Below are 230,038 nucleotides of genomic sequence, written 5' to 3'. Positions count from 1 at the left end.
TGTTCAAGTCGATCCAGTTCGCGCGCCTCGGTGTGGGAAAACGCAGGCGCGCCGAAGAGATCCTGGACAACTGGCTGTCCGGCCGCGCCGACGAGGCGGTGCGCATGGCCACGCAGCGCAAGTCGGTGCTGGCGCGCATCCTGCAGGCGGTGTTCTCCGGCGTGCAGGCCAAGCCGAACGACACCACCTATGCCGAGGAACTGGGGCGCCAGACCGCCATCATCGAACTGGCGCAGATGACCGACCGCCTGCGCACGCTGGACATGGTGGTGCAGGCGGCGCCGATGCTGGGGCTGCTGGGCACCGTGATCGGCATGATCGACGCCTTCTCGGCGCTGGCGGCTTCGGAGGGAGCGGTCGACCCGACCACGCTGGCCGGCGGCATCTGGACCGCACTGACCACCACGGCGCTGGGGCTGGCCATCGCGCTAGTTACTTTCTTCATCGCCAACTGGTTCGAATCCCGCATCGACCGGGAACGCAACCTGATCGAGACGGTGATCTCGGCGGCGATCCACGGGCGGCTGGACCCGTCAGCCACCGCCAAGCTGCGCTGACCGGGGCGGGGTCGTGGCCGCCTCGAAGCTTCAGTTGCCCGAGCGCAAGCGCACCTATCGCTTCGCGCTGACGCCTCTCGCCGATGCGATGTTTCAGTTGCTGATCTTCTTCATGCTGTCCTCCAGCCTGACACCCTATTCCATGCTGACCCTGCAAACCGCGCCCGAGATGCCGGATGAGGCCGCCGCCGCCATTTCCGCCCCGGGGCCGGGCCCGGGGGCGCCGGCGCCGTCCGGCGCGCTCGAGATCTGGCGCGTGGACCGCGACGTGATCATCGCCAACGGCCAGAGGCTGACCTTCGACCAGCTCGACCCGCTGGCCGAGGCGTTGGGCACCACGGGCCGGCCGGCGCAGGTCGTGCTGATCGTCCTTCCCGGAGCGCGGGTTCAGGATGTGTCGACCGTTCTGGCGCGGCTGCAACGCGCCGACGTGATGTCGTTGCAGGTCTCGCGGGGAGAGGGCTGATGGCCGTCCGTCGCCTGCTGCCGCCGCGCGTCGCCAAGGTGCAGCCCGACGTTTCGCTGGCCATCGTCAACATTGTCCTTCTGTTGATCTTCTTCTTTCTCGCCAGCGGTTCGCTGACCTCGGCGCCGACCAACACGGTCGAGGTATCGGAAACCTTCGACCTGCCGATCGAGCAGTTGCCGCAACCGATCCTGATCGTCGAGGACGAAACCGCACTGTCGCTGAACGGTGATCCCGTCACGATCGGAGAAGTTCCGGGAAGGCTCGGGGCGGGCAGCGTGCTGCATGTCCTGATCGCCCGCGACGCGCCCGCGCACCGTCTGCTGGCCCTGCTGGACGATCCCGCGCTGGACCCGTTCGAGATCCGCCTTGTCACCATCCACCGGCGGAGCGCGCCATGAGCTTCCTGCCCTATGGCGAAAGCGGCCCGCTCAGCTGGAGCATCGCCACCGGGGTGTCGGTCTTGCTGCACGTGGTGGCGGCGGCGGGAATCGTGACGGCGATGCAGGGCTTCATAGCAGCGATCGAGACGCCCGAGACGCGCCCCGATTTCGTGATTTCGCTGGTGCCGCTGGATGCCGACACGCTGATCGAGCTAATTGACGGGGTCGACGCCCCGGTCGAATCCGAAGGCACGCCCGTGCCCGATGTGCCCGAGCCCGTCGAGCCGGAACCTGTGGAACAGGAGGCGGTGGAACCCGATCCGGTCGAGCCCGAGACTCCCGAAACCGCCGAGGCCGAGCCGATCGCACCAGAGACGTCCGAGGAATCCGCCGAACCGGTCATCCCCGAAGACATGGTCGCAGTCGAGGGCGAGCCGCTACCACCAGAGACCGCAGACCCCGACCAGCCCGACGCGCCAGAGGCCGCCGAGGCGATCGCGGCCGACCTGCAAACGTCAGAGGCCGTCGCCCCCGACACACCCGAGGCACCCCCCGCCGAACCGCTGACCCCGGACACCGCCGAGGCGGCGACCGTCGCGCCCCCCGATGCCGCCGGAGCGATCGCTGCCGAACCGGTGGCGCCTGCCGTCGCCCCCGAAGCCGGTCCGATCCTCGAGCCGATCGACACCGGGCCGCTGCTTGCCGATGATGCCGGGTCGGGGCTGGCTGCGCCGATTCCGGGCGACACCCCGCTGCCCGGCGCCATCGACCCTGTCGCGCCGCGCGATGGCGCCACCGTCGCGGCGACCGCCGTGCCCGTCGAGCCCTCGACGCCCGAGATCGCCGCGCTGCCCGGCACGGCGACCTCTGCAACGCCGGAACCCGATCAACTGGCGTTGCTGGCACCGGAACCCACACCTGCCGCTCCGACCGCGCCATCCCCGGCGACCGAGGCCGCCCCCTCCGCCCCACAGACCGAGACCACGCCCGTTGCCCCGGAAACGCAGGCGGTCGAAGGGCGCGAGGTCGCGCCGCTGCCACAGCTGGGTCCGCGCGACCTCGCCCTGGCCGACCTGATCACCCGCATCCGCGACGCGGACTCCACCGCGCCGCCCTGCCTGCTGACCTTGCCCCGCCGCAATGGCGAGGACGGGATCGGGCTGGCGATGATCGCGTCAGAGGATGCGGCCATGGCCAATTTCGCCGATACCGTGCTGACCCAGGCGGATGAAGCGATCATCCAGACCCGCACCCTGATCGATCCCCGCCAATGCGCCGCGCTGGACTACATGCGGTTGAACCAGGACTATCCCGCCAGTCGGCTGGGCATCAGGCTGGAGAGCGACGAGGTCCTGTCGGGCCGGGCGCTGGCAGGCGTGTTGCGCGGCATCGCAGCGCCGCATTTCATGTTGCTGCTGATCGACAACAACGGCGTAGTGCAGGATCTGACCCGCTTTGCATCGGTTTCGGACGAGTTCGCGCGGTTCGAAGTGCCTATGACCCGGATGGGCTCGCTGCGCGACACCGCTCAACTGGTCTTGGCCGTGGCCTCGACGCAATCGCTGGACCCGCTGCGCGAGCGGATGGGCCGCCTGTCGCAGGATGTCTTTGCGGGCTTGCCCGGCGCGCTGGCCGATGGCGCCGCGCTGGGCATGGTCAGCTTTCGGATGCGTTGATCACAGGTCGCTGCCCGCCGGGGCGTTGGGCGAGAGCAGCAAGAAGGACAGCGCTGCGCTGGCGCCCACGGTCGACCCGCTGCGCGAGGCGATATCTTCGAGCACGTTCGGCAGCAGCGACGCAGCATCCGCCCCGTTTCGCGCCAGCACGGTTTGCGGCAGGGGCGAGTCCGCCTCGACCGTCAGCACCAGGTACGGAACCGGGCTGTCGTCCGGCGCGACGGGACTGAAGGGGAGGTTGCGGCGGTCTCCGACCGGCTGCGATAGCCGGTCGGTCAGGTTGGCGATCCTGCCATTGTGGTCGATCAGGATGGCCCAGACGGCCTGGGTTCGCGGCACGCCCAACTGGGCGGATACCCGTTCGCGGCTGGCGACCCTGTCAGCTTCGAGATACACGGACAGCCCCTCGCGGCCCCGGCCCTGGATCGCCCGGACGAAATCCAGCACGGCGCATTGCGCCGGCGTGATCGCGCGCCGCAACACCTCAGGGCGCGCGCCGAACCGTTCCTCATAGCCGGCGCCCAGGCCCGCGAAATCCGCGCCGTTGGCGGAATACCCCTCGAGCACGCCGACATTCGGCCCGGCGGCCACGCGGGTGACATAGGTGCAGGGGCCGGTCTCGAACGAGGCGAGGAACCCCTCGCGCGTGTCGGTCAGCGGCGCGGGGATACCTGCCACCGGCTGCGATGCGGCAGGTGCCGGGCCGGGCCCCTGCATCGTCCAGGCGTAATAGCCCGCCCCCGCCATCAGCAGCACGAACAGCGCGACCAGTGCGCGCAGCAGCCCGCCGCCAGAACCTGCCTTGTCCTCGACCTCGACCACGGTCGGGCCGGACTGCGTGCCAGTTGCGGTGCCGCGCGACACCTGGCCCGGCAGTTGCAGCCCCTGCACGGTCTGCGTGACGCTTGCGCCGGTCTGTGTGACACCACCCAGCGATGCGGTGCCGGTCTGGCCGCGATCCAGCGGCGACAGCGCCGGGGCAGGCGGCACCCAGCCGCCCAGGTAGTGTTCGGGGATCTCCTCGGGGTGATCCACCAACCGCCGCACCATGTCCATGTTGCGCGGCCGGTCGGCCGGGTCGGGTTCCAGCATCCAGGACAGCAGGGGACGCAGTTCCGGGTCCAGCGCCGACAGGTCGGGTATGGCGCGGCGCCTGTCCACCGCCTCGGCGATGGAGCTACCCATGTCGAGCGGCTTGCCCAGCGCGGCGGCGCAGATCAACAGCGCGAGGCCGTAGATATCCGTCGCAGGACCGATTGTTCCACCGAAATGGCCTAGCTGTTCGGGCGCGACATATTTCAGCTTGCCGGCAAAGCGGCCATGCATCGTGCCTTCTTCCATCACGGTGGACTTGGCGATGCCGAAATCGATGATCCGCGCCTCCGAGACGATCCCGCGCGGCAGCATGATGTTGTCGGGCGACAGATCGCGGTGAAAGACCTGCTGGCCATGCGCCTTGGCAAGGCCCCCGGCGATGCGCCGGATCAGCGTCTTGACCTCTTCGACCGACAGCGGCCCGGTCTGCGCCACGTGATCCTTCAGCGGCACGCCGGCAATGAACTCCATCACCAGGAAGAAGCGGTTCAGGTCGCGGTCATGGACGTAGTTATAATAGCGGACGATGGTCTCGTCGGCGAGATGCGACAGAGTGATCGCCTCGCGCTTGAACAGGACGGCGGCCTCGCTGTCGGCTGATTTCTCCTGCAGGATCGCCTTGATGGCGACGGGCGGGCCACCATGGATGTTGATACCGCGATAGACCTCGCCCATCCCGCCCGAGTTCAGCTCCTCGGTGATCTCGTAATTGTTGTTGATCAGCGTGCCGGCCGGCAGCTTGCCCAGCACGGGGGCGCGCGGCGGTTCCGGCATGGATGGCTCCGGGGGCGCCGTCGTGGCTTGCGGCGGCAGGGTGACGTCGGGATCGGGCGGCGGGACGCCAAGTGCGGTGCGGTCGTCATCCGCCGAGTCGCCGGGCGGCATCGGCACGAAGGTCGTGCGGTCGTCGTCGTCGCCGGGCGCTGCCGCGCCGGGCTGCGTCACGAACAGCGTGCGGTCGTCGTCATCTCCGTCTGGCCTGTCATTCCGGCCGGTCATGCCTTTTCATCCTCTGCCGGTCCGTCGGCCACGCCGTCGTCACCTGCGCCATCCGTCCCGGCAGGATCGGCCTGGGCAGACTCGACTGTCATGTCGGGCAAGGTGGCCTCGATGGTCAGGGTATCCTCCGGGGGAAAATCCTCGTCCTCGGGCGGGGGAGGTGGGGTCATCCGGACCACGACCACCGTCACGTTGTCCCTGGCCCCGCGGCGCAGGGTCTCGTCGATCATCGCGTGGCAGGCCGCGCGGGGCGCCAGGGAGCCGACGAATTCGGCGATCTCGTGATCCTCCAGGTGCTCGGTCAGCCCATCCGAGCACAGGACAAAGCGGTCGTCCAGTTCCAGCGTGCCCGTGACCGTGTCGCAATGCGGATGCGGAGAGACCCCTATGGCGCGCGTGATGACGTTCCGGCGCGGCCAGTTGCGGGCCTCTTGCTCGGTGATGGTGCCGGCATCCAGAAGGGCGCGCAGTTCCGTGTGGTCGCGCGTGACCTGCCGCAGGCGACCGTCGCGCAGCAGGTAGATGCGGCTGTCGCCCGACCACAGGCAGGCATATTCGTCGCCATGGATCAGCAGGGCCACCAGCGTCGCCCCGATCGTGCCGCGGCCCAGCGTGGCGGCATGGTCCAGGATCAGTTGGTTGGCGCGCGCGAGTCGGTGGTGAAACCGCGCCAGCTGGTCGTCGGGCGAGCCCGACATGCCGATGGAATGCAGTTCCTCGACGATGGTCTGGCTGGCGAAATCGCCCGCCGCATGGCCGCCCATGCCATCCGCCACCGCCCAGAGCCCCCAGTCCGGGCGCGACAGGAAACTGTCCTCGTTGATCTCGCGGCGGCAGCCGACATCGGTCGCCTGACCGGTCTCGAAGGTGAAACAGTCATTCAGCTGCATCTCGTCCTCCCTCGGCCCGCGCCGTTCCGCCCAGCAGCCAGCCCAGCGCCTGCGCCCCGGGCAACCCGTCGCAGCCCAGCCAGACCGGCAGGCGTCCGGAATCGCCGGGCGACCACCAGTAGGACCGCCCCAGTGCCGCGCGTGCCGGATCGGCCCGCCCGGCCGAGCGCAGCAGCGCCGCAAGGTCGCCCTCGGGGTGATGCGCCCAGAGGACGGCACCCTCGGCCCGCATCGCGTCGGTTTCCTCGGGCAGGTCTGCCTTGAACCCGGCCAGCAGGCCCGCCGCACCGGACCCATCCGCCGGGTGCGCCCCCGCCAGGTGCGCCTCGAACGCCTCCCACGGGGACTGGTCCGTGTCTTGCATCGGCAGCGGCAGGGCCACGCCCTCGGCCAGCATCAGCAGCGGATAGCGCCGCCCCACCCGGTCGCGCGACGGGCGCAGCACGCCGGCCAACCCCCGCCCCGTCACCTTGTGCCCGATCCAGAAGCGCAACCCCTGCGCCCCGTCCCAGAATGCGGGCCAATCGTGGCCCATCGTCTCGCGCAGGTCGGCAAGCGAGCGATCCAGCCAGAGCGAAAGCACCGACACCGTCCTGTCCGTCAGTCCCGCCTGCACGAAATCGCCGAAGGCCGGGTGCTTGCCCATGAGTCCGATGGATGCCGGCATCCGGGCTCACTCCAGCGAGTCCGGGCAGTTGAACTCCCGCAACTCGGTCATCAGGAAGGGGATGGTCGGGCTGTCGAATTCGAACCGGTAGGTGATCGACGCGCCCTGCACCGATTTCGTCACGTCCAGCACGTTCTTGCCGCGTGGCCGCCCGTCCTGGAGGAAGGTCACGATGTCCCAGCGCCCGCGCGAGAATTCCATCCGTGGCGGCGCTTCGAGGAAATTGCTTGTGGTCAGTTCGATCGCCACGCCCGAGGTGCCGCCGGGCCAGGTGAACTTGGCCGGTGTGCTGTTGGGCTGGGTGATGATGCGCTCTCCGTGAATGACGAGGGTGGCGAGGTTGACCGAAGGCGACGAGGACAGGTGCTGGATCGACATCTGCACCTTTGGCTCGGCCGAGCCGCTGGCAAAGAAGGCCTGCTGGATGCGCTGCGCACGGTCGAACTGGCGCAGCGTGCTGCGGTTGATGCGCGGGCCCAGCGGGCTGGCCGGGTCTGGCGCAAGCCCGTCTGCAGTGCGCAGCACATGCGGTTGCAGGTTCTCGGAGTAATACTGATCCATCAGCCCACCGGGGGCAAAGAACTGGCCGAAGATCGACGGCGACAAGTGCGTGTTGGACTGGCTGAAGGGAAAGAAGGGCTTGATGTTGTCGCGGCAGAACAGCGTCACCGTCTCGACCAGTTTCTGGTTCAGCTCGACCATGGTGGCGTCGTTGGCAGCGGCGCGGAATTCACCCTCGACCGCGTTCAGCATCTGCGCCAGCGGCCCCGGCCGGCTGCCGTTGTTTCGCGTCAGCGCGGCCAGCGCCTGGTTCAGGATCGTGTCGTCCGCAGGCGTCGAGGCAAAGGAAGATGTCACGCGGTTCTCGCGGATCGAATCCAGCGCGGCGATGATCTGGTCGACTGGACGCTGGCCGATCTCGCCCTGCAATTGCAGGTGCCACAACGCGAAATCGCCGGTGATGAGCTCGGCCCGGCGGCGGTCGACATCCTCGCGCAGCGCGCCCGCGGCACCGGCGCGGGCCTCGTTCTTGCCGCCCGTGCTGTTGGCGACGAAATCCAGTGCGACGCGCTGGAACACGCCCGACCGCGCATAAAGCCGCTGAAAGGCTGCGTCGCCAAGGTTGCCTGAAAGGCTGCCGGCACCCTGCCCTGCCGCCATCAGCCGCGCCGCATCTTCGGGCGTCATGGCGGCAAGCTGATCGTAGAGACGGGTCATGCGGGTTTCGCTGTCGACCGCCTCGACCAGCTTGAGCAGGGGCGAGTTGAAATCGGCCGAGGCAAAGCCCAGAACGTCAAAGGCGGGTGCATCCGCCGACATCCGCGCCATGTCCAGACGCGCGAACATCGCGTCCCACTCGGTCTTGAATTGCAAGCGGTAGCGCCGGAAAAGCGCGTTTTCGAGATCGGCCAACTGCTGCTCATAGCTGGCCTGTTCGGCGACCTCGCCCAGCACCCATTGATCGTCCTGGAGCCGCTCTCGCGCGGCGGCCATCTCGTTCACGAAATAGCCCCAGTATCCGAGATAGGTGAACAGCGCCGGCACCTCGAGCGTGCCAAGGTCGCTGCCGTCGTTGGTGCGGAACACCGCGCGCACCTGCCCGCCGACGCGCTCAACCACGTTGAAGGATTCGATGCCGGACGTCGCCACCCCCGACTGGAGCGCGGCCCAGGCCTGTTCCTCGAGAGACAGGTCGGCGATGGCCTGCCGTGCGCGGCGCACGACCTGTTCCTCGGGGATCACGGTCAGGCGGCGTTCGCCGTCCATCTCGAGCATGGCGGCCACGTGCCGTTTCAGCGCCTCGCGGTCCTCGAACCGGCCCGAGCCGCCCAGCTGGTCGCGCCAGACAGAGTCGAAATAGGCGGCGATTTCCTCGTCGCCGCGCCCCGCCGGCCCCTGCCCGCCCAGCAGCAGGTAGACCTTGAGCGCCTGGTAGGCGCTGGCCACGTTGTCATCGGCGATCAGCTGCGGGATGTCCTGCTGCAGGAGCAACATCATCCTCGGCCGCAGCAGGCGCTCCAGCGCGTCGGAATAGGCGGCCTCGGCGGCGGCAGCGACCTCGGCATGACGCGACAGGCCAAAGCTTTCCCACACGGTGCGCGGCTGCGGGTTGTCGCGCCCGCCGGGAATGCCGCGCAGCGCGGCGAGGTGATCCAGGACCGGGGTCGGATCGGGATCGGTGATGAGCGATTCCGACAGCACGTTGCGCGCGCCGTCGAGATAGACCGCCGCATGGGCTTCGGCCGCGCGGACAAGGTTCGCGTTTTGCCAGAAGCTGTAGCCGAAGGCGCCCATCGCGCCCGCCGTCGTCACCCCGATCACGGTCAGCGCCAGCGTGCGCAGGATGGTCATGCGCCGTACCGCGCCGCGGTCGTAATTGACCCAGTCGCGCTCGGCGAAGATCACCTTTTGCAGCAGGTCGCGCAGGAAGAAACTCTTGCCCTTGCCGGACATGAAATCCGGCTGGAAGCCCGGCGCTCCGCCCGTGTCTCGGGCCATCGCGCCCAGCACCTGGTCGATCGGATTGCCCTCTTGGGTTCCGGACGTGAAGTAGAAGCCGCGCAGGATCGCGTTCGTCTTGTAGCGCGTGGGTTCGAACACGCGCCGCAGGAAATCCGACACCCCGTCGCGCAGCATCGCCATCTGTCCCGGCAGGCCGAAGATCGCGATGCGGCTGATCGCGTCGGGTTCCTCGGACAGCCGGTCGATCACCTCGTCGGACAGGCGGCTGAGAAGCGTGTCGAATTCCGCCTGCACCTTGTCGTGGGTCTGTTCCTTGCGGTCGCGGGTCTGAAAGGTGACACCCCAGACGCCGTTGCGGCGGGTCTGGTTGAAGCTGGCGAAATACTCGCGGAAGCCCGAGATCAGGTCGGCCTTGGTGAACAGGACATAGACCGGGAAATCGATGCGCAGCGTCTCGTGGATCTCGGCCAGGCGGGCTCGGACCGTCTCGGCATGGGCGGCCAGCGTCTCGGGCGTGCCGCTCATCATGTCCTCGACCGAAAAGGCGAGGATCACGCCGTTGATTGGCTGGTCGGGACGACCCTTTTTCAGCAGGTCGAGAAAGGCGGTCCAGCTTGCCTTGTCCGCCTCGGCGTCGCTGTCCTGCGTGACATAGCGTCCGGCGGTGTCGATCAGCACCGCATCCTCGGCGAACCACCAGTCGACATTGCGCGTGCCGCCAAAGCCGTTTCCGTGGTCGGGCAGTTGCTCCTGCCCCGGAAACTCGACCCCGGAGAACCGCAGCGCCGTGGTCTTGCCCGCGCCGGGCGGGCCGATGATGACATACCACGGCAGGTCATAGAGATAGGTCTTGCCGCCCGATTTCTTCAACTTGGCCAGTGCCTGTTCAAAGCGTTCGGCCAGAACGACGCCATCGCCCGTGCGTTTCGGCATCAGGCTGTCTTCGAGATCGGCGGCCGCGCGGCGCCGCGCCCGCCAGCGCAGGCCGTAATACAGCACCAGAAGCGTCAGCAGCACGGCGATGGTGATGACCCGCGTCCAGAAGCCGATCAGCCAGGACATGCCCGTCATCTCGAAGCCGAACCAGATCGCGGCGACCAGGCCGATCACTGTGAGGACCAGGAAGATTCGCCTCACCCAGAGGTTCCGGAACGCCCTGCGGATCGCGCCCATCGGAAGGTCCACGAGGATCGAGCGCATCCTATTCCTCCCGCTGGATCATGACTTCGACGCGGCGGTTCTGCGCCTTGTCGGCCGGCGAGGTTTCCGGCGTGACCACCGGCTCGGAGAAACCCTTGCCCTCGACCGACAGGCGGCTGGCATCAGTGATCATGCCGCCCAGCAGGTCCGACACGGTCTTGGCCCGGCCCTCGGACAGCTGTTCATTCGACCGGAATGGACCCGAGCGGCAACAGCCGTCGCCGTCGGAATGACCCACAACCCGCACCGGTCCCTGTTCCGCATCCACGGCGGCGGCGATTTCCTGCAACAGCGGCGTCGCATCCTCGCGCAGTTCGGCCCGGCCGCTGGCAAAGCGGAATGCCTCGCTGACGCGGATCGCGATCCATTCCTTGCGCACGTCGAGGGCCAGAGACCCCTCGCCGATCGGCGCCTCGAGCGCGGCGCGCAGCCGGTCGATCTGCGTCGTCTTGGGCTCGACACTGCGCAGGACGGGCGCGGCCGGTTCCATCGCCAGCGGCGGCAGACCCGAATGCATCAGCGCGATGCGCTGGGTCGACTCGCTGCTTTGCGAGGACAGAAGGGTGGACAGCGTGGCAAAAAGCGCCACCGCCATCGCCGCGCCGATCGCCCCCACGGCCCAGACCGGCGGCCCGCCACGGCGGCGCTTGCCGCGAAAGATCACCGGCGTCCAGTGCACCGAGATATCATCATCCGGGCGACCCACCACGCGGCGCAGCGTCTCGTAGATCGCGGTGCGGATGCGCGCCAGCTGGATCGAGCCGTCATGCATCGCGCGATACTGCCCCTCGAAGCCAAGGCTCAGACAGGTCAGCATCAGTTCCAGAAGGTGGAATTTCTGCCCCGGCGCCTTCATCGCGGCATCCATCCGCTGGAAGAAGCCGACGCCCGCGTTCCGGTCGTTGAAGAAGCGCGCGCCCATCGAGTATTCCAGCCACATGCCGCGATCCACGCCGGGCAGGTTCTGCACGATGTCGTCGGCCGTGGCAGCCAGCGCGTATTTCGCGTCGATCACGTCCGGCTGCGGCACCCCGGCCTCGAGCGCATTACGCTCGAACAGGTCCAGTTCGCGGGCGACGTGGTTCAGCAGCGGCGCGCTCTGCATTTCGACCAGGCCGGTGCGCAACCGGCCGAGCAGGATCATCAGGTTGGCGGCGGACGCGACCAGCGGGTTAGACGAGCCGCCCTGTCCCAAGCCCGTGGCGCGCAGCGCGTCGGCCAGCGGGATCTTGCGGTGTGCCGCGCGGGGCGCCTGCGCCTGGTCGGGGCGCGGGATCTCGGGGAACATCTCGGGGCCGCGATGGCCGGTTTCGGGGCGGTAGGCATTGGCGCGATAGTCGGTGCGCGGCGGCGGCGTCGGCTGGGGATAGGCGGGCGGCTGTGGTGCCGGACTGTAGCCGGATGGTGGCGGCGGCGCAGGTTGCTGCGTCGGGCGGGGCGGTTGCGGCTGGGTGGGCATCTTGCCGCCCAGCCAGGTATCCTCGTCAGGGGGTGTACCCCAAGGGTCCGCCTGGTGCGGCGGGCGTTGCAGCGGCGGTTGTTGGCCCACCGGGGGCGCGCGATGCTGCGGCGGTGGCGGCGGCGCGCCCGATTGCGCGACGCGCGGCGGATAGGGGGCGGCCGGCGGTGGCGCAGGCTGTCTTGACGGAGGCGGAGGCGGTGCGGCCTGACGGGGCGGTTGAGGCAGGGCCTGGCCGAAGACCGTCTTTTCGTTGTCGCCGCCCTGCGCGGGCTTGCCCTGACCGGCACCGGGCTTTGGCGGCTGCGGTGGCAGCGCCTGACCGAAGACTGTCTTGTCGTCGTCGTCGGACATCATCCCGTCTCCGGTATCGCCCACAATTCGAGCTTCAGGTCAGGCCAGTTGCCTGCGAAATGCATACCCACCGCCGGCGCGGTCGAGAATTCGCGCCAGAGCTCGGTGGACTTGTCGAGAAGGAAATAGACGTTGGACGAGATCACCCGGATCTGCCGCGGTGGGTTGGGCAGGTGGACCAGCGGCACGCCCGGCAGGTTCGCCTGGATGATCTGGCGCATCCGCGTGCTGGGGCCGACCTTGCACAATTGCGGGAACTGGCTTTGCACCTGGGTCAGCGGCAGGCCCGAACTGACCTCGACCACGAAGCTGGCGCTGGCAAACAGGCTGCGGTCATTGACCAGCGCGACATAGCTGTTGGCCTTCTTTTCCTCCAGCGGCAGGCGCACGGCGCGGCCGACCTCGATCGCCAGAAGCGACTGGATGTCTAGCACCAGGTTGACGAAGGTCCCCTTGGGGTCGTCATGCCGGTAGCCGCCGTAATCCTTGGCCTGCCGGTCGCCCTGGTCGAAGGTTGTGAGCTCACCAGCCAGGCCGATGAGTTTCTCGTACAGCCGTTCGGGATGCACCGCGCCCTGCCGCGCAAGGTGGCGCAGCACCGGCAATTCGCGATTCAAGACCATCAGCATCAGGTAGTCGGTCGCCTGCATCCCGCCGCCGGAACTGGGGTCGGAGGCGTAGCGCGCAAGCGCCTTCAGCTTGACCTCCATCCAGCCGATGATGCGGGTCAGGTAGCCCTGGTAGGCCGGATGCACGCCCAGGACCAGACCTGTGGGCGGCACGGTCTCGTTCAGGGTCACGACGCCATCACGCATGTCGGCGATCGCCCCGAGGTAGATGTTCTGGTAGCCAGGCTTGGCATCGTGGCGCAGCGACAGTTCCAGCCGGGGGGTCGCGATCTCGATCCGCTGCTCGTTCTGCGCCTCGCTGGCATTGTCGCGCACCGTCTCCATCCCCAGCAGGTAGCGGGTCGCCGCGTCGGCGCCCGGCGCGGCCACGTCCTGCTGGTTGATGGTGATATCGGGCAGGGTCAGCCAGATCCCAAGCCCCGCTGCGGTATCCTCGGGCACCGGCACCGGGGTGGGCAGGGGCGTGGCGTTGGGCGCGTCGAAAGGCATCCCGTCGGGCATGATTCCCGTGACAGAGCGCAACCCGATGCGGCCCTGCTGGGCAAGGTCGCGGTCGAAGGCCAGGTTCGACACACCCCACGGATAAGGCGAAATCTGCGCCGTGCGCATGCGCAGCAGCTGCTCGTGATAGCGGTCCGCCTGTTGCAGGTGGTGCGGTTGCAGGAACAGGCCTTCTTTCCAGGCAACCTTGCTATACCAAGACATTCGCCCTCAACCGCCCTTCAGAAAAGAATTCACGCAAAGCGAGGCGCAAACGCGCCCTTCTGGCTTCATTCTTGCGGGCAGGCCGGTGCGCGGTCAAGCGTCACCGGCCCGAAAGGCAGGACTGCCTCAGAATTGCAGCCGGACCTGGGCCGTCAGACCCCAGCTGTCCAGGCGATCGCTGAACCGGCTGTCGACACGGCCGGTGATATCCAGCTGACGCGCCGGCAAGGCCGACCCGTCATCGAGGATGCGGGTGTAGTTCACGCCAAGGCTGACCTCTCCGAACGTGTCGAGCGTGCTGTTGGTCGAGGTCAGCTTGCGCGTGCCCTGCGTGTAGGTCGACTTGATCTCGTCGGTGAAGTCCTTGTAGACGGTCGCCACGCCGAAATAGTTGAGCGCCGCCGTGCCGCTGGGCAGCACCTGCTGCTTGCCCAGAAGGAGCGAGCCGAAGGCGATCTTCTGGGTTATGTCCTCGATCTTGAGCGTGCCGCCGTTCTGGAAGCCGATCGGATCCACCTTCAGCCGGCTGAAGGAGAAACCGCCCTGCGGCACCATGTAGATACCGGCGGCCTCGCTCAGGACATACTGGTAGCCCAGCGTGCCGCTGACCGTGTGGCCGGTGCTCTTGTATTTCTGCTTGAGCAGGCCCAGCGGCGCCGCGGCACCGCGGGCAGTGTTCTCGACGTCGTAGGTCGTGCTCTCGAAGCGATACTGAAGGTCGCCGAACCAGCCGTCGCGCGCTGCGGTCAGGTAGACACCGCCATAGGCCTGCTCGAACTCGGTATCCGTGACCGAGGTGACGGTGTCGTAGTCCATCGTGTTGGTCGCGATGTCATAGCGAAACACCGGCTGCGAGGTCTTGCCGTTGTTGAAGCCCGCCATCGCACCGATGGTGATGTCGTAACCGTTGTAATAGCCATCGAAGCAGGACCGGTCGATGCCCATCTGGAAGCCGGCGTAATCCGCGTCCAGCTCTGTCCGGTAGGTGTCGCCCAGGCTGTTCGTCGTCGACCCCTTGAGTTCCGCCGCGCCGCCCGTTGCCCTTGCCCAGGTGCCGGTCGAGCAGGGATCGTCCTCGGTATTGGCCAGCGGCGTGACAAAGGCCGAGGACGGTCGGTTGACCACCGTGCCGATCAACGACTGGGTCAGGACCACGCCACTGGTCAGCGCGCCGATGGCGGGGTTCTCGAATTTCTTCAGGACATAGGCGTTCGGATCCTTGACCAGCGCGGTCAGCAGCGTCGACGAGGTCGAGAACGAGCTGTTCACGTCGTTGAAGGTCAGGGCCACATCGCTGGTCGCGTCGCCGAAAGTCAGGACGGTGATATCCGCCGCAGTCGGGTTCGTGGACGGAGCGGCCACGACGTTCAGCGTGGCCGTCCCGCTGGCGAATGCACCCACGTTGATCAGGTCCGTCGCGCCGGTGGTCTGGTTCAGGTCGATGGTGATCGACCCGTTCGTGGTCGAGTTCCCGGCGACGTTCAGGATGCCGGTCGGGCTGCCATCGCCCATGTCAAGCGACACGGGGCTGGTCAGGTTGCCCGCGACGCTCGTCGTGCCGGCCAGGATATCGATCGCCGTGGTCGAGGTCAGGTTGCCGCCCAGCGTCGACCCGGCAAAGGACGCGGTCCCCGAGTTGCTGACATTGCCGGTCACTGTCGTTCCCGACAGGGCCAGCAGGCCAGTGTTCGAGATCAGGCCGTTCACCGTCGCCCCGGTGAGGCTTGCCGTTCCGGCATTCGTCAGGTTGCCGTTCACCGTGGCCCCGGATCCCAGCGTCGCCGTGCCGTTGTTGTCGATCGCTCCGGATGTGCCGGTCTGGTCCAGCGTCGTGCCGAAGTCGAGCGCGATGGCGCCCGTGGTGCCGGCATTGGACAACGCCCCGCCGTTGATCGTCACACTGCCGATGATGACGCCTGTCGGCGTGACCGAAGCACTGCCCAAGGACTGAACCAGCGTGCCCGTCATCATTCCAGAGTTGACCAGCGTGCCCGCGTTGGTCACGTTGCTGGCGGTCGCGCCCGTGGCATTCCGGAACTCTCCCGAGATGCCGACATCGACGGTGTCGACGGTGCCCAGGTTCGTCAGCAGGCCACCGTTGACCAGTGACGCGCCGGTGATCGATGCGCCAGCCAGGACGATGCTAGAGCCCGCGCTTTGCGACAAGGCCGCGACGACGCCCGCGTTGTTCATTGTCCCGCCGGCATTCGTGACCAGGCCCGCCGCGCCGAAGTTGGAAAACAGCGTGCCGGTCGCAAGGTCGACCGACGACAGCGTGCCGAAGTTGGACAGGGTGCCGCCGTCGATGACGGTTGCATTGGTGATCGATCCGCCGACGTTGACCTTCGTGGTTCCAGCCAGTTGCGTCAGCGAGTCGATGATACCGGAATTCGTGACCGCGCCACCGTCATTGGTCACGGCGTCGGCAGCGCCCCCTGCCTCGTTGAGCAGGATCGTTCCCGAGGCAAGGTCAACGTCCGTCACGGTGCCGAAGTTGCGCAGGGTGCCGCTGTCGATCGTGGCGGTCGCGCCATTGATCGTGCCGGTGTTCAGAGTAAACGCCAGGGCAGACCCGGACTGGCTGAGCGTGGCGATGGTGCCGGCGTTGGTCACAAGACCCGCGTTCTGGACCTGACCGGCATTCGCCAGCGCCTGGTTAGTGAATTGGGCGCCCGCCGCGACATCGACCGAAGCGACCTGGCCCGCATTGATCAGCGCGCCGCCGTTCACGTCCGACGCGCCGGTGATCTGACCGGCCGCAAGAACGGTTGTCTGCCCTGCTGCCTGAGTCAGAGAGGCGATCGTGCCCTCGACACTGACCAGTCCGCTGTTCGATACGGCACCCGCGCTGGCGGCCGCATCCCCGCCGAGGCGCTGGTTGAAGCGCGCCCCTGAAGCCACGGACACCGCCCCGACGGCGCCGAAGTTGGTGAGCAGGCCGCCGTCGATGGCAGAGGTGCCGGTAATCTGGCCGCCGTCCTCGACTTCGGTCATTGCCGTCGCGCCGCTTTGCGACAGCGAGTCCATCGCGCCCGAATTCCGCACAGTACCGGAGTTGGTCACGTCGCCCGCGGTGTTCCGGTTGAACAGGACGGCACCAGATGCGACAGCCACGTCGGCGACCGTCCCGCGGTTCAGCATGGTTCCGGCATTGACCGTGCTGGACCCGGTCACCTCGCCGTTCGTGCGGATCACGGTCAGACCGGCGTCCTGGGTCAGCGAGGCAAGCGTGCCTGCCGCCGAGACGGTGCCGGAATTGGTCACGTTGCCGGCGCTGGCAAGCGCGTCGGCGCCGAGATTCTGCGAGAACGACGCCCCGGCCGCAACGGAAACGTCGCCCACCGATCCAAAGTTCGTCAGCGTCCCGCCATTGATCGTCGATGCGCCGGTGATCTGCCCGGCATCGCCGACAGACGTGGTCGCCGTGGCGCCGTTCTGGATCAGCGACGCGATGGCGCCGGAATTCGTGACCGTGCCCTGGTTGGTCACGTCGCCGGCCACATTCCGGTTGTCAAAAGTGCCCAAGGGCTGCACGTCCACCCCGGCCACCGTGCCGAGGTTGCGCAGCGATCCGTTGTTGACCGTGCTGGAACCGGTGATCTCGCCCGTCGGGCCAACGATCGTCGTGTCGCCATTCACGATCACCGATGCCATCGTTCCGGCATTGAGAACCGATCCGCTGGTCGTGACGGCGCCGGCAGTTCCATTGTTGGTCATGGAGGCGCCAGCATTGACCGTCACATCGCCGATGGTTCCGTTCTGGATCAGAGTCGCGCCTGTCAGGACGCCTGTCCCACCCGTATACGTGTTGACCGCCGTCGTCCTCACCGTGCCGGTCTGCACCAGCACATTCAGAGTGGTGCCGCCATCTTGCATTACGCCGTTCATCGTCAGCGTGCCGGCGGTCGTCCCGACCCTCAGGGTATTGAACCCGGCCCCGCTGATCGTCGCGTTCGAGATGTTGTCGGTGGCAGAGGTCAGGAAGACGTCCGCGCCCAGGACAAGAGCCACGGTATTGGAAAAGAACGGCTGAGTGGTCTGGACGTTGACGTTCACCGGGTTGAACAGGGTAAGCTGCCCGTTCACGATCCGATAGTCGCCGTTCACGTCGAGCGTTCCGACATCGAAGGATCCGCCGCCAAGGTCGATGTTGCCGGAACCGCCATTGCTCACCAGATCGACCGTCGAAAGGCTAGAGTCGGGCACGACCGCCGGGTTCCAGTTGCCCGCGACGTTCCAGTCGCCACCGCCCACAACGTTCCAGTCCTGCGCCTGGGCCATCCCCGTCACGCCGACCAGCGCGGTCGTTCCCAGCATCGCGGCCACAGTTGCGAGGGACAGGGCCTTGGTAATTCCAGCAGACATAACTCACCCTCCGATAAATTGGTTCAGTCTTCGCCGTATGACCCTAGGTCAAGCAAGTTGAATCCGCGGGATTGCCTCTGCCGTCTACGTTTTGTTGCATTTTCGCTGTATTTGAACCGATCCGGGCGTCTCAGTCGGACCGGACGATGGGGCTGCCGGTCGTCATCTGGCCGCCGTGAGAGGTCAGGTCGGTTACCCGCATCACCGGCAGCCCCATGATGCGCACGATCAGCGAGCCCTTCACCATCGGGTCGGGACAGGGCACGCCGGTGCAGATCGTCTGCCCGGTCACCACCGCCACCGGACGGCCCGTCACCCGAACGATGGCCTGGCCGGGATTGGTGACCGGTCCACCCAGATGCGGCACACCGTTGGGCATGACGATCGGGCAGACATGCAGGTCACCCAGAAGGCAAACGGGCATGGCCGGCATGATCCTGTCCTTTCAACTTGATTGCATGGCAGGGCGTCACGTCTCGCCCTCCACCGTCAGTCCCAGGTCCGCGCGGCGCAACGTGCCCTCGCGGATCGCGTAACGGCGCAGGCGGGCGGGGTCGTCGGGGTCCTCGGCCCAGACCTGTTCGATCCCACGCAGGATGAAGGATGCCTGGTCCGGCTCCATCGCGGGCAGGTAGGTGTTGAAGACCGAAGGGCGATAATACTTGAAATACAATTCGTTGCCGTCCTCGTCGACGACCTTGAGAGATCGCTTGAGCGTCGTCTTGACCTTGCGCGCCTCGGCCCCGGCCAGCACGAAGACGCCCCAGTCGTTGCCGTAGCCCTCGGCCATGAACCAGTCATAGACGTCGTCGCGGGCGTCCAGCGTCAGCGGCACCAGCCAGGGTGCCACCTCGGCCAGGTCGTCAAAGGCCTCGCCGTCGAACAGGCACAGCGCATGGTCGGTCATCGTCTCGATGACAAAGCGGGTCGCCGGCGAGCGCGAGGCATCGACCAGCAGGTAGGGGCTGAAACCCTTGTCGGCACAGGTTCGGCGCAACTCCGCCGCAAGGGCCGCGGGCGCGCTGTCCGCCGGGGCAGAGGGAAAGACCCTGACCTCGTCCAATCCTCAGCCCCCCAACGTGGCCTTGCATTCCTGCGCAAAGGCCTGTTCCGCCTTAAGCACCTCGGCCGTCGCCGGCGCCCCCGGATTGAAATCGACCGACGGGCACAGGACCTTCAGCTGGAACGCCTTGATGGTAATGCCGCTCTGGTCGATCTCAATCGACCCGCCCGGCGCTGCGATGGTGAATTTCTGCGTCGCGATCAGCGTGTGCTTGGGCGTCTGGTTCAGGATGGATTCGCCCACCGTGGTGGTCAGTTTCTGGCCGACCGTCACTTCCTTTTCCATGCCGACGAATTCCATCAGCGCGCCGCCCACGGTCAGCACCTTGGTCACACCGACCATCTCGGACGACGCGACGCCCGTGGTGTCGGAGCGAAAGTTCGACACGACCGTGTTCATCACGCCGGGCTGGTCGAACAGGTCGTCGCCGCTGTCACCCAGTTCCGACCCCGCACCGCGCATCGCGTGGTTGGCATCCTTACCCGCCTCGTCGGCACCATGCAGCCCGCCGCGCCCCTTGCCGCCCTTGGACGACAGAAAGCCCAGGGCCGCCTTGCCCACGGTGCCCGCGAACTTGCCCAGGTCGGAACCGCCGCCACCGCCCTTTGAACCGCCCTTGTTCAGCAGCGACTTGGTCTTGGACGACAGGCCCGAGAGGCCCGAGAACATCGAGCTGGCGCCCTGCCCCGTGCCGCCCACCGTGATGTTGACCGATCCGCCGACCTCGGTCTTGTGGTTCTTGCCCACCTCGACCAGCTTGTTCACGCCCACCGACTGCACATCATGGCGCTTGATCCGCTCGACCTGGTCGTTCAGCACCAGCGTAGAAAGGTCCTGTTGCGCCTTGATAGCGATGTGTTCCTTGCCCGGCTCGTCCTCGAACACCAGCTCGTTGAAGCCGGAACCCTGATGCGAGTCGGTGCGGAAGACCGATTTCGTCTTGTTGGCGGGCAGCGGATAGGCGGGCGTGTTCTTGCCGTTGTAGACGCAGCCCGTCACCAGCGGCTTGTCCGGGTCGCCCTCGAGGAACTCGACCACGACCTCCATCCCGATGCGGGGGATGACCATGCCGCCCCAGCCCTTGGACGCCCAGCTTTGCGACACGCGGCAGCGCATCGAATGGGCAGCGTTCAGATCCCAGTGAAAGCGCACCAGGATGCGGCCGAACTCGTCGCAGTCGATCTCGCCCTCGCCCACGACCATGGCGGTCTGCGGCCCCTGCACCACCGGTTGCGGGGTCTTGCATACCGGCGCCAGCGGCGCCTTGGCCGGTTGCAGCATGTAGCTGCCGCGATAGGCATAGCCATCGGACGCCGCGCCGCCCGAGCCATAGCTGTCCGAGACATAGGAATGCGACGCAGCCAGTGCCACGTAGGTCTCCTGCAAGACCGAGGCCAGGTGCTCGCCGCCCAACCCGATCCGCATCCCCGATTTCAGCGAGACGACATCGCCCAGCGCGCGCACCGCCTTGTCCCGCGTGCGTTCCTGCCGGACGCGCAGCGTGGCGACCCGCGACCGGCCATCGCCGGCCTCGAGGTAGTCGCCCGGATAGTCGAAGGATTCGATATCGGCCATCTCGTGCGGGGCGGGATCGGAATGGTCGACCTCCATCGCGGCGGTCGGCGTCTTGAAGTTGTAGTCGGTCAGCCGGACGGCCCCCGTGGTGATGTTGCGCTCGGGCAGGAATTCCCAGAAGTGCTCCTCATCGGCCTGGTGGTGACCCTCGACGCCCAGGTAGGGTCGCTTGCCGCCGGGGATCTCTGGGTGCTCCTCGGGGTCGTCGAGCAAAAGCATCGTGTGATTGCCTTGCTCGTGGCGGAAGGCATAGGTGATGCCGAAACGCTCCATCAGCCGGCAGGCAAAGTTCAGGTCGCTTTCGCGATACTGCACCGTGTATTCCAGCGTCGGATAGCTTTTCGTCAGCTTGTTCGACAGGTGCGGCTGACCCAGCGCCGCATAGGGTTGCAGCAGCTCCTGCAGGATCTCGTCCACCGACATCTCGTGAAAGATGCGTTGGTTGCGCTTGCGGCCCGCCAGCCAGAACCAGGGCCGCAGCTCCAGGTCATAGCGGTGTCCGTTCTCGTATGGACCGGCCCAGACGACCCGCGTCACGATCCCGTCGAACCAGACGGAATTGCCCTTGCGGTCGAGCAGCTCGACCTGCGCATGGGTGCCGAGGATGTCGTCGAGTTTCAGGTCCGGGTCTGTCGACAGCGCCTCGACCCTGTATTCGAACAGGTCGTTGAGATGGTCGGAGCCGTTGAAGCGCAGAAGAACCAGGACATCAGTGCCAAGGGACGAATGGAAACGGCCCATGCGGCCGTCCTGCTTGAATGAGGCGGGCATCGCGAACTCCGTCATCGAAATCCGCTCCATGTTAACAGGCATCCGCCGTTTTTCAATTCTCATGCACGCGCAGGGTCAGGCATTCCAGACCCTAGCATGCCCGGTCAAGGCGCAGGGCGCAGCGCCTCCAGCCCCTGCATGACGCCCGACATGGAAACCGAGAACACCAGCGGCTCGGCCAGCGGACCGGGGCGGTAGCCCGCCAGCACCTGCGCCTCGCCGTCGGCGAAGGCCTGAAGCCGCTCTTCGGGCAGCACGCGCAAGGCTTCGCAGAAGCGCGGGGTGCAGGTCTGCCAGATCAGCGGAAAGACCGCGTCCTCGTCCTCGGCGCGCAACTCGATCCCCGAGGCCAGGTAGACGCCCAGCGGCACCCGCATGGCCAGGAACCGCTCGGATCCATCGGCATTCCAGAAGGCAAGAACCTGCGCGACGAATGCGCCGTCGGCGTCGCGCGTCAAGGTCTGTTCCAGCACGCAGGCGGTGCGGTTCACGCCCAGAGCCTCGCAGGACACGGTCCAGTTGCCGAAGGTCTGGCCGCTATCGACGCCCTGCGCCTGCACGGCCACGGGCGACAGCAACAGGCACAGCGCGGCGGCGAAACGGATCATGGCGAAACTCCCTGGACAATGCGGCCATGCAAGACCGCGCCGGGGGGCTTGTCAACAGCGCCATCAGGCCGTCCGCGCGCGCAGGAACAGATACAACGGCAGGCCGCAGCTGACCCCGATGCAGAAGGTGGCCGGGATGCCCAGCAGGCCCAGCCAGTTCTTCCGCGGGATCGATTCCGACAGGATCCAGACGGTCAGTGCGATGGCGGCGATCGTCAGGTCCCAGGTGAGGCCCGTGGTGCTGTCGTTGACATACCAGGCGTCGATCAGGGCAGAGAGGCCGCCGGGATTTTCGGCCATGTAGGAGACGAACCAATACATCGGGTGCACCGCACCCCAGGCCGCCAGCGCCAGCCAGACCCAGCGCATCACAGCCGCACCCCCAACCCGAAGGAGCCGCGCTGAACCGTGACAGAGGTCGAGGTGCTGACCCCGTCGCTGCCAACGCCGACCGTGGTCGTCGCGGTCGGGCGGATCGGTTCGCCATCGGCGCCGCAAGCGGCCAGCGCCATCAGGGACAGGATCAATGCAGCTCTCATAGCGCCTCCTTCCAGCGCGCGATCTGTTCGCGCACCCGGTCCGGCGCGGTGCCGCCATAGCTGCGGCGCGACGCGACCGAGTTGTGCACGCCCAGCACATCATAGACCGACGCCGTGATATTGCCATGCACCGCCTGCATCTCGTCCAGCGTCAGGTCAGGCAGGTCGCGCCCGGTCTTCTCGGCCAGCGCCACCAGCGCGCCCGTGACGTGATGCGCCTCGCGGAAGGGCAGGCCGGTCTCGCGCACCAGCCAGTCGGCGAGGTCCGTCGCGGTGGAAAAGCCAGCGGACGCGGCCTTTTCCAGGTTGGCGACATTGGCGGTCATGTCGCGCACCATCCCCTCCATCGCGGCCAGCGCCAGAAGCCAGTTGTCGGCGGCGTCAAAGACCTGTTCCTTGTCTTCCTGCATGTCCTTGGAATAGGCCAGCGGCAGACCCTTCATCACCATCATCAACGCGACATTGGCGCCAAAGATGCGCCCGATCTTGGCGCGGATCAGTTCTGCGGCATCCGGGTTCTTCTTCTGCGGCATGATGCTGGAGCCGGTGCTGAACCGGTCCGACAGCGTGACGAACCGGAACTGGGCCGACGACCAGATCACCAGTTCCTCGGCAAAGCGGCTGAGGTGCATGGCGCTGATGCTGGCGACCGACAGGAACTCCAGCGCGAAATCCCGCGCCGACACGGCATCGAGGCTGTTGGCCATCGGCGCGTCAAAGCCCAGCGCCTGCGCCGTCATGTGCCGGTCGATGGGAAAGCCGGTGCCCGCCAGCGCCGCCGCACCGAGGGGCGACTCGTTCATCCGCTTGCGCGCATCCCGCACCCGGCTCAGGTCGCGCCCGAACATCTCGACATAGGCCATCATGTGATGGCCCCAGGTCACAGGTTGCGCCGTCTGCAAATGGGTGAAGCCCGGCATCACCCACTCGGCCCCGGCCTCGGCCTGCGCCAGCAGCGCATGGATCAGGCGGGTCAGGCTGCCCTCGGCCTCGTCGATCTGGTCGCGCACCCACAGGCGGAAATCGGTGGCCACCTGGTCGTTGCGCGAGCGCCCGGTATGCAGCCGTCCGGCCGGTTCGCCGATCACCGCCTTCAGCCGCGCCTCCACGTTCATGTGGATGTCTTCCAGCGCGGTGGAAAATTCGAACGATCCGCCCTCGATCTCTGACAACACCGTGAGCAATCCTTCCCGGATCGCCTCGGCATCGCTATCACTGATGATACCCGTAGCCGCAAGCATCGCGGCATGGGCCCTTGACCCGGCGATATCCTGCGCCGCCAGCCGCTTGTCGAACCCGATCGAGGCGTTGATCGCCTCCATGATCGCGTCCGGTTGATCGGCAAAGCGGCCGCCCCACATCTGGTTCGAGGTCTTGGACATGGACTTTCCTTCGGAGGGCTTATGAGACAACTTGGCTTGGCGCTGATCTATACCGCCGCGATGGCGCTTGCAAATCCGGCCGTGGCCGATGTCGACGCGGCCAAGGCCGCGCTGGACGGCGACATGCGCAAGCTGGTCTTCCACGCCGAACCGAAACCCGCCGGCACCGCCGATTTCATGACCTTCGACGAACAGCCGCTGAACCTGTCGGACTGGCAGGGCAAGTGGGTGCTGGTGAACTTCTGGGCCACCTGGTGCGCGCCTTGCCGCAAGGAAATGCCGATGCTGGCCGAGTTGCAGACCGAACTCGGCGGCGATGCCTTCGAGGTCGTGACCATCGCGACATCACGCAACCCGCCACCCGCAATGGCCGCCTTCTTCGAGGAAATCGGCGTCACCAACCTGCCGTTGCACCGCGATCCGGGGTCCAAGCTGGCCCGCGAGATGGCTGTGCTGGGCTTGCCGGTGACGGTGATCCTGAACCCAGAGGGGCAGGAGGTCGGCCGCCTGACAGGCGATGCGGATTGGGCCTCGGACAGTGCCAAGGCGGCACTACGGGCGCTGATCGGACCGGGAAGCTGAAAGAAATAGGGGCAGCCCTTTGCAGGCCGCCCCGACGTGACTCAATCGCTGGTAAAAATCCTTTAGGCGGTGCGCAGGTGGTGCCGCGACGGGCGCGGAACAGGCGTGTCGCTTTCGACCTGCGGCGGCATGACCTCGGGCACGGCGTGCACCGGCGCGATGCAGGGCACCTCGCTCGCATTGCCTTCACCAATCGCCAACCCGATCAGATCGGCGGTCAGAGAGACCGGAACGGCCAGGATCAGGGCCAGGATCGCCGTGCGCATGCATTCCTCCGTCCTGCGGGTTCTGTTCCCGCAGTGCCAGATTGGGGCGGAATTGCGGCAGCGCGCAACGCAAACGTCCCATTTCCATGTGACTGGACACGGCCGCTGGATCAATCCGCGATCCTGTCAGCGCGTCGTTCCCGATCCGCGAACAATCAGCGGCGGTCCTGCCACCGTCGCGCCCCCGAATCACGTGACGCCACGGCGCTTTTGACAGGCGCGCGCCACAAGGCATGATGGCACCAGGAGGAGTCATGCCGCTGCAAATCCTGATCACTCTGGTGGTCGCGGGCATCGCCGGAATCGCTGCATTGACCTGGGCACTGGGCATGGCAACCCCGCGCCGCTTTGTCAGCGATTCCGAGGCGATCGCCGCCTTCGCCCGCGAATTCCCCGAAACCCCCGTCCGCGCCGTCACCCGCTGCCGCGACGGGCAGGCCGCGCTGTTGCGCACCGACTCCGGGGTCGCACTGGTCTGGCCGATGGGTGCCGACAGCACCGCGCGCCTGCTCTCTCGCATCCGCGTCGATCGCACCCGCCACGGCCTGACCCTGCACCTCCCCGACTACACCGCGCCCCGCGTCTCGCTGCGTCTTCCGAAAGACGAGGCCGACCGCTGGCAAACCCTGCTGAGGCAAGCGACATGACCGACCAATTGACCTACCCGGACGTGGTGCAACTCGCCGTGCCCCTGTTCATCGCGGCGATCCTGGTCGAGCTGACCTGGATCGTGATCCGCAGGCGCGGCGGCCGGTACGAGACCCGCGACGCGCTGACCTCGCTGATCCTGGGTGCTGGCAACGTGGCCGAGGGGATCCTGCTGGGCTTCGTCGCCTGGGGGTTCTTCATGCTGCTGTGGGACCTGACTCCGCTCGACCTCGGGGCAGGCTGGTGGGTCGTTGCGCTGTGCTTTGTCCTCGATGACCTGCGTTATTACTGGGTGCACCGCTTTGGCCACCGCGTGCGCTGGGTCTGGGCCAGCCACGTGAACCACCATTCCAGCCAGCACTACAACCTGACCACCGCGCTGCGGCAGACCTGGACGGGCACCTTCACCTTCATGATGATCGTCCGCGCGCCCCTGATCCTGCTCGGGTTCCACCCGGCCATGGTGCTGTTCTGCGGCGGGCTGAACCTGATCTACCAGTTCTGGATCCACACCGAGGCGATCGGACGGATGCCGCGCTGGGTCGAGGCGGTGATGAACACACCCAGCCATCACCGCGTCCATCACGGCCGCAACCCGCGTTACCTGGATGCGAACTATGCCGGTGTCTTCATAATCTGGGACAAGCTGTTCGGCACCTTCGTCCCCGAGCAGGATGAGGAAAAGGTCGATTACGGCCTGGTCCACAACCTCGGCACGTTCAACCCGATCCGCGTCGCCTTCCACGAATGGGTCGGCATCTGGCGAGACGTCACGCAACCGGGCATCACGTGGCGCGACCGTCTGATGTATTGCGTCGCACCCCCGGGCTGGAGCCATGACGGCTCGCGCGACACGTCCCAGACGATCAAGGCGAAACACCTCACCCGCCACCCCGAGGATGCGGGCAAGCCGGGTTTCTCCTGAGACCCGGCCCGTTCTTCATCTTGCCGGAAAAACTCCGGGGGAGTCCCGAAGGGACGGGGGCAGCGCCCCCATCCGCCCTCACCGCTTACCGTAATAGAATCCCACCACGTGCTCGGCCTCGGCAAAGAACAGCCAGCGCGCCACGATCACGCCGGCCACATGGCTCAGCACCGCCAATCCCGCCCATGCGTGCCCAAAGGGCAACGCCAGCAGCACGACGGGCAGCACGACCATCAGCCCCATCGCGATAACCCGCAGTTTCTGCGCATGTTTTCGACCCACCACGTGCACCATCTCGCGCATCAGGTAATTCGTTCCGGTATGCGGCGGCTCAAAGGCGCGGACCGTCCCGATCCCGCCCAGTCCGGTCGCACTGGCCATGTCGCTGCCGCTGCGCGCAAGGCGTTCGTCGCCGTCCCGCCACGACCACAGCTGCACAGCGCCCGTGATGGCCAGCAGCACCATCGCCACGCTCACCCGTCCCGACAGCAGCGCACCGCCCGCCAGCGACAGCGTCAGGAACAACAGCGGCGTCGACCAGTGGTGCCAGCGCGGCACTGTGCGCAGCTGGGCGTAGATCATCGACGTTGTGAACACAGTGGCCAGGCACAGCGCGGCCCCCAGCCAGCCCAGCAGGGACAGGCTGAAACCGAACAGCACCACAAGCGCCGCGTGCAGAACCATGACGCTCAGCGCGGCCAGCGCGGTCCAGGCCTCGCGGCTCAGCCAACTTGTCCGCCATTGCGAGAAGGCGCGGATCGCCCGTTCGGGACGACCGAGGTGAAAGGTCGACAGCATAAGCCCGCCCCCCGCCAGGGCAAAGCCGATGGCGAAGAAAACCGCGCCCACCCAGCCTGTCGGCGGTGTCGGGTCGATGCCCAGCCAGAACAGCAGGCCAAGGCCAAGGCCCGACAGGGTGGTAAATGCGATGATGGACGGCGCGGGATGCATGCGTCTTCCCTAGAAGGCGGCGGGCGGAAACCCCGCCCTGCGGTTCGTTTCGGCGGCGGTCACGGGCGGTCTCCGCCCGGCAGGGCGCCCAGCGCGCGGTCGAGCCAGCCGAGAAACCCCTTCGGTTCCTCGGCCACCGGGGCCAGGAAAGGCGCCAGCACGTCGACCTGCCCCTCCCACCCGTCCTTGGGGCGGGGCGGAAGATACTTGTTCACGGGCTTGGTGCCCTGTTCCGGCATCAGGTCGAACCCGCCACGCTCGACCACCAGCCGGCTGACATCGCTGTCCGGGTCGCCCAGGTCGCCGAAATGCCGCGCCCCGGCGGGGCAGGTGCGCACGCAGGCGGGCAGGCGGTCTTCCTCAGGCAGGTTGTCGTTGTAGATCCGGTCTACGCAGAGCGTGCATTTCTTCATCACGCCCTCGGCCGCATCCAGTTCCCGCGCACCATAGGGGCAAGCCCAGGCACACAATCCGCAGCCGATGCAGGCGCTTTCGTTGACCAGCACGATTCCGTCCTCGGCGCGCTTGTAGCTGGCGCCGGTCGGGCAGACGGTGACGCAGGGCGCGTCCTCGCAATGCAGACAGGATTTCGGGAAATGGAACAACTGCGCCGGACCGGTTTCCGGCTGCACTTCGTAAGAGTGCACGCGGTTCAGGAAGGTGCCTGTCGGATCGGCGCCATACGGGTCCTGGTCCGACAGCGGCGCTCCGTAATTCTCGGTGTTCCAGCCCTTGCAGGACACCACGCAGGCATGACAGCCCACGCAGGTGTCGAGGTCGATCACCAGCCCCAGCTTGCGTTCGGTCGAGGCCGGAAGGCTGGTCATGCCAGCGCGCCTTTCGCATGGCCCCAGAGATGCGTCAGCGACTTCTCGGCCTCCGGGTCCCAGGTCAGCACGAACCACAGGAAGGACAGCACCACCGCCAGGAAAAATCCGGCGATGCCCAGAAGGGTGATCTTCATCAGTCGGGTCATGTCTTTGAACTCCATCGCAGGTCTTTCGGCCCCTGACCAACCGGGGACCGGATCGCGTCAAAGGCCGGTTGGCTCTCAGTGGGCGCATCGGTCTTTTCCAGCCGGACGCGCAGGTCGAACCACGCCGCCTGCCCCGTGACGGGGTCGGAATTCGACCAGCGAAGCCCATCGCCCTTGGGCGGCAGCAATTCGTGGATGACGTGGTTCAGCAGGAAACCCTGCGTCGCCTCTGGCGCGCCCTTGTCCAGCGCCCACGCGCCCTTGCGCTTGCCGATGGCGTTCCACGTCCAGACCGTGTCCTCGTTCAGCGCGGCCATATGCGCGGCCGGCACCGTGATCGACCCGTGCGGAGAGGTCACGCGCACCCAGTCACCGTCCTTCAGCCCTAGCCGGTCCCACCATTTCGTCGGCATATACAGCGGGTTCTTCCCGTGGATCTGGCGCAGCCAGGCGTTCTGCGTGCCCCAGCTGTGATACATCGCCATCGGGCGCTGTGTCAGCGCATGGACCGGGAAGCCCTCCGATCCCTCGTCCGACAGCGGCGCATACCAGAGCGGTAGCGGGTCGAGCTGCTGGCGGATGCGCTCACGCAGGTGCTCGGGAGGCTGGAGGTCGCCCTTGCCCTCGGCCGCCAGCTGGAACCGGCGCAGGGGCTCGACATACAGCTGGAACAGGTAGGGAGAGGGCTTGTCCAGCAGGCCCATCGTCACCGCCCAGTCCTGATACGCCTTGTTCCACGGCTTGAAGAAGCGCGCCTCGTCCGGGACATGGGCGGCGAAGAAGCCGCCATTGGCGATATAGCGATCCAGCTGCGCCGGGTTCGGCGCGCCGCGCCCATGCTCGTCGCCATTGCCGCGCCAGCCCGACAGCGGGCCGACGCCCGGCTTGCGCTCGTGCCGGACCATGTAATCGGCGTAATCGGCGTATTTCGGGGCACCATCCTCGTCCACCATCCCCGGCAGGCCCAGCCGCGCGCCAAGGTCAAGCAGCACCGACTGGAACCCGCGCACGTCGCGGTCCGGTTCCACCACCGGCCAGCGGATCGCGTCGGCCATCGCGTCGGGCTCGCAGATCGGGCGGTCGAGCAGGCTGATGCAGTCGTGTCGTTCCAGGTAGGTCGTATCGGGCAGGACCAGGTCGGCATAGGCCACCATCTCGGAGGAATAGGCGTCGGAATAGATGATCCGGGGGATGACGTAATCGCCCCTTTCGTCGGTGTCGGTGAGCATCTTCATCACCGAGGCCGTGTTCATCGACGAGTTCCAGGCCATGTTCGCCATATAAAGGAACAGCGTGTCGATCCTGTAGGGATCGCCCGCATGGGCGTTCGAGATGACCATGTGCATCAGCCCGTGCGCCGACAGCGGGTTCTCCCACGTAAAGGCCTTGTCGATGCGGATCGGCTTGCCGTTGTCCAGCGCCAGGTTCTCCGGCCCCAGCGGATAGCCCAGGTGCGGGCCGTCCAGCGGCTGCCCCGGCGTGGCGGTGAAATGCGGGCGGGGATGCGCTTCGGCCGGTTTGGGATAGGGCGGCTTGAAGCGGAAGCTGCCGGGGCTTTCCACCGCGCCCAGCAGGATTTGCAGCATGTGCAGCGCGCGGGCGGTCTGAAAGCCGTTGGAATGGGCCGAGATCCCGCGCATGGCGTGAAAGGCCACGGGGCGGCCCACCATCGTCTCATGCCGCTCGCTCCGGAAATCGGTCCAGGGCTGGGCGATCTCGATGGCCTCGTCGAAGGCCACGCGCGCAATCTCGGCGGCCAGCGTGCGGATGCGAGCGGCAGGCAGGCCGGTGCGATCGGCCACCGTTTCGGGCGCGTACTCGTCGGACAGGTAACGCGCGGCCATGTGGTGCATGACGCTGCGATGCGTGACGCCCGCGCGGCGCAGGTGGCCGGTCAGGTCCGGATAGATGCCCGGCGCATCAAACGCTGCCAGCTTGCCCGTGTGGCGGTCGATCACGAGCGGCTTGCCGTCCGCGTCGCGCAGGAACAACCCGTGTTCGTCCGACGCCGGGTCGCCATTGACCAGCACCGGCGCGTTCGTCCAGCGCGACAGGTAATCGAGGTCGATCTTCCCGGCCTTCATCAGGCAATGCACGATGGACAGGATGAGCAGGCCGTCGGTTCCGGGCGTGATCCCGACCCAGTCGTCGGCGACGGCGTTGTAACCCGACCGCACCGGGTTCACCCCGATCACCTTTGCGCCGCGCGCCTTCAGCTTGCCGATGCCGATCTTGATCGGGTTGCTGTCGTGGTCCTCGGCCACGCCGAACAGGATGAACAGTTTCGCGCGGTCCCAGTCCGCCGTCCCGAACTCCCAGAAGGCGCCACCCATCGTGTAGATGCCAGCCGTCGCCATGTTGACCGAACAGAACCCGCCATGCGCGGCGAAATTGGGCGTGCCAAAGGCCTGCGCCCACCAGCCGGTGAAGCTTTGCGACTGGTCGCGCCCGGTGAAGAAGGCGAGCTTCTCCGGCGCCGTTTCGCGCAGCGGTTTGAGCCAGGACACGGCAATGTCCAGCGCCTCGTCCCACTCTATTTCGCGGAATTCGCCAGACCCGCGCGGCCCGACCCGCAAGAGCGGCTTGCGCAGGCGCGACGGCGCGTTGTGCTGCATGATCCCCGCGGACCCCTTGGCACAGAGAACGCCCTTGTTGATCGGATGGTCGCGGTTGCCCTCGATATAGGCGACCTTGCCGCCCTTCATGTGCACGTTGATCCCGCAGCGGCAGGCGCACATGTAGCACGTGGTCTTCCGCACCTCGTCCGAGACGGGTGGCGACAGGTCAATCTGCGGCTGGGCCATGCACCCTCCCCGTTGCGCGCGGCGCTGTTGATTTCATTCGTAACGCCGTTTCACCCGGGCGCAACCCTGTGGCGGTTGATCTTGGCGCCTCGCGCTCGCATCCTGCCACCTCGGCAGGAGGCATGGCATGACAGCATTGGAACGGGCGTTCGAGACGGCACGGAAACGGTGCGCGCGCGTCGTGTTTCCCGAGATGGACGACCCCCGTATCGCGCAGGCCTGCGCCCGACTGCGGGCCAAGGGGCTGGCAGATCCGCTGCCGCTCTCCGATCAGACCGAGGCCCAGGTGCAGGCGCTGGTCGCGGCGCGCGGCATAAAGCCCGCGCTGGCCCGTCGGATGCTGGACAAGCCGCTGATCCGCGCCGCTGCGATGGTCGCCGCCGGAGAGGCCGAGGCGATGGTCGCGGGCGTCACCCACCCCACCCGCAGGGTGATCGAGGCGGCGGGCCTGGCCATCGGGCTTGCACCCAGCGTGACGCTGCCCTCGTCCTTCTTCCTGATGGTTTTCCCGGACGGGCGGGAACTGATCTTTGCCGATTGCGCCGTGGTCGTGGACCCGGATGCCGAAGCTCTGGCGGCCATCGCGCGCGCCTCGGCCGCCTCGGCGCGGGCCTTGCTGGGCGAAGCGCGGGTGGCGTTGCTGTCCTTCTCGACCGGCGACAGCGGCGCGGGCGACAGCGTCAATCGGGTGCGCGCGGCGGCTCAGGCCACCGGGTTCACCGGCCCCGTGCAGGGCGACGCCGCCCTGAACCCGGCCATCGCGGCGCGCAAGGGACTGGGGTGGGGCGACGCTAACACCCTGGTCTTCCCCTCGCTCGACGCGGGCAACATCGCCTACAAGCTGGCGCAGGAACTGGCCGGTGCGCAGGCCATCGGCCCGGTTCTGCAAGGTTTCGCGAAACCCGTGTGCGACCTCAGCCGCGGCGCGACGGTCGAGGATATCGTCGCCGCCACCGTTTTGAGCATTGCGATGAGCCGGACGGACCAAGCCACTTGAAAAGGGACCTGCAACTTCCTTTCCAAGGAGTTTGGCCACTCAGACCGCCTGCGGCACCATGTCGGCCGGATCGATCCCGGCGACGACATTGGGCTTCTTCATCGCGTCGCGGCGGAAGGGCTCGCCCAACTCCTGGTTGATCAGCGCCTCGATCAGGGTCGTCTTGCCATGCTTCATCTGGTCCTCGACGGCCTTGGCCAGCGCGTCGCGTAGTTCGTCCATCGTGCGGGCAACGACGCCTTGCAAGCCGCAAGCCCGCGCGATGCCGGCATAGGACACCTGCTCGTCCAGTTCGGTGCCGACGAAATTGTCGTCATACCAAAGGGTCGAGTTCCGCTTTTCCGCGCCCCACTGGTAGTTGCGGAAGACGATCTGCGTCACCGGCGGCCACTCCTTGCGCCCGATGGCGGTCAGTTCCGTGACCGCGATGCCAAAGGCGCCGTCGCCCGCAAAGCCCACAACCGGCACGTCCGGGCAGCCGATCTTGGCGCCTATGATCGCCGGCAGGCCATAGCCGCAGGGGCCGAAAAGGCCCGGCGCCAGGTATTTCCGACCCGCCTCGAAACTGGGATAGGCGTTGCCGATGGCGCAATTGTTGCCGATGTCGGACGAGATGATCGCATCCTTCGGAAGGGCCGACTGGATCGCGCGCCAGGCCATGCGCGGGCTCATCCAGTCGGGCTTGTCCGCGCGGGCGCGCTCGTTCCAGCTGGTGCCCGGATCGTCATCCTCGTGATCCATGCTGGACAGTTGCTGCGCCCAGCGAGATTTCGTCTCGGCGATCTTCGCCTTGCGCGCGGCGCGGCCCTCGTCGCCCGCCGTGCCCGACAACTGGCCAAGGATGCCATGCGCCACCTTGGCCGCGTCGCCCACAATGCCGACGCTGACCTTCTTGGTCAGGCCGATCCGGTCGGGGTTGATATCCACCTGAATGATCTTCGCACCCTTGGGCCAGTAGTCGATACCATAGCCCGGCAGGGTCGAGAACGGGTTGAGCCGCGTGCCAAGGCACAGCACCACGTCCGCATCCCGGATCAGCTCCATCGCCGCCTTGCTGCCGTTATAGCCCAGCGGCCCCGCGAACAGCGGGTGCGAGCCGGGGAAGGCGTCGTTGTGCTGGTAGCCCACGCAGACTGGCGCATCCAGCCGCTCGGCCAGCGCCATGCTGGCCGCAATGCCTCCCTGCGACAGCACCACACCCGCGCCGTTCAGGATGACGGGGTTCTTCGCGGACGACAGCAGCTTCGCCGCCTCGGCGACCGAATTCTCGCCGCCCGAGGGACGTTCAAAGACGATGGGTTCGGGGATCTCGATGTCGATCACCTGGGTCCAGTAATCGCGCGGCATGTTGATCTGTGCCGGCGCGCTGGCCTGCCAGGCCTTGGAGATCACCCGCGTCAGCACCTCGGCCACGCGCGAGGGGTCGCGCACCTCTTCCTGGTAGGCGACCATGTCCTCGAACAGCTTCATCTGTTCGACCTCCTGGAAACCGCCCTGCCCGATGGTCTTGTTCGCCGCCTGCGGCGTGACCAGGAGAAGGGGCGTGTGGTTCCAGTAGGCGGTTTTCACCGCCGTGACGAAATTGGTGATGCCCGGGCCATTCTGCGCGATCATCATGCTCATCTTGCCCGATGCGCGCGTATAGCCATCGGCCATCATCCCGCCTGATCCCTCGTGCGCGCAGTCCCAGAACATGATGCCCGCCTTGGGGAAAAGGTCGGAAATCGGCATGAAGGCCGAGCCGATGATGCCGAAGGCATGCTCGATCCCGTGGCGCTGCAATACTTTGACGAAGGCCTCTTCGGTGGTCATCTTCATGGGCGGAATCCTCTTGCGCGCAGGCGGGGGCCTGCCGGTTCGCAGATGATCCTAGAAGGCCGCGCCGGGTGCGGATAGGGCCAGTGCGGACCCCCGGTTAAGGCCAGATCCGGCAGATGTGACCGCACGTCTCTGGCGCCGCCTCGCGGAACGCGGCATCTTGCGGCAGTCCACGACAACAGGAGCGCCCCATGGCGACAGTCCGATTCGCCCGCGCCGCATGGTCGCTTGTACTTTGCGCGGCGCTGACAGCGGCGAGCGCGCAGGCACAGATGATGACGGGCCACGGGCACGGCATGATGCACGGGCCGGGCGGCATGGGCCATGACGAGGCCGCCATGCCCGGCCTGCGCGGGCTGGACGCGACGCCACAGGAAAGCGCCGAGATGGCGGTGATGTTCCGTCATTTCGACCTGATCGACCGCAGCGTGGAAACCCTGCCCGACGGCATCCGCACCGTGACCAACGCCCGCGATCCCGAGGTGATGGCGGCGCTGGTTGGCCATGTCACCGGCATGATCGCCCGCGTCGAGGAAGGGCGCGATCCGCAGGTCTTCATCCAGTCGCCGACGCTGGACATCTTCTTTGCCCGCGGGGATCGGATCGAGACGCAGATCGACATCTCCGACGCGGGGATCGTCGTCACCCAGACCTCGGACGACCCCGAGTTGGTCGAGGCGCTGCATGTCCACGCCGCCGAAGTGACCGCCATGGCCGAGCGCGGCATGCAGGCCGTGCACGAGATGATGATGAAGCGGGCGGGGAACTGATCAGCCCCGCTTGCGCGCGACCGCCTCTTGCAGCAGGCCCGCGACCTCGGCCCCCCAGGCATCCCAGTTGAGCCGCGTCTCGTATTTCTCGCGGGTCGAGCGGCAGAGCGCGGCGTAGCTGTCAGGTGCCGCGCGATAGCGCTGGATCACTGCGGCGAAATCCTGTGCCTTGGCGTCGGCGGGCAAGAGGTGCCCGTTCACCCCGTCCAGCACCGGCACGCCGCCGACCTTCAGGCAAAGCGAGGGCAGGCCATGCGCCGAAGCCTCGCAAAAGGCGAAGCCATAGGATTCATACGACGGCTGCACCAGGAAATGCGCGCAGCCGAACGTCTTGTTGAACGTCGCCAGCTCGGCGGGCACCGCCTTGTCCAGCTGCGGATGCACGGTCACGTAGGCGTCGCGGTGAAACTCGGGCGGAGTGCAGCCGATCACCGTCAGCCGGGCATCGACGCCCTGCGTTCGCAGCGCCTGCATCGTGGCAAAGGCAAGCGGCCCACCCTTGGCCCACCAGTCGCGCCCGACCAGCAACAGCCGCAGCGGGCCGTCCGGTTCGATGCTGCGCGGGGGCGCGGACGGCACCCGGTCGAGGTTCGCGCCCCAGGGTACGCGCAGCGCCGTTTCAGGCGAAAGGCCATAGCGCGCCTCGGCCCGCATACGCTGCCAATGCGACGGCCACAGGATCAGGTCCGCCCGTCGCAGCGCCTGCCGCTCGCAGCGTTCTACCCACGCGTCCAGCGGCCGGGTCAGGCGAAACCCCTTGCCATGCACCCGTCCCAGTTCAGAGGCCTGGAACACCGTCTGCGTCGTGTCCGAGGTGAAGGCGGTGACCATCCCCTCTGGCGCATCCAGCTTGTGCAACGACCACAGGGAATAGGCACAGAACAGCACGTCATAGCCACCACGAGCCAGTTCGGCCTGCAACCCGTGTGTGATGATCGGCGCCAAGGCCAGGTGCGCCCGCCAGCGCAGGCGCAGGTTGACGGCGTCGGGCATCGCCTCGATCAGGCGCCGTATCGGCTGGGCCGCGTACCAGGTGTTGGGCAGGATCGTGACCTTGCCCGCATGACGGCACAGCGCGTCGTGGATGCGCGCATTTCCGCCGGAATACAGGTTCCGGTCGAGCGGTGAATGATCGCAGAGATAGGCGATCTTCAGTATCATCCGTGTCGTTCCTGTCTGCCTCTCGCGGCGGGTTGCCACCGCATTGCGGCCACAGTTTGACCGCAGCGCGAGGGCGCCACGCTTTCCCTTCATGGCCGCAAAGCCGCCGCGACATTGCCGCAGCGCGATGGTAAACCGCAACTGACAGGAGCCGCGAGGGCCAATGCCCAACCCGATCGCCTTTCTCGCGCTGGCCATCTTTCCGGTGGTCGTGGCCGCCCTTTACGGGCGGCTGACACCAGCGCGCGCGCTGATCTGGTCGTTGCTGCTGGGCTACCTGTTCCTGCCGGAACCGCCCGCGGTCTTTGACCTGCCGCTGATGCCGCCGTTGAACAAGCACAACATCCCCGCGCTGGCTGCCCTGGCGATAGCGCTCTGGCGCTATGGCTACGATGGGCCGATCCTGCCCGACAGCCTGATAGGCAAGGCGCTGGTCCTGACCTTCGTCCTGTCCCCGATCCTGACCGTCATGACCAACGAGGAGGCGGTGTTCTTCGGCCAGATCGGCCTGCCGGGGCTGGGGGTGAAGGATGCGTTGGCGCTGATGGTGCAGCAGTTCCTGCTGATCGTTCCCTTCCTTCTGGCGCGGCAGTTCCTGGCCAGTGCCGACGCGCAGCGCGAGATGCTGCGCGCGCTGATGATCGGCGGCTTGGTATACTCTGTCCTGATGCTGATCGAGGTCCGCCTATCGCCGCAGTTGAACAACTGGATCTACGGGTATTTCCAGCACTATTTCGCCCAATCGATCCGGTTTGGCGGCTATCGCCCGGTGGTCTTCCTGTATCACGGGCTGTGGGTTGCGTTCTTCTGCATGACGGCGGTGGTCGCCACCCTCGCGCTCTGGCGGCAGGCCGAGGCGGGAAACCGGTTCCGCTATCTCGCCGGGGCGGCCTACCTGCTGATGGTGCTGTTCCTGGCGAAATCGCTCGGCGCGATGATCTTTGCCGCACTGCTCGTGCCGGTGGTGGTGCTTCTGGGCAGGCGCATGCAGATCCGCGTGGCGCTGCTGATCGGACTGCTGGCCATCGGCTATCCCGTGCTCAAAGGTGCCGACCTGGTGCCGCAGGATCGGCTGCTGGCGGCTGCGGCCAGCATCGACCCCGAACGCGCCTATTCGCTGCAATTCCGGTTTGACAACGAGAACACGCTGTTGGAACGCGCCTATGAAAAGCCGGTCTTCGGCTGGGGAAGCTGGGGTCGGAACCACATCCTTGACCCGTTTTCGGGCCGCATCCTGACGGTGACGGACGGGCGCTGGATCATCGTGATCGGGGTCTATGGCTGGATCGGCTTCCTTGCGGAATTCGGGCTGCTGGTGCTTCCCATCCTGCTGCTCTGGCGCGAATCCGCGCTAGCACGGGCCGGGACGGTATCGCCGTGGATCGCACCGCTGTCACTGATCCTGGCGGTCAACGTCTTCGACATGCTGCCCAACGCCACGCTGACGCCGCTGACCTGGCTGATCGCGGGGGCGCTGACCGGTTATGCCGAGCAGTTGCGGCGCGAACGGCTGAACCTGCGCCGCGCCGACGCAACGTTGAAATGGAAACCGATCCTGTGAGGCGGCGTGTCCTGGCGATCGCCGAGGCAGCGAACCCCGACTGGGTCAGCGTGCCGCTGGTGGGCTGGTCGCTGGCGCAGGCGCTGCGCGAGGTGTCGGATGTGCATCTGGTCACGCAGGTCCGCAACCGCGATCCCATCCTCCGCGCCGGACTGGTCGAGGGGCGCGACTTCACCGCCATCGACTCCGAGGCTCTGGCCCGCCCGATGTGGAAACTGGCCGAGGCCCTGCGCATGGGCGAAGGCAAAGGCTGGACCATGGTGCAGGCGATCAACGCCCTGTCCTATCCCTGGTTCGAACGGCTGGTCTGGCGGCGTTTCGGCGACGCGATACGAGGCGGGGAATACGACATCGTTCACCGCATCACGCCGCTCTCGCCCACAATTGCTTCGCCGCTGGCCGCACGTTGCGCCAAGGCGGGGGTGCCGTTTGTCCTTGGTCCGCTCAATGGCGGCGTGCCTTGGCCACCGGGTTTCGAGGCAGAGATGCTGGCCGAACGCGAATGGCTGAGCCGCCTGCGGTCTGCCTACAGGCTGCTGCCCGGGCGGGACGCGACGTTGCGCGACGCGGCGGCGATCCTCGTGGGGTCGCGCCACACGGAATCCGAGATCCCGGCGCGGTATCGGGGCAAGACGGTCTACCTGCCCGAGAACGGCATCGACCCGGCGCGGTTCAACCGGGTTGCCGCGCCCTCGGGCATGTTGCGGGCCGGTTTCGTGGGTCGGATGGTGCCCTACAAGGGGCCGGATATGCTTTTGCAGGCCGCCGCCCCGCTGATCCGCGAGGGGGGCCTGCATCTCGATCTGATCGGTGACGGGCCGATGCTGCCCTGGCTCAAGACGCAGGCGCAGACACTGGAGATCAGGCAGGGCGTCACCTTTCACGGCTGGCAGGAACATGGCGCGGTGCAGGACATTCTCTGCCGCTGTCACCTGCTGGCCTTTCCGTCGATCCGCGAATTCGGCGGCGGCGTCGTGCTCGAGGCGATGGCGCTGGGCGTCGTGCCGCTGGTGGTCGACTATGCCGGGCCGGGTGAACTGGTGACGCAAGGGACGGGCCTGAAGGTTCCCTGCGGCAACCGTCAGCAGATCGTCGAGGCTTTCGGGCAAAGGCTGCGCGCACTGGCCGACGATCCCTCGGCCCTGCCCGCGTTGGCGCGGGCCGCGCGGCAGAGGGTGCAGGACCACTTCCTGTGGTCGCGCAAGGCGGGCCAGGTGGCGCGTGTCCATGACTGGGTGCGGTCGGGCGGCGACGGTCCCGCGCCTACGGTCTTCTGACTGCGCAGGCACGCTTTTCCCCGCCCGGTTCCTGCCCTACAAGCCGCGCAACACCCCGGCCAAGGAACCCACCCCATGTTCATCGTTTCTCTTATCGCCAAGCCCGGAACGCTGGATCCCGCGCTGGTGGAGTCCTTGCGCAACGCGATGGGTGGCGGTGAGGCGACATGGCTCTCTCCGGATGAAGCGGCAGAGTTTCCCGTGGCCAGCCAGCCGACGAATTTCGACACGGTGCGCGCCGAGATCGGCGGCTTGGCCGACCTGAACCTGCTTCCCGCCGCGGGCCGCCGCAAGCGGATGCTGCTGGCCGACATGGACAGCACGATGATCCGGCAGGAATGCATCGACGAACTGGCCGACGAGGCCGGGGTCGGCGCGCGGGTCAAGGACATCACCGCCCGCGCGATGAACGGAGAGCTGGATTTCGAGGGCGCGTTGACCGAGCGCGTCGCGCTGCTGCGCGGCCTGCCCGCCGGGGTCATCGACCGCGTTGTCGAGACACGCATCACCCTGATGCCCGGCGGCCCCGAGCTGATCGCCACGATGAAGGCGGCGGGTGGCTATACCGCGCTGGTGTCGGGCGGGTTCACCGCCTTCACCACGCGGGTCGCGGCGATGCTGGGGTTCCACGAAAACCGCGCCAACACGCTGCACATAGCGGATGGCGCACTGACCGGCACCGTGGCACAACCGATCCTCGGGCGCGAGGCCAAGGTGCAGGCGCTGGAGGAAATCACCGCCCGGCTGGGCATCACAGAGGCCGATGTGATCGCGGTGGGCGACGGGGCGAACGATCTAGGCATGTTGAACCGGGCCGGCATGGGTGTGGCGCTGCACGCCAAGCCGTCGGTGCAGGCGCAATGCGACCTGCGGGTGAACCACGGCGACCTCAGCGCGCTGCTGTATCTGCAAGGCTATCCGCGCGCCGAATTCCACCCGGCCTAGGCCGGTCAGACCCCGCCTCCGTCCGCCAGGCCAGACACAGGCCGGATGTCGCCGACCACGATGCCGCGACGGTTGGTCTCGGGCGGGTTGAGAAAGGCTTGCACCTCGGGGTTCGCCGGGTCCAGAACGCCGAGCCGCACGAGGATCGCAGAGATCGCGCATTCGGAGGCCCGCGTCGCCCCGTCCGCGATCTTGAGCGCGATGCCCATGCCGCGCCGGGGCAGGATCGCCACGAAGTAGCCCTCGGCCCCGGTCTTGAGCGCCACGGGTTCCGACGCCGCGCGCATCAGCCGGGTGCAGGCGCGCCCCTCGCCCGCCACCATCTCGGGATGCAGCATCATCGCCTCGACCAGCCGCGCCGCCGCCTGCGAGGCCGTATCGCTGCGCGTGTTCGCACCCGCAAACCACGCCATCGCCCGCGCCATGCCCTGCATCGTGGCGGCAAAGTTCGGCGCCGAGCAGCCGTCGATACCGAAGCCGGGACTGGTCTCTCCGGTCGTCATCTCGAAAGCCTCCAGCGCGGCGCGCTGCACGGGGTGGTCGGGCTCGATGTATTCCGGCCCGGCGCCCAGGTGCCGCGCCAGCGTCAGGAACCCGGCATGCTTGCCGGAACAGTTGTTGTGCAGTTGGCAGGGCGCCTCGTTCGCGCGGATCATCGCGTCGCGCAGGTCATCGTCGCGCGAAACCTGCGGACCGCAGCGCAGCGCATCCTCGCCCATGCCGATCTCGGCCAGCCAGTCGGCCACCGCCTCGACATGAATCGTCGCGCCCTGGTGCGAGGCGCAGGCCAGCGCCAGCCGTCGCCTGTCCAGCCCGACCGCGTCCGCCGCGCCGGAGGTCAGCAGCGGCAGCGCCTGGATCATCTTGGACGAGCTGCGTGGCAAGACGACCGCGGCCGGGTCGCCCCAGGCCTGCACGATTTGTCCAGTACCATCGCAGATCACCGCATGACCGGAATGAACGCTTTCGGCGAAGGGTCCGCGCCAGACCTCGACAAGCGTATCAGGCGATCCCATCACGACACCTCATCTCTGAGCAACTTTCTGCCAACGGGGCTTTCACGCCGCGTTTCTTTCAGGCTATTCTCGCGCCGTCGAGAGAAAAGCGCGCGGTGGCGCTCCTGCGGCGGCGAGCAGCCGGAAAAGACAGGCCTGCCGCCATGTTGAGGCACGGACAGCTGGAGGCTGGAACATGAAATCAGGGCTTGGTCGGGTGGTCGGCGCGTGCGCCTTCGTCCTGTCGCTGGGCGCGGCAACGATCGCGCAGGCGCAACAGGAAAGCACCAATCGCGTCGATGCGATGACCGACTGGTCGGTATTCGAGGGTGACAATCCCCGCGAATGCTGGGCCGTCACCACCTACAAGGAGAGCGTCAACACCAAGGATGGCCGCGTCGTCGCCGTGACGCGGGGCGAGATCCTGCTGATGGTGTTCTTCCGACCCGGGGCCGGCGTCTCGGGCCAGATCGCCTTTACCGGCGGCTATCCTTTCGCCAACGGTTCGACTGTCAATGTCGAGGTCGATGGCACGCAGTTCGAGCTCTATACCGAGGGCGAGTGGGCCTGGCCCGCGACTCCGCAGGACGACGCCAAGATGATCACCTCGATGAAGCGTGGCGCCAATGCAGTCCTGACTGCGGTTTCGGCCCGCGGGACAACAACGAAGGATACCTTCTCGTTGCTCGGGTTTACCGCCGCCTACGAAGAAGCGGAGAGTCGCTGCGCCAGCTGAACAACCGGCGCAGGGCACGGTCGGGCGTCTAGGCCAGCTTTTACGGGTGTTCCGAAACCTGCACTAAACCGCAGCACGACCGATGTGTCACAAGCGTGAACAACCCCAGGTTGTTCGCTGTGCACGACTGACCGGATTTGCGACAAAATTAACCCCAATTTTAGAAAACTGTTGGATTCACAAACCGTTAATTGACTTTAACGATGCGTTAAATATACCCCTGAACCGTGACGCAGCCGTTCTCGCATCATGCTGTCGGGGTGTATCGACTTGTTTGACACAGCTTTTCTGGATTCATCTTCGCTGCCGGGCGTCGCCAAGCGACTGAGAGCCCGCACCGACAGAGGCACTCTGGTTTTCTCCATTTTCAAACGCAGCTTCGATCTGATCGTGGCTGCGTTGCTTCTGCCGGTCATTGGACTGGTCGCATTGCTGCTTCTGATCCTGAACCCGCTCTACAATCCGGGAACCCTGTTCTACGTGCAGAAACGGATGGGCCGCAGCTGCAATCCGTTCCCGGCGATCAAGTTCCGCAGCATGCGGGAAATCGACACGATCCAGCGAAATGCAAATGACTCGCTCGAGAGAGATCGCATCACGCCGCTTGGCGGTTTCATGCGCAAGACCCGGATCGACGAGTTACCGCAGGTCCTGAACGTTCTGAAGGGCGACATGAGCCTGATCGGACCGCGACCCGACTATTATGACCACGCCATCCACTTCCTGTCGGAAATCCCAGGCTATCGCGAGCGTCATGTCGTGCGCCCCGGCATCAGCGGGCTGGCGCAGACAGAGGTCGGCTATGCTGTTGGTGTCGAGGCGACCCGTCGCAAGGTTGCCGCCGACCTGTATTACATCAGCCATTCGAGCGTCCAGTTGGAACTGTGGATCGCTTGGAGAACGCTGAGTGTCGTGGTGCGTGGCGCCGGAGCCTGACAGCCCGACCTGCCAGCCCTCACCCCGACCTGACACAAGGAAAAGGCAGCCGATCCGGCTGCCTTTTCCTTGTGCTCACATATGCTTTATCGCCGCCAGCGGCGCGATCACAGGGCGCTTTCTAGGTTCCGGGTCAGGACCGGGAACAGTTGTTGCAGCGACCGGCCCCACTTGGTGATCGGCTGTTCCTCGATGAAGACCACGTCGTTCGGACGCATCTGCATACGCGTCGCGATCACGATGTTCGCCGCGTTGCTGGCGTCCAGGTGATAGGCCGTCACCGCGCCCATGTGATCCGGGTCGGCGCTGCCGCGCAGCACGTAGATCTGCGACGGGTCGCCGGTGACGGTCTTGAAACCGCCATTCTCATACAGGACATCCGCCAGCGTGGCCTGCCGGTCGAAGGGCAGGGCAAAGCGCGACTGATTGGCCACTTCGCCGCTGAGATAGACATAGTCGCGTTCCACCGCATCCAGGTCCTGTCGGCTGCGGAACAGGCTGCGCCGTTCGTCCAGCGCGGCGCGGCGCATGGAAATCTCGGTGTTCAGCGTGTTCAGCGCCGAACTGCGCGCCGAATTCCGCAGCGAGATCACGTCGATCCGGCTGCGATAGAACTCCAGCGCGCGGTCCAGGTCGTAGGTGGTATCCACGTAAACCGCGTCGCCATTCAGCAGCGTCTTGTTCTGAAGATCCTGGCGCGAGAGATACATCTCGACCGGGATCTGGTACAGCGTCCCGTCCCGGTAGATCCGGATCGTCGCGAATTCCTGATCGCGGGCGTCGATCCCGCCCGCAGCGACGATCACATCCGACAGCGTGAGCCGGTTCAGCGTCAGCGGAACCAGCGCCGACCGCTCGACCGCCCCGCCGACCGCGACCTTCTGCGAGTTGAACTCGGCTACTTCGAGGCTGAAGGAGGGGTCAATCTGGCTTTGCACCAGGACCTGGAACAGCTTGTCCTCGGCCTCGGGGATCGTCAGTCCGGCGATGTCGACCGTGCCGACCTCGGGGATGGCAATCGCGCCGTCGTCGCGCACCGTGTAGCCCTGACGCTGGCTTTGCGCGTTGATCAGGCCCGACAGCTGTTCGATCGTCGTGGCAGAGCCGCGCGTCGCCAACAGCACCACGTCGCCCACCCCGATCCGGTAGGGGCCGGGGTCGATGTCGGGCAGGGGCCGGAACTCGATCTCGCCGGGTGTCTCATTGGGCAGGAAGGGTTCCGCCGGCAGGCCGCCATAGGCCCCGGTCGAACCGCCGCCCGCCGCGGCATAAAACACCTCGGGCAGGCTGCGCGGCGCATAGGCCGACGCGTTGGCCGCCGCGACGGTTTCCGGGGTAAGGGCGACCACGCGGACCGGCGTGACGGAATCGCGCGTCGTGACCTCGGGGCTGAAATAGGTCACGCCGCATCCCGCCGTGGTCAGCATGAGCGAGACCGAAACTGCCTTGAAGGCGAGTTTCGAGAACTGCAACGGCCCCCGTGCCGCGGAGATAGAAAAGGTCTTCTTCATCGTGCCCCCACAAGTCCGAAAGTCGACAAACCCCACCGCAAGGCGGACGCAGTCCACGCGTTGCGTGCTTGATACCCCGGTCAAGGTCGCTTTTGAATAGAGAGGCTGCAATCGCAGCACTCCCGCCCCTTTTCAGCCCGACTCGTGCCCAAACGGCAACATTTCACTGTCAGCTTTGCACAAAGCGCACACCCGAAGTCGACACGTGCGCCGCAGTCAGACGCCCGGTGGCGTAGGCCCCCGTATCGACGGCGATCCGGCCGGCCTGCGCCATCGGCTCGTCCACGATTGTGTGGCCGTGCACGACCCACATTCCATCCTTGCGCGGCTTGCGCGCGAATTCCGGGTGCCCCCACAGCAGGACACGTTCGGGTTGCAGGTCGATCGGCAGGTCGGGGTCGGCACCCGCATGGGTGACCACCACGTTGCCCGACTGCCAGTGCAAAGGCAGGTCGCGCAGCCAGTCGATCATCGGCTGTCCCATTTCCTCGACCAGCTTGTCGCGCAGGGCCGTCGGGCTTTCGCCGGGTGGCACCGTCAGGTTGAAGCTGTAGAAGGTCTGCAAGCCGCCGTAACGCAGCCACCGTTCCGCGTGGCTGTCAGGATCGTCGATGAAATTCAGGCACATCCGTTCATGGTTGCCCATCAGGCAGAGGAACAACTCCGGGTAAAGCTCTGTCAGGTGCTTGAGCCAGGTCAGGACGTGGGCCGAATGCTCGCCTCGGTCGATGTAGTCGCCGACACAGATCACAGGATCGATATCTTCGGTCTGTTCGATCTTCTTCAGCAAAGAGTCGAGCGCGTGAAACTGGCCGTGGATATCGCCCACGGCATAGAAGGCACGATCAGGCGCAAGCGGGGCGTCGAACGCCTGCTGTGCGCTTTTCGTCGAAACCGACGACATGACCTTGCTGAACCAGCTCATCGCGTCCTGCCCTGTTTTCGTCTATCTATGCATTCGCCGCCGCCATGCAAAGCCCGCCGGGCCGAAGATGCCGTGACCCGCCTTTACAAGGTCTTTGGTTTCTCCGCCGAATCCCTTATATGCCAGTCTTCTTTCGCTGGAGCGCGCGCCATGACGATCACGCAGGACGTGGTAACCATTCCCCGCAAGCAGCCCGAGGGCGGCAAGGTGAACCTGATCGGGCTCACCCGCGATGGCATGCGCGACGCGCTGGCAGCAGCCGGGACGCCGGACAAGCAACTGAAGATGCGCGTCAACCAGATCTGGCAGTGGCTGTATCACTGGGGCGTGCGCGACTTTGACCGGATGACCAACCTGGCAAAGGACTATCGCGCCCTGCTGGCCGACAAGTTCGAGATCGCCCTGCCCGAGATCGTCTCGAAGCAGGTCAGCGCAGACGGCACGCGGAAATACCTGGTGCGGATCGCCGGCGGACACGAGGTCGAAACCGTCTACATCCCCGAAGAGGATCGCGGCACGCTGTGCATTTCCAGCCAGGTCGGCTGTACGCTGACCTGCTCCTTCTGCCACACCGGCACGCAGAAACTGGTGCGCAACCTGACCGCCGGCGAGATCGTCGGGCAGATCATGCTGGCCCGCGACGACCTGGACGAGTGGCCCCGGCCCGGTGTCGGCACCGGAGAGGACGGGCCGCGCCTGCTGTCCAATATCGTGCTTATGGGCATGGGTGAGCCGCTGTACAATTTCGAGAACGTCCGCGACGCGATGAAGATTGCGATGGATGGCGAGGGGATCGCCCTGTCGCGCCGCCGCATCACGCTGTCCACCTCCGGTGTCGTGCCGGAAATCGCCCGCACCGCCGAGGAAATCGGCTGTCTGCTGGCGGTGTCCTTTCACGCCACCACTGACGAGGTCCGCGACAGGCTGGTGCCGATCAACAAGCGCTGGAACATCGAGACGCTGCTGACCGCCCTTCGCGAGTATCCGCGCCTGTCGAACTCGGAACGGATCACGTTTGAATACGTGATGCTGAAGGGCGTGAACGACAGCGACGCCGACGCGCGGCGGCTGGTCAAGCTGATCGCCGGCATCCCGGCCAAGATCAACCTGATCCCGTTCAACGAATGGCCCGGCGCCCCGTATGAGCGGTCGGACTGGGAACGTATCGAGAAATTCGCCGACATAATCTACAAGGCCGGCTATGCCAGCCCGATCCGCACGCCGCGCGGCGAGGACATCATGGCGGCCTGCGGCCAGCTGAAATCGGCCACCGAACGCGCAAGGAAGTCCCGGCGCGAGATCGAGGCCGACGCGGGTCTCTGAAACGACCCTGCGGAAGGCGCATTGCAACGATGCCACCACCCTTGACCTTCCAGTGACTGGAGGGACTATGTGTATGTCCGAGACTGATCCGGGCAACGCAGGGAGGCCGTCATGGCCGATAACGCGATTCGATTCGAGGTAACGGGGCTGAACTGTGGCGGCTGCGCCGGACGCGCCGAACGCGCGCTTCAGGCAGCCGAAGGCGTGCAGTCGGCCACCGTCAACTTTGCCACCAGGACCGCGCAGGTCGAGGGCGGCACGCCCGACAGTCTGCGCGCCGCACTCAAGGACGCGGGCTATCCAGCAGCAGAGGGGCGCGTGTCGCTGTCCATCGGCGGGATGACCTGCGCCTCTTGCGCGGGGCGGGTCGAACGGGCGCTGACCTCGGTTCCCGGCGTCCTGACTGCCCATGTGAACCTTGCGACGGAACGGGGCGAGGTCACGTTGCTGCGCGGATCGGCCACGCCGCAGGCGCTGGCGCAAGTGGTGCGCGGCATCGGCTATGACGCACAGCCGGTTTCCGACGACAGCGCCGAGGCCGAGGCGCGCAAGAGCGCCGAAACCGAAAAGCTGCGGCGCGACCTGATCCTGGCCGCCGCGCTGACCCTGCCGGTCTTCGTGCTGGAAATGGGCGGCCACCTGGTGCCGGCCTTTCACCACTGGGTTGCGATGACCATCGGGCAGGGCACCTCGTGGCTGTTGCAATTCGTGCTGGTGACGGCGGTCCTCGCGATCCCGGGGCGGCGCTTTTTCCGCATCGGCCTGCCGCTTCTGGCCAAGGGCGCGCCTGACATGAATTCGCTCGTAGCGCTGGGAACTCTGGCCGCCTGGGCCTATTCCGCCGTGGCGCTGTTCGCGCCCGCGCTGCTGCCCGACGGCGCGACGGCGGTCTATTTCGAATCCGCCGCCGTGATCGTGACGCTGATCCTGCTGGGCCGCTTCCTCGAGGCGCGGGCCAAGTCGCGCACCGGCGCGGCGATCCGGCGTCTGGCCGGGCTGCGCCCCGCCACCGCCCGCGTGGAACGCGACGGCGTGGTGACCGAGGCCGCGATCGATACCGTGCAGGTCGGCGAGGTCCTGCACCTGCGCCCCGGCGAACGGATTCCGGTGGATGGCATGGTGCTCGAGGGGCGCTCCTATGTCGACGAATCCATGCTGACAGGCGAACCGATCCCGGTGGACAAGGCGCAGGGCGCGGTTCTGGTCGGCGGATCGGTCAATGGACAGGGCGCGATGCGGTTCCGCGCGACCGCCGTGGGCGCAGACACGATGCTGGCCCGGATCATCGAGATGGTGGAACAGGCGCAGGGCGCCAAGCTGCCGATCCAGTCGCTGGTCGACCGGGTGGTGCGCTGGTTCGTGCCCGCCGTGATCGGCGCCGCGGCACTGACCATCGCCGCATGGCTGCTGTTCGGCCCTGGCCTGTCCTTTGCGCTGGTCGCAGGGGTATCTGTCCTTATCATCGCCTGCCCCTGCGCCATGGGCCTTGCCACGCCGACCTCGATCATGGTCGGCACCGGCCGCGCCGCCGAGATGGGCGTGCTGTTCCGCAAGGGCGACGCGCTGCAACGGCTGGAGGGCGTGCGCGTCGTGGCCTTCGACAAGACCGGCACCCTGACCGAGGGTCGCCCCGAACTGGTGGCGCAATTCCCCGCCGCGGGCTTTGACGCGACCGAGGTGCTGCGCCTGGCCGCCAGCGCCGAGTCGGGCTCGGAACACCCGATCGCCCGCGCGCTGGAACGCGCCGCCGAGAGCGTGACCCGACCCGACGCGGTCGAGGCGGTGCCCGGCAAGGGACTGCGCGCCACGGTCGAGGGGCGCACACTGCTGATCGGCAGCGCCCGCCTGCTGGAGGAAGAGGGCATCGCAACCGACCAACTGCGCGGCGCGCTGGACGGCATCGCCACGCGCGGGCAGACAGCGGTGGTCGTCGCCGTCGATGGCAAACTGGCCGGCGCGCTTGCCGTGGCCGACACGCTGCGTCCCGGCGCCGCAGGTCTGGTCAAGGGGCTGAAGGCGCGCGGACTGACTGTGGCGATGATCACCGGTGACACGCAGGCGACGGCCCAGGCCATCGCCGCCGAGCTTGGCATCTCGGAGGTAATCGCCGGTGTCCTTCCGGGCGGCAAGCTCGACACGGTGCGCGACCTGCGCGACCGGTTCGGCGCGGTGGCCTTTGTCGGTGACGGCATCAACGACGCGCCCGCACTGGCCGAGGCCGAGGTCGGCATCGCCGTGGGCAGCGGCACCGATGTCGCCATCGAAAGCGCCGACGTGGTCCTGGCCTCGGGCCGGATCGAGGCGGTGGCGGACGCGCTGACCGTCAGCCACGCCACGATGCGCAACATCCGGCAGAACCTGTTCTGGGCGTTTGCCTACAACACCGCCCTGATCCCGGTGGCGGCGGGCGTGCTTTACCCGGTGGCGGGCGTTCTGCTGTCACCGATGCTGGCCGCAGGTGCCATGGCACTGTCGTCGGTCTTTGTCCTGTCGAACGCGCTGCGGCTGCGGCGGATCGGGCAGACGCAGGCCCCCGGGCCACAACCGCAGGATGCCAGGCTGAAGGAGGCACAGGCATGAACATCGGAGACGTGGCGGAACGAGCGGATCTTCCGGCAAAGACGATCCGATACTACGAGGATATCGGGCTGGTCACGCCTGCACGCGACCCCAATGGCTATCGCAACTTCACCGAGACCGACCTGCACCGCCTGACCTTCGTCGCGCGGGCACGCACGCTTGGCTTTACCATCGAGGATTGCCGCACGCTGCTGGCGCTGTATGACGATGTCGGGCGTGCCAGCGCGGACGTAAAGCGGGTGGCGCAGGACCACCTGGATCGGATCGAGGAAAAGATCGCCCAGTTGCACGCCATGCGCGAGACGCTGTCCGACCTGATCCACGCGTGTCAAGGCGATCACCGTCCGGATTGCCCGATCCTCAGCGATCTTGCCCGGACCGCGTACGGCGGCAACGACTGAGGCTTACGGAGCGTCCTGCATGACGGACAGGTCCGGTGCCGGGTCGCCTGCCATGATCCCGTCAAACCGGCCCCGTTCCAGGTCCCAATGGGCCAGCGTCACCGCCACGGCGCTATCGGGATCGCGCGCGACGATGGCCTCGATAAGCGCCTCGTGGTGCTGGATCGCCTTTTTCTGCGCCTTCTTTTCCTTCTTGGCGCTTGACCGTGCCGTGCCCACGGTCAATCGCGCGTGGTCGATCATCAGCCGCCCATGGCTGGGCGCAAGGTAAGGGTTCGCCGCCATGTCGCATATGACGTGGTGAAAACGGTGATCGGCCAGCGCAATGGCATCAGTCTCGGTCGCGGCGATACAGGCGCGCTGGGCCGACCAGAGATCTTCGACCTGCGCCTCGGTCCGATACTCCGCCGCCATCCGCGCCACCGCCGCATGGACCAGCGGGGCCGAGCGGAAAAACACCCGCAGCGCCGCGAAATCCAGTGGTGCGACTCGCGTGCCGCGGTTGGGGCTGAGCAGGACATACCCCTCGCCCGCGAGGTCCCGAAAGATCTCGCGCAGGGGTGTCCGGGACAGGCCGTATTGCGCGGCAAGGCGCGTTTCGTCCATCTCTGTACCCGGTGGCAGGTCGAGAGTCAGGATGCGCCGGACAAGATCGGCCTGGCAAAGCTGTCTGGGAGTCATGGCGGCCACCCCGTGCGCACAATCTGCATACGGAGTCTGCCAGACCGGATGCGCCGCGGTCAACCGGCATGAGAAAAGGGGCCCGCAGGCCCCCTTTCCGTTGTCGCGATCAGTTCAGCGCGGCGTCGGTGATGGCGTGGCTCCATGCCCCTTCGGGCGCCTTGGTGATGACCGGATCGGATCCGCCCGCCAGCAGGGTCGCCACCGTGCGCTCGTAGTCTGCCGGGTCCAGCGTGCCGTTCGAACCTGCGGTCAGCTTGGCCACCTCGCCCATCATGCGGATCTGGTGCGCTTCGGTCTGGGCGCCGGTCTCGTCATAGTCGAGCACGATCATCGCCGCGTCCTCGGGATTCTCCTCGGCCCATTTCCAGCCCTTCATCGAGGCACGGACAAAGCGGGTCATGCGATCGACAAAGGCCGGGTCGGACAGCTTGTCCTCCATCACGTACAGGCCATCCTCCATCGTGGCGACACCCTGGTCCTGGTACTTGAACGTCACCAGTTCCTCGGGGGCGACGCCCGCGTCGATCACCTGCCAGTATTCGTTGTAGGTCATAGTGCTGATGCAATCAGCCTGGCGCTGAAGCAGCGGGTCGACGTTGAAACCTTGCTTGAGCACCTCGACGCTGCCTTCCATCTTGCCATCTGTCTTGATGCCAAGGCTGCTCATCCAGGACAGGAAGGGGTATTCGTTGCCGAAGAACCAGACGCCCAGCGTCCGGTTGTCCAGGTCGGCGGGGGTCTCGATCCCGGCATCCTTCCAGCAGGTCAGCATCATGCCGGACGACTTGAACGGCTGCGCGATGTTGACCAGCGGCAGGCCGTTTTCGCGCGCTGCCAGGGCGGCCGGCATCCACTCCACGACCACGTCGGCGCCGCCGCCCGCGATCACCTGCGTCGGCGCGATGTCCGGACCGCCGGGCAGGACGTTCACGGTCAGGCCCTCTTCCTCGTAGAAGCCCTGGTCGAGCGCCACGTAATAGCCCGCAAACTGGGCCTGCGTGACCCATTTCAGTTGCAGCGTGACCTCGTCCGCCGCAAAGGCCGGCGTCGCCAGTGACATGGCCGCCGCTGCTGCGATTCCCTTGAAGTTCATGTGTCTTTCTCCGTGTTGGTCTTGTTGGTTAGTCGTCAGCCCCGTTGTGACGGGTGCCAGAAGGTGACCCGGCGTTCGATCAGGGCGATCAGCCCGTAGAACGCCGTGCCGGAAAGCGCCGCCACGACGATGGCGGACCAGACCATGCCCAGGTCAAGCTGCCCGATGCTGGTCGAGATGCGAAAGCCGAGGCCCAGCGTCGGACTGCCGAAGAACTCGGCGACGATGGCCCCGATCAGGGCGAGGGTCGAGGTGATCTTTAGCCCGTTAAAGATGAATGGCAGCGCTGCTGGCAGACGCAGCTTCATCAGCGTCTGACCCCACGAAGACGCATATGTGCGCATCAAATCGCGTTGCATGGTGGTCGTATCCTGCAACCCCGCGACGGTATTCACAAGCATAGGAAAGAAGACCATCAGCACGACGACCGCCGCCTTGGACTGCCAGCCGAAACCGAACCACATCACCAGGATCGGCGCCGTGCCGACGATGGGCAGAGCGGCCATGAAATTGCCCAGCGGCAGCAAGCCCAGGCGCAGGTAATCATAGCGGTCCACCAGCAGCGCGGTCAGGAACGCCGCACCGCAGCCGATGACATAGCCCGAAACCGCGCCCTTGAGGATCGTCTGCACGAAGTCTCGCCACAGCAGGCCCGTGTTCTCGGCGAATGTCCCTGCGATCTGGCTTGGCGGCGGCAGGATCACTGTCGGCACCTCAAGCCCGCGCACCAGCAGTTCCCACATGCCCAGCAGGGTCGCGCCGAAGATCAGCGGAACGGCCAGGCGCGCCGCCCGCGTGTCGGCGCCCGGCCCATTTGCCAGCCGCGCGTTCAGCGCCCAACCCGCGGCCCAAAGCACGAAGGCGAAAACGATCTGGATCATGCCATCATCCCCATCCGCCTCAGCGTGCGCCGCTCGATAACGCCGATGAGCCAGACCAGCACCGCCGCGAGGCCCGCCGCCATCAGCAGCGCCGCCCAGATCTGCGCCGTCTGGCCGTAATAGCTGCCCGCCAGCATCCGCGCCCCAAGGCCGCCCTGCTGCACGGGTAGTTCGCCGACGATGGCGCCCACCAGCGACGCCGCGATGGCGATCTTGAGCGAGGCAAAGAGATAGGGCACCGACGAGGGCAGCCGCAGCTTAGTCAGCACCGTCATGGGCTCGGCGCTGTAGGTGCGCATCAGGTCCAGCTGCATCGAATCCGGCGCGCGCAGCCCCTTCACCATGCCCACGACGACTGGAAAGAAGGAGAGGTAGGCTGAGATTACCGCCTTGGGCAGCAGCCCTTGTATACCAATCGAATACAGAACGACAATGATCATGGGCGCCAGCGCAACGATGGGAATGGTCTGGCTGACGATTGCCCAGGGCATCACGCTCATGTCCATGACGCGGGAATGCACGATCCCCACTGCCAGCACCACACCCAACCCGGTGCCGATCAGAAAGCCGACAAAGGTCGCGTTCAGCGTGATGAGGCCGTGATAGATCAGGCTACGGTTCGATAGCGTCCCGGTTTTCACGATACCGCGCCGGCCCGTCACCTCTTCGCCGATGGTCGAGGCGTAAAGCTCTGTCAGCACCTGATGTGGCGCGGGCAGGCGCGGTCGGTCGAGGTTCCAGCTTTCGCCCAGCGCATGGGTATTGTTCAGCACAAGCGCCCAGTTGCTCATGTCCCGGCGTTCGACGGCCGACGGCGGTGCGATTACCGCCCCGGCACGTTCCGCCTGGGTCAGCGTTTCCTTCACGTTCATCGGCAGCACGGCGACATACCACAGCGCCATCAGCGCCAGCACCATCGCCAGGACAGGCCGGATCAACCGCGTCATCGGCCAGACCCCACCGGCGCCGCCAAGATCAATGCGACCGAGACGACGCCCAGCGCGATACCCGCCAGTTGCAATGGTGCGGGCCGTTCGCCGAAGAACAGGAAGGCCACCAGCACCGCCAGAAGCAGTTGCAGCACCGCCGATATCGAGATCGCCACCGCCATCCCGCCCTCGCGCATGAGCCTCACCATCATCAGGTTGCCAGCCGTATACAAAATGAGTGCAAGTCCCAGCAAGCCGAGCCGATCATTGTCCACATAGGCGCGCATCGAGGCACTCGCCGCGAGGAAGACCGCCATCGCCGCGCCCAACCATGTCAGGAAACCCGCGCTCATTCCTGGTAGCCCGCGCGCAGCCCCTCGCGGACGCGATGGGCAATCTCGATGAACTCCGGCGTGTCGCGGATGTCCAGCGGACGTTCCCAGGGCAGCGGGCTTTCGATCACATCGGTGATGCGACCCGGTCGGGGCGACATGACGACGATATGGGTCGACAGATACACCGCCTCGGGGATCGAATGCGTGACAAAGGCGATGGTCTTTTCCGTCCGCCGCCACAGCCCCAACAACTCCTCGTTCAGCCGGTCGCGCACGATCTCGTCCAGCGCGCCAAAGGGTTCGTCCATCAGCAACAGGTCGGCGTCAAAGGCCAGCGCCCGCGCGATGCTGGCCCGCTGTTGCATCCCGCCGGACAGCTGCCACGGAAACTTGTTCTCGAAGCCCGACAGTTCGACCAGGTCCAGCACCTTGGCGATGCGTTCCTTCTGCTGGGTCTTGGAATAGCCCATGATCTCCAGCGGCAGCGCAATGTTGCGCCCGATAGTCCGCCATGGATAGAGCCCCGCCGCCTGGAAGACATAGCCATAGGCCCGCTTGCGCCGCGCCTCGTTCGGGGTCATCCCGTTCACACTCAGGCTGCCGCCCGTGGGATGCTCCAACGCCGCGATGCAGCGCAGCAATGTGGTCTTGCCGCAACCGGACGGTCCGATGAAGCTGACGAAAGACCCCTTGGGAATGTCGAGGCTCACATCCTTCAACGCATGTACCGGCCCGTCCGCCGCCTGGAATGTCAGGTCCAGATGTTGCGCGCGAATGACCGGGGCGGCGCTTTCTGCTAGGATGGGGGCAGGTTCAGACATCAAGGGGATCACCATGGCGGCCAAAGAGAAACCGGATTGCGTGAAACTGCGGCCCGAGGGGACATACACGGGCAAGCAGGGCTTTTCCTATTTCGAGGGCATCGCGAAGGAAACCGTGGGCTCGCACGGCGTCTGCATGCACCTGCTGACCGTCCCACCGGGCGGCCGCGCCAAGGCGCACAAGCACGAGACGCATGAAACCGCGATCTATGTGATCTCGGGGTCCGCCAAGATGTACTGGGGCGAGCGTCTGGAGAATGTGATGGAAACCAAGGCCGGCGACATGATCTACATCCCCGCCGACGTCCCGCACCTGCCCTTCAACGACGGGGACGAGACGGCGGTGGCGGTCATCGCAAGAACCGACCCGCATGAGCAGGAGTCGGTCGTCCTGTTGCCGGAGTTGGAGGCGTTGGTGCCTGCCTGACGCACGGCGCCAAACACGCCGGACTCGACCCGGGGCCTCGCAAGTTTTGCTGGTTCTGGTCTTGGCAGGCATCCTTGCCTCGGCTGTTGGCTGTCGAATGTAACGCCCCGGATCAAGTCCGGGGCGCCTAGCGACCATCACACCCCCGTCGCCGGAATCCCCGTCCGCTCCACCGGGCGCGGGTTGGTGATTTCCTTCCACTTCGACAGTGCCTTGTTCGTCGGCGTCCCCGGAGCACGCTTGACGAACTGGCCGTGGCCTTCCTGCGTGCGGATCTCGCCGTCATGCACAGCGACATGGCCGCGCGTCAGGGTGAACCGGGGCAGGCCCTTGACCGTGTGGCCCTCGAACACGTTGTAGTCGATGGCCGATTGCTGGGTCGCGGCGGTGATCGTCTTGGTCTTGGCCGGGTCCCAGACCACGATATCGGCGTCCGAGCCCACCCGGATCGCCCCCTTGCGCGGATAGCAGTTCAGGATCTTGGCGATGTTGGTCGAGGTCACGGCGACGAATTCCTCGGGCGTCAGCCGCCCGGTTTCCACCCCGTGCGTCCAGAGCATCGGCATCCGGTCCTCGAGGCCGCCGGTCCCGTTCGGGATCTTGGTGAAATCGCCGATGCCGAACCGCTTCTGGTCCGTCGTAAAGGCGCAATGGTCCGTCGCCACGACGGACAGCGACCCGCTCATCAGCCCGGCCCAGAGCGAATCCTGGTGCTGCTTGTTGCGGAACGGGGGCGACATGACGCGGCGGGCGGCGTGGTCCCAGTCCTTGTTGAAATACTCGGACTCGTCCAACGTCAGGTGCTGGATCAGCGGCTCACCCCAGACCCGCTTGCCCTGCGCCCGCGCCCGGCGGATCGCCTCGTGCGCCTCTTCGCAACTCACGTGCACGATATAGAGCGGCACGCCCGTCATGTCGGCGATCATGATGGCGCGGTTGGCCGCCTCGCCCTCGACCTGCGGCGGGCGGGAATAGGCGTGCGCCTCGGGCCCGGTGTTGCCTTCGGCCAGCAGCTTGGCGCACATCTCGGCCACCACGTCGCCGTTCTCGGCATGGACCATGGCGATGCCGCCGAGTTCGCCGAGGCGCTTGAACGAGGCATACATCTCGTCATCGTTCACCATCAGCGCGCCCTTGTAGGCCATGAAATGCTTGAAGGTGGTGATGCCGTGATCCTCGATCACGGTCTTCATCTCGTTGAAAACCTGCTCACCCCACCAGGTCACGGCCATGTGGAAGGAGTAGTCGCAATTCGCGCGGGTGGACTTGTTGTCCCACATCTGCAACGCATCCAGCAGCCCCTGCCCGGGCGAGGGTAGCGCGAAGTCCACCACCATCGTCGTCCCGCCCGACAGCGCGGCGCGGGTGCCGGATTCGAAATCGTCAGAGGAATAGGTGCCCATGAAGGGCATTTCCAGGTGCGTATGCGGGTCGATCCCGCCCGGCATGACGTAGCAGCCTGTGGCATCCAGTTGCTCGTCACCCTTCAGGCTATCACCGATCTCGACGATCCGGCCCTTGTCGATCAGGACATCGGCCTTCCAGCTCAGGTCCGCCGTGACGACGGTGCCGTTCTTGATGACTGTGATCATGTCATTTGATCTCCGGTTGATCGCCAAAGCGTTCCACTGCACTTTGTGGCGGCATACTCAGATAATTTGGAAAGAACCCAACAAGAATTTCATCGGAATTGACGAGAGAACCGTCATCCAATTCTACCGACAACCGCCCGCATTGAGACGGGAAGAGTCTTAGGTTTGACCGGCACCCTCTGATCGCTTGGATAATAATGCTGTCAAACTCCGGATCATAATTCTCAACATATTTCGCTAGTCTTTCTTCAAAATTTTCTTTCCAAGCGTGTTTGACCGCTTCACTTGCCTCTACTCCGGCCCAGAATGGATCACTGTTGTTCCCGGAACTATCTAATGGATACATTTTGTTTTTCTGACTGAGCATTCCTAATTGCAGTGGAGCATTAGCATATAGAGTAATGCTGCCTCGGCCCGGAACAACTATCCGGCTAGCAGATTCTCCAAAGTAGTTTTGGGAAAGAACGTTTCTCACGTCATCGGATAGAAAAACTTCAGACACGATGTCATACTGACCAGAGTCGAATGATGCGCTAGTCAAGAATCTATCGTAGACTGAATAATTAGTAGCTTGAAACCTCCACTGAAAATTTACACAGCAGCGCTCATGCCCCGTAACGTCAAAATCTAAGAATTCTATTTTTACAGCACCTTGAACAGATTGGTCGGCTTTCCAAGCGAAATAGAGGGCTCCGCCTGCAAAAATCGCGGCGAAAAGGGCCAATACTAATCCTAGAATGGAAATGCTGCGATCACTCACTCCATGATCTCCGCCGTCTCAACCACCGCGTGGAACAGCACGTCCGTCCCGGCCTTGGCCCAGTCCTTGCTGATTTCCTCGGCCTCGTTGTGGCTGAGGCCATCCACGCAGGGGCACATCACCATGGCGGTCGGAGCGACACGGTTTATCCAGCAGGCATCATGCCCCGCACCCGAGATGATGTTCATGTGGCTATAGCCCAGCCGCTCCGCCGCGTTGCGGATGGCCGAGACGCAGCCCTCGTCGAAGGTCACCGGGTCGAACCCGCCGACCTTCTCGAATTCCACCGTCAGACCCATCTCGTCGCAAATCTTCGTCGCTTCCTCGCGCAGCTGCTTGTCCATCGCCTGGATCACGCTCAGGTCGGGAGACCGGAAATCGACCGTGAACACCACCTTGCCGGGGATCACGTTGCGCGAGTTCGGGTAGACGTCAATATGCCCGGCCGCGCCGACCGCGTGGGGCGCATGGCTCCACGCGATCTCGTCGACCTTTTCCAGGATCCGCGCCATGCCGAGACCCGCGTTCTTGCGCATCGGCATCGGCGTGCTTCCGGTATGCGAATCGCGCCCCGTCACCGTCACCTGCGTCCAGGTCAGGCCCTGCCCGTGGGTGACGACACCGATATCCTTGCCCTCGATTTCCAAAATGGGCCCCTGCTCGATATGCAGTTCGAAAAAGGCGTGGATCTTGCGCGCGCCCACCTCTTCCTCGCCCTTCCAGCCGATCCGATCCAGCTCGTCGCCGAACCGCTTGCCCGCCGCGTCCGTGCGGTCATAGGCCCAGTCCTGCGTGTGGATGCCGGCAAACACGCCCGAGGCCAGCATCGCCGGCGCGAACCGGGTGCCTTCCTCGTTCGTCCAGTTGGTCACGACGATCGGATGTTTCGTCTTGATCCCGAGATCGTTCAGCGTGCGGATCACCTCCAGCCCACCGAGCACTCCAAGCACCCCGTCATACTTTCCGCCCGTCGGCTGCGTATCGAGGTGAGAGCCGACGTAGACCGGCAGCGCATCGGGGTCCGTCCCCTCGCGCCGCGCGAACATGTTGCCCATCTGGTCGAGCCCCATGGAACAGCCCGCGTCCGTGCACCATTTCTGGAACAGCGCGCGCCCCTCGGCATCGGCGTCCGTCAGCGTCTGCCGGTTGTTGCCGCCCGCCACACCCGGGCCGATCTTTGCCATCTCCATCAGGCTGTCCCACAGCCGGTCGGCATTGATGGTCATGTTGGCTGCTGGTGCTGCCATGGCGTCACTCCCCGTGTTGGACCCGTCTGATGCGGGCTTGCCTCGATTTGACCAATCGGTCAAACAAACGCTACCAGAGGGCGGCCCTCAGTCAAGCGAGTTGCCGCAGGAACGGGCATGTGACGGCCGATTGGGCAGACGAGGGACGCGGATGACCGACATCAACGCAGGGCAAGAGCCGGAACAGACAATGACCCGGATCCAGCGCGAGAAACGCGAAGCCATCCTCGAGGCCGGCCTGACGGTCTTTTCGCAGGAAGGGTTCCGCGGCGCCACTCTCGACCGGATCGCCGCCGAGGCCGGGCTGTCGAAGCCGAACCTGCTTTACTACTACCCGTCCAAGGAAGCGATCCACGAGGAATTGCTGACCGGCCTGCTGCACACATGGCTTGACCCGCTCAAGGCGGTTAACCCGAACGGAGAACCGGTCGACGAACTCCTAGCCTATGTCCACCGCAAGCTGGCCCTCGCCCGAGACTTCCCGCGCGAAAGCCGGCTGTTTGCCAACGAGATCCTGCAGGGCGCCCCGCGCATCCTGCCCGCCCTCGAAGGCGAATTGCGCGAATTGGTCGAGGATCGGGCGGCGGTCATCCAGCGCTGGATCGACGAAGGCCGCATTGCCCCTGTCGACCCGGTGCACCTGATCTTCTCGGTCTGGGCGCTGACCCAGCACTACGCCGATTTCGACGTGCAGGTGCATGCGGTCCTTGGAGCGGGCGACCCCTTTCCCCGCGCCGAGGCGCATCTGGAAACGCTGTTCAGGCGCCTGCTGACGCCCTGAGCCTTCATCTTGCCCGAAAAACTCCGGGGGAGTCGACCGAAGGGAGACGGGGGCAGAGCCCCCTTTCCTCACTCCGCCGCCTTGACCGCCATCGGGTTGTTGGGGTGCGTCGTCCAGTTGGCATACTCGTCCGACACGGTCTTGCCGGTGCGCGGGTCGACCGAACCAGCGGGCATCCGCTCCATCGTGATGCAGTTCTCGACCGGGCAGACATCGACGCAGAGATTGCAGGCAACGCATTCCGCATCGTTGACCTCGAACACCCGGCCCTCGTGCATCCAGATCGCCTGGTGGCTGGTATCCTCGCAGGCGGCATAGCAGCGGCCGCACTTGATGCAGGCGTCCTGGTCGATCCGCGCCTTGGTGACGTAGTTCAGGTTCAGGTACTGCCAGTCGGTGACATTGGGCACCGCCTTGCCGACAAAGTCGGAGAGAGTGGCATATCCCTTTTCATCCATCCAGGCCGACAGGCCGCGCTTCATCTCTTCGACTATCTTGAACCCATAGGTCATGGCGGCGGTGCAGACCTGCACGTTCCCGGCGCCCAGCGCCATGAATTCCGCCGCGTCGCGCCAGGTGGTGACGCCACCGATGCCGCTGATCGGCAGGCCGCGGGTCTGCGGGTCGCGGGCGATCTCGGCCACCATGTTCAGCGCGATGGGCTTGACCGCCGGGCCGCAATAGCCCCCGTGGCTGCCCTTGCCGTCGATCGACGGTTCCGGGCTGAAATTGTCGAGGTTCACGCTGGTGATGGACGACACCGTATTGATCAGGCTGACCGCATCGGCGCCGCCATTCTTCGCCGCCCGCGCCGGATAGCGGATGTCGGTGATGTTCGGCGTCAGCTTCACGATCACGGGCCGGTCGTAGTACTTCTTGCACCAGCGCGCGACCATCTCGATGTATTCCGGCACCTGCCCCACGGCAGATCCCATGCCGCGTTCGGACATCCCGTGCGGACAGCCGAAGTTCAGCTCGATCCCGTCGCAATTCGTCTCGGCCACGCGCGGCAGGATGCGTTTCCAGCTGTCCTCGTCGCAGGGAACCATGATCGAGGCGATCAGCGCATGGTCGGGGTAGTCCGCCTTGACCCGCGCCATTTCCTCGAGGTTCACCTCGAGCGGCCGGTCGGTGATCAACTCGATGTTGTTGATGCCCAGCACGCGGCGATCGGCGCCATAGACCACGCCGTAACGCGGGCCGTTCACGTTGACGACGGGCGGACCTTCCTCGCCCAGAGTCTTCCAGACGACACCGCCCCAGCCGGCCTCGTAGGCGCGGCGGACGTTGTATTCCTTGTCGGTCGGCGGCGCCGAGGCCAGCCAGAACGGGTTGGGGGACTTGATCCCCAGGAAATTGCTCGTGAGATCGGCCATGGGTGTTGAACCTCCTGATTTATTGGAGTTCGCTAGGGATGATCCCCGCCGCGTTTAATCGGGCGGAGGCTGCATTTCTCGTTTGTTCGTCAAAGACTTCAGGGTGCCGAAGAACTACAGCCTCAAACGTGAGCTCTGGGTGCCCTCGGTCTATCAGATCCCTGAAACCGGCAGAGACTTCGGGCTTCAAAGTCAGGTCTGCAGCAGTCTTCGCTTCACCATCTCTTTCGATCTTCTGCCGGGTGCGGGAAAGCCGAACTGTCTTTCCACGTTCATCCTTCAACATCTCTTCAAGTGCGTGAATTGACTGCCATACATCGTGCTCAACGGTGCCGGGTTCGGCTGACGGTTGAATTTCGCACAGTCGGGCGAACGCAGCCCGTTCCACGGTTTGCGTACCGATGCGCCGCGCATTGGCAATGAGATTTCTGAGCTTGTCCGGGTTGGAGGTGGTTGGAATTGTGTCCAGCGCTCTCCGTTCGGCCTGGCTCAGCGTGCTCATGAGACCATACCCGTCAGGGTCGCGTGAATGTCTTCGGCGGCATCGCGGCCCTCGGCCACGGCCACCACGGTCAGGTCCTCGCCCGGCGTGCAGTCTCCGCCGGCCCAGACCCCGGGCAGAAAGGTGCGACCCGCGCCGGTCACCGCGATCTTGCGCCCGTCCAGCGTCAGCCCGTCGACCGGGTCCAGCACCTGGCCGATGGCGCGCAGCACCTGGTCGGCGGGCAGGCGCAGGGTCTCGCCCGTGCCCTTCAGCCCGTCCGGCCCCTCGGCGGTGTATTCCAACTCGATCTCGCGTGCGGCGCCGTTGCCATGCACTGCCTTGGGCACGACATCGGTCAGGATGCGCACGCCCTTCGAGGTAGCAAGGTCGCGTTCGAACTGCGAAGCGCCCATGCGATCCGCGCCCCGGCGATAAGCAACGGTGACGTTTTCGGCGCCCAGCAGTTTCGACTGCACAGCGGCGTCGATGGCGGTCATGCCGCCGCCGATCACCACCACGTTGCGCCCCACCGGCAGCGCCGCCTTGTCCTCTGCCTGCCGCAGGATTGCGATGAAATCCACCGCGTCGCCGACACCGTCCTTGTCGGCGCCCTCGGCCTCGAGCGCGTTCACCGCGCCCAGGCCGATGCCCAGGAACACCGCGTCATGTGTGCCGCGCAACCCGTCCAGCGTGATGTCGCGGCCCAGCGCCTTGCCGTATTCGATCGTGATCCCGCCGATGCCCAGCAGCCAGTCGACCTCGCGCGCAGCGAAATCGTCAGTGCTCTTGTAGGCGGCGATGCCGTATTCGTTCAGCCCGCCCGCCTTTGGCCGAGCCTCGTAGATCGTGACCGTGTGGCCCTTCATCGCCAGCCGATGCGCGCAGGCCAGGCCTGCCGGCCCAGCCCCGACGACTGCCACATGCCGGCCCGTCTCGGGCGCCCGGGTGAAGGGATGTCCCTGCCGCGCCATCAAGCTGTCGGTGGCATAGCGCTGCAGGCGTCCGATCTCGACCGGCTTGCCCTCTGCCGCCTCGCGCACACAGGCCTCTTCGCAAAGCGTCTCTGTCGGGCAGACGCGGGCGCACATGCCGCCGAGGATGTTCTGCTCCAGGATCGTGCGCGCCGCCGCCTCGGGCATGCCCGAGGCGATCTGACGGATGAACAGCGGGATGTCGATGTCGGTCGGGCAGGCCGTGATGCAGGGTGCGTCATGGCAGAAATAGCACCGATCCGCGGCAACGGCGGCCTCGTGCGGGTCATAGGCCGGGTGCAGGTCGGAAAAGTTCCGGGCCAGCGTCTCGGCGTCCAGTCGGCCCGAGGCGATTCCCGGCGTGAAGGGACTGGTCATGGCGTCTCCCTGTCCTTGTCGTTTCCCACGAGCCTGCCACAGGCAGAAATTTTATCAATCGGTAAAAATTCGCGAGGGTCGAAATTTTCATCGCCGGGCCCCGATTGCACAAGAAAAAGGCCCCGGCAGGGAACCTGCCGGGGCCGGATTTCGAAGCGGGCGCACATTTCATCGAGGAAATGTGCAACTTCCGTCGACGGAAGTTGCCCGCACCAGGATCAGCCGATGATCGCGTTGAACGTCGCCGAGGGGCGCATCACCGCCGCGGTCTTGGCCGGGTCGGTGTGGTAGTAGCCGCCGAGGTCGGCGGGCTTGCCCTGACCGGCAGAGAGTTCCGCGGTGATCGCGGCCTCGCCATCAGCCAGCGCCTTGGCCATCGGCGCGAAGTGCGCGGCCATCTCGGCGTCGTCCGTCTGCGCCGCCAGCGCCTCGGCCCAGTAGCGGGCGAACCAGTAATGGCTGTGGCGGTTGTCCGGCTGGCCCACCTTGCGGCCCGGGCTGCGGTCGTTGTCGAGGATGCCCTGCGTCGCCGTATCCACCGCGTCGCCCAGCACCCGCGCCTTGGCGTTGCCCTTGGCGCTGGCGAGGAAGCGGAAGCTTTCGCCCAGCGCGCAGAACTCACCCAGCGAATCCCAGCGCAGGTGGTTCTCTTCCTGCAGCTGTTGGACGTGCTTGGGCGCCGAGCCGCCGGCGCCGGTCTCGAACAGACCGCCGCCGTTCATCAGCTTGACGATCGACAGCATCTTGGCCGAGGTCGCCAGTTCCAGGATCGGGAACAGGTCGGTCAGGTAGTCGCGCAGAACGTTGCCGGTGATGGCGATGGTGTTCTCGCCCTTCGTGATCGTCTCGAGGCTGGCGCGGGTCGCCTCGCGCGGCGCCATGATCTGGAACTTGTCGGCGACGCCCTTGGCCTCGAGGATCGGCTTGACCATGGCGATCAGCTGCGCGTCATGCGCGCGGGTTGCGTCCAGCCAGAAGATCGAGCGGTAGCCGGTGATCTTCTGCCGTTCGATGGCGAGGTTCACCCAGTCCTCGATCGGCGCCTTGCGGGTGCTGGCCGAGCGCCAGATGTCGCCTGCTTCGACCTTGTGCGAATGCAGCACTGTGCCATCGTCGAGGATCATCTTGACGGTGCCGTCCACCGGGATCTCGAACGTGGTCGGGTGGCTGCCGTATTCCTCGGCCTTCTGCGCCATCAGGCCCAGATTCTGCACGGTGCCGGCGGTGGCCGGGTTCAGCTTGCCGTTCGCCTTGAAGAAGTTGATCGCCTCGTCATAGATCGGGGCATAGGAATTGTCGGGGATCACGCAGTTCGTGTCGTGTTCCTTGCCGTCCGAGCCCCAGCCCTTGCCGCCGGCGCGGATCAGTGCGGGCATCGAGGCGTCGACGATCACGTCGGACGGGACGTGCAGGTTGGTGATGCCCTTGTCCGAGTTCACCATGTACATGTCGGGGCGTTCCGCGTTGACCGCGTCGATCGCCGCCATGATCTCGGCATCGCCCGAGACCTTGTCCAGCAGGTCGCCCAGGCCCGAGTTCGGGTCGACGCCCAGCGCCTTCATCCGGTCGCCGAACTTCTCGAAAACCGGGGCCAGCCAGGCCTTCACCGCGTGGCCGAAGATGATCGGGTCGGAAACCTTCATCATCGTGGCCTTGAGGTGCAGCGAGAACAGCGTGCCGTCGGCCTTGGTCTTGACGATCTCGTCCGCCAGGAACGCGCCCAGCGCCTTGGCCGACATGAAGGTCGCGTCGACCACGGTGCCCGCCGGGTAGGACACACCCTCTTTCAGGACGGTCTCGCCATCGGCGGTTTCCAGCACGATCTTGGCCGTCGCGGCCTTGGCCAGCGTGGCGGATTTCTCATTCGCGCGGAAATCGTTGCCGTTCATCGACGAGACGCGCGTCTTGCTGGTGGCCGACCAGTCGCCCATGCGGTGCGGGTTGGCCTGCGCGTATTTCTTGACGGCGGTGGCGGCACGGCGGTCCGAGTTGCCCTCGCGCAGGACCGGGTTCACGGCCGAACCCTTGATCGCGTCATAGCGGGCGCGGGCCTGCTTTTCGGCGTCGGTCTGCGGATCCTCGGGGTAGTCGGGCAGGTCGTAACCCTGCGACTGAAGCTCCTTGATCGCGCCGACCAGCTGCGGCACCGAGGCCGAGATGTTCGGCAGCTTGACCACGTTGGCCTGCGGCTGCTTCACCAGCTCGCCCAGGATCGCCAGGTCGTCGGGCTGGCGCTGCGCGTCGGTCAGGCGCTCGGGGAAGGCGGCGATGATGCGGCCGGCAAGGCTGATGTCCTTCGTGCCGACGGACACGTCAGCCGCGGCGGCAAAGCTGCGGATGATCGGCAGCAGAGAGGCCGAGGCAAGCTCGGGTGCTTCGTCAACCTTGGTGTAGATGATATCGGGAGTCGTATCGGACATGGGGAACCCCTTTCATTTCGCTGGCCCTCCCATATCCAAAGCAAAGCGCGGCGTCTACAGCATACAGTGGTATACAGTGTCGCAATTCGTCGCGTTTACCGCGCGCCGCCAGGCAAGCCCGACTCAGGCTACCTCGACCCAAGTCATCATACCCGAGGCCTGGTGTCCCAGCATGTGACAGTGCAACATCCACTTGCCCGGGTTGTCGAAGGTGCAGAGAATCTCGCGAGTCTCCCCGCGCTGGACGAAAGACGTGTCGCGCAGATCGCCGGGCTGGCCATCCGCCACCTCGAAGAAGTGGTGCCCGTGCAGGTGGATGCCATGCGGCCACGCGGTGTCGTTGATCATTGTGATCCGGGCTGTCTCGCCGCGCTTGAAGGTGGCAAAGGGCGCGTCCTTCATCCCGGAGACATCGTTGAAGGCCCAGATGTCGTCGCCGCCATGCCCAGCGCCCATTGCGCCACCCTGCATCCGCAGGGTCAGGTTCTGGGTCGGCGTGCCGGGCGCGGCGACAGAGGCCGCGGGCAGCGCCGAGATCGCACCGCCCAGCGGCGCGGGATTCTCGCCTGCAACCGCGATCCGGCCCATTTCATAAGGCTCGTCCCGAGTCGGAAAGTCGAAACGCACGTCGTCCTGCACATCCGCGATGATGTCGACCCGCTGCGCCGGGGCCAGCACCAGGTCGCCAATGTCGCGCGTCGCGCGCAGCGGCATCCCGTCCAGCGCCACGACCTTGCCCGCCACGCCCGACAACTGCACCGGAAAGATCCGCGCCGTCGCCACGTTGATGAGACGCAGCCGCACCCGGTCACCCCGCCGCACTTCGGCCACCGAGGGAATCGCGCGGGCGAAATTGCCCATCCGCCCGGCATGGGCGAAATCGTGCATGTTCCCGAAGCCCTCCATCATCGTGCCGGACTCTTCCAGTCGCCAGTCATCGACGATCACGGTGATGTCGTGATCGACGGCAGGCGGGTTCGGCTCTTCGACGATCAGGGGACCGTAGAGTCCACGTGCCACCTGCTCCCATGAGCGGTGATGTGAGTGATACCAGTAGGTGCCCGCATCCGGCACGGTAAAGCGATAGTCGAAATCCTCACCATCCCCGACGGGCGGTTGCGTCATGCCCGGCACCCCGTCCATCGCGTTCTCGATGCGGATTCCGTGCCAGTGGATGGCAGAGACGTCGCCCATCCGGTTCTCGAACCGAACCGCCAGTTCCGCCCCCTGTTTCAGGCGCAGTTCCGGTCCCGGCGTCGTGCCGTTGAAACCCAGCATCGCCGTCGTCCCGTCGCCCTCAGGCAGGATCTGCGCGACCACCGGTTCGGCCCTCAGGACCAGGGGAGCGGCCAGCGCAACCTTCGGCAACACCAGAGCGGCGGCACCAGTCATCAGAACGGAACGGCGTGTGAGCATCGGCATCCTCTCCTTTTCGCTATCAGGCGTCAGCGGAGAGGATGCGTCAAATCACGTCAGGTTCAAGAGCGTGAGCCGGTCAGATCCGCAAGGCGCACCGGCGCACCGGTTTTCACCGACCGCGTCGCCGCCTCGGCCATGACCAGTGCGGCCACGCCATCGGCCAGCGTCACCGGCATCGGACCGCCCGATTGCACGGCGTCGACAAAGGCTGCCCACTCCGCCTTGTAGGCGGGCATGTAGCGTTCGAGGAAGAACAGGACGGGCTTGGCCCCGGTCACGCCCTGAGTCGTCGATTTCACCACCGAGTTCTCGAGGATGTTTTGCGCCTGCAGCAGCCCTTCGGAGCCCAGCAACTCTACCCGCTGGTCATAGCCATAGACCGCGCGGCGCGAGTTCTTGATGACCGCGATCTTGCCGTCGGCATAGGTCATCGTGACCACTGCGGTATCGACGTCGCCCGCCGCGCCGATCGCGGGATCGACGATCGACGACCCCACGGCGCTGACAGAGACCGGCGCCTCGCCCATGATGAAATTCGCCATATCAAAGTCGTGGATCATCATGTCACGGAACAGCCCGCCCGAGACCTTTACATAGGACACCGGAGGCGGTGCCGGGTCGAAGGACGTGATGGCCAGCAACTCGGGCTTGCCGATCTCGCCACCCTTGAGCGCCGCCTTGAGCGCGCCGAAATTCGGATCGAAGCGACGGTTGAAGCCGATCATCACGGACTTGCCCGTGGCCTGCACCGCCTTCAGACAGGCCCGCGCGCGTTCCAGGCTCAAATCCACCGGCTTTTCGCACAGCACGGCCTTGCCGGCAGCGGTCGCAGCCTCCATCAGGTCGGAATGCGTATCGGTCGAGGTGGCGATCAGCACCGCGTCGATGGACGGGTCAGACAGAAGCGCCTGGCTGCTGCGCGCTTCGGCGCCGACCGTCGCGGCCAGCTTTTCGGCGCTGTCGGCCACCACGTCGGAAATCGCGACCAGGCGGCTGCCGGGATGCGCGATGATCGCGCGAGCATGCACCTGGCCGATACGGCCGGCGCCCAGAAGACCGATGTTCAGCATGGATATCCCTTTCGCTGCCAGGCCCCAGACGGGGCCGCCTTGTCCTGCGATACACCCGGCGCGGCGCCGGCCAAACGGGGGCCGCGCATTTTACCTCATTCCCTGTCAGGAAACCTCGGATTGAGTGACGGAAACCTGTCAGATCAACCGGTGCAGCGCGGCAAGGTCGGCAGGCAGACCCTCGGCGAAGGCGCGGGCGCGCAACCGGCGCATGCCTGCAATCCAGCGGTCGGTGTCCTCGGCGCGGCGGCGAAAGAACTCGGCCGCCTCGGGATGCGGCAGGATCAGGAATCGACCCTGTTCGAGTCCATCCATAAGGGATTGCGCCACGTCCTCGGCGGTCAGGACGCGGTCGGGCCGGTCCTCGGTCGCGTCGGCGTCGTAGCCCAGCAGCGGCGTCGCGACATAAAGCGGGCAGACGCAGGACACATGGATGCCCTGGTCACCATGCTCGATCGCCAGGGACTGCGCCAGGCTGACAGCAGCGTGTTTCGTCGCCGAGTAGGGTGCATCACCGATCTGGCTCAACAGCCCGGCGGCGGAGGCGACATTGACCAGCCAACCCTCGCCGCGCGCGATCATCCCCGGCAGCAACAGGCGGCAGGCGCGCAGATGCGCCATGACATGCACATCCCAGCTGTCTTGCCACAACGCGTCGGAGGCGGAACACGGCCCCGCGACGGCACCGCGCGCGAAACCCGCATTCGACACCAGCATGTCGATCTGGCCCAACGCCTGTTGCGCCCCGTCGACCAGCGCGGCGATCTGCGCCTCGTCGCGCACATCGCAGGCTATCGCCATACCGCCAACCTCATCCGCCACGGATTGGGCCGAAACAGGGTCGATATCCGAAACGGCAACCCGCACCCCCGCACCCGCAAGGCGCCGCGCGATGGCGCGTCCGATGCCCTGCCCAGCGCCGGTGACGATGGCGGTCTTGCCCCCCAGCATCAGATCACGAACCGCGCCAGCAATTCGTCATCGGTGATGTCCTGGTAGGTCATCCCGGCGCCGTCCAGCTTGGCGAACAGCGTCTGGAAATTCGACGGCTCCGGCGTCTCGATCCCGATCAGGACAGAGCCGAAGTTGCGCGCCGATTTCTTGAGATACTCGAACCGCGCGATATCGTCGTCCGGGCCCAGCAGGTCGAGGAAATCGCGCAACGCGCCGGGCCGCTGCGGCAGGCGCAGGATGAAATACTTCTTCTGCCCCGCCCAGCGCTGGGCGCGTTCCTTGACCTCGGGCAGACGTTCAAAGTCGAAGTTCCCGCCCGAGGTGATGCAGACGACCTTGCGCCCGGCGATCCCCTGCCCGAGATCCTTCAGCGCATCGACCGACAGCGCGCCCGCGGGCTCCAGCACGATCCCCTCGACGTTCAGCATCTCCAGCATGGTCGTGCACAGCCGGTCCTCGGAGATGGTCAGCGTGTTGGCCACACCCACGCTCTTCAGCCGGTCAAAGGTGCGTTCGCCGATCTTCGCCACGGCGGCACCGTCAGCGAAGGTGTTGACCGATTTCAGCGCCACGGGCCGCCCCGCCTCCAGCGCGGCGCGCAGGCAAGCGCCGCCCGAGGGTTCCACGAACGTATAGGCGCAAGCCGTGCCGAAATAGGACAGCACCCCCGCAGACAGGCCACCGCCGCCCACCGGGATCACGATGTGATCGGGCACACCGCCCAGTTGCTGCTCGATCTCGACGGCGACGCTGGCCTGGCCCTCGATCACGTCCTCGTCGTCGAAAGGCGACAGGAAATGCCCGCCCTCCTGCGCGCAAAAGGCCTGTGCCGCCCGCAGGCAGTCGTCGAAATAGTCACCGGTCAGGCGGATCTCGATATTGTCGCCGCCGAACATCTGGGTCTTCTGGATCTTCTGGTCGGGCGTCGTGACCGGCATGAAGATAACGCCCTTCCGCCCGAAATGCCGGCACATGTAGGCCACGCCCTGCGCGTGGTTGCCTGCGCTGGCGCAGACGAACAACTCCGCGTCCTGCTTGCGCATGGCGTTGAAGGCGCCGCGCAGCTTGTAGCTGCGGACCGGCGACAGGTCCTCGCGTTTCAGCCAGATCTCGGCGCCATAGCGCTGCGACAGGTGATCGTTACGCAACAGCGGCGTCTCGGGAAAGACGCCTCGCATGGCTTCGGTGGCCGCGCGGGCCCGGGTCTGAAAATCACTCATGGTTCAGCCGTGCCGCAAAGCGCGGGTTCAGTCAATCGGGCGACCCTCGACATAGTGCCCATGCAGGGTCGTCAGGATGCTGACCCCGGCCAGCGCCAGAACGACCGAAACGGGCAGCGACAACGCCAGTGCGAGGATCGGCACGACCAGCGCGAGGATGGTCACCACCGTCTGCGCCACCACATTGACCAGGAACAGAAGCAGCATCGCCATCAGGATCGACGGGCTGGAGCCCTTCGTCGCCTCCCAGGCCTGCGCCAGCGTGATCGGCTGTCCGATGGCGCCCGCCGGCAGGATCACCGCCAGCCGGTAGAACAGGATCGTCAGGCCCAGCATGACGATCGGCAGGACGATCACGCTTGCCGGGCCGAACAGCCCAACAACGAACAACACCGGGAACAGCGCCAGCGACATCAGCAGCGACAGCAACAGGAACCGCCCGAAATAGCCCAGCACCAAGGCTGGGTGCAGCGACGGGACCCAGCCACCGGGATATTCTTCCAGCAGGACGAAACGGTGCCAGTTCACCACGATCACCAACATGGCGACCATGCCGACCAGCACCGTCAGGATGACACCAGAGGCAAGGGCGGGGTCCAGCGTTTCGGGTTCCGCCTGCAAGGCCGCGAACCCGGCCGGTCCGATCGTCAGAAGCCCGACGAGCATAACCGCAAGAACCGGCAGCGCGCCGATACGCAGCGCCTCCTGCCAGTTGCGCAGGACCAGCAGCAAAGAATGCCGGAAGATGGTGAAACCCTTCATCGCGCCCCCTGACACAAACCCTGTCTTTCGATTGACACCGTAACCGGCTGCCCGCGTCAACGCCATCCCGGCGATCTTTTCCAACTGCGCTCCGCGATGCGCGAAACGGCGCCGCCTTGCCGCGCCGCACAAAACCCGGTAATCCGCCCGCCAAACCTGACGGGGGACCCCTGACATGACCGCGCCCAAGAAAGTCGTCCTTGCCTATTCCGGCGGCCTCGACACCTCGATCATCCTGAAATGGCTGCAAACCGAATACGGGTGCGAGGTGGTGACCTTCACCGCCGACCTTGGCCAGGGAGAGGAGCTGGACCCAGCCCGCAAGAAGGCCGAGATGCTGGGAATCAACCCCGACTCGATCTTCATCGAGGATCTGCGCGAGGAATTCGTGTCTGACTTCGTCTTTCCGATGTTCCGCGCCAACGCGGTCTACGAGGGTCTGTATCTGCTGGGCACCTCCATCGCACGGCCGCTGATCTCGAAACGGCTGGTCGAGATCGCAGAGGAAACCGGCGCCGACGCTGTGGCGCATGGCGCAACCGGAAAGGGCAACGACCAGGTGCGGTTCGAACTGTCGGTGGCCGCGCTGAACCCCTCGCTCAAGGTGATCGCGCCCTGGCGGGAATGGAACCTGACCTCGCGCACCTCGCTGCTGGCCTTCGCCGAGCAGAACCAGATCCCCATCGCCAAGGACAAGCGCGGAGAGGCCCCGTTCAGCGTGGACGCGAACCTGCTGCACACCTCGTCCGAGGGCAAGGTGCTGGAAAACCCCGCCGAGGAAGCGCCCGATTACGTCTATGCCCGCACCGTCCACCCCGAGGACGCGCCGGACCAGCCCGAAATCATCGAGGTGACGTTCGAGAAGGGCGACGCCGTGGCGATCAACGGCAAGGCCCTGTCGCCCGCAACGATCCTGACGGACCTGAACGAATACGGTCGCAAGCACGGTATCGGGCGGCTCGACTTCGTGGAAAACCGCTTTGTCGGGATGAAGTCGCGCGGCATCTACGAAACGCCCGGCGGCACCATCCTGCTGGAGGCGCATCGCGGCATCGAACAGATCACGCTGGACAGCGGCGCGGGCCACCTCAAGGACTCGCTGATGCCGCGTTATGCCGAGCTGATCTACAACGGCTTCTGGTTCTCACCCGAGCGCGAGATGCTGCAGGCGCTGATCGACAAGTCGCAGGAACACGTGACCGGCACCGTGCGGCTGAAGCTGTACAAGGGCTCGGTCCGCTGCATCGGCCGGTGGTCGGAGCATTCGCTGTATTCCGAGGCGCATGTGACCTTCGAGGACGACGCCGGCGCCTATGACCAGAAAGACGCCAAGGGCTTCATCACCCTGAACGCCCTGCGCCTGCGCCTGCTGGCGGCCCGGAACCGGCGGCTGGGGTAAGGGCGCAAGGCTGCGCGAGCGCCGACCCGCGGGGAGGCGCCGCAACCTCTGAACGGCGCGCTTTATGGCAGCGATGTCCGGCTGACCTCCGAGCTTGTCTCTGATGGCAGCCAAAGTGCCGCCCCATGGGGGCGGGTCGGCGCTCGCGCGGCGGCCTTCGGCCTTGTCCCGCGCGTAGGTTTCAAATTCCGGCGGATTGGAGCAATTTGCTATGATCCGACAGGAGCAGACCGAATGCCCACCCTCTCCGGATTCGTCACTGCACAGGAAGCCGTCTGGCCCGACGTTCTGCGCGAACTGCGCGCCGGGCAGAAGACCAGCCACTGGATCTGGTGGGTGTTCCCGCAACTGTCCAGCCTGGGCCGCTCGCCCCGAGCCAGGCATTTCGGGCTGTCGGGCGTGGACGAGGCGGCAGACTATCTCGCTCACCCGATCCTCGGCCCACGCCTGGTCGAGGTGTCACAAATCCTTTTGAGTCACACCGGCACCGACCCCGAAACCATCCTGGGTCCAATCGACTCGCTCAAGGTGCGGTCCAGCCTAACCCTGTTCGAGGCCGTTCCCGACGCCGATCCCGTGTTCGCGCAGGTTCTCGACGGGATGTATGGCGGCACCCGCTGCCCGATCACGCGGCAGGCCGTGGCGGCGGGCTGACAGGGCGCAACGTCACGCTGGGCGCGCGACGCGGCTTGCGTCATGCAGGACGCACCACATGGAGGGTGTAATGAACCTGGACGACATCGCGGCGCTGATCCGCAAGGGGCTGGGCCGCAAGCCGCTGGACAACAGCCTGACATTCGATTGCGGCGCGGACGGCATGCTGCGGCTGGAAGGCACAGAGGCGGTGCTCTCGACCGACCCGGCCGATTGCACGATCCGCATCTCGCAGGCGAATCTCGAAAAGCTGGTGCAGGGCCAGTTGAACCCGATGACCGCCTTCGCGCTGGGCAAGATCAAGGTCTCGGGCGATATGAGCGTGGCGCTGAAGCTGGGCCAGCTTCTGTAAACGGATCGGGGCGGGATCGACTCCCGCCCCCACTCGTTACATCAGGCCACTCGGAAAAACCGGATTATTTCGCGGTGACGACCGTCATCACCAGGTTGCCGTCGATGCGGATCGGGCCGTCTTCCTTGGCGCCCAGCGTGTATTCGAAGCCGCCCGCCGTCATGCCGCCGTCCTCGCCATGGACCATCAGCATCAGCTTTTCGCCCGGCGCGACCGCCTCGGTCAGGATCGCGGCCACGTCCATCGTCTCGCCTTCGCGCAGCGGGGCGTAGCCGACAACCGGACCCGGCTTCATGTCATCGCCGGTACGGTGCACGACCAGCCAGCCATTCGCGGGCGCGACGACCTTGGAGGCCGTGACGATACCGGTCGAAACGTCCTGGTCGGCAGCCTCGACTCCGGGTGCCATGGCATGGCCTGCGGCGTGGCCCATCGTGGCGAGGATCGCAAAGGCGGCGGTGGTGGTCAGAATGGATTTCATGTCTCTCTCCTGTCTGTGCATGCGCACGGCCAGCGCCGTGCTCGCCCATAGACACGGACGCCGCCGGGAAAGAGTTTCAGGACAGAGTCAGATTTTCAGCGCCCGCGCCGCCATACGCTCGAAATGCGGCATCGCCTCGTCCGTCAAGGCGCGGGCCCGGCCCTCGAGCACCGGCAGCGGCCCCTCCGGCCCGGCGAACCCGGTCGAGCCATGCAGGCTGCGATACCAGGCCGGCGCCCAGGCGCCGTCATAGGGTTTCGGCCCGGCGGGCCAGGACAGAACCACAGGATTCCAGTCCAGCCCGATCGCATCGCAAAGCGCGCGCAGCATTCCCTCGGGATCGTCGCGAATGTCGGCGCTGTCCACCACGACCGGCTCCTGCCCCAGCGCGCGGACATGGTCGAACAACTCCGCCTGCGCGGCAAAACCGATATCGTCTGCCCCCGCCTGCGGGAAACCCTGCGTGAAGCTTGCCACCACGCGCGCCGGATGGCGGATCAGGAAGACGTTGACGCATTCGGCCATGAAGCCGCGCGGGATGCCGGGAATCATGTGCTGGCACATGTGCTTGTGATAGACATGAAGCTGGGAAAGCGGTGCCAACAGTCTCTGTTCCACCTCAACCGGGCCTTCCGGGCGGCTGGCCAGCACCGCCTCCCGCATCGGATGATCCAGCCCCGTCAGCCGCAGGTAAGGGCCGTAAAACGGCTCGTCCCAGACCTCGAAATCGGGGCGCTGGGCGAAGGCATACATCATCGCCGTCGACAGGTTGCGCGGCCCGGACCACATCGCCAGCCTCATGCCGCCACCAGCGCCTTGTAGAGATCGCGGAGGCGCGCCGTCACTGGCCCCATCTGTCCGTCGCCGATCACACGCCCGTCGATCATGCCGACCGGAGTCTGCGCGCCGAACGTGCCGGTGAGAAACGCCTCATCCGCCGAGTAGGTATCGACGAGAGAGAAATTCCGCTCGAAACACGGAATGCCGTTGGCGTGGCACAGGTCGATGACCTTCTGGCGCGTGATCCCGTTCATGCAATAGTCGCCGGTCGAGGTCCAAACCGCCCCTTTCCGCACGATGAAGAAGTTGCAGGCGTTCGTCGTGTTCACGAACCCATGCACGTCCAGCATCAAGGCCTCGTCCGCCCCGGCCTTCTCGGCGGCGATGCACGCGAGGATGCAGTTCAGCTTGGAATGACTGTTCAGCTTGGGGTCCTGGCTCATCGGCAAGCCACGGATATGCGGCACGGTGGCCAGGCGGATCGGACGCGGGATCGAGGGGCGCGAATGCTCCATGATGATGACCATCGTCGGCCCCTGCCGCGACAGCGACGGATGCTGGAACGGACGGCTTTTCACCCCGCGCGTCACCATCAGGCGGGCATGGGCGTCGGTCGTCATGCCATTCGCCTGTTGCGTCTCTAACAAGGCGGAAATCACGCCGGCACGATCCATCCCGATATCCAGGTCGATCGCCTTGGCGGCCTCGAACAGGCGGTCGACATGCTCGTCCAGGAAGGCCCAGCGCCCGTCATACAGGCGCAGTCCCTCCCACACGCCGTCGCCCAGCATGAAGCCGGAGTCGAACACGCTGACCGTCGCCTCGGCCCGTGGCTTCAGCGCGCCGTTCACCCAGATCAGCACGGTTTCGTTGCACGCGTCCTCTTGCGCTTGATGGGTCGTGACCTGCGCCATGTCTCAGCCTCCGGACTGCCAGTTCAGGACGGTTTCGCTGGGCGCCAGCAGCATCAGGATGTTGAGCGCCAGACCGTCGCGGATCGCGAGCGTCGTCCAGACCTCGAAACCCAGGCAGATCGCGACGCTGGCCCAGATCGGCAGACGCCGGGCCAGCAAAAAGCCCAGCCACATCGCTATGACATCCGCTGTCGAGTTCACCACGCTGTCGCCCATGTAGTCGACCGACACCGTCGTGTCGCGGTAGTGCTGGATCACGGCGGGCGTGTTCTCGAGGATCTCCCAGCTGACCTCGGCCAAGGTCGCCAGCGCGAAACGCCAGCCGAGGCTCAGCCGCCGCAACACCAGCCAGCCAACCCCGAAGAACGCAAAGCCGTGGATCACGTGGCTGGGCGTATACCAGTCGGTCAGGTGCATGTTGCCCTCGGCCGTGCCCAGCGCCCCGTACCAGGGCAGGACATAACCGCAGGGACACAGGATCTGCCGCCCCATGAGATACAGGACCAGCCCTGACAGGACGATCAGCAGAAAGGCGGCCAGGAAGGGGGCGCGGGGATGCGACATGGCCAGAGCCTGCACCCGCGTGATGCGCCCTGTCCAGCCATCACGCACGTTCAACGCGGCGTGAAAACGGATGACAGGACTTGTCCAAAAGGTCGCCACCCCGCAGGCTCGCCCCAAAGAGGAGTCCGCGATGCTTGCCTTTCTTCGTCTGACCCTGTTCGCCTTGGCCACTACGATTGCGTTCGCCCCGCGTGCGGAAGCCGCCGAGATCATCGTCGCGGGTGGATGTTTCTGGTGCGTCGAGGCCGATTTCGAGAAGGTGCGCGGCGTGCGCGACGCGGTGTCGGGCTATACCGGGGGCACGGTCGCCAATCCGACCTACAAGCAGGTGGTTCGCGGCGGCACAGGGCACTACGAGGCGGTGCGCATCGTCTTCGATCCCGCCCGGGTGGATATGCGCCAGCTGTATGACCTGTTCTTCCGGTCGGTCGATCCGACCGATGCGGGCGGCCAGTTCTGCGACCGGGGCGACAGCTATCGCACGGCGATATTCGTCTCTGATTCAGCACAAAAGCAGGCCGCAGAGGCGGCCAAGGCAGCGGCAGAGGCCGCCTTGGGCCGCAAGATCGTCACACCGATCCTGCCCGCCGCGCCCTTCTACAAGGCCGAGGATTATCACCAGGGCTATTACAAGAGCAGCGAAAGCACGCTGACGCGGTTTGGCTATGTCTCGCGCAAGGACGCGTACAAGCGGTACCGCCAAGCCTGCGGCCGGGATCAGCGGGTCAGACAGCTCTGGGGCAATGCGGCGCCTTTCGTGAACTAGGGGCGATTGGCGTTCCCAGTTACAGGCTGAGGTCCTGCACGTCCTTCAGGTCAGGGATCACGTCTGCAGTGCCCTGCCGCGTGACCATGATCGCCGCCGCGCGGATCGCCTGGCTGATCGCCTGCGGCATCGGCATGCCACGATCCAAACCGGCCAGCAGGTAGCCAGTGAACGTGTCGCCTGCCCCGGTCGTATCGACGGGCTCGACCTTCGGCGCCGGGAAATCGCGACTTTCGCCCGAGTCGGTGTTGTGCCAGCGGCAGCCTTCGGCCCCCAGCGTCACCACCACGTCGCGCACCGGCAACGCCTCGGGCGCGAGGCCCGTTGCCGCCTGCAACTGCGCCGCCTCGACCGCGTTCAGCACCAGCAGGTCCAGCAGTGGCAGCACCGACTGCACCGCCGCAGCGTCGAAGGGCGCGGCGGCATAAGCCACCCGCATCCCGCGCGCCGAGGCCCGTTCCGCCCCCTCGCGCTGCATGTTGGTTTCGTTCTGGAACAGGAACGTGTCGCCATCCCGCGCCTCGGCCAGCGCAGCGGCGAGATGTGTCTCTGACAAGGCCCGATTGGCCCCCGGATGCAGGATGATCGCGTTTTCGCCGCCCTCGTCGACGGCGATGATCGCATGGCCCGTCGCCTCGTCCAGCGTCACGATATGGCGCGTATCGACGCCATATTCCGTCAGCCGCTCGACCGCCCAGCGCCCGTCGGCCCCCACTGCTCCCACATGCACGCAGCGCGCCGCCGCCCGCGCAGCGGCGACCGACATGTTCGCGCCCTTGCCACCCAGCCCGCGAGAGAACGCGGTGGCGGCAAGCGTCTCGCCCGGTCCGGGCAGATGCGGCACGCGATAGAACAGGTCGGCGTTGATCGAGCCGAGGTTGAAGATCGTCATGTCGGATCCCGCCAACGGTTCACGATGGGATAGCGCCGGTCCAGCCAGAAGGCGCGCCGCGTCAGGCGAGCGCCGGGGGCGGACTGGAACCGCTTGTACTCGCTGAGATACAGCAGGCGTTCGACCCGCTGGGCATCGGCACGCTCGTAGCCTGCTGCGACGCACTCGGCGATGCTGCCCTCCTGCTCCACCAGGATATCGAGGATGGCATCCAGCACCGGGTAATCGGGCAGCGAATCGCTGTCCTTCTGGTCGGCGCGCAACTCGGCGCTGGGGGGCTTGGTGATGATGCGGTCGGGAATGACCTCTCCGCCCGGGCCCATCATCCAGTCGCGGTGATTGGCATTGCGCCAGCGGCAGGTCTCGAACACGCGGGTCTTGTACAGATCCTTGATCGGGTTGTAGCCGCCCGCCATGTCGCCGTAGATCGTGGCATAGCCCACCGCCACCTCGGACTTGTTGCCGGTGGTCAGCAGCATTTCCCCGAACTTGTTCGACAGTGCCATCAGCAGCAGACCGCGCAGACGCGACTGGATGTTTTCCTCTGTCAGGTCGGGTTGGGTGCCCTTGAAAAGCGGCTCCAGCGTGGCCGAAATCGCGGCGCGCCCCTCGCTGATCGGGACGAAGTCATAGCGGCACCCCAGCGCCGTTGCGCAGGCCTTGGCATCCTCAAGCGAGTGCTGCGAGGTGTATTCCGAGGGCAGCATCACGCAGCGCACGTTTTCCGCGCCCAGCGCATCGACCGCGATCGTCGCCACCAGCGCCGAGTCCACGCCACCCGACATGCCCAACAGAACCTTGCCGAAGCCGGTCTTGGCGCAATAGTCGCGCAAGCTGGTGACCATCACGCGGTAATCGGCCTCCCATTCGTCGGGATAATGCGTGAACAGTCCGTCCTCGGCCTTCCAGCCGTCAGGGCCACGCACGAAATCCACATGCGTCACGCAGTCGTCGATGAAGGGCAACTGCGCCGCCGGCTTGCCATGCGGATTCAGAACAAAGGACGCGCCATCGAATACCTGGTCGTCCTGCCCTCCCACCATGTTCAGGTAGACCAGTGGCAACCCGCTTTCGACGACGCGGGCGACCATATGGTTCTGCCTCGTCTCCATCTTCTTGCGGAAATAGGGCGAGCCGTTAGGCACCAGCAGGATCTCGGCCCCGGATTCCTCCAGCGCCTCGACGACGTCGGGATACCAGGCATCCTCGCAGACCGGCATGCCGATGCGCACGCCGCTCACCGCGACCGGCCCCTGCATCCGCGAGCGCGAGAACAGCCGCACCTCGTCGAAGACGTTGAAGTTGGGCAGGAAGAACTTGTGCACCACGGCGGCGACCTGCCCGCCCTGCAACGTGTAATAGCTGTTGTGCAGGCGCATGTCCTCGCCCGGGCAAGGACCGCCAATGCACAGCGCCGGACCATCGGCGCAATCCCGCGCCAGCGCCTCGATCGTGTCGACGGCGGCACGGACAAAGCCGGGCTTCAGGATCAGGTCCTGAGTCTGGTAGCCGGTGATGAACATCTCGGGCAGGGCCACCAGGTCGGCCCCGGCCTCCTTGCCCTGCAACCACGCCTCGCGGGCCTTGGCGGCATTGCCGGCAAGATCGCCCACGGTCGGGTTCAGCTGCGCCATCGTCAGGCGGAAACGGTCGGTCATGACGTGCCCTTTCATCCTGTTCGCCCACATAGCAGATGACACCGCGAGGGGAAGCGGTTTGCCGATCCCCGCCCGTCCGGGCAAAAGAGATTGCCCCGCCCTGCCCGCTCCTTTACCTTCCCGGCATCCTACCAGAACACCCTCAACCGGGGCGCGCAGGCATGAAGATCACAGGCATCCTACCCCTCGTCATCGCGGCCGCACTGGCCAGCGCCGCAGCGGCGCAGGATGGCGACGTGCAGGTCAAGCAATATGACGATGGCGGCGTCTATGAAGGCACGTTCAAGGACGGCTTGCAGCACGGCACGGGCACCTATCGCCTGCCCAACGGCTACGAATACGCCGGCGAATGGGTGGATGGAGAGATCCGTGGCGAGGGCGTCGCGCGGTTTCCCAACGGGTCGGTCTATGTCGGCCAGTTCGCCAAGGGCAAGCCAGAGGGCGTCGGCAAGATCACCTTTGCCGATGGCGGTACCTATGAGGGCACCTGGGTCGATGGCAAGATCACCGGCCAGGGCACTGCGATCTATGCCAATGGCGTGCGCTATGAAGGTTCGTTCAAGAACGCGCTGCATCACGGGCGGGGCCTGATGACCGCGCCGGATGGCTATGTCTACGACGGCGCCTGGGTGAACGGGGTCAAGGAGGGCGAGTCAAAGATCACCTATCCCGACGGATCGGTCTATGACGGCCGCGTCGCCGATGGCGAGCGCGACGGGCTGGGCAAGCTGACCATGCCCGACGGGCTGATCTACGAGGGCACCTGGCGCGACGGACAGATCGACGGGCAGGGCAAGCTGACCCAGCCCAATGGCGACGTCTATGAAGGCGCGCTGGTCGATGGCCGGCGCGAGGGGCGCGGGAAAGTCACCTATGCCAATGGCGACATCTATGACGGCGCCTTCGACAACGATCAGCGCCACGGACAGGGCACCTTCATGGGAGCCGACGGCTACCGCTACGAGGGTCAATGGGTCGCCGGCCAGATCGAAGGCCAAGGTAGCGTTACCTATCCCGACGGCTCGGTCTATGCCGGAGAGTTCCGCGGCGACCTGGCCAACGGCAAGGGCAAGATCACCTATCCCGACGGCGCCACCTATGAGGGCGACTGGGTCGATGGCGTGATCGAGGGCCAGGGCACCGCCACCTATCCCAACGGGCTGGTCTATACCGGCGGTTTCCGCAACGCCCGAAACGACGGCTATGGCGTGATGACCTATCCCGACGGCTACCGCTACGAGGGTGACTGGAAGGATGGCGAACGCCACGGCACTGGCCGCGCGACCTATGCCGACGGCACCGTCTACGAGGGTCAGTTCCGGGACGGCCAGCGCCACGGCGAGGGCACGATCACGATGTCAAACGGGTTCTCTTACGTCGGCCAGTGGGACAAGGGCGAGATCAGCGGAACGGGCGTCGCCACCTACGCCAATGGCGATGTCTACGAGGGCACGTTCGTCAGCGGCAAGCGCCAGGGCGAAGGCACGATGCGCTATGCCACCGGCGAACAGGCCGCGGGCGAATGGATCAACGGTGCTCTGAACAGCGCCACCGCCCGCGTCACCCCGGCACAGGCCACCCCTGAGGGCACGACCGAAGGCGGTCCGACCGAAGCTCCTGCCAATAACTAGACTCTGTTCCGGCCAAAGAGGGGCGCGACCGGGTCAGACCCGCGCGCCCTGTGCCATTCGGTTCAGGAACGCCTCTGCCTCGCGTAAAACGGTTTCCCGCTTGTCCCCGTCCATCCGGTCGAAGGTGCGATACATCTGCGCCATGCGCGGGTTGTTCTGGAACCGGTCGCGGTGGCGGTCCATGAAATGCCAGAACAGCAGGTTGAACGGGCAGGCATCCTTGCCGGTCTTGGCCTTCACGCTGTAGCGGCAATGCGCGCAATGATCCGACATCTTGGCGATGTAATTGCCCGAACTCACGTAAGGCTTGGACGCGATGATGCCGCCATCGGCGAACTGGCTCATGCCCACGGTGTTCGGCGCCTCGACCCATTCGAACGCGTCCATGTAGACTGCCAGATACCACTCGTGCAGCGCATGCGGCTCTATCCCAGCCAAAAGCCCGAAATTCCCCGTCACCATCAGCCGCTGGATGTGGTGGGCATAGGCCTCGTCCATCGTCTGTTGGACGGCCTTGGCGACACAGCGCATGTCGGTCTGGCCAGTCCAGTAGAACTCGGGCAGCGCACGGGTGTGACCCAACACATTGCGGCGCGTGTAATCCGGCCCCTCGCGGAAATAGATGCCCCGCACGTATTCCCGCCAGCCAATGATCTGGCGGATGAACCCCTCGACAGCGTTCAGCGGAGCGGCACCCGCGCGATAGGCGTCTTCGGCAGCACGGCAGACTTCGACCGGGTCCAGCAGGCCGATGTTGAGATAGGCCGCGATAACCGCGTGATACAGGAAGCGGTTCCCATCCAGCATCGCGTCCTGGTAGTCGCCGAATTTCGGCAGCGCGCCCTTGATGAAATGCGTCAGCGCGCGGCGTGCCTGCTCCTGGTCGGTGGCAAACCAGAACGGCCGCAGTTTGCCGTAGTGATTGCCAAACCGCGTCTCGACCAGGTCCAGCACCTGCTCGACCGTCTCATCGGGCGTGAACTGCATCGGGCCGGAAAAGCTTACGCTGTCCGGGGCGGGTTTGCGGTTGTCGTGGTCATAATTCCACTGGCCGCCCTCGGGCTGATCCCCGTCCATCAACATGCCCGTCTTGCGGCGCATGTCTCGATAGAAATATTCCATCCGCAGCGCCTTCTTGCCCTCGGCCCAACCTTCGAAATCACGGTGCGAGGCGATAAAGCGGTCATCCTCCAGCAACCGCAGTTTCAGGGGCGTGGCCTGCAGGGCTTCGATCAGGCGCCATTCGCCGGGCTCAGTCGCGATCACCTCGGTCGCGCCGGCTTCCTCGGCCCGGCGCAGCAATTCCGCTGGAATTGAGCCCGCATTGTTGGTGTCATCCAACTCTGCATAGCGGATGTCCCAGCCGTCGGCGCGCAGGCGGGCGGCGAACTTGCGCATGGCGGCAAGGATCAGGGCGATCTTCTTGGGGTGGTGCCGGACGTATGAGGTTTCCTCTGCCACCTCGGCCATCACCACGATATCGCACGTCTTGTCCGCCGCGCGCAGGGCAGAAAGCGAGTCCGACAACTGGTCGCCCAGGACCAGGACAAGCCGGCTCACCACGGGATCTCCTTCATCGCGTAGTCATAGAAGCCGCCCGTGTACTGCGGCGTCAGGCGCGACAGCACGTCCACCAGCCGTTCGGCAGCATGATCGGCGGTGACCGAGGGATGACGGCCCAGGTATTTCTCGGTAAAAGCCGTCTGCACCGTGCCCGGGTGCAGGCAGGCGACGCACAGCTGCTTGTGCGTCCGCGCCAGCTCGATCGCGGCGCCGTGCATCAGCTGGTTCAGCGCAGACTTGGCGGCACGGTAGGAATGCCAGCCGCCCAGGCGGTTGTCGCCGATGCTGCCCACACGGGCCGAAAGCGCGGCGAAAACGGCAAGCCTGTCCCGTGCGATCAGTGGCAGAGCGTGTTTCAGAATCAGCATGGGCCCCGCCGCGTTCAGCGCAAACTGGTCCGCCAGAGCTTGCGCCGTGACTGCGCGCAGGGTCTTTTCCGGCTCGACCCCGCCGATCTCCAGCGCGCCGGTCGCCACGAAGATCAGGTCGAAAGACCCATCCAGTCTGCCGAAAACAGTTTCTATACTGGCCTCGTCCGTGACATCCAGCCCGTCGCGCGACCGCGACAGACCAGTGACTGCGATACCCTGCGCATGCAAGCGCGCCTGCACAGAAGATCCGATTCCGCCCGTATTCCCGATGATCAATGCGCGTTCCATGACCGCGCGATCTAGGCCCGCGCGGTGCCGCTTCAAGGCCCGCCGATGTCGGTGGGGGCAAGGGCGACAGTCTTGATGATCGCCCAGGCCTCGACCCCCTCGACAAGGCCGAGCGCCTGCGCCGAGCGCCGCGTGACCCGCGCCAGAACCGGCCCCGCCGACGTGTCCAGCGTCACCAGCGCGCCGGGCCCCTCGCCTGCACGGACATGGCGCACGGTGCCACGCAGGATGTTCAGCGCCGACAGCCCATCGGGCCGGTGACGTGCCAGGATCACGTCCTGCGCGGGAATGCGGATGCGCAGCGCGCTGCCGGGCGACTGGGGCACCCTGGGCAGGAACAGGGATTGGTTTCCCGCCTCGAGCTCGGTCAGTCCGTCGGCATGATGCACCTTCACCCGCGCCTCGAGCACCGCACCCACCGCGCGGATCCCAGTCGGCGTGACCAGCGGATCGGCCAGCACCTCGGCCGCGCCGCCCTGCCGTATCACGCGGCCACCTTCCAGCACGACAACCGTGGTCGCCAGCCGCGCGACCTCGGCTGCGGAATGGGTAACGTAGAGCATCGGCACTTGCATCACGTCGCGCAGACGCTCGAGATAGGGCAGGATCTCGGCCTTCCTGGCATCGTCCAGCGCGGCCAGCGGTTCGTCCGCCAGGATCATGCGCGGCGCGGACAACAAGGCGCGCCCGATGGCGACGCGCTGTTTTTCGCCGCCCGACAGGGCGCCGGGGCGTCGATCCAGCAACGGCCCAATCCCCAGAAGATCGACTATCTGGCCCAAGTCGGCATGGTTCGCCTCCTTGGGCGCGAACCATCGCCCGTAGGCCAGGTTCTGCCGCACGGTCAGGTGCGGGAACAGCCGCCCCTCCTGAAAGATGTAGCCAAGCCGACGCCGATGCACCGGCACGGATACGCGCGAGGTGGCGTCGAACAGCAGCGTTTTATCCAGAACGATGCGACCCTGTTCCGGCGCAAAAAGACCCGCCACAGCGTTCACCACGCTGGTCTTGCCCGACCCGGATCGGCCGAACAGAACCGTGACGCCCGGCGGCGCGTCGAAAGCCACGTTCAGTGAAAAACCGGCAAAACGGTGGGTCAGGTCAACCGACAGCGTCATGCACCGCCCACCCTGCGCGAGGCCCGGCGCGCCAATGCCTCGGACGCGATCAGCGCGGCGAAGGCGATGACGATGGACACGATGACGAGCCGCATGGCCGAGGCCTCGCCCCCCGGCACCTGGAGAAAGGCGTAGATCGCCGAGGGCAGGGTCTGCGTCTGGCCGGGGATGTTCGAGACGAAAGTGATCGTCGCGCCGAATTCCCCCATCGCCTTGGCGAAGGCCAGAATCGCGCCCGCGATGATGCCCGGCAAGGTCAGCGGCAGCGTGACGGTTAGAAACACCCAGCCGCGAGAGGCGCCCAGCGTGGCGGCGGCCTGTTCCAGTTTCGGGTCCACTGCCTCGATCGACAGGCGGATCGCGCGCACCATCAGCGGAAAGGCCATGATCGCCGCCGCAAGTGCCGCGCCCGTCCAGCGAAAGGCAAAGACGATGCCCAACGGCTCCAGCAGGGCCCCGATGGGGCCTTTCGTGCCGAAACTCAGCAACAGCAGGTAGCCGGTGACGACGGGCGGCAGGATCAGCGGCAGGTGGACGAGGCCGTTGACGATCTGCTTGCCCGGGAAATCACGCCGCGCCAGAAGATGGGCGACCCAGATGCCCAGGGGTAGTGACAGGGCCACGGCCCAGAATGCGACCTTGAGCGACAGAGCGACGGCGGCCCACTCCTGTTCCGAGAGCCAGCCCATGCGGCTAGTCCGTCAGCGGCAGGAAACCCTGCGCATCGAAAACCGCACGGGCCTGCGGGCCGGCCAGGTGATCCAGAAAGGCCCGCGCCTCGGGCTTGCCGGGCGCGACGATGGCCGCCGGGTAGACGATGGGCGGATGGCTGTCCGCGGGAAACTCCGCCAGAACGGTCACGCGCGGCTCTGCCACGGCATCGCTGGCATAGACGACTCCCAGCTGCGCCTCGCCCAGCGCGACCAGCGCCAGCGCGGCGCGCACGTTGTCGGTCTGCACCACGTTCGGCTCTGCCGCGTCCCACAGGCCCAACGACTCGAGCGCGGCCTTGCCATAGATCCCGGCGGGCACCGCCTCGACAAGGGCCATGGCGATCCGTCCTTGTGGCAGCGGCGCAGCCATGTCGATCGGCGCCGCACCCGCCGGGCCGATCAGCACCAGCCGGTTGCCAAGCAGGTCGACGCGGCTTTCCGGCAGGATCAGAGCCTGTTCCTGCAAGACATCCATCCACTCGGCATTGGCCGAAATGTACAGGTCGGCTGGCGCGCCGAACTGGATCTGCCGGGCCAGCGCCGAGGTGCCCGCATAAGACAGGGTCACGGTCTGCCCGGTTGCCGCGCCATAGTCTTCGGCAATCAGGTCGAGCGCGGTCTTGAGACTGGACGCGGCGAACACTGTCGGCCCCTCGGCGCGCAGCGCGACCGGGGTGAACAGCAGGCAGATCAGGCTCAGGACACGGATCATGATGGGCGGAGTGTGGTGACAAAGCCCGCGCGTTACAAGGCGTCCCGCGTCATTCCCACCAGCGGTCGATGGTCGCGATATCCGCGTCGGACCAACCGAAATGATGGGCGAATTCATGCACCGTCACATGCGCCACGAGATCCCGCAATGCCACATCGCCGCGCTCGCGCCATTCGTCGAGGATCGGCTCTCGGAACAGCCAGACCGTGTCGGGATAGGGCGAGGGATCGGCAAGGGATTTCTCGGTCATCGGCACTCCGTCATAGAGTCCCGTCAGGTCCAGCGGATCGTCGATGCCCATCTCGTCGAGGATGTCGTCCGGCGGCCAGTCCACGACTTGCAGCACGACCTGGGCCGCCGCCTTGCGGAACGGCTCGGGAAAGGCGTCGATAGCGGCCTGGGCCATCCGATAGAAACTGTCGGTGTCGGTCTTCATGCGCGATCCGGGTCCGGAAAAGGCGGGGGTTCGGCCCGCCCCGCCTCAGCCGACCTTGCAGGCGGCCAGGACCGCCATGTTGAGGATGTCGTTCGCCGTCATGTTGGTCGAACAGATCTGGATCGACTTGTCGACGCCGGCGAGGATCGGCCCGATCACCGTCGCCCCGGCCATTTCCTGCATCAGCTTGACGCTGATAGAGGCCGAGTGCCGGGCAGGCACCACCAGGATGTTCGCGGGGCCGCTGAGGCGCTGGAAGGGATAGGCCTCTTGCGCCTTGACGTTCAGCGCGACGTCCACCGTCATCTCGCCTTCATACTCGAAGCTGACACCGCGCTCGTCCAGAACCTTTGGCGCACCATGCATCTTGGCGGCGCGTTCCGAGACCGGATAGCCGAAGGTGGAAAAGCTGACGAAGGCGACGCGCGGTTCAAGACCCAGGTGCCGGGCAACATCCGCGCTGCGCTCGGCGATGTTGGCGAGGTCTTCCTCATCGGGCCATTCCTGCACCAGCGTATCCGAGATCAGCACGATCCGCCCGCGATGCAACAGCGCCGTCACCCCTGCGGCGCCATGCGCGGCATCGGCGTCGAAGACGTGGTTGATCAATTCCAGCACATGCGCCGACTTGCGCGTGGCGCCGGTAATCAACCCATCGCCATGCCCATGCGCCAGCATCAGCGCGGCGAACACATGCCGGTCGCGCGCTGCCAGTCGATGCACGTCGGCCTGATCGTAACCCTTGCGCTGAAGCCGCTTGTAGAGAAATCCCTTGTAGGTGTTCAGATGCCGCGTGTTGGCGGCGTTCACCACCTCAAGCTCGCGCACCGCGTCGCCAAGACCCGCTTCCTCCAGCTTCTTGCGCACGTCATCCTCGCGCCCGACGACAAGCGCCTTGCCGAAACCGGCCCGCTGATAGGTCACCGCGGCGCGCAGGACGCGCGGGTCGTCACCCTCGGCGAAGATCATCCGCGCCTGCGCCGCCCGCGCCCGCGCGTTGATCGAGCGCAGGATCGACGCGGTCGGGTCCATCCGGCTTTTCAGCGTCTCCTCATAGGTGTGCATGTCGACGATGGGGCGCCGCGCGGCGCCCGTCGCCATGCCGGCCTTGGCAACAGCGGGAGGGATTCGGTGGATCAGGCGGGGATCGAAGGGCGTGGGAATGATGTAATCCCGCCCGAAGGTCAGCGATGTGCCATAGGCCAGCGCGACCTCGTCTGGCACATCCTCACGCGCCAGTTCGGCCAGCGCCTCGGCGCAGGCGATCTTCATCTCATCGTTGATGGCACGGGCGTGAATGTCCAGCGCACCGCGGAAAAGATAAGGAAAGCCCAAGACGTTGTTCACCTGGTTGGGATAGTCGCTGCGCCCGGTGGCGACGATGGCATCGGGGCGGACCTCATGCGCTTCTTCGGGTGTGATCTCCGGGTCCGGGTTCGCCATGGCGAAGATCACCGGGTTGTCGGCCATTGATTCGACCATCGCCTGCGTAACAGCGCCCTTCGCGCTGACGCCTAGGAACACGTCGGCGCCGACCATCGCCTCTTCCAAGGTACGCAGGCCGGTCTTGATGGCGTGGGCCGATTTCCACTGGTTCATGCCCTCGGTGCGACCCTGCCACAGCACGCCCTTGGTATCCAGGACGATGCAGTTTTCGTGTCTTGCGCCCATGCGCTTGAGCAGCTCGATACAGGCGATGCCCGCCGCCCCCGCCCCGTTCAGGACAATCTTGACGTCCTCGATCTTCTTGCCGGACAGGTGCAGCGCGTTGATCAGCCCCGCGGCGCAGATCACCGCCGTGCCGTGCTGGTCGTCGTGGAACACCGGGATGTCCATCTGTTCCTTCAGCGTCTGCTCGATGATGAAGCATTCCGGCGCCTTGATGTCCTCAAGGTTGATGCCGCCAAATGTTGGCCCCATCAGGCGCACCGCCTTGATGAACTCCTCCGGGTCTTCGGTATCCAGTTCGATGTCGATCGAGTTCACGTCGGCGAAGCGCTTGAACAACACCGACTTGCCTTCCATCACCGGTTTCGATCCCAGTGCGCCCAGGTTGCCCAGGCCCAGCACCGCCGTGCCGTTGGAAATCACGGCCACGAGGTTGCCCTTGTTGGTGTAGTCATAGGCCAGTTCGGGATGCGCGGCGATTTCTTCGCAGGGGACAGCCACGCCCGGGGAATAGGCCAGCGACAGGTCCCGCTGCGTGTTCATCGGAACCGTGGCGTTCACTTCCCACTTGCCGGGCGTGGGTTCGAGGTGAAAGGCCAGCGCCTCTTCGCGGGTGAATTTCAGTTTCGACATGTGCATCCCTGCCGTGATCGGGGTTTTCCCCGTTTGCCGACCGTCTTAATGTCACGAGCGACGGCCGGGGGAAAGAGCATGTCTGCCGAAAAGAGCAATAAAAATACCGTCACGCCGATGATGGCGCAATATCTGGAAATCAAAGCCCAGTATCCGGACGCGTTGCTGTTCTACCGGATGGGCGATTTCTACGAGATGTTCTTTGACGACGCGGTTGCGGCGTCCGAGGCACTGGATATCGCCCTGACGAAACGCGGCAAACACGAAGGCGACGATATCCCGATGTGCGGCGTGCCGGTGCACGCCGCCGAGGGCTATCTGCTGACGCTGATCCGCAAGGGATTCCGCGTGGCGGTGGGCGAGCAACTGGAAAGCCCCGAAGAGGCGAAGAAGCGCGGTTACAAGTCGGTGGTCAAGCGCGACGTGGTGCGGCTGGTGACGCCGGGCACCCTGACAGAGGAATCGCTGCTGGAAGCCCGGCGGCACAATTACCTCGCCGCGCTGGCACGGGTGCGGGATGACTGGGCGCTGTCCTGGTCCGACATTTCCACGGGCGCGTTCCACGTCCTGCCATTGGCGCGGGCACGGATCGGCGCGGAACTCGCACGGCTGGCACCGTCCGAGGTCCTGGTGACGGATACGGTCGACGAAGACCTGCGCGGCGTGCTCGGCGATCTGGGGATCTACCCGACCGTGCTGGGCGCCGCCAGTTTCGACAGCACCGGGGCCGAGAATCGGCTCTGCCATCTGTTCGGCGTGGCCAGCCTGTCCGGCTTCGGGTCCTTCGCGCGGGTCGAATTGTCCGCGATGGGTGCGCTTGTCGACTACTTGGACATCACGCAGAAGGGCAAGCTGCCGCTGCTGCAACCGCCCAGGCAAGAGGCGGTGTCGCGCTTCATGCAGATCGACGCGGCGACGCGCCGGAACCTGGAACTGACGCATTCCATGCAGGGTGGGCGCGCCGGATCGCTCTTGTCGGTAATCGACCGGACGGCGACGGCGGCGGGTGCGCGCCTGCTGGAAAGGCGGATCTCGTCGCCCTCGCGCGACCTCGACGGGATCCGGGGACGGCTGTCGGCAGTGCAGTGGGGATTCGACACGAATCAGGCCCACTCCTTGCGCGATATGCTGCGCCGCGTGCCGGACATGGACCGTGCCCTGTCGCGCCTGGGGCTGGATCGCGGAGGGCCGCGCGACCTGGCGGCGGTGCGCAATACCCTGACCCAGGCAGAGGCCATATCCCGGATGCTGTCCGGGCAGGACCTGCCCGGCCTGATCGCCGAGGCCGCGGGGGCGTTGACCGGTCATGATGCGCTGCTGGAACGGCTGGACGCGGCGCTGGTGGCGGAACCGCCGCTGCTGGTTCGGGACGGCGGGTTCATCGCCGCCGGCTATAACGCCGACCTGGACGCCGCGCGGATGCTGCGCGACGAAGGGCGCGGTGTGGTGGCCCGGATGCAGGCGCAATATGCGCAGGAAACCGGCATCGGCAGCCTGAAGATCAAGCACAACAACGTGCTCGGTTACTTCATTGAGACGACCTCGACCCATGCGGAAAAGATGCTGGGCCTGTCGGACCGCTTCATCCACCGGCAGACGACGGCAAATCAGGTGCGGTTCACCACCGTCGAACTGTCGGAACTGGAAACCCGGATCCTGAATGCCGGGTCAGAGGCGCTGGAGATTGAAAAGCGGCTCTATGACAGCCTGAAAGCGGGTATTCTGGACCGCGCGCCCGCTCTGGCCGAAACCGCGCTGGCGCTGGCCGAGATCGACCTGGCGCTGGGCTTGGGCGACTTGGCACGGGAACGCGACTGGGTGGCGCCAAGGGTGGACGACAGCCGGGCTTTCCACGTGGAACAAGGGCGGCACCCGGTGGTGGAAGAGGCGCTGCGCCGCGCCGGAGAGCCTTTCATCGCCAATGATTGCGACCTGACGATCGAGGGCGAGGGATCGGCGGTGACGCTGCTGACCGGGCCGAACATGGCCGGCAAGTCAACCTACCTGCGGCAGAATGCGCTGATTGCGCTGCTGGCGCAGATCGGTTCCTTTGTTCCGGCGGCAAGTGCGCATGTCGGGCTGGTCAGCCAGATATTCAGCCGCGTCGGCGCCTCGGACGACCTTGCGCGGGGACGGTCGACCTTCATGGTCGAGATGGTCGAAACCGCTGCGATCCTGAACCAGGCCGACGACCGCGCCCTCGTGATCCTCGATGAGATCGGCCGTGGCACGGCTACCTATGACGGGCTGAGCATCGCTTGGGCGACGCTGGAGCATCTTCAGGCGGTGAACCGGGTGCGCGGCCTGTTCGCCACGCATTACCACGAGCTGACGCAACTGGCGGGCAAGCTGGACGGGGTGAAGAACGCGACTGTCGCGGTCAAGGAGCATGGTGGCGACGTCATCTTCCTGCATGAGGTGCGGGACGGCGCCGCGGACCGGTCCTATGGCGTGCAGGTGGCGCAGCTTGCGGGCCTGCCCAGGCCGGTGATCACGCGCGCGCGGGCAGTGCTGACCGCGCTAGAGAAGGGCGAGCGCGAGCGCACCTCGCCCAAGGCGTTGATCGACGACCTGCCGTTGTTCTCGGCCGCGGCGCTGACGCCTGCCCCGGTTGCCGCGAAAAAGGGACCATCCGAGGTGGAAACAAGGCTGGAGGCGCTTTTGCCGGACGAAATGACGCCGCGCGAAGCCTTGCAGGCGCTGTACGAGCTCAAGGCCCTGCTCAAGGAAAAGGGCGGGGTATGACCCCGCCCTGCGATCCGTTTCGCCTGTCGCTCGGGGTCAGCTGGTCATGGACGACACGCCGACCTGCGCCGGGCGCAGGAGGCGGTCGTGCAGCAGGAACCCCTCGGTCGAGACCTGGATGATGTCGCCGGCCCTGGTTCCGGGCAGCGGGGCCTCGAACATGGCTTCGTGCACCTTGGGGTCAAAGCGGTCTCCGACCGTGGGCGTGATTCGCGACACACCATGGCGGTCGAACACGTTCAGCAATTCCTTGAGCGTCAGCTCCACGCCCTCGATCAGCGCGGTCGACACGGCCGAGGAACTGTCCTCCCTGGCAGCCTGAAGCGCGCGGTTCAGGTTATCATAGACCGGCAGCAGGTCGCGCGCGATGCGCGTACCGCCATAGGCTTGTGCCTCTTGCCGGTCCTTCGCGGCGCGCTTGCGGGCGTTTTCCGCGTCTGCCAGCGCGCGCATGAAGCGATCCTTGAAATCGTCGCGCTCGGCGCGCAGCAACTCGATTTCATCCTCGATGCCATGCAGTTCGTCGTTCGCCGGTTCATCCGGCGAAATGTCTTCTGCCTCTTCGAAAAACTCTTCTTCCTTGGACTCTGCCATGCGTCACCTCTGCTGCCGGTCGGCGATCAACCGCCCGACAAGTTGGGCCGTGTAATCCACGATCGGGACGATCCGGCCATAGTTCAGGCGCGTCGGGCCGATCACGCCCACCGCACCGACAATCTTACGGTCCGCGTTCATATATGGAGACACCACCAGAGAGGAACCCGAAAGTGAGAAAAGTTTGTTCTCAGAGCCGATGAAAATGCGCACACCCTCACCCTGTTCGGCCAATTGCAGGAATTCGGCGATGTCCCGCTTGCGTTCGAGGTCGTCGAACAGGCTGCGGATTCGGTCAAGCTCTTCATCCGCGGTAGGGCCGCCCAAAAGGTTCGAGCGGCCGCGCACGATCAACCGGGCTGGCGTGTCGTTTTCCCCATTCCAGACGGCAATGCCTGATTCGACCAGCTGAGCCGCGAGCGCATCGATCTCCTGGCGGCGGCGGACGATCTCGACACCCATGACCTTGCGCAGCTCGGACAGGGTGCGCCCCTCGGCGAAGGTATTCAGGAAATTCGCCGCCTCGCGCATTGAACTGGGCGTCTGACCTGGCGGCGGCGTGAACAGGCGGTTTTCCACATGGCCGTCCGCAAAGACGATGACGACCAGCGCACGGTCCGGCGACAGGGCGACGAATTCGATATGCTTCAGCGGCGCCTCGTATTTCGGGGCCAGAACCACGGACGCGCCATGCGTCACGCCAGACAGCGCGCTGCCGACCTTGTCCAGCAGGCCGCCCACGTCGTCCTCGTTGGACCCGACCGTGGCATCCAGCGCCTCGCGGTCGTCGGCACCGAGTTCACGCACCTCGAGCAGGCCGTCAACGAACATCCGCAGCCCCATCTGCGTTGGCACCCGGCCGGCGCTGACATGCGGGCTGCCCAGAAGCCCCAGGTATTCGAGATCCTGCATCACGTTGCGGATCGTCGCAGCCGAGACCTTTTCCGTCATAGTGCGAGTCAGCGTGCGAGACCCAACCGGTTCGCCGTTTTCCAGATAACCTTCGACAACGCGGCGGAACACCTCGCGCGAGCGGTCGTTCATCTGATCCAGCAACTGGCTTGCCTGTGACATCCATGGCCTCTCGAGACCGGATAATTAAAGACACCGCGTGTCCGGCGTCAATCGGGGTTGCGCCCCACGGCCCTGCCCGTCTATCCCGCAGAACATCGGCATGATGGAGGAAAGACATGCGGCCTTCCGGACGAAACTTAGGTGAAATGCGCGCGGTTTCAATCGAAACCGGTGTTCTGAAACATGCCGAAGGGTCCTGCTTGATCAAGGTGGGCGACACGCATGTGCTGTGCACCGCCTCGATCGAGGAACGTGTACCGCCCTTCATCAAGGGAACCGGACAGGGCTGGGTGACGGCGGAATACGGCATGCTGCCACGCTCGACCTCGACCCGGATGCGGCGCGAGGCCGCGAGCGGCAAGCAGGGCGGGCGCACGGTGGAAATCCAGCGCCTGATCGGCCGCGCGCTGCGCGCCGGGGTTGACCGGCTGGCACTGGGCGAACGGCAGATCACCGTCGACTGCGACGTGATCCAGGCGGATGGCGGGACGCGCTGCGCCTCGATCACCGGGGGCTGGGTCGCACTGCGCCTGGCAGTGAACAAGCTTATGAAGGCCGGCGATATCCGAATCGATCCGCTGGTCTCCGAGGTTGCGGCGGTTTCTTGCGGAATATACGCCGGCCAGGCGGTCCTGGACCTAGACTACCCCGAGGACAGCGAAGCTGGCGTCGATGGCAATTTCATCCTGCGCGGCGACGGGCGACTGATCGAGGTGCAGATGAGCGCCGAGGGCGCGACCTTTTCCCGGACCGAGATGGACACGCTGATGGGCTTGGCCGAACAGGGCGTCACGGACCTGGTGGCGATCCAGCGCAAGGCGGTGGCATGACCCGACGCTTTACCGGGAACCGGCTGCTGGTGGCGACGCATAACCAGGGCAAGCTGGAAGAGATCGCCGCCCTGCTGGAACCCTACGGCGTGTCGGTGGTCGGCGCGAAGGAGATGGACCTGCCCGAACCCGAAGAAACAGGCACGAGTTTTGCCGAAAACGCCCGGATCAAGGCCCATGCGGCGGCGCAGGTCACCGGCCTGCCGGCCCTGTCGGACGATTCCGGCATCGAGATCGACGCGCTGGATGGCGCACCCGGTGTCTACACGGCGGATTGGGCCGAAACAGGCTCTGGTCGGGACTTCGTCATGGCGATGACCAAGGCGCATGACATGCTGGTCGACCGTCGGGCGCCGGAACCCTGGACCGCCCGGTTCTGCTGCACGCTGGTGCTGGCCTGGCCGGACGGGCATGACGATGTCTTTCCCGGCGTGATGGAGGGGCGTGTCGTCTGGCCGATGCGTGGCGACCAAGGGCACGGATACGATCCGATCTTTGTTCCCGCCGGGCAGGACCTGACCTTTGGCGAGATGGACCGCTGGGAAAAGAACCGGATCAGCCACCGCGCGGACGCGTTCCGCAAGTTCATCGCTGGCTGTTTTGGCTGAGGATTGGCGCCAGGCGGGTTTTGCCCTGTATGTCCATTGGCCCTTTTGCGAGGCCAAGTGCCCCTATTGCGACTTCAACAGCCACGTGGCGCGCAGTATCGATCAGGCTCGTTGGGCGCGCGCCCTCGCCTCCGAGGTTCGGCGCGTTGCGCGTGAAACGCCCGGTCGCGTCCTGAATTCAGTGTTTTTCGGCGGCGGCACGCCCTCGTTGATGGACCCGGAGTCCGTGGCGGCGGTGCTTGAGGCCTCGCGCGAGAATTGGGTCTGGGCCAACGACATCGAGGTCACGCTGGAGGCAAACCCGCGCTCTGTCGAGGCTGCGCGGTTTGACGGCTATGCCCGAGCTGGGGTGAACCGCGTGTCGCTGGGCGTTCAGGCGCTCCGAGATGATGAGCTGCGGCGACTAGGTCGCCTGCATGGCGTCGACGAAGCAAAGCGCGCCTTTGGCGTTGCACGGTCGGTCTTTGACCGGGTGAGTTTCGACCTGATCTATGCACGTCAGGACCAGAGCCTGACAGCGTGGGAGGCCGAACTGCGCGAAGCCCTGGACATGGCGGTAGATCACCTGTCGCTGTATCAACTGACGATCGAACAGGGCACGGCATTCTGGGACAGGCAACGTGCCGGTGGCCTGCGCGGCCTCCCGGACGAGGATCTGGCAGCAGACATGTATGACCTGACAAACGAGATCTGTGCCGAGGCCGACATGCAGGCCTACGAAGTCTCGAACCACGCCAGGCCCGGCGCGGAATCGCGACACAACCTGATCTACTGGCGTTATGGCGATTGGGTCGGGGTCGGTCCCGGGGCGCATGGGCGGCTGACCCTGGACGGCACGCGCTGGGCCAGCGAATGCCCAGCCGCGCCGGGCGCGTGGCTGTCGCGAGTCGAAAACACCGGACAGGCAGAAGATCGTACAGCGTTATCACCGCAAGATATTGTCAATGAACGCATCATGATGGGTCTACGGCTGACCGAAGGCGTAGATATGGAGTTTTTCGAGGCTCAACCGATCCTGAATATGCGGGCGGCCTCGCTGGTCGAGGACGGACTGATGTGGTGTCGCGATGGACGCGCCGGCGCGACGGTCGCCGGCCGATTGCTGTTGAACAGGGTCATCGGCGAATTGCTGGTGGATTGATCGCCTTCCTTGCGGGAACTCGCTCAGCGGTAAGTGCTGAGCAGGCTGCAGAGCGCATCCAAGTGTTCCAGCGTATCGTATGAAATGGTGACGCTGCCCTTGTCCTGCCCCGGCGGATGGTCGATGCGCACATTCATGCCGAGCGCTGCGGACAGATCAGCCTCGAGCGCGCGGGTGTCGGCATCCTTCTCGATCTGCATGCCGACACGGCGACCGGTGCCCGCAGGCTTGTTACCACTGTCGCGGGCAAGCTTTTCTGCCGCACGGACCGAAAGCCCCTTGGTAACGATCCGTTCGGCAAGGGTTTCCGGGTTCGGCGCGGTAATCAGCGTGCGCGCATGACCCGCGCTAAGCTTTCCGGTAGTGACCATGTCCTGCACGGTCTCCGGCAGAGACAGTAGACGCATCAGGTTGGCGATGTGGCTGCGGCTCTTGCCCAACGCTTCGGCCAGTTTTTCCTGCGTATGACCGAACCTGGTCATCAATTGGCGATAACCCATCGCCTCTTCGATGGGATTCAGGTCTGCGCGCTGGATGTTCTCGATGATCGCGACTTCGAGAACCTCGGTATCGTCGAAATCCCGCACGAGGACCGGTAACTGGTGAAGTTGCGCGATCTGCGCCGCGCGCCATCGGCGTTCGCCGGCGACGATTTCGAACGAGTCGGGCCTAGTCGGGTGCGGACGGACAATGAGCGGCTGTATCACGCCCTTGGTGCGGATCGAGTTGGCAAGCTCTGCCAACTGATCCTCGGAAAAGCTGCGCCGTGGCTGATCCGGATTAGGATGAATCCGCTCGATCGGGATGGTCCTATCAGACCGACGCGTTCCTTCGGCCGCTCCAGCCGGGTTCGGATCCACATCCGCCATGAGGGCCGAGAGCCCCCTTCCTAGACCGCGACGTTCCTTCTTGTCCGACATGCTCTTGCCCCTCTGTGCCTCAGGCCGCGATTTTCGCGTTCTTCTTCTCGATTTCCGCCGCCAATGCGCGGTACGCCGCCGCTCCCTTTGACGCCGTGTCGTAGGTCAGGACCGGCATCGCATAGGATGGCGCCTCGCTGACGCGGACATTGCGCGGGATGACGGTGCGCAGGACCAGCTCGCCGAGGTTGTCACGGGCATCGGCCTCGACCAGCTGTGAGAGGTTGTTGCGCGCGTCATACATGGTCAGGACCACGCCCTCGATCCGCAGTCCCGGATTCGCGGTCTGGCGCACTTCTCGGATTGTGAGCATCAGTTGCGAGAGGCCTTCCAGGGCAAAGAATTCGCTTTGCAGAGGAACGAGCACGGAATCCGCCGCCACCATCGCATTCACGGTCAGCAGGTTCAGCGAAGGCGGGCAATCGATCAGGACATAGTCGAAACCCTTGCGCATCAGAGCAGGATCCCGCAACGCCTTGCGCAGGAGATAGCTGCGCCGCTCGCTGCTCATCAACTCCATGTCCGCCGAGCTGAGATCGACCGTGGCCGGAACGATGGAGAGGCGGTCCACCGGGGTTGCAGCGATGATCCTGTCAATAGGCGCTTCGCCCACGAGCAGGTCGTAGGTCGTCATTTGCCGGTCTTCGAGTGCGATTCCGAGTCCCGTCGATGCATTGCCCTGGGGGTCAAGGTCGACAACGAGAACGGAAAACCCGCGTTCTGCCAAAGCGGCGCCAAGATTGATCGTAGTTGTCGTCTTGCCGACCCCGCCTTTCTGGTTAGCGATTGCGATGATCTTGGGATCCGAAACCTCGGACACGTCAGGCATGTGCGATATCTCCGATTTCCAGGATGACTGCGCCTGGGTCAGTCCGACTTTTATGCGAAGCGAGGCTGAACCGCCACTGCCCCCGAGCCTTTTCCACCTCTTTTTTCCATGTCGCGCCCTTGGGCAACAGCGCGACACAGCCAGGCGCACAATGGCGATGCACGAGAGGAAGAAGATCGTCGAGCGGGGCCAGCGCACGGGCCGAGATGTATTGCGCCTGCTGCGGTTCCACCCGCTCGATGCGTTCGGTCAAAACCCTCGCCTCGAGCCCAAGTTCGCGAATGACCGTCCGAAGGAAGACACACTTGCGCTGATCGGATTCGATCATGATCACATGAAGCGCGGGATGTCGCTCTGCGGCAATTGTCGCGACGACGAGCCCAGGGAACCCTGCCCCACTGCCCAGGTCCACCCATTTTCCGTTTTCAGGATGGACCAGCGTCAGCAATTGGGCGGAATCCGCAAAGTGCCGGACGTCCGCCTCCGACAAAGTGGTCGGCGAAACGAGGTTGATCTTCTGGCTCCACTTTTCGAGCAGATCCGCGTAGCGAGCGAGGCGCTCGGATGTTTCACGTGAAACATCGAGCTCTCTCAAGACATCGTGCATCAAGCCGTTTCCCGGCCGAGGCGCCGGACGTGCGCGAGGATCAAGGTCAACGCCGCCGGTGTCATGCCTTCGATCCGGGCGGCCTGCGCCAAGTTCTCAGGGTGGCTTCGCCGCAGTTTCGCTTTCAGTTCATTCGATAGACCCGACAGCCCATCAAAATCGAAATCCGATGGAATCGTCAGCGTTTCATCCTTGCGCAAGGCTGCCGCGTCACGTTCCTGACGCTCGAGATAATTGGCGTAGGTCGCTTCACGTTTCAGTTGCTGACCGATGTCTCTGTCAATCGAGGAAAGCTCCGGAAAAACATCCGTAAGACCATCCCAATCCACATCCTTGTGACTAAGAATATCAAACGCCGTGCGACGCGCGCCGTCCCGCGACACGGCAATGCCCAGCTGTTCGGCCGTGGCCGGAGAGATCCGTATGTCACCCAGATCAGATTTTGCCCGCTCCAGGGCTTCGATCTTGTTGTTGAATGCCTGCTGACGTTCGCTGGACACGCAACCGCATGCAATCGCAGTTGGCGTCAACCGCTGATCTGCATTGTCGGCACGCAGATGCAATCTGAATTCAGCACGCGAGGTGAACATTCGATAGGGTTCCGTGACGCCGCGGGTGATCAGATCGTCAATCATGACGCCGATATAACTGGTGGTCCTGCTGAACAGCAAGGAATCGCAGTTCCGTGCAGCCATCGCCGCGTTCAAGCCCGCCGCGAGTCCCTGGGCTGCTGCTTCCTCGTATCCCGTCGTTCCATTGATTTGCCCAGCAAGGAAAAGACCGTCGATGCCGCGCACGGCAAGGCGGCCGTCCAATGCGCGAGGGTCCACGTAATCATATTCTATGGCATAGCCTGGCTGGAGAATCCGGGCGTTTTCAAGACCCGCGATGGTGCGGACGTAGGCCTCCTGCACGTCCTCGGGAAGCGAGGTGGAGATACCGTTGGGATAGACCGTATCGGTATCCAAACCCTCAGGCTCCAGGAACACCTGGTGAGACGCCTTGTCGGCAAAGCGCACGACCTTATCCTCGATCGACGGACAGTAGCGTGGTCCGACACCGTCGATATGGCCTCCATACATCGCGGATCGTTTCAGGTTCTCGGCGATGATCTCATGAGTACTTTCGTTTGTATGGGTAATCCCGCAGGACACCTGGCGGGCGACAGGGGCATCGGACAGGAACGAGAACATCACCGGGTCGTCGTCGCCCGGCTGCATCTCCAGCTTTTCCCAAGCAATTGTCTTTCCCTCGAGCCGAGGCGGTGTTCCCGTCTTCAACCGTCCAAGTGGCAATCCCATGTCGCGCACCCGCGCCGACAGGCGGTTCGATGGGTCATCGCCCATCCGGCCGCCAGGCCGGGACACGTCACCGATGTGAATGATCCCCCCCAGGAACGTGCCGCTGGTCAGAACCACCGATCGAGACCGGATTTCGGACCCGTCGGCAAGGCAGATACCAGAGATGCGTGTTCCAGTCTGCAAAAGGTCGACGACTTCGCCCACAATGACATCGCAATTCGGCATGGCCGCAACAAGCGACGCGATGGCTTCTCGATACCGGCTGCGGTCCGCCTGCGTGCGCGGGCCTTGAACCGCCGGGCCCTTGCTCCGGTTCAGAAGCCGAAACTGGATGCCGGCGTAATCCGCTGCACGGCCCATGACGCCATCGAAGGCATCGATCTCTCGGACAAGATGACCTTTACCAAGACCGCCGATTGCCGGATTGCAGGACATCACGCCAAGGTCTCCGGCCTTCAGGGTGACAAGCCCGGTTCGAGCGCGCATTCGTGCCGCCGCGCAGGCGGCCTCGACCCCGGCGTGTCCTCCGCCGATGACCAGAACATCGTAGTCACCATGTTTCACGTGAAACACTCCTCACTTCCCGATGCAGAAGCTGGAAAAGATTACATCCAGCAGATGTTCGACGTCGACACGGCCCAGCAACGCCTCGAGCCGGCGGATTGCCAGGCGAATCTCTTCGCTAGCCAGTTCATACTCATCCGGACCGGTATCCAGCAACACCAACGCTTGCTGCAACTGCTCCTTGCCCGACTCCATCGCCATCCGATGTCGTTCTCTGGTCGCAAGACCTGCGCGTGCGACGCGCGCCGACAGCGTCTCGCGGATTTCATCGACCAGTCCCGTCACCCCGGCCCCTGTCAGGCCCGATATGCCCCTACCATTTCCGTCGTCCTGTTTGGCCACGCGCACGATATCACCAACCAAGACGGGAAGGATCGGTGTATCGCCCGCAGGCACCAGGTGTAGCCGAAGATCCGCCCGTCCCGCCCGTTCCCGGGCACGATCCACACCGATCCGTTCCACGACATCCTCGGAATCGCGCAGGCCCGCGGTATCCAGCAGCGTGACCGGCAGACCCCCGATATCCATCCGAACCTCGATGACATCACGGGTAGTGCCGGCGATCTCCGAGGTGATCGCCGCTTCCCGCCCGGCGAGATAATTCAACAGGGTCGATTTCCCGGCATTCGGTGGCCCCACGATCGCAACCTCAAAGCCCGCCCGAATCCGTTCTGCCGCAGCACTTCCGTGCAACTCGGTCGAGAGCCCATCGACGACAGCCCCCAACAAAGCGCGCACCTCATCGCTCACATCGACCGGCACCTCCTCATCGGCAAAGTCGATTGTCACCTCTAACAACGAGGCCGCCCGGACAAGGTCGCGCCGCCAGCTCTCGACTTTCCCGCCAAGCTCACCAGACAAGACCCTCAACGCTTGCATGCGCTGCGCCTCGGTCTCGGACGCTATAAGATCGGACAGCGCTTCGACCTGCGTCAGGTCCAGGCGTCCGTTCTCCATCGCTCGTCTCGTGAACTCGCCCGGCTCCGCAAGGCGCAGCCCCTCATGGGTGCCCAGGTCCTTCAGGACAGCGTGGATGACGGCAATACTGCCATGAAGGTGAAACTCGACGACCGCTTCGCCAGTGAAACTGCGCGACTCTTCGAAAACCAGAACCAGGGCCTCGTCAAGAAATACGCCTGCTCGATCCACGAGGCGTCGCAGACCTGCGCGCCGAGGCTCTGGCAAGCTGCCGGACATGGCGCGTGCCACGTCATGGCTACGCGGCCCCGAGAGGCGCACGACGGATACCCCCGCCTTGCCCTCTGCCGAGGCGAGAGCAAAGATCGTATCCATCGCCCGCGCCTTTCGTTCAGCTGTTCATCGAGTCAAAGAACTCGGCGTTCGATTTCGTCTGCTTCAGCTTCGAAATCAGGAACTCGATGGCATCCGTCGTGCCCATCGGGTTCAGGATGCGCCGCAGGACGAAAGTCTTTTGCAAGTCGCCCTTGTCGACCAGCAGTTCCTCTTTCCGCGTGCCGGACTTGAGAATGTCCATTGCCGGGAAGACACGCTTGTCCGCCACCTTGCGATCCAGAACGATCTCCGAGTTGCCGGTGCCCTTGAATTCTTCGAAGATGACTTCGTCCATCCGGCTACCCGTATCGATCAGGGCGGTAGCGATGATGGTCAAGCTGCCGCCTTCCTCGATGTTCCGTGCCGCACCGAAGAACCGCTTGGGGCGTTGCAACGCATTGGCATCCACACCACCGGTCAGAACCTTGCCCGAGGATGGCACAACGGTGTTAAAGGCTCTACCAAGTCTTGTGATCGAATCCAGAAGGATCACAACATCTCGCTTGTGTTCCACCAACCGCTTGGCCTTTTCGATGACCATCTCGCTGACCGCCACGTGCCGCGTCGCTGGTTCGTCAAAGGTCGACGACACGACCTCGCCCTTGACCGACCGCTGCATGTCCGTCACTTCCTCGGGACGTTCGTCGATCAGCAGGACGATCAGGTAGCATTCCGGGTGATTGGTTTCGATCGAATGCGCGATGTTCTGCAACAGAACCGTCTTGCCGGTCCGAGGCGGCGCAACGATCAACGCGCGCTGGCCCATCCCGATCGGGGCCACAAGGTCGATGATCCGAGCCGAACGGTCCCGGATCGTCGGATCCTCGATCTCCATTTTCAGCCGTTCGTTTGGATAGAGCGGCGTCAGGTTGTCGAACGCGATCTTGTGACGTGCCTTTTCCGGGTCCTCGAAATTGATCCGCGTGACCGACACCAGGGCGAAATAGCGCTCATTCTCGTCAGGCGCCTTGATCTCTCCCTCGATGGTGTCGCCCGTGCGCAGCGAATACTTCCGGATCATGTCGGGCGAGACATAGATGTCGTCCGGACCCGGCAGGTAGTTCGCCTCGGGCGAGCGCAGGAAACCGAACCCGTCCTGGAGCACTTCCAGCACGCCGTCGCCGAAAATCTCCCAGCCTTCATCCGCCCGCTCACGCAGGATCTGGAACATCATCTCGCCCTTGCGCATCGTCGAGGCGTTCTCGATCTCGAGCTCCTCGGCCATGTCGAGAAGATCCTTGGGGCTCTGGGCCTTCAGGTCGGCAAGGTTCAGGCGGTCCACGGTCATCAAATCGCTCTCCCGGACCCGCAGGTCCGTTTCTGGTCGTCTTAGCTGGGAAATCCACCCCGGGACCGGGGCAGGTGGGTCTTACTCCGAAGCGGGGCTTGGCGTCAATCGGTGTCCCTGATCCGGACTTCTTTACAAAAAAGTAAGAAATTAAAGAGATGATGAAGTTTGTAGGACATGCCTTTGGCTGTGGATTAACGAGTTCTAAACAGATGATCCCCAGTTGGGTGGATCGGAACCCGCTGCTGTGGATAAACCGGGAAACCGGCTTCACTATGCCACCAAGCCTTTGGCAGGGTTGCGTGAATCGCTCTATGATGCCCGCGAGTGGCCGTGTTGATCCTTTGCGGGATCAAACCGGGATGAACCGGTTTTCAACACGGGGCCGGTTTTCCCATCCACCGCGCGAACAGACTTGGCCGGGGTCTCGTACAAGTCGGCATTCGTCCCCATGCTTGCCACAGCGCCGGTTTTTCCGCAAAACGGCGCACAAGTTTCACCGCAGGGTTTCACCCAGAGTTATCCAGATGTCTGACCTCATCCTGGCCTCCGGTTCCCGGACACGGGCCGACATGTTGCGTGCCGCCGGACTGCGGATCGAGATCGATTCGCCTCGCGTCGACGAAGAGGCCATCCGCCAGTCGCTTGTGGCAGAGGGCGCGACACCGCGCGACGTGGCCGACGCACTGGCCGAGGCCAAGGCCGGCCGCATCGCCGCCCGCCATCCGCAGGCGCTTGTGCTGGGCTGCGATCAGGTCCTGGAAATCGACCGCGAGATCCTGGCCAAGCCTCCGACGCGCGACGTGGCGCACGAGCAGTTGCTGCGCCTGCGCGGACAGACGCATCGCCTGTTGTCCGCCGCTGTCCTCTTTGACGAGGGAAAACCCGTCTGGCGGCATGTCGGCGTCGCACGACTGACCATGCGCCAGTTTTCCGACACCTATCTTGACGCCTATCTCGACCGGAACTGGCCCGGGATCGGGTCCTCTGTCGGCGGTTACCGGATCGAGGAGGAAGGGCTGCGCCTCTTCGCCTCTGTCCAGGGCGACCATTTCACCATCCTCGGTCTGCCGCTGATTGAACTGCTCAACGCCCTCGCCCTGAGAGGAGACATCCCCGCATGAGTCTCGACCGTATCCCGCTGGCCGGCGTGATCGGCGCACCGGTCGCACATTCCCGCTCGCCCCGGCTGCATGGCCACTGGCTGCGACGCTACAACTTGCCGGGCCATTACGTGCCGATGGAAATCGCCCCGCACAAGTTGGCCGAGGCGCTGCGCTTTCTGCCGGAACTGGGCTTTGTCGGCGTGAACGTCACCATTCCCTACAAGGAAAAGGTGATGGAGATCGCCGATCTGGTCTCGGATCGCGCAGCGTTGATCGGCGCGGCCAACACGTTGATCTTTCGCGCCGATGGCCGCATCCACGCGGACAATACCGACGGATACGGTTTCATCGAGAATCTGCGCCAAACTATCCCCGACTGGGATCCTCACGCCGGTCCCGCGACCGTCCTGGGAGCAGGGGGCGCTGCGCGGGCGGTCCTCGCCTCGCTGCTGGATGTGGGCGTGCCGGAAATCCGGCTGACCAATCGCACCCGCCTTCGCGCCGAAAAGCTGCGCGAGGATTTCGGCACAAGGATCAAGGTGCATGACTGGGTGCAGGCGGGCAATATCCTCGAGGATTGCGCACTGGTGGTGAACACCACCTCTCTGGGCATGGTTGGCAAGCAGGAATTGCGCGTGCCGCTGGATGGTCTGCAACCGGGCACCGTGGTCAGCGACCTGGTCTATACGCCGCTTGAAACCCGCCTGCTTCGCGTCGCGCGCGAACAGGGTTGCCGCACGGTCGACGGGCTGGGAATGCTGCTGCACCAGGCGGTGCCGGGTTTCGAGCGCTGGTTCGGCCGCCGGCCCGAGGTCGACGCCGCCCTGCGTGAGGCCGTCCTGGCATGAGGTTTCGCCTCGGCCTGACCGGATCCATCGGCATGGGCAAGTCTACCACAGCCGGGCTCTTTTCCGAGGCGGGTTGCCCGGTCTGGGATGCGGATGCGGTGGTGCACAAATTGTATGCAAAGCATGGCGCTGCCGTTAGGCCTGTTGCCGCGCAGTTTCCGCAGGCTGTTCGGGGCGGCGCGATATCGCGCGAGGTGCTGCGTGGCATCATCGCGACCGATCCCACCGCCCTGCCCCGCATCGAATCCATCGTGCATCCCCTTGTGCGCGCCGACCGCGAGGCCTTTGCCGCCGCGCATCCCGACGCAATCGGAGTCTTCGACATACCCCTCTTGTTCGAGACCGGCGGCGACGCCGAGATGGATGCCACGGCCTGCGTCACCATCCCGCCAGAGGTTCAGCGCCAGCGCGTTCTGGCACGTGGGACCATGACCGCCGAGGATGTCGACCGCATTCTGGCCCGACAGATGCCCAACGCGGAAAAATGCGCCCGCTCTGACTACGTGATCGAGACTGACACGGTTGAACACGCCCGCGCGCAGGTTCAGACTGTGCTGGCGGACATCGGGGAAAGACTGCGGAATGCGTGAAATCGTGCTGGATACCGAAACCACGGGCTTTGATCCGGAACAGGGCGATCGGATTGTGGAAATCGGCGCGATCGAACTGCTGCATCACGTTCCCACGGGCCGCACCTATCACCAGTACATCAATCCCGAACGCAACATGCCGGACGAGGCTTTTGGTGTACATGGCATCGGGCCAGACCTTCTGTCGCCACCCCGCCCCGCCCAGCCTGGTCAGGTCACGTTGCGCGACAAGCCGGTGTTCAAGAAGGTGGCCAAGGACTTCATCGACTTCATCGGCGATGCAAAACTGGTGATCCACAACGCGGCCTTTGACATGCGCTTTCTCAGCGCGGAACTGTCGTGGGTCGGCCTGCCCCGTCTGGACGATGCGCGCGCTATCGACACGCTGATGATCGCCCGGTCAAAGTTCCCTGGCTCGCCCGCCTCGCTGGATGCGCTGTGCCGGCGTTTCGGGATCGACAACTCGAACCGCACTCTGCACGGCGCGCTGCTGGATAGTGAGATTCTCGCCGAGGTCTACCTGGAACTGATCGGCGGCAAGCAGCCGGATTTCGGGCTGTCGGCGCCGGGCCAGCGTGGCCGCGATACCGTGTCGGATGACGACTGGCGCCCGCGCCCGCGTCCGGCGCCGCTGCCGTCCCGCCTGTCGGAAAAGGAAAAGGCGGCTCACGCCGCCTTTGTCGAGAAGATGGGCGAAACCGCCCTCTGGTCGCGCAATTAGGCGTCGGCGCGCGGTGACTCGGCCGGCTTTGCCGCCGACCTACGCTGCAACTCGGCGCGGTAGAGCGCGAGGAAGTCGATATTCTCGAGGTTCAGCGGCGGGAAGCCACCGTCGCGCGTCACGTCCGACACGATGCGCCGTACGAAGGGGAACAGCATGCGCGGGCACTCGATCAGCAGGTAGGGATGGATCTGATCGTCCGGAACGTTCTCGATCTGGAATACGCCGGCATATTCCAGCTCCAGCAGGAACAGGTGATCGCCGCTGCTCTTCGACTTGCTGTCGATCTTCAGCTTCATCAGCACTTCGTACTGGTTGTCGACGTTACGCTTCTTGGCGTCGAGGTTGACCTGCACCTGCACGTCCGGCTGCACCTCGCCCGAGATACCCTTTTGCGACAGCACGTTCTCGAAGGACATGTCGCGCACGAATTGTGCGAGGACGTTCATCTTGGGGGCTGCCTGCGGGGCGGCGGGTTGCGGCTGGGCGGCGGCGCCGTTTTCGTTCTCTGCCATGGGATCTGTCCCTTCCTGAAATACCAAGTTGGCAGGGTGATAGCAGTCCCGGCCCGGCGTCTCAATGCCTGCCGTGCCGTGGCGGGTTCAGTGCCGGGTCCAACCCGATCCGGGATGGTTTGGCCGCTTCGACGCCGACGGATCGGGCGCTTCGGTGAAGGTGCCCTCGATCACGTCCTCGCGGGCCGGTCGCTCGGTGCGCCCGGGCCCATCCTGCGGCCCCATCGTGAAACTCTGGACCTTCACCCGCGACTTCAGCCAGCGGAACACCGCCATCCGAACCGCCGGGATCAGCAGCGAAAAGCCCAAGGCATCGGTAAAGAAGCCCGGCGTCAGCAGCAGCGCGCCCGAAATCAGGATCATTGCACCATGCGCTAGCGGTTCGGACGGGTCGTCCAGCCGCTCGAAGCTGGTGCGCAACTGGCCCAGTGCCAGGCGCCCCTGCGCTCGCACAAGCCATGTGCCCAGGATCGCGGTCAGAACCACGATGCCCAGCGTCGGCCATAACCCGATCAGGCCGCCAACCTGGATGAACAGGGCGATCTCGATCAGAGGGACCGTAAGAAAAGCGATGAACAGCCACATGATGCCTTCTCCCTCTTTCTGCGCCCGGTGGACTAAACGGATCGCAGCCCCTACATAAGGAACCGATCCTGACTTTTCCATGTTGCCCCATCAAGAGGTGCCAATGAACTCCCCCATTCTCGAATTGCTGGTGCTGGCCGGCATCGCCGTGTTCCTGGTTCTGCGGTTGCGCAACGTGCTGGGCACGCGGGATGGGTTCGAAAAGCAGGCGACCAAGGCGCCGGCGGAAAAGCGTTCGCGCCGGAACGAGTTCGAGGTGATCGAGGGCGGACCGGATCACGACATCATCGATCACGTTCCCGAAGGGTCGGATGCCGCCAAGGCGCTTGCAGCGATGAAGCGGGTCGAGCCGTCCTTTAACGTGACCGAATTCCTCTCGGGTGCCCGCGGCGCCTACGAGATGATCCTCATGGGGTTCGAGCGCGGCGATATCGAAGAGCTCAAGCCATTCCTTGCCGCCGATGTCTACGAGACCTTTGCCGAGGTTGTCGCCGCGCGCGAGGCGCAGGGCCTGACGATCGAGGCGGAATTCGTCGGTGTGCGCGAACTGACGCTGCATGACGCGAGTTTCGACGAAAACTCGCGCCTCGCCGAAGTCACCGTGCGCTATGTGGGTGAACTGACTTCTGTCGTGAAGAATGCCGAGGGAGAGGTTGTCGAGGGTTCGCCGCGCGCGGTCAAGCGCCAGAAAGACATCTGGACCTATGCCCGCGTGATGGGCAGCGACGACCCCAACTGGCAGCTTGTCGCAACGGACGAATGACACGAACGCTTCTTGCGCTTTTTCTGGCGATCTTTCCAATGACCGGCACCGCCCAGACAGAGCCCGAGACGGCGTATGAGATCCTGTCCTTCGACGACCTGACCGGCTGGAACGCGGACGATCATGCCGCGGCGCTGTCCGTCTTCCTCAACACTTGCGATGCGATGGACGATCCCGACTGGCGCGCGCTGTGCGGGTTTGCCCGCGACACAAGGGACGCGCGCCAGTTCTTTGAGCTGTTCTTTCGCCCGGTGCGCATCACCGATGGCCAGGATCCACTGTTCACCGGCTATTTCGAGCCAGAGCTTGACGGCTCGCCCGTGCCCGGCGGACGCTATCGCCACCCGATCTACCGGATGCCCGACGAAGCGCGGAACACGCGCCCATGGCTGACCCGCCGCGAGATCCTCACCGGCGGCGCGATGCAGGGCCGTGGCCTGGAAATCGCCTGGGTCGATGACCCGGTCGAGTTGTTCTTTCTCCAGGTTCAGGGGTCGGGACGCATCCGGTATCCCGACGGGCGGGTGATCCGCGTTGGCTATGGCGGCGCCAATGGGCACGAGTATCGCTCGGTCGGGCAGGAAATGGTGCGGCGCGGCATTTACGAGCCGCACCAGGTCAGCGCGCAGGTTATCAAGAACTGGGTCCGGCGCAACGGGGCGCAAGGCGAGGAGCTGCTGTTCCACAACGACTCCTACGTTTTCTTCCGCGAGGTTTCCGAGGTTCCCCCGGACAAGGGGCCGCTGGGGGCGATGAACCGCTCCATCACTGCCATGCGCTCGATCGCCGTGGACCCGGCCTTTGTGCCGCTGGGTGCGCCCGTCTGGATCGAGAAGGAAGGAAACGCGCCCATCCGCCGGCTGATGGTTGCGCAGGATACGGGATCGGCGATCAAGGGCGCGCAACGGGCGGATATCTTCATCGGCACAGGCGATCAGGCAGGCCGCCGCGCCGGCCAGTTGAAGGATCCCGGCCGACTGGTCGTTCTTATGCCGATCCAGCGCGCCTATGCACTCTTGCCGGATGCGGTGCAATGAGCAGGCGGCGGCGCCTGAATCCCGACGAACTGGAGCTTTGGCAGCAGATCGCCCGCAGCGCCGATCCCCTGCACAAGCACCGCAAGCTCGTTCAGGAAAAACCCGCGCCCAAGACATCTCCCGTGCCTCGCCCACGCCCTGAGCCGCCGTCGATCCCGCGTTTCGGGATTGGCGACTCTGCCGCGCCTTCGCCCGAGACCCACGCGCAGCCTCGCACGACAGCCTCCTGGCTGCGGTCCGACCCGGTGCAGATGGATGCCCGCGCCTTCACCCGGATGAAGAAGGGCAAGCTGGTTCCAGAGGCGCGGATCGACCTGCATGGCATGACGCTGGACCAGGCGCATCCCGAGTTGCTGCGTTTCATCCTTGGCAGCCAGACGCGAGGCTTGCGGCTGGTGTTGGTTATCACCGGCAAAGGCGGGCGCGAGGATCCTTACGATCCGATGCCGATGCGCCGGGGCGTGCTGAAACGGCAGGTGCCGCTCTGGCTGAAACAGCCGCCGGCGGCGCAGGCGGTGTTGCAGGTCAGCGAGGCGCATCTCAGACACGGCGGAAGCGGTGCCTATTACGTCTATCTGAAACGTCGCCGTTAGAGGCTGCGCGGCAGCAGCGGCACGGCGCGCCGAACGCCCAGCGCCATGAGGATCGAGGCCATCGAGATCCAGGCGGCAACGCCCAGGTATTGCGTCTCGATTCCGATCCCGAGGTCGATCAGCGCCCCCGTCACGCCCGGCCCGATGGCCGACCCCAGAACCATGACTGCCATTGCCGTCGCCTTGATCGCGCCGAGGTGCCGCGTGCCGTAGAACTCTGCCCAGAACGCATTGGGCAGCGTGTTGTTCGCCCCCGCAGACAGGGCAAGGCATACGAGGCCCAGAAAGGCCGTGAACAGGTTCTGTCCCAGCCCGAAAAGCACGAAACCTACTACCATCGGCAGCTGATACCATGGGATCAGGCGCGCCGTCCCGATCCTGTCCAGCAGCCAGCCCGACAACAGCATCGCCCCAACCGCGCAGCCTGTGTAAAGCGGGAACAGCGCCACCAGCTCGATATGCGCCCAGCCTTTGGCCTCGGCAAAGGTCACCTGCTGAAAGAAGAAGGCCGTGTTGAAGGCTGAGGGCGCCAGCAGCGCAGGCACCATCATCCAGAACAGCCAATGTCCCAGCATCGCGCGCCGCGCCCAGTGCCTCCCGTCCATGCCTGCCGCGTGATCGGTCTCGGCATGGCTTTGCGGCGTGCGCTCCTCGCGCAGCAGGGCGGCCAGCGCGGGGATCGCCGCCAGCGCCCCCAGCGCCGCCGCCACCCAGATCCACCGCCAGTCGATCACCAGCATCAGAGAGACGACGGAAACCGGCAACACCGCCTCTCCGACGGCAAAGCCCAGCCCCGCAACCGACAGGGCCCGGCCCCGCGTCGCCACGAACCAGCGCGACATGGATACGATGGCCAGGTGGCTGACCATGCCCTGCCCGCAGAACCGCAGCGCGAAGATCACCACCGGCAGCGCAGCCGCCCAGGGGTTCAGTGCCATCGACAGGCAGGCGCAGGACAGCAGCAGCAACACCACCGCGCCCAGCGCGCGGGTCCGGAACCGGTCGGTCAACCCGCCCGCCCACAGCATCACGACTGCAGAAACGCCCGTGCCCAAAGTATAGATGCCGCCCCATTGGCCGTGGCTCAGGCCAAAGCCGTCCATGATCCTGCCGGAAAACACCGAGATGAAGAAGGTCTGCCCAAAGCTGGACAGGAAGGACAGCATCGCACCGGCGGCCAGCCAGCGGGCATTCTCGCGCAGGAACGGGATCAGGCTCATTTCCAAAGGGATGACCCTGTGCCGCACGCCTTGCAAGCGCTAACGGCGCACGAACCCCGCGATCAGCCGGGCAACCGTGTCGGGCGCTTCCTCGTGCACGAGATGGCCATAGCCCTCCAGGCTGTGAACAGTTGCATCCGGCATCCGCGCCGCCGCCTCGACCGCGCTGACCGGCGGCACCATCCGGTCATTGCTGCCTGTCAGGAACAGGCAGGGCGTTTTGACCCTGGGCAGGTCCGCCTGCAATCCGTCCAGCTTCCATTGCGCCATCATCAACAGCGTGCCCTCGACATGCGCCCGGTTGCAGAACAGGCGGGCATAAAGGTCCATGCCATGGGCTGACAGTTTCGACCCTGTTCCGCCCAGAAGCGAGATCACACGTCCCGGCTGCGCCATGTTCCAGGTCAGCATGTCCACCATCCCCGGAGTCATCGCCATCATCCGTGCCGCGGCGGGAAACATCAGGCCCGCAAGCCCCTGAAAAGGGTGCAGCGCGGGGTTTATCCCGATGAGTTGCGTCCCCACACCCATCGCATCCACCAGCCGCAGGCCCAGAGCCGCGCCTGCGGAGTGGCCGACGATGCCAACAGGCGCGATCCCCTCGACCCGGCAAAGCGCGGCAAGATCGTCGGTCATCGCCGGCAGAGAGGACCGCATGCGCGAGCCCAGCCGCGTAAACCCGTGCCCAGGCAGGTCGACCGCCGTCACGCGGAACTGCGCCGCCAGCAGTGGGATGAGGTCGCGCCAGCTATGGGTTGCGGCACCCGTGCCATGCAGCAGCAGCAGGTCGGGCCCGTCGCCCATCTGTTGCAGGTGCCATTCATGCGGACGTGACCGCACATGGCGCGAGTATTCGGCCAGCGGCCAGTCCGGCAAGGCGGCGGCTTTCATGGGTCACGCCTCCAGCGCCTGCCCGATCGCCCGCGACAGGCCCCGGGAATCGGCGCGCGGCAGCGGCACATATGCGCCGCCCATCGCATGGGCCAGAGTCGCCAGGTCGCGGGTGGGCCGGTTGCCGGTATCGACCAGCGCCGAGGGCAAGCCCGTCGCCCTCCAAAGCCCGGCCATGCTGTGCGCATCCTCGACCGCGGCCGCCCGGCCCGTGCGGCCCGGCAGCGGCACGTTCGCCCGCCCGTCGGTCAGCACCGCCAGCGATGGTGACAAGCCGTGTCCGCCCGCCTGCCGCGCCAACTCCGTCGCGGCCCTTAGTCCGGCGGCCAGCGGTGTCCCACCCCCGCCCGGCAGGCTGGCCAGGCGTCGTTTCGTCTGCACCAGCGAGCGTGTCGGCGGCAGGATCACCTGCGCGCCCTCACCGCGAAAGGCGATCAGCGCGACGTGGTCACGTCTTGCATAGGCCTCGGCCAGCATCAGCTCGATCGCGCCCTTCGCCTCGGCCAGCCGCGCCACAGCGCTGGAGCCGGAGGCATCGACAGCGAAGATCACCAGCCGATCGGACATTTCCTTGAACCGGCGCAGGTGAATGTCGCTCGGGCGGATCAGCAGACCCTTTGCGTCGGGTTGGGCCTGTCGCCGCAGCGGTTGCCAAGGCGCGGCGGCGCGCAGCGTGGCGACAATGTCGATCCGGTGCGCGCCATCCGGCTTGCCGGGTCGCGAGGGCAGGGGACGCCCGCGCCGGTTTCCCTTGCGCAGCGCCCCGGCACCGCCCGATCCCTTGGCCCCGCGTCCAGTGCCACCGCTTTGCAGCGCGGCCAGGATTTCCGGCGGCAGCAGCGCCTTGACCGCCTCGATCAGCATCTCGTCGGGAGTGGTCTGTTCGGTCTCGTCCGGTCCCTTTGCCTGCGTGTCGTCGGGCTGCGGCGGTTCTGGCGTGTCCTCTGTCTCGTCCGGCTCTTGCGGGATCATCGTCGCGCGGTGGGCATAGACCAGTTGCGCGGCCAGCCGCAGGTCGTCGTCGCCGACCGTCTGGCGGCGCGACAGCGCGGCATGGGCGCGTGCGCAAGCCAGCGCCAGAAGCGGAGCACGCAGGCTGTGGATGCCGAACCGCGCCGCCGTGACCACCAGCACCGCCAGCGCCTCGTCCGGGACGGCGACCTGTGGCAGCGCCTCGCGCGCCATGTCGATGTCGCGCGGGTCCAGCGCGATGTCCGCCATGTCGGCAGAGCGCAGCCCGTCGAGATCCAGCGAAAAGGCCAGCCGTTCGATCAGCGCGGCGGGCGCGCGCTCGTCCGCATCCGCGCCCTCGTCCAGCAGGATGACGCTGTGCCCGGCCTCGCCATCCAGCGCCTGGGCCAGGCGCGCGGCCAGTCCCGGCTCGCAGCGTTCTGCCATGGTCAGCAACAGTCTCTGTTTCCGCGCAAGAAGCCCCTGCTCGCGGATCAGCCTTCCCTGTGCCAGCGTCGCCGAAATGTCGATCCCGCCATAAAGCTGCGTGTCGGAAATGCCCGGAGATATACGTCGGAGCGGCCGCAGGTCGTCGGGGATGGCGGCCAGCAAGGTATCGCGCACCGGCCCGGCGCGGGCGCGCAGGTGCACGCCCTTAAGGCCGACGGGGTCCACCGCCAGAAGCGTCAGGGCCAGTTGCCCCGTGATCCACGCTTCGACGGGGTCTTCGATCATGCGAACACGTCCTCGACCGTTCGGCTGACGCGGGTGCTGGAACCAGCCTCGTCCAGCGGGTCACGGCGAAGGCGGTGCGACAGCGCCATAGGCGCGACCCGCCGCAGATGCGCCCGCGTCACCGCCGGATCGCCAAGGTAGGCGGCCAGCGCACGAGCTGTGCGCAGCAGCGTCAACTCGCCCCGCAACCCGTCCGATCCCAGCGCGATGCACAGCTCGGCGCAATCGCGCAGCGTGGGATCGGGCGCCGCGACCCCGGCCAGCCTGCCGCGTGCGGCAAGGATCGCCTCGCGGATCTTCGCATCCTCCGCGGTCCAGTGATCCATGAAGGCGCTCTTGTCCGCGTCAAAAGCCGCGCGGCGGCGGATCACCTCGATCCGCTCCTCGACATCGTTGGGCGAGCGCACCTCGACCGACAGGCCGAACCGGTCCAGCAACTGCGGACGCAGTTCGCCTTCCTCGGGGTTGCCGGAACCGACCAGGACAAAGCGCGCGTCATGGCGGATCGACAGACCTTCGCGTTCAATCACGTTCTCGCCCGATTGCGCCACGTCCAGCAGCAGGTCGACGATGTGATCCTCCAGCAGGTTGACCTCGTCGATATAGAGATAGCCGCGATTGGCCCTTGCCAGCAGACCGGGTTCGAACGCCTTTTCGCCGCGGGTCAGGGCGCGCTCGATATCCAGCGCGCCGACCACCCGATCCTCGGTCGCGCCAAGCGGCAGATCGACCACCGGCGTCGGGCGCTCGACCAGCACATCAGGCACTGTTTCGGCCCAATCCGGCTGATCCTCGGGCGTTGCGGCGTTGGTGGGAGAACCGTGAACGACGGTGATCGGAGGCAGCAGCGCAGCCAGTGCACGCACCGCCGTCGACTTGCCCGTGCCGCGGTCGCCGAATACCAGCACCCCGCCGATGCCGGGGTCGATGGCCGTCAGGATCATCGCGGTCTTCATCGCATCCTGGCCGACGATGGCCGAGAAGGGGAAGGGTTGGTTGCGGGTCATGCGCTGACCTCCTTGAGGATGCGGGGGCTGCGGCCTTCCCAGCGGCCGTGTTCCCCGACGATACGGAATCGGGCGTAGAGCTCTTCGGCGAACCAGTCGCCGTCGCGCACGGCGCGGATGGCGCGGGCATGGGGCCCGTCCTCGCGCGCGAAATGCGCCATGGATCGGGAATCGGGCCAGACAGAAAAGGTGATCTGGTGCAGCAGGGGAACCTCTCCGATGCCGATCTTGAACATCACGTTCGGATCTGCGCCGATGGCGGTGGAAATGTCGGGCACCCGCCGCCAGAACCGCAGCGCCTCTCTTGGGCGCACGGTTGCACGGGTCAGCGCGGCGACTGGGCCGCTTCCGGCGTCTGTCTGCACCTGGAACGGCGCGTGGCCCGACCAGACGCCTCGCGCGGTGATCGGGTTCAGCAGTAGCGTCCAGTTTTCCGTTGCGCGCCGACGATAGCGTTCAAAGACGGGCGCCTGGGTGGTGCGCATCATTGCCGTGCCGGGATCGGGCCAGGTGGCGAGGATGGCGTAGACGGCGGTATTGGGCACCGGGGTAAATCCCTCACCGGTGCCCGAGCCGCAAAGCTTCCAGAAGCCGAGGTCGGGCACGCGCGACAATTGCCCGCGTGCCAAGCCCATCATCGCAAAAGCCCAGAGTCGGGATGCCAAGCCGTCAAAGCGGAAAAGACTCAGGCTGACCGTCTGCATTGCGGGCACTCCGGGGTATGTCAACTTAGTGTGACATCCTATTCTCAGGCATCAAGCGCATTCTGTCCTTGATTTTGAGACATAGTGCTGCATTGTCAAGTTTAGTTTACACTGATAGGCTGACAGTATGACTCGTCTCGATGCAGATTTCACGCCAGCGCGGGCCAATGCTGTCGTCATCGGTGCCGGCCTGGGCGGTCTCGCCTCGGCCATGCGCCTGGGGGCGCGGGGGTATCGCGTGACGGTGATCGACCGGCTGGACGTGCCGGGCGGACGCGGGTCGGCCATCTGGAAGGGCGGCCATCGGTTCGACCTGGGCCCCACCATCGTGACCGTGCCGCAGATTTTCAAGGAATTGTGGGCCGCCTGCGGGCGGCAATTCCACGCCGAGGTCGATTTGCGGCCGCTCGATCCTTTTTACGAAATCCGCTGGCCGGACGGTTCGCGCTTTACCGCGCGGCAGGACACCGACGCGATGATCGACGAGGTCCGCCGCCTGTCTCCCGGCGATGTCGAGGGCTACAAGCGGTTCCTCAAGGATAGCGAGGACCGCTACTGGTTCGGGTTCGAGGACCTGGGCCGGCGGTCGATGCACAAGCTGCGCGACCTGATCGAGGTGCTGCCCCGATTCGCCATGCTGCGCGCCGACCGGTCGGTCTATGCCCATGCCGCGCGGCGGGTGAAGGACGAGCGCCTGCGCATGGCGCTGTCCTTCCATCCGCTTTTCATCGGGGGCGATCCGTTCAACGTGACGTCGATGTATATCCTGGTCAGTCACCTCGAAAAGGAATTCGGCGTCCACTATGCCATGGGCGGCGTCGCCGAGATGGCCCGCGTCATGGGCGAGGTCATCAAGTCCCAGGGCGGCATGATGCGCATGGGGACAGAGGTCGACGAGATCACCGTCCGCGACGGCCGCGCCACAGGGGTCCGCCTGAAGGGCGGCGAGTTTCTGCGATCGCAGGTCGTCGTCTCGAATGCCGATGCCGGGTTCACCTATGATCGGCTGTTGCGCAACACGCCGCGCAAACGCTGGACCCCCGCGCGCCTCAAGAGGTCGCGCTGGTCGATGGGTCTCTATGTCTGGTATTTCGGCACCAAGGGAACGGCAGGGATGTGGAAGGACGTGGGCCACCACACGATCCTGAACGGCCCGCGCTACAAGGGGCTGGTGCGCGACATCTTCATCAAGGGCAAGGTCTCGGATGACATGTCGCTCTATGTCCACCGTCCCTCGGTCACCGACCCCAGCTGTGCGCCCAAGGGCGACGATACCTTCTATGTCCTGTCTCCGGTGCCGCATCTTGGCCATGACAACCCTGCCGACTGGTCGAAGATCGGCGCGGCCTATCGCGCCCGGATGGTGAAGATCCTCGATGAGCAGTTGATCCCCGGTTTCGCCGAGCGCATCACCGAGCAGGAGACCTTTACCCCCGACACATTCCGCGACCGTTATCTGACGCCCTACGGCACCGGCTTTTCGATCGAGCCGCGCATCCTGCAAAGCGCCTGGTTCCGGCCGCACAACGTCTCGGAAGAGGTGAAGGGCCTGTATTTGACCGGCGCGGGCACGCATCCCGGCGCGGGCCTGCCCGGCGTGATCTCGTCGGCCGAGGTGCTCAGCCAGTTGGTGCCCGACCCCGAATATGTCGCGTCCGATCTGAAGGTGGCGGCGGAATGACTGCGCAGGCGGATCTGGACACCTGTCGAGAGATGATCCGCCACGGGTCTCTGTCCTTTCATGCCGCCAGCAAGCTGTTGCCGCGCGGCGTCTGCGAACCCGCGCTGGCGCTTTATGCCTTTTGCCGGCTGGCCGATGATGCGGTCGACCTGCGGCAGGAAAAGGCGGCGGCCGTTCTGGAGCTGGAACGGCGTCTGGACCTGGTCTATGCAGGGCGCCCCCGCGACACCGCGCCGGACCGGGCCTTTGCCCGGATGGTCGAGCAGACCGGGATGCCCCGCGCGCTGCCCGATGCCCTGCTCGAAGGGCTGGCCTGGGACGCGATGGGTCGCAGACATGACAGCTTCTCCGATGTCGTCGCCTATTCCGCCCGTGTGGCCAGTGCGGTCGGCGTGATGATGGCGGTGCTGATGGGCGTGCGCGACCGGCACGCGCTGGCCCGAGCCTGCGATCTGGGTGTGGCGATGCAGCTGACCAACATTGCCCGCGACGTGGGCGAGGACGCGCGCGAGGGGCGGCTTTACCTGCCGCTCGACTGGATGGAAGAGGCCGGGATAGACCCTGACGGTTTCCTGGCCGATCCGCGCCCCCTCCCTGAAATCCGGACGATGACCCGGCGGCTGGTGATGCGGGCAAACAGTCTCTATTACCGCTCCGAGGCGGGCATCGCCGTGTTGCCGCGAGCTTGCCGACCCGGGATCTACGCCGCGCGTCTGATCTATGCCGGGATCGGCGGCAAGGTCGCGGCGGCAGGATATGACTCGATCACGACCCGCGCGCATACGTCGAAGCCACGCAAGTTGCTGTGGCTGGCCGAGGCCGGGATTCGCGCCGCGCTGAGCACGGTGACGCCCAGCCCGGCGACGCTGTATGCCCCGCCGCTGCCCGAGGTTGCCTTCCTGGTGAATGCCGCCGCCCGCGGTGCGCCCGAGGCGGGCCGCGCCGAGGCGCTGATTTCCGCGCTGTCGCAATTGGCCGCGACGGACCGGTCACGAATGAATGGCTTGATGCAGGACCGTGCACGCGCTAGCTGACACAGATGTTCTGGATTCTCTTCGCGGTTTTCCTTGCGGCCTGCTTCGCGGCGGGCTCGACCGGTGGTCTCTTTCCGCCGGGCCAATGGTATCGCGACCTGACCAAACCGCGCTGGACCCCGCCGAACTGGGTCTTTCCAGTAACCTGGACGACGCTCTACCTGTGCATGGCTACCGCTGGCGCCCGCGTGGCGTTGGCCGAGGGCAACAGCCTTGCGATGGCGCTGTGGTCTTTGCAGATCGCGTTGAACGGGCTTTGGACTCCGGTCTTTTTCGGGCTGCGCAAGATCCGTCTTGGCCTGATCGTGCTGTCCGCGCTGTGGCTGTCGGTGGCGGCGACGATGATCGCACTCTGGTCTGTCGACTGGATCGCGGGTCTTCTGTTCGTGCCTTACCTCGTCTGGGTCAGCATCGCGGGCGCGCTGAACGCCAGCGTGTTGCGGCTCAACCCTGGCAAGGTCGCGTAGCCGCCGGATCGACGGCTCACCAACCGGAACGCGGGTTCCTAGGTCTCGGGATCGACCTTGCCGCGCAGCGACTTGACCGAACCGCGTTCCTTCTTTGCCTGAAGCCGCCGCTTTTGCGAACCGAAGGTCGGTTTGGTCGGGATGCGCCGCTTGGGTTTTTCCAGCGCCTTACGGATCAGTTCTGCCAGCCGGTCGCGGGCGATCTCGCGGTTTCGGGCCTGGCTGCGCGTCTCGTCGACCTGGATGACCAGCGCGCCCTCCTTGGTCCAGCGCCGGCCTGCCAAGCGTTTCAGCCGGGCCTTGACCGGGCCGGGCAGGTTGGGTGACCGCTCTGCCTCAAAGCGCAACTCGACCGCTGTCGACACTTTGTTGACGTTCTGCCCGCCGGGCCCCGAGGCGCGGATGAACTGTTCGGTCAGTTCCCAGTCCTCGATCCGTATCTGGTCTGTGATGCGCATGATGGGTCAGGTAAGGCAGGACGGGCGACGTGAAAAGGGCCGCCCTGGATTTCGGACGGCCCTTCGAGAATTCGGAGGCGGGGGTCGGTTAGACACTGCTCGCCAATTCGGAGTTTTCGGCCCCAGGGGCTGCCCTAAAGCGTCACCTCACGAACTGTTCCGACACCTTTCTCCAATGCTTCTCTAGACACTGGATCACCTCCTTTCAGCTGTTGAAACGCAAGATGATGTTGGCATGGGTACCGGAAACCACAAAGTGTTTTTTCGACTCAGGCTAAAATTTTCGTTTCCGTCGCCCGCGAAACGATCACACGGAAGGGGATCAGGGCGACCAGTGCCAGCGCCAGCTTGACGCTCCAGTCGGCGACGGCAAGCGACACCCATAGCGGCGCCTCGGGTCCCATGCCCAGCAGCGGCAGCACCTCGCCGGCCCAGGAAACGTCGTTTCCGGGCTCGATGAAACTCAGGCTGCCCGAGAAAGCGATGGTGAAGAACAGCGCGGTATCCACCGACGATCCGATCAGCGTCGAGGCCAGCGGCGCCCGCCACCAGGCGCCCGCGCGCAGCCGGTCGAACACGGCGACGTCCAGCAGTTGCGCCGTCAGGAACGCAAGGCCAGATCCCAGCGCGATCCGCATCGTGACTGCCGGATAGGTATAACCATCGCCCTGCAACATGATCTGCGTGCCGACGAGCGAGCAGAACACGCCGACGACGAAGCCCGCGAAAACCACCTGGCGCGCGGCAGAGGGGCCGTACAGGCGGTTCATCAGGTCGGTGACAAGAAAGGCGAGCGGATAGGTAAAGGCGCCCCAAGTCAGCCAGTTGCCGAACAGGAACTGGACGAGGATGTTGGAGGCCAGGACAATGGCCGCCATGGCAAGGATGCCGGGCAGGTGTTTGCGCGTCATGTTGAAACCCGTTTTTGCAAGGTTGCGGGGACTTGGCCCGGCACCGCGCCGGACGGGCGGCGTCTAGCGGGGATCGCGCCCTGTTGCAAGGGTGCGACGGTTGTCCACCCGCGTCGGCGTCACGGTAGAGGCAGCCGGTATTCCACGATTTCGGTCCGCTGGAAGCTGCGGAAATTGTCGTCCGAGATCATCGTCAGCCGGATCGCGCCCGTCGCATCCCGCCACACGGCCAGCCCCTCGAGGTTGTCATGCCGCCCGACCGGGGTTTTCACGTCGATGCGTTCATCGCCCAGCGTAGTGTCCGTAACGGTAAAACTGCGCACCCGGCTGCGAAAACCAAAACCGGGAAAGGCCCGTTCCAGCACGTAGAGCCGCCCGTCGGGCCCGAAATCTGCACCGACAGGCAGAAAGCCGTTGCTGCGGGACAGGGCAAAGGGCTGGCTCCATGTGCCATCGAAGCGCCAGATCGGAAAGGGTTCGTTCAGGCGGCCAGAGCGTTCCGGCATGGTGTAGAGCCGCCCGGCCGCGTCGACGGCCAGTGCCTCGAGGCCGCCATTGCCGGGCAGCGCGGCAAATTCCTTCGGTCTCGGGATTCTGCGCGGTTTCTGCGGGTCGCGGTGATCGCGGATGCGGTGGATTGCTTCGTAGGACACGAAGACCCCGCCGTCGGCGGAAAGCGCAAGGCCTTCGGCATCGTGGATGTGATCCTTCGGGATGTGTCCGTCCGGCGCGCGCAGCGGTTGGGTGGCAGTCGCCTCCATGCCTGTGATGCGACCGGCCTCGCGAATGAAGCGCCCGGACAGGATCGTGCCGCGATCGCTGATCGCCATGAAGTGCTGGCCGTCAGCATCCACGTCCAGCCCGGAAAACCCGCCTGCCCCGTGCTCTCTTGTCGGCCAGACCAAGCTCTGCAGGAACTCCGCCCGCGCAGACGCACGGTCGTCGGCCGGTGCGAAACCCATGCAGCCCGCCAGAAGGGCCGCGCCTAGCGCGACGCAAGCACGTCGGCGCATTGGGCTGGCAGATCCCCCATGGTCAGTTGGCGGCGCGGCGGCGCGGGCTTGGCGTTCGGATCGGGCGGTGGCGGGTTCAGGATGCGGTTCACCCAGTCCTGCGCCTCGGCGCAGCCGTCACCGGGCGGCGGCGCGTCTTGGTCGACGCATCCCGACGCATCGCGCGGGCAGCTGAGGCGGACGTGGAAGTGATAGTGGTGGCCCCACCAAGGCCGGATCTTGCGCAGATAGGCGCGGTCGCCGGTCTCGTCCTTGCACATCTGCGCCTTGGCGCCGGGAAAGACAAAGATGCGGGCAACGCGCGGATCGCTGGCCGCGGCCTTGAGGATCTCGTGATGGGCGCGCGTCCAGCGGTCGTTGACATAGGCGCCGCTGGCCCGCTGCATCGAGATCGACGAGATGTTTTCGCGCTGGGCCACGCTGAGGTTCAGCTTGTCGGCGGGCAGCATCCAGATGTCGGCATCCAGCCCGATCTGGTGGCTGCTGTGCCCCGTCAGCATCGGGCCGCCGCGCGGCTGGCTCATGTCGCCGACGTAAAGACCGCTCCAGCCCGGCTGCTGCGCGGCCTTGCGGCTGAGGTCCTGAACGAAGTCCACCAATTCCGGACGGCCCCAGTTGCGGTTGCGGCTGAGACGCATCGCCTGCCAGGTCGGGCCGGTATCGGCCAGTTGCATGCCTCCGGCGAGGCACCCCTTGGCATAGCCGCCATAAGAGGCCGGGTTGTGCTCGGAAGGCGAGGATTTCGCGCCGAACAGCTGCCGAGCCTCTTTCGAGGACAGGACCGGGTCGATCGTCCGGGCGGGCGCGGCCATGCGCTCGCCAGAGATGTCGCGCGGACCACCGCTGCAGGCCGCCAGCGCGGCGATGAAGGTCAGGGTAACGATCGTTCGGATCATACTGCTCTTGCTCCGTCCGGGTGAACCCAGCGTAGCAGAGCCAGACCGATCAGGAAAAGGAAGATCACTGGCAAAAAGCCCAACTGGTTCGATTGTGTCCAGATCGTGAACACGGTGATGAGCGCGGGGGCAAGGAAAGCCGTCGCCTTGCCGGTCAGCGCGAACAGGCCGAACGCCTCGGCGGCGCGCTCGGGGTCGATATGGCGCACCATCATCGACCGCGACGCGGAATACAAAGCGCCGCCCGCCCCGCCGATCACGGCGCCGCAGATGTAGAACAGGAGATCGGGGATGGCCGAACCTTCGGCCAGCGGGATGCCCAGCAGGCTTTCCCGGCTCATGCCGACGATGACGGTGCAGACGGCGATCAGCATGATCGTGCAGCCGATGATGACCGGCTTCGGACCGATACGCTGGTCGGCGATGCCGCCGACCCAGGACAGCACGGCGGCAGCGATGGCGGCGATGATGCCGAAGACGCCGATCTGGATGATCTCCCATCCCAACACCAGCTTGGCGTAGATGCCGCCGTAGGCGTAAAGCGCGGTCAGCGCGTCGCGGTAGAACATCGAGGACAGCAGGAAGCTGCCATAGGAGCGTTGCCGCGCCACGCGCTTGATGGTCTGCCAGAGATCGCGCAGGACCACGCCCAGTTCCGGGCGGCTGCCCGTCGCATCGTCCGGGTCGCGGCACCAGATGAAATAGGGCACCATGAACAGCGCGAACCAGATCGCGATGAAAGGTCCGGTGAACCGCGTGCCCTCGCGCGTCTCCGGGTCGAGGCCGAATGCCGGCGCCATGCCGATCAGCGTCTTGCCGCTGTCGTTCTCGGCAAAGAACAGCAGCACGGCGAACAGCGCCAGAACCCCGCCCCAATAGCCAAAGGCGGTCGCACCTCCACTGATCCGCCCGATTTCCTGCGGGGTGCCAAGGCCCGGCAGCAGCGCGTTGTTCAGGTTGAAGGCTGATTCCGACGCGGTGAAGCCGATCCAGAACAGCGCCAGCACCAGCAGGATGTTGCCGCCGTCCGGCGTCAGGAACCAGAGCCCCGCGGCGCAGAGCACCGTGACGATGCTAAAGGACTTGATCCACGGCACCTTGCGCCCCGTCGCATCCGTCCACGCGCCCAGAAGCGGCGCGGACAGCGCGATGAACAGGCCCGAGAGCGTTTGCGCAGACGACCACATCGCCTGTGCCTGGCTCGACGGGTCGGCCGCGCCGCGCACGGTCAGCCACTCGGCGGCGACAGCGGCGAAATAGGGCGCAAAGACAAAGGTCAGGCCAAGCGTCGCGTAGGGCTGTTGCGCCCAATCGAAGAACATCCATCCCCAGATGCGTTTCCTGCGGTCCGTTCCCGCCATGCCTGCCCCCTTGTGAGTTGCCGGGATCAAACCCCGGCAGGCGCAGTCTGTCCAGCGGCAAGAGCGGGCCGGGTGTCAGGCGACAGGGGGCAGGTCGTCCTGCATCGGCGGCCAGGGCCGCTGATCCTCGGCGGCGATCCAGGCCTCCACCCAGTCTGGCAGCGGCTTCGAGACCGGATCGACACCCATCGCCTGCGCGATGCGCTCGGGCGCGACGATGCCGTTGCGGTCTGTGATGGCGCTGCGGAACAGGGCGTGGCTGGCGCATTCGCCATCCGTCTTCCACATGCTCTGCTCGATATAGAGGAACCGGTTGTCCCAGCCGATCAGGCGCGAGCGCGTCTCGAACCGGTCGAATGTACGGATGCGGCGGCGATAGCGCACCACTGACCCCGCCACCGTCAGGCCCCAGCCCTCGCGGCGCAGCGTGTCGATCAGGCCGGTGCGCATGGCCAGCGGGATGCGGCCCAGGTCATACAGCGTCAGCGTGCGGCCGTTGTTCAGCTCCATCCATGGGTCGATGTCCCACGGCCAGCATAGGTGGCGCGAGACATGCGTTTCGAACAGGCCGATGCGCGGCATGCGGGCGGTGCGGAAGGAATCCTTGGCAAAGCGGACGATGGGATACATGGGCGGCTCCTTTCGCCCGCGCCCTGCGCGTTTCGCGTGGCGCCGTCAACCAAGACCCTGCGGCAGGCTTGTCCTTTGACGGTCATGCGCTTACCTGTTGCGCGGCCGGACACAGGGAAAGGACCCTTCGATGCAATCGCTGTTCATGATCGTCATGCTGATCCTCGACATCGTGTGGTTCGTCATCATCGCGCATGTGATCATGTCGTGGCTGATCAACTTCCAGGTGCTGAACCTGCGCCAGCCGCTGGTTTCGCAGATCTGGGACGGTCTGAACCGCCTGCTGGAACCGATCTATTCCCGCATCCGCCGCATCCTGCCGGCGATGGGCGGGCTCGACCTTGCACCGCTGCTGGCGCTTATCGCGGTCTACGCGATCCGCATCATCCTGGCGAACAACGCGGGCTTCTTCTACAGCTACTGACCGTGGCGAGGGACCGGCGTCGGGCCGCCCGTCCGTTTGGGGCAGGTGGTTAAACGGCTTGATTCATCAATCATTAGTATGTGATTGTCAAAACCAGAGCAGATCTGGACAAAACCGACAGGCCCATGCCCCGAGACATGACCAACGCCGCAGCCCTGCTGCGCGACGTTTTCGGCTTTGACGCCTTCCGCCCCGGGCAGGAGGAGATCGTCGAGGCCGTGGCACACGGCGAGAACGTGCTGGCCATCATGCCGACGGGCGGCGGCAAGTCGCTGTGTTTCCAGTTGCCCGCGCTGCTGCGGCCCGGCGTGACGGTGGTGATCTCTCCGCTCATCGCGCTGATGCGCGACCAGGTCCGCGGCCTGATCGAGACGGGCGTGGCGGCAGGGGCGCTGACCTCGGCCAACACGCCCGAGGAAAACGATGCGGTGTTCGACGCGCTCCATTCCGGCGAGCTGAAGCTGCTCTATCTCGCGCCGGAACGGCTGGCCTCCGGCGGGACACAGCGGATGCTGGCGCGCGCGGGCGTGTCGCTGATCGCCGTGGACGAGGCACATTGCGTCAGCCAGTGGGGCCACGATTTCCGCCCCGATTACCTGCGGATCGGGGAACTCCGCCGCGCGCTGGACGTGCCTTTGGCGGCCTTCACCGCGACCGCCGACCAGGAAACGCGCGACGAGATCGTGACGCGGCTGTTCGACGGGCATGCACCGCGCAGCTTCCTGCGCGGTTTCGACCGGCCCAACATTCACCTCGCCTTTCAGCCCAAGGACAGCCCGCGCAATCAGATACTGTCCTTTGCCGCCGCACGCCGGGGGCAATCGGGCATCGTCTATTGCGGCACCCGCGCGCGGACAGAGGTTCTGTCCCAGGCCCTGCGCGACGAGGGGCACCCGACCGCCTTCTACCACGGCGGGATGGAGGCCGAGCCGCGCCGCGCGGTCGAGGAACGGTTCGCCACCGAGGATGGGCTGATCGTCTGCGCCACGGTCGCCTTCGGCATGGGCGTAGACAAGCCCGATATCCGCTGGGTTGCCCATTCCGACCTGCCCAAGAGCATCGAGGCCTATTACCAGGAAATCGGCCGCGCCGGGCGCGACGGTGCACCGGCCGAGACACTGACGCTGTATGGGGCCGACGACATCCGCCTGCGCCGCGCCCAGATCGACGAGGGGCTGGCCCCGCCGGAACGTCGCGCCGCCGATCACGGCCGCCTGAACGCGCTTCTGGGCCTGGCCGAGGCGCAGGGTTGCCGCCGCGTGGCGCTGCTGGCCTACTTCGGTGAAACCGCCCAGCCCTGCGGTCATTGCGACCTCTGCGATACCCCGCCCGAGACCTTCGACGGCACCGAGGCCGTGCGCAAGGCGCTGTCCGCCGCGCTGCGGACCGAGGAACGCTTTGGCACCGGCCACCTGATCGACATCCTGCGCGGCAAGGCCACCGACAAGGTGAAACAATGGCGGCATGACGCGTTGCCGACCTTCGGCGTGGGCAAGGACCTGTCGCAGGGCCAGTGGCAGGCGGTGTTCCGGCAGATGATGGGGCTGGACCTGATGCGCCCGGATGCCGAACGCCACGGCGCGCTGGTGATGACCGACCGCGCCCGCCCGATCCTGCGCGGCGAGGAAACCATCCACCTGCGCCGCGACACGCTGGCCCGCGCCACCGACCGTCCTGCGGTCAAGCAACTGGTGGGCGAGGATGACGCGCCGATGCTGTCCGCGCTCAAGGCAAAGCGCCGCGCGCTGGCCGAGGCGGCGCGCGTGCCCGCCTATGTCATCTTTCCCGACCGCACCCTGATCGAGATGGCCGAGACGCGACCGGCAACGCTGGACGACATGGCGAGGATCAACGGGGTCGGGGCGAAGAAACTGGAACGCTATGGCGCCGCTTTCCTCGAGGTGCTGAACGGCGAGGCCGAGGCAGTGCACCCGGCACGGCGCAAGCTGGCCGGGCGTGATGCCGGCGCGATCTACGACGCGCTGATGGAGGCGCAGGCCGCGCTGATGCGCGGGCCCGACGGCACCGAGAAACCGCTGACCTGCTCTGCCTCGCAGCTGGCCAAGCTGGCCGAGGTGCGGCCTTCGGATGCCGATGGCGTCGAACGCATCCTGGGCGACAAGCGCACCGAGCGTTTCGGCATGGCCTTTCTGGACGTCCTGCACGCAGCGGGCTAGGTTCCACCCCCGACACAGACGGAGAGGCGATCATGCTGGTGGTGATTTCCCCGGCCAAGCGGCTGGACTGGGCAGAGCGGCCCGAGACCATGACCAAACCGGATTTCGAGGAGGATGCGCTGCGGCTGGCCAAGACCGCTCGCAACCTGACCCTGTCCGATCTCAAGGGGCTGATGGACCTGTCCGACGACCTGGCGCGGCTGAACCGCGACCGGTTCAAGGCCTTCACCGACCAACCCGGCCCCGAGGATCTGCGCCCCGCCGCCTTTGCCTTTGCCGGTGACACCTACCAGGGGCTCGAGGCCGGCTCGCTCGAGGCCGAGGAACTGGACTGGGCACAGGATCACCTGCGTATCCTGTCGGGGCTTTACGGCATCCTGCGCCCGCTGGACGCGATCCAGCCTTACCGGCTGGAGATGGGCTCGCGCCTGAAGACGCGGCGCGGTGACAGCCTCTATGCCTATTGGCGCGACCAGATCGCCAAGGCGCTGAACGCGCAAGGACAGGCGCTGGGCGCCGACGTGCTGGTGAACTGCGCCAGCCAGGAGTATTTCGGCGCGGTGCCGGAAAAGGCGCTGAGGCTGCGGGTCATCACCCCCGTCTTCATGGAGGACAAGCCGCAGGGTCCGAAGATCGTCAGCTTCTTCGCGAAACGCGCGCGCGGGTCGATGGCGCGCTTCGTCATCCAGCGCCGCCTGACCGATCCTGAGGGGCTGCGCGACTTCGACCTCGGCGGCTATGTCTGGCAGGAAGAGATGAGCACGCCCGACCGCCCGGTCTTTGTCCGCCCGGCCGAAGCGCAAAGCGCCGCTTGACTGCCGATAGGGTGGTGAAGACCGTCGCCTAGCCCGCCAGGTCCTGCGCTGCCGGGGCGGCGGGCAGGTAGCGCTCCAGCTTTGAGGCCAGTTCGGCCTTGCGCAGCGGTTTCGTCAGGTAGTCGTCCAGCCCCGCCTCGATGATCCCCTCGCGGTCGCCGGTCATGGCGTGTGCAGTGACGGCTACGATGGGTACGTGCGGTCCATCCCCCTCCAGCGCGCGGATCGCCTGCGTGGCTTCCTTGCCGTCCATCTGCGGCATGGAAATGTCCATGAAAATCAGGTCGGGACGCCGCTCCTGGTAGGCGGCCACGGCCTCTATCCCGTTGTTGGCGATGACCAGCTCGATATCGAACCCTGCCGCCATCTTGCGGAAAACAAGCTGGTTGGTCTTGTTGTCCTCCGCCAGCAGGATAAGCGGCCTGTCGTTTTCTGGCGTCTCGGGTTCTGGCGCCGCTTCCTGCGCTTCGGCTTGCGGCGCCGCCTGGTTCGCTGGGGTCGACAGGCCCGCCAGCGTCTCGATCAGCGCCTTGCGCGACAGCGGTTTCTGAAGCAACGCCAGAATCGACCCGTCATCCGGCAAGACGACCGCGCCGGGGTTGTCGGCTAGCAGGATGACGGGCACGCGCCGCCCCGCAGCCCAGAGGCGTCGCGCCAGGTCGCTGCCGGGCATGTCGGGCAGATCGGCGTCGGCGATCACCAGGTCGGCGTCGCCGCCGCGGTCCTTTAGCGCCTCGGCGGCGGTCTGCCGCACGGTGGTATCGATCCGCAGCAGGCCCAGCTGCTTGGCCAGCAGGGTCTGGTTGGCGAAATGACCGTCGACGATCAGCACGCGGCGGATGTTTTCGGGGATGCGGCCCGAGATGTCGGCGGCCTGTTCCTCGATTGGCAGGATCAGGCGCAGGCCGAAACAGCTGCCCTGGTTCAACTCGGACTCGACCCAGACATCGCCGCCCATCAGTTCGACCAGGCGGCGGGTGATCGACAGGCCGAGGCCCGTACCCTCGAACTTGCGGTTACGCTCGTCCTCGACCTGGTTGAACTCGCCAAAGACGTGCTCGATCTTGTCGGGCGGGATGCCGATGCCGGTATCCTCGACCGTGATGTGGATCGCGGCCGTGTCGTCGCTGTCGACAAAGCCCACGACACGAACGGTCACATTTCCCTCCAGCGTGAATTTCACCGCGTTGCCCAGCAGGTTCGTCAGGATCTGCCGGATCCGACCCGGGTCGCCGGTGAACCGCGTGGGCAGGAAGATGTCGTAATCGACCAGCAGTGCGATTCCCTTGTCGCGGGCGCTGGGCTGCAACAGCATGACGACCTCGTGGATCGCCCGTTCCAGATCGAAGGGCTCGGGGTGCAACTGCAGCTTGTCAGCCTCGATCTTGGAGTAGTCGAGGATGTCGTTGATGATGACCAGCAACGCCTCGCCCGAGCTGCGGATGGTTTCCAGGTAAAGGCGCTGTTCCTCGGCCAGGTCGGTGTCGATCATCAGGTCGGCCATGCCGACGATGCCGTTCATCGGCGTCCGGATTTCGTGACTCATGTTGGCCAGGAAGGCAGACTTGGCGCGGTTCGCGGCCTCGGCCTTTTCCATCGCTTCCTTGAGGCGGACCTCGTTCTGCTTGATCTGGGTGATGTCCACCCGCAGGCCGACGCGCCCGCCATCGCGGGTCTCGCGTTCGTAGACCCGCAACCAGCGCCCGTCGTCCAGCTGCTGTTCCAGTTCCTGCGTGGCGATGCGGTGCTGTTCCAGCCGGGATTCCAGCCATTCCTCCTCGTGCCCCTTGGCGTCCAGATACTGGCCATGCGCCAGGCCATACCGCAGGATCTGTTCGAACGTGGCGCCGGTCTGGATCGCCTCGGCGCTGAGGCGGTAGAGGTCGCGATACTGCTGGTTGCACATCAGCAGTCGGTCGTCCGGGTCGAAGATCACGAAGCCGTCCGGCAGTTCCTCGATTGCGGACCACATGCGCATCAGCTCGGTGATGTCGACGGCCAGCGTGACAAAGCCGCCATTGGGGCGACGGCGATCCTGGATCTTGATGAAGCGGCCATTCCAAAGGCGCAGGGTTTCCGGTGGGATCGGCTCTGACTGCCAGCGTTCGATCATGCGGATCTGCCATTCGCGGGCGTTTTCGCCCTGAAGGTCCACGATTCCCTCTTCGGCCATGATCTCAAGGACCTGGCCATAGCTGGCGCCCGGTCCGATCGTTTCGACGCCGTCGAAGACCGACAGGTAGGCGGCATTGGCCAGTTCCATCCGGCCATCCGCGTCGAACAGGGCGAATCCGTCGCGGATGGTTTCCAGCGCCTGCCACAGCTGGCCTTCGACCAGCTCGATCTTTTCGGTCGCCTCGCCCAGTTGCAGCAGGACACGCTTGTTCTCGTCACGGACCTCCTCGACCTCGGCCCGGGTTTCGATGATCTCGTGGCTGAGGCGGTTGGAATGCTCGCGCAGCTTGCGGTTGGCGGCGGTCAGTTCCTGCTGCTTGAGCTCCAGCAGGCGTTCGGCGGCCAGTCGTGCGCGCCGTTCCTCTGCCAGCAGCTCCCTCAGGTTCATGCTTATCCTCCTGTTCGCGCGAAACACTGCCCCGAACGCGGTGAAAATCCGCTTAATATCCGAATCCTTGCAGGCTTGGGGCGCGCCGTGGCAGCATCGGGGGATTGGTGAAAAGGAGCATTCCCATGCGGCGTTTGGTTTTGGCCCTGGTGTTGGGCGCGCTTTCCACCTCGCTCGCCGTGGCGCAGGAATGGCTGCCCGAGCGGCGCCTGGTGGTGACGCGGGACATGGATTTTCCCGGCGGCGACCTGCAACCGCTGTTCGACACCACGTTCGACGCCTGCCAGCGCCTGTGCCTGAACGATCCGCATTGCAACGCCCTGACCTTCAACCAGAAGGCCAATGTCTGTTTCCCCAAGACCGGTATCAGCCGCGAGGAACCGTTCGAGGGTGCGCTCTCGGCCCGTGTCGTGAAGGTGGATCCCGCTGCCCTGACCCGCGCGGCTTTGCGTGGCGCCGACCTCGCCTTCCTGTCCGAGTCCGATCTTGCCCGCGCGCGGGTCGAGGCCGAGGCGCTGGCGCTGCGCCATGGCGGCGGCCAGTGGACACCCGCCGCACTGTTGCAGGCCGCGCAGGACGAGCGCGCCAAGGGCAACTGGTCGCAGGCCATCCACTGGACCGGCGCCGCGCTGGCGCAGACCGACGAAGCTGCGCTCTGGCTGCAATACGGCGCCTGGTCGGTCGAGTATCAGGCAACGCAGAGCGGGTCCGACCAGCGCCGCTACAGCGACCGCGCCTACCTGGCGACGATCAACGCCTACCTGCGCAGCGGCACGGATGCCCTGCGCGTCGCCGCGCTCTACGACCTCGCGCAGGCACTGGAGCAGCAGGGACGGGGGCGCGACATGATCCCCGCGCTGCGCCTCGCGGAAACGCTGCAGCCCCGCGCCGATGTCAGCGCCCTTCTGGACGAGGCGATCGGCAAATACGGCTTTCGCATCACCGAGCACGTGGTCGAGGCCGACGCCGCCGCGCCCCGAATCTGCGCTGAGTTCTCCGAGGCGCTGGTGCGTGCGGGTGTCGATTATGCCAGCTATGTCCGGCTGCCTGATCCCCGTCTTGCGGTCACCGCCTCGGGTGACAGGCTCTGCGTCGAGGGGGTCGAGCATGGTGCGCGCTACACGCTGACCTTCCGCGCCGGGCTGCCCTCGGGCACGGGCGAGTCGCTGGTGCGAGACGTGCCCATCACCGCCTATGTGCGTGACCGCGCGCCAAGGGTAGGCTTTCCGGGCCGCGCCTATGTGCTGCCGCGTTCGGTCGATGCCGGTCTGCCGGTCGAGACCGTGAACCTGGACACGGTCGATTTGGTGCTGCGCCGGGTGGCCGATGCGAACCTGATCCGCACCATGCAGGACAACTGGTTCGGCCAACCGCTGAACCGCTGGGAAGAGGATTTCTTTGCCGACACCGTCGCCGAAGAGATCTGGCGCGGCGCCGGCGAGGTGCGCAACGACCTGAACCGCGACATGCTGACCCGCCTGCCGATGGGCGACGTGGTGGGCGACCTGCCCGCCGGGCTCTATGCGCTGACCGCCGCCGTGCCGGGCGATGACGAAGAGGGTAGGGCGACGCAATGGTTCCTCTTGTCCGATATCGGCCTGACCACGATGCAGGGCACGGATGGCTTGACGGTCTTTGCCCGTGGCCTGGCCGATGCCGGGCCGCTGGCGGGGGTCGAGGTGGTGCTGATGAACCGCGCCAACCGGGTTTTGGACCGGGTGACGACCGATCCGCAGGGCGTGGCACGCTTTGCGCCCGGCCTGACGCGCGGCACCGGGGGCGCTGCGCCTGCGATGGTGGTGGCGCGGCAAAGCGATGCCGACATGGCCTTCCTGTCGCTGACCGACCCGGCCTTCGACCTCAGCGACCGGGGCGTGGCAGGCCGCGCGCCCGCCGGGCCGCTGGACGCTTTCCTCGCAACCGACCGCGGCGCCTATCGCGCCGGAGAGGTGATCCACGCGACTGCGCTGTTGCGTGACGCGCGGGCCGATGCGGTGGCCGATGTGCCGATGACCGCCGTGCTGACCCGCCCCGACGGGGTGGAGCATTCGCGCCATGTCTCGGATGGCGGGATCGACGGCGGGCATGTGTTCGACCTGCCTTTGTCCGCCTCGGTGCCGCGTGGGGCGTGGCGACTGGAGGTGCATGCCGACCCCAAGGCGCCCGCGCTGGCCTCGACCACGATCCTCGTCGAGGATTTCGTGCCCGAGCGGATCGACTTTGACCTGACCCTGCCCGATGCGCCGTTCAACCCGCTCTCGCCGCCGCTGATGGGCGTGTCGGCGCGCTACCTGTTCGGCGCGCCGGGCGCAGACCTGACCATCGAGGGCGACGTGACCCTGTCGGCGCAGAACCGGCTGGACGCCTTCCCGCGCTACCGCTTCGGCCGTCACGACGCCGACCCGGCGGCGCGGCGCGAGGGGCTGCCCGCCGATCTGCGCACCGATGCCACGGGCAATGCCATGCTGCCGTTGCCGATGCCTGAACTTGACGCCGAAGGCCGCCCCATGTCGGCCCGCATCACCCTGCGCCTGGCCGAGGCCTCGGGCCGCCCGGTGGAACGCAGCATCACGCGGCCGGTTGCGTCGCCTGTGCCGATGATCGGCATAAGGCCCAATTTCGACGACACCCTGCCCGAGGGGGCCGAGGCCGGCTTTGACCTGATCGCGCTGGGCCCCGACCTGATGCCGCAGGCGATGGCCGTGACCTGGGAGGTGAACCGCGTCAACACGCGCTACCAGTGGTATCAGCAATATGGCAGCTGGTACTGGGAGCCGGTGACGACCCGCCAGACCGTCGCACGGGGCGCGGCGACTCTGGGCGCCGATCCGGTGCGCGTGTCGGCGGATGTCGAATGGGGCGCTTACGAGATCGTCGTCGAACGCACCGACGGCGCCTATGTCGCCGCGTCGATGGGGTTCGACGCGGGCTGGTATGCTGCGGCAGACGCGGCCGACAGCCCGGACATGCTGGACATGTCGCTGGACGCCGCCAGCTATCGCGTCGGCGATACCGCGACGCTGCGCATGGTGCCACGTTCGGCGGGCAAGGCGCTGGTCACGGTGCTGGCCGACCGGGTGATTTCCATGCAGGCGGTCGAGGTGGCCGAGGGCGAAAACACCCTGCAACTGCCCGTGACCGAGGAGTGGGGCGCGGGCGTCTATGTCACCGCGCAGGTGCTGCGCCCGATGGATGTGGCGGCGGGGATGAACCCGGGCCGCGTGCTGGGTCTCGCCCATGCCGCCGTCGATCCGGGCGCGCGCAAGCTGGCCGTGACCCTCGAGACCGGGTCAGAGGCCGCGCCCCGCGGTCCGTTGACCGCCGCCGTGCGGATCGATGGGCTGGCGCCGGGCGAGGCCGCGCATGTGACCGTCGCGGCGGTCGACCTGGGCATCCTGAACCTGACCGGTTTCGAGGCGCCCGATCCGTCGGCGCATTTCTTTGGCCAGCGCAGGCTGGGTGTCGAGATCCGCGACCTGTATGGTCGGCTGATCGACGGCATGAACGGCGCGATGGGGCAGGTGCGCACGGGTGGCGATGCCTCGGCGGTGATGCGGATGCAAAGTCCGCCGCCGACCGAAGACCTGGTCGCCTTCTTTTCCGGCCCCGTGACCGTGGATGCCGAGGGCAAAGCGCGGGTCAGTTTCGACCTGCCGGACTTCAACGGCACCGTGCGGGTGATGGCGGTGGCCTGGTCGGCAAAGGGCGTGGGTCAGGCGCAGATGGATGTACTGGTGCGCGACCCGGTGGTGATGACGGCCTCTCTACCACGCTTCCTTGCGCCGGGGGATCAAAGCCGCCTGCTGCTGGAATTCACCCATGCCAAGGGCGCGACGGGCGCGATGCCGCTGGAGGTCGCAGCCGACGGCCTGCGCCTGACAGGGGCACCCGAGACGGTCGCGCTGGCTGAAGGTGGCAAGGCCGCCGTGTCGCTGCCTCTTGTCGCTGACGATGTGGGCGATTTCCGGATCGAGATTGCGCTCACCACACCCGAGGGCCAGCGCCTGACCAAGGCGCTGACGCTGGGCGTGCGGGCGAACGACCCGGTCATCGGCCAGACGCGGCGTTTCACGCTGGCGCCGGGGCAGACCTTTACACTGGACGGGCAGGTGTTCGACGGGTTCCGTCTCGCGTCCTCGCAGGCGCTGATCTCGGCCGGGCCGCTGGCGCGGTTCGACGTGCCGGGTCTGCTGGCCTCGCTGGATCGCTACCCCTACGGCTGCACGGAACAGGTGACCTCGCAGGCGCTGCCCTTGCTGTATCTGTCGGCTCTGGCCGAACCGCTGGGCCTTGGCGGGGCCGACCGGATGCGGCAGCGCGTCGGGCAGGCGGTGGACAAGGTGCTGACACGGCAGTCGGCCAACGGCGCCTTTGGCCTGTGGCGGGCGGATTCGGGGGATTTCTGGCTGGATGCCTATGTCACCGACTTCCTGAGCCGGGCCAGGGCCGCAGGGCATGACGTGCCGGACCGCGCCTTTGCCTCCGCCCTCGACAACCTGAACAACCGCATCGCCTACGCGCCCGATTTCGACGAGGGCGGAGAGGATATCGCCTTTGCGCTGATGGTGCTGGCGCGCGAGGGCCGCGCACAGGTGGGCGACCTGCGCTACTACGCCGACGAGCGCAAGGATGCCTTCGCCACGCCGCTTGCGCTGGCGCAGTTGGGCGCGGCGCTGGCCTCCTACGGCGACCAGGTGCGGGCCGATGCGATGTTCGCCGCAGCCGCCGCACGCCTGTCCCGGCAGACGCCCGAGGGGCAGGTCTGGCGCGCCGATTACGGCACGCCGATGCGCGATGCGGCAGGGCTGCTGACGCTGGCGGTGGAAAGCCGATCCGAGGCAGTCGACCGCGAGGCGCTGGTCGCAGCCATCCGTACCCCGCGCAGCACGCAGGAACAGGCCTGGGCGCTGCTGGCGGCGCACGCGATGGTGCAGGACCCGACCGTGTCAGGCATTGATGTCGATGGCGTGCCGGCGACCGGCCCATTCCTGCGGCGTCTCACAGGTGCCGGGCTGGAGCCGATGACGATCACCAATACCGGCAGCGGCCCGACCGACGTGACGCTGACCACGCTCGGCGTGCCTTCGGGCGACACGCTGGCCTCGGGCTATGGCTATGGCCTGACGCGTGACTATTACACGCTGGAGGGAGACCTCGTGGACCCTTCCGCCGGTGTCGCCACCGGCACGCGGCTGGTCGCCGTGCTGACGGTGCGCCCGGCCGAGGACACGCGCGCCCGGTTGATGATCGACGACGCGCTGCCGGCGGGGTTCGAGATCGACAACCCCTCGCTGCTGCAATCCGGCGACCTCAAGGCGCTGGACTGGCTCGAGGTGGCCGAGGTCGACACGGCCGAGTTCCGCGCCGACCGTTTCCTGGCCGCCGTGACCCAGGGCGGCGCCGACCCGATCCGGCTGGCCTATATCCTGCGCGCGGTCTCGCCCGGCGCGTTCCATCACCCCGCCGCGCTGGTCGAGGACATGTATCGCCCGGACTACCGCGCGACGACGGCGTCGGGCCGGGTGGTGATCAAATGACCGGCCAGACCGTCGCCACGGCGCATTGGCGCGCGCTGGACCGCGACGGCGAGGACAAGTGTCGCCTGGCAATGATGGATCACGGCTGGATGCTGGTGGGCCACGCGCGCTTTCGCGATGCGACCGGCTGGGCGGCGCTGGATTACGTTGTGCGCTGCGACGAGGGCTGGCACACGCTGTCCTGCGATGTCAGCGGCACGCAGGGCGGCGGCGCGGTGGCGCTGCGGCTGGAACGGAACGGCGCGGACTGGACGCTGAACGACACCCCGCAACCCGACCTGCGGGGCGCGACCGATGTCGACCTGGGCTTTACCCCGGCGACCAATCTCATGCCGATCCGTCGCCTGCCCGAGGTCGGCACGATCCGCACCTGTGCCGCCTGGTTGCGCGTGCCCGGGCCGCTGCTGGACCCGCTGCACCAGAGCTACCGGCGCGAACGCGGCGGATACGTCCATTACGCTGCCGAGGAAACCGGATTCGCCGCGTATCTCGAGGTGGACGAACACGGCTTTGTCACCGGCTATCCCGGCCTGTGGGAGGCCGTTCCGTGACCCGCGCCCTGCTGGCGCTGGTGGTGGCCCTCTGGTCGGTCGCGGCGGGGCGCGACGCGCTGGACCGCTGGATCGACGCCACGCCCCTGCCGGTGCTGGTGCAGGAAACCGGGGCCGAGATGCGCGACCGAAACGGCGCCCTCTTGCGGGCCTACACGGTCGATGACGGGATCTGGCGGCTGGCGCTCTCGGCGGACCAGGTCGATCCGTTGTTCACCCGGATGCTGGTCGCCTACGAGGACAGGCGGTTCTTCGATCACACCGGCGTTGATCCCGTCGCCGCGCTGCGCGCCGGCTGGCAGGCGCTGCGCCATGGGCGGGTCGTGTCGGGGGCCAGCACGCTGACCATGCAGGTCGCCCGCCTGCTCGAGGACGGGCCGACCGGAGAATGGCATGGCAAGCTGCGGCAGGTGCGGCTGGCCTTGGCGCTGGAACGCCGGCTGTCTAAACCCGAGATCCTGCAAGTCTACATGGCGATTGCGCCCTATGGCGGCAATGTCGAGGGGCTGCGGTCCGCCTCGCTGATCTGGCTGGGCAAGGAGCCGCGCCGCCTGACCCCGGCCGAGGCCGCGCTGCTGGTCGCCCTGCCGCAAGCGCCGGAAAGCCGCCGTCCCGACCGTCACTTGCAGGCCGCGCGCATCGCCCGCGACCGGGTGCTGGATCGCATGGTGCGGGCCGGGATTCTGGATTCCGAGACGGCGCTGGCCAGCCGCCGCGACGCCGCGCCGCTGGGCCGCCACCCGATGCCGCAACTGGCCCCGCACCTGGCCGACTTCGCCCTGGCCGAGGGGCCGGGCCGACATGACCTGACGCTGGATGCCGGGCTTCAGGCGCGGCTCGAGGACCTGGTGCGGCGCCACATGGCCGGGCGCGATCCGCGCCTGTCGATGGCGGTGGTGGTCGCCGATCACGCGACGGGAGAAATCCTCGCCTCGGTCGGCTCGCCGGACTATGCCGCGACACAGGGTCAGGGTTTCGTCGACATGACGCGGGCGTTGCGATCGCCCGGATCAACGCTGAAGCCGCTGGTCTATGGCCTCGCCTTCGACCGGGGGCTGGCGCATCCCGAGACACTGATCCTCGACGCGCCGGTGCAGTTCGGAAGCTACACGCCGCAGAACTTCGACGGGGTCTTTCGCGGCGAGGTGCCGGTGCGCGAGGCGCTGCAACTGTCGCTGAACGTGCCGGTGGTGCGGCTGACGGCCCAGATGGGACCGGCGAACGTGATGGCGGCCCTGCGGGTGGCGGGGCTGGAACCGGCCCTGCAAGGCGGCGCGCCCGGCCTTGCCCTGTCGCTGGGCGGCGTGGGCCTGACGCTCGAGGACCTGGTGCAGCTTTACGGCACGCTTGCGCGGGGCGGGCAGGCCGTGCCGCTGCACTGGCGCAAGCAGCCCGTCGCGCCGGGTGCGCGCGTGTTGTCCTCCGCCGCCAGCTGGCATCTTGGTCAGATCCTGTCGCAGCTTCCGCCGCCACCCGGCGCTGGCAGGCCGGGGCAGGTCGCCTACAAGACCGGCACCTCCTACGGGCACCGCGATGCCTGGGCGCTGGGCTGGGACGGGGCGCATGTGGCGGGTGTCTGGATTGGTCGGCCCGACGGCACGCCGGTGCCCGGCGCCTTTGGCGGTGACCTTGCCGCGCCGCTCCTGTTCCAGGCGCTGGGCCGCGCAAGGGGTCGCGACGTACCGCTGGCCCCGCCGCCGCCCGAGACCCTGCTGACGGGCCACGCCCAGCTGCCCGCCCATCTGCAACGCTTTGGCGCGGCGGCGCAGACAGAGGGGCTGCGCGTCACCTTCCCGCCCGACGGCGCCGCGCTGATCGCCGATGCGGCGGGTGTTCCGGTCAAGCTGCGCGGCGGCGTGCCGCCCTTCACGCTGCTGGCGGATGGGCGGGTGCTGGCCACTGGCTTGCGCGACCGCGCCTTCCTCGCGCCGCTGCCCGGGCCGGGCTTCGCCACCCTGTCGGTCATCGACGCAAGCGGGCAGTCGGGGCGGGTCTCGGTCGAACTGCGCTGACGGCGCCTTCGTCTGGCTGAAGATATCCCGGGGAGCCGCGCACGGCGCGGCGGGGGCAGAGCCCCAAGCCCGGTTGCAACAAAGGCGCCTACTTGTCCTTGCCCGCCTTGGCGTCCAGAAACCACGTCGGCGCCACGATGCCGATGCCTAAGCCCATCAGGTCGCGCTGCCCGTCCCGGGTCACCGCTTGGGCCAGGAGGAGAACGCCCAGCACGACGATCAGGATGACAAATCGGCTGGACCCCAGGAAAGGGCTCATCGTCTGTCCGGCATCGGGCAGGGCGGGGTTCGACCCCGCCCTACAGGTCAGAGGCGTTCGATGGCAAGGGCGATGCCCTGACCGCCGCCGATGCACATGGTGATCAACGCCTTCGAGCCGCCGATCCGCTCCAGCTCATACAGCGCCTTGACGGTGATGATCGCGCCCGTTGCGCCCACCGGATGACCAAGCGCGATGGCGCCGCCATTCGGGTTCACCTTGGCGGGGTCGAGGCCAAGCGCCTTGTTCACTGCCAGCGCCTGCGCGGCAAAGGCCTCGTTGCTTTCGATCACGTCGAAATCGCCTACCGAAAGGCCGGTGCGCGCCAGCAGCGCCTCGACCGCCGGGATTGGGCCGATGCCCATGACCTCGGGGCGCACGCCTGCATGGGCATAGCCGATGATCCGCGCGCGTGGCTTCAGCCCGGCCCGTTCCGCCGCGCCTGCCCGCGCCAGCACCAGCGCCGCCGCGCCGTCATTGATGCCGCTGGCGTTGCCCGCCGTCACGCTGCCGTCCTTCTTGAACACCGCGCGCAGCCCGGCCAGCGCCTCCATCGTCGTGGCCTTGGGGTGCTCGTCTGTGTCGAAGGGGACCATGTCGCGCTTCACCCGCACTTCGACCGGCACGATCTGCTCCTTGAAGCGACCATCGGCGATGGCGGCCGCGGCGCGCTTCTGGCTCTCCAGCGCGAAGGCGTCCTGCGCCTCGCGGCTGATGTCGTGCTCGGCGCTGACATTCTCGGCGGTGACGCCCATGTGGCCGGTGCCGAACGGGCAGTTCAGCGCGCCCAGCATCATGTCCAGCGTGCGGATGTCGCCCATCTTGGCGCCCCAGCGCTGATCCGGGACGATGTAGGGAGAGCGGCTCATGCCCTCGGCGCCGCCCACCAGCGCGAAATCGCAATCGCCCAGCATCAGCGCCTGCGTGCCCGAGACGATGGCCTGCGCGCCGGAACCGCACAGCCGGTTTACGTTCATCGCGGGCGCCGTGTCCGGCACGCCGGCCTGCATGGCGGCGACGCGGCTGAGATACATGTCGCGGGGTTCGGTGTTGATGACATGGCCAAAGACCACGTGGCCGATCTGCCCGCCCTCGACCCCGGCGCGCTCCAGCGCGGCCTTGGCGGCGGCGGTGCCCAGATCGATGGGCGGGGTGCCGGCGAGGCTGCCGCCAAAGGTGCCGATGGCGGTGCGTGCGCCGCTCAGGATAACGATGTCTTCGCTCATTCTGTCCCTCCGGGAATGGTTTTGCCCGACTATGCGCAGGCGCGCACCGCTTGTCAGCCCGACGCACCGCCGCAGGGGGCGCGCTGCGGCCATGCGGCGCAAGCACAACCGACCTGTCCGGTGAATCTGCGGCCCGGGGTTTCGGTGGCAGCGATACGGTGCACGGCGCGACCCATCGGCACGAGCATACGCGACACGGAGTGAGCCGCCTGTCGACATCCAATACAGGGGAATGAGGCGGACGGCCCTGACCATGCCGTCCGCCCCGGAGAGACGTAAGGGAACCGCGATTCCCTCGGCTGGACGCTAATCCGCGGAACGCTAAAAGCTTGTTAACGGGCGCCCGTGTCCATACAGGAAAACCGGTTCAGTCCAGCGCCGAAGCGGCCGCCTGCGCCTCTGCCGGGTCGCGCAGCATGCGCACCTCGCGCTGCGGGAACGGGATCGAGATGCCGTTGTCCTTGAACGCATCCCACAGCGCCAGAAAGACGTTGCCGCGGATGTTGGTCAGCCCCTCTGTCGGGTCGCGGATCCAGAAACGCAGGATGTAGTCCACCGAACTGTCGCCGAAGCCCACGATGTGGCAGACCGGCGCGCGGTCCGACAGCACGCGCGGCACGCTTTTCGCCGCCGCCACGGCGACCTTGCGCACCAGATGCGGGTCGTCGCCATAGGCGGTGCCAAAGAAGATGTCCAGACGGACGAATTCGTTGGAATGGGACCAGTTGACCACCTGTCCGGTGATCAGGTCCTCGTTCGGGATCAGGTATTCCTTGCCGTCGCGCGTGACCACGCTGACATAGCGCGCGCCCAGGCTGGCGATCCAGCCAAAGGTATCACCCAGGCTGATGACGTCGCCGGGCTTGATCGACTTGTCGAGCAGGATGATGATGCCCGACACCAGGTTCGAAACAACCTTTTGCAGGCCAAAGCCCAGGCCGACGCCGATCGCGCCGGACAGCACGGCAAGCCCGGTCAGGTCGACGCCCACCAATTTCAGGCCGGTGAAGAAGGCCGCGCCGAACAGCACCACCTGCATCGCCTTGATCGCCAGCACCTGCATCGAGGGGCTGATGTCGTCGTTCTGGCGGATGCTGGCCGCGCCCGCCGTGGTGACAAAGCGCGCCCCGGCGATCAGCACCGTCAGCAGGGCGATGGCCTTGATCAGCAGCCACAGAGACAGGCGCGTGTCGCCCATGGTGAACGCGATGCCGTCCAGCAGGCCCTGTGCCTCGTCCGTCAGGTTCAGGATCGACAGCGTGACCCAAGCCCAGGCGCCGTAGCGCACCAGGGCGCGCAGCAGCGGGTTCACGATCAACCGCGTGGCGAAGGCGATGAACAGCCAGGCGGTCGCCAGGTTCGCCACGATCCCCAGCAGGTAGGAGCGCGACGGCCATGTGACCTCGCGCATGACCGAGTAGACCAGCCAGATCAGCGCGACGAAGACGATCATCCGCATCCGGCGGTTCACCATCAGCCCGAGGCGCAGGCGCCATTTCGGCCAACCCTCGCGCGTCCGCAACCAGGTGTCGAAGCGCGCGCGGAAGAAGTGGGCCGACAGGGACGCGACCAGGAACAGCGCGACGACGATCGCCACCTGGTAGCCCATCCAGGGACGCAGCACCGTCGCCAGAGCGGCCTCTGCCTGCGCCAGCAGCGACAGGAAGGCGGTGTGCATTTCGGCCGTGGCCGCGGATGTGTCCGGATTCATTCTTGCGTCCTGGCGATTTCGCCAAGACTTGCATTCCCGTCAGGTGCGGGCAACCCCGTCAGGGAACGAGGTGGGCAAGGCTGGGCCCGACCGGCTCCAGGCCGGCAGGCAGCGCAACGGCGGCCGCGGCCACGAGGACCGCGATGAGCGCCAGATTGATCCTGTTCAGCGTGCTGTGCATGATACCTTATGAAACTGTTTTTCAGGTTTACGGTAAAAAGGGGCTGACCGGATCATTTTCAATGCGACAGAATTGTCGCAGGGGCGCTGCGGACCGGTTTTTTTTAACGCCGCCCAGTTCCTGTGCAGCGAAATCGGGGCGGCGCCGGATCGTGCGGCGCCTTCGGTCGGGCCCGGATGCATGGCTGGCAAGGGCGCGCCGAATGACGCCGCGCTCCGATCGTGTGCGGGCGCCGCCCCGCCATTGAATGTACGGCCCTGCATTCCCATTTGCGAAGCGATCCCGCGACCCGGGCCGGTCCTCCATTGGGTGGAAAATGAACATCAGGGGCGTGCCCGAGCAGGGCTTCGTCATTTTCACGGCGGGCCAGTCCCCGCAGGTTGAAGACCTTCTTCGCTTCCTTCACAGCGGCTTTGCCGCGCTGCTGCACCAGGGCATGTGGCGCATGATCTCGGACCTGCGCGAGGTCGAGACCTCGGGTCTGAGCGCCCAACGCCTGCGTCGCCTGGTGCCGCTGGTGCGCCGGGCGATCGAGGCCGCCGCCCTCGACGAGACCGTGGTGTTCCGAATGGCGCTGGTGGCGCGGCCGGGCACCCTGGGGCAGGGCATCGCCCGGATGATCGAGGGCAACCTTTCGGGTTATCCGCGCCTGCGGATCGCGGTTTTCGAAGAGGTCGACACGGCAGCCCGTTGGCTGGGGCTGACTGACGGATGGCAGCAGCAGATCGACGCGGGCTGACCTGCGCCCGGCGCGGGCTCCGCCTTGCGAGACTCGCTCCGGCGATATATGAGGCTGCGCATGAAACAGATGCTGGATATCGGCGACCGTGCCCGCCTGCGCGAACGGTTCTTCGGTGCGACCCACACGGTGCGTGCCTGCCTAAGGACGTGATCAGCGCCCGATCCGCACCCCCATTCCCCGCCATCGTCAAATCACGGGAGAGGACCGATGTCCCCCAAGACCCTCTATGACAAGATCTGGGACGCACATGTCGTCCACGAAGCAGAGGACGGCACCTGCCTTCTCTATATCGACCGCCACCTTGTGCACGAGGTGACAAGCCCGCAAGCCTTCGAGGGTCTGCGCATGACCGGTCGCAAGGTGCGCGCGCCGGACAAGACCATCGCCGTGCCGGACCACAATGTGCCGACGACGCCTGGTCGCGAGAACCCCGACCAGATGCCCGAGGAAAGCCGAATCCAGGTCGCCGCGCTGGACCAGAACGCGCGCGACTTCGGCATCCATTATTACCCCGTGTCGGACATCCGCCAGGGCATCGTGCACATTGTCGGGCCGGAACAGGGCTGGACCCTGCCTGGCATGACGGTGGTCTGCGGTGACAGCCACACGGCAACGCACGGCGCCTTTGGCGCTCTGGCGCATGGCATCGGTACCTCCGAGGTCGAGCATGTGCTGGCTACCCAGACGCTGATCCAGAAGAAGTCGAAGAACATGAAGGTCGAGATCACCGGCAAGCTGCGCCCCGGTGTGACCGCCAAGGACATCACCCTGTCCGTCATCGGCGCGACCGGCACCGCAGGCGGCACTGGCTATGTCATCGAGTATTGCGGCGAGGCGATCCGCGACCTGTCGATGGAAGGCCGCATGACCGTCTGCAACATGGCCATCGAAGGTGGCGCGCGCGCCGGCCTGATCGCGCCGGACGAAAAGACCTTTGCTTATGTCAATGGCCGCCCGCACGCCCCCAAGGGTGCCCAGTGGGAAGCCGCGATGACCTGGTGGAAAACGCTGCGGTCAGACGACGATGCGCATTGGGACAAGGTGGTGACGCTGAAGGGCGAAGATATTTCCCCCGTCGTGACCTGGGGCACCTCGCCCGAGGACGTGCTGCCGATCACCGGCGTTGTCCCCGCGCCCGAGGACTTCAAGGGCGGCAAGGTCGAGGCGGCCAGGCGTTCGCTGGACTACATGGGCCTGACACCGGGCCAGAAGCTGACCGATATCGAGATCGACACCGTTTTCATCGGCTCCTGCACCAACGGCCGGATCGAGGATCTGCGCGCCGCCGCCGAGATCGTGAAGGGCAAGAAGATCAAGGTGAAGCGCGCCATGGTCGTGCCGGGCTCGGGCCTTGTCCGCGCGCAGGCCGAGGAAGAGGGCCTGGCGGACATCTTCAAGGAGGCCGGTTTCGAATGGCGCCTTGCGGGCTGTTCCATGTGCCTGGCCATGAACCCCGATCAGCTGGCACCGGGCGAGCGCTGCGCCGCGACGTCGAACCGCAACTTCGAGGGACGGCAGGGTTACAAGGGCCGCACGCACCTGATGTCGCCCGCCATGGCCGCCGCCGCCGCGCTGACCGGGCACCTGACCGATGTCCGGCGAATCACGGGTTGACGCGGTCTGAAAAAGGTTTGCGGCAGATTGGGGTTTGACCCGGACTGCCGCAAAAGTTGTATTGAACTCAGCAGATTGTTTCGCAGGTGGAACAATTCTGCCGTTTGCGGACGGATCCTTTTAAGCGATGGCGTCAAACGACACTTTAAAGCCCTTCTCTTGCCCTGATCGTTGACTCGGGCAGGGGTAGTGATACGCTTTCCTTGATTGTGATCTGTGCTTCATGGTGAGTGGGATGAAGAAATATTTTTCCTTGTCGGTCTTCTTGGCCGCCTCCTTTTTTTCCGGATCTTCGCAGGCGGCAACGCTGAGTTTTGAAGGTTCGGCATACGGCTTTCGCACGGTTCAGTTCCAGACGACCCCCGTTACGCCTGCATTCAACCCGGCGGGCGCGGGCGCATTCAAGATGTCTGACGGTGTCGACGAGTTCCTTGCCTACTGTCTCGACATCACGAGGAGGCTGCTGAACAGCTCTGAATATGAGCAGACCAAGGCCCCTTGGTCCTTCAACTCCCTGGCGGGCTCTCTTGGTCGTCTGCAGAACGTGTTCGATGCCAACTACGGCGCCAATATCGATACAGCCGATGAAAGCGCCGCCTTCCAGATGGCATTGTGGAATACCATCTACGACAGCGACTGGGACCTGACAGCCGGAACCTTCAGGGCGAGTTCGTCCGCTGCGGTGAACTCGGGTGCCGCCGTTTACCTGGCGAATGCCGAAACCTACGCGGGCCCCAAGCGCTACAACCTGTCCTTCTTCGAAGCTGTCGGAACTCCTCAAAGCCAGTCGCTCGTTACGGCATCTGCAGTGCCGCTGCCGGCCGCTGGCTTGTTGCTGTTGTCTGCGCTCGGATTGGGTGCGGTTGTTTCGCGGCGGCGAAACCGCGCGTGACGGAATTGCCAATCTGTCCCGGTACAGTGTAAGAGGCTGACGTGCATCTTGAGAGAGGTGCACGTCGCTTTGTCCTTAACCCGAGGAAGATCATGGAAAAGTTCGAGAAACTCACCGGGATCGCGGCGCCGCTGCCGCTGGTCAACATCGACACCGACATGATCATCCCCAAGCAGTTCCTCAAGACCATAAAGCGGTCCGGGCTGGGCGTGAACCTGTTCGACGAGATGCGCTATGATCGCGACGGCAACGAGGTTCCCGATTTCGTGCTGAACAAGCCGCAGTATCGCCAGGCGCAGATCATCGTCGCAGGCGACAACTTCGGTTGCGGCTCGTCGCGTGAACATGCGCCCTGGGCGCTGAAGGATTTCGGCATAAAGGCGGTGATCTCCACTTCCTTTGCCGACATCTTCTTCAACAACTGCTTCAAGAACGGCATCCTGCCCATCGTGCTGCCGCAAGAGGCGGTGGACGTTCTTATGAAGGATTCCGAGAAAGGGTCTAACGCGCGGATGATCGTCGATCTCGAGGCGCAGACCGTGACCTCGTCCGACGGCGAAGTGTTCCACTTCGAGGTGGACAGCTTCAAGAAGCACTGCCTTTTGAACGGGCTCGACGATATCGGCCTGACGATGGAAAAGGCCGCCGCCATCGACACGTTCGAGGCGCAGGCGTCGCAGGCGCGTCCCTGGGTCTGACAGTTCGCCAAGCCGGAACACAAAGCCGCCTCAAGTGATCTTGTGGCGGCTTTTTCATGCTCCACAACGGCTTGTGGCCAATCACAACGCAGCCCCGGTCTTGCCCCGTGAATGATGCATTCCGGCACCACGTCTTCCGCGAAATTGCCTGAAACGCGCCCTTGAGTAGCCTGGGGATATTGCCGCAGCGGCTGAATGAGGGCAAAACTATGTCAATAATGAGGCATACCGCCACAATTGGCGGAGTCGTGTCGGATCAAAAGGGGGCGGCAATGAACCGCGCCCATCCGGACGAAAGGGGCAGGATCGTGATCTCAAGGATGGTGGCAGCGGCCGCTCGGGCCTTTCTGGTCGCGTTGCTGGTGGCGATGCCGACCCTTATGGCGCCGGGTGCCGACGCGGACGCCGCACAGATGGTCGCGTTGCTGGCGCTGATTGCAGCCGTCCTGACCTTTGTCGAATATGTCAGCGAGTATCCTTCGCTGATCGAGTTTCGCAACGCCCCGCCTTTCAACCGGATGCGCTTTCTCGCGCTGTTCCTGACCGTTTTGCTGCTGTCCCTGATCGCGCGGCATCAGGTGCATCCCTTTGCGCTGGGCGCGGTCCTGAGCGGGATCGGCGACGTGGCGGGCGGCATTCTGGACTTTCCCTTTTCGCCGGTGCGCCTGATGGTCCTGCTGGCCCCCGAAGGCGCGTCTGCCGCGTTGACTGACCTCATCCGCACCCATGCCGGACTGGCCTACCTGATCTCGATGGGCCTGTTGGCGGTCTTCGTTTGTCTCGTGCGCTTCCTCGACTGGCCGATCCGGCGCGGGGCCTTCAATTTCTGGGTCAACCTGCCGCTGTTCGACCCGACCGCGGGCGGCGACGTGCTGCGTCGGCTTAAGCGGGACGCCAACATTAACATTGCATTAGGGTTTCTTCTGCCATTCCTGATCCCGGCGGTCGTCAAGGCCGTCTCGTCCCTGTCGATGTCGATCCACCTGGACGATCCGCAGACCCTGATCTGGATGACAAGCGCATGGGCCTTTCTGCCGGCAAGCATGATCATGCGGGGCTTTGCCCTGATGCGCATCGCCGAGCTGATCGAGGAAAAGCGCCGCCGCGCCTATCGGCAGGCCCAGGTGCAGGTCGCCTGACAGGTCTTTTCCTGTCGCTTTGCCTGTTCCTCACCGCGGCCGCGGCAGAGCCGCTGCGCCTTGCCACCTGGGCGGGCGATTTCAGTCGCAAGGGGCCGGGCCTGCTGCTCAAGGACCTGGTGTCGGACGATCCTGTTCCGGGCATGGCCACCCTGACCGCGGCGCGGGCCGACGTGATCCTGCTGACGAACGTGGATTTCGACGCCGGGCTGGTTGCGTTGGGCGCGATGCGCGCTGCGCTGGGGGCGGCGGGGCTGGATTATCCGTATCTCTTTGCCCTGCGTCCCAATACCGGGATGCAGACCGGGCTGGACCTGGACGGCGACGGCCGCACCGGCGGGCCGCGCGATGCGCAAGGCTATGGCTGGTTTTCGGGGCAGGGCGGGCAGGCGCTGTTGTCGCGCTGGCCGGTGACGCTGTTGGCGGATCACTCGGCGCGGCTCTGGACGACGCTGCCCGACAGCGCCATCGCGCCGGAAGATCCCGCCGACGACGTGCAACGCCTGTCCTCCACAGCGCATTGGGCGCTGCGTGTCGCGCATCCCGACGGCCCGCTGACCCTGCTGACCCTGTCCGCGACGCCGCCGGTCTTCGACGGACCCGAGGATCGCAACGGCCGCCGCAATCGGGACGAGGTCCTGTTGTGGCGGCACGCGCTGGAGGGCGCGCTTGGCCCGCCGCCGCCGGGGCCGCATGTGCTGATCGGCAATCTCAACCTCGACCCGCAGGGGGGCGAGGGCTGGCATGAGGCGGTGAACGCCTGGCTTGACGATCCGCTCTGGCAGGATCCGCTGGCCGGGCAACCCTCGGTCACGTGGGACGGCGTCGGTCCGATGCGGGTCAGCTATATCCTGCCCGCCGCGATGCTGACCGTCCGCAACGCTGGAACCCTGCCGCCGGAAGAGGGCGCCGGGCCGCATCGCCTGGTCTGGATCGATCTGCTGCCGGGGGCCGATCCGCGCAGATAAAGGCACGTAGCCACAATTCGGTTGCCGGAAAGAGACGTGATTCGGGCGGGCGATCGACGTTTCGGCATGTTTTCAGAAACAATTAACAGACATGAACAAAGCCTTCGCCGCACGGCGGACAGTGCTGCCCCGAATTCGCCGTTTTTCGGACAGATTTGCGAATTTCTGCCCCTTTCCTGCCTTGAATGCTATTGCTCGACCAAGGGTTAAGGGGCAAAACTCGGGGAGATGAACGATGGCTTTTCTGCTCGCCATGGTCGCAATCGCTGCTGTTGATCTGGTCGTTTTCGGCCAGTCCAAGGACTAGGGTCAGGGACCCGAAGGCGAACGCTGCCCGTTCATCCGCGAAGGAGCTGCCAGGATGAAGACCGAAACACACCAGATCGCACGCGCCCGCAATACGGCGATCGACCTGCGCGAAAACACCGTTGTGCGGGTCGTTCCGAAGGATGGCGCGCGCTTTGCCGGCAAGGCCGCCGTTGCCTACGAGGACAACGCCATCGTCTTTGCCTATGCCGACGGCACGACGGTTTCCCTGACGATCTGAACGCCGGCGCGCCGGTCAGTCCACTGGCGCGACGCCTGCGCGTTCCAGCATGAACACATCCACATCTGCCCGAGAGCGGCCCACCCGAAACTCGTCGTAGTAGACGATCAGCGTCGGTTTGGGCCGTCCGGGGTGAGTATCCTCCCAGCGTTTCGAGTAGCTGACGAAGACGCCCCGGCGGTGTTCGGGGCGCAGGCTTTCCAGCAGGCTGTTCTGCGATACGACCGGACCGCGGTAGTCGCATTTCAGCACGCCATTCACCCAGACCCGCAGATACCCGTCCAGGCCGGATGCGAAATTCGTGTTCAGCGTGATGTCCGTCCAGCGGTTGCGCGCCTGCTGGCTGTCGAACAGGCGGCAGACATACCCATCGTTCTGGGCTGGGCCCCAGTCCAGCGCGCGGCGCAGATCCTCGAGCTGGATCGCCACATCGCCGCTGGCGGTTTCCGGGCCGGCACAGACCGCCTGCGTGCATTCGGTCCAGTTGCCTTCGTCGGCACCCAGCTGAATCAGGCGGATTGCCGGACTGACGCCGCCGCCCATGGTCCATTGTCCCAGAACGACGCGCAGGCTGTCGCGCCGCTCGAAGGCGGGCAGCGAGGCGTTGTACAGGCTCCAGCCATACCAGATGTCCTCGCCCGACCGGGCGCGGATCGTGTCGTCCAGCATGCGGATCTCGGCCCGGTAGCGCGGGTTGCCGCAATCGCTGCCGCCGCAATCGCCGTCGCGAAGCTCGAACCGTTCGGCGCGATCGCCGCGGCGCGCGGGCTCGCCGACGCGGGCCTCGACAAAGCGGAAGGCATGGGGTGCGGGGCTGAAGAAGCGTTCGTATCCGGCGGGGGCATCGACCGGCTCGGCCGTGCGGAACCCGATGACCGGCAGGCAGGCCGACAGGATCGACGCCAGGATCACGGTCATCAGCCCCCGGAACGCCATATCTTCCCCACCTGCGAATATCCTGTGTGGCAACTATAGGCTCTACCCACATCTGGTGCAAATGCGGACCGTCAAGGCGCAAAATCGGCGGATAAGGCCGTCCGAAACGGCAACAGACTGTAGCGAACGGGGCACAAGCCCTGAAAAGTTGATCCTTCTTCAAAGGTTAGCTTGCCCGAATGCAGTGCGGCCGTAGACTGCCCGACAATCAAGGCCCTGCGATAAAATGACGGGGTCAACACATGAGGCAGAGTTATGGCAAGAATCAGTGTCTTTGGCATTGGGTATGTTGGAGTCGTGTCCGCAGCCGTTCTGGCGAAAGACGGACATGACGTGATCGCGGTTGATGTCGACCCGGGCAAGATCGACGCGATCAACTCGGGGAAATCCCCCATCGTCGAGGAAGGCATAGACGAGCTGGTGCGCGACATGGTCGCTGCCGGACGCTTGCGTGCCACGATCGACTTCGCCGAGGCGATCCACGCGACGGACCTTTCCTTTGTCTGCGTCGGCACGCCTTCGGCGCCGGATGGCTCTGTCGGGCTGAACTATGTCACATCGGTCTGCGAGACCATCGGTCGCGCGCTGGCGGACAAGGACGCCTGGCACTCGGTCGTGATCCGCTCGACCATCGTGCCGGGCAGCACCGAGGCCGCCTGCATCCCGATGCTGGAGCAGATGTCGGGCAAGGTTGCGGGCCGCGATTTCGGTGTCGGATACTACCCCGAGTTCCTGCGCGAAAGCACCGCCATCGCCGACAGCTATGACCCCGGTCTGGTGGTCTTCGGCTTCATGGACGAAAAGACCGGCGAGGCGCTGTATGACCTGAACAGGGACATGCCCTGCGAGATCCACAAGGTCGACATCCGCACAGCCGAGATGGTGAAATACACCAGCAACACCTGGCGCGCGGTCAAGGTGACCTATGCCAACGAAATCGGCAACATCGCCAAGTCCTGCGGCATCGACGGCCAGACCGTGATGGAGATCCTGTGCAGCGACAAGAAGGCGGCGCTGTCGTCGTATTTCATGCGGCCGGGCTTTGCCTTTGGCGGGTCGTGCCTGCCCAAGGACGTGCGCGCACTGCGCCACCTCGCCACGCAGAACGGCGTACAGCCGCACCTGCTGAACGCCGTGCTGGACGCGAACGAGGCGCAGATCGCCCGGGCCGAGGCGCTGATCGAAAAGAGTGGTGCGACCAAGGTCGGCTTTGTCGGCATCAGCTTCAAGCCGGGAACGGACGACCTGCGGGAAAGCCCGCTGATCAGTCTCGCGGCACGCCTGATCGGCAAGGGAATCGAGGTCGACATCTACGATCCCTTCGTCAAGGAGGCCTTTGACAGTGGGACGCCGGGCGCGGGCCGAGGCAACGAAAGCGTGCCGGACCTGGAACACCGCCTGGTGGGCGACCTGGACAAGCTCATCAACGACGCTGGCGCCGTGCTGGTCGGGAACTACTACAACGAAACCGTCGACAAGCTGAAGGCAGCCGCCACCAGTCGCCCGGTCGTCGACCTGACCCGCCTGCATCGCGAGATGGTCAGCAAGGATCGCTACGAAGGCATCTGCTGGTAAGCGCATGCTGCTGGCCATCACCCATCTGGCGTATTTCTCGGTCATCCTGCTTTTGCTGACCGTCATCCCCCAGGGTGCCCTGGGGGAGGTGCATGCCGCGTCGAACGCGATCCTGATCGTGGGCTTCCTGGGCATGTGGCGGTACAGCTGGGCGATGACCAACTTCGTGCGCGCGATCATCTTTCGCCGTGTGCACTACCCGCGCTGGAAACGCGCCGCCCGCCAGCGCTTTGCCGCAAGCGGTGTGCGGGCGCACTGCTATTTCATGGTCACCACCTACATGGTGGATAACGAGACGACCATGATGGTCTATCGCCGCCTGTTCGAGGCGGCGGCCAATGCGCGCGACGGGGCGACGGTGGTCGCCTCGGTCGTCGATGGCAAGGATGTGCGCCTGATCCGGCATCTCTACGATGCATCGCCGCATGACATGTCGAACGTCCGGCTGGTCATCGACCGGATCAAGTCCAGCGGCAAGCGCGACGCCATGGAAAAGGCGTTGCGCATTCTGGCCGAGATGGCGCCGACGCAGGACGACATCATGATCTTCGTCGATGGCGACACCGTGGTGCCGATCGACATCTGGGACCAGGCGGCGCCGATGTTCTCGGACCCCAAGGTGGGTGCGCTGACCACCGACGAGGCGGCGATCATCGACCGCCAGAACCTTTTCAAGGATTGGTTCGTTCTGCGCTTTCACCAGCGGCAGGTCATGATGTGCTCGATGGGCCTGTCGCGCCACGTGCTGACGCTGACCGGCCGCATGTCGGTCTTCCGCGCCTGCCTGGCCACCGATCCGGGATTCATCCGGGGGGTTGGCCACGACCACCTTGACCACTGGCGCCTGGGCCGCGTCAACTTCCTGACCGGAGACGACAAGTCGACCTGGTACTGGCTGCTGCGCAACGGCTACGAGATGCTGTATATGCCAGACGTGCAGAGTCAGTCGGTGGAAACCCAGCCGCGCGACACCTTTTACGACAGTGCCAAGACGCTGATGGTGCGCTGGTTCGGCAACATGATGCGCACCAATGGCCGGGCGCTGCGCCTGTCACCGCGTTCGATCGGGTTCTTCACCTGGTGGTCGATCCTGGATCAGCGGGTGTCAATGTGGACGACGCTTGTCGGGCCGACCTCTGTCTTCCTGACCGCGATCATCTACACGCCGATCGTGATCCCGCTGTATATCGCCTGGGTGATGATGACGCGCTATCTTTTCTGCACAATCATCGCCCTGTTCAACGGGGTCTGGTTCCCCGTCACCCATCCCTTCATCCTGTATTTCGGACAGGTCGCGGGTGCGATCATCAAGTCCTTCGTCCTGTTCCGCCTCGACAAGCAGAAATGGACCCGGCAGGGCGCTGGCGGCGGCAAGGTCGTCGTGGCGCTCTACGACCGGATAAAGGCCTACGAGTCCGCCGCCTTTCACGCGCTTGCGCTGACCTGGCTGGCCGTCGGCATCCTGTTCCTGAACACGCTTGAATGAGGCCGCAAGAGGTAGAGTTATGGCAAACGACGTCTACACCGACAGCTTCGAGACCGGCTTCACCTTTTCGGGGGCAACCGACACGTCACCCGCTGCCCGGCCCGAGACGCCGCGCGCCGAGCCGAGGGCCGAGCGCCCGCAGACCCGCGCCGTGCCCCGCGACTTTGGCTATGAGGACGAGCATCCGTTGCTGCGCGTGCCCTTCACCCTGCATGTCGATGGCTGCCGCCATGACGGCGACGCGGTGTCCGTCACGCATATCCACACGCATCGGAACGAGGGCGGCACGCTGGGCGTGGGCACGAAACACCTGGGCCTGCTGCATTTCGCCTTCGAGAATTTCGCGGTCACGCTGCACCCGCAGGTCACCGTGCTGGAGGAACGCGCCGACGGTCGCTGCGTGTTCCAGTTCACCGACCCGGTAGGCGAACACCTGCCGCAGCTGCGCTACATCCTTAACAACGTGATCGCTGGCGATTTCGTCACCATCGGCGGCCTGATCTCCTACACCGGGCCGACCCAGCCGAAACGCGCCAAGGACGAGGCGGCCAAGCCGATGTCGCAGCGCGTGCGCTCGATCATCGTGATGATCCTGTCGGCCCTGCTGATCCTGATGGCCGCCTATACCGTGTTCAAGCGCTACACCACGGCCTACGAACTGCACCCGATCTTCATCGAAAGCAGCGGCCAGCAGATGCGCGCGACCGGCGCGGGGCAGATATCCTACCTGAATCCTCAGGCCAAGAAAGGAGAAGTTGTCTACAGCATTAACGCCAATACCGGCGACGTCCTGAACTTCCAGATGCCCTGTGACTGCGAAGTCGCTGTGGCCAAAGGAATTTCCGAGGGCGCAACTGTCCTTCCCACCGACCTAATTTTGACAATTTTCGTTAATAGATCCGAAATTGGAGTGCAAACACTGATGAGCATCGAGGGACTTTCGAGGGCGATGAACGGAGACCAGGTTCACATGGATCTGAACGACGGGAGAAGCATCCCGGTCCGTATCGTCCCGAACGAGACGACCAGCGCGGCAACAATGCGCGGCGATCTCTTTGTCCCGGTCGAGGTGGTGCCGCCAGCGGGCGCTCTGACAGAGGCGGATATCGGCAAGGCAGCACGTCTGCGCCTGTCGAAAAGCCTGCCGGGGGCATTCGGATTGACGAGAGAGGCTTCTCCATGACGAAAATCTATCCGCTGATCATCTGCGGCGGGAACGGCACACGGTTGTGGCCGATCTCGCGAACCCAAAGCCCCAAGCAGTTCCAGCGCGTGAGCGGCCCGGACTCGCTGACCTTCTTCCAGATGGCGGTGCAGCGTCATCGCGGTGCGTTGTATCACGATCCGCTGATCGTGACCGGCGTCACGCATCGCGGCACCGTGGTCCAGCAGCTGCGAGAGGTCCAGGTCGGTGCGCGCATCCTGTGCGAGCCCAAGGGTCGTAACACCGGCCCCGCCGTGCTGGCCGCGGCCCATGCCGCGCTGCGCAATGATCCCGATGCGATCCTTGTCGTCATCCCCGCCGATCACGTGATCGAGGGGCCGTTGAACGCCACGATCGAGCGCTGCCTGCCGGCGGCGCAGGCCGGCCACATCGTCACCTTCGGCATTCCGCCGCGCTATGCGGAAACCGGCTTCGGCTACATCACCGATGCCGGCCCGATGGACGATTTCGAGGGCGTACGTCGCGTCGGTGGCTTCGTCGAGAAACCGCCCGCCGAAACCGCGCAGGCTCTGATCGATGCCAAGGCGGCCTACTGGGCGTCCGGCCTGTCGATGTTCCGCGCCGACACGATCATCGAGGAATACACCCGCTTTGACCCCGACTCCGCCGCAGCGGTGGCCGAATCCGTCGAACGTGGCCTCGACACCCCTGAGGGCCTGTTCCTGGATGCCGACAGCTTTGGCCGCGCGGCGTCCGAGCCGACCGAGGGGCTGGTCTTTGAAAAGACCGACCGCATCGCGCTGGCGCCGCTGGACGTGTCCTGGGACGACGTGGGCAGCTGGAAGGCGATGTATGCCATCTCGCACCGCGACATGAACGGCAACGTGTTGCAGGGCGACGTCATCGCGCTGAACGCGATGAACACGATGGTCCGGGCGGATTCCCGCCTGGTCAGCGTGGTCGGCCTGACCGACATCATCGTGATCGACACGCCCGACGCGCTGCTGGTCGCCCGGATGGACGACACGCAGGACGTCAAGAAGGTGGTGGAACAGCTCAAGGCCGCCAGCCGCACCGAGGCCGAGATCGTGGCCGAGGCGCGCCCGGCGATGGTGCCGTTCCGCAAGTCCGAGACGCTGGAAAAGATCGTCGAGACCGACCGCTTTCACCTCGGCACCGCCGAGATCGGCGTCGGCCGCACGATCATCCTCGAACGTGGTCCGCGCTCGCGCCAGGTCATCGTGGTCCGGGGCATGGTGCAGGCCAGCGGCCCGGAATGGAGCAAGGTCTCGCGCGAGGGTGGCCGGATCTATGCCGATGCCAATGGCCCGGTGCGCATCGTCAACACCGGTGACGAGCCGGCGGAACTGCTGTTCGTGACGCTGGAAACCTTCGATCCCAACACGCCGAACATGAACATGGTGCAATATGCCTGACGGGCTGGCGCATAGGCTTTCCGCGATCCTCGGGGTCGCGGGCTTGTGCGCCGCCCTTCTCGGGCCGGTCCCGGCCCGTGCCGATACCGGCATCGACCTGCACGACCTTCGCGCCCGGATGACTGCGCTGACCGACACGCTGCGCAACGATCCCACGGCCCGGGACCGCAGCGTTGTCGCTCTGCTGGACCAGGCCGGCCTGCCGCGCCCCGCGCCGGTCGAGGCCGCCGCAGCGCCATCCGCCCTGTCGGCCCTGCCCGACGGTCCGGCGCAAAGCAGCCTCCAGAACATGCGCCTTGCCCTGGCGATCCTGGCGCAGAGTCATGGCGGCAAGGACAATACCGACATCCTGCTGGCACAGGGGCCGCGCGGCACCGATGCGCTGGCCTTTCGCGGCGGCTCTGTGACCCTGTCCGACATCGCCGCCGCACTAGCCCGGCACGGCTTGCCCCCCATGGTCATGGACGGCACCGGCACCTGGGTGCTGCGCGCGCCCGTCCTGCTGTGGGAGGACACGACCCTGCGTCTCGGTCCGCTGGACCGGATCGCGCTCAGCCGCCCTGACGGCGCCTTCCTGATGAGCTTTGGCCGGGTTTCCGTCGAGGGTGCCTGGCTGGGCGTCTCGGGTGGGGAGAACGCCCTTGCCCCCGATTTCGTGCCGTTCCTTGCGGTGGGTGGCGGCGGCATGCTGACCATGCGCGGCGCGCGGGTGCAGGGGTTGGGCTTTGGCCAGACGGGCAAGTTCTCGGGCGTCGCCGTGGCGGCGCATCCGGTGATGCGCGCACTGGGCCGCTCGCGGATCGAGGACACGCTGTTTGAGGACGTGATGACCGTGTCGATCACCGGCGCAACCGGGGCCGAGGTGCTGTCGAACCGCTTTTTCGACATGCGCCACAACGCGCTTCTGGTCTCGGCCTCGCCGATGGCGCAGGTGGCGGGCAACCTGTTCTTCGGCGACGCGGTGACCAACGCGATCCGCGTACTGAACGGCTCCAGCGACACGCGGGTCTCGGGCAACTACGTGCTCGAAGGCGACCGCGCCGCGATCATCGTCGAGGGCAACAGCGCTCGCGTGGCCGTGACCGGCAACGTCCTGTCGAACCGGATCGGCGGCGGCATCAAGCTTTTCCGAACGCGCTGTGGTGTCGTCTCGGGCAACGTGGTGCTGGATATGCGCCAGAAGGGGATCGAGGTGCGCCAGAGCCGCGATACCACGGTCAGCGCCAACCTTGTCGCGGGCAGCCGCAACGCGGGCATCTGGGTCTCGGCCCAGTCCAGGGGCGCGGTCACGCAGCTTTCCGACAACGTGCTGATCCAGAATGCCTCGGGGATCTCCACCGCCACGGGCGAGACGCTGCTGCTGGAAGGCAACGATCTGTCGCAGCAATTCCCGCGCCTGCTGGACGGTGACGTTGCCATGCTGTCGCGGCATGTGGCGATGGATCTGCGCGGCGATGCGTCGTTGCGCCTGACCGGCGGCACCGCCGAGCCGATGGCCGCCGCGCCGGAATTCGACTGCCCGGCAGGCGGGGTGGGCCAATGATCCGCGGCGCCCTTTTGCTGGCCGTGCTGGTCGCCTCACCGCTTGCGGCGCAGAGCATTCCCATGCCCTTCGCCGCCGAGATGGACACGCGCCAGATCAGCGTCACCGTCACGCCCGACCGCAGCACGATGCGTGGCCTGCCCACCGAGTTGCGCGACGCGCGCCGCCGGATGCAGGCCCGCCAGGTCGTGTCCGACGATCACCTGCGCCGCCTTGCGGCCTATGGCGACGGCTTGGCGGCACAGAAATACGTCCGCCTGCTGGTTGGACGGGGCGAGGCGCAGAGCGCCGCCTCGGACGTGGCCTATCACGCGGCGATCGCGGTGGGGGCGGGCCGGGTCTGGACCCTACCCGAGATGGTCGAGGCGATGCGCCACCTGTCGCCCGCGACCGAACCGACCGAGCGGATCCGCAAGTATATCCAGGTGCTTTATCCCCATGCCTGGGCGGGCAATGCGCTGGCGCTTCAGGCGGTGGTCGATTTCAACGGCGAGGGGCGGTTGTTCGGCGCGCTCTCGAACGCGACGCGCGACCGAATTCTGGCGCAATCCGCTCAGACCGGTGATGGCCGGATCGAGCTGCGGATGGCGCTGGCGCTGATGGAACAGGACAACCTGACGGACAGACAAAGACAAGAAGCCGAAACCCTGCTGGTTCGCGCGCGTGAGACCGCGCATCCGGGCATCAGGGCCGCGGCCGAGAACATGTTGAGGCAGTTGACAGGACAGGACGCCGCGGACGGATAGACACCAACGGCGCGGCGCCTGGGCAGCGGGGGCTCCCATGGCGGGCAGGGCAATGCGGGCATACAGGCTGACAGGCGCCGTCCTGGCACTGGCCGCGCTGTGCGCCGGCGGCGCGCGGGCGCAGGACACCGGATACGGCTGCCGCGACCTTGCAGGTGGCGCCCTGCCCAGTGTCGAGGGCGAGGCGGGTCAGTTCTATCGCATCGACCCCGACCTGATGACGAATCACCGCATACCGGACGAGATGATCGCCCGGCTGGCCCGCCTGTCCGAGGTGCTTGAAGCCGGGGGAACCCGGCTGATTTTCCTGCCCATGCCGACCAAGGCCCTGGCCGCGCCGCAGCATCTGCCTCCCGTCGCCGCCGACCTGGGTTTCGACCCCGAACTGGCCGCGACGGTGCATGACGGGATGTTGGAGGCCATGCGCGCCGCAGGGATCGCCGTGGTCGATGGCCGTCGAGCACTGCGTCAGGCCGGGCAGGCGGCGCCGGTGTTCTTCGGTCCCGATCCGCGCCCGAACCCGGACGGCCAGCGCGCGCTGGCGATGGCGGCTGCGGAACGGATCGCGCAGACTCCCGGTTTTGGCGCACTGCCCAAGACACGCTTTGTCACGTTGACCGGGGCGGAACAGGACCTGCCCTCTGTCATGCGCTTTCGCCTGCAACAGCAATGCAGGGCAGAACTGCCGCCGGTTCGCGCAATTGTTTCTGTATCCTCGCTGGCGCCGGGCGCGCCGCAACCCGGCCCCGGCGCGCGCGTGGTCGTGATCGGCTCTGACATGACCGGTGCGGCGGAACTGAACCTTGCCGGGTTCCTGCAAGAGGCGCTCGGACTGCCGGCGCAGATGATCACGGTGCCGGGTGGCAACGCGCTGGAGGCGATGACCGCCTATCTGACCAGCCGCGACTTTGCCCGCGACCGGCCCGCCTATATCGTCTGGGAAAACCCGGTCTGGCAGTCGCTGGGCCAGCGCGGCGACCAGCCACTGCGCGAACTGATCGCCGCCGCCGCCGACACCTGCCGCATCGCGCTGCCGGTCGCGGCGGGGATCGGCGGCCAGCGCCTGATGGCGGACCTGAGCAGCCTGCAACCGGGCGGGCGCTACACGCTGATGCTGGATGCCGACAGCCTGTCGCCCGGCGCGGCCTGGTTCCACTTTCCGGCTGGCGCCGACATGGTGCGCAGCCGGTCGATCCATCGCGGCCGGGATGCGCCGCGCTCGGGTCGGTTCTTTCTGCCGCTCGACGGGTTGGGCGCGCTGCCGCCGAGGGTCGAGGTCGAGACCGACGCGCCCCTGGGCCCGCAACCCCGCCTGATGGCCTGTCCCGAGGAGGCGCTGCAATGATCCGTGCCGCGACGCTGGCCGCCCTGATCGCCCTGCCGATGGCTGCGGGGGCCGAACCCCTGGCGCTGGATTTCCTGCCGCCCAACATGGGCCAGTCCGATATCTGCATGCCCTCAGATCAACGCACCCGCGCCGACGATACAAAAGCCGAGGGCGGCGTTGGGGAACTGACCGACGAGGACCGCATCCGCTTTCTGCACCGGGACATCCGCACCCTGATGGCCGAGGATGCCGACCGCCATTTCGACTTTGTCAACGCGCTCATCACCCGGCTGGCCGGGCTGGAAGAGGGCTTTGCCGGGATCGACGAGACGCTGGCCCGCATCGCGCTGCACCTCTCTGCCGCGCGGCTGGACGATCTGACCGCCCGCGCGCTGGTGCCGCAACTGCGCGCGCAGGCGGGCGAGATGACCAACAACCAGCGGATGGAGCTGGCGCAGTTCTACATGAACGGCATCGGGGTCGCGCCCGACGTGGCCTTTGCCCAGGACCTGATCCGCGAGGCGGCCTATGGCGGCAATGCCCGCGCGTTGCTGGAGATCGCGCGGATGCAGACCCGTGGCGACCTGCTGGAGGGCTGGGACGCGCCGCTCGACCTGACTGTGACCATGGCCTTTGGCGGCATCCTTGGGGAAATGTCGCCCGCGCTGTGTGGCCGCGCCGAGCAGATCGCGCAGGAATACCTCAAGGGCGAGATCGTGCAACGAAACCCGGCTACAGCGCTGGCCTGGCGTCGATTCGCTGCTGACATGGGCGGGGCCGAGGCCGCGTGGCGCGTGGTGGAATACCACCTGAACGCCGAGGCCGACCGCAAGGACAATGCCGAGCTGCGCCGCTACCTCGAACGCGCGGCCGAGCTGGGCCTGTCGCTGGATGCGGGCCAGTTCGGGCGCCTGATCTCTGCCGGGGTCGTGACTGCCGACGAATTGCAGACGATGCTGGGCTACAATTTCAACCAGGATGATCGCCGCAGCCGGAACTCGCTGATCCCATGGCTGGACCTGGTCGTGAATGTCGACGGGATGAAGCCCGCCGACGATGGGTTTTACATGGATTACCTGCGCGAACTTGCGGTGATGCCGACGGCGCCGGGCCTTGTGTTCCGCGAACTGGCGCGCGAGGTGCTGGTCCGCCGTGGCCGCTGGGCCGGCGAGGCCGAGGCGCTGCCGCTGTATGAAGAGGCCGCGCGGCGCGGCGACCCCGAAGGAATGCAGGTACTGGCTGGCATGCTGGTGCGCTACCGCGACGATCCGCGCCAGGCAATGCGGGCGGAAAACCTGCTGCAGGAGACTGTCTCGCGCTTTGGCATGACCTCGTCGATGGAGCGGTTGGATACCCTTTATCGCTGCCAGTTGAACGAGGCACCGCTGCTGGGGCAGGCCGATCTCTGGGCGGTGAACCTGCGTGCTGCGGGGAATGCGCCGGTGACGATTTCGGCCACGGACCTTGTGGCGCTGGACCCGTTCAAGGACCCCGAAACCATCGCGGCGATCCAGTCGCAGGCGCTGGCCGGCCGATCGGCCCCGCTGGCACAGCAGGCGCAGCGTGTGCATTCCAGTCCGCTGTCCTCGGACACGGCGCTGCAACTCTGGGCCGGGCGGCTGGAACGCTCCGACCAGGCCCTCGAGGTCTTTGCCGAGCTGGAATTCGAACTGGCCGCCTCGCCCGCCGAACGGGCGCTGGCGGTGGAGTTCTTCCGTCGGGTGCACCTGAACAACGGCGTGACCACGGCGCTGGACCTGGCCATCGCGCTGATCGAGGACAACGCCCGCGACCCGCAGGTGGCGGACGAGATCCTGCGCCTGCTGACCATGGCGGGCAACCGGGGCGAGGGCGCGGCGATCCGGCTCAAATCGCGCCTGCTGGCGGCGTCGCTGCTACCCGGCGACTATCGCGCCAGCGCCGAAGCCGTCTACCAGGAGTTCCGCGACGTGATCGAGGCGCGCGGCGATTTCCTGGCGCTGGTCTTTGCCATCCCCTTCCTGCCCGCCGACCGGGTGGACGATTACATCGACCGCGCTGTGAGCCTGATGAATTGCGGCACCAAGGACGCCGACGAACTGGGCGAGGCCTATGCCCTGCGCGGCGATCCGCAGGGGTCGTGGCACTGGCGTCGCATCGCGTTGGAATTCGAGGGTGGGCACGTTCTGTCCAAGCTGCGCCTCTCCGACGACCAGATGCGCCTGTATCGCAACGGCGCCGCGCCGGGCGCTGCCGAGGTTCAGGCGCGGCTTCTGGCGGATGGCGACGCGTCGGCACTGGAACGCCTGTTCCGCCTGACCGCCGACCCGGATCTGCCCTCTTACGACGCCGAGGCCGCCGCAGGGCACTTGCTGGATGCGCTGGCCCGCCCCGGCATCGCCACCGCGCCCTGGGTTCTGACCGGCTATCGCAAGGCCGACGATGCGATCCGCTCCGCCGTCGCGGCGCGCATCGACATGCGCGCAGTCTATGGCCATGCGGCGCGGGCGGGCGATCCGCTGGCAGCGCATGAATACGGGATGCTGCTGCGGCGCGAGGCGCGCGGGCAGGCGGACCTGGCCGAAAGCCTGCGCTGGCTGCGCAGTGCCGCCGAGGCCGGACAGGACGAGTCGATGGTCGAACTGGCCTTTGCGCTGGGCTTTGGCATCGGCACGCTGCGCGATCCGACAGAGGCGATGGGCTGGCTGCAACGGGCGCGCACCGCCGGAAACCCCCGCGCGAACGAGATGGCGGCACTGATCTCTGTCACTGGAGGCCAATGATGCGCCTTGCTGCAATGGCCTTGTTGGGCACGCTTTCCGCGCCCGCCTGGGCGCAGGATTGCCCGGCACCCGTCGACCCGGTGTTGAAACTGGACTTCGACAGCCGATACCAGGCGGACGATCCCACGCGCTCGACCCTCGACAAGCAGGCCGAGGCCGAGGCGGTCGCCGCGCTGGACCCGCTGGACGATTTCCTGCGCCTTCAGGCCGACCGGGCAGAGGCGATGCTGAAGGCCGAGGGCGACGCCCGGCGCGCCCATGCGGATTGCCTGATCGGGCATCTGGCGCATTGGGCCCGGGCCGATGCACTGGCCGACCAGCGGTCCGAAACCGTGCGGCTGACCATCGGCTCGCGCCTGGCCGCGGCGGCTGTCGTGGCGCGGGCCGCCATTCCGCACACCACGGATTACCAGGGGCTCGACCTGACCCGCGTCTGGCTGGGCCGGCGGGTCGAAGAGCAGATGACCTTCTGGGAGGGGGCGCCCGATGGCGCGGCGCAGGGTAACCTGCGCGCCTGGGCCGCGATGGCCGCCGCTGCCACGGCCGACATGCTGAACGATCCTGTGATGCGCGGCTGGGCGGCGTGGTCGACTGTCTACATCCTGTGCACAGCCGATACCGAAGGTGCGCTGCCGCAGGAAATGGCGCGCGGGCGGCTGGCGTTGCACTACCAGTTGCACGCGCTGGCGCCCATTTCCGCCACCGCGCTACTGCTGGAACGTCAGGGCCTGTCGGTGCGCGACCGCTGTGGTGGCGCGTTGGAACGGGTCGCGCGCTTTGCGCTGGGCGACCTCGAAACCGGCGCCGCCAGCGCCGCGCTGTCGGGCGAGACACAAAGCTTTTTCGACGGGTCCGACGACAAGCTGCAGGATTTCCAGCTGGCCTGGCTGGAACCCTACATCGCACTGACCGCCGACCCCTTGGCCGAGTCCCTTGCCGCGCCACGCAGGCCGCTCTCCTTCTCGAAACTGGGGGGCAACCAGACACTTCTCTGGGCACCTTGATCCCGAATTAACCCTAATCGCGCCCAAATTCTGCCGGGCGCCTGAAGCAGCAACGTCTGGGGCAATACGCCCGCCTCATGGAGTCCGAAATGTCCACCAGAATCCCCGATACGTGGTCGCCAACGGCGATCGACGGCACCGACGATGCCGATTTCATCGAGGGCACCGACGGCGAGGAATACATCAACGGCCTCGAGGGCAACGACACGCTCAAGGGCTGGGGCGGGATCGACAAGATCAACGGCGGCACCGGTGCCGACGTCATCCTCGGTGGCGATGGGATGGGCCTGCTCTATGGCCAGTCTGGCGACGACCTGATCGTCGGCGGCGGCGACCGGGACCGTATGGCCGGGGGCGACGGGCATGACACGCTCTACGCGGGCGGCGGCGACGATGTCCTGGCCGGCGGGCGCGGGCATGACATGCTGTCGGCGGGAGACGGCGACGACCGGGCTGACGGTGGCGACGGCAACGACACCATCGTCGGCGGGCTGGGCAATGACTGGCTGAACGGCGGCGAGGGCGACGACAGCATCACCGGCGGCGACGGCGACGAGCGCATGTCCGGCGGCGACGGCAACGACTTTCTCGACGCGGGCGAGGGAACGGACTGGGCCTCGGGCGGCGCGGGCAACGACACGATCATCGGTCATCTCGGCGCCGATCGCCTGTCGGGTGGTCATGGCGACGACGTGGTGCGGGGCGGAGACGGCGACGACTGGGTGACTGGGGGGGCTGGCAATGACCTGCTGACGGGCGATGCCGGGCATGACCGGATCGATGCGGGCACCGGCGACGACACTGTGAGCGCAGGCGACGGCAATGACCGCGTCACCACAGGCGACGGCAATGACGACGTGACCGGCGGCGCGGGCAACGACACGATCTACAGCGGCGCTGGCAATGACACGGTAGCCGCCGGGGACGGAGACGACCTGTCGGCGGGCGGCGATGGCGACGACGTCATCTCGGGCGGCGCCGGCAACGACACGCTGCACGGCTCGGGCGGCAACGACACCGTTCTGGGTGGGCATGGCGCCGACTGGATGACGGGGGGCAACGATGACGACAGCCTGCATGGCGGCAACGACAACGACACGCTCTATGGCAGTTCCGGAAACGATACGCTCGATGGCGGCAACGGCGACGACCGCCTCTATGGCGGCAGCGGTTCCGACAGCGTCGAGGGCGGTTGGGGCAACGACACGATCTGGGGCGGGTCGGGCGACGATACGATCACGGATGGCGGCGGCGACAACGTGATCTGGGCCGGCAGCGGCTCTGATTTCGTCGTGGCTGGCGGCGGGCGCGACCTGATCTACGGCAGCAGCGGTAACGACACGATCGACGGCGGCGGCGAGGCCGACAGCATCCTCTCGGGCAACGGATCTGACAGCATCATGGGCGGTGATGGCGACGACACGCTGCGCGGCGGCAACAACAACGACTACGTCGAGGGCGGCACGGGCAACGACCGGCTTTACGGCGACGATGGCCGCGACACACTGGTCGGCGGCGATGGCGACGACGATCTTTATGGCAAGGACGGAAACGACGTGCTGACCGGCGGCGCGGGGGCGGACATGTTCAACTTCCGCTTCGACCGCAGGCCCGACCGCGACACTGTCACCGATTTCGAGGACGGGATCGACACGCTGGTGATCGCGGGCGCGATGGAAGAGGACCTGACCATCCTCCAGACAGCTTCCGGCACGCTGATCGGGATGGAGTATGTCTCGGGCAGCATGTGGGCGGCCAGTTCCTACAAGTGTGCGGTCATGCTCGAAGGGATCGACGCCAGCCTGATCGACGCCTCCGACTTCCTGTTCTACTGAGCCACACATGCAGCCGTGGAAGATCCTGGGGTCCGAGATCGTATTTGACGCCGAGCCCTTCGTGCAAGTGTCGAAACAGCGCATCGCGCTGCCCGATGGCGGCGTGATCGAGGATTTCTACCAGGTCCACCTGCGGCCTTTCTCGCTGACCGTGCCGATCACCGAGGATGGTCGCGTGCTGATCCTGCGCGCCTACAAGCATGGGCCGGGGCGCGTCTGCCTGACCTTTCCGGGCGGCTTCATCGACCCGGGAGAGACGCCTCGGGACGCCGCCGCCCGCGAGTTGCTGGAAGAGGCGGGATATGCCGGGACGGAGATCATGCCGCTGGGCCGTTTCACCGACAACGGCAACCAGAAGGGCTGCACCGGGCATTACTTTCTTGTCCGGGGTTGCCGCGCCGTGCAGCCGCCCTCTGCCGGCGATCATGAGGAAATGGCCCTCGAACTGCATGACCCCGTGGCACTGGACGAATTCCTGCGCGACGGCACGCTGGCGATCACCCATGATGCCGCGGCCTGGGCCTTTGCCCGTTTGCACATGGGGCAGGCTGGGCTATAGCCCTGCGGTAAAGGAGGGCATGACATGGCACCGAAATTCGGCACGAGCGGCCTGCGCGGCCTTGTGGTAGAACTGACGCCCGATCTGGTGGCGGATCACGTCCGCGCCTTCCAACGATCCTGCCCGGTGGGGTCCGGCCTGTTCGTTGGCCAGGATCTGCGCCCCTCGTCGCCCGGGATCGCCGCGACGGTGATGGGCGTGGCCGAGGCCGAGGGCGTGGCCGTCACCGATTGCGGCGTCTTGCCGACGCCCGCGTTGGCGCTGGCGGCGATGCAGGCTGGCGCCGGGGCCGTGATGATCACCGGCAGCCATATTCCCGCTGACCGCAACGGGCTCAAATTCTACACGCCCGAGGGCGAGATCACCAAGGCACACGAGGGCGCGATCCTGGCAAGCCTGGGCACCGAGCCTTCGGACATTGCCGGGCCGGGGCGCCGCACGCTGGATGCATCGGGCGCCTACGCGGCCCGGTATGTCCAGGGTTTTGGTCCAGGGGCGCTGGCGGGTCTGCGCATCGGCGTCTACCAGCACAGTTCCGTCGCGCGGGACGTGATGGCCGAGGTGGTGGCCGCTCTGGGCGCCGAGCCTGTGGCGCTGGCCCGCTCCGACATCTTCATCCCGGTCGATACCGAGGCGGTCGACCCCGAAACCCGCGCCATGCTGGCCGCGTGGTGCGCCGAGCATGGACTGGATGCCGTGATCTCGACCGATGGCGATGCCGACCGCCCGATGCTGTCCGATGCCTCCGGGCGGCTGGTGCCGGGTGACGTGCTGGGCGCTCTGACCGCTCAGGCGCTGGGCGCCGAGGTGATCTGCACGCCGGTGTCGTCCAATACGCAGGTCGACGGGCTGTTCGGACGGGTGATCCGGACGCGCATCGGATCGCCCTATGTCATCGCGGCCATGGAGGCGGTGCTGGCCGAGACCCCCTCTGCCCGCGTCGTGGGCTACGAGCCGAATGGCGGTTTCCTGCTGGGCTTCGAGGCGCGGGGCATGGCGCCCCTGCTGACGCGCGACTGCCTGCTGCCGATGCTGGCGCCGCTGGCCGAGGCGCAGACTCGCGGCCTGCCCTTGGCCGATCTAGTGGCGGGCCTGCCGCCACGCTTCACCGCCGCCGACCGCCTGCAAGGCATCGCGCCGGAAACGGCCGCATCCTTCATCGCCGGGATGGCGGGCAGCGCCGAGGCGCGCGCCGCCTTCTTCGAGACCATGCCGGCAGAGACCGCGCTGGACCTGACCGACGGGCTGCGCGTGACCTTCGCCGGGGGCGAGATCCTGCATCTGCGCGCTTCGGGCAATGCGCCCGAGTTTCGATGCTATGCCGAGGCCGACAGCACGGATCTCGCCGTGGCGCTGGTCGCGGAATACCTGGAGCGGTTGCACGCGCGTCTGGGCTAGCAGCAGGGTTTCTGCCACCGTCGCTAAGCGACTCCTCCGGGATACTTGAGGCCAGAAGAAACCGGGATCAGCCCGCCTTTGTCAGGTCGTCGATCGCGCGCAGCCCTTGCAGCAGGCGTGGAAGGTCATCCACCGGCACCATGTTGGGCCCGTCGCTGGGTGCGGTGTCGGGGGATTCGTGCGTCTCGATGAAGACCGCCGCGCAGCCCACCGCCAGGGCCGCGCGGGCCAGCGGCTCGACGAATTCGCGCTGCCCGCCCGAGGACGTGCCCTGTCCGCCCGGCTGCTGCACCGAATGGGTCGCGTCGAAGACCACCGGCCAGCCGGTGCGCGCCATGATGGGCAACGAGCGGAAATCGCTGACCAGCGTGTTGTAGCCAAAGGAGGTGCCACGCTCGCAGAGCATGATGCGATCGTTGCCGGTGCTGGCGATCTTGTCGGCGACATTCGCCATGTCCCAGGGCGCCAGGAACTGACCCTTCTTGACGTTAATGGCGCGGCCGGTCTCGCCGGCGGCCAGCAGCAGGTCGGTCTGGCGACAGAGAAAGGCGGGGATTTGCAACACGTCCACCACCTCGGCCACCGGGGCGCATTGTTCCGGTCCGTGCACGTCGGTCAGCACCGGCACGCCGAATTCCTCGCGGATGGCTTGCAGGATGCGCAGCCCCTCGTCCATGCCCAGCCCGCGCTTGCCCTTGAGCGAAGACCGGTTGGCCTTGTCGTAGCTGGCCTTGAAGATCCAGCCGGTGCGGGCGCTCTCGGCCGCCTGAGCGATCCGCTCGGCCAGCATGCGGGCGTGATCGAGGCTTTCCAGCTGGCAGGGGCCTGCGATCAGCGCAAAGGGTTGGTCATTGGCAATGGTCAGCTTGCCCAGGGTGACGGAATTCATGCGATGCCCTCCTTTTTCAGGACCGCTTCGATGCGCTCCACGTCCACGGGGTTGTTCAATTCCCAGAAGACGCGGCCGGGTGCCTCGACCGGGACGCAGGTCACCGGCACGCCGTTTTCCAGGAAGCGCAGTTGTTCCAACCCCTCGGCGCGTTCCAGCGGCCCCTCGTCCCATGCCGCGTAGCGCCGCAGCGCGTCGGGCCGGTAGGCGTAGCAGCCGACATGGTGCCAGACCTCGGGCGGGTCTTGCAGCGAGCCGACATAGGGCAGCACCTCTTTCGAGAAATAGATCGCGGTGCCGTCGCCGCGCATCACCGCCGTGGTGCCGCCGACGCGGCCCTCGCGGCGGTCATGCACGAAGTTGGCCAGCGTTTCGGCATCACAGAGCAGGACGGGAGTGGCCATCTGCACGGCGGGGTCGGCCATGGCGGCGATCAGCGCCTCGACGAACCAGGGCGGGGTCAGCGGCGCGTCGCCTTGCAGGTTCACCACCACATCCGGTTCCTCGGCCAGTTGCGCGACGCCTTCGGCGCAGCGCTCGGTGCCGTTGCGCGCCTTGTCCGAGGTCATCAGCACACTGGCGCCAAAGCCGCGCGCGGCCTCGGCGATGCGGTCGTCGTCGGTCAGCACATGCACGGAGTCGACGCCTTGCACGGCGCAGGCGGCCTCCCACGAACGCTGGATCAGCGGTTTCGACACGCCGGTCGCACCGCGCAGGTCGACCAGCGGCTTGCCGGGATAGCGGCTCGAGGTATAGCGGGCGGGGATGAAGATCACGCTTTTCATGCCGCGCCCACCCGCAGCGCGTCATGGATGTGCAGCAGTCCGACAAGGCGGTGTTCGCCGTCGACCACGGGCAGCACGGTCAGCTTGCGCATGTTCATCAGTCCCAGCGCCTCCGTCAGCAGGGTGTCGGGGCGGGTGACCAGCGGCGTTCGCGTGGCGACCTCGCCCGCGTTGCGCGCCATCAGCCCGTCCATGTTGCGGCGCAGGTCGCCGTCGGTGATGATACCAGCCAGGCGCCCGCCTGTCGCGACCGCTGCCACGCCAAAGCCCTTGCGGCTCATTTCCAGCAGCACCTCGGGCATGGGCGTCTCGGCCGAGACCAGCGGCAGTTCCTTGCCCTTGTGCATCACCGCCGAGACATGCAGCAACTGCGCGCCCAGCGTACCGCCCGGATGCAACTCGCCATAGGCCCGCTTGTCAAAGCCGCGCTTGGTCATCATCGCCACGGCCAGCGCATCGCCCAGCGCCATGGTCAGCGTGGTCGAGGTGGTGGGCGCCATGCCGATGGCGCAGGCTTCGGGCGCGTCGGGCAGGGTCAGCACGTGCTGCGCGGCGCGGCCCAGCGTCGAGTCGGGTTTTCGCGTGATCGCAACCAGCGGAATCGCGAAGCGGACGCAGTGACCGATGATGTCGGCCAGTTCCCGGGTTTCTCCGGAATTCGAGATCAGAATGACCGCATCCTTGCGGGTGATCATGCCAAGGTCGCCGTGGCTTGCCTCGCCGGGATGGACGGCCTGGGCGGGAGTGCCGGTGCTGGCCAGGGTCGCCGCGATCTTGTTCGCCACGTGGCCCGATTTGCCCATGCCCGAGACGATCACCCGCCCGTCGATCCCCAGAAGAAGCGCAACGACTGCATCGAAACAGGCCGGCAACTCGTCATGCAGGCGGCGCAGGGCGTCTGCCTCGGTCGTCAGCACGGCGCGGGCGATGTCGGAAGGGGTCTGGGTCATGGGTGGCCTGTCGGTTTCGCCAAGCCTTTATCCCGCAAGGGGCGCCTTGTCCAATGCCGCGCCGTCAGAGCATCGAGGGCAGAACCTGGTCCGGCGGGCGGTGGCCGTCGGCGAAGGTCTTGATGTTGATGATGACCTTTTCGCCCATCTCGATCCGGCCTTCGACCGTGGCCGAACCCATATGCGGCGTCATCACCACGTTGGGCATGTCGCGCAGGTCCGGGTTGCCCTCTGTCCCGTGTTCGAACACGTCGAGACCCGCGCCCGCCAGTTCGCCGGCCTTGAGCATCCGGGTCAGCGCGTTCTCGTCGATGACCTCGCCGCGCGAGGTGTTGACGATCACCGCCGAGGGTTTCAGCAGCTTCAGCCGCCGCGCGTTCAGCAGGTGATAGGTGCTGGGGGTCGAGGGGCAGTTGACGCTGATGATGTCCATCCGCGCCACCATCTGATCGAGGCTTTCCCACCAGGTCGCTTCCAGCGCCTCTTCGGTCTCGGGGCGCAGGCGGCGGCGGTTGTGATAGTGGATCTGCATGCCGAAGGCCCCGGCGCGGCGCGCCACCGCCTGGCCGATCCGGCCCATGCCGAGGATGCCCAGCCGCTTGCCGCCGATCCGATGGCCCAGAAAGGCGGTGGGCGCGTAACCGGCCCAGTTGCCTTGCTGCATCACCGACAGGCCTTCCTGGATGCGGCGGGTCACGCCCAGCATCAGCGCCATGACCATGTCGGCGGTGTCCTCTGTCACCACGCCGGGCGTGTTCGACACCAGGATTCCGCGCGACCGCGCGGTGGCCACGTCGATATGGTCAAAGCCTGCCCCGTAGTTGGCGATCAGCTTCAGCCGCTCGCCCGCTTGGCCGATCAGCCCCGCGTCGATCTGGTCGGTGATCGTGGGAACCAGCACGTCGGCGCTCGCGACCGCATCGACCAGTTCGCCGCGTGTCATCGGACGGTCGTCCTCGCGCAGCGTGACGTTGAAGAGTTCCTTCAGCCGCGTCTCGACGACATCGGGCAAGCGTCGCGTCACAACAACACTCAGACGTTTTGATGGCATTCCCACGCTCCCCGATCTTCCCTGGCGGTCCGGTCGGGCGCTACACTGCGACAGGAACAGGCGAGGCACAAGAACCCCGCCGGACAAAAGAACCGAGCAGGACGAATTCATGGTTTCCAAGGCATGGATGCTGGGCCTTTGCCTGGCCCTTTTCGCCAGTATCGCCGCCGCCGCGCAGGATCGCGGGCCGGTGACCAACCTGCCCTTGCCGCGCTTCGTGTCGCTGAAGGCGGCCGAGGGGAACGCGCGCCGCGGGCCGTCTCTGTCGCACCGGATCGACTGGATCTACACGCGGCGGGACATGCCGCTGGAGATCACCGCCGAATACGGCCACTGGCGCCGGGTGCGCGACCGCGACGGGGCGGGCGGCTGGATCCACTACTCGCTGCTGTCGGGTGTGCGCACGGTTCTGGTGGAACAGGATCTGCTGCCGCTGCGGATGCGGCCGGATGCCAACGCGCCCGAGGTTGCCCGCATGGCGATGGGCGTGGTGGCGCGCATGGGCGCCTGCAATCGCGACTGGTGCGAGCTGACGGCAGGCGGCTATTCCGGCTGGGCGCCCAAAACGGCGATCTGGGGTGTGCGGCCGGATGAGGAACGCGACTAGCGCCGTTCAGGCCGCCTTGTGCAGCAGGATCGCGGTTTCCGGCGTGGTCAGGATGCGCCGCGCCGCAGGGCCCGAGTGCCGGGGGTCGAGGCATAGCCGCAGGCGCAGCCGGTCGCCCGCATCAAGGTCATCAAGCGCGGCCTGTGCGGGGTGCAGGCTTTCGGTCTGGACGCCATTGGCAAAGATCACCGCGTGATCCGGCAGCAGCAGGTGCCAGTAGGTCACGGCGCGCAACCCGTGATCCGGCCGGATGCGCCGACCGTCCAGCAGGTCGACGGTCGTGGCCAGCACCTCGTCGCAGTTGAACAGCGCGCGGGCATGAGCGCCACGCAGCAGCAGGCGCTGACCCGGTGCGACCAGCAGCGGGCGGTCTGGGCGATCCATGCCAAAGGCGCCGGTGTCGATCCGGACGGGCCGCAGGCCGGGCCGGTCATAAAGCTGCGCCCCGCCCAGAACGCTGCGGCCCACCCATTGCAAAGGCTGTGGACCGGCGTCGCGGGTGGCGACCATGTCGCCTTCTTCCAGCGTCTCGATCGGGCGCGGCCCCGATGGCGTGGCGATCCGGGTGCCCCGTGCCAGGCCGGGCATCGCAGCCTGCGGCGGGGCCGCCGCGCGGCGCTCCCGGGTCGGGCGCGGCGTATCCACCACCCACAGCGGGATGTCGCGCGGCGGCAGCGCCCCCTGGACCATCAGCAGCGGCCGCGCGCCGGTGTCGATCAGCGTCAGGCAAAAGACCTGTTGCCCGTCGGTCACGCGAAAGCGGTCTTCGGACAGTGGCGCGTCTTGGTCGGGATCGTCATGGCCGATGGCATCGGCGATGCCGCGCAGGGCGCGCGCCGCGCCAAGACGTGCCGCATCCGGTTCCGCCAGCAGCGGCAGGATCGAGGCCGGGCCGTCGATGCGCAGCGCCTCGCCCAGCCAGCACCACAGTGCACCGGGCCGCAGCGCGGCGCGCGGAGGATTGCGCCGCGCGTCGAGTTCGGTTTGCGCCCAAGAGATGACGAACGTGCCGCGATAGCCCGTTCCCATGCCTGTCCTGCCTTGTCCTGCCTTGTTTTCCAGCAGGATAGCCTTGTCCGACCCTATTGCACAGCGCCCGGCGCCCGGACCCTGCCGGATTGCGGCAGAGCCATGCGCTTGCGTGTCGCGGCGGCAACAAGAACGGCGCGTCTCAGGCCCGCAGGCCGCCGCGCTGCCCCTTGACGGAATACATATGCGAGTCCGCCGCCATGCGCAGGCCGGAGTAACTGGTGGTTTCGGGCCCCGCGACGGCCCATCCGATCGAGGCCGAGACCCGCAGCGCGATTTCTGCGCCGCCATCGTCGGGTTGCCAGAGGATCGGCCGCTCGATTTCCTCGGTCAGGCGGGCGACAAGGCCCGGCATCCTGCCTTCGTCAAACCGGTCGAACCACAGCCCGAACTCGTCGCCGCCCAGTCGGCCGACCATGTCGCGCTGGCGCACCTCCTGCTTCAGGCGGCGGGCGATCGTGGCGATGACGAAATCCCCGGCCTCGTGCCCGAAGCGGTCATTGACCGGCTTGAAGCGGTCGAGATCGGCAAAGGCGAGGATTCCCCGGCCGCCATCGCGCAGGATGATCCGGCAGCGGTCGGCAAAGGCCGAGGCGTTCAGCAGGCCGGTCATCCGGTCGATATCGGCCAGGACGCGCAATCGCCGCGCCTCGGCCCGCAGTCTTTCACGCTCGGCCTCGGCGAGGCTCAGTTCGCGCTCGGCCCGGTGAGTCACGGTTTGCGCGCGCAGGGCCCGCCGGGCGAATTCCTGCGCGGGCGTAGCCTTGAGCATGACCAGCGCCGTCTCACCGCCGGGCAGGGGATCGACGCGCCACGCGACAAAGGCATGAGTCCGCTGCCCGATGCGCAGGCGCATCGGTACCGGCCCGCTGGATTGCGTCGCCGTCATAAGAAGCGACTGCACTGCGCCTGTTTCGATGACCGCGATTTCGGACAGGAGCATGCCGCGTTCGGTTGGCGCGATCCGTCCTGCCGCCTTGTTTGCGCAAAGAAGCCGGCCTTCGGGATCGACCAGGTAGGTCGCCCGGGGACAGTTGCGGAATGCGGCCTCGATGGCCGCGAGCGCGATCTCAGCGGTAGAATTCATGCTCCGCCCCGTGGGATGTGCGCCGCAGAACCACCGTGACGCTGCACCTTGGGTCGCCAAGGGCGATCGCCTCGTCGATGCGGACGCTGGAATAGCCGCAGGCGTCGGCCGCGATTCGGCCAAAGACATGGGTTGTCATCATGCACAGGGATGCCCGGCCGCGCACCTTTTCGCCAAACGGGCAACGCGAGGCGACCAGCCGGATTTCATCCGCGTCGGCCGACACGACAGAGAAGTGCCCGCCAATCCGCGCCTTGAGGTCGCAAAGGATCGCGCCGATGGCCTCGGGATCGTCTGGCAGGGCGCCGTCGGCGTCCCTGTAGCGCCTTGAGATGTCGCGCCCGATATCCTGCCCCACCTGCGCGATGAACCAGGACGACTCCTCCAGGCCGACCATCTCTTCGATGCGGCCCGACAGGCTTGTGATCATGTCCGACATGAAACACGCGGCATTCAGCGTGTCTGTCGCCGGAACCCGTTCCGTCCGTTGTGCCATCGCATGCATGCCTCGATATTTGGGGGCACGCTGCGTCAAGGAGGTTAATTTACGGTAAAGGTTCTTGACGAAAGGTTAGCGGGGCGCCGTCTGCGCCCCGCCCTGTCCGTGACCTCAGCCAACGTCCTTGTAGCTGATTTCCTTGACATCCTTGCCGGTCTTGCCGCGCCGGATCAGCAGCCGGTTGAGCGCGTTCACATACGCGCGAGCAGACGCCACGACCGTGTCTGTATCCGCCGACTGGCCGGTGGCGATCATGCCGTCCTCTTCCAGCCGGACGCTCACCGTGGCCTGTGCGTCCGTTCCCTCGGTCACGGCGTGCACCTGGTAGAGTTGCAGCCGTGCGCTGTTTGGATGCAGCATCCGAACCGCCTTGAATGTCGCGTCGACCGGGCCGTCGCCCTGGCAGGTGGCCGAGACCTCCTTGCCGTCGATCTCCATCTCCAGCTCGGCCGTGGCGGGGCCGCCGGTGCCGCAGACCACGCGCAGGTTCACCAGTTGCAGCCGGTCCTCGCCGTCGGCGGTGGCCGTGACAAGGGCGAGGATGTCGTCGTCGAAGACCTCCTTCTTGCGGTCGGCCAGTTCCTTGAACCGCACGAAGATGTCCTTGAGCTGGTTGTCGCCCACCTCGACGCCGAGATCCTTCAGCTTGGCGCGCAGTGCGGCGCGGCCCGAATGCTTGCCCAGCGGAAGGGACGTTCCCGAGAGGCCGACGTCCTCGGGGCGCATGATCTCGAACGTCTCCTTGTTCTTGAGCATGCCGTCCTGGTGGATGCCGGATTCATGCGCAAAGGCGTTCTTGCCCACGATGGCCTTGTTGAACTGCACCGGAAAGCCCGACACGGTCGCCACGCGGCGCGAGATGTGCATGATCTTCTTCGTGTCGACCTGGGTGTAAAACGGCATGATGTCGCCGCGCACGCGCAGGGCCATCACGACCTCTTCCAGCGCGGTGTTTCCTGCGCGCTCGCCCAGGCCGTTGATCGTGCATTCGATCTGCCGCGCGCCACCCGCGACAGCAGCCAGCGCGTTCGCCGTCGCCATGCCCAGGTCGTTGTGGCAATGGGTGGCGAAGATAACCGCATCGGCGCCCGGCACCGTCTCGATCAGGCGGCGGATCAGGTCGGCGGATTCCACCGGCGCGGTGTAGCCCACCGTATCGGGGATGTTGATCGTGGTGGCGCCCGCCTTGATCGCGATTTCCACCACGCGGCACAGGTAATCCCACTCGGTCCGCGTTGCGTCCATCGGCGACCATTGCACGTTGTCGCAAAGGTTGCGGGCATGCGTCACGGTCTGCTCGATGCGCTCGGCCATCTGATCCATCGTCAGGTTCGGAATGGCGCGGTGCAGCGGCGAGGTGCCGATGAAGGTGTGGATGCGCGGTCGCTCGGCGTGTCTCACCGCCTCCCAGCAGCGGTCGATGTCGGGGAATTGCGCGCGGGCGAGGCCGCAGATCACCGCGTTCTTCGACCGCTTGGCGATCTCGGACACGGCGCGGAAATCGCCCTCGGAGGCGATGGGAAAGCCCGCCTCGATGATGTCGACGCCCATGTCGTCGAGCAGCTCGGCGATTTCCAGCTTTTCGGCATGGGTCATGGTCGCGCCGGGCGACTGTTCGCCATCGCGAAGCGTGGTGTCGAAAATGAGGACGCGGTCCTTGCCCTCGGTCGCGGGTGTCTTCTGGTCGGTCATTGGAATTCTCTCTGTCTTCTCTTGGGTCCGGTATCGGCGCGCAACAAGCCTCCTCTGAGCGGTCGCGCCGTGACGGCCGCGCTCAGAGGCGGATTAGGAGAAGACGCAGCCCAAGCGCAAGCGGCGCGTGAACGCGCGGCACAGCGGGGATATGGGCAATCATGGTCATGTCGCGCACTATACGCGCGGATGAACAAATGAAAAGGCGGGAATTCACCGATCCGCCCGCTTTCGCTTTGCTCGGCGTGCCGGCTGTAGCATAGTCGTGGAAAACGACGGGCAGACCGATGATCCGCAGGCTTCTTTGCATTCTCGCCATGCTGGCGCTGCCCTGTGCTGCGCTTGCCGAACGCGACTCGCTGAAACTTTACGTCTTCGGCAACTCGTTGCTGAACCATCTCGACGAGCAGGCCGACCACACCAACGTGCCACATTGGCTGCACCAGATGGCACGGGCCGAAGGTCGCGACTTTGCCCTGGACGGGCAATGGGGGTTTCCGCGCGGCTTTGCCGACGGGCTGCCGCCGCGCGCGAACTGGTCCTTTCCCGGCGTGCCGGGCGTCTGGTCGCCGGATCGCGGCCGCTTTGGCGAAGCCGGGTTCGACACGGTCCTGATCGCGACCGAAAACTTCATCCAGTATCAGCCCGCCGACCGGCCTTATGACGGCGACAACCCGACGGGGGAAAGCCCGCTGGGCGCGCTGTTGCGGCTGACCGACTGGGTGCAGGCGCAAAGCCCGGGTTCCGAGATCGTGCTGTATGAGGGCTGGTCGGCGATGGACGGGATCGTGCGCCAGTTCCCCCCGACAGAGGAAGAGTTCGCACGGTATCACGCGGTGAACGCCGGGGCACTGCACGACTGGTACGGCGACCTGCTGGACCGTCTTGTCGTCGAAAGGCCGGGCCTGGGGGTGCGGCTGATCCCGGTGGCGCAGGTCATGGCGGTGCTGATGCAGGAGGGCGGCCTGCTGGCCAATGTGCCCGCGCAGGCGCTGTTCACCGACGACGCGCCGCACGGGACAGAAACGCTGTATCTGATCGCGGCAGCGATCACCTATGTCGGCCTGTTCGACGCGCCGCCTCCCGCCGACTGGCGCCCGCCCGCCACGCTGCATCCCTCGGTGGTGTCGCAGTGGGGGGCACTGTCGCTGGCCATCTGGCAGGCGATGCCCCGGCAGACCGCGGCCACGACCCAGGCCACGTCCGAGGCCGAGACGCCCGCCGAAACGGTCACGATCCTGCCCGAGCGACAGCCGGTGATGCTGCCGCCCTCCGGCATGCGGCCCGAGGGGGCGCCTGCGCTGGGCATGGGTCTGAACGGGCTGGCCGACTGGTCGACGCAATATCCCTTCATCGACCTGATGAAGAGCGCGCGCGATTGGGTCGGGCACCTGCCCGGCCGCTGGGGTGGCGTGTCGTCCGAGGAATTGCGCGCCGGTGGCAACCTCGACGAAAATGGCTGGCCCGTGTCGATCCCCGAAGGCGTCGAGCGCCTCGAATCCGTCCTGCTGACCGACATGCCCGAGGACGCCGCCTATCTGCGCGGCGACTATGTCATGCTTTACGACGGGCAGGCCGAGTTCACGCTGACCGGCCGCGCCAAGCGGGTGCGGTATGAACCGGGCCGCGCCACCTTTTTCTACGAACCGGGTCCGGGCCTGGTGGGCGTGTCGATCTCGGCCATTCCGGCCGACGACCCGATGCGCAACATCCGGATCGTGCGCGAGGATCACCTGCCGCTCTACGAGGTCGAGGCGCTGTTCAACCCTCTCTGGCTGGAGACGGTGCAGGACATGCGCGTGCTGCGCTTCATGGACTGGATGATGACCAATGGCTCTCCGGTGCAGACATGGGAGGATCGCCCCCGCCTGACCGACGCGACCTGGACGACCTGGGGCGTCCCGCTGGAAGTGATGATCGAGCTGGCCAACACGGTCGGCGCCGATCCGTGGTTCACCCTGCCGCACATGGCGGATGACGACTATGTCCGCCGCTTCGCCGAGACGGTGAAGGCAGGGCTGAACCCCCGGCTGAAGGCGCATGTGGAATATTCCAACGAGGTATGGAACCGGATCTTTCCGCAGGCCGAATGGGCCGCCGCGCAGGCCGAGGCGCGATGGGGCGAGTCGGACACTGGCTGGGCGCAATTCTATGGCCTGCGCGCGGCACAGGTCATGGATACCTGGACCGAGGTCTATGGCCCCGAGGCGGATGATCGGCTGCTGCGCGTCGTGGCGACCCAGACCGGCTGGCCGGGGCTGGAAGAGTCGATCCTGCTGGCACCGCTGGCCTTCCTGCAACTCGGCCGCCCGCCGCAGGACAGTTTCGACGCCTATGCCGTAACCGGCTATTTCGGCTACGAGATGGGCGGAGACGAGGCCGCCGCGCAGGTCGATGCCTGGCTGGCCGCGTCCGAGGCGGTGGCAGAGGCGGCAGGGCAGGCAACGGGCCTGCGCCGCGTCGCGCTGCGCGAATACGTCCGCGCCAACCGGTTCGACGCGGCCATCGCGCCGATGGCGCAGGCGCTGGAAGAGGGCAGCCTGAACCGGCTGGTGTCAGAGGTCTTTCCCTATCACGCGGGCGTCGCCCGGCGCGCGGGACTGCGGCTGATCATGTACGAGGGTGGCACGCACCTGGTGGCGCCGGGTGCGCGGAACCAGGACGAGCGCCTGACCGATTTCCTTGCGGCCTTCAGCTATACGCCCGAGATGGCCCGGCTGTATGAAATCCTGCTGGGCGGCTGGGCGCAGGCTGGCGGCACGCTGTTCACCGCTTTCGTCGACGTGGCGCCCGCGACGCGCTGGGGCAGCTGGGGCGCGAAACGGCACCTGGCGGACGAGAATCCGCGCTGGGACATACTGGCGGCGTTCAACGCGACGGGCCCCAACGACTGGGAACTGCGCGACGCCGGGGCCTTTGCCCAGGGGCTCGTCCGCATCGGCGGGGGGCAGCCTCTACAGGGGACCGACTGGGCGGATGTCCTGATCGGCGGGCTTGGCGATGACGTTCTGGTGTCGGGTGGCGGCAACGACCGGCTGCATGGCGGGCCGGGGTCGGATCGCGCGGTTCTGCCGGGCTCGCGTGGCGACTATGCATTCGAGCGTGACGGAGCGCTGCTGCGGGCCGTCGGATCGCAAGGCACGGTGGTGCTGCGCGCCGTGGAGGAAGTGCTGTTCGCGGCCCAGCCCGACAGCCCGGTTCCCGCCGACACGCTTTAATCCCGAGTGGCCGCGATGGCCTCGGCCAGAGTCTCGGCGCCCAGGGCAGATCGGAAATGCGCCTCGACATGGGCGCGCCCTGCCTCGGCATAGCGGCGCAGGCGCGCGGGGTCTCCGGCAAGGTCGCGGATCGTGCGGGCCAGCGTGGCGGGGTTCTGCGGCGGCACGAGGATGCCGGTGCGCCCGTCCTCGATCAGCTCGGGCACGCCGCCTGCCTCTGTGCCGATCACCGGCACGCCCATCGCCATCGCCTCCATGTAGGCGACGCCCAGCGGTTCGTGCCACGAGGCAAGGACGAACAGGTGCGCCTCGGCCAGCTTGTCTTTGACCGCGCCCGCGTCGATCGCGCCCAGCAGGCGCACATGATCCTGAAGGTGCAGGCGTTTCAGGTGCGCCTCCAGTTCGGCGCGATAGCCGGTGCCGCCGGCATCATCCTCTCCGGCGATTTCCAGCCGCACGTCCACGCCCTGGTCCAGAAGTTGCCGGACGGCGCTCATCAGGTCCTGGTGGCCTTTCACGATGTTCAGCCGCCCGCAGGAGAAGATGCGCAGCGGCCGGCCCTTTTCCGGCGGGGCATAGGGCGTGTCGCGGCGCAGGCTGTCGGTGTCGACGCCCATCGGGCGCACGATCACCCGGTCGGGCAGCGATCCGGCCAGGGCCTGCTGCACCTCGCCTTCCAGCTTGCGGGTGATGACGGTGGCAAAGGCGGCATGGCGCCACTTGAACCGCTGGCCGGGGCCGTAATCGGACAGCGGGCCGTGCAGAGTCAGCGAATAGGGCGGGCCGCCCATCTGCCGCGCAAAGGCGGCGATCAGCGCCGCGCGCCCGCAACTGTGGACATGGATGTGGTCCAGCCGCTCGTCGACGGACAGCGAATAGAGATCCTGCGCCGCACCCAGCGATACCGGCGCGTCCCGCCACAACCCGTCGCGCAGCATCCACAGCAGCAGGCCGCGCGGCAGCAGGCGGGCCGTGCCGCCCAGGATCTTGCCCGGCGCCAGCGCGTCCAGGTAATGCGTCCGCTCCATCGCGATGTCCGACCAGTCATGCGCGATCAGCCCGCGGGGCGGGCGGCGGGTCGAGATAACGCGCACCTCATGGCCAAGCGACTCCAGCGCGCGGATCTCGCGCCAGAAGAAAATATGGGTCTGTCCCGGGAATTGCGGGACGACATATCCGATCCGCAAGGGACGAGTCACGGCAGCGACAGCCTTCGGGGCTTGGGGTTCCAGGCACTCTCTGTAAGAATGTTTTCCGGGTTTTCATTCTTTGGCCATAGTTAACTGAAATCAGCGCGCCGGGGCGGCTGTGAAAAGCGGCGAGTGTGGCTCTGGTGAAACGGCCATGCGGATCGCGCTTGGGATAGGGACATGACGCTGGTTTCCGTGATCGTTCCGGCAAGCAACGAGGCGGCGCTGATCGGGCGCTGTCTGGATGCGCTGGCCGCGTCGCGCTGGCCGCGTTGCGAGACCGTGCAGGTCGTGGTCGTGGCTAACGGATGCCGCGACGATACCGCCGGCATTGCGCGCGGCCGGGCGGATGCGATCGGGGCTCGGGGCTGGCGGCTGGACGTGATCGAACGGGCCGAGGGCGGCAAACTGGCGGCGCTGAATGCAGGCGATGCCGCCGCGACGGGCCCGATCCGGGTCTACCTGGATGCCGATGTCACCGTCTCGCCCGACCTTCTGGCCGGGATCGCCGATGCGCTGGACACCGATGCGCCACGCTATGCCAGCGGACGGGTGAGGATCACCGCGCGGGGCGTGGTCGCGCGGGCCTATGCGCGGATCTGGCGGCAGGTGCCCTTCATGGTGCAGGGGGTGCCGGGCTGCGGCGTGTTCGCCGTGAACGCGGCCGGGCGCGCACGCTGGGGCGCCTTTCCTGACATCATCGCCGACGACCTGTTCGTGCGGCTCAGTTTCACTCCGGCAGAGCGTGTCGGCGTGCCACAGTCCTATGACTGGCCCATCGCCGAGGACCTGCCCGCGCTGATCCGCGTGCGGCGGCGGCAGGATGCGGGCGTCGACGAGATCGCGCGCCGCTTTCCCGCGTTGATGGCGAACGAAGACAAGATGCCCTTTCCCGTCAAGCGCAAGTTGCGCCTTGCGCTGCGCGATCCCCTGGGCTTTGCCGTCTACGCGACGGTGGCGCTGGCCTCGCGGCTGACGCGGCACCACGCCCAGGGCTGGAGTCGGGGACGATGAGCGCGCTGACCGACCGCCTGCGGGGCTCTTCGCTGTCGGCGCGGGCGCTGCGCTCGGTCCTGCTGACGGTGGGCGGGTTCGGCTTTGCCCAGGTGATCCGGCTGGCGTCGAACCTGGTCCTGACGCGGCTGCTGTTTCCCGAGGCGTTCGGCCTGATGGCGCTGGTCATGGTCTTTCTCGTGGGGTTGGGTCAGTTTTCGGATGTCGGCGTGACGCCCGCGATCCTGCAATCCAGACGCGGCGACGACCCTGCGTTCCTGAACACCGCCTGGACGATCCAGGTGATGCGGGGTTTCGGCCTGTGGCTGGTGGCCTGCGGCGTGGCCTGGCCGCTGGCCTGGTTCTACGACGAGCCGCAACTGGCACAGATCCTGCCCGTCGCCGCGCTGACCCTGCTGATCGCAGGGTTCAAGCCGACGCGGATGGACACTGCCAACCGGCACCTGTTGTTGGGCCGGGTGACGGTGATCGACATGGCGGTGCAGATCGTCGGCGTGATTGCCGCGATCGGCCTGGCCTGGGCCACGGGGTCTGTCTGGGCGCTGGTGATCTCGGGCATCGTCGGCGGCATCGCCGAGGTCGCGGTCAACTGGCGCTTCCTGCCCGGAGAGGCGAACCGACTGCGCTGGGAACGCGCGGCCGCGCGCGAATTGATGCATTTCGGAAAATGGGTGTTCCTCGCCACCATCGCCGGTTTTTTCTATTCCCAGGCGGACAAGATCGTGCTGGGCAAGTGGCTGCCACTGGACGTGTTCGGCATCTACAACATCGGCTTCTTCCTGGCGTCTTTCCCGTTGCTGCTGGGCAGCATGGTCACGCGCAAGATCCTGATCCCGATCTACCGCGAAACGCCACCCGCAGCCTCTGCCAGCAGCTTCGCCGCGCTGCGCCGGATGCGCTTTGCGGTGACGGCGGGACTCATGGCGCTGGTGACCCTGTTCGGCTGTCTCGGGGTCTGGCTGGTCGACCTGATGTATGACCCGCGCTATGCGCTGGCGGGCGGGGTCGTGACGGTGCTCGCCTGCGCGCAGATGCCAGCCCTCATCGTGCTGACATATGATCCCTCGGCCCTCGCAGCGGGGGAATCGCGTCGCTATTTCTTCCTGATCGCGGCACGGGCGGGCTTGATGATTGTCTGCCTGGTCGCCGGGCTGCACACGGCCGGCCTGCTGGGGGCACTGATCGGGCAGGGCATGGCCTTTCTGCTTGCCTATCCGCTGGCTGTGCGGCTGGCGCGGCGCATGGGGGCCTGGGATCCGCTGCATGACGCGCTGTTCGCGGGTCTCGCCGGACTGGCGGTCGCACTGGCCCTGTCGCTGAACTGGCCATCGGTCGCTGCCCTGGCCATGGGCAACGGCTTCTGAACGGGTTCGGTCTATGACCGGGACATTCCGGTTCGATTCGGGCATTGTTTCCGACGCGAAGCCGTTCGCATGGGGCGTCGACCGGCAGCAGGCGGTGAAAGACGTGGAAAACCAAAAAAACGCCGCATTTTTTTGGCACTTGGTGGTCTTCATGGGACCACGGATGGGGCGAGGGGACGGTTCGTGACGGACGAGGCGCCAGGCGCAATGGCAGACACTGACATCGCCGTCGTCGGCATGGCGGCGCATCTGCCGGGTGCCGCCGATATCGATGCCTATTGGCGCAACCTGCGCGATGGCGTGTCCTCGATCCGCCGCCTGTCCGAGGACGACCTGCGCGCGGCCGGAGAGGATCCGGGCCTGATGCGCCACCGCGACTACGTGCCCTTCGCCGCGCCGCTGGACGGGTACGAGATGTTCGATGCCGAGTTCTTCGGCCTGTCGCCGAAAGAGGCGGCGATCATGGACCCACAGCATCGCCAGTTCCTCGAAACCGCGTGGGCGGCGATGGAGAACGCGGGCCACGTCCCCGAGACTTTCGGCGGGCCCATCGGTGTGTTCGCCGGCTGCGGCATGGGCAGCTATTTCTACTTCAACGTCTGCTCGAACCCCGACCTGGTCGAGAACACTGGCATGTTCCTGCTGCGCCATACTGGCAACGACAAGGATTTCATGACGACGCGGCTCAGCCATGTGCTGAACCTGACCGGCCCATCAATCAACCTGCAGACGGCCTGTTCCACCTCGCTGGTGGCCACGCATTATGCCGCACAGGCGCTGCTGAACGGCGAATGCGACATGGCGCTGGCGGGGGGCGTGACGATCGAGCTGCCGCAGGGTCGTGGATACCTTTACAAGGAGAACGAGATCCTGTCGCCCGACGGCCAGTGTCACGCCTTCGACCATCGGGCCAAGGGCACGGTCTTCGGTTCCGGCGTGGGCGTGGTGGTGCTGCGGCGGATGGCGGATGCCGTCGCTGACGGCGACCACATCTGGGCCGTCATCAAGGGCAGCGCGGTCAACAACGATGGCGCGCAGAAGGCGGGCTATCTCGCGCCGTCGGTCGACGGGCAGGCGCAGGCCGTCGCCGAGGCGCAGGCCGTCGCGGGCATCACCGCCGACACGGTGGATTACGTCGAGTGCCACGGCACCGGCACCTACCTGGGCGACCCGATCGAGGTGGCGGCGCTGACTCAGGCCTTCCGCGAGACATCGGACCGAACGGGCCATTGCCGCATCGGGTCGGTCAAGACCAACATCGGCCACCTCGACACCGCCGCCGGTGTGGCGAGCCTGATCAAGGCCAGCCTTGCCCTGCATCACCGCCAGATGCCGCCCTCTCTGGGGTTCGAGGCGCCCAATCCGGCCATCGACTTCGAAACTTCGCCGTTCCGCGTGAACGACCGGCTGACGGACTGGCCGCGCGGGGCGCATCCGCGCCGGGCGGGGGTGAACTCGCTGGGCGTGGGTGGCACGAATGCCCATGTGGTTCTGGAGGAGGCACCCGATCGCGGCGCCTCGGGCCAGAGCGACTGGCCCTTCCAGATCCTGACCGTTTCCGCCCGTAACAAGACCGCGCTGGAGGAGAACGCCGCAAGGCTGGCCCGACACCTGCGCGCTCATCCCGAACAGCCGCTGGCGGACGTGGCATGGACGCTGAAGGAGGGGCGCCGCGCCTTTGACCGGCGCATGGTCGTGGTGGCCGAAACCCACGACGAGGTTGCGCGCCTGCTGGACTCCGGCGATCCCCGGCGGGTGCATGTGCACACTGCGCTGGACCGGCCGGATTGCGTGTTCATGTTCCCCGGCGGTGGCGCGCAATATGCCGGGATGGCCCGAGACCTGTACGAGACAGAGCCGGTCTTTGCCGACTGGATGGATCGCGGTCTGGCGCATCTGGCGACGCTGACCGATGCCGACATCCGCGCGCTGTGGCTGGCCGAGGCGGACACGGCCGAGGCCGACCGCGCCCTGCAAAGGCCAAGCCTGCAACTGCCGCTGATCCTGATCGTGGAATACGCGCTGGCGCAAATGTGGATGGGTTGGGGCATCCGGCCTGCCGCGCTGACCGGGCATTCCATGGGCGAGAATACGGCGGCCTGCCTCGCGGGGATCATGTCCTTCGAGGATTGCATCGGGCTGGTGCATCTGCGTGGCTCTCTGTTCGATGAAGTGCCGGCGGGCGGTATGCTGTCGGTCGCCCTGCCTGCCGACGACCTGCGGCCACGTCTGGGTGATGACCTGGACCTTGGCGCGGTGAACGCGCCGGCGCTGTCCGTCGCCTCTGGTTCACAGGCGGCCCTCGACGATCTGGAGTCGCGGCTGCAGGCAGAGGGTATCGACTGCCAGCGTATCGCCATCGACATCGCCGCGCATAGCCGGATGCTGGAGCCGATCCTCGACCGGTTCCGCGCCTACCTGCGCGCCATCCCGCTGAACCCGCCGCAGCTGCCATTGACCTCGAACCGCACCGGCGCGCTGATGACGGCCGAACAGGCGACCGACCCGGAGTATTGGGTCGAGCATCTGCGCGGCACGGTGCATTTCGCCGATTGCCTCGGTGCGCTGGCCGCGCCCAACCGCGTCTTCCTCGAGGTCGGGCCGGGCCGGGCGCTGGCCTCGCTGGCGCGCCAGCATCCGGGCATCGCGGCGAACCAGGTCCTGTCCTCGCTGCGTCACCGCGACGACTCCATTGCCGACGACAAGCACCTGCTCGAGGTGCTGGGTCGCCTCTCGGCGCTGGGGGTCGCAATCGACTGGGTGCAGATCTGGGGAGACGCACCGCGCCACCGTGTGCCGCTGCCGACCTACGCGTTCCAGCGCGCGCCCTATTTCATCGCGCCGGGCAAGGCCACGGCTGAGCAGCCCTCCTACCTGACCCGCCTTGACGACCTGACCCAATGGGGGTGGAAGCCGGTCTGGCGACCGCGCTCCGCCCTGGTCGAGGTCGACGTGGCCGGAGGGCTTGCGGATGCGTCGCCGCAGACATGGCTATTCTTTGCAGATGCGACCGGGATTGCGGCGCGCGCGTCGGATCGCCTGACAAAGGCGGGGCATCGGGTGGTCACCGTCACGCCCGGCGACAGTTTCGCCCGGCTGCATGGGGACCGCTATCTCCTGGCCCCCGAGCGGGGGCGCGAAGGCTATGACCAACTGGTGCAGGATCTTGCGGCACGCGGGATGCTGCCCGACCGGATCGGGCATTTCTGGCTGCTGACCGGGGATGAGGGGCATCGCCCCGGGTCCAGCTTTTTCCATCGCTTGCAGGAACACGGGTTCTACTCGCTGCTGTTCCTCGCGCAGGCGCTGGGGGACGAGGCGCGGCAGGCCCCGCTGCCGATCACCGTCGTCACCAACGGCGCCGCTCGCCTGCGGGACGAGGCGCTGCCCTACCCGGCCAAGGCCACCATCGCCGGTCCGGCCCGTGTGATACCGCGCGAGATGCCGGGGCTGCATGTTGCGACGCTGGACGTGGAATTACCGGTCGCGCCCGAGGCGGGCGTTTTCGGCCTAGCCCGCGCGCAGATCGCGCAGGATGCCGCGCTGGACGCGCTGGCGCTGCGCGTGCTGGAGGATCTGCTGTCGGACCCCGGAGACCGCATCGCCGCCCTGCGTGGCGGGCGACGTTTTGAATGCGCGATGCGACCCGTGCCGCTTGAGGCGTCTGTTCCAGAGGCCGCGCAGGACGAGGTCGTTCTCATCACCGGCGGTTTTGGCGGGATCGGCCTGACGCTGGGCCGCGACCTGGCCTCGCGGGGGACGAAACTGATCCTGCTGGCGCGCAAGGCACTGCCAGACCGTGCCGACTGGCCCGACCACCTGCGCCGCCACGCGCCCAAAGATCCGGTCTCGCGCCGCATCCGTGCTGTGCAGGCGCTGGAAGAGGCGGGGGCAGAGGTCATGGTCGCTGCCGCCGACGTCTGCAACCTGACCGCGATGCAGCGGGTCAAGGAACAGGCCGAGGCGCGGTTCGGCCCGATCACCGGAGTCATCCACGGCGCCGGCGTCATCGCCGATGCGCCGCTGGCGACGAAGTCGCCGTCGAGCATCGAGGACGTGTTCACGCCCAAGATCCATGGAGCCGAGGTGCTGGGCCGGCTGTTCCCGGATGGCGCGCTGCGCTGGATGGCGCTGTTCGCCTCATCCTCGACCGTCACGGCGCCTGCGGGACAGGTGGATTACGTCGCTGCCAACGAATTCCTGAACGCCTTTGCGCAGTCCCGCGCGGGCGGCAAGACCCGCGTCACCGCGATCAACTGGGGCATCTGGGCCGAGGTTGGCATGGCGGCCGAAGCCGTGGCCGCCCGCACCGGCGACCATGCGAGGACACCCGAGACGCCCGTGGACCTGCCGCTGCTGGACCGGGCCGGGTTCGACGCGCAGGGCAACCGGGTGTTCCACACAAGCCTGTCCGAGAAGGACTGGATCATCGACGAACACCGCACCCGCGCGGGCGACGCCTTGCTGCCGGGCACGGGTTACCTGACCTTGGCCGCCCATGCCTTGCGCGCGCATGGCGAAACCGGCGGGTTCGAGATCCGCGACCTGGATTTCCTGCGCCCGCTGCGCGTCTCCGGCGGGGTGCGCGATGTGCGCCTGCGGCTGGCCCGGACGCAGCGCGGTTACGGGTTCGACGTGCTCGCGTACGCCACGCTGAACGGCCGGCACGGTTTTGCCCCGACCGCTCAGGGCGCGATCAGCCTTCTGCCGATGCAGCGGCCAGAGACGCTGGACCTGTCCGCGATCCGCGCCCGCTGCGGCGCGCCGACTGTCGCACCGAGCGGCAAGCTGACCGCGGCGCAGGCGGTGATGATGCGTTTTGGCCCGCGTTGGCAGGTCTTGGACAGCCGCGCGCTGGGCGAGGGTGAGGGGATCGCAGACCTGTCCCTGCCCCCCGAGGCGGCGGATGACGGATGCCTGCTGCATCCCGCGCTGCTGGACATCGCGACGGGTTGGGCCATGGAGTTGATCGCCGGCTGGCAACCGACGCATCTCTGGGCTCCGGTGCGCTATGGCAGGGTGCGGGTGCATGCCGAGCTGCCCGACCGTATTGTCAGCTGGGTCCGCAACGCCGCCGACAACCGGGCCGACGCCGAGACCGCCAGTTTCGACGTGACTCTTTGCGCGCCGGACGGGACGGTATTGGTCGAGGTGTCAGGCTTCACCATCCGCAAGCTTGCCTCGGCGGATATCCTCAAGGCGGCGCCCCGCCTGACCGTCGCCGAGATGGAATTCGACGAGACCGACGCGCCGCACCCCCTGTCGCCCGCCGAGGAACGGCTGGCGCATAACCTCGGCCAGGGCATCCGCCCCGACGAGGGGGCAGAGGCGTTCCGCCGGGCGATGGCGCTGGGCCTGCCGCAGGTGGTGGTGTCCTCGCTGGATCTCGACGCCCTGACGGCGCAGGCCGCGGCATCGACCGACAAGGCCAAGGGGCAGAGCTTCGACCGCCCGCAACTAGACTCGGATTACGTCGCGCCCGAGGGCGAGATCGAGACCACGCTTGCCGGATTCTGGCAAGAGCTTCTGGGCGTGTCCAACGTCGGCGCGGGGGACAGTTTCTTTGACCTCGGCGGTCACAGCCTGATCGCCGTTCGGCTCTTTTCAAAGGTCAAGAAGGCTTTCCGCGTCGATTTCCCGATTTCCGTGTTGTTCGAGGCGCCGACCATCCGCGCCTGCGCCGCGCTGATCGCCGAGCGGACGGGCCATGTCGAGGCAGCACCCTCCGATGCGCCGCAGGCCCCGAAGCGCCGTTTCCGGTATCTGGTCGCCATGCATGACGGCGATGGCGGGCCGCGCCGCCCCTTCTTTCTGGTCGCGGGAATGTTCGGCAACGTGCTGAACCTGCGGCACCTGGCGCATCTGCTGGGCGCGGACCGGCCCTTTTACGGCTTGCAGGCGCGGGGACTTCTGGGGGGCGAGGCGCCGCACGAAACGATCGAGGAGGCCGCGCGCGACTATATCTCCGAGATCCGGCAGGTGCAGCCGCACGGCCCCTACATGGTTGGCGGATTCTCGGGTGGCGGGATCACCGCCTGGGAAATCGCTCGTCAGCTCGAGGCGGTGGGAGAGGTCGTTTCCTTCGTCGTCCTGCTGGATACGCCCCTGCCGCAGCGCCGACCCCTGTTGCGGCGCGACCGGCTGGTGATCCAGTGGCACCAGGCGCGCGAAAAGGGGCTGTTCTATCCCCTGATCTGGGCGCGCAACCGCATTGCGTGGGAAATCGCGCGCCGCCGCGACACCGGTCGGACCGAGGCCGAGGGCGCCTTCCACAACGCCGAGATTGAGGCAGCCTTCTATCGGGCGATATCTACATACAAGATGCATGCAAGAACGGGGTCGCTGGTTCTGTATCGCCCGCCCCTGGTCGGCAAGTGGCGTGTGTCGGGCGGGGCGCTGGTGAATTCCGAGCGGACCTATGTCACGCCTGACAACGACTGGGGTCTGGTCGCGCCGCAGGTTCAGGTGCACGAGGTTCCCGGCGACCATGACAGCATGGTGCTGGAGCCGAATGTCCGTGTCCTGGCCGCCCTGATGCGCGAGGCCATCGAGACGGCCGACGACGAAACCGACGGGCGTGGCCAGGTCGTGCCCTTCCCCGGACACGCGGCGGAATAGGTCATGGCCCGGATCCTTGTCGTCCTGCTCAACTGGCGCACCGCCGACATGACCCTGCGGGCGGCGCAGGCGGCGCGCAAGGCGATGCGCGGGCTGGATGCGGAACTGGTGATCGTCGACAACGATTCCTGCGACGGGTCGGAAGAGAGCCTTCGCAAGGCGACTGCAGACTGGCCCGAAACGCGCGTGATCCAGTCGGGGCACAATGGCGGCTTTGGTGCCGGGAACAACGTGGGTATCCGGGCGGGGATGTCCAACGGCACGCGCCCCGATTATCTTTATATCTTGAATTCAGATGCCTTCCCCGCACCGGACGCGATCCGGCACTTGGCCGAGCACCTGGATGCAAACCCCGAGACCGGTTTCGCCGGAAGCTATATCCACGGCGAGGCTGGCGAGCCACATATGACCGCCTTCCGCTTTCCCTCGGCCTGGTCGGAACTCGAGGGCGCGGCGCGTTTCGGCCCGATCTCGCGGCTGTTGCGGCAAAAGGCGGTGCCGCTTGGCCTGCCCGAGGCGACATGCCGGGTCGACTGGCTGGCGGGGGCCTCGATGATGATGCGGCAATCGGTGCTGGACGAGATCGGGCTCTTCGACGAGGGCTTCTTTCTCTATTTCGAGGAAACCGACCTGTGCCTGCGCGCCTCTCGCGCCGGTCATCAGACGCATTACGTCCGCGACAGCGTGGTGATGCATATCGGCTCCGTCTCGACCGGGATGGGGCGCTGGCCGCGCATTCCCGGGTTCTGGCTGGACAGCCGCTGGCGCTATTTCGCCGGGAACCACGGTCGGCCCTATGCCGCGCTGGCGACGCTGGCGCATGTGACGGGCGGGCTGCTGTGGCGGTTGCGCCGCGTGGTGCAGCGCAAGCCCCGGCTGGATCCACCGCATTTCCTGCGCGACCTGATCCTGCATGACCTAAAGGCGCTGGTGCGTCCCCTGCCGGGATCGCCGCGGGCGGACCAACCCGCAGACCGCGCCACGATCGAGGCCCGAGTGGAGTGAACGACATGGCCTTTACCTCTGTGCTGATCGGCGACGAATCCCTGCTCGTGCAATGCGCCGAACTGGCGCTGGCGCGGGGCAACGGCGTCGCGGCGGTGGTCACGCGCAACCCGCAAGTGGCCGACTGGGCGCGGTGTGGTGGCCTGCGTGTCGAGGCACCGGGGCGTGACCTGCCACAGCGGCTGGCTGGTGTGTCGTTTGACTGGCTTCTGTCCATCGCCAATCTCTCGATCATTGCCGACGACGTGCTGGCCCTGCCCGCGAAGGGTGCGGTCAATTTCCATGACGGCCCGCTGCCGCGCCATGCCGGGCTGAACGCGCCGGTCTGGGCGCTGATCGCGGGCGAGGCGCAGCACGGAATCGCCTGGCACCTGATCGAGGGCGGCGTGGACGAGGGCGACCTTCTGGTGACACGCGCCTTCGACATAACCGGCAGCGACACCGCGCTGACCCTGAACGCCAAGGCCTATGCCGCCGCGATCGACAGCTTTCCGGCGCTGCTGGACCAACTGGAACGCGGCGTTCTGCACCCTGTGCCGCAAGACCTGTCGCGGCGCAGCTATCACGCCCGCGACGACCGGCCCGCGGGCCACGGCGTGCTGGATTTCACCCGTCCCGCCGCCGAGCTGGAGCGGTTGGTGCGCGCACTGGATCACGGCACCTGGCGCAACCCGCTGGCGGTGCCCAAGCTCTGGGTGCGTGGGGCACTGTTGGCCGTGGGCCGGGCACGGATCGTCGAAAGCCACGCCGCGCCGGGGACGGTGCTGGAGGGCTCGGGCGATACGCTGACTGTGGCCTGCGGCGCGCAGGCGCTGGTTCTGTCGGGGCTGCGGCGGCTGGACGGCACGGCGGTCAAGGTGGCGAACCTGGCAGTGGCGGGAGACGTGCTGACCACGCCGGACCTGGCCGCGCTGGACAGGATTGTTGCTCAGGTCGCGCGGTTCGAGGATCACTGGCGACGCAGACTGGCCAGGGTGCAACCCGTGACGCTACCAGGCTTGCGCGGGGGCGCACCGCAGGTGCATGCGCGCCCTCTGGCGATCCCGGCAGACCGACTGGCGGGCGCGGTTGCCGCTCTGGCTTGGCAGATGGGGACGGGCGGAACGCTCGCCTGCGCCGATGCCGCGCTGGCGGGACTGGCGCGCTCTGGCCTCGTTCTACCCTGGCGGCCGGTGTCGACGGCCGAGGCTGGCGACATGGACGCCGCCGGTGCCGCGTTGACCGCCGACTGGACCGAGGCGCGCGGCAAGGGGGCGATCCTTGCCGATCTGTCCCTGCGTGACCCGGCGCTGACGCTGGCGCAACCGGACCTTGGCCTGTCCGACAACGGCCCGATTCCCGGCTGCGCGGTGACGATCGTTGCGGGCGACCGACCCGCGCTGCAGTTCGACACCGGCCGGATCGATGCCGACCGGGCCGAGCGTCTGGCCCAGCGGCTCGAGGCCATCGCGCGGCATGACGGCGCGACCCCGCTCACCGATCTGCCGCAGATGGGTGATGCGGAACGTGAGGACGTTCTGAACCGCTGGAACGCGACCGGGGTTGAGCATGATCGGGGTCTGACGATGCACCGCGCTTTTGAAGCGCAAGTGGCACGAACGCCCGATGCGACGGCGTTGATCTTCGAACGGCAGGCGGTCTCCTATGCCGATTTGAACGCCCGCGCCAACCGCGCAGCGCATCTGCTGCGCCAGATGGGCGTAGGCCCGGGCACCGTGGTCGGCCTGTGCTGCCGCCGCTCGGTCGAGATGATGGTGGGCGCGCTGGCCATCCTGAAGGCAGGCGGGGCCTATTTGCCGATGGACCCGGCCTATCCGGCGGACCGCTTGCGCCATTTCGTAGAGGATTCCGGGGCGTCGGTGATCGTCACGCAATCCGCCCTCGCCGACAGCCTGCCGCCGCAGGATGCGCATCTATTGCTGCTGGACGCGGACCCGCGTCTGGCCACGATGAGCGCCGAGAACCTGCCCGACACCGCCGGGCCGCAGGACCTCGCCTACCTGATCTACACCAGCGGCTCGACGGGCAAGCCCAAGGGCGTGATGGTCGAACACCACAACGTGCTAAACTTCTACGCGGGGATGGATGCTGTCGTTCCCATCGGGGGAACATGGCTCGCCGTCACATCGCTGTCCTTCGACATCTCGGTACTGGAGCTGTTCTGGACCACGGCGCGTGGCTTTGCCGTGGTGCTGACCGGGGACGCGGATCGCGGGCTCATCTCGAACGGGCCAATGCTGCGGAGCGGGTCGGGGATGGCGTTCTCGATCTACTACTGGGGCAATGACGACGGCGCGGGCCGGGACAAGTATCGGCTGCTGCTGGAGGGCGCGAAATTCGCCGATGAGAACGGGTTTGTCGCGGTCTGGACGCCGGAACGGCATTTCCACGCCTTTGGTGGGCCCTATCCGAACCCCTCGGTCACCGGCGCGGCGGTGGCGGGCGTGACGAAGAATATCGGCGTGCGCGCCGGGTCGGTCGTGGCGCCGCTGCACCATCCCGCGCGCATCGCCGAAGAATGGGCGGTGATCGACAACCTGACCAACGGACGCGCGGGCATGGCCATCGCCAGCGGCTGGCAGCCCGACGATTTCATCCTGCGCCCTGAAAACACGCCGCCGGAAAACAAGGCCGCCCTGCTGCGTGACCTCGGCATACTGCGTAAACTCTGGCGGGGCGAACCGGTGGCTTTCCCGCGCAAGGACGGCACGCTGCACGAGGTGGTCACACAGCCACGCCCAGTGTCGAAGGAATTGCCGGTTTGGGTGACGACAGCAGGCAATCCGCAGACCTGGCGCGAGGCGGGGGCGAACGGCTGCAACGTGCTGACCCATCTGCTGGGCCAGTCCATCGACGAGGTGGGCGACAAGATCCGGATCTATCACGACGCGCTGCGCGAGGCCGGGCACGATCCGGCGCGCTTCACCGTCACGCTGATGCTGCACACCTTCCTCTCGGACACGCGCGACCACGCGCGCGAGATCGCGCGGAAACCGATGAAGGACTATCTGAACGCGGCGGCGGGCCTCATCAAGCAATACGCATGGGCATTCCCTGCCTTCAAGCGCCCCGAAGGGGTGAACAACGCCTTCGACCTGCAACTGGACGCACTGGAGCCCGACGAACTGGACGCGATCCTCGACTTCGCGTTCGAACGCTATTTCAACGACAGTGGCCTGTTCGGCACGGTCGAGGACGCGCTGGCCCGGGCAGAAGAGCTGCGCCGCATCGGCGTGACGGAAATCGCCTGCCTGATCGACTATGGCATCGACCGTGAAACGGTGCTGGAGGGTTTGCGGCCGCTGGCGCAGGTGGTCAAGGCAGCAATGGCCGAGCCCGACCTCGCCGAGGACGATTTCAGCATCGCGGCGCAGATCGTGCGGCATGGCGTGACACATCTGCAATGCACCCCGTCCATGGCTCGGATGATTGCAATGAACGACGAGGCACGCTTTGCGCTGGGTCGTGTACAGAATGTATATCTCGGTGGCGAACCGCTGCCCGGCGCGCTGGTGGCCGAGATCGCGCGGCTGACCCGCGCGCCTGTCACCAACATGTATGGCCCGACCGAGACGACGATCTGGTCGTCCTGCATCCGCGCCACGCCGGGCGCGGGCATCGTGGATATCGGCCTGCCGCTTGCCAACCAGCAGCTTTACGTCCTGGACGCGGCGCGACACCCGGTGCCGCTGGGCGCCGAGGGCGAATTGTGGATCGGCGGCGAGGGCGTGACGCGCGGCTATTGGAACCAGCCGGACCTGACGGCAGAGCGTTTTGCCGACAATCCCTTCCACCCGGGGCGGATGTATCGCACCGGAGATCTCGTGCGTCGGCGGGCTGACGGGCGGATCGATTTCGTCGGCCGGGCGGATCACCAGGTCAAGATCCGCGGTCATCGCATCGAACTGGGAGAAATCGAATCCGCGATGGACGCCGTGTCGGGGATTGCGCAGGCGGTGGTCCTCGCGCGCGAGGATGCGCCGGGCGACCTGCGGCTGGTCGGCTACTACACCGGCGCGCCACAGGACGAGGCGGCAGTCAAGGCCGCACTGGGTGCCGCTCTGCCCGCGATCATGGTGCCGCAACACCTGGTGCATCTGCCCGCCTTCCCGCTGACGCCCAACCGCAAGGTCGACCGGCAGGCGCTGCCCGCGCCGGGCGCCGTCGCGCCCGCGCCGCGCGCCGTGCCAATCGCGCCGATGCCTGCCACCGGTCCGGTCGATGCCTCTGTCGCCGAGGCCGCCATCGCGGCGATCTGGGCGCGCACCCTGGGTGTCGCCGCGCCATCCCCGCGCGACAATTTCTTTGATCTTGGCGGGCATTCTCTGCTGGCGGTGCAGGCGCATCGCGCCATCCGCGAGGAACTGGGCGCGCAGGCGCTGTCGATCACCGACATCTTCCGCTTTCCGGTGCTGGCCGACCTCGCGTCGCGGGTCGCGTCGATCATGGGTGCGGCGCCGCCGCGCGCTCCGACCGCGCCGCACAATCCGGCCGTCGCCCGCGGCGAAAACCGCGCCGACGCGATGGCCCGCCGCCGCGAGATGCGGGCGCGCCGCCGGGCATGACGCAGGCGGCTCTGTCCAGCCTGGTTTCGGCGCTGAGCCGGCCGGGCCTGCATTGGGGCCTTGCCGAAACGGGCGACCCTGCCGCCTTGTTCCTGCAAGAGGCCGCCGCCATGGCCCGCGCCCGCCCTCCCCGCCTGGCCGAGTTCACCGCCGGTCGCCTGGCCGCGCGCCGCGCCATGCAGGCGGCGGGGTGTCCCCCCGCGGCAATACCGCAGGGTGCCGACCGCGCGCCGATCTGGCCCCGCGGCCTGCGCGGCAGCATCAGCCATGCGGGCGGGTTGGCCATCGCCGTCATCGCCAGCGACGGGCAAAGCCCGGGACTCGACCTCGAGCCGCTCACCGCCATCGACCCGGCCCTCGCCGCAGAGATCCGCCGCCCGGACGAGGATGGTGACCTGCTGCGCCTGTTCTCGGCCAAGGAGGCGGCGTTCAAGGCGCTTTATCCCCTCGTCGGGGTGATGTTCGGCTTTCATGGGATGCATGTCGACCTGTCCCGCGGTTTCGCGCGGCTGACCGACCACCCCGAGACTGCCACAATTGCGCCCGATTTCCATTCCGCCCGGTTCCCGGTCTTTCAGGCCACTGACGGCGGCTTGCTGATGAGCTTGTGCACGATCCGGCCGGAATATCTCGCCTGATCGCGAGATTGGTCGCCAAATCCCTGGAAATATGGCAGAAATGTGGCGGTGATCCCGGTTCGGGACACGCTTTGTTTCCATGTTGGCGCGACATGATCATGGCAGAAATGGGGCGGATCGCCTAGATTGTGGCATCAAGGGGGCAAAAGTCGGACACCGACCTTTCTCCTGCCGAACGCATTGGGGGCCACTTTGCGGGAGCGACAGAGATGAACCAGTTGCAGTCCTTTTCCGAGGCCGTATCGGCGCTGCAGCGGCGCGCGCTGCTGATCTGCGTCGTGACCTTCGCCGGCTGCATCCTGTCGCTGAATTTTGCCCTGAACCAGGCCCGCGTATACGAAGCGACGGCGGTGGTCCAGATCGAGGACGCCCGCGTTCCCGACCAGCTGATGGGGGCCGCCAACCCGGCCGAGGACGCCACCCGCCGGGTCCGCCTGATCGAACAGCGCCTGATGGCGCGAGACAATCTGGTTCGGATCATGGACAAGCATGACCTGTTTTCCGACGATCCCGCGATGACCATGAACGAGCGCATCTTCCGGATGCGCGAGGCGGCCGATATCCAGCAGATCGTGAACCGTGCAAACCCCTATGGGGCCGGGGCGAACACGCCGTCCGGGCTGCTGATCACGGTGCGCCTGTCCGACCCTGACAAGGCCGCGACCCTGGCCAACGAACTGATGTACACGGTCATCGACCAGTCGCGCGACCGCAGCCTTGGCCGCGCCCGCGACACGCTGGATTTCTTCATCGCCGAAGAGGCCCGCGTTTCATCCGAGATCGAGATCCTCGAAGGTCAGATCGCCACGTTCAAGCGCGACAATGCCGACAGCCTGCCGGCGGGCCTCGACGATCTGCGCGGGCAACTGGCCAGCCTGCGCGAGGCCGACCTCGACCTCGACCGGCAGATCCTGACGCTGGAAACCGACAGTTCCCGCCTGCGCGACGATGTGCAGCAACGCCAGACGGCGCTGTTCCAGGAACAGAAGCGGCTGCTGGCCGTGCGGATGGACGCGATCCTCGCGCAGATCGAGGCCGCCCCCGAGGCTGAACGCGATCTCAGCCGTCTGGAGCGGGAACTGACCCGCTTGCAGGAGCAATACTCGGTCGTGACCCGGCGCAAGGCCGAGGCCGAGATGGGCCAGGTTCTGGAAGACCGGCAGCAGACCGACCGGTTCGAGGTTCTGGAAACCGCCCTGGTGCCCGAGTCGCCGGTGTCGCGCAGCCGCAAGAAGCTGGCCGCCATGGGCGCTGTCGCAAGCCTCGTTGCCGGTCTTGCCGCCGCCTTCCTGGCCGAGTTGCTGAACCCCGCCATCCGCAGCGCCGCGCAGCTGGACCGGGCGCTGGGCGTGCAACCGGTCGTCGCGATCCCGGTGATCGAGACCCGCCGCGACCGGACCCGGCGCGGGCTGGCCATCTTCGGCTGGATCGTCGGTCTTCTGGCCAGTGCCGCGGCGCTGCTGGCCGGGCTGGGCAGCCGTCTGCCGATGGCCGAGACGCTGGGCCGGTTCCTGCCGCGCCTGTCTGCCGGATCCTGACGCGGGCTTGCGCCCCCTCAGTAGCGATAGCGATTGATCTCGGTGTGTTCGGCCCGGTTCAGCACCATGCCGAGCAGCGGTGTCGATGCGCCCAGCCGACGCTCGACTTCCTTGATTTCCTTCGGCGTTGTGATCCCGCCGCCGATCACCAGAAGCACGCCGTCGAACAGCGGCCGGAATGCGATGACATCGTCGTAGTACAGCGCCGGAGGCAGGTCGAACAGCATCACGTCGGGCTGGAAAAGCGTCTCGATGCGGGACAGTGCCGCGCCCGTTCGGGGATCCTGCAACAGTTCCGCCGCGTAGGGTTCGATCAAACCGTTGAAGCTGAAGGCGATGTTGTGCCCGGCATGGAAATCGTTCGGCCCCAGCCGCATCAGGTGGTCCTGCGGCGCTATTTCGCCGCGCAGCATGTCGCCGATCGCAGCGGTCGGGGAAACGCCCATCACCCTGTGCAGCGCCGGGCGCCGCATATCGCAATCCAGCAGAAGGGTCCGGCAGTTTTCCTGCCGTGACAGGCTGATCGCCAGGTTCGCGGCTGTAAAGGTCTTGCCGCAATCCTTGGTCGGCGAGGTTATGGCCACGCGCCGCCAGCCGTGTTCCTGGAGGGCCTGCAAAAGCCGCGTGCGCAGGACGTCGAACGCCGTGTGCGCCGGATCCTCACGTGAGGCGGTGACGATCCGGTTGCGTGTCAGATGCGCGTCGTTCACCGGGAACTCCCGCAGCAGCGACCACGGATCGACGGGATCGGGGATGCGTTTCGCCTGCGGCTGATCCACCCGCGTCTCGAGGCGAAGCGGATTGGCGCGCATCGCCCTGGCCTGATCGGCCTTTCGGGCTGCCTCGGCCTTTGCCTCTGCCCTCTGGCGGGCCTGTTCCTCTGCCCTCTGGCGAGCCTGCTTTTCTGCGGCCTGTCGGGCCGCGTCGGCCTCTGCCCTCTGGCGAGCCTGGCGCTCGGCGCGCTGTCGGGCCTGCTGTTCTGCGGCTTGTCGGGTCGCGTCGGCCTCTGCCTGCTGGCGAGCCTGTTCCGCCGCGCGCTGTCGAGCCTGCCTTTCTGTGGCCTGTCGAGCGTCCTCGGTCTTTCGGTCTGCCTCTGCCTGCTGGCGAGCCTGTTCCTCGGCGCGTTGTCGGGCCTGCTGTTCTGCCGCCAAGCGGGCCGCCTCGGCCTTTCGTGCTGCGGCGGCATGGGCCCTCTCGCGGGCCTGTTCTTCGGCGGTTTCACGGGCTTTTTCAGCCTCGCGGGCGGCTTCGACCTCGGCACGGCGGCGGGCGCGCTCCTCGGCGCGGCGGAGGGCGTCATCCTCCGCTTCTCGGCGCAGGGCCTCGGCCTTGTCGCTGGCCTGCTGTTCGGCGCGGCGGCGCGCCTCTTCGGCCCGGGCTGCCGCCTCTTGTGCGGCCTGCTCGGCCTGGCCTTCGTCCGGCGATACGTCCGGTTGGTCGGTCTTGCCATAGCGGCGGTGGAATCTGCGGCGGTCGACCATGTTCATGCCCCGCCACCCCGAGGCGCAACAGGGCAGGACCGCGCGCCAAACGCGCGTCGGTGCCTGCGATCGCTGTCGGTCTTCACCCCGTTCATATGCCCGTAACACTCCGGTTCGCGGGTCATGTAGACCGCGCGCTCTGCCTCTCACCAGTTAGACCCGCTGATTCTGTCCAGAATAAGGTGGATTTGCGTGGATTGTTCACGATCCGGTTCCCCGGCCTATAAACCCAACAGGTTGGCGTCGCGGATCGCCTTTTCAATGAAACACTCGGGATCCGTCTCGGGCCGCCAGCCAAGTGCGCGCCTGGGCTTGTCGATCGCGAAGGGCGAAAGATGCGCCCGGCTCTTCCAGTCGGCCAGCGAGGGGCGAACCACCCCTTTGCGCCTGAGGGCGTATTTCTTGAGCGCGTATTTCACCGCGTCCGAGGCGTAGAAGGCATGCAGGTTGCCGGGCGACACGCGGATGCGCGCGCCCAGTGTCTGGTGGATCGCGTCGAAATAGCCGCGCGCCGACAGCATCGGCTCTCCGACAAGGTTGAAGCTCTGGCCCACCACGTCCGGGTCGATCATCCGCACCAGACCGTCGGCCACGTCGTCGATCAGGACGAAGGGGAGGATGTTACGCCCGTGCCCCCAGATGCGCACCGCGCCGGCGCCGTGCCAGCGCCCGATGCCCCAATGCTGCAACGGCCCGCCATGGCCCACCACGATGCCGGGCCGGGCGATCACCAGGGGCAGGCCGCGCTCGTCATGCAGGGCCATCAGGCGTCTTTCGCATTCCGCCTTGGAGCGGGCATAGAGGTTGCGGTCGCGCATGTCGGCGGCAAAGCTGGTGTCCTCGGTGATCGTGACCCGGGGATCGGACATGTCGTAGCTGGCAATGGTGCCGGTATAGACCAGCCGCCGGACGCCCGCCTGCATCGCGGCCTCGGCCACTGTCACGGCGACGCCAACATCGTTGCGCAGCGCGTCCTCCCACGTCTTGTCCAGCGACTTGGCCAGGTTGAAGACCACGTCCACCCCCTGCATCGCCTGCGCCAGCGCGTCCTGGTCATGCAGCGAGACGCAGACCGTCTCGACCCGGTCGGGCAGGTCCGGAAAGGGGCCATGCCGCCCGCGCGACAGGACGCGCACATCGCTCCCCTCGGCCACCAGCCGCCGGGTCAGCGTGCGTCCGATGAACCCGGTGCCCCCGATGACCAGCGCCGAGGGTTTCGGCGTGCGTGTCGGCACGGCGGGCGCCTTGACCGCGCGGGCCTCGGGCGGCAACGCCGCGATGGCGTCGTCCAGCGCCTGCATCACCGCCACCGCGCTGTCGGCGGAAAAGCGGGGATCGGGCGGTGTGCCCTTGGCCAGCGCGCCGTAGACCGCCGCGTTCATCCCGCGAAAGCTGCGGCCATAAGGGTTCTTCGTGTTCAGCGAGACCGCCTGCACCCAGGCATTGCGCAGGCCCTCGGCCAGGTGCTGGCGCGACAGGTCAAGCTGGCGGCGGAGTGGGTTCACGACCAGGTCCGAGGCGTTGTCGCGCTCGACCACCAGCACATCATTGGCGAAATCCAGCCGCGCCCGCGCCGACGAGCCGCGCAGCACCACGGATCTGTCGTCGATCACCTCGACCATGGACAGGGTAAAGGTGACATCGACATCGCCTGCCCTGCCCAGGATCCGGAACCCCTGCGGACGTGGGTCGTCGCCTGGCAGCATCACGGGCTTCAGCGCCTCGGCATGGGTGATCGTCACCGGCCCGAAAAGGTCATGGGCAAAGGCCATCGGGTGCGGGCCCAGTTCCAGTAGCAGGTTCTGCGGCGTCCGTAGCAGCCACAGGTTGAACGGACCCGAACGCAGCGGCGCGAGGGGCAGCGCCCATGTGATCTCTGCCGACGAGACGCGGCCATAGGCCCCGGCCTGCATCGCCGCCTTCATCCGCCCATAGGCCGGCAGGCCAAGGAAGTTGTGCCCGGCATGGAATCGCCGCCCCGCACTTGCCGCTGCGTCACGGATCCTCATGGTGGCTGCGGCGGATTCGGCCACAGGTTTTTCCACAAGCACATGCAACCCGAGGGTGAGGCATTTCAGCGCGATTTCCTCATGCAAATGCGGTGGGGTGAGGATATGCACCGCGTCCACGGCCTGCGCCTCGGCCATCGCATCCACAGAGGTGAAAGCCTGTGCGCCCCAGGCCTGCGCCAGGCCTTGGGCAGCCGATTCGCTGACGTCGCAGATCGCGCTCAGGCGAACGCCGCGGGTGGCGGCCAGCGCTTCGGCATGCCAGCTGGCGATGTATCCGGCCCCGATCAGGCCAACGCGGATATCGGTCATGTCAGCCTCGCTTGTATTCGATGATGTTCATCGGCCGCGCCAGCAGCCTGCGGGCGTGAAAGCGCACGGCACCGATCGTGTTGGGGATCTTGGACAGGGTCAGCAGCGCGGCGTGCCGCCAGGCCTGCGCGGTCGGCACGCCGTCGCGGACCAGGCCGCGCGCGGTGCGCAGGTAATTCAGTCCGTAGGCAGCCGGCGCCAACAGCGAAAGCGGCGGGAAAACGGCTAGCCCGATGAGGAACAGCACCGGCAGGATCAGCCCATAGACCTGCATCCGCTTGCGTTCGGTGGTGAAGTAGTCCGGGTGCAGGTACCCCACCTGCGCGAAGCCGTGCCCGGTGCGCACCGCCCGCGCCCACCACTGGCCAAAGCGCAGCATGGCTGCGTCGTGGCGCGTCATGTCCAGCGGCAGGCGTTCCAGCCGCCAGCCGGCCTTGCGCAGACGGGTGCAGAACTCGTCGTCCTCGGCGGCGATCACCTGCGGGTTCATGCCGCCGACCGCCTGCCAGGCGGGAGCGCGTACCATCATGTCGCCTCCGCAAGCGTCGATGATGCCGGCGGGCCGGTGCCATTCCCAGTCGCAAAGCTGGTTGTAGACGGAGGCGTCCCGGTGGATCTCGGACCGCCAGCCCGTCACCAGCGCGAGGCCCGGATGCGCCTCGAGGTGGGCGCAGGCGGCGTCGAGAAAGCCGGGAACCAGGGTGCAGTCACCGTCGATGAACATCACGATGCCGGGATCGTCCAGCGCGTCGAACCCGGCGTTGCGGGCGCGCGCCGCGGAAAAAGGCGTGGACAGGTCCAGCCGGACAACGCGGGCACCGCGTGCCTCGGCCTCGGTCACGCTGGAGTCTGTCGACCCGCTGTCGACATAGACGACCTGTCGCACCTGCCCGGTGACGGACCCGAGGCAGGCGACCAGCCGCGCGCCCTCGTTGCGCCCGATCAGGACCACGTCGACCGGGGTCATGGGCGCTTGTCCCTTGGCGGAATGCCGGTGGCATAGCCGGTGATCAGGCGCGACAGGCGCGCGGCCTCGGTCGCGGCGTTGAACTCGGCATCCACGACGACCCGTCCCTGCTTGCCCATGACGCGGCGGCGCTCTGGGTCGGCCAGCGCCCGGGCCATCGCATCCGCCAGTGCAGCCGCATCGCCGGGCGGCACCAGCCAGCCGGTTTCGCCCGGCGTGACAAGTTCCGGCACTCCGGCGATCTGTGTCGTCACCACTGGCACACCCGCCGCCAGCGCCTCCATCAGGACTACCGGCAGACCCTCGGCAAAGCTGGGCAGAACAAAGAGGTCCGCGCTGGCCAGCGCCTGCGCCACCTCCTCCTGCGAGCGATAGCCGGTGAAGGTCACGGGCAAACCCTGCGCCTGTCGTTCCAGCGCGGCGCGATCCGGCCCGTCACCGATCAGGGTGACGCGCAGGCCGGGATGGTCTGGCGCGATGCGGCCCAGCGCGTCCAGCAGCACGGGCACACCCTTGACCCCGGCCAGACGCCCGACGAACAGGACGTGACAGCCGTCATGCGGGGCGGCGGCATAGCGCACCGGGTCGACCCCGCAATGGATGACATGGAACCGGCCCCAATGCGCCGGATCGGCAAAGCACATCAGCTGCGAGCGGCAGAAATCGCTGATGCAGGCGACGAAACGGGCGCGCGCCGCCTTTTCGTCGATCCGCCAATGCATTGGCTCGAAAAAGATCCCGGGCCCGTGGATGGTGAAGCTGTAGGCGATGCCCGACAGTTCCGAGGCCAGCATCGCGACGGTGCAGGACGACGTGGCGATGTGGTTGTGCAGGTGCTCGATGCCTTCGTTTGCCAGGTGATCCGCCAGCACCGCGGCCTCAGCGAAATAGATCAGGTTGTAAAACCTGCCGCGCAGTCCCTTGGGTGCGGTCTGCCACGCCAGCGCGAGCGCGCGTGCGTATCGCGCCGGGTTTGCCATCCAGCGCAGATGCGCCCGGATCAGCCGCATCGGGCTTTTGCAGGCATCCAGCAGACGGAAGGTGCGGGCGTGTTCCGCGCGCTGTTCAGGGCCGACCAGGTGCTCGGCCCCGGTGGTTCGGACGGTGCAGGTCAGCACCTCGTGCCCCAGTGCACGCAGCGCGGCGACCTCGCGCTGGATGAAGGTGTCAGAGGCGCGGGGATATTCGCCGGTCAGGTAGGCGACGCGGTGCAGGGTCATGGTGCGCCCCCGATGCTGCGGGCCAGCATCGCCTCGAACGGGGCGTCGTCGGAATGGCCCAGCGCGTCGTGCAGCGCGGCGTTGGAATAACGCAGCGGCATCATGCGGGCCCGCAGGATCGGTTCGCGGAACAGGCCCGGCAGGTGCCTCGAGACAGGCCGCAAGGGCTGGATCATCGCGCGCCAGAGGCCATAGGAAATCGTCACGGACAGGCGCGGCAAGCCCGTCGCCCGGCGATGCGCGGCGACAAAGCGGCCTCGGGTCGGACGGTCGTCGTCGAGCAGGATCAGTTCGCGCACGCCCCCCGGATCGGTCAGCGCGGCGGTGACGGCGGCTCGGGCGGCGTGGGTGACATGCATCAGCGGCAGTTCCCCGGCCGAGCCGATGGTGATGAAGAACAGTGCGGACCCGAACCCCGACAGCGCATGCCAGGTCCGTCCCGGCCCATAAAGCGCGCCGGGTCGCAACAGCCAGGCCGGCAGGCCCGAGGCGCGCACTGCATCTTCTTGCAACAACTTGCCCCGGCAGTAGGCGTCGCGGGCGTTTGCGGGGTCCTCCAGAGGGGCGCTTTCGTCCAGCAGGGCGCCGGGCTTCAGCCGCATCGTGTCATGCACGGCGATGGACGAGATCAGGACAAGCCGCGCTGCGCCACCCTGCATCGCGGCCAGCAAATGGTCGGTGGCGCGCAGCGTGTCCGCCTGAACCGCCGCCGCATCGCCGCCCAGGTGCGCGGCGGCATGGATCACGGCGGTCGCCCTATCCAGCGCCGCGCGCAGGGTTTCGACCGCCTCGGGTCGGGCCAGATCGGCGCGGATCACGCGGATGCCGTCGTCGTCCGCCCAACCCTCGGGAGCCTCGCCGCGCAGTATTGCAGTCACGCGCACCCCGCGCGCACGCGCCTCGGCCACGCAGGCCCGGCCGACAAAGCCAGAGGCCCCGGTGACGGCCACGGTCAGCGCGCCCATGGCATCGGCTCCATCGGGGGGCAGGTCGTGGTCATCGCCTGCGCGCCGGTGGACTCGCCGGCATTCTGGATCGCGAGAGACACCTCTGTCAGGTGCAGGGCATAGTCGCCGCCCAGGCGGCTGGGGCGCCCGTCGCGGATCGCTTCCAGCACCTCGGCCGGGCCCAGCATGAAGTTCATCGCAGCGGCCCCCCAGCGTCCAACCTTTGGGTGTGTCGGGCCGGGCAAGCGGATACGGCGGGGCAGGGGGTGCTCGATCAACCGTCGGCGCAGCACCATCCGCCGGGCGAACCGCACCCTGGCGGCGTTGTCCCAGGCCGCGTCGCAGGACAGCACGCCCGTATCGCCGACGATGCGGATGCTGTGATCGTGCGGCGCGACGATGGAGCAGGTCAGCCGCGTCACCGGCCCCTTGTCGAAGAACAGGGTCGCCACGGACAGGTCGGCGGCAAAGGGCCCGCGCCCCTCCTTGTCGGGCACGGTTCCGGCCGAGGCGGCGACCACGGTGCGCACCGATCCGAACCACGAGATCAGCCAGGACAGGTAATAGCCCGCATGTTCCAGCGTGCAGCCGACGCGGAATTCATCCTCGAAGGGCCAGGGCGCGCCGCTGTCGGACAGCCACTTGCGATAGGCGGCCTGCGGGATGAACCCGTCGTCAAGCTCGGCATAGATGGTGCGGGGTTGCCCCGCGATCCCATGGCGCAGCGCATGACCCAGGGTCTGCGCCGCCTCGCCCAGCACCGAACAGGGCGCCGAGGTCAGTTCCAGCCCCTTTTCGCGGGCCAGCGCATTCAGGGCGCGCGCGTGCTCCATCGTCATCGCCAGCGGTTTTTCTGAATAGACCGACCGGCCCGCCATCAGGCAGGCGCGCGTGGTGTCGTAATGCGCATGTGGATTGGTCAGGTTCAGGACCAGCGCATCCTCTTCCAGCAACGCCTCTAGCGAGGGCTTGGCCGGAACGTTCCAATGCGTGCAAAAGGCGGCAAGGCGGGCGGCATCGGTATCGAACACGCCCGCCACGACGATTCCCGGCATGACCTTGAGCGACCGCATGTAGAGGTCGGCGACAAAGCCGCAGCCCAGCAGACAGACTCGCCCAGTCACCGCGCCAATCCATCGGATCGACGCGCCGGAATCCGGTCGCGCTCTGGAACAGACTTCACGGCTGTGGCCCACCTTATTCGCGGTTCACGCATACGGTTCAAACATGGCAAGAATTCGGCACGTAACGTCAGGTGGATCAATCCTCTTACATCCCTGACCTTTCCGCCCTATTTTCGCCTGCATTCTGCCGAATAAAAGCACCATTCCCAGCATAGCGTCGCGCAGAAGGCCGGGGAGACTTCGCAAGCCATGGAATTCAGGATTGCCGGGCAGACCTTGCAGGTCAACGTGCCGAACTGGGCCGTGCTTGAGGCGCGGGTGGCAGAGCGCTTGGCCGTGAACGATGGTTTCGCCCTTGCCACGATCAATCTCGACCACCTGGTCAAGCTGCGCTCCAACGATGCCTTCCGCAAGGCCTACTCGGCACAGGATTTCGTCGTGGCCGATGGAAACCCGATCGTTTGGATGGCGCGCCTGGCGGGGCGGCCGGTTTCGCTGATACCCGGCTCTGACGCGATTCTGCCGCTGTGCCGCATCGCGGCCCGGCAGGGTGTGGCTGTGGCGCTGGTGGGATCGACGCCCATGACTTTGGCCGGCGCGAAATCGCTGCTCGAGAGCGAGGTTCGCGACCTGCGCGTCGTTTGCACCATCTCACCTCCCATGGGATTCGATCCCTCGAGCCCCGCGGCCGAGGCGCTCTTGCACGAGATCGCGGCCAGCGGAGCGCGGCTGTGTTTCGTTGCGCTGGGCGCCCCCAGGCAAGAGCGGTTTGCCGCCCTCGGTCGGCGCCTGACCCCGACGATCGGCTATGCCGGGATCGGCGCGGGGCTGGATTTCTTTGCGGGGACGCAAAAGCGTGCACCGCTATGGGCGCAACGGTTTTCCCTGGAATGGTTGTGGCGCGCGCTGACCAGCCCGCGGCGGCTGGGTCCGCGCTATCTGAAATGCGTCGCGATCCTCCCTGGGCAGATGCTGCGCGCCATGGTTCTGCGGCTGCGCCCGCGCGGGATCTGATCGCTACAGCCTCCGGGGTCGCTGCCGCCGGAACAGCAGAGCATCCTTGACCCGGCGCTTCAGCCCGCGCGGCGGCAGGATTTCGCGATCCATCTCGAAGACGGCACCTGTCAGCGTTGGATCGCGGCGCAGTGCCAGCGCGATACCCCATTCCGCCGCCACTTCGGGCGGCAAGCCGTCGGGAATGCCCATGCCGGTCGCAAGGCTGCCCGGCATCCAGTCGCCGATGACGATCTCGGGAAAGCGGTCGCCCAGGTCGGCGATCAGCGCCCGCGTCAGGATGCGCGCCGCGCCCTTGGACACCGAATAGGCCGAGGCGGCAGGCAGCGGGTGCAGGTCGGCGAAGGTGGCAACGTTCAGGATGCGGCCCTGGCCCCGCGCGCACATGTCCTGAAGCGCGGCGTGGCAGCAATTGACCACGCCGCCAAGGTTCGTGTTGACCACGGCCATGAAATCCTGCGGGTCCATCGCGGCGAAATCCGCCTGCGGATAGACCGCCGCGTTGTTGACCAGCAGCGCGATGGGCCGGATTCCGGCAAAGGCCTGTGCCACCGCCTCGGCATCGCCCACGTCCAGCGGCAGAGGTGTGAACCGGTCGGGCGGGCACAGCGCTGCAGTGTCTGCCAGCGCATCGGCCCGCCGCCCCGTACCCGCCACGTTGAAACCGCGCCGTGTCAGCGCTACGGCCATCGCCTGGCCAAGCCCGCTGCCCGCGCCGGTCACGATGGCGGTGCCGTCCTCGGGGCGCAGGTCGGTCACGGCATCGGCTCCTTCAGGATCACGTCGGCGACGCGCAGGGCGTTGGCGGCGATGGTCAGGCTGGGATTCACGCCCATCGAGCTTGGCATGAAGGATGCGTCGACCACCCACAGGTTTTCAAGGTCATGTGCCCGGCAGTCCGGGTTCAGCACTGACCGCGCCGGGTCGGCGCCAAAGCGCAGCGTGCCGCAGGGATGGCCCCAGTTCAGCTCGGGCCCGAGGCCCAGCATGATCCGCCGGTGTCCCCGCAGCGCACGGTGGATCGCGCGCCGAAAGGCGCGGTGCCGGGCGATCAGCTCGGGGTGAAACCGGTATTCGACGGACAGGCGGCCGGGATGCGCGGGGTCGAAGGTCACGCGGTTGTCGGGATAGGGCAGGTCCTCCATCAGCCCGACAAAGACCTGCGCCCTGCCCAACAGCCCGGCGGACAGCGCGGCGGCGGCGCGGATCAGAAGCGGCACGCCTGCCACGCGCGACCGCGCCAGCATCAGCGACAGGTAATGCACGATCTCGCCATAGCCGGCGGGAATGCCCATCGCCTGAACCGTGCCAAAGCGCGTCCCGCCGTCGTGGTATAGGTCGCGAAAGGCGATGCCCTTGGTCGTGCCGTCTGCCGTGCCGCGGCGGGGCCAGAGCGCCACCATCTGGTTGACGTGAAACATCAGGTTCCGTCCGACAAGGCCCGAGCGGTTTGCCAGCCCGTCCGGCCAGTCGCCGGATGCCGAGGCCAGCAGCAGCCGGGGTGAGCCCAGCGCGCCCCCTGACAGGACCACCCGGCGCGCGCGAAAGGTGCGGACCTGCCCGTGCACCCGCGCCTCGACGCCGGTGACGCGGCGACCGTCGGCGTGCAGGCGCAGAACCTCGGCACGGTCGATCAGCGTGGCGCGACCGGTGGCCAGCGCCGGTTCAACCCCGGCTGAACGCCCGTCCATCTTGCAGCGCATCGGGCATTTGTGGCCGAGGCAGGACAGGCAGCCGGGCTGCCGGTCGATCGCGGTATGCGCGCGGTAGGGATGCAGGCCCGCCTGTGCGAGGCTTTCCATCAACGATGCCTCCACCGGGGTGGCAGCCGGCGGCGGGACCAAAGGCAACGGATCAGCGCCGCCCAGCGGATCATCGGTGCCCGACAGGCGATACAGCCGCGCGGCGACGTCGAACCAGGGCGCCATCGCGTCGAACCCCACCGGCCACCCGCCCGCGGGATGCGGCAGGCCGGGCCGGTCGTCTAGATCATGCGGCTCGGGCCGTTCCAGCGTGGCGGCGTAGAACACCGACGATCCGCCGACGCCGGCACCAAGCGGCGCGAAAAAGGCGCTGTCCTGCCCATTCAGCCGGATATGCAGGGGCTCGGGCCAGAGGCCGCGGGTCAGCCGCGCCTCTGGCAGCGGCGTGTCCGACAGGCCGGCGCGGTCGCTGCGAAAGCCCGCCGCGCCCTGTTCCAGGAACAGCACGGTCTGTCCGCCCTCGGCCAGCGCGCGGCCGATCGTGCCGCCGCCGATCCCGGTGCCGATGACGATGGCATCCCAGAGGGCCTGGCCGGCCTCTGCGCTCATGGCTGCGAGGTGCCTGTCAGGGCTTGTCGGGTGCCCTCGGGCAGCGCAAAGACCGGCAGCAGCAGCGGCGCAAGGGCCCGCGCGCCACTGGCCGTCAGCCGCGCATTGTCGTGATAGAGGGATGTGCCGTCCCGTGTCGCGTGACAGGTCGCAGCATCGCAAAGCAGCGGCCAGGGATCGAGCAGGCGGATCGTTCCCATTTTTGCCAACGGGCGCCAGGGTGCGTCGGCCAGAGCCGCCCGAAGCGCCAGCGCGTCGCGCGGCACGTCGGATTGCGTGGCTGGCCTTGTCGCCAGCGGCCAGCCGAGATGCGCCGCCTCGCGCGCGGCCATGCGGCTGTCATGCATCGGGATCTCGGGCACTTGCCGCAACACCTGCACCATGCCGACCCTCTGCCGCAGCAGCGCCACCGTCTCGCGCGCGCTGCCGATCACAAGGGCGGCTTGCGACAGGGTGTTGCGCGTCTCGTCCACGTGATGAACGGCGATGTGGCGCGTGGAGTCGAGGCCGATTCCCTGCCCGCTGGCGTAATACGACCATCGCCCCGCCAACAGCACGGAGTCGAGGTTGTCCAGCCGCACCAGCGACTGCCGGATCTGCGTGTTGGCCGCAGTGCAGGCCGTATCCTCCAGGAGGTCGCGGCCGCTTTCGGTTTTGCGCAGGCCGAACAGTGGCGGACAGCCCGCGCGCCAGACGACCAGCCCCGGCGTTCCCGCCTGCGATGCGGCGGCCTCGAGGCCGGGCAGCAGCGCCTGCGCCTGTTCGTCGCCCCAGACCAGGACGCGCGGCTGCCCCTCCGGGCCCACGGCGCAGACCGTCTGTCCCATCAGCGGCCCGCCCCCGGGCACCATGCATCGGGACAGATCCGGCCCATCGGCCAGGGCGGCGGCATGCATCCGCGTTTCCGCGTCCAGCCGTCCCGGCAGCCCGTCTCCTGCCGCGATCGCCCCGCCCAGCAGCGCCACCGAAAGCCCGGCGACAAGCGCGCCGGCGGGCAGGACGCGGCGATGCAGCGGGCCCCGGCGCAAGAGCGGGCCCTCGACCCAGTGCCAGGTCAGCCAGGAAAGGCCCAGCGCCAGTGTAATGAACAGGGCGGCCCAGGCCGGGTTCAGCGCCCCACCCCGCAGTGCCTGCCCGAAGGTCAGGACAGGCCAGTGCCACAGATACAGGGCAAAGGCGATCCGTCCTGCCAGGTGTGTCGCCGGGTGGCACAGGGCACGATTGACCAGGCCCGGGCCCGTTCCCGCCGCGATCAGCAACAACGTCCCCGCCACCGGCAGAAGCGCCAGCAGGCCGGGAAAGAACGGTCCCATCGGCATGGCCGCCACGATGCCCAGCAACAGGCCCGCGCCCACCCATGACAGGACTGCCGGGCCGCGCCAGGCCGCGCCGCGCTGTTGACCCCAGATGGCCAGCAGGGCGCCGCTGAGGAATTCCCAGGCGCGGAAGGGCGTCAGCAGCAGCGTGGCCTGCTGCGCCACGGGCGTGGCGAGGACCGAGGCTGCCAGGGACAGCGCCCAAAGCGCGACCAGGACCGCGACGATCCGGGCCGGGCGCATGGCGAGGGCTGCCATGACGAGGGTCAGCAGCAGGGTCATCTGCGCGGTCAGCGCGATCAGCCAGGTGTGCAGAAGGGGCGTTGGTAGCGCCCCGCCGCCAAAGGGTTGCCCCGTCGCCCAATGGAGAATGTTCGACAGCATGGTAACAGAAGCCGTGGCCCAAAGGCCCAGTGCCCGCAACTCTGCCGGCAGCAGCAGCGCCCAGCCCAGCGCCCCGACGCCCGCCAGCATGAGGAGAAGAGCCGGGCCGACCCGCCCGATCCGCCGGGCGAGGAAGGCGCGCGCGCGGATCTGACCCGTCGCGTCCCGTTCGCGCCAGAGCGTTTCGGCCAGCAGGAAACCGGACAGGACCAGCAGCATGTCGATGCCGGCATAGCCGCCCGGCAGCGGGGCGCCGAAGGCATGCAGGACCACGGCCAGCACGGCCAGGCCGCGCAGCCCGTCGACATCCCCGCGATAGGGCATCGGCGCGCGCGTGCTGCGGTTGTCGTCGGCGGCGGGGAAAGCCGTCATTCGCCTGTCGTTCCTCCGGGTTCTCCGGTTGCAAGGGGTGCCCTGCGTCCCGATCGCGGCATTGCGCCAGCCAGGCGAGCGGCCTGCGATCGAGTCAAGCGCTGCGGCTGGTTGATAGCGGTCAAGTGTTGCCATACCGTCAAACCGCGCGGATTTCTTGGCGCTATTGGGGCGTTTCGCGGGCGGGTGGCGGCATGGAGCAACAGGGCATCTCGGCGACCGAGCCGGATTGGTCGCGCGAGGCGATCCGCCGCTTCTGGGATCCGGGGCAGAAACTGCTGCGCGCGGTGCGCCGATACCAGGCTGCGCGGGCGCGGGGCGGGCCGGTGGCGAGGCTCGTGTCGAGATACTGGGCGCTGAACCACCTGTTCTGGTCCACGATCTGCCAGTCGGAAATCCACCTGACCTGCCAGATCGGTGGCGGGCTGCGGCTGACCCATCCGACGGGCATCATCATCCATCCCGATGCGCGTATCGGGCCGAACTGCATGATCTTCCACCAGGTGACGCTGGCCGGGCCTGTGGTGTTGGGCGGGCATGTGGACGTGGGCGCCGGGGCCAAGCTGATCGGGCCGCTGACGGTTGGCGATCACGCGGTGGTCGGGGCCAACGCCGTGGTCACGCGCGACGTGCCGGCGGGCGCGACGGTGGCGGGTGTGCCGGCGCGGATCATCCGGCAGGGATAGTCAGGCAAAGGCGCCCTGGCAGAACCAGCCCGAACTCATGGTTCCTCCATGGGCGTAGAACAGCCAGAGCCGCTCGCCCCGGTCGGTTTCCACCCGCCAGTAGTCGCGCGGGCCGGACCGCCAGGCGGGCTCGTCCAGCCACCATTCCGGCGTGATCCGTTCCGGCCCGGTCGCGGCCAGCCGGGCAAAGACCCGCCCGCGCCAGCGGAACCGTTCCGGCGGGCGCGGATCGTCGGGGGCATGCACCGGTTCCGGCGGCCACAGCAGCAGCGGGCGGGGAACGGGAGGCGCGGGCCAGTCGCGCGCCGGTTCCGACCAGGCGGCGGCCAGCACCTGCGCGGTCTTTTCCGGGATGTGGCTCGAGGCGGGGTGACGGCGCGTGACCGCCTCGGGGCCCAGCCGCGCGCCGATCCGGCCGATCAGATCCTCGAGCGCGGCGCTGCCCTGCTGACGGGCCATGCCCCGCGCGGCGGCCTCGGCATGGCCTGCCATCGCGCGGGTGTGGACGGGTTCGTGCGCAATCGCCTCCAGCCGCAGCATGTCGATGCCCGGCCCGGCCTCCAGCACATCCAGCTTGATCGTCAGCAGCGGCAGCAGGCGGTGCGGGTCGGCATGGGCGGTGGCGGCGGTAACACTCAGCCAGCGCATCTCGTGGTCGCAGCGATGCGCCTCGAGCCGCAGGGTCCGCGCGCCGCGCCCCTTGTCCTTCAGCGTCGCGCAAAGCCGCTGCACCATGCGTTCCAGCGCGGCGGTCACGTCCTCGGCCAGGCCGATCGGGTCGGGAAAGGACAGGCGCACGGCAAAGCGATCCGGCGGTCTGGCCGGAGAGACGGGTTCGGGCGCGCTGCCGGTCGCCTGGTCCAGCCGGTCGACCAGCCCGCGCCCGAACCGCCGCGCCAGTCCCGCGCGCGGCTGGCCCAGCAGATCGCCCACCCGCCGCAGGCCCAGGCGTTTTAGCTGTTCCTGCGTGTCGGTATCGATCCGAAGGCTGGCGACAGGCAGCGGGGACAGCGCGCTCCAGCTCTGCCCCGGCGCGGCGATACGCCCGCTGTCCGAGACGGACGCCGCCCGTGGCGGAGTGGTGCCGCCCCTTTCCCAATGTCTGCGTTTGCCCGCCTTGGCGCGGGTCGCGTGCGCCTCCTGCTCGATCGCGTCGCCGCTGCGGTGGCTCTGCATCTCGGCCCCGGCGAAACGCGCCAGCGCCCAGGCCGCGCCCAGCGTGTCGGCCAGGCCCACGCGCACGCTCAGCCCCAGGTCGGCGCAATCCTGCGCGACCTGGTCGGCCAACGGTTCCTCGCCGCCAAAGAGATGCGCGCAGCCGGTCAGGTCGATCACCAGCGCATCGGGCGGCTCCGACGCGACCCAGGGAGAGTACTTGCCCGCCCAGCGGTGCAGCGCGCCGAGGAACGCGGCCTCGCGATGCGGGATGGCGGGACGCGTCACCAGGTCGGCGCACATCGCATGCGCATCGCGCAGCGGCTGGCCCCGGTGCAGCCCGGCTCGCGACGCCTCTGCCGAGAGCGAGGCCAGAACCTGCGCGCCGCCGTGAACGGCCACGGTGGCAAAGGGCCGTTCGGCAAGCCAGGGCTCGGCTCGGATCAGCCGTTCGGCGCCAAGGCGCGGAAACCAGAGCGAGAGGATACGGCGGTTGGGCATGGAGTCGGCGGCAGCGTTTGTTCCACCTTTGTTCTAGTCCTGACCAAGGCCGGAGTCGAGTCCGCCCTCTGCTTCTTCTGGCCGAAAATTTCCCGGTGTGGTGAGCGCCGGTCCGCGAAGCGACGGGCTTGCCAGTGGCAGGACCGAGCCGTGAACGGGCGGTGCCCTCACGGGCAGCCGACCGGGGCAGAGCCCCCACCTGTCCTTGCCGCCTTGCGATGCATGACCGAATGACGCAAGGTCCGGTGAAATATTTCGCACGGGAGAGACGGACATGCGGACACGGGCTGCGGTGGCGCTGGAGGCGGGAAAGCCTCTGGAAATCATGGAAGTGAACCTGGATGGCCCCAAGGCGGGCGAGGTCCTGGTCGAGATCAAGGCGACGGGCATCTGCCACACCGACGAGTTCACCCTGTCGGGTGCCGACCCCGAGGGGCTCTTCCCCTCGATCCTCGGGCATGAGGGCGCGGGCGTCGTGCTCGAAGTGGGCGAGGGCGTGACCACGCTGAAGCCGGGCGATCATGTCATCCCGCTTTACACGCCGGAATGCCGCCAGTGCCCGTCATGCCTGTCGGGCAAGACCAACCTCTGCACCGCGATCCGCAACACCCAAGGGCAGGGCCTGATGCCCGACGGCACGACGCGGTTCAGCATGCTGGATGGCACGCCAATCTATCACTACATGGGCTGCTCGACCTTTGCCAACCACACGGTGCTGCCGGAAATCGCGCTGGCCAAGGTGCGGCCCGACGCGCCCTTCGAGAAGATCTGCTATATCGGCTGCGGCGTCACCACGGGCATCGGCTCGGTGATCAATACGGCCGGGGTCGAGATCGGGTCCACGGCGGCTGTCTTTGGCCTGGGCGGGATCGGGCTGAACGTGATCCAGGGCCTGCGCATGGCGGGCGCGGACATGATCATCGGTGTCGACCTGAACGACGCCAAGGAAGAGATGGCGCGCAAGTTCGGCATGACGCATTTCATCAACCCGTCGAAGATCGAAGGGTCGGTGGTGCAGGAGATCGTCAACCTGACCAAGACGGAAAAGGACCAGATCGGCGGGGTGGATTACTCGTTCGACGCCACCGGCAACGTCAAGGTGATGCGCGACGCGTTGGAATGCTCGCATCGCGGCTGGGGCGTGTCGGTCATCATCGGCGTGGCGCCGGCGGGGGCGGAGATCAGCACCCGGCCCTTCCAGCTTGTGACGGGCCGAGTCTGGAAGGGCACGGCCTTCGGCGGGGCCAAGGGCCGCACGGACGTGCCGAAATTCGTCGACTGGTACATGAACGGCAAGATCGAGATCGACCCGATGATCACCCACACCATGCCGCTCGAGGATATCAACAAGGCCTTCGACCTGATGCACGCGGGTGAGTCGATCCGGTCGGTGGTGATCTACTGACACCGGGACATGTCGAACCGCGCATGACGGAACATTGCGCGGATCGCGGCGGGGGCTCTGGCCCTCGCCGTTTCTTGTTGCTTATTGCAGGCAGCAGAAGGAGGACGCGGCGATGAAGGACAGCATCCGCGCGCTCTACGCGGGGGACAGCGACGAGGCGCACCGCTTTCGCTATGCGCTGCTGGTCTTCGACGTGGTCACGATCCTGTTCGTGATCGCCACCTCTTTCACCCATCACGGCCCGGTGGTCGAGGCGATCGACGTCGCCTTCGGCGTGGTGATCCTGGCGGATTTCGCTGCGCGGGTCTGGGTATCGACCAACCGGTTGCACCTGTTTACCCGGTTGACCACGCTGGCCGACATCATCGCGCTGGTGTCGTTCCTCGCGCCGCTGGCGGGCGAGGGGCTGGGCTTTCTGCGGGTGATGCGGACGCTGCGGCTGCTGCACACCTACCAATTGTCGCAGCGCCTGAAGGAGGATTTCCCCTATTTTCGCCGCAACGAGGACGTGGTCAAGGCAACGCTGAACCTGTTCGTCTTCATCTTCATCATGACGGGCATCATCTATGCCACGCAGTATCCGAGCAATCCGCAGATCCGGAACTATGCCGACGCGCTGTATTTCACCATCACGGCGCTGACGACGACCGGGTTCGGCGACATCACCCTGCCGGGCACTGTGGGGCGGCTGATCTCTGTCGTGGTGATGATCGCGGGTGTCACGCTGTTCCTGCGGCTGGTGCAGGTGCTGTTCCGGCCGAACAAGGTGCGGCAGGAATGCCAGACCTGCGGGCTGGTGTTGCACGACGCCGACGCGGTGCATTGCAAGCATTGCGGCGCCACCATGCATATCGAGACGGAGGGTATGACGTGATCCTTCGCGAGGCGCGCGACGCAGACCGCGCCGCCATCTGGGCGATGCTCGAGCCGGTCTTTCGCGCCGGCGACACCTATGCCATCGACCCGGACATCTCGAGCGACGCGGCACTGGCCTACTGGTTCGGACCCGAGCGCCGGGTCTTCGTCGCCGAGGAGGACGGGCAGGTGCTGGGCACCTATTACATCGTCCGCAACCAGAAGGGCGGCGGCAGCCATGTTTGTAACTGCGGCTATGTCACGTCGGCGGCGGCGCAGGGACGCGGCGTGGCGCGGGCGATGCTGGCGCATTCGTTGGAGATCGCGCCGGGGCTGGGCTTTGCCGCGATGCAATACAATTTCGTCGTCTCGACCAACCGGCGGGCGATCGAGACATGGCAACGCGCGGGGTTCGAGATCGTCGGACGCCTGCCCGGAGCGTTCCGCCACCCCGAACAGGGGTTCGTCGATGCGCTGGTGATGTATCGGTGGCTTTAGGCGGGGTGGGCTGCAACGTATTGCGCCGGTCTGCGATCGCGTCCAATGTGCCGCCATGACAGACACAACACTTCTCGCCGTCCTGATCGACGCCGACAACACATCCCCGAAATACACTCAGGCGATCTTCGACGAGATCGCCAGCCTTGGCGAGGCCAGCGTGCGCCGCTGCTATGGCGATTTCTCCAGCCAGCAGATGGCGGGCTGGAACAAGGTGCAGGCCGAATTCGGCCTGGTGCCGCACCACTCGCCCGCCAACACGGTGGGCAAGAACGCCAGCGACATCGCCCTGGTGATCGACGCGATGGACCTGATGCATACTGGCCGGTTCGACGGTTTTGTGCTGGTCAGTTCCGACAGCGATTTCACCCGCCTCGCCAGCCGCATCCGCGAGCAGGGGCTGGAGGTCTACGGCATGGGCATGCAGAAGACGCCCGATGCCTTCCGCAAGGCCTGCAAGCGGTTCATCTTCCTGGAAAACCTCGACGGCGCACCGGAACGGGCCGAGGGGCGCAAGCCCAAGGCCACCGGCGACCTGACCGAGGCGCGCGACCTGATCTTCAAGGCGATGGATTCCATCGAGCAAGACGACGAATGGTATGCGCTGGGCCCGCTGGGCCAGTTCATCACCGCCTCCAACCCCGATTTCGACACCCGCACCTACGGCAAGCGCAAGCTGTCCGACCTGGTGGCCGAACTGAAGGTCTTCGAGACGCGGCGCGGCGCGGGCAACCAGATGCTCGTGCGTCGGGTGGACTGAGGTGGAACGAAAGGCCGATTGACTTCCGGCGACAGTCTGCACAGGTTTGTCCTGCGAGGGGTCGCACGGCTGAAAGGCCAAACCATGATCGATATGCCGATTCCGTTGCGTGCCATCGACAGTGATGCGCATGGACAGGCCCGGCCCGGACTGCCCGAGGCCGCCCTTGTTATCCTGGCGCAGGAGGTCATCCTGCGTCTTGCGCGATGGGCGGCCGAAACGGCGCCCCAGCGGAAGATCATCGTCCCACCGCGGGTCGAACCCGATATAGATTCGTTGTGCGCGGCGCTGACCGGCCTCGAGTCGATGGCGGCGAGCCGGCACATCATGGCGGCCCATCGCGAGGGTGCGACCCACGAGGAACTGTGCCTGTATCATATCGGCGCGGCGGCGACGCGGCTGGGCGAATTGTGGGAAGAGGACCGGATCAGCCTGCGCGACATGGCGCTTGCGGCGGGCCGGATGCTGAACCTGCTGCGCGACCTGCGCGCGCTTGCCCCACCGTTCGAGCCGCGCGGCTCGCGCTGCGCGCTTTTCGCGACCGTTCCGGGCGAGACCCATGTCCTGGGCGTGACCATGGCCGCCGACATCTTTCGCGACCACGGCTGGGACGTCGATCTGCGCCTCGAGCGCAGCGAGCGCGAGTTGAGCGAGATCGTCCGCAAGGGCGCCTATCCCATCGTTGGACTATCCGCGTCCAGCGTTGAACGGGTGCGGGCGCTGGCACGGGTCATCCTCGAGTTGCGCATCGTCGCACCAAAGATCCTGATCTTTGTCAGCGGCTACATCGCCAAGCTGGAACCCGACATCGCGATTCGTGTCGGCGCCGACGGCGCGGCCTGGAAGATGGACGATTGCGAGGCCGAGATGGAGCGCCTGCACGCCATGCTGCCCGGCATCATGGTCCGGGGCTGACCAGCGCGATCACGACGCTGACCGTCAGGATCGAGGCCGCGGTCGAAATCAGGATCGACGCCGACACGCGCTGTGGCGCTATGCCGTAATGCTGCGCCAGCATGAAGACATTGCCCGCGACGGGCAGCGCCGCCGCCGACACGGCGACAGCGGCCTTGTAGGGATCGGTGGGAAACAGCAGGAATGCGCCCAGCGCCACGAAGACCGGGTGCAGCACCAGCTTGCAGAACGAAAGCCAGGCTGCGACCTCGACCCGCTCGGCCGACTTGCTGGCCAGCGAGGCGCCGATGGCGAACAGTGCGCCGGGGGTGGCCGCATTGCCGAGGATCGTGACGAACTCGTTCATGACCGGGTGCAGGCCCGTGCCCAAACCGGCGACAATCAGGCCAAGGCTGATCGACACGATCATCGGGTTCTTCAGCAGGCCCAGCGCGGCCTTCTTGACGACCGCAAGGCCGCCTTCGCCGCCGCGCGACCCGGTGACGAGAATCGTCAGCGCCGAGGAGAACACCATCAGGTCGATGGCCAGAATCAGGATGATCGGGCCAACCGCCTCTTGTCCCAGCAGCACGGCCAGCATCGGCACACCCAGAAAGCCCGTGTTGCCGATCGCCGCGCATTGCGCCTCGATCGCGGCAGTCGGCGTGTCCATGCCGCGCAGGAATGCCACCGCCATGCCGATGCCGTAGACGAACGCGGTGCCCCAGAGATAGGCCATGGCCAGCCGCGCATCGAAGATCTCGGCAAAGGACAGGTTGGCCGAAAACCGGAACAGCATCGCCGAGAGGGCGAAGTAGAAGATGAACTTGGTCAGGTAGGCGGTGGCTTCCTCGGTGAAGAACCGCGTGCGGCCCGCGCCATAGCCCAGCCCGATCAGGGCAAAGAAGGGCACGGTCTTGAGGAAGATCTCCAGCATGGCATGCTGCTTAGCACGGGGCGCGGCGGCGTCAATCGCGCGCCGGCTCGCCGCCTTGCCACCGGTCGAGGATGAATCGCGCCGTCATCAGGTCCAGATGCGCGCCGCCGCCGTTCTTGAACAGCGTGATCTCTTGGTCCGTCTCGCGGCGGAACAGGTCCGGCTCATAGTAATCTGCGATCACGTCCTCGCGCCGGATGGTGCCTATCTCCAGCGGGATCTTCAACTCACCGATATGGCCGAGCGTGGTGGCATAGCTGTCGACAAAGACACGCGACCGGATCAGGGCGTCGTCGTCCGCCTCGCGCATGTCCGGGCGGTAGGCGCCGATCAGGTCCAGATGCGTGCCGGGTTGCAGCCACTCGCCATGAATGACGGGATCGGTGGACATGGTCGCGCAGGTTACGATGTCGGCGCCTGCCACCGCTTCGGCCAGGTCGGGGGCAAAGTCTATGCCGCGCTCATCGGCAAAGGCGCGGGCCTTGTCGGGGCTGCGGTTCCAGACGGCGAACCCTGCCTGCGGGAAGGCGGCGGAATAGGCCTGGTGCAACGAGGCCGCGACCGTGCCCGCGCCCACGATCAGGATGCGGCGGCTGTCGGGTCGGGCGAGACGGCGCGCCGCCAGCAGGCTGTCGCCGGCGGTCTTCCACTTGGTGACAAGGTGGAAATCCACGATGGCGGTCAGCCCGCCCGTCGCGTCGTCGAACAGGTTCACCGCGCCGCCGACCATCGGCAGGCCCTTGTCCGGGTTGCGCGGGAAAACCGTCGCGGCCTTGACCGCGATGCCCAAGCCGTCGATCCAGGCAGAGCGGTTCAGCAGCGTGTCGGGGTCGCGATACAGGAACACGTCGGCGATCTCGGCCCGTGGCAGGCGGTGCCCGGCGGCGAGTGCCTCGGTCAGGCCCAGCCAGTCGAGATTGCGCTCTCCGTCCTCGAAGGAAATCATCGTGGTCATGTCCGGGCCTCTTGTTGAGCCTTGCGCACGGCGCGTTCCAGCGCGTCGAGAAAGCGGCTGCGATCCGCCTTGGAAAACGCCCGCCCACCACCCTGCCGGAATGGATCGGAGGCGCGCAGATCGGCCATCAGGTCGCGCATCGCCAGTTGCTGTCCGATATTGCGTACGTCCAGCGTGGATCCGTCGTGCCGCAGCACCTGCGCGCCAGCCTCGACGCAGCGGGCGGCCAGCGGCATGTCGGCGGTCACCACCACGTCACCCTTGCTGGCGCGGTCGGCAATCCACTGGTCGGCGACATCCGGCCCTTCGGGCACGATCACCGTATCCACCAGCGGGTTGCGCGACGGCCGCAGCCCGCCATTCGATACCAGCGCCAGCCGCAGTCCGTGCCGCGTGGCGACGCGCTCGGCCTCGTCCTTGACGGGGCAGGCATCGGCATCGACATAGATCACGCGAACAGCGCCTCTGCGTGGAAGGCTACGTGGTCCTCCATGAAGGTCGAGACGAAGAAATAGCTGTGGTCATAGCCCTTCTGCATGCGGAAGGCGCCGTCCTGGCGGCGTTCGGCCATTGCCTGCGCCAGCGCCTCGGGCTTCAGGAGATGCAGGAACTGGTCGCTGGCGCCCTGGTCGATCAGGATCGGCCCGTCGAATCCGTGTTCGTGCATCAGCAGGGTGGAATCGTGGCGTGTCCATGCATCGTGGTCGCTGCCGAGATAGGCGTCGAGTTGCTTGCGGCCCCAGTCCGACTCGGTCGGATGCGCGATGGGCGCGAATGCCGATACGCTGCGGAACCGGCCCGGCAAGGTCATCGCCAGGGTCAGCGCGCCATGCCCGCCCATGGAATGGCCGGTGATCGCCTGGCGGTCCATGTCCAGCGGGAAATGCGCGCCCAGCAGGACGGGTAATTCGTTCGCGATGTAGTCATACATACGGAAATGCGGCGCCCAGGGCGACTGCGTGGCGTCGACGTAGAAACCCGCGCCCTGGCCCAGGTCATAGGCTTCGTCATTCGCCACGCCCTCGCCCCGTGGCGAGGTGTCGGGAAAAACCAGCGCGATCCCGGCCTCGGCGGCCCAACCCTGCGCTGCCGCCTTGGTCATTGCGTTCTCATGCGTGCAGGTCAGGCCCGACAGGTACCACAGCAGCGGAACGGGGCCGGTGTCCGCCTCGGGGGGCAGGAACAGGCCAAAGGTCATGTCGCAGGAACAGGCGTTCGAGGCGTGCGTGTAGACGCCCTGCACACCGCCAAAGCACCGGTTTTCCGATTTTGTCTGCATCCGCCGCGCTCCTTCCGTGTCAGGCGCCATACCGTGCCATGAAGGTCTCGACGGCGCCATCCACGATCCGGTCGATTTCTGCCTCGGTAAAGCGGGTCTTCAGGCCGAAGATCAGCTTTGGCCAGAGATCGGCCTTGCACAGTTCGGCGAACTGGTCGGCGGCCAGCGCCATGTCGTCGATCCGCAACTCGCCCCGCGCGACGGCCGCGGTCAGGTAGCTGGTCAGCGCCCGTCGCATGACCATCGGGCCGCTTTCGTAGAAATTGCGCCCGAGTTCCGGAAAGCGGTCGGATTCGGCCACGCACATGCGGAATATGCGCTGGCCCATGTCTGAAAAGATGAACCCGAGAAAGGTATGCGCCACACGCGTCAGGGCTTCGCGCGGGGGGCGCGTCAGGTCGAAGCTGGCCAACGCCTCGTCCGCCTGGTGCTGGCACTGGGCGCGCGCGACCTCCATAAACAGCAGGCGCTTGTCCGGGAAATAGCTGTAGAGCGTCGCCTTGGACACGCCGGCCTGACGCGCGATGTCGTCGACGCTTGCGCCCTCGAAGCCGTCGCGAAGAAAGACCTCGCGGGCGCCGTCCAGCACCTGGTCGAATTTCCGCCCCTTGCGGACCAGCGCCTCTGCCGTCATGCCATGCCTCTCGTATCCCCGAAAGGCACTATAAACCGGTCGGTTCAGTTCCGGCAAGCCGCCGTGGGCAAACAGCCCTGTGTCGAGATGTCGGGGGCGGGCAGAGTCACCGGATCGGGAAAGGTCAGGTCGGGCAGGCCCCAGCCGGGAACGCCGGCCATCGACGCGGTGGCGGACAGCGTGATGGTGATGGCGAGAATGACGGATTTCATGGGTTTCTCCTGCTGAACCGTTTCGTTCATTTAACTAAACCGGTCAGTTTAGATTCTCAAGCCAATACTGAACCGATCGGTTCAAATTTGCCGGTTGCACCCGGCATTGGAGGCACTAAATTAGAATTGTTCTAAAAACGAGGCCGGTATGCGCTTTTTCACTCAACGCCGTCACTTCAACGACCTGACAGAGCAGGAGGTGCTTGCGCTGGCGATTTCGTCCGAAGAGGACGACGCCCGTATCTATCGCAGTTACGCCGAACGCCTGCGGGCCGAGTTTCCCGACACGGCGAAAGTCTTCGACGGCATGGCAGCCGAGGAGGATACCCATCGCAAGGCGCTGATCTCGCTCCACCGCAAGCGGTTCGGCGAGGTGATTCCGCTGATCCGGCGCGAGCATGTGGCGGGCTACTATGCCCGCCGGCCGGTTTGGCTGGTCGAGAACCTGTCGCTGGAGCGCATCCGTTCCGAGGCGGCGGCGATGGAGAGCGATGCCGAGCATTTCTACCTGGAGGCGGCCAAGCGCACGACCGACGCGGACACGCGAAAGCTGCTGGGTGACCTGGCGGCGGCCGAGGCCGGGCACCAGTATTCGGCGGAAAAGCTGGAACGGGCGCATCTGGGCGACGCCACGCGCGAGGTCGAGAACGACAAGGCGCATCGCCAATTCGTGCTCACCTGGGTGCAGCCGGGTCTGGCAGGGCTGATGGACGGCTCTGTATCGACCCTGGCGCCGATCTTTGCCGTCGCCTTTGCGACGCAGAACACCTGGACGACCTTTCTGGTCGGCATGGCGGCCTCGGTCGGCGCCGGCATCTCGATGGGCTTTACCGAGGCGGCGTCGGACGACGGGCAACTTTCAGGCCGCGGCTCGCCGGTCAAGCGTGGCATCTCGGCGGGCGTGATGACCACAATCGGCGGCCTTGGCCATGCGCTGCCTTACCTGATTCCGCATTTCTGGACCGCCACGATCATCGCCATGGTCGTCGTCTTCGTGGAACTCTGGGCCATCGCGTGGATCCAGAACCGCTACATGGAGACGCCGTTCCTGCGCGCCGCCTTCCAAGTGGTGCTGGGCGGGGCGCTGGTCTTTGCCGCCGGTGCGCTGATCGGCAGCGGTTGAGGCCAAAGGGGGCTTTGCCCCCGTGGTTTTGCAGTCCCGCCAAGGTGTTTGGGCCCACCGAAGCCTGCGGGCTCAGGCTTCGGTAAAGAGACGGCAGCCCAGGCGGGAAAGGCCGTGATCCACCACGACGCGTTCGGCATCGGTCAGGCGCTGGGCGCGGGGATAGCGCGGCGCGGCGCGGTCATTCAGGATCGGCGCCTCCCATCCGGTGGTCGTGGCGAAGAAATGCGCCGCGCCCTCGGATCCGTATTCGGTCAGGTAGCCCTGGACCACCACGTCGATATAGGACAGCAGCACAGGGTGGTCCGGGCTGGGCGGCAGTCGGTTTTCCGGGGCGATCTCGTAGATCGCGATGGTCTGCGCATCGGTTGCCTCATGCTCGATCCGGTCCGTGGCAGTCAGCCGCTCGTAGGCCGCCTCGCGCAAGTCAAGCGTGGCCCACCCCTCGGGGGGGACAGGGGCGATCAGCCCGTCGATGGCGCAATCCGGGTCTGGAACTGCCGTCAGGTAGGCAACGCGGCGCTGGGCCGTGGCGATCCACGCCCGGCGCCAGCCCGAGGCCCGCGCGCGATGCGCCGGGGCATAGCCATGCGTCAGCCGGTTCACCAGGGAACCGTATCCGAAGAAGAAAGCCTGTGTCATTCGCCCTGATCTGCACAGGGATTGATGTATGTCAAATCCATCTTGCACTGGTCTGCTATGAATTATGGGTCATACCGATAGCGGGAGTGCGTCCGGTGCGTGTCACGAAACGAACCAACATCGCCATGCGGGTGCTGATGTTCTGCGCCGCCAACATGGGTCGTCTGGTCACCAAGGCGGAGATTGCCAAGGCGTGCAATGCCTCGGAGAATCATCTGGCCCAGGTCATCAACCAATTGGCGCAGTTGGGTTTCCTGCATACGCAGCGCGGCCGGAACGGCGGGCTCGAACTGGCGCGGCCTGCCAAGCAGATCGTCATCGGCGAGGTGTTCCGCGCTTTGGAACAGCCGGTGCCCATCGCCGAGTGCTTTGCCGATGTGGACAACACCTGCCCGCTGACAGAGGCATGCCGCCTGCGCACTGCGCTGGACGATGCAGCGAACGCCTTTTACGCGACGCTGGACCCGATCACGCTGGATGCGCTGATCTGCGACAATGCGCCTTTGCTTGAAATCCTTGTGCCGCAAGGGGGCTGCAAGGGGCCGTTGCGAAAAAGCACCGTTGCGGCCGCCGAAACCATCGTTTAATCGACGGCCATTCATGACGGGAGAACCGGTTCATCCGGTGCCGAAGGCGCAACCGCCCCGGAAACGCTCAGGCCAAAGGACCGACATGGAACACGAACTCTGGAGAGAGGCGCAGGACTGCGTCCGCCGAAGGGATAGCGATCTCAGGCGAAGGGACAGAGGGGGCATTCGCCGGTGCGGCTTGACGCGCCATGAATGCCCGCACCATGCTTGCCTTGGTCGGGATCACTGACCGGAGGGCGCATGGCCGAGGACAATCTGAAATCGACGGTGCTGAACGCGCTGCACCGCGAGCTGGGCGCCCGGATGGTGCCGTTCGCAGGGTATGACATGCCTGTGCAGTATGGCCTTGGCGTGCTCAAGGAGCACCTGCATTGCCGCGACCATGCCGGGCTGTTCGATGTCAGCCACATGGGACAGGTGATCCTGCGCGGGCCGGACGTGGCGCTGGCGCTCGAATCGCTGGTGCCGGTGGACGTGGCGGGGCTGGCCGAGGGGCGGCAACGTTATGCATTTTTCACCAATGACGCGGGCGGGATCGAGGACGATCTGATGATCGCCAACCGCGGCGATCACCTGTTCGTCGTGGTCAACGCCGCCTGCAAGGATGCCGACCTGGCGCGCATGAAGACAGTGCTGGAGCCTCGGGGCGTTTCGGTCGAGATGCTGGAGGACCGCGCGCTGCTGGCCCTGCAGGGGCCCGAGGCAGAGGCCGTGCTGGCCGCGCTGGCGCCGGATGTGGCAGAGATGCGCTTCATGGACGTGGCGACCGTCATGATCGAAGGGGTCGAGGTCTGGGTCTCGCGCTCGGGCTACACTGGCGAGGATGGCTTCGAGATCTCGGTGCCGGAGACGGCGGCCGAGGCGCTGGCGCGGCGGTTGCTGGCGGACGCGCGGGTCGAATTCATCGGGCTGGGCGCGCGTGACAGCCTGCGGCTGGAAGGCGGGCTGTGCCTGTATGGCCATGACATCGACACCGGGACGACGCCGGTCGAGGCGCGGCTGACCTGGGCGATCCAGAAGGTGCGTCGTGCGGGTGGCGCGCGGGAGGGCGGCTTTCCGGGTGCCGAGCGCATCCTGGCCGAGCTGGAAACGGGTGCAGCGCGTGCCCGGGTCGGCCTGTCGCCCGAAGGGCGCGCGCCGATGCGCGAGGGCGTGCCGCTGTTTGCCGCAGAGACGGGCGGCGACCCGGTGGGGCAGATCACCTCGGGCGGGTTCGGCCCCAGCGTGAATGCGCCGGTGGCGATGGGCTATGTGCCGACGGACCTTTCCGCGACAGGCACGCGGCTTTGGGGTGAGGTGCGGGGGAAGCGGTTGCCGGTGAAAGTGGCGGCGCTGCCCTTCCTGCCTGCGGGATTCAAACGGTGAAACAGGGAGAAACAGATGAAATTCACCGAAGAACATGAATGGCTGGACGTGGATGACGAGGGCATCGTCACCGTGGGCATCACTGCCCACGCGGCCGAGCAGTTGGGCGACGTGGTGTTCGTCGAACTGCCCGAGGTCGGCACCGAGGTCAGCAAGGACGACGAGATCGTCGTGATCGAATCGGTCAAGGCCGCGTCCGACATCCTCGCGCCGCTGGATGGCGAGATCGTCGAGGTGAACGACGCCATCGTCGACGAGCCGGGCAAGGTGAACGAGGATCCCGAGGGGGATGCCTGGTTCTTCAAGATGAAGGTCGAGGACCTGTCGGCATTGGACGACTACATGGACGAGAAGGCCTACAAGGATTTCATCGGGGACTGAGAGGGGGCTCTGCCCCCGTCGCCCGTTCCGGGCGACTCCCCCGCGGTATTTGGAAACCAGAGAAGAGGGGCGCGGCGCGCGCCGGAAGGGTTCTTGCGATGACCTATGAACCGATCGATTACCTGCCTTACGATTTCGCCAACCGGCGGCATATCGGACCTTCGCCCGCCGAGATGGCCGACATGTTCGAGACGCTGGGCGTGGCGGGGCTGGATGCGCTGATCGATGAGACCGTGCCCAAGGCGATCCGGCAGGATTTCCGGCTGGATTTCGGCAAGCCCCTGTCCGAGCGCGAATTGTTGCAGCGGATGCGTGTCGTGGCGGCGCAGAACACGGTCCTCACCTCGCTGATCGGGATGGGTTATCACGGCACGGTCACGCCGCCGGCGATCCAGCGCAACATCCTCGAGAACCCGGCCTGGTATACCGCCTATACGCCCTATCAGCCGGAAATCAGCCAGGGCCGGCTCGAGGCGCTTCTGAACTACCAGACGATGATCTGCGACCTGACCGGCCTCGAGGTGGCGAATGCCTCGTTGCTGGACGAGGCGACCGCCTGCGCCGAGGCGATGACCATGGCGCAACGCGTGGCCAAATCGAAGGCCAAGGCGTTCTTTGTAGACGAGAACTGTCATCCGCAGAACATCGCCGTGGTGCGCACGCGGGCCGAGCCGCTGGGCATCGACGTGCATGTGGGCAATCCCGACGAAATGGATGCCAGCCTCTATTTCGGGGCGCTGTTCCAATATCCGGGCACGCATGGACACCTGCGCGACTTCACCCGCCAGATGCAGGCCCTGCACACGGTGAAGGCCGTTGGAATCGTCAGCGCCGACCCGATGGCGCTGTGCCTGCTGAAAGAGCCGGCGGCGATGGGGGCGGATATCGCGGTTGGCAACACGCAGCGATTTGGCGTGCCGCTGGGCTATGGTGGGCCGCATGCCGCCTACATGGCCTGCCGGGATGAATTCAAGCGCGCCATGCCGGGCCGGATCGTGGGCATATCCATCGACAGCCACGGCAACCGCGCCTATCGCCTGTCGCTCCAGACGCGCGAGCAACATATCCGCCGCGAGAAGGCCACGAGCAATGTCTGCACGGCGCAGGCCCTTCTGGCGGTCATGGCGGGATTCTACGCCGTGTTCCACGGACCCAAGGGGCTGCGCGCCATCGCGCAGCGCATCCACCGCAAGACGGTGCGGCTGGCCAAGGGACTGGAGGCGGCTGGGTTCCGGGTGGAGCCCAAGCATTTCTTTGACACGATCACCGTAGATGTTGGCCTGTTGCAGCGCGGTGTCCTGCAGGCGGCCGTGCAGCAGGGAATCAACCTGCGCCGGGTTGGCCGGACCAAGGTGGGCATCACGCTGGACGAGCGCACCACCCCCGAGGTGATCGAGGCGGTCTGGCGCGCCTTTGGCCTGGTCCGCGAGGACAAGGACCTGACGCCGGAGTATCGCCTGCCCGACGCGCTGATCCGGCAGTCGAATTACCTGCAGCACGACGTGTTCCACATGAACCGGGCCGAGACCGAGATGATGCGTTACATGCGCCGTCTCGCCGACCGCGACCTGGCGCTGGACCGGGCGATGATCCCGCTGGGCTCCTGCACGATGAAGCTGAACGCGGCGGCCGAGATGATGCCGATCAGCTGGGCCGAATTCTCGCAGATGCATCCGTATGTTCCGGCCGATCAGGCGCGGGGCTACCGGACGTTGATCGACGACCTGTCGGCCAAGCTGTGCACGATCACCGGCTATGACGCGTTTTCCATGCAGCCGAATTCCGGCGCTCAGGGCGAATATGCCGGGCTGCTGACGATCCGCGACTGGCAGAAGGCGCGGGGCGAGGGGCATCGCGATGTCTGCCTGATCCCGGTCAACGCGCATGGCACCAACCCCGCCAGCGCCCACATGGTCGGCTGGGAGGTGGTGGCGGTCGGCTGCGACGATCACGGCAGTATCGACCTGGCCGATTTCCGCGCCAAGGCCGAAAAGTTCTCGGACCGGCTGGCGGCCTGCATGATCACCTATCCCAGCACGCATGGCGTGTTCGAGGAGACGGTGAAGGAGGTCTGCGCCATCACGCATGAACACGGCGGGCAGGTCTATATCGACGGGGCGAACATGAACGCGATGGTGGGCCTGTCGCGGCCCGGCGACCTCGGCGGCGATGTGAGCCACCTCAACCTGCACAAGACCTTCTGCATCCCGCATGGCGGCGGCGGCCCCGGCATGGGGCCGATCGGTGTCAAGGAACACCTGATCCCGCATCTGCCGGGCGATCCGCTGACGGCCAAGGGGCCGGGGCCTGTGTCGGCCGCGGCCTTCGGGTCGCCGTCGCTGCTGCCGATTTCATGGGCCTATGTTCTGATGATGGGCGGCGAGGGGCTGACGCAGGCGACGCGGGTCGCGATCCTGAACGCCAACTACATCGCCAAGCGGTTGGAGGGCGCCTATGAGGTGCTCTATCGCGGCGCGACCGGGCGGGTGGCGCATGAATGCATCCTCGACACGCGGCCGTTCGAGAAATCGGCGGGCGTCACGGTCGAGGATATCGCCAAGCGGCTGATGGATTGCGGGTTCCACGCGCCGACGATGAGCTGGCCCGTGGCCGGCACCCTGATGATCGAGCCGACCGAGTCCGAGACCAAGGCCGAGCTGGACCGGTTCTGCGACGCGATGCTGGCGATCCGCGAGGAAATCCGCGCCATCGAGGACGGCCGGATGGATCACGAGGTGAACCCGCTGAAACTTGCCCCGCATACGATGGAGGACCTCGTGAAGGACTGGGACCGCCCCTACACGCGTGAGCAAGGTTGTTTCCCGCCGGGTGCCTTCCGCGTGGACAAGTACTGGCCCCCGGTCAACCGCGTCGACAACGTCTATGGCGACCGGCATCTGGTTTGCACCTGCCCGCCGATGAGCGAGATCGCCCAGGCGGCGGAATGAGGACAAGCCCCGGCCGGGTCGACCGGTCGGGGCTTTCTCCTGGTCAGGCGGCCTTGGGCACCTTGGACCATGCAAACGCCTGCATCGGGGCGTCCACCGGGGTCTGCGCCAAGTGGTTGGTGTAGTTCGAGATCACCTTTTGCGCGACGCCGAGGATCACCTCGAGGATCTGGCGCTGGGTGAACCCGGCCCGGATGAAGGCCTGCACCTGATCGTCCGTTACGTTGCCGCGCTGGCGCACGACATGCAGGGTGAAGTCGCGCAGCGCCTCGAGCCGGGCATTCGGCAACGGTGTCTCGTCGCGCAGCGCAGCGCTGATTGCGTCGTCCACCTTCATCTTCTTGGCGATGCCCGTATGGGCGGGCACGCAGTAATGGCATTCGTGCTCGACGTTGATGGTCTGCCAGACCACCGTCAGCTCATCCTTGTCAAAGCTGGTCTCGGTCGCAAAGATCCCGTGCAGCTGCTTGTAGCCTTTCAGGGCGGCGGGCGACTCGGCCAACACGCCGTGCAGGCCCGGCAGGCGGCCAAAGCTTTTCAGCGAATCTTCCAGCAGCGGGCGGCTGGCCTCGGGCGCGGTTTCCAGCGTGTGCGGGGTAAAGAGGGACATGACGGTTCCTTTCTTGAATGATCGTTCAACAATTTCGTTCCTACCTTTACTTGAGCGATCACTCAAGATACATTTTGAGCGTTCACTCAAAAATGAGCGAGGTAGGAGATGGGCAGGCAGGCCGGATACGATCGCGGCAAGGTGCTGGCGCAGGCGCAGGCGCTTTTCTGGAGCAAGGGGTTCCTTGGCACCTCGTTGAAGGATCTCGAGACCGCGCTGGACATGCGGCCAGGCTCGATCTACGCGGCTTTCGGGTCGAAAGAGGCGCTGTTCGCCGAGGCACTGAAATCCTATGCGCAGCATTCGCGCGAGGCGTTCCGCCAGACGGTGGCACAGGCGGGGTCGCCGCTGGCCGGGCTGGCGGCGCATGTGCGGGCGCTGGGCTGCGTCGCGGACAACCGTCCGCCCTCGCAGGCCTGCATGCTGGTCAAGACGATGCTGGAAACGCCGCCCGACAATGCCGATCTGCTGGGCCTGACTGAAACCCTGATCCAGTCGATGGAGGCGGCCTTTGCAGAGATGTTCCGGCAGGCCATTCAGACCGGAGAGTTGCCGCAGACCGCCGATCCAGACCGCCTTGCAAGCCGGTTGCAGGCCGAGATCTTCGGCCTGCGCACCTATGCGCAGCGCAAAGGGTCGGATGCCCGGGTGGCGCAGATGGCCGAGGACATTGCCCGAGACATCGAGGCGCTGCGCGTCGCCGCCTGATCCGCGCCGTCAGCCCGCGGGTGTTTCAACCTGTTCAGGGGATTCCACCAGAAAGTCAAACACGTCGCGCACCCGGCCCCAGGTCGCCGCGTCGCTGGCGGCCAGCAAGTAGCCTTCGGTCAGGTCTGCGCGATACTCCGTGCCGTCCAGCAGTGCCACATGCCCGCCCGCCTGTCTCGAGATCAGCACGCCGGCGGGATGGTCCCAGGCGGTCAGTTTCGCGAACAACACGAAATCCAGCTGGCCCTGTGCCAGCATACGGTATTCGTGGCAGGCGCAGCGCATCATCACTGTCCGTTGAAAACGCGGCATCTGCGCGGCGATGCGCGCCTGCTTGTCCCTCGGCGCAAGGTACAGCGGCACAGAGCCGACGAGATCCTCGACCGGGCCGCCGCCGGAAACCCGGACGGGGCGCGCGATGCGCCGCTTGTTCAGCATCTGGGCGGGGTTTTCGGTGTCGGCCCAGATCGCGTCATCCATGACGGGATCGTAGAGCAGGCCATAGACCGGCACGCCAAAGCGCAGGATGGACACCATGACCCCGAACAGGGTCAGCCCCTTGGCGTAGTTCCAGGTGCCGTCCACCGGATCCACGGTAAAACACAGTTCCGCCTCGGCGATCTTGTTCAGGATGTCGGGCCGGGCGGTGGCGTTCTCCTCGCCCACGATCAGTGCATGGGGGAACATGGCCTGCAGGCCACGGGCGATCATCGCCTCGGCGGCGTGGTCGGCCTCGGTCACCAGGTCCTGCGGGCCGGTCTTTTCATCGATCTGATGGCTGTCTAGCTGGCGAAAGCGCGGCAGGATCTCAGCACGTGCGGCGCGTCGCACCAGCGACAGGATTTGAGTGCGCTGGGCGCGGCTCAGCGGGGCGGTGACGGGGATGGGCAGGGAATCGGTCATGGCGGTCCTCCGGGGCAGGTGCCTGCGAGGTGACAGCCGAACCGGTGCGGATCAAGGGGCAGCCCATGCGGCCGATTCCCGCGCCAGGGGTGCGAGGGGCCCGAAGGCCCCCCGCGAAACAGGATCAACCCTCGGGGAGGATGACCTTATCGATGACGTGGATCACGCCATTCGAAGCTTCGATGTCAGCCGACACGACGATCGCGTCGTTGATCATTACGCCATTGTCGAGGTCGACGGTGATGTTGCCGCCCTGAACGGTTGCGGCAGTCATGCCGTCGCTGAGGTCGGTCGACATCACCTTGCCGGCCACCACGTGGTAGGTCAGGATCGCAACCAGCTGGTCCTTGTTCTCGGGCAGCAGCAGGTTTGCCACGGTGCCCTCGGGCAGAGCGGCGAATGCTTCATCCGTCGGTGCGAAGACGGTGAACGGGCCTTCGCCCTTCAGCGTGTCGACCAGGTCGGCCGCGGTCACGGCAGCGACGAGGGTCTCGAAGGTGCCCGCGCCCACGGCGGTGTCGACGATGTCCATCGAGTGGCCGCCGGCAAAGGCGGGGGTCGAAAGGACGGTGGCAGTGGTCAGTGCCATGAAAGTTCTGCGGAACATGAGATATCCTCCTGAATTGTTCCGATGCGTTTTCGAAGCATCGTAACCATTACGCCGGAGGTAAGCATTTGGTTCATATGCGGATTTCCGCCGGTCGGGCTTGACCGGCGGCTTGGCGCACCTATGCCGGGCCTTTTGATGCTTTCCAGTTAAATCTTTGTGATCCGCCGTCAGCAGAGCGTGAGAAAAATCCGAGTTCAGCGGGCTCAGTCCAGCCCGATCGCGGCCTTGGCGATGCCGTCCAGAAGCGCCTCGATCTCTTTCATCGGGCCTTCGGGCAAGCTGCGGAAACCGATCACCGTCACGTCGGGGCGGCTGGGCTGCACCATGACGAAGATGTCGTAGGGGCAAAAGACGATGTTCATCGGGTCCACCTCCATCACCTTGCGCGACAGCGCGGCAGAGCAGAAGCTGAACACGTCCGCCTGTTCGAACAGCACCACGTCCGAGCCGACATCGACGCGGGTGCGTTCCAGCATCTCGCCGGTATGGCTGACACTGTCGATCACCAGTCCACGGTCGAGGATCGCGGATTCCAAGCCGAACACAACGTCGTCGAAACTCTGGTCTGTCTCATAGGTCACGGCGTCCTGCGCGAGGGCGGGGGCGGCCAGCATGGCCAGAACGGCAATCAGGTTTTTCATCGCGTCCTCCTTTTGCGGCCGGTCGGGGCCGCCATGTCTCCTGGATGGCCCATACTAACGGCGGCTGCCGCTCCTGCCTTGAGGTAAATCAACACATTCTCAAGGGGGAATGTCGATTGCCGGGATGTTTCAGGCGCGCCACGACACTGTGAGACAGCTTTTGTTGGCGCAAGGATCGCCTGCTTCTATCTTGCATCGAAACAAGAGAGGTGACGAATGGCGCATCGCTGGACCAACGACCTGACCTATGACGACATCACGCCCCGGGCTGCATACCTGAACCGCCGCCAGATTTTGGCGGCGATGGGGGGCACGGCACTTGTGGGCCTCGCCGGGGCAGGGGAGGCGCAGGAAGCGCTGGAACCGAACGGCTGGGACGAGATCACCTCTTACTGCAACTACTATGAGTTCGGCACGAACAAGGACGATCCCTCGCGCTATGCCGGTCAGCTGACGACCGATCCCTGGTCGGTGACGATCGACGGCTTGGTCGAGCGGCCCGGCGAGTATTCGTTCGCCGACATCATAGCGAAGATGACCATCGAGGAGCGCATCTACCGCTTCCGCTGCGTCGAGGCCTGGTCGATGGTCGTGCCGTGGAACGGGTTCGAACTGGCCGACCTGCTGGACCTCGCGGGTGTGACATCCGATGCGCGGTATGTGGCCTTTGAGACGGCGTATCGCCCCGAAGAGATGCCGGGCCTCCGCTTTCCGGTGATCGACTGGCCCTATGTCGAGGGGCTGAGGCTGGACGAGGCGCTGCATCCGCTGACCATCATGGCGACCGGGATCCATGGTCGCCCGATCCCGAACCAGAACGGCGCGCCGCTGCGGCTGGTCGTGCCTTGGAAGTACGGGTTCAAGTCGATCAAGTCCGTCGTGCGGATCACCCTGACCGACAAGGAACCGCCGACCGCCTGGAACAAGGCGAACCCGCGCGAATACGGCTTCTACTCGAACGTGAACCCTACGGTGGACCATCCCCGCTGGAGCCAGGCCAGCGAACGGCGCATCGGCGCGGGCCTGTTCGCGCGCCGTGAACCCACGTTGATGTTCAACGGCTACGAGGCCGAGGTGGCCAGCCTTTACGAAGGCATGGACCTGCGCGCCAACTTCTGATGCTGGTCGACCGCCTCAACTCCACGGCCCGGCGCGTTCCAACATGGATCGTCTATGCCGGGCTGTCGCTGCCGGCGCCCTGGCTGTTCTGGCAGGGTTTGACCGGCGGGTTGGGAGTGGAGCCAATCAAGGCGCTGGAGCATGAGTACGGGCTCCTGGCGCTGCAACTGCTGATCGCCGGCCTGTGCGTGACGCCGCTGCGGCGCTTCGCAGGGGTGAACCTGCTTCGGTTCCGGCGCGGATTGGGCCTGATGGCCTTCTTCTATCTGTGCTGTCACCTGCTGGTCTGGCTGGTGCTCGACGTGCAGATCCTGGCCCAGGTCTGGGCCGACATCCTGAAACGTCCCTATATCACGGTGGGCATGGCGGGCTTCCTGCTGCTGGTGCCGCTGGCGTTGACATCGACCGACCGGGCGATCCGTCGGATGGGGATGCGCTGGCGGCAGTTGCACTGGCTTGTCTACCCGGCCGTGCTGCTGGGTGGGCTGCATTTCGTGATGCTGCGCAAGGGCTGGCAGCTGGAGCCTCTGGTCTACCTCGGGCTGGTCGCGATTTTGCTGCTGCTGCGACTCGCGCCACGCCGAAAGCGAGTCGCGGCGCACGCCTGATCCTAAAGCGAACGCGAGTGGCCCTCTGATTCAGGGTGATTCACGGGTTGCAGGGCGCCTGATTTCCAAAAGTTGCGCAAAGCGATGCCGAAAACGCGCCCAACCTTCCCGGTTCACCCAGCGTCAGCTTGCCCGATCCGCGCGGCTGACGACATATTTTTCCGGACGATCAAAAAAATAGTATAATAAAAACAATTAGATGATAGAAAAATGACGGCTCCATGCGTTTTCCCTGTAAAAAGCACTTGCGGGTGTTTGGAGTGAACCGTAAATAGCCCCTCACCGGCGGCGCTGAGGCGCACGACGGGGCGCCAGCGGGGCGGCGACGGACGGATCGGAAGATTGGTTGGTT

The 230,038-nt window shown here is 66.4% G+C and carries 202 protein-coding genes and 2 riboswitches (1 of these 204 cut by a window edge); of the genes, 89 read left to right on the top strand and 113 right to left on the bottom strand.

The features are described 5' to 3' along the window. The 4 genes in view from KB874_RS05335 to KB874_RS05320 are tightly spaced (at most 13 nt apart) and all read left to right on the top strand, a layout consistent with a single transcriptional unit that may run on beyond the window. Positions 1-557, top strand: the 3' portion of a protein-coding gene (locus KB874_RS05335; protein ID WP_249200284.1) for a MotA/TolQ/ExbB proton channel family protein. Its footprint begins 94 nt before the window's first position; the window shows 557 of its 651 coding nt (coding positions 95-651); its start codon lies off the left edge, out of view; its stop codon occupies positions 555-557. Between the two features lie 13 nt (positions 558-570). Continuing rightward, on the top strand, positions 571-1,023 hold the full coding sequence (locus KB874_RS05330; RefSeq protein WP_212535523.1) for an ExbD/TolR family protein: 453 nt from the start codon (positions 571-573) through the stop codon (positions 1,021-1,023). Continuing rightward, on the top strand, positions 1,023-1,424 hold the full coding sequence (locus KB874_RS05325; RefSeq protein WP_212535522.1) for a biopolymer transporter ExbD: 402 nt from the start codon (positions 1,023-1,025) through the stop codon (positions 1,422-1,424). The genes KB874_RS05330 and KB874_RS05325 overlap by 1 nt, the downstream gene beginning before the upstream one ends. After that, a complete protein-coding gene (locus KB874_RS05320) occupies positions 1,421-3,082 on the top strand; it encodes a hypothetical protein (RefSeq protein WP_212535521.1) in 1,662 nt (553 codons plus the stop codon). Before KB874_RS05325 ends, KB874_RS05320 begins: the two co-directional genes overlap by 4 nt. Here KB874_RS05320 and KB874_RS05315 read toward each other — a convergent pair whose 3' ends face one another. From KB874_RS05315 to argH, 14 genes are all read right to left on the bottom strand, one after another. Then, entirely contained in the window at positions 3,083-5,176 is a 2,094-nt protein-coding gene (locus KB874_RS05315) for a serine/threonine protein kinase (protein ID WP_212535520.1), read from the bottom strand. Beyond that, positions 5,173-6,066, bottom strand: coding sequence for a PP2C family protein-serine/threonine phosphatase (locus tag KB874_RS05310; RefSeq protein WP_212535519.1), 894 nt, complete (start codon positions 6,064-6,066; stop codon positions 5,173-5,175). The genes KB874_RS05315 and KB874_RS05310 overlap by 4 nt, the downstream gene beginning before the upstream one ends. Further along, on the bottom strand, positions 6,053-6,733 hold the full coding sequence (gene tagF / locus KB874_RS05305; protein ID WP_212535518.1) for a type VI secretion system-associated protein TagF: 681 nt from the start codon (positions 6,731-6,733) through the stop codon (positions 6,053-6,055). The genes KB874_RS05310 and tagF overlap by 14 nt, the downstream gene beginning before the upstream one ends. A gap of 6 nt (positions 6,734-6,739) precedes the next feature. Further along, positions 6,740-10,396 carry a type VI secretion system membrane subunit TssM gene (tssM, locus tag KB874_RS05300; protein WP_212535517.1) on the bottom strand — a complete coding sequence of 1,219 codons (3,657 nt, stop codon included), beginning with the start codon at positions 10,394-10,396 and terminating at the stop codon, positions 6,740-6,742. Position 10,397: 1 nt separating this feature from the next. Next, a complete protein-coding gene (gene icmH, locus KB874_RS05295; RefSeq protein WP_249200283.1) occupies positions 10,398-12,209 on the bottom strand; it encodes a type IVB secretion system protein IcmH/DotU in 1,812 nt (603 codons plus the stop codon). Next, entirely contained in the window at positions 12,209-13,543 is a 1,335-nt protein-coding gene (gene tssK / locus KB874_RS05290) for a type VI secretion system baseplate subunit TssK (RefSeq protein WP_212535515.1), read from the bottom strand. Before tssK ends, icmH begins: the two co-directional genes overlap by 1 nt. 126 nt (positions 13,544-13,669) lie before the next feature. Beyond that, positions 13,670-17,908 (bottom strand): hypothetical protein, encoded by a 4,239-nt coding sequence (locus tag KB874_RS05285; protein WP_212535514.1) that lies wholly within the window; start codon positions 17,906-17,908, stop codon positions 13,670-13,672. A 130-nt stretch (positions 17,909-18,038) separates the two neighbouring features. Next, the gene (locus tag KB874_RS05280) at positions 18,039-18,341 is read right to left on the bottom strand and encodes a PAAR domain-containing protein (protein ID WP_212535513.1); all 303 of its coding nucleotides are present in this window, start codon (positions 18,339-18,341) and stop codon (positions 18,039-18,041) included. Positions 18,342-18,377: 36 nt separating this feature from the next. Continuing rightward, positions 18,378-18,971 carry a DUF4123 domain-containing protein gene (locus KB874_RS05275; protein WP_212535512.1) on the bottom strand — a complete coding sequence of 198 codons (594 nt, stop codon included), beginning with the start codon at positions 18,969-18,971 and terminating at the stop codon, positions 18,378-18,380. A gap of 3 nt (positions 18,972-18,974) precedes the next feature. Next, complete coding sequence (locus tag KB874_RS05270) at positions 18,975-21,317, bottom strand: type VI secretion system Vgr family protein (RefSeq protein ID WP_212535511.1); 2,343 nt, start codon at positions 21,315-21,317, stop codon at positions 18,975-18,977. A 104-nt stretch (positions 21,318-21,421) separates the two neighbouring features. Beyond that, the gene (locus KB874_RS05265; RefSeq protein ID WP_212535510.1) at positions 21,422-21,925 is read right to left on the bottom strand and encodes an invasion associated locus B family protein; all 504 of its coding nucleotides are present in this window, start codon (positions 21,923-21,925) and stop codon (positions 21,422-21,424) included. Positions 21,926-21,988: 63 nt separating this feature from the next. Then, positions 21,989-22,294: a DUF2834 domain-containing protein gene (locus KB874_RS05260; protein WP_212535509.1), complete on the bottom strand. Its 306-nt coding sequence runs from the start codon at positions 22,292-22,294 to the stop codon at positions 21,989-21,991. Further along, positions 22,294-22,464: a hypothetical protein gene (locus KB874_RS05255; RefSeq protein WP_212535508.1), complete on the bottom strand. Its 171-nt coding sequence runs from the start codon at positions 22,462-22,464 to the stop codon at positions 22,294-22,296. Before KB874_RS05255 ends, KB874_RS05260 begins: the two co-directional genes overlap by 1 nt. After that, complete coding sequence (gene argH, locus KB874_RS05250) at positions 22,461-23,846, bottom strand: argininosuccinate lyase (protein ID WP_212535507.1); 1,386 nt, start codon at positions 23,844-23,846, stop codon at positions 22,461-22,463. The genes KB874_RS05255 and argH overlap by 4 nt, the downstream gene beginning before the upstream one ends. Before the next feature lie 21 nt (positions 23,847-23,867). Here argH and KB874_RS05245 point away from each other — a divergent pair, with 21 nt between their 5' ends. Next, on the top strand, positions 23,868-24,428 hold the full coding sequence (locus KB874_RS05245; RefSeq protein ID WP_212535506.1) for a TlpA family protein disulfide reductase: 561 nt from the start codon (positions 23,868-23,870) through the stop codon (positions 24,426-24,428). Between the two features lie 62 nt (positions 24,429-24,490). Here the strand turns inward: KB874_RS05245 and KB874_RS05240 are convergent, their stop codons facing one another. Then, positions 24,491-24,694, bottom strand: coding sequence for a hypothetical protein (locus KB874_RS05240; RefSeq protein ID WP_212535505.1), 204 nt, complete (start codon positions 24,692-24,694; stop codon positions 24,491-24,493). A 254-nt stretch (positions 24,695-24,948) separates the two neighbouring features. On the opposite strand from KB874_RS05240, the gene KB874_RS05235 reads away from it, so the two are divergent. Together KB874_RS05235 and KB874_RS05230 are read left to right on the top strand one after the other, a co-directional pair. After that, positions 24,949-25,341: a hypothetical protein gene (locus KB874_RS05235; RefSeq protein WP_212535504.1), complete on the top strand. Its 393-nt coding sequence runs from the start codon at positions 24,949-24,951 to the stop codon at positions 25,339-25,341. Beyond that, positions 25,338-26,267, top strand: coding sequence for a sterol desaturase family protein (locus KB874_RS05230; RefSeq protein ID WP_212535503.1), 930 nt, complete (start codon positions 25,338-25,340; stop codon positions 26,265-26,267). Before KB874_RS05235 ends, KB874_RS05230 begins: the two co-directional genes overlap by 4 nt. 78 nt (positions 26,268-26,345) lie before the next feature. Here KB874_RS05230 and KB874_RS05225 read toward each other — a convergent pair whose 3' ends face one another. The 4 genes from KB874_RS05225 to KB874_RS05210 are packed head-to-tail and all read right to left on the bottom strand — an operon-like array spanning position 26,346 to position 30,998. Continuing rightward, the gene (locus tag KB874_RS05225; RefSeq protein ID WP_212535502.1) at positions 26,346-27,218 is read right to left on the bottom strand and encodes a dimethyl sulfoxide reductase anchor subunit family protein; all 873 of its coding nucleotides are present in this window, start codon (positions 27,216-27,218) and stop codon (positions 26,346-26,348) included. Between the two features lie 59 nt (positions 27,219-27,277). Beyond that, on the bottom strand, positions 27,278-28,045 hold the full coding sequence (locus KB874_RS05220; protein WP_212535501.1) for a 4Fe-4S dicluster domain-containing protein: 768 nt from the start codon (positions 28,043-28,045) through the stop codon (positions 27,278-27,280). Next, positions 28,042-28,194: a hypothetical protein gene (locus KB874_RS05215; RefSeq protein ID WP_212535500.1), complete on the bottom strand. Its 153-nt coding sequence runs from the start codon at positions 28,192-28,194 to the stop codon at positions 28,042-28,044. The genes KB874_RS05220 and KB874_RS05215 overlap by 4 nt, the downstream gene beginning before the upstream one ends. Further along, positions 28,191-30,998 carry a molybdopterin oxidoreductase family protein gene (locus tag KB874_RS05210; RefSeq protein WP_212535499.1) on the bottom strand — a complete coding sequence of 936 codons (2,808 nt, stop codon included), beginning with the start codon at positions 30,996-30,998 and terminating at the stop codon, positions 28,191-28,193. The genes KB874_RS05215 and KB874_RS05210 overlap by 4 nt, the downstream gene beginning before the upstream one ends. Before the next feature lie 127 nt (positions 30,999-31,125). On the opposite strand from KB874_RS05210, the gene KB874_RS05205 reads away from it, so the two are divergent. Further along, a complete protein-coding gene (locus tag KB874_RS05205; protein WP_212535498.1) occupies positions 31,126-31,995 on the top strand; it encodes a phosphate acyltransferase in 870 nt (289 codons plus the stop codon). A 39-nt stretch (positions 31,996-32,034) separates the two neighbouring features. Here KB874_RS05205 and xsc read toward each other — a convergent pair whose 3' ends face one another. Then, positions 32,035-33,813 (bottom strand): sulfoacetaldehyde acetyltransferase, encoded by a 1,779-nt coding sequence (gene xsc / locus KB874_RS05200; RefSeq protein WP_212535497.1) that lies wholly within the window; start codon positions 33,811-33,813, stop codon positions 32,035-32,037. A gap of 191 nt (positions 33,814-34,004) precedes the next feature. On the opposite strand from xsc, the gene KB874_RS05195 reads away from it, so the two are divergent. Continuing rightward, positions 34,005-34,583, top strand: a complete 579-nt coding sequence (locus tag KB874_RS05195; RefSeq protein WP_249200282.1) for a hypothetical protein — start codon at positions 34,005-34,007, stop codon at positions 34,581-34,583. Here KB874_RS05195 and KB874_RS05190 read toward each other — a convergent pair whose 3' ends face one another. Then, positions 34,584-35,744, bottom strand: a complete 1,161-nt coding sequence (locus KB874_RS05190) for a glycosyltransferase family 4 protein (protein ID WP_212535496.1) — start codon at positions 35,742-35,744, stop codon at positions 34,584-34,586. A 163-nt stretch (positions 35,745-35,907) separates the two neighbouring features. Between KB874_RS05190 and KB874_RS05185 the strand changes: the two genes are divergently transcribed. From KB874_RS05185 to serB, 3 genes are all read left to right on the top strand, one after another. Beyond that, on the top strand, positions 35,908-37,305 hold the full coding sequence (locus KB874_RS05185) for a hypothetical protein (protein ID WP_212535495.1): 1,398 nt from the start codon (positions 35,908-35,910) through the stop codon (positions 37,303-37,305). Next, complete coding sequence (locus KB874_RS05180) at positions 37,287-38,582, top strand: glycosyltransferase family 4 protein (RefSeq protein ID WP_212535494.1); 1,296 nt, start codon at positions 37,287-37,289, stop codon at positions 38,580-38,582. The genes KB874_RS05185 and KB874_RS05180 overlap by 19 nt, the downstream gene beginning before the upstream one ends. A gap of 75 nt (positions 38,583-38,657) precedes the next feature. Next, positions 38,658-39,527 (top strand): phosphoserine phosphatase SerB, encoded by an 870-nt coding sequence (gene serB, locus KB874_RS05175; RefSeq protein WP_212535493.1) that lies wholly within the window; start codon positions 38,658-38,660, stop codon positions 39,525-39,527. A gap of 5 nt (positions 39,528-39,532) precedes the next feature. Here the strand turns inward: serB and KB874_RS05170 are convergent, their stop codons facing one another. Then, positions 39,533-40,543: an asparaginase gene (locus tag KB874_RS05170; RefSeq protein WP_212535492.1), complete on the bottom strand. Its 1,011-nt coding sequence runs from the start codon at positions 40,541-40,543 to the stop codon at positions 39,533-39,535. 175 nt (positions 40,544-40,718) lie between these two features. Here KB874_RS05170 and KB874_RS05165 point away from each other — a divergent pair, with 175 nt between their 5' ends. After that, positions 40,719-41,258, top strand: coding sequence for an invasion associated locus B family protein (locus KB874_RS05165; RefSeq protein WP_212535491.1), 540 nt, complete (start codon positions 40,719-40,721; stop codon positions 41,256-41,258). A gap of 270 nt (positions 41,259-41,528) precedes the next feature. Next, positions 41,529-42,194 carry a sugar transferase gene (locus KB874_RS05160; protein ID WP_249200281.1) on the top strand — a complete coding sequence of 222 codons (666 nt, stop codon included), beginning with the start codon at positions 41,529-41,531 and terminating at the stop codon, positions 42,192-42,194. Between the two features lie 107 nt (positions 42,195-42,301). On the opposite strand, the gene KB874_RS05155 is transcribed toward KB874_RS05160, so the two are convergent. Next, a complete protein-coding gene (locus tag KB874_RS05155) occupies positions 42,302-43,705 on the bottom strand; it encodes a polysaccharide biosynthesis/export family protein (protein ID WP_212535489.1) in 1,404 nt (467 codons plus the stop codon). 169 nt (positions 43,706-43,874) lie between these two features. After that, entirely contained in the window at positions 43,875-44,630 is a 756-nt protein-coding gene (locus tag KB874_RS05150) for a metallophosphoesterase family protein (protein WP_249200280.1), read from the bottom strand. 150 nt (positions 44,631-44,780) lie between these two features. Between KB874_RS05150 and rlmN the strand changes: the two genes are divergently transcribed. The 3 genes from rlmN to cueR all read left to right on the top strand — a co-directional run bounded on the left by rlmN (position 44,781) and on the right by cueR (position 48,934). Beyond that, positions 44,781-45,953 (top strand): dual-specificity RNA methyltransferase RlmN, encoded by a 1,173-nt coding sequence (rlmN, locus tag KB874_RS05145; protein WP_212535488.1) that lies wholly within the window; start codon positions 44,781-44,783, stop codon positions 45,951-45,953. Between the two features lie 111 nt (positions 45,954-46,064). Beyond that, positions 46,065-48,533 (top strand): heavy metal translocating P-type ATPase, encoded by a 2,469-nt coding sequence (locus KB874_RS05140; protein WP_212535487.1) that lies wholly within the window; start codon positions 46,065-46,067, stop codon positions 48,531-48,533. After that, the gene (gene cueR / locus KB874_RS05135; protein ID WP_212535486.1) at positions 48,530-48,934 is read left to right on the top strand and encodes a Cu(I)-responsive transcriptional regulator; all 405 of its coding nucleotides are present in this window, start codon (positions 48,530-48,532) and stop codon (positions 48,932-48,934) included. The genes KB874_RS05140 and cueR overlap by 4 nt, the downstream gene beginning before the upstream one ends. A gap of 3 nt (positions 48,935-48,937) precedes the next feature. Here cueR and KB874_RS05130 read toward each other — a convergent pair whose 3' ends face one another. The 6 genes from KB874_RS05130 to KB874_RS05105 form a co-directional block, all read right to left on the bottom strand. After that, on the bottom strand, positions 48,938-49,615 hold the full coding sequence (locus KB874_RS05130) for a GntR family transcriptional regulator (RefSeq protein ID WP_212535485.1): 678 nt from the start codon (positions 49,613-49,615) through the stop codon (positions 48,938-48,940). 109 nt (positions 49,616-49,724) lie between these two features. Beyond that, positions 49,725-50,711, bottom strand: coding sequence for an ABC transporter substrate-binding protein (locus KB874_RS05125; protein WP_212535484.1), 987 nt, complete (start codon positions 50,709-50,711; stop codon positions 49,725-49,727). Positions 50,712-50,746: 35 nt separating this feature from the next. Continuing rightward, a complete protein-coding gene (locus tag KB874_RS05120; protein ID WP_212535483.1) occupies positions 50,747-51,592 on the bottom strand; it encodes an ABC transporter permease in 846 nt (281 codons plus the stop codon). Next, a complete protein-coding gene (locus KB874_RS05115) occupies positions 51,589-52,539 on the bottom strand; it encodes an ABC transporter permease (protein WP_212535482.1) in 951 nt (316 codons plus the stop codon). The genes KB874_RS05120 and KB874_RS05115 overlap by 4 nt, the downstream gene beginning before the upstream one ends. After that, entirely contained in the window at positions 52,536-52,874 is a 339-nt protein-coding gene (locus KB874_RS05110) for an EamA family transporter (protein WP_212535481.1), read from the bottom strand. Before KB874_RS05110 ends, KB874_RS05115 begins: the two co-directional genes overlap by 4 nt. Next, entirely contained in the window at positions 52,871-53,677 is an 807-nt protein-coding gene (locus KB874_RS05105; protein ID WP_212535480.1) for an ABC transporter ATP-binding protein, read from the bottom strand. Before KB874_RS05105 ends, KB874_RS05110 begins: the two co-directional genes overlap by 4 nt. 13 nt (positions 53,678-53,690) lie before the next feature. On the opposite strand from KB874_RS05105, the gene KB874_RS05100 reads away from it, so the two are divergent. Then, positions 53,691-54,104: a cupin domain-containing protein gene (locus tag KB874_RS05100; protein WP_212535479.1), complete on the top strand. Its 414-nt coding sequence runs from the start codon at positions 53,691-53,693 to the stop codon at positions 54,102-54,104. A 137-nt stretch (positions 54,105-54,241) separates the two neighbouring features. Here KB874_RS05100 and hydA read toward each other — a convergent pair whose 3' ends face one another. From hydA to KB874_RS05085, 3 genes are read right to left on the bottom strand one after another with little or no spacing between them, the layout of a single operon-like run. Then, entirely contained in the window at positions 54,242-55,696 is a 1,455-nt protein-coding gene (gene hydA / locus KB874_RS05095) for a dihydropyrimidinase (RefSeq protein WP_212535478.1), read from the bottom strand. Position 55,697: 1 nt separating this feature from the next. Next, positions 55,698-56,456 (bottom strand): hypothetical protein, encoded by a 759-nt coding sequence (locus KB874_RS05090; protein WP_212535477.1) that lies wholly within the window; start codon positions 56,454-56,456, stop codon positions 55,698-55,700. Then, on the bottom strand, positions 56,453-57,703 hold the full coding sequence (locus KB874_RS05085; protein WP_212535476.1) for a Zn-dependent hydrolase: 1,251 nt from the start codon (positions 57,701-57,703) through the stop codon (positions 56,453-56,455). The genes KB874_RS05090 and KB874_RS05085 overlap by 4 nt, the downstream gene beginning before the upstream one ends. A gap of 151 nt (positions 57,704-57,854) precedes the next feature. Here KB874_RS05085 and KB874_RS05080 point away from each other — a divergent pair, with 151 nt between their 5' ends. Continuing rightward, positions 57,855-58,484 carry a TetR family transcriptional regulator C-terminal domain-containing protein gene (locus KB874_RS05080; protein WP_212535475.1) on the top strand — a complete coding sequence of 210 codons (630 nt, stop codon included), beginning with the start codon at positions 57,855-57,857 and terminating at the stop codon, positions 58,482-58,484. Between the two features lie 68 nt (positions 58,485-58,552). Here KB874_RS05080 and preA read toward each other — a convergent pair whose 3' ends face one another. From preA to KB874_RS05035, 9 genes are all read right to left on the bottom strand, one after another. Next, positions 58,553-59,860 (bottom strand): NAD-dependent dihydropyrimidine dehydrogenase subunit PreA, encoded by a 1,308-nt coding sequence (preA, locus tag KB874_RS05075; protein ID WP_212535474.1) that lies wholly within the window; start codon positions 59,858-59,860, stop codon positions 58,553-58,555. A 19-nt stretch (positions 59,861-59,879) separates the two neighbouring features. Further along, positions 59,880-60,362, bottom strand: a complete 483-nt coding sequence (locus KB874_RS05070; RefSeq protein WP_212535473.1) for a hypothetical protein — start codon at positions 60,360-60,362, stop codon at positions 59,880-59,882. Beyond that, positions 60,359-61,693 (bottom strand): NAD(P)-dependent oxidoreductase, encoded by a 1,335-nt coding sequence (locus tag KB874_RS05065; RefSeq protein ID WP_212535472.1) that lies wholly within the window; start codon positions 61,691-61,693, stop codon positions 60,359-60,361. The genes KB874_RS05070 and KB874_RS05065 overlap by 4 nt, the downstream gene beginning before the upstream one ends. 218 nt (positions 61,694-61,911) lie before the next feature. After that, positions 61,912-64,113, bottom strand: coding sequence for an NADP-dependent isocitrate dehydrogenase (locus tag KB874_RS05060; RefSeq protein ID WP_212535471.1), 2,202 nt, complete (start codon positions 64,111-64,113; stop codon positions 61,912-61,914). A gap of 123 nt (positions 64,114-64,236) precedes the next feature. Continuing rightward, positions 64,237-65,529, bottom strand: coding sequence for a multicopper oxidase family protein (locus tag KB874_RS05055; protein WP_212535470.1), 1,293 nt, complete (start codon positions 65,527-65,529; stop codon positions 64,237-64,239). A gap of 62 nt (positions 65,530-65,591) precedes the next feature. Then, entirely contained in the window at positions 65,592-66,602 is a 1,011-nt protein-coding gene (gene iolG, locus KB874_RS05050; RefSeq protein WP_212535469.1) for an inositol 2-dehydrogenase, read from the bottom strand. Positions 66,603-66,740: 138 nt separating this feature from the next. Continuing rightward, positions 66,741-67,553: an SDR family oxidoreductase gene (locus tag KB874_RS05045; RefSeq protein ID WP_212535468.1), complete on the bottom strand. Its 813-nt coding sequence runs from the start codon at positions 67,551-67,553 to the stop codon at positions 66,741-66,743. Continuing rightward, a complete protein-coding gene (ilvA, locus tag KB874_RS05040) occupies positions 67,553-68,776 on the bottom strand; it encodes a threonine ammonia-lyase IlvA (protein WP_212535467.1) in 1,224 nt (407 codons plus the stop codon). Before ilvA ends, KB874_RS05045 begins: the two co-directional genes overlap by 1 nt. A gap of 27 nt (positions 68,777-68,803) precedes the next feature. Continuing rightward, entirely contained in the window at positions 68,804-69,538 is a 735-nt protein-coding gene (locus tag KB874_RS05035; protein ID WP_212535466.1) for a hypothetical protein, read from the bottom strand. Between the two features lie 175 nt (positions 69,539-69,713). Between KB874_RS05035 and KB874_RS05030 the strand changes: the two genes are divergently transcribed. The 3 genes from KB874_RS05030 to KB874_RS05020 all read left to right on the top strand — a co-directional run bounded on the left by KB874_RS05030 (position 69,714) and on the right by KB874_RS05020 (position 71,943). Continuing rightward, positions 69,714-70,937, top strand: coding sequence for an argininosuccinate synthase (locus tag KB874_RS05030; protein ID WP_212535465.1), 1,224 nt, complete (start codon positions 69,714-69,716; stop codon positions 70,935-70,937). Positions 70,938-71,171: 234 nt separating this feature from the next. Then, complete coding sequence (locus KB874_RS05025) at positions 71,172-71,591, top strand: DUF1810 domain-containing protein (protein WP_212535464.1); 420 nt, start codon at positions 71,172-71,174, stop codon at positions 71,589-71,591. Between the two features lie 70 nt (positions 71,592-71,661). Further along, positions 71,662-71,943, top strand: coding sequence for an SCP2 sterol-binding domain-containing protein (locus KB874_RS05020; protein ID WP_212535463.1), 282 nt, complete (start codon positions 71,662-71,664; stop codon positions 71,941-71,943). 64 nt (positions 71,944-72,007) lie between these two features. On the opposite strand, the gene KB874_RS05015 is transcribed toward KB874_RS05020, so the two are convergent. The 4 genes from KB874_RS05015 to KB874_RS05000 all read right to left on the bottom strand — a co-directional run bounded on the left by KB874_RS05015 (position 72,008) and on the right by KB874_RS05000 (position 74,781). Beyond that, on the bottom strand, positions 72,008-72,424 hold the full coding sequence (locus tag KB874_RS05015) for a DUF7282 domain-containing protein (RefSeq protein ID WP_212535462.1): 417 nt from the start codon (positions 72,422-72,424) through the stop codon (positions 72,008-72,010). A gap of 87 nt (positions 72,425-72,511) precedes the next feature. Continuing rightward, positions 72,512-73,225, bottom strand: a complete 714-nt coding sequence (locus tag KB874_RS05010; protein ID WP_212535461.1) for a sulfotransferase-like domain-containing protein — start codon at positions 73,223-73,225, stop codon at positions 72,512-72,514. Next, positions 73,222-74,118, bottom strand: coding sequence for a D-amino acid aminotransferase (locus KB874_RS05005; protein WP_212535460.1), 897 nt, complete (start codon positions 74,116-74,118; stop codon positions 73,222-73,224). Before KB874_RS05005 ends, KB874_RS05010 begins: the two co-directional genes overlap by 4 nt. 3 nt (positions 74,119-74,121) lie before the next feature. Further along, positions 74,122-74,781: a DUF2585 family protein gene (locus KB874_RS05000; protein ID WP_346346507.1), complete on the bottom strand. Its 660-nt coding sequence runs from the start codon at positions 74,779-74,781 to the stop codon at positions 74,122-74,124. 31 nt (positions 74,782-74,812) lie between these two features. Here KB874_RS05000 and msrA point away from each other — a divergent pair, with 31 nt between their 5' ends. Beyond that, a complete protein-coding gene (gene msrA / locus KB874_RS04995) occupies positions 74,813-75,448 on the top strand; it encodes a peptide-methionine (S)-S-oxide reductase MsrA (RefSeq protein WP_212535459.1) in 636 nt (211 codons plus the stop codon). A gap of 19 nt (positions 75,449-75,467) precedes the next feature. Here the strand turns inward: msrA and KB874_RS04990 are convergent, their stop codons facing one another. Together KB874_RS04990 and KB874_RS04985 are read right to left on the bottom strand one after the other, a co-directional pair. Continuing rightward, positions 75,468-76,340, bottom strand: a complete 873-nt coding sequence (locus tag KB874_RS04990; RefSeq protein WP_212535458.1) for a ribokinase — start codon at positions 76,338-76,340, stop codon at positions 75,468-75,470. Continuing rightward, positions 76,337-77,998, bottom strand: a complete 1,662-nt coding sequence (locus KB874_RS04985) for an NAD+ synthase (protein ID WP_212535457.1) — start codon at positions 77,996-77,998, stop codon at positions 76,337-76,339. The genes KB874_RS04990 and KB874_RS04985 overlap by 4 nt, the downstream gene beginning before the upstream one ends. 161 nt (positions 77,999-78,159) lie before the next feature. Between KB874_RS04985 and KB874_RS04980 the strand changes: the two genes are divergently transcribed. Beyond that, positions 78,160-79,629: an MORN repeat-containing protein gene (locus KB874_RS04980; RefSeq protein ID WP_212535456.1), complete on the top strand. Its 1,470-nt coding sequence runs from the start codon at positions 78,160-78,162 to the stop codon at positions 79,627-79,629. A gap of 33 nt (positions 79,630-79,662) precedes the next feature. On the opposite strand, the gene KB874_RS04975 is transcribed toward KB874_RS04980, so the two are convergent. From KB874_RS04975 to KB874_RS04945, 7 genes are read right to left on the bottom strand one after another with little or no spacing between them, the layout of a single operon-like run. Continuing rightward, a complete protein-coding gene (locus KB874_RS04975) occupies positions 79,663-81,189 on the bottom strand; it encodes a cryptochrome/photolyase family protein (protein ID WP_212535455.1) in 1,527 nt (508 codons plus the stop codon). Beyond that, complete coding sequence (locus KB874_RS04970) at positions 81,186-81,851, bottom strand: SDR family NAD(P)-dependent oxidoreductase (RefSeq protein WP_212535454.1); 666 nt, start codon at positions 81,849-81,851, stop codon at positions 81,186-81,188. The genes KB874_RS04975 and KB874_RS04970 overlap by 4 nt, the downstream gene beginning before the upstream one ends. A 32-nt stretch (positions 81,852-81,883) precedes the next feature. Continuing rightward, positions 81,884-82,969, bottom strand: a complete 1,086-nt coding sequence (gene modC, locus KB874_RS04965) for a molybdenum ABC transporter ATP-binding protein (RefSeq protein ID WP_212535453.1) — start codon at positions 82,967-82,969, stop codon at positions 81,884-81,886. Next, positions 82,966-83,658: a molybdate ABC transporter permease subunit gene (gene modB / locus KB874_RS04960; protein WP_212535452.1), complete on the bottom strand. Its 693-nt coding sequence runs from the start codon at positions 83,656-83,658 to the stop codon at positions 82,966-82,968. The genes modC and modB overlap by 4 nt, the downstream gene beginning before the upstream one ends. 4 nt (positions 83,659-83,662) lie before the next feature. Next, positions 83,663-84,394, bottom strand: a complete 732-nt coding sequence (gene modA, locus KB874_RS04955; RefSeq protein WP_212535451.1) for a molybdate ABC transporter substrate-binding protein — start codon at positions 84,392-84,394, stop codon at positions 83,663-83,665. Positions 84,395-84,443: 49 nt separating this feature from the next. Continuing rightward, positions 84,444-84,830: a metallopeptidase family protein gene (locus tag KB874_RS04950; protein ID WP_212535450.1), complete on the bottom strand. Its 387-nt coding sequence runs from the start codon at positions 84,828-84,830 to the stop codon at positions 84,444-84,446. A 45-nt stretch (positions 84,831-84,875) separates the two neighbouring features. Beyond that, positions 84,876-87,131, bottom strand: coding sequence for an NADP-dependent malic enzyme (locus KB874_RS04945; protein ID WP_212535449.1), 2,256 nt, complete (start codon positions 87,129-87,131; stop codon positions 84,876-84,878). Positions 87,132-87,209: 78 nt separating this feature from the next. Here KB874_RS04945 and mutS point away from each other — a divergent pair, with 78 nt between their 5' ends. Further along, positions 87,210-89,876, top strand: coding sequence for a DNA mismatch repair protein MutS (mutS, locus tag KB874_RS04940; RefSeq protein ID WP_428849229.1), 2,667 nt, complete (start codon positions 87,210-87,212; stop codon positions 89,874-89,876). 36 nt (positions 89,877-89,912) lie between these two features. Here the strand turns inward: mutS and KB874_RS04935 are convergent, their stop codons facing one another. Together KB874_RS04935 and hrcA are read right to left on the bottom strand one after the other, a co-directional pair. Continuing rightward, positions 89,913-90,470, bottom strand: coding sequence for a nucleotide exchange factor GrpE (locus KB874_RS04935; RefSeq protein ID WP_212535448.1), 558 nt, complete (start codon positions 90,468-90,470; stop codon positions 89,913-89,915). Between the two features lie 3 nt (positions 90,471-90,473). Then, positions 90,474-91,544 (bottom strand): heat-inducible transcriptional repressor HrcA, encoded by a 1,071-nt coding sequence (gene hrcA, locus KB874_RS04930; protein WP_212535447.1) that lies wholly within the window; start codon positions 91,542-91,544, stop codon positions 90,474-90,476. A 116-nt stretch (positions 91,545-91,660) separates the two neighbouring features. Here hrcA and rph point away from each other — a divergent pair, with 116 nt between their 5' ends. Genes rph through hemW form a run of 3 tightly spaced genes read left to right on the top strand, consistent with a single transcriptional unit; the run spans position 91,661 to position 94,123 of the window. After that, positions 91,661-92,374: a ribonuclease PH gene (gene rph / locus KB874_RS04925; RefSeq protein WP_212535446.1), complete on the top strand. Its 714-nt coding sequence runs from the start codon at positions 91,661-91,663 to the stop codon at positions 92,372-92,374. After that, positions 92,371-92,982 carry an RdgB/HAM1 family non-canonical purine NTP pyrophosphatase gene (gene rdgB / locus KB874_RS04920; protein ID WP_212535445.1) on the top strand — a complete coding sequence of 204 codons (612 nt, stop codon included), beginning with the start codon at positions 92,371-92,373 and terminating at the stop codon, positions 92,980-92,982. The genes rph and rdgB overlap by 4 nt, the downstream gene beginning before the upstream one ends. Continuing rightward, positions 92,975-94,123 carry a radical SAM family heme chaperone HemW gene (hemW, locus tag KB874_RS04915; RefSeq protein ID WP_212535444.1) on the top strand — a complete coding sequence of 383 codons (1,149 nt, stop codon included), beginning with the start codon at positions 92,975-92,977 and terminating at the stop codon, positions 94,121-94,123. The genes rdgB and hemW overlap by 8 nt, the downstream gene beginning before the upstream one ends. Positions 94,124-94,146: 23 nt before the next feature. On the opposite strand, the gene KB874_RS04910 is transcribed toward hemW, so the two are convergent. Genes KB874_RS04910 through rho form a run of 6 tightly spaced genes read right to left on the bottom strand, consistent with a single transcriptional unit; the run spans position 94,147 to position 100,925 of the window. Beyond that, the gene (locus tag KB874_RS04910) at positions 94,147-95,043 is read right to left on the bottom strand and encodes a ParB/RepB/Spo0J family partition protein (protein WP_212535443.1); all 897 of its coding nucleotides are present in this window, start codon (positions 95,041-95,043) and stop codon (positions 94,147-94,149) included. 19 nt (positions 95,044-95,062) lie between these two features. Then, on the bottom strand, positions 95,063-95,872 hold the full coding sequence (locus tag KB874_RS04905; protein WP_212535442.1) for a ParA family protein: 810 nt from the start codon (positions 95,870-95,872) through the stop codon (positions 95,063-95,065). After that, complete coding sequence (gene rsmG / locus KB874_RS04900; RefSeq protein ID WP_212535441.1) at positions 95,865-96,479, bottom strand: 16S rRNA (guanine(527)-N(7))-methyltransferase RsmG; 615 nt, start codon at positions 96,477-96,479, stop codon at positions 95,865-95,867. The genes KB874_RS04905 and rsmG overlap by 8 nt, the downstream gene beginning before the upstream one ends. Then, positions 96,479-98,353 carry a tRNA uridine-5-carboxymethylaminomethyl(34) synthesis enzyme MnmG gene (gene mnmG / locus KB874_RS04895; RefSeq protein WP_212535440.1) on the bottom strand — a complete coding sequence of 625 codons (1,875 nt, stop codon included), beginning with the start codon at positions 98,351-98,353 and terminating at the stop codon, positions 96,479-96,481. Before mnmG ends, rsmG begins: the two co-directional genes overlap by 1 nt. Before the next feature lie 3 nt (positions 98,354-98,356). After that, positions 98,357-99,637, bottom strand: coding sequence for a tRNA uridine-5-carboxymethylaminomethyl(34) synthesis GTPase MnmE (mnmE, locus tag KB874_RS04890; protein WP_212535439.1), 1,281 nt, complete (start codon positions 99,635-99,637; stop codon positions 98,357-98,359). Positions 99,638-99,653: 16 nt separating this feature from the next. Continuing rightward, positions 99,654-100,925, bottom strand: coding sequence for a transcription termination factor Rho (gene rho / locus KB874_RS04885; protein ID WP_212535438.1), 1,272 nt, complete (start codon positions 100,923-100,925; stop codon positions 99,654-99,656). 527 nt (positions 100,926-101,452) lie between these two features. Here rho and KB874_RS04880 point away from each other — a divergent pair. Genes KB874_RS04880 through dnaQ form a run of 4 tightly spaced genes read left to right on the top strand, consistent with a single transcriptional unit; the run spans position 101,453 to position 104,190 of the window. After that, a complete protein-coding gene (locus KB874_RS04880) occupies positions 101,453-102,049 on the top strand; it encodes a Maf family protein (RefSeq protein WP_212535437.1) in 597 nt (198 codons plus the stop codon). Next, positions 102,046-102,879, top strand: a complete 834-nt coding sequence (locus KB874_RS04875; protein ID WP_212535436.1) for a shikimate dehydrogenase — start codon at positions 102,046-102,048, stop codon at positions 102,877-102,879. The genes KB874_RS04880 and KB874_RS04875 overlap by 4 nt, the downstream gene beginning before the upstream one ends. Further along, positions 102,876-103,469, top strand: coding sequence for a dephospho-CoA kinase (gene coaE / locus KB874_RS04870; protein WP_212535435.1), 594 nt, complete (start codon positions 102,876-102,878; stop codon positions 103,467-103,469). Before KB874_RS04875 ends, coaE begins: the two co-directional genes overlap by 4 nt. Beyond that, positions 103,462-104,190 (top strand): DNA polymerase III subunit epsilon, encoded by a 729-nt coding sequence (dnaQ, locus tag KB874_RS04865; RefSeq protein ID WP_212535434.1) that lies wholly within the window; start codon positions 103,462-103,464, stop codon positions 104,188-104,190. Before coaE ends, dnaQ begins: the two co-directional genes overlap by 8 nt. On the opposite strand, the gene secB is transcribed toward dnaQ, so the two are convergent. Together secB and KB874_RS04855 are read right to left on the bottom strand one after the other, a co-directional pair. Continuing rightward, on the bottom strand, positions 104,187-104,705 hold the full coding sequence (gene secB, locus KB874_RS04860) for a protein-export chaperone SecB (protein ID WP_212535433.1): 519 nt from the start codon (positions 104,703-104,705) through the stop codon (positions 104,187-104,189). The two genes, dnaQ and secB, sit on opposite strands and share 4 nt — an antisense overlap. An 87-nt stretch (positions 104,706-104,792) precedes the next feature. Beyond that, complete coding sequence (locus KB874_RS04855; RefSeq protein ID WP_212535432.1) at positions 104,793-105,290, bottom strand: FxsA family protein; 498 nt, start codon at positions 105,288-105,290, stop codon at positions 104,793-104,795. Between the two features lie 103 nt (positions 105,291-105,393). Here KB874_RS04855 and KB874_RS04850 point away from each other — a divergent pair, with 103 nt between their 5' ends. From KB874_RS04850 to KB874_RS04840, 3 genes are read left to right on the top strand one after another with little or no spacing between them, the layout of a single operon-like run. Then, positions 105,394-106,053: a Tim44/TimA family putative adaptor protein gene (locus KB874_RS04850; protein ID WP_212535431.1), complete on the top strand. Its 660-nt coding sequence runs from the start codon at positions 105,394-105,396 to the stop codon at positions 106,051-106,053. After that, complete coding sequence (mltA, locus tag KB874_RS04845) at positions 106,050-107,090, top strand: murein transglycosylase A (protein ID WP_212535430.1); 1,041 nt, start codon at positions 106,050-106,052, stop codon at positions 107,088-107,090. Before KB874_RS04850 ends, mltA begins: the two co-directional genes overlap by 4 nt. Continuing rightward, complete coding sequence (locus KB874_RS04840; RefSeq protein ID WP_212535429.1) at positions 107,087-107,683, top strand: Smr/MutS family protein; 597 nt, start codon at positions 107,087-107,089, stop codon at positions 107,681-107,683. Before mltA ends, KB874_RS04840 begins: the two co-directional genes overlap by 4 nt. Here KB874_RS04840 and KB874_RS04835 read toward each other — a convergent pair. From KB874_RS04835 to crtA, 5 genes are read right to left on the bottom strand one after another with little or no spacing between them, the layout of a single operon-like run. Continuing rightward, on the bottom strand, positions 107,680-108,903 hold the full coding sequence (locus KB874_RS04835; protein ID WP_212535428.1) for an MFS transporter: 1,224 nt from the start codon (positions 108,901-108,903) through the stop codon (positions 107,680-107,682). The two genes, KB874_RS04840 and KB874_RS04835, sit on opposite strands and share 4 nt — an antisense overlap. 39 nt (positions 108,904-108,942) lie before the next feature. Continuing rightward, positions 108,943-109,794: an alpha/beta fold hydrolase BchO gene (bchO, locus tag KB874_RS04830; protein WP_212535427.1), complete on the bottom strand. Its 852-nt coding sequence runs from the start codon at positions 109,792-109,794 to the stop codon at positions 108,943-108,945. Positions 109,795-109,797: 3 nt separating this feature from the next. Then, positions 109,798-111,480, bottom strand: a complete 1,683-nt coding sequence (locus KB874_RS04825) for a magnesium chelatase subunit D (RefSeq protein ID WP_212535426.1) — start codon at positions 111,478-111,480, stop codon at positions 109,798-109,800. Further along, on the bottom strand, positions 111,477-112,487 hold the full coding sequence (gene bchI / locus KB874_RS04820; protein WP_212535425.1) for a magnesium chelatase ATPase subunit I: 1,011 nt from the start codon (positions 112,485-112,487) through the stop codon (positions 111,477-111,479). Before bchI ends, KB874_RS04825 begins: the two co-directional genes overlap by 4 nt. After that, positions 112,484-113,191 (bottom strand): spheroidene monooxygenase, encoded by a 708-nt coding sequence (gene crtA / locus KB874_RS04815; RefSeq protein WP_212535424.1) that lies wholly within the window; start codon positions 113,189-113,191, stop codon positions 112,484-112,486. Before crtA ends, bchI begins: the two co-directional genes overlap by 4 nt. 127 nt (positions 113,192-113,318) lie before the next feature. Between crtA and KB874_RS04810 the strand changes: the two genes are divergently transcribed. Genes KB874_RS04810 through tspO form a run of 3 tightly spaced genes read left to right on the top strand, consistent with a single transcriptional unit; the run spans position 113,319 to position 116,373 of the window. Then, the gene (locus tag KB874_RS04810; protein ID WP_212535423.1) at positions 113,319-114,872 is read left to right on the top strand and encodes a phytoene desaturase; all 1,554 of its coding nucleotides are present in this window, start codon (positions 113,319-113,321) and stop codon (positions 114,870-114,872) included. Beyond that, positions 114,869-115,906, top strand: a complete 1,038-nt coding sequence (gene crtB, locus KB874_RS04805; RefSeq protein ID WP_212535422.1) for a 15-cis-phytoene synthase — start codon at positions 114,869-114,871, stop codon at positions 115,904-115,906. Before KB874_RS04810 ends, crtB begins: the two co-directional genes overlap by 4 nt. Positions 115,907-115,911: 5 nt before the next feature. Continuing rightward, positions 115,912-116,373 carry a tryptophan-rich sensory protein TspO gene (tspO, locus tag KB874_RS04800; protein ID WP_212535421.1) on the top strand — a complete coding sequence of 154 codons (462 nt, stop codon included), beginning with the start codon at positions 115,912-115,914 and terminating at the stop codon, positions 116,371-116,373. Positions 116,374-116,411: 38 nt separating this feature from the next. On the opposite strand, the gene arfB is transcribed toward tspO, so the two are convergent. The 6 genes from arfB to KB874_RS04770 form a co-directional block, all read right to left on the bottom strand. After that, positions 116,412-116,831: an alternative ribosome rescue aminoacyl-tRNA hydrolase ArfB gene (arfB, locus tag KB874_RS04795; protein WP_212535420.1), complete on the bottom strand. Its 420-nt coding sequence runs from the start codon at positions 116,829-116,831 to the stop codon at positions 116,412-116,414. A 269-nt stretch (positions 116,832-117,100) separates the two neighbouring features. Then, positions 117,101-117,742, bottom strand: a complete 642-nt coding sequence (locus tag KB874_RS04790) for a queuosine precursor transporter (RefSeq protein ID WP_212535419.1) — start codon at positions 117,740-117,742, stop codon at positions 117,101-117,103. A gap of 119 nt (positions 117,743-117,861) precedes the next feature. Beyond that, on the bottom strand, positions 117,862-118,704 hold the full coding sequence (locus KB874_RS04785; protein ID WP_249200279.1) for an esterase-like activity of phytase family protein: 843 nt from the start codon (positions 118,702-118,704) through the stop codon (positions 117,862-117,864). Positions 118,705-118,727: 23 nt separating this feature from the next. Beyond that, entirely contained in the window at positions 118,728-119,651 is a 924-nt protein-coding gene (gene mepA, locus KB874_RS04780; RefSeq protein ID WP_212535417.1) for a penicillin-insensitive murein endopeptidase, read from the bottom strand. Then, positions 119,648-121,012, bottom strand: coding sequence for an MFS transporter (locus KB874_RS04775; RefSeq protein WP_212535416.1), 1,365 nt, complete (start codon positions 121,010-121,012; stop codon positions 119,648-119,650). Before KB874_RS04775 ends, mepA begins: the two co-directional genes overlap by 4 nt. A gap of 75 nt (positions 121,013-121,087) precedes the next feature. After that, complete coding sequence (locus tag KB874_RS04770; protein ID WP_212535415.1) at positions 121,088-121,642, bottom strand: acyl-CoA thioesterase; 555 nt, start codon at positions 121,640-121,642, stop codon at positions 121,088-121,090. Positions 121,643-121,772: 130 nt separating this feature from the next. On the opposite strand from KB874_RS04770, the gene KB874_RS04765 reads away from it, so the two are divergent. The 3 genes from KB874_RS04765 to yaaA all read left to right on the top strand — a co-directional run bounded on the left by KB874_RS04765 (position 121,773) and on the right by yaaA (position 125,058). Then, on the top strand, positions 121,773-122,066 hold the full coding sequence (locus KB874_RS04765) for a YggT family protein (protein WP_212535414.1): 294 nt from the start codon (positions 121,773-121,775) through the stop codon (positions 122,064-122,066). Positions 122,067-122,191: 125 nt separating this feature from the next. Continuing rightward, on the top strand, positions 122,192-124,243 hold the full coding sequence (gene recQ / locus KB874_RS04760) for a DNA helicase RecQ (protein WP_428849228.1): 2,052 nt from the start codon (positions 122,192-122,194) through the stop codon (positions 124,241-124,243). Positions 124,244-124,275: 32 nt separating this feature from the next. Then, positions 124,276-125,058: a peroxide stress protein YaaA gene (yaaA, locus tag KB874_RS04755; protein ID WP_212535413.1), complete on the top strand. Its 783-nt coding sequence runs from the start codon at positions 124,276-124,278 to the stop codon at positions 125,056-125,058. A 28-nt stretch (positions 125,059-125,086) separates the two neighbouring features. On the opposite strand, the gene KB874_RS04750 is transcribed toward yaaA, so the two are convergent. Next, positions 125,087-127,621 (bottom strand): PAS-domain containing protein, encoded by a 2,535-nt coding sequence (locus KB874_RS04750; RefSeq protein ID WP_212535412.1) that lies wholly within the window; start codon positions 127,619-127,621, stop codon positions 125,087-125,089. Between the two features lie 125 nt (positions 127,622-127,746). On the opposite strand from KB874_RS04750, the gene KB874_RS04745 reads away from it, so the two are divergent. The 3 genes from KB874_RS04745 to pbpC are packed head-to-tail and all read left to right on the top strand — an operon-like array spanning position 127,747 to position 135,721. Further along, positions 127,747-133,158 (top strand): alpha-2-macroglobulin family protein, encoded by a 5,412-nt coding sequence (locus KB874_RS04745; protein ID WP_212535411.1) that lies wholly within the window; start codon positions 127,747-127,749, stop codon positions 133,156-133,158. Beyond that, complete coding sequence (locus KB874_RS04740) at positions 133,155-133,709, top strand: putative glycolipid-binding domain-containing protein (RefSeq protein ID WP_212535410.1); 555 nt, start codon at positions 133,155-133,157, stop codon at positions 133,707-133,709. Before KB874_RS04745 ends, KB874_RS04740 begins: the two co-directional genes overlap by 4 nt. Next, positions 133,706-135,721, top strand: coding sequence for a penicillin-binding protein 1C (gene pbpC, locus KB874_RS04735; protein ID WP_212535409.1), 2,016 nt, complete (start codon positions 133,706-133,708; stop codon positions 135,719-135,721). The genes KB874_RS04740 and pbpC overlap by 4 nt, the downstream gene beginning before the upstream one ends. 88 nt (positions 135,722-135,809) lie before the next feature. Here the strand turns inward: pbpC and KB874_RS04730 are convergent, their stop codons facing one another. The 4 genes from KB874_RS04730 to KB874_RS23110 form a co-directional block, all read right to left on the bottom strand. After that, positions 135,810-135,980 carry a hypothetical protein gene (locus KB874_RS04730; RefSeq protein WP_212535408.1) on the bottom strand — a complete coding sequence of 57 codons (171 nt, stop codon included), beginning with the start codon at positions 135,978-135,980 and terminating at the stop codon, positions 135,810-135,812. 47 nt (positions 135,981-136,027) lie between these two features. Then, positions 136,028-137,206 (bottom strand): acetyl-CoA C-acyltransferase family protein, encoded by a 1,179-nt coding sequence (locus KB874_RS04725; RefSeq protein WP_212535407.1) that lies wholly within the window; start codon positions 137,204-137,206, stop codon positions 136,028-136,030. Positions 137,207-137,573: 367 nt separating this feature from the next. Beyond that, on the bottom strand, positions 137,574-138,917 hold the full coding sequence (locus tag KB874_RS04720) for a mechanosensitive ion channel family protein (RefSeq protein ID WP_212535406.1): 1,344 nt from the start codon (positions 138,915-138,917) through the stop codon (positions 137,574-137,576). A gap of 58 nt (positions 138,918-138,975) precedes the next feature. Then, the gene (locus KB874_RS23110) at positions 138,976-139,098 is read right to left on the bottom strand and encodes a hypothetical protein (protein ID WP_283053820.1); all 123 of its coding nucleotides are present in this window, start codon (positions 139,096-139,098) and stop codon (positions 138,976-138,978) included. Between the two features lie 316 nt (positions 139,099-139,414). Here KB874_RS23110 and KB874_RS04715 point away from each other — a divergent pair, with 316 nt between their 5' ends. The 8 genes from KB874_RS04715 (at position 139,415) to KB874_RS04680 (ending at position 145,698) form a co-directional block, all read left to right on the top strand. After that, a complete protein-coding gene (locus KB874_RS04715; RefSeq protein WP_212535405.1) occupies positions 139,415-139,837 on the top strand; it encodes a hypothetical protein in 423 nt (140 codons plus the stop codon). A 60-nt stretch (positions 139,838-139,897) separates the two neighbouring features. Beyond that, positions 139,898-139,990 (top strand): isopropylmalate isomerase, encoded by a 93-nt coding sequence (locus KB874_RS04710; RefSeq protein WP_249200278.1) that lies wholly within the window; start codon positions 139,898-139,900, stop codon positions 139,988-139,990. A 57-nt stretch (positions 139,991-140,047) separates the two neighbouring features. Beyond that, on the top strand, positions 140,048-141,454 hold the full coding sequence (gene leuC / locus KB874_RS04705; protein ID WP_212535403.1) for a 3-isopropylmalate dehydratase large subunit: 1,407 nt from the start codon (positions 140,048-140,050) through the stop codon (positions 141,452-141,454). Between the two features lie 235 nt (positions 141,455-141,689). After that, complete coding sequence (locus KB874_RS04700) at positions 141,690-142,346, top strand: hypothetical protein (protein ID WP_212535402.1); 657 nt, start codon at positions 141,690-141,692, stop codon at positions 142,344-142,346. A 92-nt stretch (positions 142,347-142,438) separates the two neighbouring features. After that, a complete protein-coding gene (leuD, locus tag KB874_RS04695) occupies positions 142,439-143,044 on the top strand; it encodes a 3-isopropylmalate dehydratase small subunit (protein ID WP_212535401.1) in 606 nt (201 codons plus the stop codon). 272 nt (positions 143,045-143,316) lie between these two features. Then, entirely contained in the window at positions 143,317-144,183 is an 867-nt protein-coding gene (locus tag KB874_RS04690) for a hypothetical protein (RefSeq protein ID WP_249200277.1), read from the top strand. A 143-nt stretch (positions 144,184-144,326) separates the two neighbouring features. After that, positions 144,327-145,151, top strand: coding sequence for an endonuclease/exonuclease/phosphatase family protein (locus KB874_RS04685; protein WP_249200276.1), 825 nt, complete (start codon positions 144,327-144,329; stop codon positions 145,149-145,151). Positions 145,152-145,512: 361 nt separating this feature from the next. After that, positions 145,513-145,698, top strand: coding sequence for a hypothetical protein (locus KB874_RS04680; protein ID WP_212535399.1), 186 nt, complete (start codon positions 145,513-145,515; stop codon positions 145,696-145,698). A gap of 15 nt (positions 145,699-145,713) precedes the next feature. On the opposite strand, the gene KB874_RS04675 is transcribed toward KB874_RS04680, so the two are convergent. Continuing rightward, complete coding sequence (locus KB874_RS04675) at positions 145,714-146,634, bottom strand: heparin lyase I family protein (protein ID WP_212535398.1); 921 nt, start codon at positions 146,632-146,634, stop codon at positions 145,714-145,716. Positions 146,635-146,889: 255 nt separating this feature from the next. Between KB874_RS04675 and KB874_RS04670 the strand changes: the two genes are divergently transcribed. The 12 genes from KB874_RS04670 to KB874_RS04615 all read left to right on the top strand — a co-directional run bounded on the left by KB874_RS04670 (position 146,890) and on the right by KB874_RS04615 (position 163,470). Beyond that, a complete protein-coding gene (locus tag KB874_RS04670) occupies positions 146,890-148,209 on the top strand; it encodes a nucleotide sugar dehydrogenase (protein ID WP_212535397.1) in 1,320 nt (439 codons plus the stop codon). 4 nt (positions 148,210-148,213) lie between these two features. Then, positions 148,214-149,695: a glycosyltransferase gene (locus tag KB874_RS04665; RefSeq protein ID WP_212535396.1), complete on the top strand. Its 1,482-nt coding sequence runs from the start codon at positions 148,214-148,216 to the stop codon at positions 149,693-149,695. 19 nt (positions 149,696-149,714) lie between these two features. Next, entirely contained in the window at positions 149,715-150,878 is a 1,164-nt protein-coding gene (locus tag KB874_RS04660; RefSeq protein ID WP_212535395.1) for a hypothetical protein, read from the top strand. After that, positions 150,875-152,296, top strand: a complete 1,422-nt coding sequence (locus KB874_RS04655) for a mannose-1-phosphate guanylyltransferase (RefSeq protein WP_212535394.1) — start codon at positions 150,875-150,877, stop codon at positions 152,294-152,296. The genes KB874_RS04660 and KB874_RS04655 overlap by 4 nt, the downstream gene beginning before the upstream one ends. Continuing rightward, entirely contained in the window at positions 152,289-153,839 is a 1,551-nt protein-coding gene (locus tag KB874_RS04650) for a right-handed parallel beta-helix repeat-containing protein (protein WP_212535393.1), read from the top strand. The genes KB874_RS04655 and KB874_RS04650 overlap by 8 nt, the downstream gene beginning before the upstream one ends. Next, positions 153,836-154,585: a hypothetical protein gene (locus KB874_RS04645; protein WP_212535392.1), complete on the top strand. Its 750-nt coding sequence runs from the start codon at positions 153,836-153,838 to the stop codon at positions 154,583-154,585. The genes KB874_RS04650 and KB874_RS04645 overlap by 4 nt, the downstream gene beginning before the upstream one ends. A 37-nt stretch (positions 154,586-154,622) precedes the next feature. Beyond that, complete coding sequence (locus tag KB874_RS04640) at positions 154,623-155,930, top strand: alginate O-acetyltransferase AlgX-related protein (protein ID WP_212535391.1); 1,308 nt, start codon at positions 154,623-154,625, stop codon at positions 155,928-155,930. Further along, positions 155,927-158,674: a tetratricopeptide repeat protein gene (locus tag KB874_RS04635; RefSeq protein ID WP_212535390.1), complete on the top strand. Its 2,748-nt coding sequence runs from the start codon at positions 155,927-155,929 to the stop codon at positions 158,672-158,674. Before KB874_RS04640 ends, KB874_RS04635 begins: the two co-directional genes overlap by 4 nt. Beyond that, complete coding sequence (locus tag KB874_RS04630; RefSeq protein ID WP_212535389.1) at positions 158,674-159,678, top strand: alginate lyase family protein; 1,005 nt, start codon at positions 158,674-158,676, stop codon at positions 159,676-159,678. The genes KB874_RS04635 and KB874_RS04630 overlap by 1 nt, the downstream gene beginning before the upstream one ends. Positions 159,679-159,767: 89 nt before the next feature. Beyond that, a complete protein-coding gene (locus KB874_RS04625) occupies positions 159,768-161,513 on the top strand; it encodes a calcium-binding protein (RefSeq protein ID WP_212535388.1) in 1,746 nt (581 codons plus the stop codon). Positions 161,514-161,520: 7 nt separating this feature from the next. Beyond that, positions 161,521-162,072 carry an NUDIX domain-containing protein gene (locus tag KB874_RS04620; RefSeq protein WP_212535387.1) on the top strand — a complete coding sequence of 184 codons (552 nt, stop codon included), beginning with the start codon at positions 161,521-161,523 and terminating at the stop codon, positions 162,070-162,072. Positions 162,073-162,096: 24 nt separating this feature from the next. Next, a complete protein-coding gene (locus KB874_RS04615; RefSeq protein ID WP_212535386.1) occupies positions 162,097-163,470 on the top strand; it encodes a phosphomannomutase in 1,374 nt (457 codons plus the stop codon). Positions 163,471-163,537: 67 nt separating this feature from the next. Here the strand turns inward: KB874_RS04615 and kdsA are convergent, their stop codons facing one another. The 4 genes from kdsA to KB874_RS04595 all read right to left on the bottom strand — a co-directional run bounded on the left by kdsA (position 163,538) and on the right by KB874_RS04595 (position 167,145). Further along, positions 163,538-164,359 (bottom strand): 3-deoxy-8-phosphooctulonate synthase, encoded by an 822-nt coding sequence (gene kdsA / locus KB874_RS04610; protein ID WP_212535385.1) that lies wholly within the window; start codon positions 164,357-164,359, stop codon positions 163,538-163,540. Next, a complete protein-coding gene (locus KB874_RS04605) occupies positions 164,356-165,144 on the bottom strand; it encodes a 3-deoxy-manno-octulosonate cytidylyltransferase (RefSeq protein ID WP_212535384.1) in 789 nt (262 codons plus the stop codon). The genes kdsA and KB874_RS04605 overlap by 4 nt, the downstream gene beginning before the upstream one ends. Then, positions 165,141-166,094 (bottom strand): KpsF/GutQ family sugar-phosphate isomerase, encoded by a 954-nt coding sequence (locus tag KB874_RS04600; RefSeq protein WP_212535383.1) that lies wholly within the window; start codon positions 166,092-166,094, stop codon positions 165,141-165,143. The genes KB874_RS04605 and KB874_RS04600 overlap by 4 nt, the downstream gene beginning before the upstream one ends. A 64-nt stretch (positions 166,095-166,158) precedes the next feature. Next, positions 166,159-167,145, bottom strand: coding sequence for a 2-hydroxyacid dehydrogenase (locus tag KB874_RS04595; protein WP_212535382.1), 987 nt, complete (start codon positions 167,143-167,145; stop codon positions 166,159-166,161). A gap of 109 nt (positions 167,146-167,254) precedes the next feature. On the opposite strand from KB874_RS04595, the gene KB874_RS04590 reads away from it, so the two are divergent. Further along, positions 167,255-167,752: an SH3 domain-containing protein gene (locus tag KB874_RS04590; protein ID WP_212535381.1), complete on the top strand. Its 498-nt coding sequence runs from the start codon at positions 167,255-167,257 to the stop codon at positions 167,750-167,752. A gap of 6 nt (positions 167,753-167,758) precedes the next feature. Here KB874_RS04590 and KB874_RS04585 read toward each other — a convergent pair whose 3' ends face one another. The 4 genes from KB874_RS04585 to KB874_RS04570 all read right to left on the bottom strand — a co-directional run bounded on the left by KB874_RS04585 (position 167,759) and on the right by KB874_RS04570 (position 172,059). Then, positions 167,759-168,781, bottom strand: coding sequence for a Hint domain-containing protein (locus KB874_RS04585; protein WP_212535380.1), 1,023 nt, complete (start codon positions 168,779-168,781; stop codon positions 167,759-167,761). Positions 168,782-168,923: 142 nt separating this feature from the next. Further along, positions 168,924-169,868: a GGDEF domain-containing protein gene (locus tag KB874_RS04580; RefSeq protein WP_212535379.1), complete on the bottom strand. Its 945-nt coding sequence runs from the start codon at positions 169,866-169,868 to the stop codon at positions 168,924-168,926. Continuing rightward, positions 169,852-170,364, bottom strand: coding sequence for a methanogen output domain 1-containing protein (locus KB874_RS04575; protein WP_212535378.1), 513 nt, complete (start codon positions 170,362-170,364; stop codon positions 169,852-169,854). The genes KB874_RS04580 and KB874_RS04575 overlap by 17 nt, the downstream gene beginning before the upstream one ends. Before the next feature lie 114 nt (positions 170,365-170,478). Then, on the bottom strand, positions 170,479-172,059 hold the full coding sequence (locus tag KB874_RS04570; RefSeq protein WP_212535377.1) for a 2-isopropylmalate synthase: 1,581 nt from the start codon (positions 172,057-172,059) through the stop codon (positions 170,479-170,481). Positions 172,060-172,346: 287 nt separating this feature from the next. Between KB874_RS04570 and KB874_RS04565 the strand changes: the two genes are divergently transcribed. Beyond that, positions 172,347-175,277, top strand: a complete 2,931-nt coding sequence (locus KB874_RS04565) for a calcium-binding protein (protein ID WP_212535376.1) — start codon at positions 172,347-172,349, stop codon at positions 175,275-175,277. On the opposite strand, the gene epsE is transcribed toward KB874_RS04565, so the two are convergent. Continuing rightward, positions 175,274-176,476, bottom strand: coding sequence for an exopolysaccharide biosynthesis GT4 family glycosyltransferase EpsE (gene epsE / locus KB874_RS04560; protein ID WP_346346506.1), 1,203 nt, complete (start codon positions 176,474-176,476; stop codon positions 175,274-175,276). The genes KB874_RS04565 and epsE overlap by 4 nt on opposite strands. A 171-nt stretch (positions 176,477-176,647) precedes the next feature. Between epsE and KB874_RS04555 the strand changes: the two genes are divergently transcribed. From KB874_RS04555 to KB874_RS04525, 8 genes are all read left to right on the top strand, one after another. Next, positions 176,648-177,481, top strand: a complete 834-nt coding sequence (locus tag KB874_RS04555; protein WP_212535375.1) for a glycosyltransferase family 2 protein — start codon at positions 176,648-176,650, stop codon at positions 177,479-177,481. Further along, positions 177,478-178,845 (top strand): oligosaccharide flippase family protein, encoded by a 1,368-nt coding sequence (locus KB874_RS04550; protein ID WP_212535374.1) that lies wholly within the window; start codon positions 177,478-177,480, stop codon positions 178,843-178,845. Before KB874_RS04555 ends, KB874_RS04550 begins: the two co-directional genes overlap by 4 nt. 13 nt (positions 178,846-178,858) lie before the next feature. Further along, positions 178,859-179,032, top strand: a complete 174-nt coding sequence (locus KB874_RS22800) for a hypothetical protein (RefSeq protein ID WP_249200275.1) — start codon at positions 178,859-178,861, stop codon at positions 179,030-179,032. Positions 179,033-179,052: 20 nt separating this feature from the next. After that, positions 179,053-185,463, top strand: a complete 6,411-nt coding sequence (locus KB874_RS04545) for a type I polyketide synthase (protein WP_249200274.1) — start codon at positions 179,053-179,055, stop codon at positions 185,461-185,463. Between the two features lie 3 nt (positions 185,464-185,466). Further along, entirely contained in the window at positions 185,467-186,468 is a 1,002-nt protein-coding gene (locus KB874_RS04540) for a glycosyltransferase family 2 protein (protein ID WP_212535372.1), read from the top strand. 5 nt (positions 186,469-186,473) lie between these two features. Further along, positions 186,474-191,033 carry a MupA/Atu3671 family FMN-dependent luciferase-like monooxygenase gene (locus KB874_RS04535; protein WP_212535371.1) on the top strand — a complete coding sequence of 1,520 codons (4,560 nt, stop codon included), beginning with the start codon at positions 186,474-186,476 and terminating at the stop codon, positions 191,031-191,033. Continuing rightward, positions 191,030-191,671, top strand: coding sequence for a 4'-phosphopantetheinyl transferase family protein (locus KB874_RS04530; RefSeq protein ID WP_212535370.1), 642 nt, complete (start codon positions 191,030-191,032; stop codon positions 191,669-191,671). Before KB874_RS04535 ends, KB874_RS04530 begins: the two co-directional genes overlap by 4 nt. A 209-nt stretch (positions 191,672-191,880) precedes the next feature. Then, positions 191,881-193,209, top strand: coding sequence for a GumC domain-containing protein (locus tag KB874_RS04525; RefSeq protein WP_212535369.1), 1,329 nt, complete (start codon positions 191,881-191,883; stop codon positions 193,207-193,209). A 17-nt stretch (positions 193,210-193,226) separates the two neighbouring features. Here KB874_RS04525 and KB874_RS04520 read toward each other — a convergent pair whose 3' ends face one another. The 6 genes from KB874_RS04520 to KB874_RS04495 all read right to left on the bottom strand — a co-directional run bounded on the left by KB874_RS04520 (position 193,227) and on the right by KB874_RS04495 (position 201,269). Continuing rightward, complete coding sequence (locus KB874_RS04520) at positions 193,227-194,696, bottom strand: CpsD/CapB family tyrosine-protein kinase (RefSeq protein ID WP_249200273.1); 1,470 nt, start codon at positions 194,694-194,696, stop codon at positions 193,227-193,229. Between the two features lie 215 nt (positions 194,697-194,911). Beyond that, a complete protein-coding gene (locus tag KB874_RS04515; protein WP_212535368.1) occupies positions 194,912-197,011 on the bottom strand; it encodes an NAD-dependent epimerase/dehydratase family protein in 2,100 nt (699 codons plus the stop codon). Between the two features lies 1 nt (position 197,012). Then, positions 197,013-197,978 carry a glycosyltransferase family 2 protein gene (locus tag KB874_RS04510; protein ID WP_212535367.1) on the bottom strand — a complete coding sequence of 322 codons (966 nt, stop codon included), beginning with the start codon at positions 197,976-197,978 and terminating at the stop codon, positions 197,013-197,015. After that, entirely contained in the window at positions 197,975-199,198 is a 1,224-nt protein-coding gene (locus tag KB874_RS04505; RefSeq protein WP_212535366.1) for a glycosyltransferase family 4 protein, read from the bottom strand. The genes KB874_RS04510 and KB874_RS04505 overlap by 4 nt, the downstream gene beginning before the upstream one ends. Further along, positions 199,195-200,163, bottom strand: coding sequence for an NAD-dependent epimerase/dehydratase family protein (locus KB874_RS04500; RefSeq protein ID WP_212535365.1), 969 nt, complete (start codon positions 200,161-200,163; stop codon positions 199,195-199,197). Before KB874_RS04500 ends, KB874_RS04505 begins: the two co-directional genes overlap by 4 nt. Then, positions 200,151-201,269 (bottom strand): Gfo/Idh/MocA family protein, encoded by a 1,119-nt coding sequence (locus KB874_RS04495; protein WP_212535364.1) that lies wholly within the window; start codon positions 201,267-201,269, stop codon positions 200,151-200,153. The genes KB874_RS04500 and KB874_RS04495 overlap by 13 nt, the downstream gene beginning before the upstream one ends. A 249-nt stretch (positions 201,270-201,518) precedes the next feature. On the opposite strand from KB874_RS04495, the gene KB874_RS04490 reads away from it, so the two are divergent. Next, on the top strand, positions 201,519-202,283 hold the full coding sequence (locus KB874_RS04490; protein WP_212535363.1) for a WecB/TagA/CpsF family glycosyltransferase: 765 nt from the start codon (positions 201,519-201,521) through the stop codon (positions 202,281-202,283). Positions 202,284-202,286: 3 nt separating this feature from the next. Here KB874_RS04490 and KB874_RS04485 read toward each other — a convergent pair whose 3' ends face one another. The 3 genes from KB874_RS04485 to KB874_RS04475 are packed head-to-tail and all read right to left on the bottom strand — an operon-like array spanning position 202,287 to position 206,667. Then, the gene (locus KB874_RS04485; RefSeq protein WP_212535362.1) at positions 202,287-203,042 is read right to left on the bottom strand and encodes an SDR family oxidoreductase; all 756 of its coding nucleotides are present in this window, start codon (positions 203,040-203,042) and stop codon (positions 202,287-202,289) included. Further along, positions 203,039-204,595, bottom strand: coding sequence for a GMC oxidoreductase (locus tag KB874_RS04480; protein WP_212535361.1), 1,557 nt, complete (start codon positions 204,593-204,595; stop codon positions 203,039-203,041). The genes KB874_RS04485 and KB874_RS04480 overlap by 4 nt, the downstream gene beginning before the upstream one ends. Continuing rightward, positions 204,592-206,667, bottom strand: coding sequence for an acyltransferase family protein (locus KB874_RS04475; RefSeq protein ID WP_212535360.1), 2,076 nt, complete (start codon positions 206,665-206,667; stop codon positions 204,592-204,594). Before KB874_RS04475 ends, KB874_RS04480 begins: the two co-directional genes overlap by 4 nt. A 194-nt stretch (positions 206,668-206,861) precedes the next feature. On the opposite strand from KB874_RS04475, the gene KB874_RS04470 reads away from it, so the two are divergent. Next, positions 206,862-207,353 (top strand): serine O-acetyltransferase, encoded by a 492-nt coding sequence (locus tag KB874_RS04470; RefSeq protein WP_212535359.1) that lies wholly within the window; start codon positions 206,862-206,864, stop codon positions 207,351-207,353. Here KB874_RS04470 and KB874_RS04465 read toward each other — a convergent pair whose 3' ends face one another. Then, a complete protein-coding gene (locus KB874_RS04465) occupies positions 207,354-209,009 on the bottom strand; it encodes a Y-family DNA polymerase (protein WP_212535358.1) in 1,656 nt (551 codons plus the stop codon). A 274-nt stretch (positions 209,010-209,283) separates the two neighbouring features. Between KB874_RS04465 and KB874_RS04460 the strand changes: the two genes are divergently transcribed. The 5 genes from KB874_RS04460 (at position 209,284) to KB874_RS04440 (ending at position 213,442) form a co-directional block, all read left to right on the top strand. Next, on the top strand, positions 209,284-210,414 hold the full coding sequence (locus tag KB874_RS04460; protein WP_212535357.1) for an S-(hydroxymethyl)glutathione dehydrogenase/class III alcohol dehydrogenase: 1,131 nt from the start codon (positions 209,284-209,286) through the stop codon (positions 210,412-210,414). A 112-nt stretch (positions 210,415-210,526) separates the two neighbouring features. Beyond that, positions 210,527-211,288, top strand: a complete 762-nt coding sequence (locus KB874_RS04455) for a potassium channel family protein (protein WP_212535356.1) — start codon at positions 210,527-210,529, stop codon at positions 211,286-211,288. 44 nt (positions 211,289-211,332) lie between these two features. Continuing rightward, positions 211,333-211,767: a GNAT family N-acetyltransferase gene (locus KB874_RS04450; RefSeq protein ID WP_212535841.1), complete on the top strand. Its 435-nt coding sequence runs from the start codon at positions 211,333-211,335 to the stop codon at positions 211,765-211,767. A 55-nt stretch (positions 211,768-211,822) separates the two neighbouring features. Then, positions 211,823-212,527, top strand: coding sequence for an NYN domain-containing protein (locus tag KB874_RS04445; RefSeq protein WP_212535355.1), 705 nt, complete (start codon positions 211,823-211,825; stop codon positions 212,525-212,527). Between the two features lie 84 nt (positions 212,528-212,611). Continuing rightward, complete coding sequence (locus KB874_RS04440) at positions 212,612-213,442, top strand: cobalamin B12-binding domain-containing protein (RefSeq protein ID WP_212535354.1); 831 nt, start codon at positions 212,612-212,614, stop codon at positions 213,440-213,442. Here the strand turns inward: KB874_RS04440 and KB874_RS04435 are convergent. From KB874_RS04435 to KB874_RS04410, 6 genes are read right to left on the bottom strand one after another with little or no spacing between them, the layout of a single operon-like run. Beyond that, positions 213,426-214,358: an AEC family transporter gene (locus KB874_RS04435; RefSeq protein ID WP_212535353.1), complete on the bottom strand. Its 933-nt coding sequence runs from the start codon at positions 214,356-214,358 to the stop codon at positions 213,426-213,428. The two genes, KB874_RS04440 and KB874_RS04435, sit on opposite strands and share 17 nt — an antisense overlap. A 31-nt stretch (positions 214,359-214,389) precedes the next feature. After that, positions 214,390-215,313 (bottom strand): ornithine cyclodeaminase family protein, encoded by a 924-nt coding sequence (locus tag KB874_RS04430; RefSeq protein WP_212535352.1) that lies wholly within the window; start codon positions 215,311-215,313, stop codon positions 214,390-214,392. Next, a complete protein-coding gene (locus KB874_RS04425) occupies positions 215,310-215,765 on the bottom strand; it encodes a YaiI/YqxD family protein (protein WP_212535351.1) in 456 nt (151 codons plus the stop codon). The genes KB874_RS04430 and KB874_RS04425 overlap by 4 nt, the downstream gene beginning before the upstream one ends. Next, complete coding sequence (gene fghA / locus KB874_RS04420; RefSeq protein WP_212535350.1) at positions 215,762-216,592, bottom strand: S-formylglutathione hydrolase; 831 nt, start codon at positions 216,590-216,592, stop codon at positions 215,762-215,764. The genes KB874_RS04425 and fghA overlap by 4 nt, the downstream gene beginning before the upstream one ends. A 19-nt stretch (positions 216,593-216,611) precedes the next feature. Then, positions 216,612-217,226 carry a TetR/AcrR family transcriptional regulator gene (locus tag KB874_RS04415; protein WP_212535349.1) on the bottom strand — a complete coding sequence of 205 codons (615 nt, stop codon included), beginning with the start codon at positions 217,224-217,226 and terminating at the stop codon, positions 216,612-216,614. A 44-nt stretch (positions 217,227-217,270) separates the two neighbouring features. After that, positions 217,271-217,438: a hypothetical protein gene (locus KB874_RS04410; RefSeq protein ID WP_212535348.1), complete on the bottom strand. Its 168-nt coding sequence runs from the start codon at positions 217,436-217,438 to the stop codon at positions 217,271-217,273. A gap of 148 nt (positions 217,439-217,586) precedes the next feature. On the opposite strand from KB874_RS04410, the gene mbfA reads away from it, so the two are divergent. Further along, positions 217,587-218,561: an iron exporter MbfA gene (mbfA, locus tag KB874_RS04405; RefSeq protein WP_212535347.1), complete on the top strand. Its 975-nt coding sequence runs from the start codon at positions 217,587-217,589 to the stop codon at positions 218,559-218,561. A 72-nt stretch (positions 218,562-218,633) separates the two neighbouring features. On the opposite strand, the gene KB874_RS04400 is transcribed toward mbfA, so the two are convergent. After that, positions 218,634-219,203, bottom strand: a complete 570-nt coding sequence (locus tag KB874_RS04400; protein WP_212535346.1) for a gamma-glutamylcyclotransferase family protein — start codon at positions 219,201-219,203, stop codon at positions 218,634-218,636. Between the two features lie 95 nt (positions 219,204-219,298). On the opposite strand from KB874_RS04400, the gene KB874_RS04395 reads away from it, so the two are divergent. The 4 genes from KB874_RS04395 to gcvP all read left to right on the top strand — a co-directional run bounded on the left by KB874_RS04395 (position 219,299) and on the right by gcvP (position 224,487). Next, positions 219,299-219,790: an RrF2 family transcriptional regulator gene (locus tag KB874_RS04395; protein WP_212535840.1), complete on the top strand. Its 492-nt coding sequence runs from the start codon at positions 219,299-219,301 to the stop codon at positions 219,788-219,790. A gap of 7 nt (positions 219,791-219,797) precedes the next feature. Continuing rightward, positions 219,798-219,883: riboswitch (glycine riboswitch) on the top strand. A gap of 4 nt (positions 219,884-219,887) precedes the next feature. Beyond that, a riboswitch (glycine riboswitch) is annotated at positions 219,888-219,951 on the top strand. 82 nt (positions 219,952-220,033) lie between these two features. After that, complete coding sequence (gcvT, locus tag KB874_RS04390) at positions 220,034-221,158, top strand: glycine cleavage system aminomethyltransferase GcvT (protein WP_212535345.1); 1,125 nt, start codon at positions 220,034-220,036, stop codon at positions 221,156-221,158. A 15-nt stretch (positions 221,159-221,173) separates the two neighbouring features. Further along, positions 221,174-221,539 carry a glycine cleavage system protein GcvH gene (gcvH, locus tag KB874_RS04385; protein ID WP_212535344.1) on the top strand — a complete coding sequence of 122 codons (366 nt, stop codon included), beginning with the start codon at positions 221,174-221,176 and terminating at the stop codon, positions 221,537-221,539. 98 nt (positions 221,540-221,637) lie between these two features. Continuing rightward, a complete protein-coding gene (gene gcvP, locus KB874_RS04380) occupies positions 221,638-224,487 on the top strand; it encodes an aminomethyl-transferring glycine dehydrogenase (protein WP_212535343.1) in 2,850 nt (949 codons plus the stop codon). 43 nt (positions 224,488-224,530) lie between these two features. Here the strand turns inward: gcvP and KB874_RS04375 are convergent, their stop codons facing one another. Then, a complete protein-coding gene (locus KB874_RS04375) occupies positions 224,531-225,097 on the bottom strand; it encodes a carboxymuconolactone decarboxylase family protein (protein WP_212535342.1) in 567 nt (188 codons plus the stop codon). Between the two features lie 108 nt (positions 225,098-225,205). Between KB874_RS04375 and KB874_RS04370 the strand changes: the two genes are divergently transcribed. Further along, positions 225,206-225,805: a TetR/AcrR family transcriptional regulator gene (locus KB874_RS04370; protein WP_212535341.1), complete on the top strand. Its 600-nt coding sequence runs from the start codon at positions 225,206-225,208 to the stop codon at positions 225,803-225,805. A 9-nt stretch (positions 225,806-225,814) separates the two neighbouring features. Here the strand turns inward: KB874_RS04370 and KB874_RS04365 are convergent, their stop codons facing one another. The 3 genes from KB874_RS04365 to KB874_RS04355 form a co-directional block, all read right to left on the bottom strand. After that, positions 225,815-226,708, bottom strand: coding sequence for an inositol monophosphatase family protein (locus KB874_RS04365; RefSeq protein WP_212535340.1), 894 nt, complete (start codon positions 226,706-226,708; stop codon positions 225,815-225,817). A gap of 124 nt (positions 226,709-226,832) precedes the next feature. Then, a complete protein-coding gene (locus KB874_RS04360) occupies positions 226,833-227,315 on the bottom strand; it encodes a fasciclin domain-containing protein (protein ID WP_212535339.1) in 483 nt (160 codons plus the stop codon). 206 nt (positions 227,316-227,521) lie between these two features. Next, positions 227,522-227,959, bottom strand: a complete 438-nt coding sequence (locus KB874_RS04355) for a DUF302 domain-containing protein (protein WP_212535338.1) — start codon at positions 227,957-227,959, stop codon at positions 227,522-227,524. 216 nt (positions 227,960-228,175) lie between these two features. Between KB874_RS04355 and msrP the strand changes: the two genes are divergently transcribed. Together msrP and msrQ are read left to right on the top strand one after the other, a co-directional pair. Next, the gene (msrP, locus tag KB874_RS04350) at positions 228,176-229,078 is read left to right on the top strand and encodes a protein-methionine-sulfoxide reductase catalytic subunit MsrP (RefSeq protein WP_212535337.1); all 903 of its coding nucleotides are present in this window, start codon (positions 228,176-228,178) and stop codon (positions 229,076-229,078) included. Next, positions 229,078-229,686 (top strand): protein-methionine-sulfoxide reductase heme-binding subunit MsrQ, encoded by a 609-nt coding sequence (gene msrQ, locus KB874_RS04345; protein WP_212535336.1) that lies wholly within the window; start codon positions 229,078-229,080, stop codon positions 229,684-229,686. The genes msrP and msrQ overlap by 1 nt, the downstream gene beginning before the upstream one ends. A 113-nt stretch (positions 229,687-229,799) precedes the next feature. On the opposite strand, the gene KB874_RS04340 is transcribed toward msrQ, so the two are convergent. Beyond that, the coding region (locus tag KB874_RS04340; RefSeq protein WP_212535335.1) for a hypothetical protein at positions 229,800-230,038 on the bottom strand (239 nt) is incomplete at its 5' end.

The organism is Thetidibacter halocola (assembly GCF_018224955.1).
Taxonomy (GTDB): Bacteria; Pseudomonadota; Alphaproteobacteria; order Rhodobacterales; family Rhodobacteraceae; genus Thetidibacter; species Thetidibacter halocola.
The sequence above is the reverse complement of the archived record's forward strand: the minus strand, read 5'-3'. Positions and strand labels throughout refer to the sequence as shown.

Coding starts and splice junctions, on each gene's coding strand:
- KB874_RS04615 (WP_212535386.1), top strand. CDS start 162,097: ATGGCACCGAAATTCGGCACGAGCGGCCTGCGCGGCCTTGTGGTAGAA.
- KB874_RS04715 (WP_212535405.1), top strand. CDS start 139,415: ATGAACATCAGGGGCGTGCCCGAGCAGGGCTTCGTCATTTTCACGGCG.
- rlmN (WP_212535488.1), top strand. CDS start 44,781: ATGACGATCACGCAGGACGTGGTAACCATTCCCCGCAAGCAGCCCGAG.
- KB874_RS04500 (WP_212535365.1), bottom strand. CDS start 200,163: ATGGGCGCGCTGACCGTGGCCGTCACCGGGGCCTCTGGCTTTGTCGGC.
- KB874_RS05185 (WP_212535495.1), top strand. CDS start 35,908: ATGCCCAACCCGATCGCCTTTCTCGCGCTGGCCATCTTTCCGGTGGTC.
- KB874_RS05270 (WP_212535511.1), bottom strand. CDS start 21,317: ATGCCCGCCTCATTCAAGCAGGACGGCCGCATGGGCCGTTTCCATTCG.
- recQ (WP_428849228.1), top strand. CDS start 122,192: ATGCCCCGAGACATGACCAACGCCGCAGCCCTGCTGCGCGACGTTTTC.
- KB874_RS04520 (WP_249200273.1), bottom strand. CDS start 194,696: ATGAACATGGTCGACCGCCGCAGATTCCACCGCCGCTATGGCAAGACC.
- KB874_RS05010 (WP_212535461.1), bottom strand. CDS start 73,225: ATGAGGCTGGCGATGTGGTCCGGGCCGCGCAACCTGTCGACGGCGATG.
- KB874_RS04685 (WP_249200276.1), top strand. CDS start 144,327: ATGGCCACCCTGACCGCGGCGCGGGCCGACGTGATCCTGCTGACGAAC.
- KB874_RS04935 (WP_212535448.1), bottom strand. CDS start 90,470: ATGGCAGAGTCCAAGGAAGAAGAGTTTTTCGAAGAGGCAGAAGACATT.
- KB874_RS04580 (WP_212535379.1), bottom strand. CDS start 169,868: ATGAATTCTACCGCTGAGATCGCGCTCGCGGCCATCGAGGCCGCATTC.
- KB874_RS05195 (WP_249200282.1), top strand. CDS start 34,005: ATGGCGACAGTCCGATTCGCCCGCGCCGCATGGTCGCTTGTACTTTGC.
- KB874_RS04655 (WP_212535394.1), top strand. CDS start 150,875: ATGACGAAAATCTATCCGCTGATCATCTGCGGCGGGAACGGCACACGG.
- crtB (WP_212535422.1), top strand. CDS start 114,869: ATGACTGCGCAGGCGGATCTGGACACCTGTCGAGAGATGATCCGCCAC.
- bchI (WP_212535425.1), bottom strand. CDS start 112,487: ATGACCCGCAACCAACCCTTCCCCTTCTCGGCCATCGTCGGCCAGGAT.
- KB874_RS04550 (WP_212535374.1), top strand. CDS start 177,478: ATGAGCGCGCTGACCGACCGCCTGCGGGGCTCTTCGCTGTCGGCGCGG.
- KB874_RS04635 (WP_212535390.1), top strand. CDS start 155,927: ATGATCCGTGCCGCGACGCTGGCCGCCCTGATCGCCCTGCCGATGGCT.
- KB874_RS05025 (WP_212535464.1), top strand. CDS start 71,172: ATGCCCACCCTCTCCGGATTCGTCACTGCACAGGAAGCCGTCTGGCCC.
- argH (WP_212535507.1), bottom strand. CDS start 23,846: ATGTCCAAGACCTCGAACCAGATGTGGGGCGGCCGCTTTGCCGATCAA.
- modB (WP_212535452.1), bottom strand. CDS start 83,658: ATGGGCTGGCTCTCGGAACAGGAGTGGGCCGCCGTCGCTCTGTCGCTC.
- KB874_RS05100 (WP_212535479.1), top strand. CDS start 53,691: ATGGCGGCCAAAGAGAAACCGGATTGCGTGAAACTGCGGCCCGAGGGG.
- KB874_RS04710 (WP_249200278.1), top strand. CDS start 139,898: ATGAAACAGATGCTGGATATCGGCGACCGTGCCCGCCTGCGCGAACGG.
- KB874_RS04450 (WP_212535841.1), top strand. CDS start 211,333: ATGCTCGAGCCGGTCTTTCGCGCCGGCGACACCTATGCCATCGACCCG.
- ilvA (WP_212535467.1), bottom strand. CDS start 68,776: ATGAGTGATTTTCAGACCCGGGCCCGCGCGGCCACCGAAGCCATGCGA.
- kdsA (WP_212535385.1), bottom strand. CDS start 164,359: ATGAATTCCGTCACCCTGGGCAAGCTGACCATTGCCAATGACCAACCC.
- KB874_RS04585 (WP_212535380.1), bottom strand. CDS start 168,781: ATGGGAACGGGCTATCGCGGCACGTTCGTCATCTCTTGGGCGCAAACC.
- rph (WP_212535446.1), top strand. CDS start 91,661: ATGCGGCCTTCCGGACGAAACTTAGGTGAAATGCGCGCGGTTTCAATC.
- KB874_RS04675 (WP_212535398.1), bottom strand. CDS start 146,634: ATGGCGTTCCGGGGGCTGATGACCGTGATCCTGGCGTCGATCCTGTCG.
- coaE (WP_212535435.1), top strand. CDS start 102,876: ATGAGGTTTCGCCTCGGCCTGACCGGATCCATCGGCATGGGCAAGTCT.
- KB874_RS04625 (WP_212535388.1), top strand. CDS start 159,768: ATGTCCACCAGAATCCCCGATACGTGGTCGCCAACGGCGATCGACGGC.
- KB874_RS04765 (WP_212535414.1), top strand. CDS start 121,773: ATGCAATCGCTGTTCATGATCGTCATGCTGATCCTCGACATCGTGTGG.
- KB874_RS04740 (WP_212535410.1), top strand. CDS start 133,155: ATGACCGGCCAGACCGTCGCCACGGCGCATTGGCGCGCGCTGGACCGC.
- KB874_RS04670 (WP_212535397.1), top strand. CDS start 146,890: ATGGCAAGAATCAGTGTCTTTGGCATTGGGTATGTTGGAGTCGTGTCC.
- rsmG (WP_212535441.1), bottom strand. CDS start 96,479: ATGCACGATGTCTTGAGAGAGCTCGATGTTTCACGTGAAACATCCGAG.
- KB874_RS04855 (WP_212535432.1), bottom strand. CDS start 105,290: ATGTGGCTGTTCATCGCTTTTCTTACGGTCCCTCTGATCGAGATCGCC.
- xsc (WP_212535497.1), bottom strand. CDS start 33,813: ATGAAGATGACCACCGAAGAGGCCTTCGTCAAAGTATTGCAGCGCCAC.
- rdgB (WP_212535445.1), top strand. CDS start 92,371: ATGACCCGACGCTTTACCGGGAACCGGCTGCTGGTGGCGACGCATAAC.
- KB874_RS04835 (WP_212535428.1), bottom strand. CDS start 108,903: ATGAGCCTGATCCCGTTCCTGCGCGAGAATGCCCGCTGGCTGGCCGCC.
- KB874_RS05015 (WP_212535462.1), bottom strand. CDS start 72,424: ATGAAATCCATTCTGACCACCACCGCCGCCTTTGCGATCCTCGCCACG.
- KB874_RS05315 (WP_212535520.1), bottom strand. CDS start 5,176: ATGACCGGCCGGAATGACAGGCCAGACGGAGATGACGACGACCGCACG.
- hydA (WP_212535478.1), bottom strand. CDS start 55,696: ATGATCACAGTCATCAAGAACGGCACCGTCGTCACGGCGGACCTGAGC.
- KB874_RS04410 (WP_212535348.1), bottom strand. CDS start 217,438: ATGAAATCCGTCATTCTCGCCATCACCATCACGCTGTCCGCCACCGCG.
- KB874_RS04775 (WP_212535416.1), bottom strand. CDS start 121,012: ATGGCGGGAACGGACCGCAGGAAACGCATCTGGGGATGGATGTTCTTC.
- KB874_RS04790 (WP_212535419.1), bottom strand. CDS start 117,742: ATGACGCGCAAACACCTGCCCGGCATCCTTGCCATGGCGGCCATTGTC.
- KB874_RS04875 (WP_212535436.1), top strand. CDS start 102,046: ATGAGTCTCGACCGTATCCCGCTGGCCGGCGTGATCGGCGCACCGGTC.
- KB874_RS04375 (WP_212535342.1), bottom strand. CDS start 225,097: ATGTCCCTCTTTACCCCGCACACGCTGGAAACCGCGCCCGAGGCCAGC.
- KB874_RS05155 (WP_212535489.1), bottom strand. CDS start 43,705: ATGAAGAAGACCTTTTCTATCTCCGCGGCACGGGGGCCGTTGCAGTTC.
- mltA (WP_212535430.1), top strand. CDS start 106,050: ATGACACGAACGCTTCTTGCGCTTTTTCTGGCGATCTTTCCAATGACC.
- arfB (WP_212535420.1), bottom strand. CDS start 116,831: ATGCGCATCACAGACCAGATACGGATCGAGGACTGGGAACTGACCGAA.
- preA (WP_212535474.1), bottom strand. CDS start 59,860: ATGGCCGATCTCACGAGCAATTTCCTGGGGATCAAGTCCCCCAACCCG.
- KB874_RS04700 (WP_212535402.1), top strand. CDS start 141,690: ATGAAGAAATATTTTTCCTTGTCGGTCTTCTTGGCCGCCTCCTTTTTT.
- mnmE (WP_212535439.1), bottom strand. CDS start 99,637: ATGGATACGATCTTTGCTCTCGCCTCGGCAGAGGGCAAGGCGGGGGTA.
- KB874_RS05215 (WP_212535500.1), bottom strand. CDS start 28,194: ATGACCCGACTGATGAAGATCACCCTTCTGGGCATCGCCGGATTTTTC.
- leuC (WP_212535403.1), top strand. CDS start 140,048: ATGTCCCCCAAGACCCTCTATGACAAGATCTGGGACGCACATGTCGTC.
- mbfA (WP_212535347.1), top strand. CDS start 217,587: ATGCGCTTTTTCACTCAACGCCGTCACTTCAACGACCTGACAGAGCAG.
- hrcA (WP_212535447.1), bottom strand. CDS start 91,544: ATGTCACAGGCAAGCCAGTTGCTGGATCAGATGAACGACCGCTCGCGC.
- modA (WP_212535451.1), bottom strand. CDS start 84,394: ATGATCCGTGTCCTGAGCCTGATCTGCCTGCTGTTCACCCCGGTCGCG.
- KB874_RS04370 (WP_212535341.1), top strand. CDS start 225,206: ATGGGCAGGCAGGCCGGATACGATCGCGGCAAGGTGCTGGCGCAGGCG.
- mepA (WP_212535417.1), bottom strand. CDS start 119,651: ATGATCCGAACGATCGTTACCCTGACCTTCATCGCCGCGCTGGCGGCC.
- KB874_RS04365 (WP_212535340.1), bottom strand. CDS start 226,708: ATGACCGATTCCCTGCCCATCCCCGTCACCGCCCCGCTGAGCCGCGCC.
- KB874_RS05070 (WP_212535473.1), bottom strand. CDS start 60,362: ATGAGCACGCTGAGCCAGGCCGAACGGAGAGCGCTGGACACAATTCCA.
- tagF (WP_212535518.1), bottom strand. CDS start 6,733: ATGCCGGCATCCATCGGACTCATGGGCAAGCACCCGGCCTTCGGCGAT.
- KB874_RS23110 (WP_283053820.1), bottom strand. CDS start 139,098: ATGCACAGCACGCTGAACAGGATCAATCTGGCGCTCATCGCGGTCCTC.
- KB874_RS04605 (WP_212535384.1), bottom strand. CDS start 165,144: ATGAAAAGCGTGATCTTCATCCCCGCCCGCTATACCTCGAGCCGCTAT.
- KB874_RS04455 (WP_212535356.1), top strand. CDS start 210,527: ATGAAGGACAGCATCCGCGCGCTCTACGCGGGGGACAGCGACGAGGCG.
- KB874_RS05325 (WP_212535522.1), top strand. CDS start 1,023: ATGGCCGTCCGTCGCCTGCTGCCGCCGCGCGTCGCCAAGGTGCAGCCC.
- KB874_RS05310 (WP_212535519.1), bottom strand. CDS start 6,066: ATGCAGCTGAATGACTGTTTCACCTTCGAGACCGGTCAGGCGACCGAT.
- KB874_RS04725 (WP_212535407.1), bottom strand. CDS start 137,206: ATGAGCGAAGACATCGTTATCCTGAGCGGCGCACGCACCGCCATCGGC.
- KB874_RS05005 (WP_212535460.1), bottom strand. CDS start 74,118: ATGGCGCAGGTCACGACCCATCAAGCGCAAGAGGACGCGTGCAACGAA.
- tssM (WP_212535517.1), bottom strand. CDS start 10,396: ATGCGCTCGATCCTCGTGGACCTTCCGATGGGCGCGATCCGCAGGGCG.
- KB874_RS04905 (WP_212535442.1), bottom strand. CDS start 95,872: ATGCCTGACGTGTCCGAGGTTTCGGATCCCAAGATCATCGCAATCGCT.
- KB874_RS04400 (WP_212535346.1), bottom strand. CDS start 219,203: ATGACACAGGCTTTCTTCTTCGGATACGGTTCCCTGGTGAACCGGCTG.
- KB874_RS04730 (WP_212535408.1), bottom strand. CDS start 135,980: ATGAGCCCTTTCCTGGGGTCCAGCCGATTTGTCATCCTGATCGTCGTG.
- leuD (WP_212535401.1), top strand. CDS start 142,439: ATGGAAAAGTTCGAGAAACTCACCGGGATCGCGGCGCCGCTGCCGCTG.
- KB874_RS05260 (WP_212535509.1), bottom strand. CDS start 22,294: ATGCGCTGGGTCTGGCTGGCGCTGGCGGCCTGGGGTGCGGTGCACCCG.
- icmH (WP_249200283.1), bottom strand. CDS start 12,209: ATGTCCGACGACGACGACAAGACAGTCTTCGGTCAGGCGCTGCCACCG.
- KB874_RS05060 (WP_212535471.1), bottom strand. CDS start 64,113: ATGTCCGATACGACTCCCGATATCATCTACACCAAGGTTGACGAAGCA.
- KB874_RS04540 (WP_212535372.1), top strand. CDS start 185,467: ATGGCCCGGATCCTTGTCGTCCTGCTCAACTGGCGCACCGCCGACATG.
- KB874_RS05085 (WP_212535476.1), bottom strand. CDS start 57,703: ATGGCAGCACCAGCAGCCAACATGACCATCAATGCCGACCGGCTGTGG.
- KB874_RS04430 (WP_212535352.1), bottom strand. CDS start 215,313: ATGACCACGATGATTTCCTTCGAGGACGGAGAGCGCAATCTCGACTGG.
- dnaQ (WP_212535434.1), top strand. CDS start 103,462: ATGCGTGAAATCGTGCTGGATACCGAAACCACGGGCTTTGATCCGGAA.
- gcvH (WP_212535344.1), top strand. CDS start 221,174: ATGAAATTCACCGAAGAACATGAATGGCTGGACGTGGATGACGAGGGC.
- KB874_RS04620 (WP_212535387.1), top strand. CDS start 161,521: ATGCAGCCGTGGAAGATCCTGGGGTCCGAGATCGTATTTGACGCCGAG.
- mutS (WP_428849229.1), top strand. CDS start 87,210: ATGTCTGCCGAAAAGAGCAATAAAAATACCGTCACGCCGATGATGGCG.
- KB874_RS04645 (WP_212535392.1), top strand. CDS start 153,836: ATGATCCGCGGCGCCCTTTTGCTGGCCGTGCTGGTCGCCTCACCGCTT.
- KB874_RS04435 (WP_212535353.1), bottom strand. CDS start 214,358: ATGCTGGAGATCTTCCTCAAGACCGTGCCCTTCTTTGCCCTGATCGGG.
- KB874_RS04555 (WP_212535375.1), top strand. CDS start 176,648: ATGACGCTGGTTTCCGTGATCGTTCCGGCAAGCAACGAGGCGGCGCTG.
- KB874_RS05055 (WP_212535470.1), bottom strand. CDS start 65,529: ATGCTCACACGCCGTTCCGTTCTGATGACTGGTGCCGCCGCTCTGGTG.
- msrA (WP_212535459.1), top strand. CDS start 74,813: ATGCTTGCCTTTCTTCGTCTGACCCTGTTCGCCTTGGCCACTACGATT.
- KB874_RS04595 (WP_212535382.1), bottom strand. CDS start 167,145: ATGCCATCAAAACGTCTGAGTGTTGTTGTGACGCGACGCTTGCCCGAT.
- KB874_RS04510 (WP_212535367.1), bottom strand. CDS start 197,978: ATGACCCCGGTCGACGTGGTCCTGATCGGGCGCAACGAGGGCGCGCGG.
- yaaA (WP_212535413.1), top strand. CDS start 124,276: ATGCTGGTGGTGATTTCCCCGGCCAAGCGGCTGGACTGGGCAGAGCGG.
- KB874_RS05110 (WP_212535481.1), bottom strand. CDS start 52,874: ATGAGCGCGGGTTTCCTGACATGGTTGGGCGCGGCGATGGCGGTCTTC.
- tspO (WP_212535421.1), top strand. CDS start 115,912: ATGTTCTGGATTCTCTTCGCGGTTTTCCTTGCGGCCTGCTTCGCGGCG.
- KB874_RS04640 (WP_212535391.1), top strand. CDS start 154,623: ATGGCGGGCAGGGCAATGCGGGCATACAGGCTGACAGGCGCCGTCCTG.
- KB874_RS05125 (WP_212535484.1), bottom strand. CDS start 50,711: ATGAACTTCAAGGGAATCGCAGCAGCGGCGGCCATGTCACTGGCGACG.
- KB874_RS05190 (WP_212535496.1), bottom strand. CDS start 35,744: ATGATACTGAAGATCGCCTATCTCTGCGATCATTCACCGCTCGACCGG.
- secB (WP_212535433.1), bottom strand. CDS start 104,705: ATGGCAGAGAACGAAAACGGCGCCGCCGCCCAGCCGCAACCCGCCGCC.
- KB874_RS04950 (WP_212535450.1), bottom strand. CDS start 84,830: ATGAAGACCGACACCGACAGTTTCTATCGGATGGCCCAGGCCGCTATC.
- KB874_RS05115 (WP_212535482.1), bottom strand. CDS start 52,539: ATGACGCGGTTGATCCGGCCTGTCCTGGCGATGGTGCTGGCGCTGATG.
- KB874_RS04665 (WP_212535396.1), top strand. CDS start 148,214: ATGCTGCTGGCCATCACCCATCTGGCGTATTTCTCGGTCATCCTGCTT.
- KB874_RS04680 (WP_212535399.1), top strand. CDS start 145,513: ATGAAGACCGAAACACACCAGATCGCACGCGCCCGCAATACGGCGATC.
- KB874_RS05035 (WP_212535466.1), bottom strand. CDS start 69,538: ATGAAGGGTTTCACCATCTTCCGGCATTCTTTGCTGCTGGTCCTGCGC.
- KB874_RS04545 (WP_249200274.1), top strand. CDS start 179,053: ATGGCAGACACTGACATCGCCGTCGTCGGCATGGCGGCGCATCTGCCG.
- KB874_RS04630 (WP_212535389.1), top strand. CDS start 158,674: ATGCGCCTTGCTGCAATGGCCTTGTTGGGCACGCTTTCCGCGCCCGCC.
- KB874_RS04980 (WP_212535456.1), top strand. CDS start 78,160: ATGAAGATCACAGGCATCCTACCCCTCGTCATCGCGGCCGCACTGGCC.
- KB874_RS04850 (WP_212535431.1), top strand. CDS start 105,394: ATGAACTCCCCCATTCTCGAATTGCTGGTGCTGGCCGGCATCGCCGTG.
- crtA (WP_212535424.1), bottom strand. CDS start 113,191: ATGCAGACGGTCAGCCTGAGTCTTTTCCGCTTTGACGGCTTGGCATCC.
- KB874_RS05255 (WP_212535508.1), bottom strand. CDS start 22,464: ATGAGAGCTGCATTGATCCTGTCCCTGATGGCGCTGGCCGCTTGCGGC.
- KB874_RS04880 (WP_212535437.1), top strand. CDS start 101,453: ATGTCTGACCTCATCCTGGCCTCCGGTTCCCGGACACGGGCCGACATG.
- KB874_RS04720 (WP_212535406.1), bottom strand. CDS start 138,917: ATGAATCCGGACACATCCGCGGCCACGGCCGAAATGCACACCGCCTTC.
- KB874_RS04360 (WP_212535339.1), bottom strand. CDS start 227,315: ATGTTCCGCAGAACTTTCATGGCACTGACCACTGCCACCGTCCTTTCG.
- KB874_RS05220 (WP_212535501.1), bottom strand. CDS start 28,045: ATGACCAGCCTTCCGGCCTCGACCGAACGCAAGCTGGGGCTGGTGATC.
- KB874_RS04470 (WP_212535359.1), top strand. CDS start 206,862: ATGGAGCAACAGGGCATCTCGGCGACCGAGCCGGATTGGTCGCGCGAG.
- KB874_RS05210 (WP_212535499.1), bottom strand. CDS start 30,998: ATGGCCCAGCCGCAGATTGACCTGTCGCCACCCGTCTCGGACGAGGTG.
- KB874_RS05245 (WP_212535506.1), top strand. CDS start 23,868: ATGAGACAACTTGGCTTGGCGCTGATCTATACCGCCGCGATGGCGCTT.
- KB874_RS05240 (WP_212535505.1), bottom strand. CDS start 24,694: ATGCGCACGGCGATCCTGGCCCTGATCCTGGCCGTTCCGGTCTCTCTG.
- KB874_RS05165 (WP_212535491.1), top strand. CDS start 40,719: ATGAAATCAGGGCTTGGTCGGGTGGTCGGCGCGTGCGCCTTCGTCCTG.
- KB874_RS04810 (WP_212535423.1), top strand. CDS start 113,319: ATGACTCGTCTCGATGCAGATTTCACGCCAGCGCGGGCCAATGCTGTC.
- KB874_RS04565 (WP_212535376.1), top strand. CDS start 172,347: ATGATCCGCAGGCTTCTTTGCATTCTCGCCATGCTGGCGCTGCCCTGT.
- KB874_RS04460 (WP_212535357.1), top strand. CDS start 209,284: ATGCGGACACGGGCTGCGGTGGCGCTGGAGGCGGGAAAGCCTCTGGAA.
- KB874_RS04745 (WP_212535411.1), top strand. CDS start 127,747: ATGCGGCGTTTGGTTTTGGCCCTGGTGTTGGGCGCGCTTTCCACCTCG.
- KB874_RS05030 (WP_212535465.1), top strand. CDS start 69,714: ATGACCGCGCCCAAGAAAGTCGTCCTTGCCTATTCCGGCGGCCTCGAC.
- modC (WP_212535453.1), bottom strand. CDS start 82,969: ATGACGCTGTCGGTTGACCTGACCCACCGTTTTGCCGGTTTTTCACTG.
- KB874_RS05120 (WP_212535483.1), bottom strand. CDS start 51,592: ATGATCCAGATCGTTTTCGCCTTCGTGCTTTGGGCCGCGGGTTGGGCG.
- KB874_RS05285 (WP_212535514.1), bottom strand. CDS start 17,908: ATGTCTGCTGGAATTACCAAGGCCCTGTCCCTCGCAACTGTGGCCGCG.
- KB874_RS04990 (WP_212535458.1), bottom strand. CDS start 76,340: ATGACGATCTTCAACCTCGGCTCGATCAACGCCGACCTGTTCTATCGC.
- KB874_RS04465 (WP_212535358.1), bottom strand. CDS start 209,009: ATGCCCAACCGCCGTATCCTCTCGCTCTGGTTTCCGCGCCTTGGCGCC.
- KB874_RS04825 (WP_212535426.1), bottom strand. CDS start 111,480: ATGATCGAAGACCCCGTCGAAGCGTGGATCACGGGGCAACTGGCCCTG.
- KB874_RS04355 (WP_212535338.1), bottom strand. CDS start 227,959: ATGAAAAACCTGATTGCCGTTCTGGCCATGCTGGCCGCCCCCGCCCTC.
- KB874_RS04985 (WP_212535457.1), bottom strand. CDS start 77,998: ATGACCGACCGTTTCCGCCTGACGATGGCGCAGCTGAACCCGACCGTG.
- bchO (WP_212535427.1), bottom strand. CDS start 109,794: ATGAAAGCCGCCGCCTTGCCGGACTGGCCGCTGGCCGAATACTCGCGC.
- KB874_RS04590 (WP_212535381.1), top strand. CDS start 167,255: ATGGTTTCCAAGGCATGGATGCTGGGCCTTTGCCTGGCCCTTTTCGCC.
- KB874_RS05150 (WP_249200280.1), bottom strand. CDS start 44,630: ATGAGCTGGTTCAGCAAGGTCATGTCGTCGGTTTCGACGAAAAGCGCA.
- KB874_RS04475 (WP_212535360.1), bottom strand. CDS start 206,667: ATGACGGCTTTCCCCGCCGCCGACGACAACCGCAGCACGCGCGCGCCG.
- KB874_RS05080 (WP_212535475.1), top strand. CDS start 57,855: ATGACCGACATCAACGCAGGGCAAGAGCCGGAACAGACAATGACCCGG.
- KB874_RS05140 (WP_212535487.1), top strand. CDS start 46,065: ATGGCCGATAACGCGATTCGATTCGAGGTAACGGGGCTGAACTGTGGC.
- KB874_RS04505 (WP_212535366.1), bottom strand. CDS start 199,198: ATGACCCTGCACCGCGTCGCCTACCTGACCGGCGAATATCCCCGCGCC.
- KB874_RS04750 (WP_212535412.1), bottom strand. CDS start 127,621: ATGAACCTGAGGGAGCTGCTGGCAGAGGAACGGCGCGCACGACTGGCC.
- KB874_RS05045 (WP_212535468.1), bottom strand. CDS start 67,553: ATGCTGGGGGGCAAGACCGCCATCGTCACCGGCGCTGGGCAGGGCATC.
- KB874_RS05170 (WP_212535492.1), bottom strand. CDS start 40,543: ATGGGATCGCCTGATACGCTTGTCGAGGTCTGGCGCGGACCCTTCGCC.
- KB874_RS05020 (WP_212535463.1), top strand. CDS start 71,662: ATGAACCTGGACGACATCGCGGCGCTGATCCGCAAGGGGCTGGGCCGC.
- KB874_RS05205 (WP_212535498.1), top strand. CDS start 31,126: ATGACAGCATTGGAACGGGCGTTCGAGACGGCACGGAAACGGTGCGCG.
- KB874_RS04785 (WP_249200279.1), bottom strand. CDS start 118,704: ATGGGTTTCGCACCGGCCGACGACCGTGCGTCTGCGCGGGCGGAGTTC.
- serB (WP_212535493.1), top strand. CDS start 38,658: ATGTTCATCGTTTCTCTTATCGCCAAGCCCGGAACGCTGGATCCCGCG.
- KB874_RS04530 (WP_212535370.1), top strand. CDS start 191,030: ATGACGCAGGCGGCTCTGTCCAGCCTGGTTTCGGCGCTGAGCCGGCCG.
- gcvP (WP_212535343.1), top strand. CDS start 221,638: ATGACCTATGAACCGATCGATTACCTGCCTTACGATTTCGCCAACCGG.
- KB874_RS04480 (WP_212535361.1), bottom strand. CDS start 204,595: ATGAGCGCAGAGGCCGGCCAGGCCCTCTGGGATGCCATCGTCATCGGC.
- KB874_RS04525 (WP_212535369.1), top strand. CDS start 191,881: ATGAACCAGTTGCAGTCCTTTTCCGAGGCCGTATCGGCGCTGCAGCGG.
- fghA (WP_212535350.1), bottom strand. CDS start 216,592: ATGCAGACAAAATCGGAAAACCGGTGCTTTGGCGGTGTGCAGGGCGTC.
- KB874_RS05235 (WP_212535504.1), top strand. CDS start 24,949: ATGCCGCTGCAAATCCTGATCACTCTGGTGGTCGCGGGCATCGCCGGA.
- KB874_RS05130 (WP_212535485.1), bottom strand. CDS start 49,615: ATGACTCCCAGACAGCTTTGCCAGGCCGATCTTGTCCGGCGCATCCTG.
- KB874_RS04575 (WP_212535378.1), bottom strand. CDS start 170,364: ATGGCACAACGGACGGAACGGGTTCCGGCGACAGACACGCTGAATGCC.
- KB874_RS05280 (WP_212535513.1), bottom strand. CDS start 18,341: ATGCCGGCCATGCCCGTTTGCCTTCTGGGTGACCTGCATGTCTGCCCG.
- msrP (WP_212535337.1), top strand. CDS start 228,176: ATGGCGCATCGCTGGACCAACGACCTGACCTATGACGACATCACGCCC.
- KB874_RS22800 (WP_249200275.1), top strand. CDS start 178,859: ATGACCGGGACATTCCGGTTCGATTCGGGCATTGTTTCCGACGCGAAG.
- KB874_RS04660 (WP_212535395.1), top strand. CDS start 149,715: ATGGCAAACGACGTCTACACCGACAGCTTCGAGACCGGCTTCACCTTT.
- KB874_RS04770 (WP_212535415.1), bottom strand. CDS start 121,642: ATGTATCCCATCGTCCGCTTTGCCAAGGATTCCTTCCGCACCGCCCGC.
- KB874_RS04415 (WP_212535349.1), bottom strand. CDS start 217,226: ATGACGGCAGAGGCGCTGGTCCGCAAGGGGCGGAAATTCGACCAGGTG.
- KB874_RS04945 (WP_212535449.1), bottom strand. CDS start 87,131: ATGTCGAAACTGAAATTCACCCGCGAAGAGGCGCTGGCCTTTCACCTC.
- KB874_RS04910 (WP_212535443.1), bottom strand. CDS start 95,043: ATGTCGGACAAGAAGGAACGTCGCGGTCTAGGAAGGGGGCTCTCGGCC.
- KB874_RS04970 (WP_212535454.1), bottom strand. CDS start 81,851: ATGGAACGCGCATTGATCATCGGGAATACGGGCGGAATCGGATCTTCT.
- gcvT (WP_212535345.1), top strand. CDS start 220,034: ATGGCCGAGGACAATCTGAAATCGACGGTGCTGAACGCGCTGCACCGC.
- KB874_RS04440 (WP_212535354.1), top strand. CDS start 212,612: ATGATCGATATGCCGATTCCGTTGCGTGCCATCGACAGTGATGCGCAT.
- KB874_RS04690 (WP_249200277.1), top strand. CDS start 143,317: ATGAACCGCGCCCATCCGGACGAAAGGGGCAGGATCGTGATCTCAAGG.
- KB874_RS05265 (WP_212535510.1), bottom strand. CDS start 21,925: ATGATCCGTTTCGCCGCCGCGCTGTGCCTGTTGCTGTCGCCCGTGGCC.
- KB874_RS05320 (WP_212535521.1), top strand. CDS start 1,421: ATGAGCTTCCTGCCCTATGGCGAAAGCGGCCCGCTCAGCTGGAGCATC.
- KB874_RS05225 (WP_212535502.1), bottom strand. CDS start 27,218: ATGCATCCCGCGCCGTCCATCATCGCATTTACCACCCTGTCGGGCCTT.
- KB874_RS04840 (WP_212535429.1), top strand. CDS start 107,087: ATGAGCAGGCGGCGGCGCCTGAATCCCGACGAACTGGAGCTTTGGCAG.
- KB874_RS05105 (WP_212535480.1), bottom strand. CDS start 53,677: ATGTCTGAACCTGCCCCCATCCTAGCAGAAAGCGCCGCCCCGGTCATT.
- KB874_RS04515 (WP_212535368.1), bottom strand. CDS start 197,011: ATGACCGATATCCGCGTTGGCCTGATCGGGGCCGGATACATCGCCAGC.
- iolG (WP_212535469.1), bottom strand. CDS start 66,602: ATGCTGAACATCGGTCTTCTGGGCGCCGGCCGTATCGGCCAGGTGCAT.
- rho (WP_212535438.1), bottom strand. CDS start 100,925: ATGACCGTGGACCGCCTGAACCTTGCCGACCTGAAGGCCCAGAGCCCC.
- KB874_RS05230 (WP_212535503.1), top strand. CDS start 25,338: ATGACCGACCAATTGACCTACCCGGACGTGGTGCAACTCGCCGTGCCC.
- KB874_RS05065 (WP_212535472.1), bottom strand. CDS start 61,693: ATGACCAGTCCCTTCACGCCGGGAATCGCCTCGGGCCGACTGGACGCC.
- KB874_RS04490 (WP_212535363.1), top strand. CDS start 201,519: ATGGAATTCAGGATTGCCGGGCAGACCTTGCAGGTCAACGTGCCGAAC.
- KB874_RS04445 (WP_212535355.1), top strand. CDS start 211,823: ATGACAGACACAACACTTCTCGCCGTCCTGATCGACGCCGACAACACA.
- cueR (WP_212535486.1), top strand. CDS start 48,530: ATGAACATCGGAGACGTGGCGGAACGAGCGGATCTTCCGGCAAAGACG.
- KB874_RS04650 (WP_212535393.1), top strand. CDS start 152,289: ATGCCTGACGGGCTGGCGCATAGGCTTTCCGCGATCCTCGGGGTCGCG.
- tssK (WP_212535515.1), bottom strand. CDS start 13,543: ATGTCTTGGTATAGCAAGGTTGCCTGGAAAGAAGGCCTGTTCCTGCAA.
- KB874_RS04600 (WP_212535383.1), bottom strand. CDS start 166,094: ATGACCCAGACCCCTTCCGACATCGCCCGCGCCGTGCTGACGACCGAG.
- KB874_RS04570 (WP_212535377.1), bottom strand. CDS start 172,059: ATGACCGACCAGAAGACACCCGCGACCGAGGGCAAGGACCGCGTCCTC.
- KB874_RS04535 (WP_212535371.1), top strand. CDS start 186,474: ATGGCCTTTACCTCTGTGCTGATCGGCGACGAATCCCTGCTCGTGCAA.
- KB874_RS05180 (WP_212535494.1), top strand. CDS start 37,287: ATGGAAACCGATCCTGTGAGGCGGCGTGTCCTGGCGATCGCCGAGGCA.
- msrQ (WP_212535336.1), top strand. CDS start 229,078: ATGCTGGTCGACCGCCTCAACTCCACGGCCCGGCGCGTTCCAACATGG.